At 59.5% G+C, this 220,190-nt stretch carries 227 protein-coding genes, 1 tRNA gene and 1 riboswitch (1 of these 229 running past the window's edge); of the genes, 132 read left to right on the forward strand and 96 right to left on the reverse strand.

The annotated features are described in order from the left end of the window. Window positions 1-156 precede the first annotated feature (156 nt). On the reverse strand, window positions 157-1,275 hold the full coding sequence (locus GLP52_RS00005) for a Do family serine endopeptidase (protein ID WP_237271267.1): 1,119 nt from the start codon (window positions 1,273-1,275) through the stop codon (window positions 157-159). A gap of 157 nt (window positions 1,276-1,432) precedes the next feature. Here GLP52_RS00005 and GLP52_RS00010 point away from each other — a divergent pair, with 157 nt between their 5' ends. From GLP52_RS00010 to GLP52_RS00035, 6 genes are all read left to right on the forward strand, one after another. Continuing rightward, window positions 1,433-2,104 carry a winged helix-turn-helix domain-containing protein gene (locus GLP52_RS00010; protein WP_093731821.1) on the forward strand — a complete coding sequence of 224 codons (672 nt, stop codon included), beginning with the start codon at window positions 1,433-1,435 and terminating at the stop codon, window positions 2,102-2,104. Then, entirely contained in the window at window positions 2,101-3,444 is a 1,344-nt protein-coding gene (locus GLP52_RS00015; protein ID WP_093731822.1) for a sensor histidine kinase, read from the forward strand. Before GLP52_RS00010 ends, GLP52_RS00015 begins: the two co-directional genes overlap by 4 nt. Before the next feature lie 110 nt (window positions 3,445-3,554). After that, window positions 3,555-4,970: a cytochrome ubiquinol oxidase subunit I gene (locus tag GLP52_RS00020; RefSeq protein WP_237271268.1), complete on the forward strand. Its 1,416-nt coding sequence runs from the start codon at window positions 3,555-3,557 to the stop codon at window positions 4,968-4,970. 10 nt (window positions 4,971-4,980) lie between these two features. Further along, window positions 4,981-5,988, forward strand: a complete 1,008-nt coding sequence (gene cydB / locus GLP52_RS00025) for a cytochrome d ubiquinol oxidase subunit II (protein ID WP_237271269.1) — start codon at window positions 4,981-4,983, stop codon at window positions 5,986-5,988. Then, a complete protein-coding gene (locus GLP52_RS00030; protein ID WP_237271270.1) occupies window positions 5,988-6,098 on the forward strand; it encodes a DUF2474 family protein in 111 nt (36 codons plus the stop codon). The genes cydB and GLP52_RS00030 overlap by 1 nt, the downstream gene beginning before the upstream one ends. Window positions 6,099-6,213: 115 nt before the next feature. Next, window positions 6,214-7,176: an NADPH:quinone oxidoreductase family protein gene (locus GLP52_RS00035; RefSeq protein WP_237271271.1), complete on the forward strand. Its 963-nt coding sequence runs from the start codon at window positions 6,214-6,216 to the stop codon at window positions 7,174-7,176. Here GLP52_RS00035 and GLP52_RS00040 read toward each other — a convergent pair. Beyond that, window positions 7,173-8,153 (reverse strand): DMT family transporter, encoded by a 981-nt coding sequence (locus GLP52_RS00040; protein ID WP_237271272.1) that lies wholly within the window; start codon window positions 8,151-8,153, stop codon window positions 7,173-7,175. The genes GLP52_RS00035 and GLP52_RS00040 overlap by 4 nt on opposite strands. Before the next feature lie 105 nt (window positions 8,154-8,258). On the opposite strand from GLP52_RS00040, the gene GLP52_RS00045 reads away from it, so the two are divergent. From GLP52_RS00045 to GLP52_RS00090, 10 genes are all read left to right on the forward strand, one after another. Then, window positions 8,259-8,783 (forward strand): CoxG family protein, encoded by a 525-nt coding sequence (locus GLP52_RS00045; protein ID WP_237271273.1) that lies wholly within the window; start codon window positions 8,259-8,261, stop codon window positions 8,781-8,783. A 65-nt stretch (window positions 8,784-8,848) separates the two neighbouring features. Next, the gene (locus GLP52_RS00050; RefSeq protein WP_093731829.1) at window positions 8,849-9,778 is read left to right on the forward strand and encodes an ABC transporter ATP-binding protein; all 930 of its coding nucleotides are present in this window, start codon (window positions 8,849-8,851) and stop codon (window positions 9,776-9,778) included. Next, complete coding sequence (locus GLP52_RS00055) at window positions 9,775-10,536, forward strand: ABC transporter permease (RefSeq protein ID WP_093731830.1); 762 nt, start codon at window positions 9,775-9,777, stop codon at window positions 10,534-10,536. The genes GLP52_RS00050 and GLP52_RS00055 overlap by 4 nt, the downstream gene beginning before the upstream one ends. A gap of 52 nt (window positions 10,537-10,588) precedes the next feature. Further along, entirely contained in the window at window positions 10,589-11,386 is a 798-nt protein-coding gene (locus GLP52_RS00060) for a S49 family peptidase (RefSeq protein ID WP_093731831.1), read from the forward strand. A gap of 173 nt (window positions 11,387-11,559) precedes the next feature. Continuing rightward, window positions 11,560-12,513 (forward strand): calcium/sodium antiporter, encoded by a 954-nt coding sequence (locus tag GLP52_RS00065; protein ID WP_093731832.1) that lies wholly within the window; start codon window positions 11,560-11,562, stop codon window positions 12,511-12,513. An 11-nt stretch (window positions 12,514-12,524) separates the two neighbouring features. Continuing rightward, on the forward strand, window positions 12,525-13,304 hold the full coding sequence (locus GLP52_RS00070; RefSeq protein ID WP_093731833.1) for an SDR family oxidoreductase: 780 nt from the start codon (window positions 12,525-12,527) through the stop codon (window positions 13,302-13,304). 284 nt (window positions 13,305-13,588) lie between these two features. Continuing rightward, window positions 13,589-15,454 carry an excinuclease ABC subunit UvrC gene (uvrC, locus tag GLP52_RS00075; protein ID WP_237271274.1) on the forward strand — a complete coding sequence of 622 codons (1,866 nt, stop codon included), beginning with the start codon at window positions 13,589-13,591 and terminating at the stop codon, window positions 15,452-15,454. A gap of 121 nt (window positions 15,455-15,575) precedes the next feature. Next, complete coding sequence (gene pgsA, locus GLP52_RS00080) at window positions 15,576-16,241, forward strand: CDP-diacylglycerol--glycerol-3-phosphate 3-phosphatidyltransferase (protein ID WP_093731835.1); 666 nt, start codon at window positions 15,576-15,578, stop codon at window positions 16,239-16,241. Further along, window positions 16,241-16,486, forward strand: a complete 246-nt coding sequence (gene moaD, locus GLP52_RS00085) for a molybdopterin converting factor subunit 1 (RefSeq protein WP_138922662.1) — start codon at window positions 16,241-16,243, stop codon at window positions 16,484-16,486. Before pgsA ends, moaD begins: the two co-directional genes overlap by 1 nt. Window position 16,487: 1 nt before the next feature. Beyond that, the gene (locus tag GLP52_RS00090; protein WP_093731837.1) at window positions 16,488-16,931 is read left to right on the forward strand and encodes a molybdenum cofactor biosynthesis protein MoaE; all 444 of its coding nucleotides are present in this window, start codon (window positions 16,488-16,490) and stop codon (window positions 16,929-16,931) included. 16 nt (window positions 16,932-16,947) lie between these two features. On the opposite strand, the gene GLP52_RS00095 is transcribed toward GLP52_RS00090, so the two are convergent. From GLP52_RS00095 to ubiA, 3 genes are all read right to left on the reverse strand, one after another. After that, the gene (locus GLP52_RS00095) at window positions 16,948-17,274 is read right to left on the reverse strand and encodes a hypothetical protein (protein ID WP_005849689.1); all 327 of its coding nucleotides are present in this window, start codon (window positions 17,272-17,274) and stop codon (window positions 16,948-16,950) included. A 1-nt stretch (window position 17,275) separates the two neighbouring features. Further along, entirely contained in the window at window positions 17,276-19,174 is a 1,899-nt protein-coding gene (locus GLP52_RS00100; RefSeq protein ID WP_237271275.1) for an OmpA family protein, read from the reverse strand. A 63-nt stretch (window positions 19,175-19,237) separates the two neighbouring features. Beyond that, complete coding sequence (gene ubiA, locus GLP52_RS00105) at window positions 19,238-20,212, reverse strand: 4-hydroxybenzoate octaprenyltransferase (RefSeq protein ID WP_237271276.1); 975 nt, start codon at window positions 20,210-20,212, stop codon at window positions 19,238-19,240. A 12-nt stretch (window positions 20,213-20,224) separates the two neighbouring features. Here ubiA and GLP52_RS00110 point away from each other — a divergent pair, with 12 nt between their 5' ends. From GLP52_RS00110 to GLP52_RS00120, 3 genes are all read left to right on the forward strand, one after another. Continuing rightward, complete coding sequence (locus GLP52_RS00110) at window positions 20,225-20,947, forward strand: 16S rRNA (uracil(1498)-N(3))-methyltransferase (protein ID WP_237271277.1); 723 nt, start codon at window positions 20,225-20,227, stop codon at window positions 20,945-20,947. Window positions 20,948-21,044: 97 nt separating this feature from the next. Then, complete coding sequence (locus tag GLP52_RS00115; protein ID WP_237271278.1) at window positions 21,045-21,572, forward strand: hypothetical protein; 528 nt, start codon at window positions 21,045-21,047, stop codon at window positions 21,570-21,572. A 60-nt stretch (window positions 21,573-21,632) separates the two neighbouring features. After that, window positions 21,633-23,003 carry a glutamate--cysteine ligase gene (locus GLP52_RS00120; protein WP_093731842.1) on the forward strand — a complete coding sequence of 457 codons (1,371 nt, stop codon included), beginning with the start codon at window positions 21,633-21,635 and terminating at the stop codon, window positions 23,001-23,003. Here GLP52_RS00120 and GLP52_RS00125 read toward each other — a convergent pair. The 7 genes from GLP52_RS00125 to GLP52_RS00155 all read right to left on the reverse strand — a co-directional run bounded on the left by GLP52_RS00125 (window position 23,000) and on the right by GLP52_RS00155 (window position 27,756). Continuing rightward, complete coding sequence (locus GLP52_RS00125; protein ID WP_237271279.1) at window positions 23,000-23,272, reverse strand: hypothetical protein; 273 nt, start codon at window positions 23,270-23,272, stop codon at window positions 23,000-23,002. The genes GLP52_RS00120 and GLP52_RS00125 overlap by 4 nt on opposite strands. Window positions 23,273-23,276: 4 nt before the next feature. Beyond that, on the reverse strand, window positions 23,277-23,888 hold the full coding sequence (plsY, locus tag GLP52_RS00130; RefSeq protein WP_138922670.1) for a glycerol-3-phosphate 1-O-acyltransferase PlsY: 612 nt from the start codon (window positions 23,886-23,888) through the stop codon (window positions 23,277-23,279). Between the two features lie 2 nt (window positions 23,889-23,890). Then, window positions 23,891-25,171: a dihydroorotase gene (pyrC, locus tag GLP52_RS00135; RefSeq protein WP_093731845.1), complete on the reverse strand. Its 1,281-nt coding sequence runs from the start codon at window positions 25,169-25,171 to the stop codon at window positions 23,891-23,893. 155 nt (window positions 25,172-25,326) lie between these two features. Continuing rightward, window positions 25,327-25,863, reverse strand: a complete 537-nt coding sequence (locus tag GLP52_RS00140; RefSeq protein WP_237271280.1) for a hypothetical protein — start codon at window positions 25,861-25,863, stop codon at window positions 25,327-25,329. Then, window positions 25,860-26,375 carry a hypothetical protein gene (locus GLP52_RS00145; RefSeq protein WP_237271281.1) on the reverse strand — a complete coding sequence of 172 codons (516 nt, stop codon included), beginning with the start codon at window positions 26,373-26,375 and terminating at the stop codon, window positions 25,860-25,862. Before GLP52_RS00145 ends, GLP52_RS00140 begins: the two co-directional genes overlap by 4 nt. After that, the gene (locus tag GLP52_RS00150; RefSeq protein ID WP_093731848.1) at window positions 26,372-26,812 is read right to left on the reverse strand and encodes a hypothetical protein; all 441 of its coding nucleotides are present in this window, start codon (window positions 26,810-26,812) and stop codon (window positions 26,372-26,374) included. The genes GLP52_RS00145 and GLP52_RS00150 overlap by 4 nt, the downstream gene beginning before the upstream one ends. Further along, window positions 26,809-27,756, reverse strand: a complete 948-nt coding sequence (locus GLP52_RS00155) for an aspartate carbamoyltransferase catalytic subunit (protein ID WP_093731944.1) — start codon at window positions 27,754-27,756, stop codon at window positions 26,809-26,811. The genes GLP52_RS00150 and GLP52_RS00155 overlap by 4 nt, the downstream gene beginning before the upstream one ends. A gap of 156 nt (window positions 27,757-27,912) precedes the next feature. Between GLP52_RS00155 and GLP52_RS00160 the strand changes: the two genes are divergently transcribed. The 5 genes from GLP52_RS00160 (at window position 27,913) to GLP52_RS00180 (ending at window position 34,839) form a co-directional block, all read left to right on the forward strand. Next, window positions 27,913-28,686, forward strand: coding sequence for a uracil-DNA glycosylase (locus GLP52_RS00160; RefSeq protein ID WP_093731849.1), 774 nt, complete (start codon window positions 27,913-27,915; stop codon window positions 28,684-28,686). Then, on the forward strand, window positions 28,679-29,287 hold the full coding sequence (locus GLP52_RS00165; RefSeq protein ID WP_093731850.1) for a LysE family translocator: 609 nt from the start codon (window positions 28,679-28,681) through the stop codon (window positions 29,285-29,287). Before GLP52_RS00160 ends, GLP52_RS00165 begins: the two co-directional genes overlap by 8 nt. Continuing rightward, complete coding sequence (moaB, locus tag GLP52_RS00170) at window positions 29,284-29,826, forward strand: molybdenum cofactor biosynthesis protein B (RefSeq protein WP_093731851.1); 543 nt, start codon at window positions 29,284-29,286, stop codon at window positions 29,824-29,826. The genes GLP52_RS00165 and moaB overlap by 4 nt, the downstream gene beginning before the upstream one ends. Window positions 29,827-29,973: 147 nt before the next feature. Further along, window positions 29,974-31,434 carry an efflux RND transporter periplasmic adaptor subunit gene (locus GLP52_RS00175; protein ID WP_237271282.1) on the forward strand — a complete coding sequence of 487 codons (1,461 nt, stop codon included), beginning with the start codon at window positions 29,974-29,976 and terminating at the stop codon, window positions 31,432-31,434. Between the two features lie 3 nt (window positions 31,435-31,437). Beyond that, a complete protein-coding gene (locus GLP52_RS00180; protein ID WP_237271283.1) occupies window positions 31,438-34,839 on the forward strand; it encodes an efflux RND transporter permease subunit in 3,402 nt (1,133 codons plus the stop codon). On the opposite strand, the gene GLP52_RS00185 is transcribed toward GLP52_RS00180, so the two are convergent. Then, window positions 34,840-35,637: a protein-disulfide reductase DsbD domain-containing protein gene (locus GLP52_RS00185; protein WP_237271284.1), complete on the reverse strand. Its 798-nt coding sequence runs from the start codon at window positions 35,635-35,637 to the stop codon at window positions 34,840-34,842. It abuts the gene before it with no gap. 129 nt (window positions 35,638-35,766) lie between these two features. Here GLP52_RS00185 and GLP52_RS00190 point away from each other — a divergent pair, with 129 nt between their 5' ends. After that, window positions 35,767-36,327 carry a YqgE/AlgH family protein gene (locus GLP52_RS00190; protein WP_093731855.1) on the forward strand — a complete coding sequence of 187 codons (561 nt, stop codon included), beginning with the start codon at window positions 35,767-35,769 and terminating at the stop codon, window positions 36,325-36,327. Window positions 36,328-36,342: 15 nt separating this feature from the next. Here the strand turns inward: GLP52_RS00190 and GLP52_RS00195 are convergent, their stop codons facing one another. Next, window positions 36,343-37,287, reverse strand: coding sequence for an L-threonylcarbamoyladenylate synthase (locus GLP52_RS00195; protein ID WP_237271285.1), 945 nt, complete (start codon window positions 37,285-37,287; stop codon window positions 36,343-36,345). A 151-nt stretch (window positions 37,288-37,438) separates the two neighbouring features. On the opposite strand from GLP52_RS00195, the gene GLP52_RS00200 reads away from it, so the two are divergent. The 5 genes from GLP52_RS00200 (at window position 37,439) to GLP52_RS00220 (ending at window position 41,549) form a co-directional block, all read left to right on the forward strand. After that, complete coding sequence (locus GLP52_RS00200; protein ID WP_237273310.1) at window positions 37,439-39,154, forward strand: acyl-CoA dehydrogenase; 1,716 nt, start codon at window positions 37,439-37,441, stop codon at window positions 39,152-39,154. Continuing rightward, window positions 39,154-40,203, forward strand: coding sequence for an MBL fold metallo-hydrolase (locus GLP52_RS00205; RefSeq protein WP_237273311.1), 1,050 nt, complete (start codon window positions 39,154-39,156; stop codon window positions 40,201-40,203). The genes GLP52_RS00200 and GLP52_RS00205 overlap by 1 nt, the downstream gene beginning before the upstream one ends. A 3-nt stretch (window positions 40,204-40,206) precedes the next feature. After that, the gene (locus GLP52_RS00210; RefSeq protein WP_237271288.1) at window positions 40,207-40,692 is read left to right on the forward strand and encodes a DUF6173 family protein; all 486 of its coding nucleotides are present in this window, start codon (window positions 40,207-40,209) and stop codon (window positions 40,690-40,692) included. Window positions 40,693-40,780: 88 nt separating this feature from the next. Next, a complete protein-coding gene (locus GLP52_RS00215) occupies window positions 40,781-40,915 on the forward strand; it encodes an aa3-type cytochrome c oxidase subunit IV (RefSeq protein ID WP_005849635.1) in 135 nt (44 codons plus the stop codon). 31 nt (window positions 40,916-40,946) lie between these two features. Then, a complete protein-coding gene (locus GLP52_RS00220) occupies window positions 40,947-41,549 on the forward strand; it encodes a hypothetical protein (RefSeq protein ID WP_237271289.1) in 603 nt (200 codons plus the stop codon). Here GLP52_RS00220 and GLP52_RS00225 read toward each other — a convergent pair. Beyond that, on the reverse strand, window positions 41,538-41,870 hold the full coding sequence (locus tag GLP52_RS00225; RefSeq protein ID WP_138922688.1) for an AzlD domain-containing protein: 333 nt from the start codon (window positions 41,868-41,870) through the stop codon (window positions 41,538-41,540). The two genes, GLP52_RS00220 and GLP52_RS00225, sit on opposite strands and share 12 nt — an antisense overlap. Continuing rightward, complete coding sequence (locus GLP52_RS00230) at window positions 41,870-42,604, reverse strand: AzlC family ABC transporter permease (protein ID WP_138922689.1); 735 nt, start codon at window positions 42,602-42,604, stop codon at window positions 41,870-41,872. Before GLP52_RS00230 ends, GLP52_RS00225 begins: the two co-directional genes overlap by 1 nt. A gap of 48 nt (window positions 42,605-42,652) precedes the next feature. Here GLP52_RS00230 and GLP52_RS00235 point away from each other — a divergent pair, with 48 nt between their 5' ends. The 4 genes from GLP52_RS00235 to GLP52_RS00250 are packed head-to-tail and all read left to right on the forward strand — an operon-like array spanning window position 42,653 to window position 46,699. Continuing rightward, entirely contained in the window at window positions 42,653-43,540 is an 888-nt protein-coding gene (locus GLP52_RS00235) for a formate dehydrogenase accessory sulfurtransferase FdhD (RefSeq protein ID WP_093731863.1), read from the forward strand. Continuing rightward, window positions 43,537-44,139, forward strand: a complete 603-nt coding sequence (mobA, locus tag GLP52_RS00240; RefSeq protein ID WP_237271290.1) for a molybdenum cofactor guanylyltransferase MobA — start codon at window positions 43,537-43,539, stop codon at window positions 44,137-44,139. The genes GLP52_RS00235 and mobA overlap by 4 nt, the downstream gene beginning before the upstream one ends. Beyond that, window positions 44,136-44,627 carry a molybdopterin-guanine dinucleotide biosynthesis protein B gene (gene mobB, locus GLP52_RS00245; RefSeq protein WP_093731865.1) on the forward strand — a complete coding sequence of 164 codons (492 nt, stop codon included), beginning with the start codon at window positions 44,136-44,138 and terminating at the stop codon, window positions 44,625-44,627. Before mobA ends, mobB begins: the two co-directional genes overlap by 4 nt. Further along, the gene (locus GLP52_RS00250; protein ID WP_237271291.1) at window positions 44,624-46,699 is read left to right on the forward strand and encodes a molybdopterin-binding protein; all 2,076 of its coding nucleotides are present in this window, start codon (window positions 44,624-44,626) and stop codon (window positions 46,697-46,699) included. Before mobB ends, GLP52_RS00250 begins: the two co-directional genes overlap by 4 nt. Before the next feature lie 3 nt (window positions 46,700-46,702). Here GLP52_RS00250 and GLP52_RS00255 read toward each other — a convergent pair whose 3' ends face one another. Next, window positions 46,703-47,734: a hypothetical protein gene (locus GLP52_RS00255; RefSeq protein ID WP_237271292.1), complete on the reverse strand. Its 1,032-nt coding sequence runs from the start codon at window positions 47,732-47,734 to the stop codon at window positions 46,703-46,705. 15 nt (window positions 47,735-47,749) lie between these two features. Then, on the reverse strand, window positions 47,750-48,220 hold the full coding sequence (greA, locus tag GLP52_RS00260; protein ID WP_093731867.1) for a transcription elongation factor GreA: 471 nt from the start codon (window positions 48,218-48,220) through the stop codon (window positions 47,750-47,752). A 318-nt stretch (window positions 48,221-48,538) separates the two neighbouring features. Here greA and GLP52_RS00265 point away from each other — a divergent pair, with 318 nt between their 5' ends. From GLP52_RS00265 to GLP52_RS00275, 3 genes are all read left to right on the forward strand, one after another. After that, a complete protein-coding gene (locus GLP52_RS00265; protein ID WP_237271293.1) occupies window positions 48,539-50,188 on the forward strand; it encodes an electron transfer flavoprotein-ubiquinone oxidoreductase in 1,650 nt (549 codons plus the stop codon). Between the two features lie 166 nt (window positions 50,189-50,354). Then, entirely contained in the window at window positions 50,355-52,073 is a 1,719-nt protein-coding gene (locus GLP52_RS00270) for a tetratricopeptide repeat protein (protein WP_237271294.1), read from the forward strand. After that, complete coding sequence (locus tag GLP52_RS00275) at window positions 52,070-52,927, forward strand: 4-(cytidine 5'-diphospho)-2-C-methyl-D-erythritol kinase (RefSeq protein ID WP_237271295.1); 858 nt, start codon at window positions 52,070-52,072, stop codon at window positions 52,925-52,927. The genes GLP52_RS00270 and GLP52_RS00275 overlap by 4 nt, the downstream gene beginning before the upstream one ends. On the opposite strand, the gene GLP52_RS00280 is transcribed toward GLP52_RS00275, so the two are convergent. Then, the gene (locus GLP52_RS00280; RefSeq protein ID WP_093731871.1) at window positions 52,924-53,922 is read right to left on the reverse strand and encodes a polyprenyl synthetase family protein; all 999 of its coding nucleotides are present in this window, start codon (window positions 53,920-53,922) and stop codon (window positions 52,924-52,926) included. The genes GLP52_RS00275 and GLP52_RS00280 overlap by 4 nt on opposite strands. A gap of 59 nt (window positions 53,923-53,981) precedes the next feature. On the opposite strand from GLP52_RS00280, the gene GLP52_RS00285 reads away from it, so the two are divergent. From GLP52_RS00285 to GLP52_RS00295, 3 genes are all read left to right on the forward strand, one after another. Next, entirely contained in the window at window positions 53,982-54,203 is a 222-nt protein-coding gene (locus tag GLP52_RS00285; RefSeq protein ID WP_093731946.1) for a putative signal transducing protein, read from the forward strand. Window positions 54,204-54,208: 5 nt separating this feature from the next. Next, entirely contained in the window at window positions 54,209-54,958 is a 750-nt protein-coding gene (locus tag GLP52_RS00290; RefSeq protein ID WP_093731872.1) for a tRNA1(Val) (adenine(37)-N6)-methyltransferase, read from the forward strand. 112 nt (window positions 54,959-55,070) lie between these two features. Continuing rightward, the gene (locus GLP52_RS00295) at window positions 55,071-55,235 is read left to right on the forward strand and encodes a YdcH family protein (RefSeq protein WP_093731873.1); all 165 of its coding nucleotides are present in this window, start codon (window positions 55,071-55,073) and stop codon (window positions 55,233-55,235) included. Between the two features lie 93 nt (window positions 55,236-55,328). On the opposite strand, the gene phbB is transcribed toward GLP52_RS00295, so the two are convergent. From phbB to GLP52_RS00310, 3 genes are all read right to left on the reverse strand, one after another. After that, entirely contained in the window at window positions 55,329-56,051 is a 723-nt protein-coding gene (phbB, locus tag GLP52_RS00300) for an acetoacetyl-CoA reductase (RefSeq protein WP_093731874.1), read from the reverse strand. 182 nt (window positions 56,052-56,233) lie between these two features. Further along, the gene (locus tag GLP52_RS00305) at window positions 56,234-57,409 is read right to left on the reverse strand and encodes an acetyl-CoA C-acetyltransferase (protein WP_093731875.1); all 1,176 of its coding nucleotides are present in this window, start codon (window positions 57,407-57,409) and stop codon (window positions 56,234-56,236) included. 120 nt (window positions 57,410-57,529) lie between these two features. Beyond that, window positions 57,530-58,363 (reverse strand): EAL domain-containing protein, encoded by an 834-nt coding sequence (locus GLP52_RS00310; protein WP_423837026.1) that lies wholly within the window; start codon window positions 58,361-58,363, stop codon window positions 57,530-57,532. 133 nt (window positions 58,364-58,496) lie between these two features. Between GLP52_RS00310 and GLP52_RS00315 the strand changes: the two genes are divergently transcribed. Next, the gene (locus GLP52_RS00315; RefSeq protein ID WP_093731877.1) at window positions 58,497-59,084 is read left to right on the forward strand and encodes a DNA-3-methyladenine glycosylase I; all 588 of its coding nucleotides are present in this window, start codon (window positions 58,497-58,499) and stop codon (window positions 59,082-59,084) included. Between the two features lie 30 nt (window positions 59,085-59,114). Here GLP52_RS00315 and GLP52_RS00320 read toward each other — a convergent pair whose 3' ends face one another. Next, window positions 59,115-60,038, reverse strand: a complete 924-nt coding sequence (locus tag GLP52_RS00320) for a response regulator (RefSeq protein WP_093731878.1) — start codon at window positions 60,036-60,038, stop codon at window positions 59,115-59,117. Between the two features lie 478 nt (window positions 60,039-60,516). On the opposite strand from GLP52_RS00320, the gene rpsD reads away from it, so the two are divergent. The 3 genes from rpsD (at window position 60,517) to GLP52_RS00335 (ending at window position 63,309) form a co-directional block, all read left to right on the forward strand. Then, entirely contained in the window at window positions 60,517-61,137 is a 621-nt protein-coding gene (rpsD, locus tag GLP52_RS00325) for a 30S ribosomal protein S4 (RefSeq protein WP_093731879.1), read from the forward strand. A gap of 167 nt (window positions 61,138-61,304) precedes the next feature. After that, window positions 61,305-62,387, forward strand: coding sequence for a histidinol-phosphate transaminase (gene hisC, locus GLP52_RS00330; RefSeq protein ID WP_093731880.1), 1,083 nt, complete (start codon window positions 61,305-61,307; stop codon window positions 62,385-62,387). Between the two features lies 1 nt (window position 62,388). Beyond that, complete coding sequence (locus GLP52_RS00335) at window positions 62,389-63,309, forward strand: prephenate/arogenate dehydrogenase family protein (RefSeq protein WP_093731881.1); 921 nt, start codon at window positions 62,389-62,391, stop codon at window positions 63,307-63,309. Between the two features lie 33 nt (window positions 63,310-63,342). Here GLP52_RS00335 and GLP52_RS00340 read toward each other — a convergent pair whose 3' ends face one another. Beyond that, entirely contained in the window at window positions 63,343-64,365 is a 1,023-nt protein-coding gene (locus tag GLP52_RS00340; RefSeq protein WP_093731882.1) for a DUF2125 domain-containing protein, read from the reverse strand. 70 nt (window positions 64,366-64,435) lie between these two features. On the opposite strand from GLP52_RS00340, the gene GLP52_RS00345 reads away from it, so the two are divergent. The 3 genes from GLP52_RS00345 to GLP52_RS00355 all read left to right on the forward strand — a co-directional run bounded on the left by GLP52_RS00345 (window position 64,436) and on the right by GLP52_RS00355 (window position 67,994). Continuing rightward, on the forward strand, window positions 64,436-64,966 hold the full coding sequence (locus GLP52_RS00345; protein ID WP_093731883.1) for a gamma-glutamylcyclotransferase: 531 nt from the start codon (window positions 64,436-64,438) through the stop codon (window positions 64,964-64,966). Between the two features lie 74 nt (window positions 64,967-65,040). Continuing rightward, a complete protein-coding gene (locus GLP52_RS00350; protein WP_237271297.1) occupies window positions 65,041-66,243 on the forward strand; it encodes a biopolymer transporter ExbB in 1,203 nt (400 codons plus the stop codon). A gap of 2 nt (window positions 66,244-66,245) precedes the next feature. Next, on the forward strand, window positions 66,246-67,994 hold the full coding sequence (locus GLP52_RS00355) for a peptidoglycan -binding protein (RefSeq protein WP_237271298.1): 1,749 nt from the start codon (window positions 66,246-66,248) through the stop codon (window positions 67,992-67,994). A gap of 2 nt (window positions 67,995-67,996) precedes the next feature. Here GLP52_RS00355 and GLP52_RS00360 read toward each other — a convergent pair whose 3' ends face one another. The 3 genes from GLP52_RS00360 to gloB form a co-directional block, all read right to left on the reverse strand. After that, window positions 67,997-68,965, reverse strand: coding sequence for a M23 family metallopeptidase (locus tag GLP52_RS00360; protein ID WP_237271299.1), 969 nt, complete (start codon window positions 68,963-68,965; stop codon window positions 67,997-67,999). Then, entirely contained in the window at window positions 68,962-71,283 is a 2,322-nt protein-coding gene (gene clpA, locus GLP52_RS00365; protein WP_237271300.1) for an ATP-dependent Clp protease ATP-binding subunit ClpA, read from the reverse strand. Before clpA ends, GLP52_RS00360 begins: the two co-directional genes overlap by 4 nt. Window positions 71,284-71,458: 175 nt before the next feature. Further along, entirely contained in the window at window positions 71,459-72,226 is a 768-nt protein-coding gene (gloB, locus tag GLP52_RS00370) for a hydroxyacylglutathione hydrolase (RefSeq protein ID WP_237271301.1), read from the reverse strand. A gap of 151 nt (window positions 72,227-72,377) precedes the next feature. Between gloB and GLP52_RS00375 the strand changes: the two genes are divergently transcribed. The 7 genes from GLP52_RS00375 to GLP52_RS00405 all read left to right on the forward strand — a co-directional run bounded on the left by GLP52_RS00375 (window position 72,378) and on the right by GLP52_RS00405 (window position 78,779). Next, window positions 72,378-73,124 carry a methyltransferase domain-containing protein gene (locus GLP52_RS00375; protein WP_093731889.1) on the forward strand — a complete coding sequence of 249 codons (747 nt, stop codon included), beginning with the start codon at window positions 72,378-72,380 and terminating at the stop codon, window positions 73,122-73,124. Window positions 73,125-73,426: 302 nt separating this feature from the next. After that, window positions 73,427-73,987 (forward strand): F0F1 ATP synthase subunit delta, encoded by a 561-nt coding sequence (locus GLP52_RS00380; protein WP_237271302.1) that lies wholly within the window; start codon window positions 73,427-73,429, stop codon window positions 73,985-73,987. Continuing rightward, entirely contained in the window at window positions 73,988-75,526 is a 1,539-nt protein-coding gene (gene atpA, locus GLP52_RS00385) for a F0F1 ATP synthase subunit alpha (RefSeq protein WP_005849573.1), read from the forward strand. Between the two features lie 14 nt (window positions 75,527-75,540). Continuing rightward, window positions 75,541-76,419 carry a F0F1 ATP synthase subunit gamma gene (locus GLP52_RS00390; protein WP_093731891.1) on the forward strand — a complete coding sequence of 293 codons (879 nt, stop codon included), beginning with the start codon at window positions 75,541-75,543 and terminating at the stop codon, window positions 76,417-76,419. Between the two features lie 19 nt (window positions 76,420-76,438). Next, on the forward strand, window positions 76,439-77,863 hold the full coding sequence (gene atpD / locus GLP52_RS00395; RefSeq protein WP_093731892.1) for a F0F1 ATP synthase subunit beta: 1,425 nt from the start codon (window positions 76,439-76,441) through the stop codon (window positions 77,861-77,863). Window positions 77,864-77,875: 12 nt separating this feature from the next. Then, entirely contained in the window at window positions 77,876-78,313 is a 438-nt protein-coding gene (locus tag GLP52_RS00400) for a F0F1 ATP synthase subunit epsilon (protein ID WP_093731893.1), read from the forward strand. Window positions 78,314-78,440: 127 nt separating this feature from the next. After that, window positions 78,441-78,779 (forward strand): H-type lectin domain-containing protein, encoded by a 339-nt coding sequence (locus tag GLP52_RS00405; RefSeq protein WP_093731894.1) that lies wholly within the window; start codon window positions 78,441-78,443, stop codon window positions 78,777-78,779. Between the two features lie 31 nt (window positions 78,780-78,810). On the opposite strand, the gene GLP52_RS00410 is transcribed toward GLP52_RS00405, so the two are convergent. Then, window positions 78,811-79,830 (reverse strand): ribose-phosphate pyrophosphokinase, encoded by a 1,020-nt coding sequence (locus GLP52_RS00410; protein WP_237271303.1) that lies wholly within the window; start codon window positions 79,828-79,830, stop codon window positions 78,811-78,813. 109 nt (window positions 79,831-79,939) lie between these two features. Between GLP52_RS00410 and GLP52_RS00415 the strand changes: the two genes are divergently transcribed. Together GLP52_RS00415 and GLP52_RS00420 are read left to right on the forward strand one after the other, a co-directional pair. Beyond that, a complete protein-coding gene (locus GLP52_RS00415; RefSeq protein ID WP_237271304.1) occupies window positions 79,940-80,536 on the forward strand; it encodes a 2-hydroxychromene-2-carboxylate isomerase in 597 nt (198 codons plus the stop codon). Beyond that, entirely contained in the window at window positions 80,533-81,321 is a 789-nt protein-coding gene (locus GLP52_RS00420; RefSeq protein ID WP_237271305.1) for an alpha/beta fold hydrolase, read from the forward strand. Before GLP52_RS00415 ends, GLP52_RS00420 begins: the two co-directional genes overlap by 4 nt. Before the next feature lie 3 nt (window positions 81,322-81,324). Here GLP52_RS00420 and GLP52_RS00425 read toward each other — a convergent pair whose 3' ends face one another. From GLP52_RS00425 to GLP52_RS00450, 6 genes are all read right to left on the reverse strand, one after another. Beyond that, window positions 81,325-82,362 (reverse strand): threonine aldolase family protein, encoded by a 1,038-nt coding sequence (locus GLP52_RS00425; protein ID WP_237271306.1) that lies wholly within the window; start codon window positions 82,360-82,362, stop codon window positions 81,325-81,327. Next, window positions 82,362-82,832 (reverse strand): YcgN family cysteine cluster protein, encoded by a 471-nt coding sequence (locus GLP52_RS00430; RefSeq protein ID WP_093731899.1) that lies wholly within the window; start codon window positions 82,830-82,832, stop codon window positions 82,362-82,364. Before GLP52_RS00430 ends, GLP52_RS00425 begins: the two co-directional genes overlap by 1 nt. Continuing rightward, on the reverse strand, window positions 82,829-83,761 hold the full coding sequence (locus GLP52_RS00435) for a bifunctional riboflavin kinase/FAD synthetase (RefSeq protein ID WP_093731900.1): 933 nt from the start codon (window positions 83,759-83,761) through the stop codon (window positions 82,829-82,831). The genes GLP52_RS00430 and GLP52_RS00435 overlap by 4 nt, the downstream gene beginning before the upstream one ends. A 105-nt stretch (window positions 83,762-83,866) precedes the next feature. Continuing rightward, a complete protein-coding gene (locus GLP52_RS00440) occupies window positions 83,867-84,310 on the reverse strand; it encodes a MaoC family dehydratase (RefSeq protein WP_093731901.1) in 444 nt (147 codons plus the stop codon). A 90-nt stretch (window positions 84,311-84,400) separates the two neighbouring features. Next, window positions 84,401-85,273 carry a TIGR01459 family HAD-type hydrolase gene (locus tag GLP52_RS00445; protein ID WP_093731902.1) on the reverse strand — a complete coding sequence of 291 codons (873 nt, stop codon included), beginning with the start codon at window positions 85,271-85,273 and terminating at the stop codon, window positions 84,401-84,403. Between the two features lie 90 nt (window positions 85,274-85,363). Beyond that, window positions 85,364-85,936, reverse strand: coding sequence for a TetR/AcrR family transcriptional regulator (locus GLP52_RS00450; RefSeq protein ID WP_093731903.1), 573 nt, complete (start codon window positions 85,934-85,936; stop codon window positions 85,364-85,366). A 99-nt stretch (window positions 85,937-86,035) separates the two neighbouring features. Here GLP52_RS00450 and GLP52_RS00455 point away from each other — a divergent pair, with 99 nt between their 5' ends. Continuing rightward, window positions 86,036-86,602, forward strand: a complete 567-nt coding sequence (locus GLP52_RS00455) for a carboxymuconolactone decarboxylase family protein (RefSeq protein ID WP_009825196.1) — start codon at window positions 86,036-86,038, stop codon at window positions 86,600-86,602. 104 nt (window positions 86,603-86,706) lie between these two features. Here the strand turns inward: GLP52_RS00455 and GLP52_RS00460 are convergent, their stop codons facing one another. Next, window positions 86,707-87,627, reverse strand: a complete 921-nt coding sequence (locus GLP52_RS00460) for a manganese-dependent inorganic pyrophosphatase (protein WP_237271307.1) — start codon at window positions 87,625-87,627, stop codon at window positions 86,707-86,709. A gap of 133 nt (window positions 87,628-87,760) precedes the next feature. On the opposite strand from GLP52_RS00460, the gene GLP52_RS00465 reads away from it, so the two are divergent. The 4 genes from GLP52_RS00465 to GLP52_RS00480 all read left to right on the forward strand — a co-directional run bounded on the left by GLP52_RS00465 (window position 87,761) and on the right by GLP52_RS00480 (window position 91,588). After that, window positions 87,761-88,441, forward strand: a complete 681-nt coding sequence (locus tag GLP52_RS00465; RefSeq protein WP_237271308.1) for a DUF2161 domain-containing phosphodiesterase — start codon at window positions 87,761-87,763, stop codon at window positions 88,439-88,441. Between the two features lie 177 nt (window positions 88,442-88,618). Next, on the forward strand, window positions 88,619-88,906 hold the full coding sequence (locus GLP52_RS00470) for a co-chaperone GroES (RefSeq protein WP_005849542.1): 288 nt from the start codon (window positions 88,619-88,621) through the stop codon (window positions 88,904-88,906). Window positions 88,907-88,979: 73 nt separating this feature from the next. Beyond that, window positions 88,980-90,629, forward strand: coding sequence for a chaperonin GroEL (gene groL / locus GLP52_RS00475; RefSeq protein ID WP_237271309.1), 1,650 nt, complete (start codon window positions 88,980-88,982; stop codon window positions 90,627-90,629). A 110-nt stretch (window positions 90,630-90,739) separates the two neighbouring features. After that, a complete protein-coding gene (locus tag GLP52_RS00480) occupies window positions 90,740-91,588 on the forward strand; it encodes a DMT family transporter (RefSeq protein WP_093731907.1) in 849 nt (282 codons plus the stop codon). Here the strand turns inward: GLP52_RS00480 and GLP52_RS00485 are convergent. Next, entirely contained in the window at window positions 91,554-92,006 is a 453-nt protein-coding gene (locus GLP52_RS00485) for an NUDIX domain-containing protein (protein ID WP_208596009.1), read from the reverse strand. The genes GLP52_RS00480 and GLP52_RS00485 overlap by 35 nt on opposite strands. Window positions 92,007-92,079: 73 nt before the next feature. On the opposite strand from GLP52_RS00485, the gene GLP52_RS00490 reads away from it, so the two are divergent. Beyond that, window positions 92,080-92,889, forward strand: coding sequence for an esterase/lipase family protein (locus tag GLP52_RS00490; protein WP_237271310.1), 810 nt, complete (start codon window positions 92,080-92,082; stop codon window positions 92,887-92,889). Beyond that, on the forward strand, window positions 92,876-94,018 hold the full coding sequence (locus GLP52_RS00495; RefSeq protein WP_237273312.1) for an alpha-D-ribose 1-methylphosphonate 5-triphosphate diphosphatase: 1,143 nt from the start codon (window positions 92,876-92,878) through the stop codon (window positions 94,016-94,018). The genes GLP52_RS00490 and GLP52_RS00495 overlap by 14 nt, the downstream gene beginning before the upstream one ends. A gap of 18 nt (window positions 94,019-94,036) precedes the next feature. Here GLP52_RS00495 and GLP52_RS00500 read toward each other — a convergent pair whose 3' ends face one another. From GLP52_RS00500 to GLP52_RS00510, 3 genes are all read right to left on the reverse strand, one after another. Beyond that, window positions 94,037-95,110, reverse strand: coding sequence for a 5-(carboxyamino)imidazole ribonucleotide synthase (locus GLP52_RS00500; RefSeq protein WP_093731911.1), 1,074 nt, complete (start codon window positions 95,108-95,110; stop codon window positions 94,037-94,039). Further along, the gene (purE, locus tag GLP52_RS00505) at window positions 95,103-95,591 is read right to left on the reverse strand and encodes a 5-(carboxyamino)imidazole ribonucleotide mutase (RefSeq protein WP_093731912.1); all 489 of its coding nucleotides are present in this window, start codon (window positions 95,589-95,591) and stop codon (window positions 95,103-95,105) included. The genes GLP52_RS00500 and purE overlap by 8 nt, the downstream gene beginning before the upstream one ends. A gap of 81 nt (window positions 95,592-95,672) precedes the next feature. After that, the gene (locus tag GLP52_RS00510; RefSeq protein ID WP_005849528.1) at window positions 95,673-95,897 is read right to left on the reverse strand and encodes a YdcH family protein; all 225 of its coding nucleotides are present in this window, start codon (window positions 95,895-95,897) and stop codon (window positions 95,673-95,675) included. 161 nt (window positions 95,898-96,058) lie between these two features. On the opposite strand from GLP52_RS00510, the gene GLP52_RS00515 reads away from it, so the two are divergent. Beyond that, the gene (locus GLP52_RS00515) at window positions 96,059-96,475 is read left to right on the forward strand and encodes an Hsp20 family protein (protein ID WP_093731913.1); all 417 of its coding nucleotides are present in this window, start codon (window positions 96,059-96,061) and stop codon (window positions 96,473-96,475) included. Between the two features lies 1 nt (window position 96,476). After that, window positions 96,477-96,695 carry a DUF1150 family protein gene (locus GLP52_RS00520; RefSeq protein WP_009825186.1) on the forward strand — a complete coding sequence of 73 codons (219 nt, stop codon included), beginning with the start codon at window positions 96,477-96,479 and terminating at the stop codon, window positions 96,693-96,695. Between the two features lie 132 nt (window positions 96,696-96,827). On the opposite strand, the gene GLP52_RS00525 is transcribed toward GLP52_RS00520, so the two are convergent. Together GLP52_RS00525 and trxB are read right to left on the reverse strand one after the other, a co-directional pair. Further along, entirely contained in the window at window positions 96,828-98,540 is a 1,713-nt protein-coding gene (locus tag GLP52_RS00525; protein WP_237271312.1) for a bifunctional sulfate adenylyltransferase/adenylylsulfate kinase, read from the reverse strand. Between the two features lie 167 nt (window positions 98,541-98,707). Continuing rightward, the gene (gene trxB, locus GLP52_RS00530) at window positions 98,708-99,712 is read right to left on the reverse strand and encodes a thioredoxin-disulfide reductase (RefSeq protein ID WP_237271313.1); all 1,005 of its coding nucleotides are present in this window, start codon (window positions 99,710-99,712) and stop codon (window positions 98,708-98,710) included. A 219-nt stretch (window positions 99,713-99,931) separates the two neighbouring features. On the opposite strand from trxB, the gene GLP52_RS00535 reads away from it, so the two are divergent. Beyond that, entirely contained in the window at window positions 99,932-100,432 is a 501-nt protein-coding gene (locus GLP52_RS00535; RefSeq protein ID WP_093731916.1) for an Lrp/AsnC family transcriptional regulator, read from the forward strand. Window positions 100,433-100,468: 36 nt separating this feature from the next. Here GLP52_RS00535 and GLP52_RS00540 read toward each other — a convergent pair whose 3' ends face one another. The 5 genes from GLP52_RS00540 to lgt all read right to left on the reverse strand — a co-directional run bounded on the left by GLP52_RS00540 (window position 100,469) and on the right by lgt (window position 104,526). Then, complete coding sequence (locus tag GLP52_RS00540) at window positions 100,469-101,221, reverse strand: Hint domain-containing protein (protein ID WP_237271314.1); 753 nt, start codon at window positions 101,219-101,221, stop codon at window positions 100,469-100,471. Window positions 101,222-101,419: 198 nt separating this feature from the next. Next, entirely contained in the window at window positions 101,420-101,563 is a 144-nt protein-coding gene (locus GLP52_RS00545; protein ID WP_237271315.1) for a hypothetical protein, read from the reverse strand. A gap of 265 nt (window positions 101,564-101,828) precedes the next feature. Next, complete coding sequence (gene pgeF, locus GLP52_RS00550; protein ID WP_138922740.1) at window positions 101,829-102,584, reverse strand: peptidoglycan editing factor PgeF; 756 nt, start codon at window positions 102,582-102,584, stop codon at window positions 101,829-101,831. Further along, complete coding sequence (locus GLP52_RS00555) at window positions 102,581-103,645, reverse strand: class I SAM-dependent methyltransferase (protein WP_237271316.1); 1,065 nt, start codon at window positions 103,643-103,645, stop codon at window positions 102,581-102,583. The genes pgeF and GLP52_RS00555 overlap by 4 nt, the downstream gene beginning before the upstream one ends. Beyond that, window positions 103,642-104,526, reverse strand: a complete 885-nt coding sequence (gene lgt / locus GLP52_RS00560) for a prolipoprotein diacylglyceryl transferase (RefSeq protein WP_237271317.1) — start codon at window positions 104,524-104,526, stop codon at window positions 103,642-103,644. Before lgt ends, GLP52_RS00555 begins: the two co-directional genes overlap by 4 nt. A 96-nt stretch (window positions 104,527-104,622) precedes the next feature. On the opposite strand from lgt, the gene GLP52_RS00565 reads away from it, so the two are divergent. The 5 genes from GLP52_RS00565 to GLP52_RS00585 all read left to right on the forward strand — a co-directional run bounded on the left by GLP52_RS00565 (window position 104,623) and on the right by GLP52_RS00585 (window position 107,827). Further along, complete coding sequence (locus GLP52_RS00565) at window positions 104,623-104,865, forward strand: accessory factor UbiK family protein (RefSeq protein ID WP_093731947.1); 243 nt, start codon at window positions 104,623-104,625, stop codon at window positions 104,863-104,865. A gap of 332 nt (window positions 104,866-105,197) precedes the next feature. Beyond that, on the forward strand, window positions 105,198-105,698 hold the full coding sequence (locus GLP52_RS00570) for a YbjN domain-containing protein (protein ID WP_093731921.1): 501 nt from the start codon (window positions 105,198-105,200) through the stop codon (window positions 105,696-105,698). A gap of 35 nt (window positions 105,699-105,733) precedes the next feature. Then, window positions 105,734-106,549, forward strand: coding sequence for a pyrroline-5-carboxylate reductase (proC, locus tag GLP52_RS00575; protein ID WP_093731922.1), 816 nt, complete (start codon window positions 105,734-105,736; stop codon window positions 106,547-106,549). Next, entirely contained in the window at window positions 106,542-106,880 is a 339-nt protein-coding gene (locus tag GLP52_RS00580; RefSeq protein WP_093731923.1) for a tRNA-binding protein, read from the forward strand. Before proC ends, GLP52_RS00580 begins: the two co-directional genes overlap by 8 nt. Further along, entirely contained in the window at window positions 106,877-107,827 is a 951-nt protein-coding gene (locus GLP52_RS00585) for a 2-hydroxyacid dehydrogenase (RefSeq protein ID WP_093731924.1), read from the forward strand. The genes GLP52_RS00580 and GLP52_RS00585 overlap by 4 nt, the downstream gene beginning before the upstream one ends. Here GLP52_RS00585 and GLP52_RS00590 read toward each other — a convergent pair. From GLP52_RS00590 to GLP52_RS00605, 4 genes are all read right to left on the reverse strand, one after another. Then, a complete protein-coding gene (locus GLP52_RS00590) occupies window positions 107,824-108,402 on the reverse strand; it encodes a thymidine kinase (protein ID WP_138922746.1) in 579 nt (192 codons plus the stop codon). The two genes, GLP52_RS00585 and GLP52_RS00590, sit on opposite strands and share 4 nt — an antisense overlap. 133 nt (window positions 108,403-108,535) lie before the next feature. Next, window positions 108,536-109,660 carry a beta-ketoacyl-ACP synthase III gene (locus GLP52_RS00595; protein WP_093733508.1) on the reverse strand — a complete coding sequence of 375 codons (1,125 nt, stop codon included), beginning with the start codon at window positions 109,658-109,660 and terminating at the stop codon, window positions 108,536-108,538. 155 nt (window positions 109,661-109,815) lie between these two features. Next, the gene (gene carB / locus GLP52_RS00600; RefSeq protein ID WP_093733509.1) at window positions 109,816-113,175 is read right to left on the reverse strand and encodes a carbamoyl-phosphate synthase large subunit; all 3,360 of its coding nucleotides are present in this window, start codon (window positions 113,173-113,175) and stop codon (window positions 109,816-109,818) included. A gap of 148 nt (window positions 113,176-113,323) precedes the next feature. After that, window positions 113,324-114,088, reverse strand: a complete 765-nt coding sequence (locus GLP52_RS00605) for an alpha/beta fold hydrolase (protein ID WP_237272622.1) — start codon at window positions 114,086-114,088, stop codon at window positions 113,324-113,326. A gap of 55 nt (window positions 114,089-114,143) precedes the next feature. Between GLP52_RS00605 and GLP52_RS00610 the strand changes: the two genes are divergently transcribed. Next, the gene (locus GLP52_RS00610; protein WP_237271318.1) at window positions 114,144-114,518 is read left to right on the forward strand and encodes a hypothetical protein; all 375 of its coding nucleotides are present in this window, start codon (window positions 114,144-114,146) and stop codon (window positions 114,516-114,518) included. Window positions 114,519-114,667: 149 nt separating this feature from the next. Here the strand turns inward: GLP52_RS00610 and glyA are convergent, their stop codons facing one another. Then, the gene (glyA, locus tag GLP52_RS00615) at window positions 114,668-115,945 is read right to left on the reverse strand and encodes a serine hydroxymethyltransferase (protein WP_093733512.1); all 1,278 of its coding nucleotides are present in this window, start codon (window positions 115,943-115,945) and stop codon (window positions 114,668-114,670) included. 171 nt (window positions 115,946-116,116) lie between these two features. Here glyA and GLP52_RS00620 point away from each other — a divergent pair, with 171 nt between their 5' ends. Then, a complete protein-coding gene (locus tag GLP52_RS00620; protein ID WP_093733513.1) occupies window positions 116,117-116,872 on the forward strand; it encodes an NAD kinase in 756 nt (251 codons plus the stop codon). Between the two features lie 111 nt (window positions 116,873-116,983). Further along, window positions 116,984-117,181 (forward strand): CsbD family protein, encoded by a 198-nt coding sequence (locus GLP52_RS00625; RefSeq protein ID WP_093733514.1) that lies wholly within the window; start codon window positions 116,984-116,986, stop codon window positions 117,179-117,181. Between the two features lie 71 nt (window positions 117,182-117,252). Here the strand turns inward: GLP52_RS00625 and GLP52_RS00630 are convergent, their stop codons facing one another. Further along, entirely contained in the window at window positions 117,253-119,148 is a 1,896-nt protein-coding gene (locus GLP52_RS00630) for a propionyl-CoA synthetase (protein ID WP_237273313.1), read from the reverse strand. Window positions 119,149-119,455: 307 nt separating this feature from the next. Here GLP52_RS00630 and GLP52_RS00635 point away from each other — a divergent pair, with 307 nt between their 5' ends. Continuing rightward, a complete protein-coding gene (locus GLP52_RS00635) occupies window positions 119,456-119,584 on the forward strand; it encodes a malic enzyme (RefSeq protein WP_093733516.1) in 129 nt (42 codons plus the stop codon). A 61-nt stretch (window positions 119,585-119,645) separates the two neighbouring features. Here the strand turns inward: GLP52_RS00635 and GLP52_RS00640 are convergent, their stop codons facing one another. Beyond that, a complete protein-coding gene (locus tag GLP52_RS00640) occupies window positions 119,646-121,919 on the reverse strand; it encodes an NADP-dependent malic enzyme (RefSeq protein ID WP_093733517.1) in 2,274 nt (757 codons plus the stop codon). Window positions 121,920-122,173: 254 nt separating this feature from the next. Between GLP52_RS00640 and GLP52_RS00645 the strand changes: the two genes are divergently transcribed. From GLP52_RS00645 to GLP52_RS00665, 5 genes are all read left to right on the forward strand, one after another. Continuing rightward, a complete protein-coding gene (locus GLP52_RS00645) occupies window positions 122,174-122,569 on the forward strand; it encodes a cytidine deaminase (protein ID WP_093733518.1) in 396 nt (131 codons plus the stop codon). Window positions 122,570-122,572: 3 nt separating this feature from the next. Further along, window positions 122,573-123,877, forward strand: coding sequence for a thymidine phosphorylase (locus GLP52_RS00650; protein WP_237271319.1), 1,305 nt, complete (start codon window positions 122,573-122,575; stop codon window positions 123,875-123,877). Continuing rightward, window positions 123,877-125,070 (forward strand): phosphopentomutase, encoded by a 1,194-nt coding sequence (locus tag GLP52_RS00655; RefSeq protein ID WP_237271320.1) that lies wholly within the window; start codon window positions 123,877-123,879, stop codon window positions 125,068-125,070. The genes GLP52_RS00650 and GLP52_RS00655 overlap by 1 nt, the downstream gene beginning before the upstream one ends. A gap of 175 nt (window positions 125,071-125,245) precedes the next feature. Next, window positions 125,246-125,878 carry a uracil phosphoribosyltransferase gene (gene upp / locus GLP52_RS00660; RefSeq protein WP_093733593.1) on the forward strand — a complete coding sequence of 211 codons (633 nt, stop codon included), beginning with the start codon at window positions 125,246-125,248 and terminating at the stop codon, window positions 125,876-125,878. An 89-nt stretch (window positions 125,879-125,967) separates the two neighbouring features. Beyond that, entirely contained in the window at window positions 125,968-127,293 is a 1,326-nt protein-coding gene (locus GLP52_RS00665) for an SPOR domain-containing protein (RefSeq protein ID WP_237271321.1), read from the forward strand. 87 nt (window positions 127,294-127,380) lie between these two features. Here the strand turns inward: GLP52_RS00665 and GLP52_RS00670 are convergent, their stop codons facing one another. Continuing rightward, window positions 127,381-128,394: a hypothetical protein gene (locus tag GLP52_RS00670; RefSeq protein ID WP_237271322.1), complete on the reverse strand. Its 1,014-nt coding sequence runs from the start codon at window positions 128,392-128,394 to the stop codon at window positions 127,381-127,383. 106 nt (window positions 128,395-128,500) lie between these two features. Here GLP52_RS00670 and GLP52_RS00675 point away from each other — a divergent pair, with 106 nt between their 5' ends. Continuing rightward, entirely contained in the window at window positions 128,501-129,025 is a 525-nt protein-coding gene (locus GLP52_RS00675) for a GNAT family N-acetyltransferase (protein WP_237271323.1), read from the forward strand. A gap of 6 nt (window positions 129,026-129,031) precedes the next feature. Here GLP52_RS00675 and GLP52_RS00680 read toward each other — a convergent pair whose 3' ends face one another. Further along, window positions 129,032-130,651: an AMP-binding protein gene (locus tag GLP52_RS00680; protein ID WP_237271324.1), complete on the reverse strand. Its 1,620-nt coding sequence runs from the start codon at window positions 130,649-130,651 to the stop codon at window positions 129,032-129,034. A 140-nt stretch (window positions 130,652-130,791) separates the two neighbouring features. Here GLP52_RS00680 and GLP52_RS00685 point away from each other — a divergent pair, with 140 nt between their 5' ends. Further along, window positions 130,792-131,442: a sulfotransferase family 2 domain-containing protein gene (locus tag GLP52_RS00685; protein ID WP_237271325.1), complete on the forward strand. Its 651-nt coding sequence runs from the start codon at window positions 130,792-130,794 to the stop codon at window positions 131,440-131,442. 86 nt (window positions 131,443-131,528) lie between these two features. Here the strand turns inward: GLP52_RS00685 and GLP52_RS00690 are convergent, their stop codons facing one another. The 7 genes from GLP52_RS00690 to GLP52_RS00720 form a co-directional block, all read right to left on the reverse strand. Beyond that, the gene (locus GLP52_RS00690) at window positions 131,529-133,730 is read right to left on the reverse strand and encodes a 3-hydroxyacyl-CoA dehydrogenase NAD-binding domain-containing protein (protein ID WP_237271326.1); all 2,202 of its coding nucleotides are present in this window, start codon (window positions 133,728-133,730) and stop codon (window positions 131,529-131,531) included. Window positions 133,731-133,757: 27 nt separating this feature from the next. Beyond that, a complete protein-coding gene (locus GLP52_RS00695; protein WP_237273314.1) occupies window positions 133,758-134,057 on the reverse strand; it encodes an acetyl-CoA acetyltransferase in 300 nt (99 codons plus the stop codon). Then, window positions 134,057-135,268, reverse strand: coding sequence for an acetyl-CoA C-acetyltransferase (locus tag GLP52_RS00700; RefSeq protein ID WP_093733528.1), 1,212 nt, complete (start codon window positions 135,266-135,268; stop codon window positions 134,057-134,059). Before GLP52_RS00700 ends, GLP52_RS00695 begins: the two co-directional genes overlap by 1 nt. 18 nt (window positions 135,269-135,286) lie before the next feature. Further along, window positions 135,287-135,925: a glutathione S-transferase family protein gene (locus GLP52_RS00705; protein ID WP_237271327.1), complete on the reverse strand. Its 639-nt coding sequence runs from the start codon at window positions 135,923-135,925 to the stop codon at window positions 135,287-135,289. 301 nt (window positions 135,926-136,226) lie between these two features. After that, entirely contained in the window at window positions 136,227-136,439 is a 213-nt protein-coding gene (locus tag GLP52_RS00710; RefSeq protein ID WP_237271328.1) for a hypothetical protein, read from the reverse strand. Between the two features lie 54 nt (window positions 136,440-136,493). After that, window positions 136,494-138,275, reverse strand: a complete 1,782-nt coding sequence (locus GLP52_RS00715) for an acyl-CoA dehydrogenase C-terminal domain-containing protein (protein ID WP_237271329.1) — start codon at window positions 138,273-138,275, stop codon at window positions 136,494-136,496. Between the two features lie 87 nt (window positions 138,276-138,362). Next, complete coding sequence (locus GLP52_RS00720) at window positions 138,363-138,764, reverse strand: MerR family transcriptional regulator (RefSeq protein WP_093733530.1); 402 nt, start codon at window positions 138,762-138,764, stop codon at window positions 138,363-138,365. Window positions 138,765-138,998: 234 nt separating this feature from the next. Between GLP52_RS00720 and GLP52_RS00725 the strand changes: the two genes are divergently transcribed. Beyond that, on the forward strand, window positions 138,999-139,745 hold the full coding sequence (locus tag GLP52_RS00725; protein WP_237271330.1) for a LuxR family transcriptional regulator: 747 nt from the start codon (window positions 138,999-139,001) through the stop codon (window positions 139,743-139,745). A 93-nt stretch (window positions 139,746-139,838) separates the two neighbouring features. After that, a complete protein-coding gene (locus GLP52_RS00730) occupies window positions 139,839-140,084 on the forward strand; it encodes a hypothetical protein (protein WP_141135324.1) in 246 nt (81 codons plus the stop codon). 16 nt (window positions 140,085-140,100) lie between these two features. Here GLP52_RS00730 and GLP52_RS00735 read toward each other — a convergent pair whose 3' ends face one another. Beyond that, on the reverse strand, window positions 140,101-140,499 hold the full coding sequence (locus GLP52_RS00735; RefSeq protein ID WP_093733533.1) for a MerR family transcriptional regulator: 399 nt from the start codon (window positions 140,497-140,499) through the stop codon (window positions 140,101-140,103). A gap of 114 nt (window positions 140,500-140,613) precedes the next feature. On the opposite strand from GLP52_RS00735, the gene GLP52_RS00740 reads away from it, so the two are divergent. Genes GLP52_RS00740 through GLP52_RS00750 form a run of 3 tightly spaced genes read left to right on the forward strand, consistent with a single transcriptional unit; the run spans window position 140,614 to window position 142,902 of the window. Then, window positions 140,614-141,036, forward strand: coding sequence for a PaaI family thioesterase (locus GLP52_RS00740; protein WP_093733534.1), 423 nt, complete (start codon window positions 140,614-140,616; stop codon window positions 141,034-141,036). Next, window positions 141,033-141,545, forward strand: a complete 513-nt coding sequence (locus tag GLP52_RS00745; protein WP_237271331.1) for a PaaI family thioesterase — start codon at window positions 141,033-141,035, stop codon at window positions 141,543-141,545. The genes GLP52_RS00740 and GLP52_RS00745 overlap by 4 nt, the downstream gene beginning before the upstream one ends. Further along, the gene (locus GLP52_RS00750; RefSeq protein WP_237271332.1) at window positions 141,538-142,902 is read left to right on the forward strand and encodes an MATE family efflux transporter; all 1,365 of its coding nucleotides are present in this window, start codon (window positions 141,538-141,540) and stop codon (window positions 142,900-142,902) included. The genes GLP52_RS00745 and GLP52_RS00750 overlap by 8 nt, the downstream gene beginning before the upstream one ends. Before the next feature lie 56 nt (window positions 142,903-142,958). Here the strand turns inward: GLP52_RS00750 and GLP52_RS00755 are convergent, their stop codons facing one another. The 3 genes from GLP52_RS00755 to GLP52_RS00765 are packed head-to-tail and all read right to left on the reverse strand — an operon-like array spanning window position 142,959 to window position 144,777. Continuing rightward, entirely contained in the window at window positions 142,959-144,002 is a 1,044-nt protein-coding gene (locus GLP52_RS00755) for a quinone-dependent dihydroorotate dehydrogenase (protein ID WP_093733537.1), read from the reverse strand. Continuing rightward, entirely contained in the window at window positions 143,999-144,430 is a 432-nt protein-coding gene (locus GLP52_RS00760; RefSeq protein ID WP_237271333.1) for a DUF1330 domain-containing protein, read from the reverse strand. The genes GLP52_RS00755 and GLP52_RS00760 overlap by 4 nt, the downstream gene beginning before the upstream one ends. Continuing rightward, entirely contained in the window at window positions 144,430-144,777 is a 348-nt protein-coding gene (locus tag GLP52_RS00765; protein WP_093733595.1) for a DUF952 domain-containing protein, read from the reverse strand. The genes GLP52_RS00760 and GLP52_RS00765 overlap by 1 nt, the downstream gene beginning before the upstream one ends. 166 nt (window positions 144,778-144,943) lie before the next feature. Here GLP52_RS00765 and GLP52_RS00770 point away from each other — a divergent pair, with 166 nt between their 5' ends. After that, a complete protein-coding gene (locus GLP52_RS00770) occupies window positions 144,944-146,500 on the forward strand; it encodes a bifunctional metallophosphatase/5'-nucleotidase (RefSeq protein WP_237271334.1) in 1,557 nt (518 codons plus the stop codon). Between the two features lie 95 nt (window positions 146,501-146,595). Here the strand turns inward: GLP52_RS00770 and GLP52_RS00775 are convergent, their stop codons facing one another. Then, the gene (locus GLP52_RS00775; protein ID WP_237271335.1) at window positions 146,596-146,952 is read right to left on the reverse strand and encodes a hypothetical protein; all 357 of its coding nucleotides are present in this window, start codon (window positions 146,950-146,952) and stop codon (window positions 146,596-146,598) included. A 106-nt stretch (window positions 146,953-147,058) separates the two neighbouring features. Beyond that, entirely contained in the window at window positions 147,059-147,952 is an 894-nt protein-coding gene (locus tag GLP52_RS00780; RefSeq protein ID WP_237271336.1) for a LysR substrate-binding domain-containing protein, read from the reverse strand. A gap of 98 nt (window positions 147,953-148,050) precedes the next feature. Between GLP52_RS00780 and GLP52_RS00785 the strand changes: the two genes are divergently transcribed. Continuing rightward, window positions 148,051-149,274 (forward strand): acyl-CoA dehydrogenase, encoded by a 1,224-nt coding sequence (locus GLP52_RS00785; RefSeq protein ID WP_138922776.1) that lies wholly within the window; start codon window positions 148,051-148,053, stop codon window positions 149,272-149,274. Between the two features lie 163 nt (window positions 149,275-149,437). Here the strand turns inward: GLP52_RS00785 and GLP52_RS00790 are convergent, their stop codons facing one another. The 6 genes from GLP52_RS00790 to GLP52_RS00815 are packed head-to-tail and all read right to left on the reverse strand — an operon-like array spanning window position 149,438 to window position 154,759. Beyond that, window positions 149,438-150,763: a lyase family protein gene (locus GLP52_RS00790; RefSeq protein ID WP_237271337.1), complete on the reverse strand. Its 1,326-nt coding sequence runs from the start codon at window positions 150,761-150,763 to the stop codon at window positions 149,438-149,440. A 3-nt stretch (window positions 150,764-150,766) separates the two neighbouring features. Next, window positions 150,767-151,477 carry an alpha/beta fold hydrolase gene (locus tag GLP52_RS00795; RefSeq protein WP_093733544.1) on the reverse strand — a complete coding sequence of 237 codons (711 nt, stop codon included), beginning with the start codon at window positions 151,475-151,477 and terminating at the stop codon, window positions 150,767-150,769. Further along, window positions 151,470-152,258, reverse strand: a complete 789-nt coding sequence (gene pcaD, locus GLP52_RS00800) for a 3-oxoadipate enol-lactonase (protein ID WP_093733545.1) — start codon at window positions 152,256-152,258, stop codon at window positions 151,470-151,472. The genes GLP52_RS00795 and pcaD overlap by 8 nt, the downstream gene beginning before the upstream one ends. 22 nt (window positions 152,259-152,280) lie before the next feature. Continuing rightward, window positions 152,281-153,252: a threonine ammonia-lyase gene (locus tag GLP52_RS00805; RefSeq protein ID WP_237272624.1), complete on the reverse strand. Its 972-nt coding sequence runs from the start codon at window positions 153,250-153,252 to the stop codon at window positions 152,281-152,283. Further along, window positions 153,249-154,073, reverse strand: coding sequence for an alpha/beta fold hydrolase (locus GLP52_RS00810; protein WP_093733547.1), 825 nt, complete (start codon window positions 154,071-154,073; stop codon window positions 153,249-153,251). Before GLP52_RS00810 ends, GLP52_RS00805 begins: the two co-directional genes overlap by 4 nt. Beyond that, window positions 154,073-154,759 carry a haloacid dehalogenase type II gene (locus GLP52_RS00815; protein ID WP_237271338.1) on the reverse strand — a complete coding sequence of 229 codons (687 nt, stop codon included), beginning with the start codon at window positions 154,757-154,759 and terminating at the stop codon, window positions 154,073-154,075. Before GLP52_RS00815 ends, GLP52_RS00810 begins: the two co-directional genes overlap by 1 nt. A gap of 184 nt (window positions 154,760-154,943) precedes the next feature. On the opposite strand from GLP52_RS00815, the gene GLP52_RS00820 reads away from it, so the two are divergent. Next, complete coding sequence (locus GLP52_RS00820; protein ID WP_093733549.1) at window positions 154,944-155,372, forward strand: FKBP-type peptidyl-prolyl cis-trans isomerase; 429 nt, start codon at window positions 154,944-154,946, stop codon at window positions 155,370-155,372. 95 nt (window positions 155,373-155,467) lie between these two features. Beyond that, window positions 155,468-156,580, forward strand: a complete 1,113-nt coding sequence (locus GLP52_RS00825) for a THUMP domain-containing class I SAM-dependent RNA methyltransferase (RefSeq protein ID WP_093733550.1) — start codon at window positions 155,468-155,470, stop codon at window positions 156,578-156,580. Between the two features lie 70 nt (window positions 156,581-156,650). On the opposite strand, the gene GLP52_RS00830 is transcribed toward GLP52_RS00825, so the two are convergent. From GLP52_RS00830 to fabA, 3 genes are all read right to left on the reverse strand, one after another. Beyond that, window positions 156,651-157,442, reverse strand: a complete 792-nt coding sequence (locus tag GLP52_RS00830; RefSeq protein WP_093733551.1) for an enoyl-ACP reductase FabI — start codon at window positions 157,440-157,442, stop codon at window positions 156,651-156,653. A gap of 9 nt (window positions 157,443-157,451) precedes the next feature. After that, window positions 157,452-158,681, reverse strand: a complete 1,230-nt coding sequence (fabB, locus tag GLP52_RS00835; RefSeq protein ID WP_237271339.1) for a beta-ketoacyl-ACP synthase I — start codon at window positions 158,679-158,681, stop codon at window positions 157,452-157,454. A gap of 163 nt (window positions 158,682-158,844) precedes the next feature. After that, window positions 158,845-159,354, reverse strand: a complete 510-nt coding sequence (fabA, locus tag GLP52_RS00840; protein ID WP_093733553.1) for a bifunctional 3-hydroxydecanoyl-ACP dehydratase/trans-2-decenoyl-ACP isomerase — start codon at window positions 159,352-159,354, stop codon at window positions 158,845-158,847. Between the two features lie 193 nt (window positions 159,355-159,547). On the opposite strand from fabA, the gene irrA reads away from it, so the two are divergent. Then, window positions 159,548-159,967 (forward strand): iron response transcriptional regulator IrrA, encoded by a 420-nt coding sequence (gene irrA, locus GLP52_RS00845; RefSeq protein WP_093733554.1) that lies wholly within the window; start codon window positions 159,548-159,550, stop codon window positions 159,965-159,967. A gap of 61 nt (window positions 159,968-160,028) precedes the next feature. Here irrA and GLP52_RS00850 read toward each other — a convergent pair whose 3' ends face one another. Then, a complete protein-coding gene (locus tag GLP52_RS00850; protein ID WP_237271340.1) occupies window positions 160,029-160,901 on the reverse strand; it encodes a glycosyltransferase family 2 protein in 873 nt (290 codons plus the stop codon). A 114-nt stretch (window positions 160,902-161,015) separates the two neighbouring features. Between GLP52_RS00850 and miaB the strand changes: the two genes are divergently transcribed. From miaB to GLP52_RS00930, 16 genes are all read left to right on the forward strand, one after another. Then, window positions 161,016-162,335 carry a tRNA (N6-isopentenyl adenosine(37)-C2)-methylthiotransferase MiaB gene (gene miaB / locus GLP52_RS00855; RefSeq protein WP_093733556.1) on the forward strand — a complete coding sequence of 440 codons (1,320 nt, stop codon included), beginning with the start codon at window positions 161,016-161,018 and terminating at the stop codon, window positions 162,333-162,335. Window positions 162,336-162,599: 264 nt separating this feature from the next. Further along, window positions 162,600-163,130 (forward strand): OmpA family protein, encoded by a 531-nt coding sequence (locus GLP52_RS00860; protein ID WP_272903387.1) that lies wholly within the window; start codon window positions 162,600-162,602, stop codon window positions 163,128-163,130. Window positions 163,131-163,145: 15 nt separating this feature from the next. Beyond that, complete coding sequence (locus GLP52_RS00865; RefSeq protein ID WP_093733558.1) at window positions 163,146-163,457, forward strand: hypothetical protein; 312 nt, start codon at window positions 163,146-163,148, stop codon at window positions 163,455-163,457. Window positions 163,458-163,611: 154 nt separating this feature from the next. After that, window positions 163,612-164,601 (forward strand): PhoH family protein, encoded by a 990-nt coding sequence (locus tag GLP52_RS00870; protein ID WP_093733559.1) that lies wholly within the window; start codon window positions 163,612-163,614, stop codon window positions 164,599-164,601. Between the two features lie 67 nt (window positions 164,602-164,668). Next, the gene (ybeY, locus tag GLP52_RS00875) at window positions 164,669-165,193 is read left to right on the forward strand and encodes an rRNA maturation RNase YbeY (protein WP_237271341.1); all 525 of its coding nucleotides are present in this window, start codon (window positions 164,669-164,671) and stop codon (window positions 165,191-165,193) included. Window positions 165,194-165,213: 20 nt separating this feature from the next. Further along, window positions 165,214-166,122 carry a hemolysin family protein gene (locus GLP52_RS00880; RefSeq protein WP_093733561.1) on the forward strand — a complete coding sequence of 303 codons (909 nt, stop codon included), beginning with the start codon at window positions 165,214-165,216 and terminating at the stop codon, window positions 166,120-166,122. After that, window positions 166,122-167,639, forward strand: coding sequence for an apolipoprotein N-acyltransferase (gene lnt, locus GLP52_RS00885; RefSeq protein ID WP_093733562.1), 1,518 nt, complete (start codon window positions 166,122-166,124; stop codon window positions 167,637-167,639). The genes GLP52_RS00880 and lnt overlap by 1 nt, the downstream gene beginning before the upstream one ends. Before the next feature lie 8 nt (window positions 167,640-167,647). Further along, a riboswitch (SAM-SAH riboswitch) is annotated at window positions 167,648-167,695 on the forward strand. A gap of 4 nt (window positions 167,696-167,699) precedes the next feature. Continuing rightward, the gene (metK, locus tag GLP52_RS00890; protein ID WP_093733563.1) at window positions 167,700-168,884 is read left to right on the forward strand and encodes a methionine adenosyltransferase; all 1,185 of its coding nucleotides are present in this window, start codon (window positions 167,700-167,702) and stop codon (window positions 168,882-168,884) included. Between the two features lie 248 nt (window positions 168,885-169,132). Continuing rightward, window positions 169,133-169,834, forward strand: coding sequence for a tRNA (guanosine(46)-N7)-methyltransferase TrmB (trmB, locus tag GLP52_RS00895; protein ID WP_237271342.1), 702 nt, complete (start codon window positions 169,133-169,135; stop codon window positions 169,832-169,834). A 90-nt stretch (window positions 169,835-169,924) separates the two neighbouring features. Further along, a complete protein-coding gene (gene aroA / locus GLP52_RS00900) occupies window positions 169,925-171,277 on the forward strand; it encodes a 3-phosphoshikimate 1-carboxyvinyltransferase (RefSeq protein ID WP_237271343.1) in 1,353 nt (450 codons plus the stop codon). Next, the gene (locus GLP52_RS00905) at window positions 171,277-171,891 is read left to right on the forward strand and encodes a (d)CMP kinase (RefSeq protein ID WP_237271344.1); all 615 of its coding nucleotides are present in this window, start codon (window positions 171,277-171,279) and stop codon (window positions 171,889-171,891) included. Before aroA ends, GLP52_RS00905 begins: the two co-directional genes overlap by 1 nt. A 92-nt stretch (window positions 171,892-171,983) precedes the next feature. After that, window positions 171,984-172,361 carry a rhodanese-like domain-containing protein gene (locus GLP52_RS00910; protein WP_093733567.1) on the forward strand — a complete coding sequence of 126 codons (378 nt, stop codon included), beginning with the start codon at window positions 171,984-171,986 and terminating at the stop codon, window positions 172,359-172,361. A 302-nt stretch (window positions 172,362-172,663) separates the two neighbouring features. Next, on the forward strand, window positions 172,664-174,340 hold the full coding sequence (rpsA, locus tag GLP52_RS00915; RefSeq protein WP_237271345.1) for a 30S ribosomal protein S1: 1,677 nt from the start codon (window positions 172,664-172,666) through the stop codon (window positions 174,338-174,340). Window positions 174,341-174,617: 277 nt separating this feature from the next. Further along, window positions 174,618-174,902, forward strand: a complete 285-nt coding sequence (ihfB, locus tag GLP52_RS00920; protein WP_093733569.1) for an integration host factor subunit beta — start codon at window positions 174,618-174,620, stop codon at window positions 174,900-174,902. Continuing rightward, window positions 174,902-175,252 carry a LapA family protein gene (locus tag GLP52_RS00925; RefSeq protein WP_237271346.1) on the forward strand — a complete coding sequence of 117 codons (351 nt, stop codon included), beginning with the start codon at window positions 174,902-174,904 and terminating at the stop codon, window positions 175,250-175,252. Before ihfB ends, GLP52_RS00925 begins: the two co-directional genes overlap by 1 nt. A 34-nt stretch (window positions 175,253-175,286) precedes the next feature. Next, on the forward strand, window positions 175,287-175,931 hold the full coding sequence (locus GLP52_RS00930; RefSeq protein WP_237271347.1) for a phosphoribosylanthranilate isomerase: 645 nt from the start codon (window positions 175,287-175,289) through the stop codon (window positions 175,929-175,931). A 19-nt stretch (window positions 175,932-175,950) separates the two neighbouring features. Here GLP52_RS00930 and kdsA read toward each other — a convergent pair whose 3' ends face one another. From kdsA to GLP52_RS00945, 3 genes are read right to left on the reverse strand one after another with little or no spacing between them, the layout of a single operon-like run. Then, the gene (kdsA, locus tag GLP52_RS00935) at window positions 175,951-176,784 is read right to left on the reverse strand and encodes a 3-deoxy-8-phosphooctulonate synthase (RefSeq protein WP_093733572.1); all 834 of its coding nucleotides are present in this window, start codon (window positions 176,782-176,784) and stop codon (window positions 175,951-175,953) included. Continuing rightward, on the reverse strand, window positions 176,781-178,487 hold the full coding sequence (locus GLP52_RS00940; RefSeq protein WP_093733573.1) for a capsule biosynthesis protein: 1,707 nt from the start codon (window positions 178,485-178,487) through the stop codon (window positions 176,781-176,783). The genes kdsA and GLP52_RS00940 overlap by 4 nt, the downstream gene beginning before the upstream one ends. Beyond that, a complete protein-coding gene (locus tag GLP52_RS00945) occupies window positions 178,465-179,124 on the reverse strand; it encodes an ABC transporter ATP-binding protein (RefSeq protein ID WP_093733574.1) in 660 nt (219 codons plus the stop codon). The genes GLP52_RS00940 and GLP52_RS00945 overlap by 23 nt, the downstream gene beginning before the upstream one ends. A gap of 226 nt (window positions 179,125-179,350) precedes the next feature. On the opposite strand from GLP52_RS00945, the gene GLP52_RS00950 reads away from it, so the two are divergent. The 3 genes from GLP52_RS00950 to GLP52_RS00960 are packed head-to-tail and all read left to right on the forward strand — an operon-like array spanning window position 179,351 to window position 182,193. After that, window positions 179,351-179,938 (forward strand): uracil-DNA glycosylase family protein, encoded by a 588-nt coding sequence (locus tag GLP52_RS00950; protein WP_237273315.1) that lies wholly within the window; start codon window positions 179,351-179,353, stop codon window positions 179,936-179,938. Then, the gene (locus tag GLP52_RS00955) at window positions 179,931-180,716 is read left to right on the forward strand and encodes an SseB family protein (protein ID WP_237271348.1); all 786 of its coding nucleotides are present in this window, start codon (window positions 179,931-179,933) and stop codon (window positions 180,714-180,716) included. The genes GLP52_RS00950 and GLP52_RS00955 overlap by 8 nt, the downstream gene beginning before the upstream one ends. Window positions 180,717-180,771: 55 nt before the next feature. Next, window positions 180,772-182,193 carry an FAD-binding oxidoreductase gene (locus tag GLP52_RS00960; RefSeq protein WP_093733577.1) on the forward strand — a complete coding sequence of 474 codons (1,422 nt, stop codon included), beginning with the start codon at window positions 180,772-180,774 and terminating at the stop codon, window positions 182,191-182,193. A gap of 18 nt (window positions 182,194-182,211) precedes the next feature. Here the strand turns inward: GLP52_RS00960 and GLP52_RS00965 are convergent, their stop codons facing one another. Then, window positions 182,212-182,742 carry an adenine phosphoribosyltransferase gene (locus GLP52_RS00965; protein WP_237271349.1) on the reverse strand — a complete coding sequence of 177 codons (531 nt, stop codon included), beginning with the start codon at window positions 182,740-182,742 and terminating at the stop codon, window positions 182,212-182,214. Between the two features lie 215 nt (window positions 182,743-182,957). Beyond that, window positions 182,958-183,830 carry an S-methyl-5'-thioadenosine phosphorylase gene (locus GLP52_RS00970; RefSeq protein ID WP_237271350.1) on the reverse strand — a complete coding sequence of 291 codons (873 nt, stop codon included), beginning with the start codon at window positions 183,828-183,830 and terminating at the stop codon, window positions 182,958-182,960. 169 nt (window positions 183,831-183,999) lie between these two features. Here GLP52_RS00970 and GLP52_RS00975 point away from each other — a divergent pair, with 169 nt between their 5' ends. Further along, the gene (locus GLP52_RS00975) at window positions 184,000-185,661 is read left to right on the forward strand and encodes a SulP family inorganic anion transporter (protein ID WP_237271351.1); all 1,662 of its coding nucleotides are present in this window, start codon (window positions 184,000-184,002) and stop codon (window positions 185,659-185,661) included. An 80-nt stretch (window positions 185,662-185,741) separates the two neighbouring features. Here the strand turns inward: GLP52_RS00975 and GLP52_RS00980 are convergent, their stop codons facing one another. Beyond that, the gene (locus GLP52_RS00980) at window positions 185,742-186,347 is read right to left on the reverse strand and encodes a flavin reductase family protein (protein WP_093733581.1); all 606 of its coding nucleotides are present in this window, start codon (window positions 186,345-186,347) and stop codon (window positions 185,742-185,744) included. 37 nt (window positions 186,348-186,384) lie between these two features. On the opposite strand from GLP52_RS00980, the gene GLP52_RS00985 reads away from it, so the two are divergent. Beyond that, the gene (locus GLP52_RS00985; protein WP_093733582.1) at window positions 186,385-186,918 is read left to right on the forward strand and encodes a GNAT family N-acetyltransferase; all 534 of its coding nucleotides are present in this window, start codon (window positions 186,385-186,387) and stop codon (window positions 186,916-186,918) included. A 53-nt stretch (window positions 186,919-186,971) separates the two neighbouring features. Beyond that, entirely contained in the window at window positions 186,972-187,736 is a 765-nt protein-coding gene (locus GLP52_RS00990; protein WP_093733583.1) for an EcsC family protein, read from the forward strand. Here the strand turns inward: GLP52_RS00990 and modC are convergent. From modC to modA, 3 genes are read right to left on the reverse strand one after another with little or no spacing between them, the layout of a single operon-like run. Beyond that, window positions 187,733-188,821 (reverse strand): molybdenum ABC transporter ATP-binding protein, encoded by a 1,089-nt coding sequence (gene modC / locus GLP52_RS00995; protein ID WP_237271352.1) that lies wholly within the window; start codon window positions 188,819-188,821, stop codon window positions 187,733-187,735. The genes GLP52_RS00990 and modC overlap by 4 nt on opposite strands. Beyond that, a complete protein-coding gene (gene modB / locus GLP52_RS01000) occupies window positions 188,818-189,507 on the reverse strand; it encodes a molybdate ABC transporter permease subunit (protein WP_237271353.1) in 690 nt (229 codons plus the stop codon). The genes modC and modB overlap by 4 nt, the downstream gene beginning before the upstream one ends. Then, window positions 189,504-190,232: a molybdate ABC transporter substrate-binding protein gene (gene modA, locus GLP52_RS01005; RefSeq protein ID WP_237271354.1), complete on the reverse strand. Its 729-nt coding sequence runs from the start codon at window positions 190,230-190,232 to the stop codon at window positions 189,504-189,506. The genes modB and modA overlap by 4 nt, the downstream gene beginning before the upstream one ends. A 109-nt stretch (window positions 190,233-190,341) precedes the next feature. Between modA and GLP52_RS01010 the strand changes: the two genes are divergently transcribed. From GLP52_RS01010 to GLP52_RS01045, 8 genes are all read left to right on the forward strand, one after another. Continuing rightward, window positions 190,342-190,800, forward strand: coding sequence for an NUDIX hydrolase (locus GLP52_RS01010; protein WP_093733586.1), 459 nt, complete (start codon window positions 190,342-190,344; stop codon window positions 190,798-190,800). 70 nt (window positions 190,801-190,870) lie between these two features. Further along, window positions 190,871-191,329 (forward strand): DUF1178 family protein, encoded by a 459-nt coding sequence (locus tag GLP52_RS01015; RefSeq protein WP_237271355.1) that lies wholly within the window; start codon window positions 190,871-190,873, stop codon window positions 191,327-191,329. 118 nt (window positions 191,330-191,447) lie between these two features. Then, entirely contained in the window at window positions 191,448-192,686 is a 1,239-nt protein-coding gene (locus tag GLP52_RS01020) for an aspartate kinase (RefSeq protein ID WP_237271356.1), read from the forward strand. Window positions 192,687-192,847: 161 nt separating this feature from the next. After that, the gene (gene ptsP, locus GLP52_RS01025; protein WP_237271357.1) at window positions 192,848-195,109 is read left to right on the forward strand and encodes a phosphoenolpyruvate--protein phosphotransferase; all 2,262 of its coding nucleotides are present in this window, start codon (window positions 192,848-192,850) and stop codon (window positions 195,107-195,109) included. 262 nt (window positions 195,110-195,371) lie between these two features. Then, window positions 195,372-196,532 carry an iron-containing alcohol dehydrogenase gene (locus GLP52_RS01030; RefSeq protein WP_237271358.1) on the forward strand — a complete coding sequence of 387 codons (1,161 nt, stop codon included), beginning with the start codon at window positions 195,372-195,374 and terminating at the stop codon, window positions 196,530-196,532. Beyond that, window positions 196,532-196,975 (forward strand): acyl-CoA thioesterase, encoded by a 444-nt coding sequence (locus tag GLP52_RS01035; RefSeq protein WP_237271359.1) that lies wholly within the window; start codon window positions 196,532-196,534, stop codon window positions 196,973-196,975. The genes GLP52_RS01030 and GLP52_RS01035 overlap by 1 nt, the downstream gene beginning before the upstream one ends. 157 nt (window positions 196,976-197,132) lie before the next feature. Further along, entirely contained in the window at window positions 197,133-198,293 is a 1,161-nt protein-coding gene (gene proB / locus GLP52_RS01040) for a glutamate 5-kinase (protein WP_093733592.1), read from the forward strand. A gap of 138 nt (window positions 198,294-198,431) precedes the next feature. Beyond that, window positions 198,432-198,505, forward strand: a tRNA-Cys gene (locus GLP52_RS01045). Window positions 198,506-199,308: 803 nt separating this feature from the next. Here GLP52_RS01045 and istB read toward each other — a convergent pair. The 4 genes from istB to GLP52_RS01065 all read right to left on the reverse strand — a co-directional run bounded on the left by istB (window position 199,309) and on the right by GLP52_RS01065 (window position 203,110). Further along, window positions 199,309-200,100, reverse strand: a complete 792-nt coding sequence (gene istB / locus GLP52_RS01050) for an IS21-like element helper ATPase IstB (protein ID WP_237273316.1) — start codon at window positions 200,098-200,100, stop codon at window positions 199,309-199,311. After that, the gene (gene istA, locus GLP52_RS01055) at window positions 200,090-201,646 is read right to left on the reverse strand and encodes an IS21 family transposase (RefSeq protein WP_237271360.1); all 1,557 of its coding nucleotides are present in this window, start codon (window positions 201,644-201,646) and stop codon (window positions 200,090-200,092) included. The genes istB and istA overlap by 11 nt, the downstream gene beginning before the upstream one ends. A gap of 107 nt (window positions 201,647-201,753) precedes the next feature. Then, window positions 201,754-202,299: an Arm DNA-binding domain-containing protein gene (locus tag GLP52_RS01060; RefSeq protein ID WP_093732373.1), complete on the reverse strand. Its 546-nt coding sequence runs from the start codon at window positions 202,297-202,299 to the stop codon at window positions 201,754-201,756. Between the two features lie 328 nt (window positions 202,300-202,627). After that, window positions 202,628-203,110, reverse strand: a complete 483-nt coding sequence (locus GLP52_RS01065) for an Lrp/AsnC family transcriptional regulator (protein ID WP_093732374.1) — start codon at window positions 203,108-203,110, stop codon at window positions 202,628-202,630. A gap of 183 nt (window positions 203,111-203,293) precedes the next feature. On the opposite strand from GLP52_RS01065, the gene hppD reads away from it, so the two are divergent. The 5 genes from hppD (at window position 203,294) to GLP52_RS01090 (ending at window position 208,248) form a co-directional block, all read left to right on the forward strand. Beyond that, window positions 203,294-204,406 carry a 4-hydroxyphenylpyruvate dioxygenase gene (hppD, locus tag GLP52_RS01070; RefSeq protein WP_093732375.1) on the forward strand — a complete coding sequence of 371 codons (1,113 nt, stop codon included), beginning with the start codon at window positions 203,294-203,296 and terminating at the stop codon, window positions 204,404-204,406. Beyond that, entirely contained in the window at window positions 204,403-204,759 is a 357-nt protein-coding gene (locus GLP52_RS01075) for a Rieske (2Fe-2S) protein (RefSeq protein ID WP_093732376.1), read from the forward strand. Before hppD ends, GLP52_RS01075 begins: the two co-directional genes overlap by 4 nt. 229 nt (window positions 204,760-204,988) lie before the next feature. Beyond that, window positions 204,989-205,642 (forward strand): protein-L-isoaspartate O-methyltransferase family protein, encoded by a 654-nt coding sequence (locus tag GLP52_RS01080; RefSeq protein WP_237271362.1) that lies wholly within the window; start codon window positions 204,989-204,991, stop codon window positions 205,640-205,642. Window positions 205,643-205,699: 57 nt separating this feature from the next. Beyond that, window positions 205,700-207,145: a TolC family outer membrane protein gene (locus GLP52_RS01085; protein ID WP_093732378.1), complete on the forward strand. Its 1,446-nt coding sequence runs from the start codon at window positions 205,700-205,702 to the stop codon at window positions 207,143-207,145. Window positions 207,146-207,219: 74 nt separating this feature from the next. After that, window positions 207,220-208,248 carry a hypothetical protein gene (locus GLP52_RS01090; RefSeq protein WP_237271363.1) on the forward strand — a complete coding sequence of 343 codons (1,029 nt, stop codon included), beginning with the start codon at window positions 207,220-207,222 and terminating at the stop codon, window positions 208,246-208,248. A gap of 176 nt (window positions 208,249-208,424) precedes the next feature. Here GLP52_RS01090 and GLP52_RS01095 read toward each other — a convergent pair whose 3' ends face one another. Next, window positions 208,425-208,745, reverse strand: coding sequence for a DUF6280 family protein (locus GLP52_RS01095; protein WP_093732380.1), 321 nt, complete (start codon window positions 208,743-208,745; stop codon window positions 208,425-208,427). A 221-nt stretch (window positions 208,746-208,966) separates the two neighbouring features. Between GLP52_RS01095 and efp the strand changes: the two genes are divergently transcribed. Continuing rightward, window positions 208,967-209,530, forward strand: coding sequence for an elongation factor P (gene efp, locus GLP52_RS01100; RefSeq protein WP_093732381.1), 564 nt, complete (start codon window positions 208,967-208,969; stop codon window positions 209,528-209,530). A 228-nt stretch (window positions 209,531-209,758) separates the two neighbouring features. Here the strand turns inward: efp and ygfZ are convergent, their stop codons facing one another. Continuing rightward, window positions 209,759-210,502, reverse strand: a complete 744-nt coding sequence (gene ygfZ, locus GLP52_RS01105) for a CAF17-like 4Fe-4S cluster assembly/insertion protein YgfZ (protein WP_237271364.1) — start codon at window positions 210,500-210,502, stop codon at window positions 209,759-209,761. Between the two features lie 66 nt (window positions 210,503-210,568). Between ygfZ and GLP52_RS01110 the strand changes: the two genes are divergently transcribed. After that, a complete protein-coding gene (locus GLP52_RS01110; RefSeq protein ID WP_237271365.1) occupies window positions 210,569-211,243 on the forward strand; it encodes a TIGR04283 family arsenosugar biosynthesis glycosyltransferase in 675 nt (224 codons plus the stop codon). Between the two features lie 18 nt (window positions 211,244-211,261). Here the strand turns inward: GLP52_RS01110 and GLP52_RS01115 are convergent, their stop codons facing one another. Continuing rightward, window positions 211,262-213,121, reverse strand: a complete 1,860-nt coding sequence (locus GLP52_RS01115) for an ABC transporter ATP-binding protein (RefSeq protein WP_093732384.1) — start codon at window positions 213,119-213,121, stop codon at window positions 211,262-211,264. Between the two features lie 151 nt (window positions 213,122-213,272). Between GLP52_RS01115 and GLP52_RS01120 the strand changes: the two genes are divergently transcribed. Next, complete coding sequence (locus GLP52_RS01120) at window positions 213,273-214,481, forward strand: pyridoxal-phosphate-dependent aminotransferase family protein (RefSeq protein ID WP_093732385.1); 1,209 nt, start codon at window positions 213,273-213,275, stop codon at window positions 214,479-214,481. Window positions 214,482-214,496: 15 nt separating this feature from the next. On the opposite strand, the gene GLP52_RS01125 is transcribed toward GLP52_RS01120, so the two are convergent. After that, complete coding sequence (locus GLP52_RS01125; protein WP_237271366.1) at window positions 214,497-215,600, reverse strand: pyridoxal phosphate-dependent aminotransferase; 1,104 nt, start codon at window positions 215,598-215,600, stop codon at window positions 214,497-214,499. 135 nt (window positions 215,601-215,735) lie between these two features. Here GLP52_RS01125 and GLP52_RS01130 point away from each other — a divergent pair, with 135 nt between their 5' ends. Then, the gene (locus GLP52_RS01130) at window positions 215,736-216,527 is read left to right on the forward strand and encodes a crotonase/enoyl-CoA hydratase family protein (RefSeq protein ID WP_237271367.1); all 792 of its coding nucleotides are present in this window, start codon (window positions 215,736-215,738) and stop codon (window positions 216,525-216,527) included. 206 nt (window positions 216,528-216,733) lie between these two features. Here the strand turns inward: GLP52_RS01130 and GLP52_RS01135 are convergent, their stop codons facing one another. After that, a complete protein-coding gene (locus GLP52_RS01135) occupies window positions 216,734-219,841 on the reverse strand; it encodes a valine--tRNA ligase (protein WP_237271368.1) in 3,108 nt (1,035 codons plus the stop codon). A 194-nt stretch (window positions 219,842-220,035) separates the two neighbouring features. Here GLP52_RS01135 and GLP52_RS01140 point away from each other — a divergent pair, with 194 nt between their 5' ends. Then, window positions 220,036-220,190, forward strand: partial view of a xanthine dehydrogenase family protein molybdopterin-binding subunit gene (locus GLP52_RS01140; protein ID WP_237272625.1) — the 5' end (the start) only. The gene runs 2,143 nt beyond the window's last position; 155 of the gene's 2,298 nt are visible here — the first part of the coding sequence; its start codon is at window positions 220,036-220,038; its stop codon lies off the right edge, out of view.

The following is a 220,190-nucleotide window of genomic DNA, read 5'->3' on the forward strand; positions in this document are numbered from 1 at the left end:
GCGGCCTCGGGCTTTAACTAAACGAAAACCACCCCCGACGGTTCGCTGTCGGAGGTGGTCTGCCGCACCATGGGGACGTGTGGTGCGCACCCGCCGCGTTGGGGCACGCAGGCGGGTAGATCCAGCAAGGAACGAGGTAAGCTTGCTGGAAAAGGTTTACGCCTTTTGATCCGCGAGAGTGCCAATGGTGACAGCGCGGGTCACTTCTTTGCCCTTATGCAAGACAACCACATCGGCTTTTGCATCGGGATCGGTTTCGGCGACCGCACGGGTCAGGTCGCGCAGTTCCTTGATCTCTGTGCCGTTGAACGACAGGATGATATCGCCTTTTTCAAGACCGGCTTTCTTGGCGGGGCTGTCATCGCCGATGGCTTCGATCACGGCACCTTTCGGTGCATCATAACCCAGCACCTGCGCGACCTCTGCCGTCATCGGGCGGATCTGCACGCCAAGCCAGCCACGGGTGATTTCCCCGTCGTCGGACAGGTCGGCCACGATGTCCTGCACCAGATCGGATGGTACGGAAAAGCCGATTCCGACGGAGCCGCCATCAGGCGATAGGATCGCCGTGTTCACGCCAATCACTTCGCCGGCGTTGTTGAACAGGGGCCCGCCCGAGTTGCCTCGGTTGATGGCGGCATCCGTCTGGATAAAGTCGTCATAGGGGCCCGCGTTGATATTGCGCGATTTGGCCGAGATGATGCCAGTGGTGACCGTGCCACCCAGACCAAAGGGGTTGCCCATGGCGACCACCTCGTCGCCGACGCGCATGTCATCGGACGACCCGAATTTCACCGCCGGAAGGTCCACGTCCGCTTCGACCTTGAGCACGGCGATATCGGTCAGCACGTCGCTGCCGACAACTTTGGCATCAAAGCTGCGCCCGTCGGCGAGTTTGACCTTAACGGTATCGGCACCTGCGACAACGTGGTTGTTCGTCACGATGGCCCCGTCCTTGGACACGATGAAACCGGACCCAAGCCCGTGCATCGGCTGCGCACTGGTCGGCCCTTGTGGCATCAGTTGTTCAAACCGTTTGCGCAGTTCTTCGGGCATGCCTTCGGGTAGTTGCACTTGCGCGTTGGCTTGTTCAGCGGTGCCTGTCACTTCGATGAAGACGACGGCGGGCGAGATTTCTTCGACCAGATCGGCATAGCCGCCAGCGGGTACGGCCAACGCGGCTGTGGGTGCAAGCGTCACCGCCGAGGTCGAGGCAAGGGCCGCTGCCAGTACAAACGGTGCGGCACGGCGGGGGGAGGAAAAGAGAGATGTCATATGGGGTTCCTTCGTCTTCAGGGATGACACCTAAATGGCAGCCCATTCTAACAGCGCGTTTCTGTCCGCTATACAAATGTGTTAACTTGCCTCTCGCGGGTGGCAGCGCGCCCTATATCAGGTATCCAAGGATCAACGCTGCAATGGACCCCTGCTTATGAAACTGCTTGTCGTCGAGGATGATGCCACCACCGGATCCTATATCGCGCGGGGTCTGCGCGAAGAGGGGCATACCGTCGACCTTGTCGCCGAAGGGCGCGAAGGGCTGATACAGGCGACGTCGGGCAGTTATGATGTGCTGATTGTCGACCGGATGCTGCCGGAGATCGACGGGCTGACGTTGGTCAAGACCTTGCGCGGTGCGGGGAACCTGACACCGGTATTGTTTCTGACTGCCATGGGCAGCGTTGATGACCGTATCAGTGGGCTGAATGCAGGCGGCGACGATTATCTGGTCAAGCCCTTTGCCTTTGGCGAGCTTTCTGCCCGTGTCACCGCTCTTGCGCGCCGTCCGCAGGCGATGGAGCAGGAAACCGTGCTGCGTGCAGGCGACCTTGAAATGCATTTGATCACCCGCAAGGTGACCCGTGCCGGACAGGAAATCGACCTGCTGCCCCGTGAATTTGCTCTGCTTGAACATCTGCTGCGCCGCAAGGGCAGGGTGCAGACCCGGACCATGTTGCTTGAAGCGGTCTGGGACATCAGCTTTGACCCGATGACCAACGTGGTCGAAACCCACATCAGCCGGCTGCGTGCCAAGGTCGACAAACCATTTGACCGCGAGCTGATCCAGACCGTGCGCGGTGCTGGCTACCGGATTGACGGATGAGGTCGCGTCTCGCGCAGCTCTGGCGGTCTATGCCGGTGCGGCTGGCGCTGCTGCTGGTGTTGCTGTTCTCGACCGTCAGTCTGATGGGGTTAGCGGCCAGCTATGCGGTGACGCAAAATTCGTTTGAAGCCGCAATTCGTGCTGACCTTGAACAGGATATCGCGGGGTTTCGCGCCGCCCCCAATGCCCGCGCGGTGGCCCTGCTGGTCGACGCTGAATCGCGTGATGCCGATCCTAGCCGCGTGGTGCTGAGCTATATCACCCCCTCCGGTCGCATCTATGGCAACGGGGCCATCGCCCGTGATGACGAAGGCTATCACATCGTGTCGCTGGCCGAAGGGCGGGCGGAATATGACGGGGTTTATCTGTCGCTGACAACGCGGCTTTATGGCGGGCAGCTGACCGTCGCGCGTAGCCGCGCACAGATCGAAGGGCTGCGCACGGTGTTCCTGAATATCCTGCTGATCAGCCTGCTGCCCACGGTGCTGGTCGCCTTGTCGGGGGGGCTCTATCTGGCGCGGCGCAGCAAGCGGCATGTGGATGTCATCGGGCGTACGCTGGATGATCTGACGACCGGCGACCTTGCGGCACGCGTGGCCGTGTCGCCGGGGTGGGCGGATGATTTGCAGCGCATCGGCAGCAAGGTAAACCAGATGGCGGGCGCGCAAGAGGCGCAGACCCAGATGCTGCGGCAGGTATCGTCAGACATTGCCCACGACCTAAAGACCCCGATCCAGCGGGTGGCCGTGCATCTGGATGATCTGGCCCGTACCCTGCCCGAAGACACGGACGAAGGGGCCTTGCTGGCCAAAGCGCAGGACGAGGTTGCGGGGATCGCTTCGGTATTCCAGTCGCTGCTTCAGATTGCCTCGGTCGAGGCAGGGTCGCCCAAGACGCATTTTGCCCCCGTTGATCTGAACCGGCTCTGCCTAACCCTGACGGAGGTTTATGACCCTGCCGCCGCTGCAAAAGACCAGACATTAGACAGTGTTGTACCCGACGCGCAGCTGACCGTGGAGGGGGACAAGAACCTGCTGGGGCAGATGATGTCGAACTTGCTGGAAAATGCGATGCGCCACACCCCTGCGGGCAGCGAGATTACCCTAACGCTTTACCGCGCCAACGACCGGCCGGTGATCGAAGTCGCTGACAATGGTCCCGGCATCCCCGAACACGCCCGCACCAAGGTGTTGCAACGGCTGTACCGTCTGGACGCCAGCCGCCACACGCCGGGCAACGGCTTGGGGCTGAGCCTTGTTGAAGGCGTGGTCAAGCTGCACGGTGGACAGATTGCGCTGCTCGACAATGCGCCGGGGCTGCGTGTGCGCATCACGCTTTAACCCCTCGGCCTTGTGCGGCGATTTGAGCATGTGACATATGCTCGGTGCGGCGCTATCTAGGGTGTAAGGGCCAAACCCCTTGTTTTTGGCCATACATTACGAGGTACGACATGCTTGATGGGTTTTCCGCCGAGGTTCTGGCACGGGTCCAATTCGCCTTTACCGTTTCGTTTCACATTATCTTTCCGGCATTCTCGATCGGGTTGGCCAGCTTTCTGGCTGTCGTGAACGCGCTTTGGCTTTGGACCAAGGACGAGACCTATCGGGTCCTTTTCGACTATTGGAAAAAGATCTTTGCGGTCGCCTTTGGGATGGGCGTCGTGTCGGGCATTGTCATGTCGTATCAGTTCGGGACCAACTGGTCGGTCTTCTCGGATAAGGCGGGGCCGGTGGTCGGACCGTTGATGGCGTATGAGGTGTTGTCCGCCTTCTTCCTCGAGGCCGGTTTTCTGGGAATTATGCTGTTTGGCCTGAAACGCGTCGGACCGGGGTTGCATATGTTTGCCACAGCGATGGTGGCCTTTGGCACCTTGCTGTCGGCCACGTGGATCCTGTCGGTGAACAGCTGGATGCAGACCCCCGCGGGCTATGGGATCAATGATGTGGGGCAGTTCATTCCGCTGGATTGGTGGAAGATCGTGTTCAACCCGTCCTTCCCCTACCGTTTACTGCACATGGTGCTGGCGGCCTATCTGACCACGGCGCTGGTCGTGGGGGCCGTGGGCGCGTGGCATTTGCTGAAAGACAATCAGGGGCCGGCGTCGCGGCGGATGTTCTCTATGGCGATGTGGATGCTGCTGTTGGTCACGCCCTTGCAGTTCGCGGCGGGTGATTTTCACGGCATCAACACGCTAGAGCATCAGCCCGCCAAGGTGATGGCGATGGAGGGGCACTTTGACAGCCACCCTGAGGGCGCGCCGCTGATCCTGTTCGGCATACCCAATCAGGCAGAAAAACGGGTCGATTATGCGATCGAAGTGCCAAAACTGTCGTCGCTAATCCTCAAACACGACTTGAACGCACCGCTGGACGGGTTGGACACGATCCCCGACGAGGACGAACCTCCCGTTGCGATCGTTTTCTTTTCGTTTCGCGTCATGGTGGGCTTGGGCTTTGCCATGCTGGCGTTGGGCCTTTGGGGCGGCTTCGCCCGCTGGCGCGGCAAACTGCATAGTTCGCCTATGTTACACCGTGCGGCGATCGTCATGGGGCCGATGGGCTTTGTTGCAGTGGTGGCTGGATGGATCACAACCGAAGTCGGGCGCCAGCCCTTTACCGTCTATGGTCTGCTGCGCACCTCCGACAGCCTTGCGCCCGTCAGCGCACCTGCGGTTGGCGCGTCGCTGATCGCTTTCATCGTGGTCTATTTCTTCGTCTTCGGGGCGGGGGTGTTCTATATTCTCGGGTTGATGCGCAAACGTCCTCATGTGGGTGCCAAGGGAGAGATCACCGATGGCCCCGTTCGGGCTGCCGGTACCACCACTGTGGCGCAAGACAAGAGCCAAGATATGGCAGAGCAAGAGTAGGAAACAGCAGATGTTTGGATTAGAACTTTCGTTTATCTGGGCCGGCATCATCGCGCTTGCGGTGCTGATTTATGTCATTCTCGACGGGTTTGACCTTGGGGTCGGGCTGCTGTTCCCGCTGTCCAAGGACGAGGGCGAGCGTGATGTGATGATGAACTCTGTCGCGCCGATCTGGGACGGGAACGAGACGTGGCTGGTTCTGGGCGGTGGCGGCTTGTTTGCCGTGTTCCCGCTGGCCTATGCCACCGTTATGCCCGCGCTTTATATGCCGATCATCCTGATGCTATTGGGGCTGGTCTTTCGCGGCGTCGCCTTTGAATATCGCTGGCGCACCATCCGGGGTAAACCGTTGTGGGATATCTCGTTTTTCGGCGGATCGCTGGTGGCCTCCATGTGTCAGGGGATCGCGCTTGGGGCTTTGGTCCAGGGGATAGAGATCGAAAACCGCGCCTATGCGGGTGGTTGGTGGGACTGGCTGACGCCGTTTTCAGTGCTGACCGGTTGCGCCGTCACCGTGGGCTACGCGATGCTGGGTGCCACATGGCTGAACATGAAGCTTGAAGGGCGTATTCAGGCGCATATGCGGCGGTTGGCCTGGCCGTTTGCCATCGCAACGCTGGTGTTCATGGGGCTGGTCAGCCTTTGGACGCCCTTCTTGAATGACGCGTTCTTTGGCCGCTGGTTCGCCTTTCCGACGGCGATCTTCAGCATTCTGGTGCCCGGTCTTGTAGCCGCGGCGATCTATGGCCTGTTTCACGGGTTGCAACGCCATTGGGATCTGACGCCGTTTCTGTGTGCGCTAGCGCTGTTCGTGCTGGGCTTTATCGGGATCGGGATCAGCTTTTACCCCTATATCGTGCCCTCTTCGCTGACCATCGTCGAAGCCGCTGCCCCCGACAGCAGCCTTAAATTCGCGTTGGTGGGCACGTTGGTTCTGCTGCCGATGATCCTGTCTTATACGATCTATACCTACTGGGTCTTTCGCGGGAAAATCGACCCCGAAGAGGGATACCACTGATGCGACGCAGTTGGATGGCACGCACAGGCTGGTTTGTACTGATCTGGGTGCTGAGCGTCGCAGTGCTTGGGGTTGTGGCCTACGGTATCAGGTTGATGGTCATCCCCTGAGGGGCTCAAGACGGGGCGCATTTGCCGTTGGGTAATTTCGCGAGAGCCGGAGCAGGGGGTTGCAAAGCCGCCGACGCTCTGGCCCTTTTGCGTTGAATAACCCAAGGAGCCCCCCATGCGTGCCATGCAAGTCACCGCTTATGATCAGCCTTTGTCAGAGCAAGAGCTGGAAATGCCCGTGCCCGCCGCTGGCGAGGTGCTGATCAAGGTCGAAACCTGCGGCCTTAACTTTGGCGATCTGTTGATGATCAAAGGCACATACCAGCAAAAGCCCGATCTGCCCTTTACACTGGGGATGGAACTGGCGGGCAGCGTTGCCGCCGTGGGCGAAGGGGTTACCGATCTTGCCGTCGGTCAGCGTATCGCGGCGTATAGTGGTCTGCTGGGGCTGGCGGAATATGCGGCCATTCCCGCCAATGTTTGCGTGCCGATTCCCGATGACATGCCATCCGAGCATGCCGCGGCTTTTCTTGTGGCCTATGGCACCAGCCATGTGGCGCTGGACTATAAGGCGCGGCTGAGACCTGGTGAACGACTGCTGGTGCTGGGGGCCTCGGGCGGGGTGGGTCTGACCGCGGTTGAGCTGGGCAAGCTGATGGGGGCAGAGGTCATCGCCTGCGCCCGTGGGGCCGCCAAGCTAGAGATTTGCCGCGCCGCCGGTGCGGATCATCTGATTGATTCAGAAACGGATGACATCCGCGAGGTGGTCAAATCCTTGGGCGGGGCGGATGTGGTCTATGATCCTATCGGGGGCGACCAGTTCAAAGCCGCCCTGCGTGCCTGCAACCCCGAAGCCCGTATTCTGCCGCTTGGGTTTGCCTCGGGCGAGGTGCCGCAAATCCCTGCCAATACCTTGTTGGTCAAAAACATCGATGTGCTGGGGTTTTTCTGGGGCGGGTATAAGAACTTTAAACCGCAGGTGCTGACCGACAGCTTCAAGGTGCTGATCGACTGGTATAGCTCGAGCAAGATAAAGCCCCATGTCAGCCATGTATTGCCGTTGGATCAGGCGAACGAAGCGCTGGATTTGCTGCGCACGCGCAAGGCGACGGGCAAGGTCATCGTGCAGGTCAGCTAGTGGCGCCGCCCCGTCGGTGACTTGACCGCGACCTTAGCTTTCTGCCGTTCGCGCAGGAACACGAACAGACCAGATCCGAGGATCAGGCCGATGCCAACCCAGACCTCCCACACGGGCAAGTCGCCGAAAATGACCAGCCCCCAGAGCACGGCCAGTGGCAGACCGATATATTCAAACGGCGCGACTGTGGCGGCGTCGGCGATGCGGTACGCTTGGCTGAGGCAGTATCCGATGACCGCCGCATTGCACCCGAGGGCGAGGAAAATCCATGCGTCACCTGCGGCAGGCCAAACCCAAGCGCGCAGCAAAAACACCATCGACGGCGTGCTGTCGGTCGCGACAAAGCTGCCATCCCCCGCGACCAAGAAAAAGCCGAGCGACACACACAGGAACACGCCTTGAATATAGACCGACAAGGCGGACGCTTTGCTATGCACCCCCAACTTGCGTGTCATCAGCTGGTTCAGCGCATAGGTCAACGCCGACACCACAGGCAACAACAGCACCAACCGCGAGGCCTGTAGCGCCTGCGCATCGGCCCAAGGGCGCTGCATGATGATTACGCCGACGAATCCGACGGCCACCGCGCTGAGCCGCATGACGCCGACCTTTTCGCCAAGGATCGGGATCGACAACAGCGTGATGAACAGCGGGGCAACAAAGAACAGCGCCGTGGCATCTGCCAGCGGCATCGCGGCGAGGGCTAGGAAAAATGTCATATTGGCGATGACCACCAGTAACCCGCGCAGCAGATGCCAATGGGCCTGACGGGTCTTTAGAATACGCCAGCCGCCCTCGACCTGCACCAAAGCCAACCCAACGATGATGCCGATCAGGGCCCGCGCAAAGACGATTTCATGCAGGGGATAGCCCCCTGACAGTTGCTTGATCAGCATGTCGTTGATCGAAATCGCAAATACCCCCGCAAGGACAAAAGCGATCGCGGCACCGGCGCGGTTTTGTACGTGTACTTCCATCTCACCGCTCTACCATGTCGCGAAATCCTGTCCAGCGCGTTTCGCCTTGGCGTCGTCAATTGAACTGCGCTAGGCTGTGGCAAAACCTTCAACGGAGAGCGCCCCATGAAAATGTCAGAGACCCGCCAGATCGCAGCCAGCCCGGCCGAAGTATACGCCGCGCTGCTGGACCCTGACATGTTGATCAAATGCGTGCCGGGGGCGACCGAAGTCACGGGCTCCGCCGAGGAAGGGTTCGAGGCGACGGTTGTGCAAAAGGTCGGCCCCGTCAAAGCGACGTTCAAGGGGCAGGTCACCATGACCGATATGGTGCCCGACCAGTCGATCAAGATCAGCGGCGAAGGTAAGGGCGGGGCCGCGGGCTTTGCCAAGGGCGCGGCGGACGTGTCGCTTGCCCTTGTCGATGGCGGCACCGCGCTGACCTATGACGTCGAAGCCAAGGTGGGTGGCAAACTGGCGCAGCTTGGCAGCCGGATCATTGACGGGTTTGCCAAAAAAATGGCGGATCAGTTTTTTAATAACCTGCAAGAGACACTTGAAGGCCCCGCGGAGGCGGTATCTGCCGAGGCCGTTGAAGGGGCGGAGGCATCTGCAGAGAAAAAGGGCTGGTTCGGTCGCAGCAAAAGCTGACGGGTTGGGCCTGTTCACTCTGCCGTAATCAGTCTAGTTTCCGGCCAACAACACCGGAGACGCCAATGCCCGACATCGTAAAGATTACCGACCTGCGCAAGGCCTATGCAGATGGGTTCGAGGCGCTGAAAGGCGTGTCGCTGAACATCCGTGAGGGCGAGATTCTTGCCTTGCTTGGCCCCAATGGCGCAGGAAAAACGACCCTGATTTCAACGGTATGCGGAATTACAACCGGCACTGGCGGCAGCGTTACGGTGGGCGGTTTTGACACGGTCACCGAATACCGTGGCGCACGCTCGATGATCGGGCTGGTCCCGCAAGAGATCAACCTTGAACCCTTCGAGAAAGTCATCAGCACTGTGCGCTTCTCGCGCGGGTTATTCGGTAAGCCCAAAGATGATGCTGCAATTGAGAAGATTCTGCGGCAGCTGTCGTTGTGGGACAAAAAAGACAGTCAGATTCGTGCCTTGTCCGGTGGGATGAAGCGGCGCGTCCTGATCGCCAAAGCATTGGCGCATGAACCTCGGGTCTTGTTCCTTGACGAACCCACCGCCGGTGTCGACGTCGAGCTGCGCCGCGATATGTGGAACATCGTCGCCGATCTAAAGGCCAGTGGCGTCACCATCATTCTGACAACCCACTACATCGAAGAAGCCGAGGCGATTGCCGACCGGATCGGTGTGATTGCCCACGGCGAGCTGCTGTTGGTCGAGGATAAAGACAAGCTGATGTCGCGTATGGGCAAAAAGCAACTGGTCGTCCAACTGACCCAGCCGATTGACGCAATTCCCGCAAGCCTTGCGTCTGATGCGCTGACCCTGTCTGGCGACGGGCACGCGCTGATCTATTCCTATGACACGCGGGCAGAGCGGACGGGGATTACGAAGCTCCTATCTGACGTGGCGGCTGCGGGCTTGGTTCTGTCTGATCTAGAGACCTCGCAAAGCAGTCTCGAGGATATTTTCGTCGATCTGGTAAAGGAGGACGCGGCATGAACTGGATCGCAGTCAAATCTATCTATGCATTTGAAATGGCGCGCTTCTTTCGCACTATCACGCAAAGCTTGATCTCGCCAGTGCTGTCCACATCGCTGTATTTCGTGGTGTTTGGTGCCGCCATCGGCAGCCGTATCCAAGAGGTCGAGGGCATCAGCTATGGTGCGTTTATCGTGCCCGGTTTGATCATGCTGAGCGTCATCACGCAGTCGATCTCGAATGCGTCCTTTGGGATCTATTTCCCCAAGTTTATCGGCACGGTGTTCGAGCTTTTATCTGCGCCCGTTAACTTTATCGAAATTGTTTGCGGATATGTCGGGGCAGCGGCGACGAAGGCGTTGTTTATCGGGGTGATCATTCTGATTACGGCGTTTTTCTTTGTAGATATCACCATTCAGCATCCTATCTGGATGGTGACCTTTCTGGTGCTGACCTGCATCAGCTTTTCGTTGATGGGATTCATCATCGGTATTTGGGCGGGCAACTTTGAACAGTTGCAGCTTGTCCCGTTGCTGATCGTGACGCCTTTGGTTTTCCTTGGGGGGTCATTCTATTCGATCTCCATGCTGCCGCCGGTGTGGCAGGTGATCTCGCATTTCAACCCTGTGGTCTATCTGATCTCGGGCTTTCGCTGGGCATTCTTCGGATCGGCAGATGTACCAATTGTGACCAGCTTGTTTGCCATTGCAGGCTTTACGGCGCTGTGTTTGGCGGTGATTGGCTGGATTTTCCGGACCGGCTGGCGGATTAGGCAGTAAGTCTCGCGTGGCCTCCTTGTTTGCCGGTATGGTGCACTCTACATGGGAAGGTATGAGAAAATACCTTCCCTTTTTGGCCTCCCGCCCGACGGTTTCCGTGGTGCGGTTGTCTGGTGTGATTGGTGGCCGCACACGCGGTGGCCTGAACGACAGCGGTATCGGCCCTGCCATCGATAAAGCCTTCAATCGCGGTAAGCCCGCTGCTGTCGTGCTTGAGATCAGCAGCCCCGGTGGCAGCCCTGTCCAATCTTCGTTGATCGGCGCGCGTATCCGTCGCTTGGCCGAGGAAAAGAACATCCCTGTCATCGCCTTTGTCGAAGATGTCGCGGCATCTGGCGGATATTGGTTGGCTGCGGCGGCAGATGAAATCTATGCCGATCCCAGCTCTGTTTTGGGGTCGATCGGTGTCATTTCGGCATCTTTTGGCGCGGACGAGTTGATCCAGCGCCATGGGGTTGAACGGCGGGTTTATACCGCTGGTCAGTCGAAATCGATGCTGGACCCTTTCCGCCCCGAAAAGCCCGAGGACGTCGCGCGGCTGAAACAACTGCTGGACGACATCCACGAGAATTTCATCGACCACGTAAAATCACGTCGCGGCGCAAAACTGGCCCCTGATACGGATCTTTTTACTGGCGAGGTATGGCTGGCGAAGCGTGCAACCGAACTGGGCTTGATCGATGGCATCGGTCATCTTCGGCCGATGATAAAACAACGTTTTGGCGACAAGGTGAAATTCAACCGCTACGGCACGAAGAAGGGGCTGTTGTCCCGCTTTGGCGCGCAGGTCATCGGCGACGCGGTAGACAGTATCGAAGAACGCGCGGCCTATGCGCGGTTTGGGCTCTGACGCATGATCTTTAAAATTGTCTTATTGTTTCTGGTCGCCATGGGCACGCTTGCATGGTTCGGAAAAATGCACTGGCTAGGCAGCAAGCGTCTGAGCCAGACGAAATGTAACAATTGTGGACGCTATCGCATTGGGAAATCTCCGTGCGGATGCGGGGGTAAACGCGGATGATTATGCCTTGGGTTCTAAGTGTTTTGGGGCTGGTGATTTTGTTGCTGGCCGGGGATGCGCTGGTAAAAGGGGCGGTGAACCTGTCCCTGCGCCTTGGCGTGCCCGCTTTGATCGTCAGCCTGACGATTGTCGCTTTCGGGACGTCTGCGCCTGAACTGCTGGTGTCGATTAAAGCGGTGTTGGATAATGCTCCGGGGATCGCTCTGGGCAACGTTGTGGGGTCGAACACGGCGAACATTCTATTGGTGTTGGGCGTGCCGGCCTTGTTAGCCACGATGCACACATCTGAATGCAACACCCGTAAAACCTTCAACATGATGATCATCGCCTCGCTTTTGTTTATCGCGCTTGCCATGCGCGGTGTGTTTGATCTGTGGGCCGGTTTCATCCTGTTGGGGGCGTTGGCCTTTGTTCTGTTCGATATGTACCGTGACAGCAGAAAGCACCGCCACGCTTGCAAGGGCGCTGACGTCGGTGATCTGGACGAGCCCGAGGGGGCAGACCCTGATATGCCGGGCTGGCGTATCGCTGTGTTTCTGGTGCTCGGGCTTGTGGGGCTGCCGCTTGGTGCAGGACTGCTGGTCGACAATGCGTCGATCATCGCACGGGCGTATGGTGTGAGCGATACGGTCATCGGTCTGACGCTCGTGGCCATCGGCACCTCGATGCCAGAGCTTGCGACGACCGTGATGGCCGCGCTCCGGCGTCAGGCTGATATCGCTTTGGGGAACGTGATCGGGTCGAACCTTTTCAATCTTCTCGGCATCATCGGGGTGGCGAGCCTTGTGGGACCGATCACTGTTGATCCGGAATTCTTGCGGATTGATCTGTGGGTGATGTTGGGTGCGTCCCTTATGTTGATCCCCTTTGTTTATCTGCGGCGTGATATCACCCGCCTCTGGGGCATCCTGCTTTGCGCTATTTATGCAGGGTATATGGCGGCGATTTTGCTCTAAAGAGGTGCGATATGAAACATGCGTTGGTAACCGGAGCAGGGGCGCGCCTTGGACGTGCGATGGCGCTGTATCTGGGCGATCGCGGATATGATGTCGCGGTGCACTACAACAGTTCATCCGTAGCGGCTGATGAGGTCGTAGCTGCGCTGAAAGCCAAAGGTCAACGCGCCGTGGCCTTGCAGGCTGATCTGCTGGATGAAGCCGCCACGCAGGCGCTGCTTACCCGTGCAGCAGAGGCGCTTGGCGGACCGATTACCTGCCTTGTGAATAACGCGTCGATCTTTGAATATGACAATATCTCAACCGCGACCGAGGAGAGTTGGCATCGACATATCGGGAGCAACCTGCGCGCGCCTTTTGTCCTGACCCAAGCCATGGCCGCCCAGAACCTAGAGGCCAAGACCGACGCGCAGGGCGAACCTTTCGCGGCGGGCTTGATCGTAAATATGTTGGACCAACGTGTGCGCAAGCTCACGCCAGAGTTCATGACCTATACCATCGGCAAGATGGGGCTGTGGGCGTTGACGCAGACATCTGCGCAAGCGTTGGCACCAGTGATACGGGTGAACGCGATTGGGCCAGGGCCAACCCTGAAAGGGGCCAAGCAGACGGACGCTCATTTCGCCGGTCAGCGCGCGAAGGTGATTCTTGAGCGCGGGGCGAATCCCGCGGATATCACTGCTGCATTGGGCTATTTCCTTGATGCACCGTCGGTAACGGGGCAGTTGATTTGTACCGACGGGGGGCAGCACCTAGGCTGGAAAACACCCGACGTGCAAGGGCTCGAATAGGCTTTCCAGTAAAGTTTTGCACTGCCGCGACAGCCGAAGCGAAACTGTTACAAAAAGGATCGCATTATCAGTGGGTTGCAAGGTGTTAATTAAAATTATGATATATTTCAATGACTTAAAAGCGTGCCTAAATTTTAGGCAAACACCGAAAGGCCCAATGTTACATGGGGATTTTGTATTTCCATGAAAGTTATCTGCAAGGTTATCCACAAGAGTCGTGGGTATGTTTAACCTTGTTTCGCCATTAACACTGTTGCAGCCAAAAGTTCCGGACGCTCGAATCAATGTCAGACGCTAACAAAAACCGGAAGACCGGCCATCAGGTGATTCATTCGTACCTCAAAACGATTGACGGCTCGCCCGGCGTGTACCGCATGCTAGATTCGGAAAGCCGTGTTCTTTACGTGGGGAAGGCGCGGAACCTGCGCGCACGCGTCAGCAATTACGCGCGCCCGTCAGGGCATTCGGGGCGGATCGCGCGGATGATTTCGAACACCGCGTCGATGATGTTTCTAACCACGAAAACAGAAACCGAAGCGCTGCTGCTCGAACAGAATTTGATCAAGCAGCTCAAGCCGAAGTTCAACGTGCTGCTGCGCGACGACAAAAGCTTTCCCAATATTCTGGTAACAGCCACCCATGATTATCCGCAGATCAAAAAGCACCGCGGGGCCAAGAAGGAAAAGGGCAATTACTATGGCCCCTTTGCCAGTGCCGGTGCCGTCAACCGGACGCTGAACCAGCTGCAACGGGTGTTTCTGCTGCGCGATTGTTCCGATGCTATGTTCGAAAGCCGTTCGCGCCCTTGTCTGCAGCATCAGATCAAACGCTGTTCTGCCCCTTGTGTGGGTAAGATTTCGCCCGACGAATATCGCAAAACCGTGCAGGACGCCGAGAAATTCCTGAACGGCAAATCGACTGATATTCAAGGGCGGCTTGCTTCCGAGATGGCGCAGGCTTCTGAAGCGATGGAGTTTGAACGCGCCGCTGCATTGCGGGATCGCATCAAAGCCTTGACGCAAGTACAAACAGCCCAAGGTATCAACCCGCAAGGGGTGGCCGAAGCCGACATAATCGCGCTGCATCTGGATCAGGGGCAGGCCTGCGTGCAGGTCTTCTTTATCCGTGCCAATCAGAACTGGGGGAATCGCGACTACTACCCCCGTGTCGGACCCGACGTGGATGCCGCCGAAGTGCTGGAGGCCTTTATTGGCCAGTTCTATGACACCCGTGAGCCGCCGCGTCAGCTGATCTTGTCGAATGAGATCGAAAGCCCTGACCTGATGGTCGAAGCGCTGTCGGGCAAACTGGGGCGCAAGGTTGATATCGTGGTGCCCCAACGCGGCGAGAAGGCGGAACTGGTGGATGGGGCACTGCGCAATGCCCGCGAATCCCTTGCGCGCAAATTGGCAGAGACTGCGACCCAGACGAACCTTCTGAAAGGCATCGCCGACGCCTTTGGTCTGCCGGGACCGCCCCAACGGATAGAGGTCTACGATAACTCGCACATTCAGGGCACAAACGCCGTCGGGGGAATGATCGTCGCCGGCCCCGAAGGGATGATGAAAAACCAGTATCGCAAGTTTAATATCCGCGGCGATGACCTGACGCCGGGGGACGATTTCGGCATGATGAAAGAGGTACTGACGCGCCGATTCAAGCGGCTGTTAAAAGAGGATCCAGACCGCAGCCTTGGCATGTGGCCAGACCTGCTGCTGATCGACGGCGGGGCAGGGCAGGTGAGCGCTGTCGCATCGATCATGCGCGAATACGGGGTCGAAGATATTCCGATGGTGGGCGTCGCCAAGGGCGTGGACCGCGATGCGGGCAAAGAGGAATTCTACCGTGTGGGACAGCGGCCCATGGCGCTGCGGCACAACGATCCGGTGCTGTATTTCATTCAACGTTTGCGCGATGAGGCCCACCGGTTCGCCATCGGCACGCACCGCGCGAAACGCGCGAAAGCCGTTGGGGCAACGCCACTGGACGATGTGCCTGGTGTCGGTGCGGCGCGCAAGCGGGCCTTGCTGGCACATTTCGGATCTGCCAAGGCGGTGGGGCGCGCCAACCTGAGCGACTTGAAGGCTGTCGATGGCGTGTCAGTAGCTTTGGCTGAACGAATTTATGCGTTTTTCCATGAACGCGGGTAGTTTGGGGTTTCGGCCTTCGGGTGGCGGTAAGGGCGGGACGCTCCGCGGGGAGTTTACTTTGCAAAATGAAGGCGATGTCTTGGCACTTTCCCCTGTCGTCTTGGCGCTGTAGGGTGACAGAATGAAGTGGAATATCCCAAATATCCTGACGCTGATGCGTCTTGTCGCAGCCCCGAGCGTGGCTGTGATGTTCTTGTATTTTACGCGACCCTATGCGGACGCTCTGGCGATGTTCCTGTTCATTGCCGCAGCGGTGACCGATTGGTTTGACGGCTATCTGGCGCGCGCCTGGGGGCAAGAGACCAAGCTTGGTACCATGCTTGATCCGATTGCCGACAAAGCGATGGTGGTGATCGCGCTGATGGTGATCGTCGCCTTCTCAAGCTGGTCGCCGTGGTTGGTTTTGCCCGCCACCGTGATCCTGTTCCGCGAAGTTTTCGTTTCCGGCCTGCGCGAGTTTCTAGGCGATGTGTCGGGCACATTGAAGGTGACAGCCTTGGCCAAGTGGAAGACCACAGCACAGATGGTTGCGATTGCGGTTTTGTTTGGTCAGGGATTATTCGAACACTATTTCGGCATGTCGATCTTCGGCATGGATAACGCGATGGTCAGCGCTATTCTTTCGGGCGAGGAAGAAGACGTTCTGGGACTGACATGGAAGTTCCACGGAATGATCTGGGCCGGCCGTGTCGGGCTTGTTCTGCTGTGGATTGCAGCGGCGCTGACGGCAATCACCGGCTATGATTACCTTCGCAAATCCCTGCCCCATTTGGTGGAGCCACGCTGATGAATATTTTGTACTTTGCATGGGTGCGCGAACGCATCGGTCTTCCCCGCGAGAAGGTAGAGACAACTGCCCGCACTGTCGCGGAGTTGGTCGACGAATTGCGCGCCCGCGAGGAACGCTATGCTGTCGCGTTTTCCGATCTTGCTGGCCTTCGGGTGGCAGTGGATCAGCAGCTGACCGATTTTGACGCGTCGTTGGAAGGTGTTCGCGAAGTGGCATTTTTCCCGCCGATGACAGGGGGCTAGGATGAAAATCTCGGTTCAGGACGCCCCGTTCGATCTGGGACAAGAAACGCAGGCGTTCGCCGCCGGTCACCGTGATATGGGCGCGATTGTGACGTTTACGGGAATCGTGCGGGATCTGCCCGATGATCCGTTAAAAGCGATGGAGATCGAACATTACCCCGGCATGACCGAAGCGGCCCTGACCGAGATGGCAGAGACCGCGATGGCCCGTTTTTCGCTAGGGGATGCACTGGTCATTCATCGGTTCGGTCGGTTGCTGCCCGGCGAGATGATCATGATGGTCGCCACGGCTGCGCGGCACCGCAAGGATGCGTTTGAGGCAGCAGAGTTTCTGATGGACTACCTGAAATCGCGCGCGCCGTTCTGGAAGCGCGAGATTACCGAAAAGGGTGCGGATTGGGTGGCGTCCAAATCAGAGGACGAAGACGCGCTGGCACGTTGGTAGCGGACCAGCCGGGTCCTTAGCTGGCCTGCTGGCGATCAATATAAGCGCGCATTTCTTCCGCCTCGTGGCGTGCATCACGTAGCCCGTCCATCGCGGCACGCAATTCTGCTTCGGTCTGGTTAAGCTGGTTGGTCAGCTCGGCCTCGCGCTGTTGCAGATAGGTGATTGCCTGATCGCGGGTTTCTTCCGCTTCGTGCAATTCCTGGCTCATCCGATCAAGCTGCGCGACATCGTCTGCGGCAACGCGGGTGAACCGGTGCAGTAGCCAGTTGGCGAACCATCCAAGACAGAAGGCGACGAATAGGATAATCGCTGTCGCGATGACAAATTCGGTTCTGCTCATGTTAGTTGCCTTCTTGGGTCTGGTCGGATGGTGTGCCTGTATCGCCTGTATCCGCGCCGTTTTCCAGCGCTGTTTCATCAGAATCCGCAGTCGTTTGTTCATTGATCAATTTAAATTCGATGCGGCGGTTCGCTTCGCGGCCATCCTCGCTATCGTTAGAGGCGACAGGGGAGTCTTCGCCATAGCCTTTGGCAACGAATGAACCGGTGATCACGCGACGGGCACGCAGTTCGTTCAACACCGATTGCGCGCGCGACTGGCTGAGCGCAAGGTTCATTTCCTCGCGGCCCTGACTGTCGGTATAGCCCTGCACCTCAAGTGCAATGTCGCGGCAATCCTTCAGGATTTCAGCGATCTTATCCATCGTCCCAAGGGCCGACGAATCAATCGTGGCACTGCCGGGTTCAAAGTTAATCTTGCCTTGGGCGACGACCTTGGCGATCTCGGCTTCGCATTCCTGTGGCGTGGGCAGTCCCAAAACGGGGTCCAGCTTTTCTTGATAAGTGACTTTGACTTCGTAGTCTTTGCCTTCGCCCAGTTTGCCCGCCAGCAGCGTTGCAATTTGTGTGCTGGCATCAGGGTTTCCGGTGTTGCCGGTGACGCTGACACTGTCGGGGGTGGCGATCACGGTGCCGTTCGCCAGCTTGGACAGCGCATCCAGTGAGGACAGGACCCGGGTCGGCCAATCGGCTGGGAGGTCGTCGACGATGCGCGCGGCGGTATAGACCTTGTCAGAGCCAAAGCTTGCCTTGGCGTAGCTGTCGGCCAGTTCGCGCAGCGCGTCGTCGCTGAGGCGACCGCGCAGCTGCACCTGACCTTCGGGCGACAAGGTGGCGACGAATTCAGGCGGTCCCGCATCGGGGTCTACGGCCTTGGGCAGGCTTGCTTTCAGCGCGAAGACGTCTGGCAGGGCGTTCTCCAGCTCTCCGACTTCACGGTCGAACACGGCGCGTTCGGTGCCTTCGGCGGCAATCAGGCTAATGTCGGCATCGGCAAAGCTGACCGATCCGCCGCCGATTTTGGCAAGGCTGCCAATCGCTTTCTCTACCGCTTCGGCCCAACGCGGACTTGGGACACCAAGCCCCACGGTGCAACGGGCAGAACCGGGGGCCCCGGCTGCGACGGCTGCTTTGAGGATGCGGGCGCTGGCCTGTTCGGTGTCCGCGCTGCAGGCGTCAAACCCGATGCTGCCTTCCTCGATCTGGAAGCGTAGCGTGAAGGGCGTGATCACCGGGCGGGGGGCAGCAATATCCAGTGTGACCACGAGCCCCGAAGGGGCCGCGCGCCTGAGCTGGTTTTCAAGGCGCGCCTTGGCCTCTGCGCTGTCGGAGATGGCGGTGATCGACACACGACCTGCCGCGGCAGAGACTTTGGCGCGGGGCAGCTTTTCCATCGCCGAGATGGCAAATCCAAAGGCGTCCTCCCAGCCGTCGGGGGCCGGGTAGTTCGCGGATTCCAGCAGGTCAGCCACATGGTCCTGACCCGCGATGGATTTGAAACGGTCAATGGCAGCGTCGCGGTCCGTGGTGGTGGGAATCAGCCCGATGATGGACACGCCGGAGTCGTTGCGTAGAATCTCGACCGAGAATTTTGGCGCGGCGATGGCGGCCTGGGCCGTCACCTCCATCTGGTCAATGACTCGCGCGGCATCAACGATCGTGCCGGCCGTGCTGAGCGCATTAAAGCGGGCGACCTCGTTTGGTGCCGTGCCCGACAGCGTGACCTGAAGCCCGTCTGCCTCAACCTCCGCCCATGTCATCTCTTTTACATCAAGGGCATCGCGAACGCCGATCTCGGAGTTCTCCTCGATCAATGTGACTGAAAAGCTTGCCGCCACCAGAGAGACAGATGCTGCAGCGGTAAAGGTCATCGCGATGATCAGGAGTACAGATAGGCGCATAAACTCGTTTCTGAGACCGTTGATATTAGAGGCTTTGATACGCCTGCGGGGGCAGGGGTGCAATCAGGCCAAAAGGGCGGCGGCGAAAAATACCAGCGGGATCATGCCGGTATCGCGGTTAACGCGAAACAACCGTAGAAGTTTATCATTGTCGTTGATGTCGACGCTACGCAGCTGCCATGCCATATGCCAGCCCATTGCCCACGGACCTGACAGCGCGATGATCAACGCCAGAAACGATGCAGAATCACGCAAGGCAAAGATCACGGCCAGCCCCATCAGGCCCACGGTGCCCATCAAAAACCGGCGCAGCCATTGGGCGGTGTTGTCACCGAACAGGCGGGCGGTAGACTTCACACCGATCAGCGCGTCGTCTTCTGTGTCCTGATGGGCATAGATCGTGTCGTAGAACAGTGTCCACGCGATCCCAGCAGCATAGAGCACAACCGCAGGCGCGCCGAGGCTGCCGGTATGGGCGGTCCAGGCCAGCAAAGCCCCCCAGTTAAAAGCGATGCCCAAAAAGACCTGGGGCCACCACGTAAAGCGCTTGGCGAAGGGATAGATTGCGACTGGCAGCAAGGCCAACACACCAAGTGCAATCGCCGCTCCGTTAAAGGACAGTAGGATACACAGCGCGATCAGCATTTGCGCGATCATCCAGCCCAAGGCTCCTTTGACGCTGACCTGTCCCGACGGGATCGGCCGCGACCGGGTGCGTGCAACCTTGTCATCGATATGGCGGTCGGTGATGTCGTTCCATGTGCAACCTGCGCCGCGCATCAACCATGCACCCGCACCGCAGCCGATAAATATCCACAGATCGAACCAGCGCGGCTGCTGGTCAAACAGCATCGCAAGCGTCAATCCCCACCAACACGGCAGCAGCAAAAGCCACGTCCCGATGGGGCGATCCGCACGGCTGAGCCGCAAAAAAGGTCGGGCGAAACGCGGGGCAGAACGGTCGACCCAATTGTCCGCAGGGGCATCGACGACGCGCGCCGCATCATTGCCATCTGGTGTCGGCGAGGTGTCGTGCATATATCTGTGCCCATGAACGCTAAAATCAGACTTTATGTAGATCATCCACTGGGGCAGGGGCAATCCGTTCCTTTGGATAAGGCGCAGGCGCATTACCTCTTTGGCGTGATGCGCCAGGCGGTCGGGGCGTCTATCTTGCTGTTTAACGGCATCGATGGCGAATGGCGTGCCGAGGTCGCCGAGGCAGGCAAGCGCGGTGGCGTGCTGGTCTGTGCCGAGCAGACCAAACCGCTGCAAATGCCGCCCGACCTATGGCTGATTTTTGCGCCGATCAAAAAGGCGCGCACGGATTTCATTGTCGAGAAAGCTGCTGAAATGGGCGCACGTCGTATTGTGCCGGTGCAAAGTGAATTTACCAATGCGGGCCGCGTGCAGCGCGACCGGTTGCAGGCCCATGCGGTAGAAGCGGCAGAGCAATGCGGCGGTACTTTCGTACCCGAGGTTGCTGAAATGGTCCGTTTGGATCGGTTGATCGACAGCTGGGAGCCTGAGCGATCCTTGATGTTCTGCGACGAAGCACTGGCCGGCGAAAAGGGCGATCTGGCATCCGCACAGCCTGGTCCCTGGGCCATTCTGATCGGGCCGGAGGGCGGATTTTCTGTCACTGAACGCAAACGGTTGCACGGATTGGAGTGGACCCGCCCCGTGGCGTTGGGCCCTCGGATCCTACGGGCGGATACCGCTGCGGTGGCGGCGATGACGTTGTGGCAGAAGACCTTGGGGGATTGGACGTGAGCGCCGTGTGTGTGTCGCCTGTCGAAGTGGGGGTTTCACACCCCCACGCCCCCGTGGAGTTTAACGGGCAAAATGAAGCCGGTATCGGGAGAGGGCGATGAGTTTTTTGCGACCTGAGGCAAAGGCAGAACTGTGGCGCTGGCGTGAGGTTCTGGGCGGCATTGCGGTGGCGCTGGTCGGGCTTTGGCTCGTGATGGGGCCAGGGCTGCTGCTGGCGATACCGGGGTATGCGTTGATTCTTGCGGGGGTGGTCTTTGTCTGGATCGGCGGCCAGAGGGCCAGGTTTCGCAAGACCGGGCTTGGCGCAGGCGCAGTGCAGGTGGATGAGGGGCAGATCGCCTATTTTGGACCGCTGACAGGCGGGGTCATCGCCCTTCGCGAGATGGAGCGGCTGAGCCTTGAACGCGGTGCCTATCCAGCCCATTGGAAACTGGAACAACCCGGACAAAATCCCGTGATGATCCCCGTGGATGCGGCTGGCGCAGACGCGCTGTTTGACGCTTTCGCCGCGCTGCCGGGACTGCGCACCGAACGCATGTTGGCGGAATTGGCAGACGACAAGACCCTGTCGGTCGTGATCTGGGAGCGTCGGTCGATGCGCCCGGTTTCGACCCTGTTGCATTGACACCCCGCAGAAATCGCACCATCCCTAAGACCACAGAAATTGAATTCGGAGCCACCCCACATGTCCATCCCTCAATCCGGCGGCGGCCCGATCGAAAGTTACGACCAACTGGTCAATTACCTCGCAGACGGGTGCAAGCCGAAAGAAGATTGGCGCATCGGTACCGAGCACGAGAAATTCGGCTATAACAAAGAGACGCTGTTGCCGTTGCCCTATGAGGGCGACTGTTCCATCCGCGCCATGCTCGAAGGCCTGCGCGACGGTCACGGATGGGACCCTGTCGAAGAAGGCGGCAAGCTGATTGGTTTGGTCAAGGACGGGGCCAATGTTTCGCTTGAGCCGGGCGGCCAGCTGGAACTGTCAGGTGCCCCTGTCGAAACCATCCACGAGACGTGCGACGAGGTGAATGCGCACCTGCGCGAAGTGCGCGATGTAGCAGACCGCATCGGGGCCGGTTTCATTGGTCTGGGCGCTGCGCCTGAATGGTCACATGACCAAATGGATCTGATGCCCAAGGGGCGTTATAAACTGATGAACGAATACATGACCAAAGTCGGCACGATGGGCCGGGTCATGATGCGTCGGACCTGCACCGTGCAGGTGAACCTCGACTTCGGGTCAGAGGCCGACATGGTCAAGAAACTACGTGTGGCATTGGCGTTGCAGCCCGTAGCGACGGCCTTGTTTGCGAACTCCCCCTTCTTTGAGGGCAAGCCCAATGGTCATAAATCCTGGCGTAGCCGTGTGTGGCGCGACCTGGATGCGGCGCGTACTGGCACGTTGCCATGGGTGTTCGAAGACGGCATGGGATTCGAGCGTTGGGTGGAATATGCGCTCGATGTGCCGATGTATTTTGTCTACCGCGACGGCAAATACATTGATGCTTTGGGGCAATCATTTCGTGACTTCATGAAGGGCAAGCTGCCCGCACTGCCGGGTGAGATCCCGACCTTGAGCGATTGGGCGGACCACTTGACCACGGCCTTCCCCGAGGCGCGGATCAAGAAGTTTATCGAAATGCGCGGTGCCGATGGTGGACCGTGGCGCCGGCTTTGCGCGCTGCCCGCGTTTTGGGTGGGTCTGACCTATGACCAGCAGGCGCTGGACGGTGCTTGGGATCTGGTCAAAGGCTGGGATGCTGAAACCCGCGAAGCATTACGCGTGGCGGCGTCTGTTGACGGGTTGCAGGCCAAGGTTGGCGGCGTGAACATGCACGATATTGCGCGCGAAGCCGTGGCCTTGTCAGAGCACGGCCTGAAAGCACGCGCACGCAGCGGCGCAGGTGGCATGGTTCCGGACGAAACCCATTTCCTGAACGCTCTGAAGGAAAGCATCGAGACGGGCAAAGTACCTGCCGACGAGCTTTTGGATGACTATAACGGCAAATGGAATGGCGATCTCAGCCGGATATACGCCGACTATTCCTACTAATCTTCGATGATTAGCCCGCGGATAAAGGCAGTGACCTTGGCCGCGGGCATCTCGCACGGGTAAAGCCGTGTACCGCTGGCGAGGGCATAAAGGTTCAGACTGATATAGTCCGAACCGCCCAACTCCTCGGCAACCAATTTCCAGCTTTTACCTGTATTGAAGGTGTTTTTTGACCAGACATAGCGGCGGGTTTGATATCTGCCGGTGTGGGTGCCGTCGGGCAGCGCGTGGAACGCGGCCAAAAAGCGCGCGTCTACGGTGGCCGTCACCGGGTCAGTCTTTCTTGGCACCGATCTTGGGCTCTGTGCCCGCACGGATGCGTTTGATGTTTTCACGGTGCCGCCAGAACACCAGCAGGGTGAGCACGATGCCCAACAGCAGGGCGCTGCCGTACCCCAGGAATATCATAAAGAAGGTCGATGCCGCCGCCGAGGCAAGCCCGCCGATGGAGGACGTACGTGTCACGGCCATGGCGATCAGCCATGCCAGACAGCTCGCGATGCCGACGGGCCATGCCAATGCCAGCAGCACGCCAAGGAAGGTCGCTACGCCTTTGCCACCCTTGAACCCCAGCCATACCGGGTAGCAATGCCCCAGCATCGCGGCCAGTGCTGCGATCTGTGCGGCGTCTTCGCCTGCAAAGAGTCGCGCCAGCAACACCGCGACGGCCCCTTTGCCACCATCCAGTATCAGGGTCAGCGCGGCCGCTTTCTTGGAGCCCGTGCGCAGTACGTTCGTGGCACCGATATTGCCCGACCCGATACTGCGCAGATCCCCTAGGTTCATCGCGCGGGTCAGCACCATGCCAAAGGGGATAGACCCGACCAGATAGGCCGCAATAGCCCAGAACAAGAGCACGAATAGGGTGGAATCGATCAGGGGCATAATCAGGAGGCCTTATAGATGCAGGTGCCAGAAACGTAAGTTTCCAAAACCTTACCTTGCATGCGCATCCCATCAAAGGGGGTGTTGCGCGATTTCGACTGCAATGTCTCGCGGTTCATGACAAAGGGCGCACCGTCGTCGAACAGCACCAGATCGGCAGGGGCACCCACCGACATGCGCCCACCGGGCAGGCCCAGACGTTTCGCCGGATTGAACGACAGCGCCCGCCACAGCGTCGCGATGTCGATCATCTCTGAGTGGACCAGTCGCAGGGCCGCAGGCAGCAGCGTTTCCAGTGCGACGGCCCCCGACGCGGCTTCTTCGAACGGCAGGCGTTTGGATTCCTCATCCTGCGGCGTGTGCATGGAGCAGATGATGTCGATCAACCCCGAGGCCACGGCCTCTACCACGGCGATGCGGTCCTCTTCGTCGCGCAACGGTGGCTTGAGCTTGAAGAAGGTGCGGTAGTCGGCCACATCCAGCGCGTTCAGCGTCAGGTGGTGAATGCCGACACCTGCGGTGATATCCAACCCGTTGTTCTTGGCACGCTCCAGTGCGGGCAGGGCGCGGGCGGTGGTGATCTGGTCGGCGTGATAGCGTGCACCTGTCATTTCGACCAGCGCGATGTCACGGTCCAGCCCCATGCGCTCGGCCATGGGCGACACGGCGGGCAGCCCGCGCAACGACGCGAATTTGCCAGAGGTCACCGCCGCTCCTTTGCTCAGGATCGGTTCTTGCGGGTGGGCGATGACCAGCGCACCAAGGCTGCGGGCATAGGTCAGCGCACGGGAAAACACCTTGGTGTCCGTCACGACACGGTCACAATCGGTAAAGCCCACGGCACCCGCATCCATCAGAAACCCGATCTCGGTCATCTCGCGGCCTTCGCGACCTTTGGTCAGGGCGGCCATGGGCACGACGTTGACCGGCGCGGCCTCGTTGGCGCGACGGGTGACAAATTCCAGCACTTCGGGGCTGTCGATGGTGGGGTTGGTGTCAGGGCGCGTGACCATGGTCGTGACCCCACCTGCTGCCGCCGCCAATCCCGCGGACCGAAAGCTTTCCTTGTGCCGTTCGCCGGGTTCGCAGACCTTGACCCCAAGATCGACGATCCCGGGGGCGAGGTACTTGCCACGACAATCCACAATCTGCGCATCGCTCGGTATCGACGCGGTCGCGTCCAGTATCGCCGCGATCTTGCCATTCTCGACCTTGATCGTGCCGTGCGTGACGGTGCCTGCTTCGGGGTCGATCAGCTGCGCGTTGATAAAATGCAGGGTCATGGAGAGGCTTTCATAGTTAAGGAAACAGAGGCGCAGCAGCGGCGGCAGGTTGGATCAGGACCCGATCCACACCATCATGCCTGCCACACCAAAGGCGACAAGCAGGGCGATCATGGCGACGCGGCCCGACATTTTGGGATCAGGTTTGGGTTCTTTCACAGCAGCCACCATAAAATAAGACCGATCAGCACGATGACTGCCAGCAGCACCATCATACCACCAGCCCCGCCCTTGGGCGGCGATTTCGGAGTCATGTCCGCAGCACCGGTGTAGGGTTGCGCGGATTCAGCCTCGAGCGGGATAACGGACATATCCGGTTGGGTCTCGCCGTATGTGCCGATCATGGTCAGGTCGGGACCAAGCTTTAGCGTCGTCTCTTGCCCCTCAAAGGCCGAGGAAAACAGCAACAGCACATAGCCGTCCAGCGCATCCAAACGGGCGCGGTCGCGGCTGATCTGGTCAGGGGGCACGGCGTAGCCATCATTCAGATAGCGCGCCAGCCCCACGCCCGTTAGGTCGGAGACGGGAAAAAGCTCGGCCGAGCCTTCGGGTACTGAACGGCCAAGCAGATCGGCGATCAACGCTTCCTTGCTGCCATCGCGCAGATCGCGGGCCAGTTTGTCAATCGGGCGGTTTACGGCAAACAGACGGATCTGGCCGATTTCGCCATTGGGGATCTCAAGTTGTGTCATCGGGGTGCACCTTTGTACGCAGTTACCATCAATGCACTTAATCTGTCGCTGTCTTCGATATATTCAAACCCTAGATGCGCGGTGCGGGCGGGATTGTCGGCTTGTTCATGCCGGATAAAGAAAACGGAGGGCGGGCTGGTCGGACGCAGATCGTGCTTTGTCTCGGCGCTGCGGGGGAAAGCTTTGGCGCGGGTGCCATCGCGGGTCAGCTTGAAAAACAGGGCGCGGTGGTTGGTCAGCGCATAGCGGGTGCGGCGCAGATCGGTCAGGCGGGTCATCCCGCGATAAAGCGACAGGGCCACCAGGGCGACGATCACCGCGACGACCACCGATTGAGACACAGGCAAGCTGTTGCCTTGCAGCAAAAAAGCGCCAGCGATCACGGTACCGATTGCGCCGACAAAGGGACCGAGCAACTGAAAATTGCGCAGTGACAGCTTTGGCTTGGGGCGACCTGTCCACAATAGATCTTCGTCCGGCTCTAGCAGGTCTTGCCAAAATCTGTCGGTCATCGCGTGGCCTCTATCGCTTGGGCAAGACGCGCCTTGGTCTCGCGCAGCTGCGGCACCAGCGGCAGGGTGACGCGCTGGCCGTCCGGCAAGCCAAGGGTGATCGACCACAGCGACAGTTTCCCGATTGACCGGATATCGGTCAGCGGCAGGACAAGCGGCTCTGCGGTATCGGGGGAGTTTATGTAGAGCGCACGGTTGGTCAGCCGCCAGGCGGTATTGCGGTTTCTGTACCAGATCTGGAATTCGTCAAAGACCCACATGTAGAAAACCGCGATCAGAACCGAGGCGAGCAGCCATGTAATCGGGTCCAGCCAGATCAGCAGCGGCAGACAGAACAGCATGGTCAGCACAGCCAATGCCATGCACCGCCAAAAGAACGCCCGCGGCGAAATACGCCAGTGTAGCAGGTCGTGTTCTTCGGGCGGGCGTGCGGTCATGCGTTTGCCTTGCGGCTGTCCACAAGGTTGCGCGCGAGCAGGTCCATCGCGGCCATGCGCACAGCCACGCCCATCTCTACCTGGTCCTGAATAACGCTGCGATTGATGTCATCTGCCAACGTTCCGTCAATTTCTACGCCGCGGTTCATCGGGCCGGGGTGCATGACAATCGCGTCGGGCTTGGCGTGGGCCAGTTTCTCAGCATCCAGACCATATCTGTGATAATATTCACGTTCGCTGGGGATAAAGCCGCCGTCCATGCGTTCTTTTTGCAAGCGGAGCATCATTACGACATCGACGTCTTTCAGCCCTTCTTTCATATCGTCGAACACCTCGACGCCAAATTCGCCGATCTGCGCCGGCATCAGGGTCGGGGGGGCGATCAGGCGAATGCGGTTTTCCATCTTGCCAAGAAGCATGATGTTGGACCGTGCCACGCGGCTGTGTGCGATGTCGCCGCAGATGGCAATGGAAAGGCGGTGCAGGCGCCCCTTGGCGCGGCGGATCGTCAACGCGTCCAGTAGGGCTTGGGTTGGGTGTTCATGCCGCCCGTCTCCCGCGTTCAACACGGCGCAGTTCACCTTTTGCGCCAGCAGATCGACCGCACCGGACTGGGGGTGGCGCACAACCAGCAGATCGGGATGCATCGCGTTCAGCGTCATCGCCGTATCAATGAGCGTTTCGCCCTTTTTGATCGACGACGCCTGCATCGCCATGTTCATGACATCCGCGCCAAGCCGCTTGCCCGCGATCTCAAAGCTCGCCTGCGTGCGGGTCGAGTTTTCGAAGAACATGTTGATCTGCGTCAGCCCGTTCAGCGCATCACTGTGTTTATGAGGCTGGCGGTTCAAATCGGCGTATGTGTCCGCCAGATCAAGAAGGGTGGTAATGTCGTCTTGGGACAGGTGTTCAATGCCCAGAAGATGGCGGTGTGCGAAACTCATGACGGCGGACCCCACGTTATTTTTGGCGTTATAGGCGGCGGCGCTGGGCGGGGCAAGTCGTCGGGCGGCGTCATCCCGAGGCGGGGGTGGAATTGGATTTAAGGCCATTTGGAACTTGGCATTTTTATTGCCCGCATCAGCGCGTAAGTTGGGCACATGGAATCAGTGGATTATCATCAGGCGCTTGCACTTTTGCACTGGCAGATTGAACTTGGCGCGACCGAGGCGATTTGTGACGCGCCGGTGAACCGCTACGAAGTGCCCGCAGCGGTCGAGAAACCGAAGGCGAAAAAGGGCAAGACGGGGCCTGTGCCGCTTGCGTCCTCTGGCCCTGATGTGGTGGCGGAAGCTACACGTGCCGCCGCGGCAGCAACCACGCTTGATGAATTGCGCGCCGCGATGACCGCGTTCGAGCATTGCGAGCTCAAGCGTGGGGCCCGCAATCTGGTATTTTCCGATGGCACGCCTGGGGCCCGCGTCATGATTGTTGGCGAGGCTCCGGGCCGCGACGAAGACCGCGAGGGGCGACCCTTTGTCGGGCGTGCCGGCGGGCTGTTGGACAAGATGTTGGCGACGATCGATATGGGCCGGCATCATGAGACCGCGCCTGTCTATATCACAAATGTGCTGCCTTGGCGGCCACCGCAGAACCGCGACCCTAAGCCCGATGAAATCGCGATGATGAAGCCGTTTCTTGCACGGCATATCGCCTTGGCCAAGCCAGAGGTTCTGGTGATCGTTGGTAATTGGTCCGCACAGGCGTTGCTGGGCAAACGTGGAATCACCCGATTGCGCGGGCAGTGGACCCAGGCGGAGGGGCTGCCCGCACTGCCCATGTTCCACCCCGCCTATCTGTTGCGCAGCCCCGAGTTCAAACGCGAGGCATGGGCCGATTTGCTGTCATTGAAAGCGAAATTAAAGAATGGTTGATCCGATTACGGTGCTGGCCTTTGTACCCGCTGCGCTGGCGCTGAACCTCACGCCCGGTGCGGATATGATGTTCTGTCTGGGGCAGGGCATGCGCTTTGGTCCGCGGGCGTCGGTCGCGGCCAGTGCCGGGGTCGCGCTTGGCGGGATGGTACATGTCACGCTGGCCGGTCTGGGCTTGGGTGCGGTGGTCGCTGCGCTGCCTTGGGCCTTTGACGTGATCCGCTGGATCGGGGTCGGCTATCTGCTGTGGCTGGCTGTGCAGACCTGGCGTAGCAGCGGAGCGGCACCTGCGGTCTTGCCCGCGCCGAAATCGGCGTTTCGCAGCGGTTTGATCGTGAACCTGACCAACCCCAAGGTGATCTTGTTCGTATTGGCCTTTGTGCCGCAATTCGTGGTCCCAGAGGCGGGGCCAGTGCTCCTACAGTTCTTGATGCTCGGCTCGGTGCTGTCGCTGGGCGGGTTTATCATCAACGCTTTGGTCGGTGTGTTTGCCAGCGGTTTAGGCCGCCGGATGGTCGGGGGCGGGCAAGCTCTGCGCTGGATCAGCAGCGGTATTTTCATAGCCCTCGCCGCACGGCTAGCAATATTGGAGCGGACATGAGCCGGATCGACGACACGCTTGATTTTATTCCTGTGCGCATTGCCGTGCTGACGGTGTCAGACACGCGCAGCCTGGCAGATGATCGGTCAGGCGATGTGCTGGTTGCGCGCATTGCCGATGCAGGTCACGCGCTTGCCGCACGCACCATCATACGGGACGAACAGGCCGAGATAGCAGCGCAATTGCGCATTTGGTGTGCCGACCCCGAGATTGATGTGGTGATCAGTACCGGTGGCACGGGGCTGACAGGCCGCGATGTCACCGTAGAGGCGCATCGTGATGTCTACGAGAAAGAGATCGACGCCTTCGGTACGGTATTCACCATCGTCTCGATGCAAAAGATCGGCACCTCTGCGGTGCAAAGCCGCGCCACTGCCGGGGTCGCGCAAGGCACCTATCTGTTCGCGCTGCCCGGATCGCCGGGTGCCTGCAAGGATGCGTGGGACGAGATTTTGGTCAAGCAGCTCGATTACCGCCATAGGCCCTGTAATTTTGTCGAAATCATGCCCCGCCTAGACGAGCACCAGCGCCGGAAGTAGCGGCCTTTGCGATTTTTGGGACGAAGAACGATGGAAACCGCCTGGGCCTGCGTATGATAGGCCGTGCGTGGCTGTCTCAACTGTGATTTTGTTCTTTGTGGGCGTGCGGGGTAAACTGCTGCCACAGATGGATAAGATCGGGGCAAGATGCGATTTTTACGGCAAAGCATGATTGGGCTGTTTCTGGCGGCCGCGACGGTGGGGTTCTTGCTGCTGGCAGCGGACCTTATCGGCGGGGCTGTGCAGCAACGGCTGACCGACGCGCCGCCTGACCGCGCCCCGCGTGAACGGGTGTTTTCTGTCAATGTCGTGCGCGCCGTGTCAGGCACCGAAGTGCCTATCTTGCAAAGCTTTGGGGCCGTGCAAAGCCGCCGGACACTTGAGCTGCGCGCCGCCGTCGGGGGGCGCGTGGTCGAGCTTGCGCCTGAATTCGAGGCCGGCGGTCGGGTTGTCGCGGGGCAGGTTCTCGTCCGTCTTGATCGATCGGACGCTTTGGCTGAAGTCGCACGGGCACAAAGCGCTGTGCGCAATGCAGAGGCAGAGGGGCGTGATGCCGACCGTGCGCTGGCCTTGGGGCGGGACGAATTGGCCGCCGCCGAAGAACAGGCCGCCTTGCGCATCGGTGCCTTTGAACGTCAACGCGATTTGGGTGAACGGGGTGTCGGGACCGCGACGGCAACAGAGACAGCAGAGCTTGCGGCATCAAGCGCCCGCCAAGCGGTTCTGGCGCGACGTCAGGTGGTGACCCAAACCGAGGCCCGCGTGGATCAGGCCGTGCGCTTGTTGTCCAATGCGCAGATCGCGTTGGCCGATGCACAGCGCGCATTAAAGGAAACCACGATCACCGCGCCTTTCGATGGGGCGCTGAGCGAGACTTCGGTTGTTGAGGGGCGCCTTGTCTCACCGAACGAACGGCTGGCGGAGTTGATTGCCCCGGATGATCTCGAGATTTCTTTTCGCATTTCCACCACACAATACGCGCGCTTGCTGGATGCGCAGGGGCGGTTGATCAAGGCGGATGTTACGGCAAGCCTCGACGTTGCGGGGGCCGACCTTGAGGCACATGGACAGATTACCCGTGCAGGTGCTGCGGCGGGTGAGGGCGCCAGTGGCCGGTTGATCTTTGCCACGCTGGCGCAAGCACCGGGGTTCAAGCCGGGGGATTTCGCGATGGTACGGGTGGGCGAACCGGCATTGGACGACGTCATTCGGCTCCCCAGCTCGGCGCTGGATGCGCAGGGGACGGTGTTGGTACTGGATCCGGAAAACCGGCTTGAAAGCGTTCAGGTCTCTGTGTTGCGTCGCGTGGGGGATGAGGTCTTGGTGCGGGGACCAATCGAGGGCCGCGATGTCGTCGAGGCCCGCTCGCCACTGCTGGGGGCCGGTATTGCGGTAAAGCCGTTGCGCTCGGGGGCTCGGGACACGGCGCAGGTAGATGCGCCCGCAATGATCGCGCTGACCAATGAACGTCGGGCTAAGCTTGTCGCCCTTGTCGAGGGCAACACGCGGATGCCGCAGGATGCTAAGGCACGGGTTCTGGCGCAACTGGCCGAGCCACAGGTCCCTGCGCGGGTGATCGAACGCATCGAAAGCCGGATGGGGGGCTGATCTATGGCCCGTAGCATGTCCGGCCCCGCAGGCGGAATCCTGTCGTATTTCACGCGTCACCGGACGGCGGCGAACCTGTTGCTCGTGGTGCTGCTTGTGTGCGGGGCGGCTGCTGCGCCCAACATGCGGGCGCAATTCTTTCCCGATGTGGTTATTGACAGTGTCTCGGTTTCGACCGTCTGGGAGGGGGCCGGCGCGGATGATGTCGACAACGCCATCGTTCAGGTGCTTGAACCTGTCTTGCTGGCTGTGGAAGGGGTGGAGAGTTCTACCGCCGCGTCGCGTGAGGGCAGTGGCACCATTTCGCTGGAGTTCGAGCCGAACTGGGATATGGCCCGCGCCGCGACCGATGTGCAAACCGCCGTGGATGCCGTCACTACACTGCCAGAAGATGCCGAAGACCCTGTGGTGCGCCGTGGCATCTGGCGTGACCGCGTCACCGATGTCGTGATCACAGGCCCGATCAGTGCGGAACAGCTGGGCCGTTTCGCAGATGAATTTGTCACGCGTCTTTTCGCGGAGGGGGTCACCCGCAGCACCATTCAGGGGGTCGCCGCGCCGCAAACCTTGATCGAGGTCCCCTCTCTCCGTTTGATCCGCTATAATATCACGATGGCCGAGATCGCGGCGGCGATCGCTGCTGAGGTCGATGCCAGCCCCGCCGGGGATGTGACCGGTGCCAATGCCCGCGTGCGCACCGGGACCGCCAAGCGCAGTGCCGACGCCTTGTCGCGTGTCGTCTTGCGCAGCAATGCCGACGGGTCTTCACTGTTGGTGGGCGATGTGGCGCGGGTGATCGAACAAGGCTCTGACCGCGAGGTGGGGTATTTTGTCGGCGACGATCCGGCAATATCGGTGCGCATTGACCGCTCTGACGGGGGGGATGCCATTGGTATTCAGCAAAGCGTCGAAGGGGTCGCTGCCGATATGGCAGTGATGCTGCCCAAGGGGGTGGCGATCAACCTGATCCGCACGCGCGCCGAGGCAATTACCGGTAGGTTGGATTTGCTGATTGATAACGGTTTGATGGGCCTCGCGCTTGTGGTGGGGTTGCTGTTCCTGTTCCTGAACGCGCGCACGGCCTTTTGGGTGGCCGCGGGTATTCCGGCGTCGATGGCCGCGGCAATTGCACTCATGTATGCGGGTGGGATCACGATCAACATGATCTCGTTGTTCGGTCTGATTATCACGCTTGGGATCGTTGTAGATGACGCGATCGTTGTGGGGGAACATGCCGACTACCGGCATAACGAACTGGGCGAGCCACCGATGCAAGCGGCAGAGAACGCCGCGCGGCGCATGGCGATGCCGGTTTTTGCCGCAACCCTGACGACGATCATCGCGTTCTTCGGCCTGCTGGCCGTTGGCGGGCGCTTTGGCAGCCTGATCGGGGATATCCCCCTGACCGTCATTGCAGTGCTGGCGGCGTCACTGGTCGAATGCTTTTTGATCCTGCCGAACCATATGGCGCATGCGATGGCAGCGGGGGCCAAGCAACGGTGGTATGACCTGCCCAGCCGTGTGGTCAATCGCGGGTTTCTCTGGGTGCGCGAACGGCTGTTCCGCCCTTTCATGGCAGGAGTTATCCGCGCGCGTTATGTGGTGCTGGCGGGCGTTGTCGCAGTGCTGGCGTCTCAGGCGGCGCTTTTCATTCAAGGCGACGTTCAATGGCGATTTTTCAACGCGCCCGAACGTGGGTCGGTAACCGGTAACTTTGCCATGGTCGATGGGGCCAGCCGTGCCGATACGCTGGCGATGATGCACGAAATGCAACGCGCGACAGAAGCGCTGGGCGCGGAATATGCCGAGGAATATGGCACCAATCCGATCGATTATGTCATTGCGCAGGTCGGGGGCAACGCGGGTCGCGGGCTCGACGGGGCTGACAGCAAGGACGGTGATTTGCTGGGCGGCATCTCGATCGAGCTGATCGACGCGGACCTGCGGCCCTATTCCAGCTTTGCCTTCGTCGCGGCTTTGCAGGATGCCGTGGTCCACCATCCGCTTGCAGAAACCGTAAGCTTTCGCGGCTGGCGTTCCGGTCCTGGCGGCGATGCACTGGATGTGCAGTTCTATGGGGCCGACACACAGGTGTTGAAAGCCGCCTCGCAGGATTTGCAGGATGCGCTACGGCAATATCCCGAAGTCAGCGCCGTGCAGGACAATCTGGCTTACGACAAAGAAGAGCTGATCCTCGATCTGACGCCTCAGGGCCAAGCGCTCGGGTTCACGATTGATATGTTGGGGCGGGTCTTGCGTCACCGTCTTGGCGGGATCGAGGCCGCGACCTATCCAGATGGCCCCCGATCGGCCACCATTCGCGTGGAACTGCCCGAGGGCGAGCTGACCGCGGATTTCCTTGAGCGTACCCAGATGCGTACGCCGGGCGGGCAATATGTGCCGCTGGCCGATATCGTCAGCGTGGACCGGCGTACGGGGTTCAGCACGGTACGGCGCGAGAACGGTATCCGGCTGATATCAGTCACTGGCGATATCTCAGAGGATGACCCCGCCCGCGCGACCGAAATCACGACGACCCTGCGTGACGAAATTCTGCCGCGTATCGCCTCTGAACGTCAGGTGGATTTCCGCATCGGCGGGCTGAGCGAGCAGGAGGATACCTTCCTGTCGGATGCGTTGACCGGGCTAATCCTTGTGCTGACGGGCATTTATCTTGTGCTGGCTTGGGTGTTCGGCAGCTGGACACGCCCCATGGTGGTGATGGCGGTGATCCCATTCGGCTTGGTGGGCACGATCTATGGCCACGCCCTGTGGGAGGTCCCATTGAGCATGTTCACAGTTGTTGGCCTGCTAGGGATGACGGGGATCATCATCAACGATTCCATCGTGTTGGTTGGGACAATCGACGAATATGGTGCCACGCGCGGGGTGATCCCGTCGATCATAGACGGCGCGGCAGATCGGTTGCGTCCGGTGATGTTGACCACGCTGACGACGGTCCTTGGCATGGCACCGCTGCTTTATGAACAAAGCCAGCAGGCGCAATTTTTGAAACCCACTGTGATCACGCTGGTCTATGGTCTGGGCTTTGGCATGTTCCTAGTGTTGCTGGTCGTGCCTGCGCTGGTCGCGGCACAGCATGATATCGGCCGTCAAATCCGTGCGATGCGCCGCGCCATGCGGGCCCGGGCTGGGGGGCTGCGGACCGGTATTTTGGGGCTATGGCTGCTGATGCTGCTATGGGGCGGGTCTACGCTGGGGTGGGTCGCGGTGACTGGCGGCTTGCATCCGGCGCTGGCTGAAATAGTGCCCACCCTAGGGGTGCTCTCACCACGAAGCGCGGCGCTGCTGCTGTTCCTGGCGGGGGCCGCAGCGATCGCGCTGGCGGGCTATGTCGTGGGGGCCGTGATCTATGCCTCGTCGCGCAAGAAAGCAGCGGGCTGATCAGCCTGCGTTGCATCCGACAATATCGACGGCCTGATTGCTGCCTAAAACCGTCATTCGGATATGCGACCGGTTCAGTGCCACAGGGCCGCCGCTGACATGGCCTACATCCACGCGCGCGTGCAGTGTATTGCCTTTGCGCGTCGTGTCGGCCTCGCTGACCCATAGATCGGGGTTGCCGGTTTCAATCACCACCAGCTCTTGCCCACCCGAGGGCGGCACCGTGATAGCAGCGTCCAGTGTCAGGTCTTCGCCGGTCCGGCCAATGGTGCAGGTGACATCCGATACGCGGGCCTCTTTCGCTGAATACGGGCGCTGCGCGAGCGAGGCCGCGATGGCAGGATCGGCGCGGGTCGTGGTTGTGTTGATAACGCCGCTGAGCTCTAGCGAGGCGGGCACGCAGATGTCGCTGCACACGCCCAGATCAATCGTGGTGTTCATGGTCACAGGGGCGCCTTTTTCCGGCACCGTAATCCGCAACGGCAATACCACCTGATCCTTGTACCCGATGGTCGTCAGGTTGGTTTCGCGAAAAACCGTAGGTGCCGGCCATTCAACGGCCACCGCCGACAGGTTGCGTGAACCGGACCAGTCAAAGCTGGGCGGGATGCCCATATCTCCGGGCGCACGCCAATAGGTCTTCCACCCCGGTTTAACTGTCATGCGGATCGCGGCCATGCGGTTGCCATCGGGCAGCACCCAACCTTGAAGGATCTCCCCGTGGATCACCTCCATCGCAAAAGCAGGCATCGGGGCGAGAAGGGCAGCGGCCATCAGGCCAAGGAGTTTTCTGGTCATGGTGCTTTCATGGGCCAACTGCCCCCCGTTTGCCAAGTCACGTTTGCATTATGAAACGTTGCAGCCGTAGGGGTTGTAAGCAGCAGGGGCGCACGCCATGCTATGGGGATGACGCAAAAGAACGACAGCATGACAATGGATCTTACCGGCCAGCTTTTGGTGGCCATGCCCGGCATGGGCGATCCTCGGTTCGATCATTCGGTGATCTTTATCTGTGCGCATGACGACGAGGGCGCGATGGGGTTGATCGTCAACAAACCTGCCGCTGATCTCAAGCTGGGCGACGTGCTTGACCGGCTTAGTGATGTGGACATGGACGACATCACCGGTCTGGGGGTGCATGTCGGTGGTCCCGTCGAGACAGAGCGTGGCTTCGTACTGCACAGCGCCGAATACCGGTCGGTGATGAAGACGACCGATATCGCGCAGGGCGTGGCGGTGACTGTGACGCTTGATATTCTCGAAGACATCGCCCGCGGCAAGGGCCCGCGACAGGCGATGTTGATGCTGGGCTATGCCGGTTGGGATGCAGGCCAGCTGGAAGGCGAAATCGCGCAGAATGGCTGGCTGACCTGCCCCTGCGACACTGACATCCTGTTTACCCTGCCTGATGCACGCAAATGGGAAGCGGCGCTGACCTCTATCGGGGTGGACCCATTGGGGCTGAGCGCGACAGCGGGGCGCGCCTAACAAACGCAAGGTGGATCAACGCGGAGCAGCCGCGCGACGCAGACGGTCGTTGATGGCACGGCCCAGACCGGTTTCAGGGATCGGGGCCACTGCGATGGGTTTGCGCAGCCGGTCAAGCGCGTGCAGCCGGTCAAACAGATACGCCGCCGCTTCCACCAGATCGCCGCTGGCCGACAGGGTTAGATCATCCGCGCCAGTCCCCTTCGCTGCGCCAAAGCCAAGATAGACCTCGTCTTCTTTTGCGTCATGCGCGTTCAACCGCACGCTGGCATGGGGCGCATAGTGGGACGCCAATTGGCCGGGGGCGATAATTTCTGCGCCGTCGGCCACATCCAGCGTCCCCCCAAGCGCCGCCTCTATCGCTTCGGACGGCAGACCGCCTGCGCGCAGGAGGGTAGGGCGTGGCTGGGTCAGCCCGATGATCGTGCTTTCCAGCCCGACCGTGCAGGGCCCGTCATCGACAACCGCCGCGATACGCCCTTGCAGCCCCGACAGAACATGCTGCGCCGTGGTGGCGCTGATCTTGCCCGAGGGGTTGGCAGACGGGGCCGCCACCGGCCCGCCAAACGCCCGCAATATGGCGCGGGCCGTAGGATGTGCGGGGATGCGGATGGCGATGCTGTCCAGCCCCGCTGTCACCAGTGACGATAGCCCGTGCCCGTCGGCTAGAGGCAGCACGAGGGTCATTGGCCCCGGCCAGAATGCGCTGGCCAGAACCTCTGCTGTGTCGGACCAGCGCCCATATTGGCGTGCCTGATCCACATCGGCGACATGGATAATGAGCGGGTTAAAGCTGGGCCGTCCCTTGGCCGTGTAAATCCCTGCCACTGCCGTCCCGTTGCGCGCATCCGCGCCCAAGCCATAGACCGTTTCAGTTGGCAAAGCGACCAGTGCACCTTGTTGCAAAAGGGCGGCGGCGCGGGAAATGCCTGAGGGGTCGGGAAGTAGAATGTCGGTCATGGGCTTCTCTTATGGGGATGACGCCGCGTTTTGGGTTGCGGTGCGCAGACTTGAGCGACATTCTCGCCGCAACAGCCCGAAGTATCGTCTTGGGCTTATCAGGTCGCTGTTCGGTTTGCCAAGCAGACGAACGCGTTAACGGAGGAAAACTATGCCCTATCGCGCCCCTGTCGAAGATTTTGCCTTTCTGTTTGATCATGTCGTAGGTTTGGACGCTGTGCGTCAGACCGAACGTTTTGAAGATGCCAGCGAAGACGTCACCCGCGCGATCCTCGAAGAAGCGGGCAAGATGACCAATGACGTTCTGGCCCCGCTGCAACGCGCAGGTGACCAGACGCCCGCCAAGCTTGAGAACGGTGTCGTGCGCACGTCGCCCGGTTTCGCTGACGGGTTCAAGGCCGTGGCCGAAGGCGGCTGGATCGGCATGTCCGCCGACCCTGAATACGGTGGCATGGGCCTGCCAATGACCCTGACGACTGCCGTGAATGAAATGATGAGCGGGGCTTGCCTGTCCTTGCAGCTTGCCCCGTTGATGAGCCAAGGCCAGATCGAAGCGCTTGAACATCACGCCAGCGACGCGATCAAGGAACTGTACCTGCCCAAGCTGATCAGCGGCGAATGGACCGGCACGATGAACCTGACCGAACCGCAAGCGGGCTCGGACGTGGGTGCGCTGGCAAGCAAGGCCGAAGACAACGGCGACGGCACCTATGCGATCTCAGGCCAGAAGGTCTATATCACATGGGGTGACAATGATTTTGGCGGCAATGTCTGCCATCTGGTTCTCGCGCGTCTGCCCGGTGCGCCTGCGGGCACGAAAGGCATTAGCCTGTTCCTCGTGCCGAAATACCTGCCCAATGAGGACGGCAGCCTTGGGAATGCCAATACGCTGAACGTCGTCAGTCTGGAACACAAACTCGGGATTCATGGGTCTCCCACGTGTGTGATGCAGTATGACAAGGCGACGGGCTGGCTGGTTGGGGCCGAGCAGGGCGGTATGGCAGCCATGTTCACAATGATGAACAACGCACGGCTTGGTGTGGGCGGGCAGGGCATCGGCATCGCCGAAGCGGCCTATCAACACGCGCTGGCCTATGCGCTGGACCGCAAACAGGGCAAGACATCACGCCCCGACGGCACCGGCACCATCGTGGATCATGCTGATGTACGCCGCATGCTGATGACGATGAAGGCGGAAACCTTTGCCGCCCGCGCCATTGCGCTGTGCTGCGCCAAGGCCATCGACATGACGAACGCGACCGGACAGGCCGAATGGAAAGCCCGCGCAGCCTTCCTGACCCCGATCGCCAAGGCCTTTGGCACCGACACCGGCATGGCCGTCGCTGAAATGGGCGTTCAGGTCCACGGTGGCATGGGCTTTATCGAAGAAACAGGGGCCGCGCAGTACAGCCGTGACGTACGTGTGACAGCCATCTACGAAGGCACCAATGGCATTCAGGCGATGGATCTGGTGGCGCGCAAGATGATGGACGGCGGCGAGGCGGCGAACCGTCTGCTAGATGAAATCGAAGCCGATGCCGAAGCCGCCCGCGAGACATTCCCGAATATGGCGGATGCCCTCTGGCAGGCGTCGGAAACGCTGCGCGAAGCGACCGATTGGCTGACAGAGCAATCGAATATGGACACGCGCTTTGCCGGAGCGGTGCCGTACCTGCGGGCCTTTGCACGGGTGCTTGGCGCGCATATGCACCTCAAGGCGGCGCTGGCCGACAAGGGCGGGCCACGCGAAAAGCTGGCGCGGTTCTACATCCTGCGTCTGTTGCCGGAACACGTTGGCCTGCTGGCCCATGCCCAAGCGGGCGAGGCTGATCTTTTCGCGCTTTCCGCTGACGAACTGGCCGCCTGATGCCTGATACAGCGCCCACCGGTTTGCGTTTCCCCTGCGAGACGCCGCCCGCCCATGATGCCGCGATAGAGGTCGCCCCCGGCGTGCTTTGGCTGCGTCTGCCGCTGCCGATGAAGCTGGATCACGTCAACGTCTATGCCTTTGACGAAGGCGACAGCTGGACGATCATCGACACGGGCTTCGCGTCGAAAAAGTCCAAGGCGCTGTGGACGGATCTGATCGCGGGGCCTTTGGGCGGCAAGCCGGTGTCGCGGGTGATCGTGACCCACCACCACCCCGATCACATCGGGCTGGCGGGCTGGTTCCAGACCGAACACGGGGCAGAGCTGGTGACGACGCGCACCGCGTGGTTGACCGCGCGAATGCTGACCCTCGACCCGCAAGAGGCACCGCCAGCCGAGACGCTGGCTTTCTATAAACTTTCGGGGATGGATGCCGCGCTGTACGAGAAACGCGCCTCCGAGCGGCCGTTCAACTTTGCCGACATCGTCTCGCCTCTGCCGCTTGGCTTTACGCGGATCAAACAGGGCGACGAGATCACCATCGGGGGGCGCGTGTTTGACGTGCATATGGGCAATGGTCACGCCCCCGAACACGCCACCTTCTGGAGCCGGGACGACAATCTGGTGGTTGCGGGCGATCAGATCCTGTCCTCGATCAGCCCCAACGTCGGGGTCTATGCCACCGAGCCGATGGCCGACCCCATTGGCGAATGGATCGAAGCCTGTGACCGTCTGTCACTGCTCGCGCGCGAGGATCATTTGGTGCTTGGCGGGCACAAGCTGCCGTTCACGGGTCTGCCTACCCGCATGCGCCAGTTGATCGAAAACCACCACAGCGCCCTGCGCCGTCTGGAAAAGGCGATTGCAGAGCCCAAGTCTGCGTCGGAATGCTTTTCTACCCTGTTCAAACGCAACATCGGCGAGGGCGAATACGGTCTGGCGTTGGTCGAAGCGGTGGCGCATCTTAGCCATCTGTACCAGACGGGCCGCGCCACGCGCAGCTTGCGTGCGCAGGGCGGGGCGTGGGTATATCAGTCAAAGGGTTGAACGATGGATAACGAGATCAAGACTGCTGCCGAAGCCATCGAAGCAGACGCGTTGCCACGGCTTTACGAGGTGCATTCGGACCCCTCCAGCCGCAACGCCTCGGACCAGCCTGTGCCCAAAGGGATCACTCAGAAGCCTGCCGCGCAGAAATCAGCTGCGCAATGGGCCTATGAGCGTGTTGTGCTGTACCTCAAGAATTTCGAAGAGCAGCTTGACGGTGATCACGAGGTCGCCATGGGTTTTGCAGGCGGCGACGCCGGCGTGTTGCGGATCGAGGGGATGGGCTATTTCGATCCCGATATCGTGACCTTTTATGGCAAGGACAACACCGGCGCGCGGATGCAGCTTGTGCAGCATGTCACACAGTTGAACGTGGCCCTACGTGCGCTGCCCAAAGCGGTGCAGGAAGCCCCCGCGAATCGCATCGGTTTTCGTCTGGCCGAAGACCTCGAGACGCAAGACGAGCCCCCCGCAGGCGAAAACACCTGAGCTCGCGCATTTTGATGCCGTGACATAGGCAAATGAATACAGTATCCCCAGACCAAATCATACGCACGTTAAGACAAGGATCGCGCAAATGGCCAAACATGAACACGGCTCGATGGACACCAGCACGCACGAGAAGACTTTTGACAGCTTCATGAACTTCGTCAAATGGTCGTGCATCGTGATTATTGCCATTCTGGTCTTTATGGCGATCTTCGCGCGCTAAGGCGGGCACACTTAACCGACAGGATATTTCTATGCGTGTCTGGATGGCTTTGGCCTGCGTCGGGCTGCTTGCGGCCTGTGCGAATGATACCGGGATCGACAACACCCCCGCAGAAGTCGCAGCGGCTGCTTATGTGGCACCGGGACCAAAATCCATTACGTTGATGACGATGATCAACAACCGTACCGGCAGCGGAGGCCATACGGCACTGGTGGTCAACGGGTCGCAGCAGGTGATATTTGACCCTGCCGGTTCCTTCCGTGATCCGCGTGTGATCGAACGCGGCGACGTGCTGTACGGCATGACGCCTAAGTGGATACAGGGGTACAAGTCCTCGCACGCACGCAGCACCTACCATGTCGTCAGCCAGGAATTGCAGGTCAGCAACGCACAGGCAGAACAGATCTTGCAGCTTGTGATGTCAAACGGTCAGGTGGCGGGGGCGTTCTGCGCCAATGCGACCTCTGATATCCTGACGCAGGTTCAGGGCTTCGAGAGTATTTCAAAGACGTTCTACCCTGCCAAGCTCAGCGAACAATTTGCCAGCCTGCCCGGCGTGAAGACGACGAAATATTATGAAAACGACGAAGGCGACGTAATTGATGCCGTGCAGGCGTCGCTTCTAGCCCAGTAACCAAAGCAAACCATAAAGCGTGGCTGCGCCGCTGATAATGGCGAGCAGCACGTTTTTGGTGAGCACCCCCACAGTCAGCGCCGCCGCCGCCGCCGCCATACGCGGGAGATCAAGCTGCCCGTCCGTGGCCGCGGGCCAGATCACTTGCGGGGCCACAAGAGCGGGCAGGATCGCCACCGCCGTATAGCGCAGGTGTCGCAACAGCCACGCGGGCATTTCGCGGTCCCCCACCAGTCCGGTAAAGACAAAGCGCAGCCCAAAGCTGCCAAGACCAAGGGCGATGATCACGAACCAAAGCGTGCCGGTGTCGATATCATTCATTATGCCGCGTCCTGTTCAGGGTGGTGGGGCTGGCGTCTTTCCAGCCAAAGTTCGGTTTGCGCACCGGCGATCATGCCCGCCAGCCCCGCCAGGATCAGCCCCAGCGAATAGGGCACACCCGCCGTCAACAGCGCCGCGAGGGATGCCACCAGCGCCGCGACGATATGTGCTGAGGTGCGGAACATCGGAGCGATCATGGCGAGAAAGGTGATGGGTAGGGCGAAATCCAACGCCCAGCTGTCAGGGATTTGTGCCCCGACCATCGCGCCGACCAGGGTGAAAAGATACCACAACGGCACGATGGGGGTCACACAACCGAAGAAATACGCCATCCGCTGCGGGATGGTCATATCCGGCTCTTTCTCATATTGCGCCATCGCGCAGACATAGGATTGGTCAACGGTCAGATAAGCGGCCAGCGCGCGCTGCCACAAAGGCGCGGACCCGATGTAGGGCGTCAGCGACGCCGAATACATCGCCATCCGCAGGTTCACCGCCAGCGCAGAGGCCAGCACGATCGCTGTCGGGGCATGTTCCTGCATCAGTTGCAACGCGGTGAACTGTGCTGCCCCCGCAATGACCACGACCGAAAAGGCGAGCGTTTCGAACACGTTCAGCCCTGCTTCGGTGGCAAGGATGCCAAACAGCGAGGCAAACGGGATCATCACCAGAATAAAGGGCGCTGCGTCGGCAAGACCTTTGCGAAAGGCCGATTTCGTGGTGGTGATGGCCATGCGTTCCCCCTAGATTGCCGGGACATGCTTAACTGCCGCTTTGGGGGGATGCAATTGTCCGTCAAGACAGACACCGATGCTTATTTGATCGCACCGCAGCCAGGATTGGCGCGGCTGACACGTGCCGTCGTCGGGCGGGATCATTTGGGGACCGAGACAACGATCAACGTCGTCGAGGAACGCCCGCTGACGATTTTTTTGAACGCGCAGGAAATCGTCACCGCGATGACGATTGGCGATTACCCCGAATACCTCGCGCTCGGGTTCTTGCGCAATCAGGGTATGCTGCGCGACGGCGAAGATATCACCAGCGTCGACTATGACGAAGAGCTTGAAGTCGTCATCGTCCGCACCGCCCGCAAAACCGACTACGAAGACAAAATGCGCAAGAAGACCCGCACCAGTGGCTGCGCTGTGGGCACTGTCTTTGGCGATATGATGGAGGGTCTGGAGGGCGTTTCCCTGCCGTCGACCCCGCTGCGAACCTCGTGGATCTATGACCTTAGCGCGCAGATCAACCGCACGCCGAGCCTGTACCTGGAAGCCGGGGCGATCCACGGCACGGTGCTGTGTCAGGGCAATCGCCCGCTGGTCTATATGGAGGACGTGGGGCGTCACAACGCGGTCGACAAGATCGCGGGCTGGATGCTCTCTGAAAAAGTCTCGGCCGAGGATAAGATACTCTATACCACGGGGCGGCTGACGTCGGAAATGGTGATCAAGACCGCGATGATGGGCATCCCCGCGCTGGTGTCACGTTCCGGCTTTACCGCCTGGGGGGTAGAGATCGCGCAGCAGGTCGGGCTGACGTTGATCGGGCGGATGAAGGGAAAACGCTTTATCTGCCTTGCGGGCGAGGACCGGCTGATCCGCGATGCAGACCCCGACCAGATTAGGGATGAACCTAAACGATCAGGCCGAAAGGGCAGCGCATGAAACAGCCATTTGGGGTGATCCTTGCAGGAGGGCAGGCGACGCGGATGGGCGGCGGCGACAAGGGGCTGCTGCAACTTGGCGGTCAAAGCGTGCTGGACCATGTGATCGAACGGCTGACGCCGCAGGTGGCGCGTGTGGCGTTGAATGCCAATGGCGATGCCGCGCGGTTTGCGGGGCTGAAACTGCCGGTGTTGCCCGACAGTATTGACGGCTTTGCCGGACCGCTGGCGGGGGTGTTGGCAGGGCTGGATTGGGCTGCCGCACATGGCGCTGATACGATTGTGACTGCTGCCGCCGATACGCCGTTCTTCCCCGGTGATCTGGTCCCGCAACTGTTGCTGGCAAGCGAGGGGATGACCCACCCGCTGGTGCTCGCCGCCACGCCGGACGCTAAACGCGGCACGGCGCGGCACCCGACCTTTGGCCTGTGGCCTGTGGCCTTGCGCGACGATCTGCGTGCTGCCTTGCAGGGTGGCCTGCGCAAGGTCGTAATGTGGACGCAAACGCACGATGGCCGCGAGGCGTTGTTCCCCCATGAGGACGCGTTCTTTAACATCAACACCCCCGAGGATCTGGCCCGCGCACAGGAGATGCTATGAGAGTTTACGGCGTTGTCGGCTGGAAGAACGCCGGCAAAACAGGGTTGATGGAACGCCTTGTGACCGAAATCACGGGGCGCGGCTTTTCAGTGTCTACCGTGAAACATGCGCATCACAGTTTCGACGTCGATCATCCGGGCAAGGACAGCCACCGCCACCGCGTCGCGGGTGCCCGCGAAGTTTTGTTGGCCTCGCGCAACCGCTTTGCCCTGATGCATGAGTTGCACGGCGAGGATGAACCGACGCTCGACGCGCTGCTGGCCAAGCTTGCGCCCGTCGATCTGGTGCTGGTCGAAGGCTACAAGCGTGACGGTCACGCCAAAGTCGAAGCGCATCGGGCGGAAACGGGCAACGCGTTGATCGCGCCGCAGGATCCGACGATCAAGGCCATTGCCAGTGATACACCAATGACATCGGATCGCCCCGTGTTCGATCTGAATGACACAGGCACCATCGCCGATTTCATCCTGTCCGAGGTCGGGTTGTGAGCGCATTTGACACCATCGTCATGGTCGATTGGTCCGGCGGCAACGACACCGGCCCGACCCCGCGCAAGGACGCGATCTGGGCGGGGGTGTCGCGGGGGGGCGTATCAGATGCCCCCGTTTATCTGCGTAACCGGTCAGAGGCAGAGCTTTGGATCGCCACGCTGATCGACGCAGAGCTGGCGCAGGGCCATCGCGTGATGGTCGGGTTCGATTTCCCTTTTGGCTACCCCGCAGACTTTGCCGGAGCGCTGACGGGCAGCTCCGATCCGTTCGCTGTGTGGGACTGGTTCGAGGCGCGGGTCGAAGACGCGCCAAAGGCCAACAACCGTTTCGATCTGGCCGGAGAGATCAATCTGGGTCTGGGCGGCGGTCAGGGGCCGTTTTGGGCCAACGGCCTGCCGAACCGTGACATCACGGGGCTGCCGCGTACCAAGTCCGATTATACAAATCCCTTTGCCGAGAAACGTGCAGCTGAACTGCTGGCCAAGGGCAGCTTTACCTGCTGGCAACTGGCGGGGGCAGGGGCTGTCGGGTCGCAGGTGGTCATGGGGCTGCCTGTCCTTTCGCGCCTGCGTGCCCGCTTTGCAGGGCGCGTCGCGGTCTGGCCGTTCGAGACGCCCGATGCCCCCGTTGCGTTTGTTGAAGTCTGGCCATCACTGACCGTCGGACCTGCACCAGATGACATGATCAAGGATGCGTGGCAGGTGCAGGAACTTGCGCGGCAGGTCTCGGTCTTGACCCCTGCCGAACTGGCGCAGGTATTTGACGTGCAGGCACCGGAAGAAGGGTGGATCTTGGGGCTGGGGGTTGAACACCTGCTCAAGGCACCACCACCCCTGCGCAATGATTGCTTTGCCCTGCCGCCCGGCGTGCATTGGACGCCCGTAGACGACGCGCTGGAACGGTTACGCGCACGTTTGCATCCGGTGCTGCCTGCCGAAGAGGTGGGCCTTGGCGAGGCGTTGGGGCGGATTGCAGCAGCCGACGTGCGGGCGCAGCGTGCGAACCCGCCACTGCCGAACACGGCAGTAGACGGCTACGGGTTCGCGGGCGGACGTGCTGCCGGTGCCCATGCGCTGCCGCTCGCCGAAGGCCGCGCAGCCGCGGGGGATGCGCCGGGGAGCTTACCCGCCGGTCATGCGATACGTGTGCTGACGGGGGCCGCGCTGCCCGCCGGTGTCGATACCGTGGTGCTGCAAGAGGACGTGACGATTGTTGGTGACACGCTGCGGTTCAATGGACCGGTCAAACAAGGCGCGAACACACGCAAGGCAGGCGAGGACGTCACGGCAGGCGCGGTGACGCTTGCCGCAGGGCGGCGGATCACGGCGGCGGATATTGCCTTGTTGGCGGCCACCGGCACCGCATCTGTGTTGGTTCATAAACAGTTGCGGGTTGGCGTGCTGTCGACAGGCGACGAGATCGTCGAGGCGGGGCAAATCGCGGCGGAGGGGCAGATATTCGATGCAAACCGCCCGATGCTGTTGGGTTTGCTGGCGCAGTTCGGGCATCGGGGCGTCGATCTGGGCCATGTGGGCGACGACCGTGAGGCGCTGCGCACCCGGCTTGATGCGGCGCAAGGCGAGGTCGATGCGATCCTGACCAGCGGCGGTGCGTCGGCGGGCGACGAGGACCACGTGTCCGCACTTTTATCCGAGGCAGGAGCGTTGGATCTGTGGCGTATCGCGGTCAAACCGGGGCGGCCCTTGGCGCTTGGCATGTGGCAGGGCGCGCCGGTTTTTGGCCTGCCGGGTAACCCCGTGGCCGCCATGGTCTGCACATTGATATTCGCGCGCCCTGCGTTGGCGCGGTTGGCGGGGCAGGACTGGCCTGTACCGCAAGGCTTTGACGTGCCCGCAGCTTTCAGCAAACGCAAGAAACCGGGCCGACGCGAGTATCTGCGCGCGCGGATGCGCGACGGTCGGGTGCAGGTGTTTGCCTCTGAAGGGTCGGGCCGGATCAGCGGGCTGGCTTGGGCCGAGGGTCTGGTAGAACTGCCAGATGCCGCAGCCGTCATTCAGCCGGGCGATCTGGTACGTTATATCCCCTATGGATCGTTCGGGATCACCTAGGCGCTAGTCGAACGTCCCTGCCACACGCCCGAGCAACATAAAGGCCCGTACCGTGCGTGTGTCTGTCAGCGCAGAGATATCCGCGTCAGATGCCTCTGCTTCAAAGGCGGCAAAGGCGCGGTCAAAGCGCCGCAAGAAGTGATGCGCGACATCGCGAAAGATCGGGTCTTGTTTCATACGCGCACTTGTCAGCGCTAGCGAAGATCGGTCACGGATGCCCCCCAACGCCGCAATCGGACGGCCGCGTGCACCTTGGGCAAACTGACGCCAGATTTCGGGACGGGCGCGGTCGGGGACGAGGTCATCCATATAGATGCCGTCCTGGCTCAGCAGCGTCAGCACATCTTGGGACGCCTGAACCAGCTGGGACGCATTGCGGTCCTTCAATGCCTTGCGCAACGCTGAAAAGCCTTCGGTATCCTCTGCCGTTTCGGGGAAATTCAACGCACGGATGAAATCTTCGTGCGAAAGCGGCTGCGTCATATCCGCAGCCGACGTGCCAAGCGCCAAAGCTGGCTGATCGTCAACCACGACCGGCTTGAGAGGCGCAAGACGGGTCGGTGCGTCACGGCGGCTGTGGAAGGTGGCCAGCGTGCTTTCAGTCTTGCGCGCGGCGGCGGCGATTTCATCGAGCTTGCGCGCGACTGTCGCATCGGCACCTGGGCTTTGCCCCTGCTGCTGCGCAATATAGGCCTGTCGGATCGCATCAATCGCAGTCTGCAACCGTTTGCTTTCCTCGCGCATGACACTGCTGGAGCGGGCGGCGATGGCGGCAACCCAGATCATGCCCACGGGCATGACAACCGCAAGCATGGTCATCAATACACGCACACCGGCCCCACTGTCAGAAGCCTCGTCGGACGGCAGCACCATAAAAAAGATCACGGAGCCCAGCAGCCAGACGACGGTGAGCGCGGCTGCAATGACCTCTATGCTAAAGCCTCCGCCGTCGCTGGGGCGCGAGTAAACGCCGGTCGGGGTCGACCGCGCGGATTGGCGCGGTGCGTTCGGGTTCAGCTGCAGTTTTTCGGTCATCAGTTTGTCCCCGACTTAGACGTAGACGATTTTGAGAACCTCATAGGATTTGTCCCCCCCCGGCGTCCGCACTTCGACGCTGTCGCCTTCTTCCTTGCCGATCAGGGCACGGGCGATAGGGGATTTGATGTTCAGCATACCTTTTTCGATGTTGGCCTCGTATTCACCGACAATCTGATAGGTTTTCTCTTCGTCGGTATCTTCGTCAACCAACGTCACCGTCGCGCCGAATTTGATCGCGCCGGACATCTTTTTGGGGTCGATCACATCAGCCAGGGAAATCGCACCCTCAAGCTCTTTGATGCGGCCTTCGATGAACGACTGCTTTTCTTTGGCAGAGTGGTATTCTGCGTTTTCGGACAGATCGCCGTGCTCGCGGGCTTCGGCGATGGCCTTGATGATGGCAGGGCGTTCAACCGACTTCAGGTGCTTCAGTTCGGTTTCCAAAGCCGTGTGACCGGCGCGGGTCATGGGGATTTTTTCCATCGGGGGGCATCCACGCAATGAGGGTCACAGCCCGCGAACTGATGTCCGAGAGTGCAACCGATTTGAATTGATCCTTACCTGACCCAAACTGCCGTGCGAATGCAAGGGGGTGTCTGCCAGAGCGCGACAATCCGCACGTCCATATTGGCAAGCCGCGGGGACGCGCTATTTTACGTGGCGAAACAATATTGCTGCACCTGCAATATATATGATGCAAACTGTCGTGGGTGCGCTAATTTACGCTGTGTTGCGATTGCAATACCTACTGTGCTGGTTTAGCGAAATCCAAACCGTTTTCTGCCCGAAGAGGAGCCCCAAATGGCCGAAGTTGAACGCGAAGCAATGGAATATGACGTCGTTATCGTCGGTGCGGGCCCTGCCGGGCTTTCCGCCGCGATCCGTCTGAAACAACTGGACGCCGACTGCAATGTGGTCGTGCTGGAAAAAGGCTCCGAAGTGGGTGCGCATATTCTGTCCGGCGCGGTTCTGGACCCGATTGGTCTGGACGCCTTGATGCCCGACTGGAAAGAAAAAGGCGCGCCGATCAAAACCAAGGTCGAAGAAGACAACTTTTATATGCTGGGCGAGGCGGGCAAGATCCGCGTGCCGAACTTCCCCATGCCGCCGCTGATGCAGAACCACGGCAATTACATCGTTTCCATGGGTAACGTATGTCGTTGGATGGCCGAGCAAGCTGAAGCCTTAGGCGTAGAGATCTTCCCCGGGATGGCGTGCTCTGAACTGGTGTATGGTGAAAACGGCGAGATCAAAGGCGTCGTGGCCGGTGAGTTCGGCATCAGCCCCGACGGCACCAAGGGCGATGGCTATGAACCCGGTATGGAGCTTCACGGTAAGTATGTGTTCCTCTCCGAAGGCGTCCGCGGGAGCCTGTCGAAACAGGTGATCGCGAAATACGATCTGGATGCCGGAAAAGAGCCGCAAAAATACGGCCTTGGCATGAAAGAAATCTGGGAGATCGACCCCGCCAAGCACAAAGAGGGCACCGTTACGCACACGATGGGCTGGCCTTTGGGCAAGAACGCGGGCGGCGGGTCGTTCATCTATCACATCGAAAACAATCAGGTGTATGTCGGTTTCGTTGTTCACCTTGGCTATAAGAACCCGCATGTCTTCCCTTACATGGAATTTCAGCGGTTCAAGCATCACCCCATGGTAGCCGAGCTGCTGAAAGGCGGCAAACGTATCGCTTATGGCGCGCGTGCGATCACCGAGGGCGGCTATCAGTCCATGCCCAAGATGGTTGCACCGGGTGTAGCACTGCTGGGCTGCTCGGTTGGCATGGTCAACGTGCCGCGCATCAAGGGCAACCACAATGCGATGCTGTCGGGCAAAGCCGCTGCCGAACGCGCCTATGAAGCGATTCAAGCAGGCCGCGCAGGCGACGAGCTGACCGCCTACGAGGACGACGTACGCAACGGTGAGATCGGCCAAGACCTGAAAAAGGTCCGTAACGTTAAGCCATTGTGGAGCAAATACGGTCTCATGACGTCGCTCGCCGTGGGTGGGTTCGACATGTGGACCAACACATTCGGCTTCTCGCTGCTAGGGACGTTGGGGCATGGGAAATCTGATGCCGAGGCGACCGAAAAGGCTGCCAAGCACAAAAAGATCGATTACCCCAAGCCTGATGGCAAGCTTAGCTTTGACCGTCTGACCAACGTGGCGTTCTCGTTCACCAACCACGATGAAAACCAGCCTGCGCATTTGACGCTCAAGGACCCATCGGTGCCGGTGAACATCAACCTGCCAGAATACGCCGGCCCCTCGGCGCGGTATTGCCCAGCGGGGGTGTATGAATTCGTCGAGGAAGACGGCAAGGACCCGCGCTTTGTCATCAACTTCCAGAATTGCGTGCATTGCAAAACCTGCGACATCAAGGACCCGACACAGAATATCGTCTGGACCACGCCGCAGGGTGGGGATGGCCCGAACTACCCCAACATGTAAGCGTCGCTTACGGGACGAATTCGATCAAAGGCGTGCTTCGGCGCGCCTTTTTTCATGCGAGGTTCCGCCGATAGAGGGTAAGCGGTATGCTCCTTTGGATAGGCGGCATTGCGCTTGGACGCGAACCTGTTAGCCTTGCGCCTAAATATAAATGAGGCGTGCCAGTATGATCCGTAACCTATTGTTGACCGCTAGCGTTTTGGCGCTGACCGGTGCTGTTTCGATGCCCGCACAGGCGCAATCGGCTGCCGGTGCCTATCTCGCGGGGAGACATGCTGCGGTCCGTAGCGATTTTGCGGAATCTGCCAAATACTATGGCGAGGCGTTGGCGCTTGATCCCAAGAACCCTGAATTCCTTGAAAGTACGGTGCTGGCGCTTTTGTCGCTCGGAAATATCGAACGCGCCTTGCCGTTGGCGCGGGTCATGGCTGCGTCGGATCAGCCTGGGCAAATTGCCTATCTGGTAACCACCGCAGGCATGGCACAAGAAGAAGACTATGCCGGCCTGATCGCGCAGTCAGCGGACGAGGGTGGGATTGGCCCCTGGGTCGACGGGCTGGTCAAAGCTTGGGCGCAAGTAGGTGCCGGTGATATGACTGCCGCCCTTGCCCAGTTCGACGCCCTGAGCACAGAAGCTGGGATGCAGGGGTTTGTGATGTATCACAAGGCTTTGGCGTTGGCGTCTGTCGGCGATTACGAGGGGGCGGAGGCAATCTTTGCCGCGAACCAGTCGGGGTCCGCCGGGCAAACCCGACGCGGGGTGATCGCGCGGGTCGAAATTTTGGGCCAGTTGGGGCGGAACGAACAAGCGCTCGCGCTGCTAACCGACAGTTTTGGTGCCAACAGTGACCCTGAACTAGATGATCTGGTCGCGGCCTTGCAAGGGGACGGGCAGGTCGCCTTTACCCAAATCCCTGATGCCAAGGCGGGTATCGCCGAAGTGTTCTTTACCTTCGCGGCTGTGCTGCGCAATGAAAGCGCCGGTGACTATTATGTGCTGCTGTATTCGCGCATCGCGCGCTACCTGCGCCCCGATCACATCGACGATCTGTTGCTGACGGCGGACCTGCTGGAAAACATCGGCCAGTACGAGCTGGCAATTCAGGAACTGCAAGATGTGCCTGCCGACAACCCCGCTTACCATGCTGCTGAACTGGGACGTGCTGCGGCATTGCGACGGTCTAACAAGCCTGAACAAGCGATCGAAGTGCTGCAACAGCTGACGCGTAGCCATGGGACGCTCCCGTCGGTCCATTCCGCTTTGGGCGATGCGCTGCGGGCACAGGACGATTTCAAGGCCGCGATAAAATCCTACGACAAGGCGATTGAACTGACACCTGACAGCAACCCGCAACGCTGGGTATTGTATTATGCACGTGGCATTGCCGAAGAACGCTTGGGCAACGGCGAAGCATCCGAACGCGATTTTCGCGCCGCGCTCGAGATCAATCCCGACCAACCGCAAGTACTGAACTACCTAGGGTATTCGTTGGTCGAACAAGGTCGCAATCTGGACGAGGCGCTGAACATGATTGAGCGCGCCGTCGCAGCCAGCCCGGACTCCGGGTATATCGTCGATTCTCTTGGTTGGGTGCTTTACCGGCTGGGCCGCTACGAAGAGGCCGTAGACCAGATGGAACGCGCGGTAGAGCTCGTTGCGGTGGACCCCGTACTGAACGATCACTTGGGTGATGTCTATTGGTCCGTCGGGCGCCAGCGCGAGGCCGAATTCCAATGGCGTCGCGCCCTGTCTTTCGTCGACCCTGAAGATCAGGACAGCGAGGCAGACCCGAAACGCATGCGGCGCAAGCTCGAGGTCGGACTGGATGCTGTATTGGCCGAAGAAGGGGCCGAACCGCTGAGCAAAGCCTCCGCTGAAAAATGACCGCCAAGGCCGCATCCCTCGGGGTTGCCAGCAACCGGAGCGCTTGGGCCAAGGTGAACCTAACGCTACACGTCACAGGGCAGCGCAGCGACGGGTATCACTTGCTCGACAGCCTTGTGGTACGGGCCGGCGTCGGTGATCAGATCGCGGTAACGCCGTCTGACCAGCTTGAGCTGTTCATCGACGGCCCATATGGTTCGGCTGCCCCCAATGATGACCGCAACCTCGTTGTGCGTGCTGCGCGCCTGCTCGACGCTGGCGCTGGAAGAGGGGCGCGGCTGCACCTGACGAAAAATCTGCCTGCTGCGGCAGGGATCGGCGGTGGATCAGCAGACGCCGCCGCAACGCTCCATTTGCTATCGGCCCACTGGGGCCTGCCCGTACCCGATGACATCGCCCGGCTTGGGGCGGATGTGCCGGTCTGCCTGTCTGACATACCCCAGCGAATGGAGGGGATCGGCGAGGTACTGACGCCCGCGCCCAAGTTGCCGCCCTGTTGGCTGGTGTTGATCAACCCGAATAAATCTGCCGCCACACCCGAAGTATTTTCGCGACTGGAAGCCCGCGCCAATGCACCCATGCCGAAAGAGCTGCCCGAGTTTACCAGCGCCACCGCATTCGCCGCATGGCTGGCGACGCAGCGCAATGACCTCGAGGCTCCAGCAGTTCAAGTGGTGCCAGAGGTGGCGACCTGTCTACAAAGCCTTCAGGATGCATTGCTAGCCCGTATGTCGGGATCCGGTGCCACCTGCTTCGGCCTGTACGAGACCCAAGCGTTTGCACAACGCGCCGCTGCCCGTGTCGCGGACAAGCACCCCGGTTGGTGGGTGGTCGCCGCGCCGGTGCTTGGCTAGTTGATCCGCGCCACGACGTAATCGGCCATATCGCGCAGCATCCGGGTCAGGTCGTGATCGGGCAGGGTGTCGAGCGCGGTTTTGGCTTTCTCCGCCCACGCCAGCGCCTCTGCCTTAGTCTCGTCCAGCGTGCCATGTTTGTGCAGCAGCGACAGGGCGTGGTCCAGATCGCCTTCCTCCTGCCGCCCCTTTTCGATGGTGCGGGCCCAGAAGGCGCGTTCTTCGGCATCACTTTTAGCAATCGCTTTAATCACCGGCAGGGTCAACTTGCGCTCGCGGAAATCGTCACCGATGTTTTTGCCGGTCGCACTCGGATCGCCTTGGTAATCCAGCAAATCGTCGACAATCTGGAACGCGATGCCCAAGGCGTCACCGTAATTGAACAGCGCTTGGACCTGCGCGTCGGGGGCTGAGGCGATGACCCCGCCCACCTGCGTCGCCGCCGAGAACAGCGCCGCGGTTTTTCCACGCACGACCTGCAGGTAGATACCTTCGTCCGTCGCCAAATTCTGCGCCGCCGTCAGTTGCAGCACTTCGCCTTCGGCAATCGTGGCAGAGGCGTTCGAAAGGATCGCCAGCACGCGCATATTGTCGGTTTCGGTCATCAGCTGGAAACTGCGTGCAAACAGGTAGTCGCCCACCAGCACCGAAGATTTGTTATCCCAAAGCAGGTTCGCAGTCGGTCGTCCGCGCCGCTGCGCGCTTTCATCGACCACGTCATCGTGCAGCAACGTCGCCGTGTGAATAAACTCTACCGTGGCTGCCAGATGCACATGGTAAGGGCCGTCATAGCCACACAGACGCGCCGCCGCGAGGGTAAGCATCGGGCGCAACCGTTTGCCGCCCGCTTCGACCAGGTGGGCGGTGACCTCCGGGATGCGCGGCGCATGTTCAGACGCCATGCGGTCGCGGATCAGGTCATTCACGGCAGTCATATCTGCGCTCAGATAGGCCGCCATCTGATCATGCGGTTTCTGGGTGTTTTCGCTCGTCATCTACACGACCCTAATTGGAAGGCTCGACAATCAATGTCGATTGCCCTTACATCTCTGTTATGAAGGAACTTTTACGCACAACCGATCCGACAATAATCGCCTTTGCCAGCGCCCTTCTTCAGGGCGAGGATATAGACTGCTTTCCGCTCGACGTAAACATGAGCGTGCTTGAGGGCGGGATCGGTATTTTCCCCCGTCGTTTGATGGTGCATGACGATGATCACGGTGCCGCGACACGGGTGCTGCGCGACAATGACATCCCCACCGGACTGCCCGACTAACGACGATGGACAGCTTCGGCCCAGACACGCTGACGCAGGATGCTTTCCTTGGCGGGAAGCTGCACTTGTGGCAGCCACGCAAAGGCTATCGCGCGGGTGTGGACCCTGTTTTATTGGCTGCAACCATCCCTGCGCGGGCAGGCCAGCGCGTGCTGGAGCTTGGGTGCGGGGTAGGGGCTGCGTCGCTTTGTTTGGGCGCGCGTGTATCGGGGTTGCAGCTAACAGGAGTCGAGATCCAGCCTGCCTATGCCGCGCTCGCAAGGCTGAACGATCCGACATTCGAAGTGGTCGAAGCCGACATCGACGCCATGCCCTTGGCGCTGCGGCAGCGACAATTTGACCATGTGCTTGCCAACCCGCCGTATTTCGACCGTCATGCCTCTATTGCTGCAACGAACTCAGGACGCGAGACGGCATTGGGCGAGGCGACACCGCTGGAAACATGGGTCAAGGTTGCGGCCAAACGACTGGCCCCCAAGGGGCAGGCACATTTCATCCATCGCGCCGAACGGCTGCCCGATCTTATCCGCGCGCTGCCTCATGATATGGGCAGTATCGAAGTGCTGCCAATCGCGCCGCGCATCGGTCGGCTGGCCGAGCTGGTGATCCTGCGGGCCCGTAAAAGCGGGCGGGGGGCATTTCGGCTGAACGCGCCGCTCGTGATGCACGAAGGGCCACGACATATGGTAGATGGCGACAGCTATGTGCCGCAAATCCGGGCGGCCCTGCGCGAGGGCGCGGCGTTGCCATTCTAAGCAACCTCTCGCCGATATCTCAACTTGTCGATAGTTTTGCTGCGGTGCCGCGTGACAGGTGAAATATTTCGTGCTTCACTCCTCCTACGCAACATAACCTAAGGAGAGTTACATGTCTTTTGACGCACATCTGGATGCTCTGAAACGCAAGCATTTGGCCATGAGTGACGCTGTAGAACAGGCTCAACGATCACCGAGTATCGACGGGCTGAAAGTTGCGAATATGAAAAAAGAGAAGCTGCGTTTGAAAGAGGAAATTACCCGGCTTTCCACCTGATATCATTATATGTTTGACCGGCGTGCCCAATGTGCCGACGGCAGAAAGGCCAGTGCGGAATGCACTGGCCTTTCGCAGTTCTACGACAGATGCCTAGACCAGATGCTGGGCTCCATTCGCGGTGATCGTCGACCCGTTGATAAAACCCGCGTCATCGCTGACTAGGAATACAACCGCGCGTGCGATCTCCTCCGGCTCGCCCAAACGGCCTGTCGGAATTTGCGCCACAATGGAATCGCGCACTTTTTCCGGCACAGCCATCACCATATCTGTTGCAATATAGCCGGGGCAGATTGCGTTCGCAGTGATGTTGGCGCGCGCACCTTCCTGAGCCAAGGATTTTACAATCCCGAGGTCACCCGCCTTGGTCGCCGCGTAGTTTACCTGTGCGAATTGGCCTTTTTGCCCGTTGATCGAACTAATGACCACAATCCGACCGAACTTCCGGTCGCGCATACCAGGCCAAACGGGGTGAATGGTATTGAAAACGCCGGTCAAATTCGTGCCAACGACTTCATTCCATTGGTCGGGTGTCATTTTGTGGAAAGGCGCGTCGCGTGTGATGCCCGCGTTCGCAACAACCACCTCAACAGGGCCTAGTTCTTCTTCGACTTTGGCGATTCCGGCTTTGGAATCCTCGTAGTCTGCAACGTTCCACTTATAGGTTTTGATCCCAGTTGATTCTGTGAATTGCGCGGCAGCATCGTCGTTGCCGGCATAAGTCGCCGCGACAGTATATCCGGCGTCTTTCAATGCTGTGGAAATAGCCGCCCCGATCCCGCGGCTCCCTCCGGTTACAAGTGCAACACGTGACATAAAACTCTCCCTAGTGGCAATGTTGTTTCGTTTGCCGTAGTAATTTCGTAATTAAATTACGTGAAGAATTTGTAGTCACGCTTTAATTTCTTTGCAACAGTTTACGCAAGGAAAGAGCATTTGTTTTTCTCGTGGCGCGCGAAATCGTCGAGAGCACGCCACGAGAGCTTGGTTATGTGGCGTTACGGGCGCTCTAAGCACATCGCGACGCCCATGCCGCCACCAATGCACAAAGTTGCGAGCCCTTTTTTAGCACCGCGACGCTGCATTTCAAACAATAGCGTATTGAGAATGCGCGCGCCGGATGCACCGATCGGGTGACCGATCGCAATTGCGCCGCCGTTAACGTTTACGATCGAAGGATCCCAGCCCATGTCTTTGTTAACGGCACAGGCCTGAGCGGCAAAAGCTTCGTTTGCTTCGACAAGGTCCAGATCTTCGGCCTTCCAGCCGGCTTTTTCCAATGCTTTGCGCGACGCGTAAATCGGACCGGCCCCCATGATCGTTGGGTCAAGGCCGACGGTGGCATAGGATGCGATGCGCGCCAACGGGGTGATACCCCGTTTTTCAGCGTTATCTGCCGACATCAGCAATGCGCCTGCCGCCCCATCGTTTAGACCCGACGCGTTGGCCGCTGTGACAGAGCCGTCTTTGGCGAAAGCGGGGCGCAGCTTTTGCATGGCCTCCATTGTGGCACCATGGCGGATGTATTCGTCTTGATCGACGATAATCTCGCCTTTACGGGTTTTGACGGTGAAAGGCACGATCTCGTCTTGGAACTTACCGGCTTTTTGCGCGGCCTCGGCCTTGTTTTGCGAGGCGACCGCAAATTCGTCTTGAGCGTCGCGACTGATTTCCCATTTTGCCGCAACGTTTTCAGCGGTTTGCCCCATATGGTAACCATGGAACGCATCCCACAGACCATCGCGGATCATCGTATCAATCAGCTGCATGTCGCCCATCTTTTGACCCGGACGCAGGTTCTGCGCGTGGGGGCTCATCGACATGTTTTCTTGTCCGCCTGCGGCCACGATATCAGCATCGCCCAGTTGAATATGCTGGGCCGCCAGCGCCACGGCACGCAAGCCCGATCCGCACACTTGGTTAATCGACCATGCCGCGCTTTCGATGGGTAGGCCCGCGTTGATATGTGCTTGGCGTGCAGGGTTTTGTCCCTGGGCCGCGGTCAGAACTTGGCCCAAAATAGTTTCGTTCACCTCGGAAGGGTCAATACCCGCGCGTGTGACAATCTCTTTCAGAACTGCGGCACCTAGATCATGTGCAGGCGTGTTTGCAAAAGATCCGCTGAAACTGCCTACGGCCGTGCGGGCTGCGGATGCGATGACGACGTTGGTCATATGTGTTCTTCCCCTGAACTGCTGACGTAGGGTATTGACGCGGTGGTTGCCCGCTCCCCAGTCTTCTATGCTTTGGGACATATCCTATCGCTACAGATGCGGCAATCACGCCCTGCGGGCCTACGCATTTTTACGCAATTCGGTCGACTTATGCCAGAAAGGTTGGGTGGTTGGTGCGCCGTATAAGAACCCCTGTTGGCAGTCGACGCCAAGAGAGTGCAAAAGCGATGAATCCTCCTGATTTTCGACCTGTTCGGCAACGCATACCATGTCAAAGTTACGCGCGATTGAGACCATGATCGATACAATTGCACGGTTATCAGGGTTGGTGGTGATGCCACTCGTAAATTGCCCGTCAATTTTCAAAATATCAAAAAACATATCTTTCAGATAGCGGATTGCAATGTAATCGGCCCCGAAGTTGTCTAGGGCAAAGCAGACGCCCCGTGTCTGCACTTGGTCCATAAAGCTGGCGACAAGCTCTGGCATTTGCATCGCGGATTTTTCGCTAATTTCCAGAATCAGTCGTTCGCCTATGGTGCCGTCGCGCGCGAGCCAACGATTCAGCAAGTTCGTCCATCCCGCATAGCCGATAGAGCGGGCTGACATGTTGATAGATAGCCGCAAGTTTTTGTTATCGCTCAGCGCCGTTAGCCCCGCCTGAAGCGACAGCACGTCTATCTCGCGGCCAAGCTGCGTCTTTTCGATGAGATGCATAAATTCACGAGCAGGGAGGACCCGCCCCGTTGGGTCCAAAATCCGGATAAAGCCCTCGTAAAAGGCAACTTTCGGATCTTCTACATCGCGCATGACGGGCTGGTAGGCCATCAAGGTTTGATTGTGCGCGATTGCGTCTTTGACCATCGAGATTGTGCTGCTGTCGCGTTGGTTGACGGCATAATCCAGTGGATTTCGTGTGCCTTCGGGCAAATCAGCGAGCGGGTGTTGCGACATTTCTTCCAAGGGGTGCTTCCATCTATCGCGTTTCTTGTGCCACCTTGGCCCCGAAACTCATAACGCGGGGTTAACGCGACAATGCAGCACCAATTTTAAATATACCGCCATTTAGCGTGAAGAAGGGGAGCCGATGCAGCGATGTGACTGGGCGGGGCCAGAGCAGATTTATCTGGATTATCATGACACTGACTGGGGTGTGCCCGAGTATGACAGCCGTGCTCTTTGGGAAAAGCTTATCCTTGATGGCTTTCAGGCTGGGCTCAGCTGGATCACGATACTTAAAAAGCGAGAGAATTTTCGCGAGGCATTTGCCGGTTTTGACCCTAACGTCATCGCTACATGGGGTGAGCCAGACGTTGAACGGTTGCTGGCGAACCCCGGTATCATCCGTCACCGCGGAAAGATCGCGGCGGCGATCACCAATGCCCGCGTGTGGCAGCAGATTGAGCAGAAGGAGGGATTTGACAGATATCTATGGAAGTATGTGGATTTTGAACCGCTGCAAAACCGGTTTGAGAGTCAGGCGGAGGTTCCGGCCTGGACGCCGCTTTCGAAACAAATATCGATCGATTTGAAAAAACAGGGGTTTAAGTTCTGCGGTCCAACAATAGTGTATGCGTTTATGGAGGCGGTCGGGATGGTGAATGACCATTTAACCTGCTGCCACCGCCATACCATCGTAGCACAGATGCCCAAGCACGATTGGGCGCTGCGATAACCGGTCGGTGTCTAGTTGACCTGGGTCGCCTTACGCGGGGATAGCGCCAAGGGAGCTTGCCAGCTGGTCCAACACCACGATTGTGTCGCTGCTGGTCGAAAACGCTTTGGTGCGGCAATAGTCAATCTTGACCGTGATGCCGCTTGCCGAAAAGTCCTCGGTGGCCGATTGAATCGCAGCTGTGGCTACGTCCACGATGTTCAAGTTTGATTGGGTCTTGAGCGCGGGAGACAGCGCGGCAAATGCCCCGTTGGACCGATAGGTCACGATCAGGTTAAGGCTACTGAGCGCATCAGTAAGCTTGCGGGCGAGGCTGACAGAGAAATTGACACGCTGGCCCTCGGGTATGCTGGACAGGACCTTCGCAAAATCCTGCAGCACGATAACGGCAATCTGCATGCCGCCGCCAAATTCGGACTGCATCCGCATAATGCAATTTTCGAACGCATCCTGGGGCACAAGCCCGCTTTCCGAAAGCTCGGATGGCACCAATGCTCGATCAAGCGCGAGTTCTTTCAAAATGTCGAAATTTTCTTGGTTCGGGGATTCATGGGGGCGTCGGAGGTGACGCACATATTCTGCATTGCGCAGTTCTGCACCGTGAATGCGGGCTTCGAGATCGAAAAACTCGAACGGTTTGACAATATAGTCCCACGCGCCAGCGACAAAAGCTTTCGCTATGCTTTCATTGTTCTTAACGCCGGTGAGCATAATGATCGGTACAAATTCGTAGCCTTCAATTTTGCGGATATGAGAGATTAGCTCGATGCCAGTCATTTCAGGCATCTGGATGTCCAGTAGCAAGCAGTCGAATATAACCGGTGCACCATGAATGACTTCAAGGGCTTCTTTACCGGAGGCGGCCGTCCGGACATACTCGTGATCCTGCGTCCGAAGATATTCTTCCAACAAATTACGCAGATCTTGATTGTCCTCAACGGCAAGTATCCTCATACCAGATACTCGGCAGTTTTGGACACCGTTTTCGGGGTCATGCGGACCAAATGCAGATTGTTCTTGCGGCGATCGTGCAGGTTTTCCATCACACTAGCCCCCCTTGTTTACTCATCAACATACTGATGGTGAGCGACAATTTTGCTGATTTCAACTTAAAATTAGCCGCGTTAACCATTTGTTAATGAATTAAGAGATTTTGAGGCACCGCGGGGCTCAAAAGTGCGGATGCCAAGCGGGTGAATGGATTTGATCAGCGGGCCATTTGCACCGCAATGGGGGGCTGCGGAAGTATGTGTCTTGATTTGTAGCAAATTGACCCGAGTTCCATCATTGACTCCGCGCCGCAGCGCCGTATAAGCGCCGCTTGATTGGTGTTGGTGGACCCCGCAAGGGGAACCCTGTCAGGCTTCGGCCAAAGGACAACGCCCTTTACCGCCCGCCGCAATTCTGCAGGGCCTCAAAAAGGAGAACAGCCGTGACTAAGCGTACAGCTGCCAAGCACAAAATTGACCGCCGTATGGGCGAAAACATCTGGGGCCGCCCAAAGTCCCCAGTGAACCGTCGTGAATACGGCCCCGGCCAGCATGGTCAGCGCCGCAAGGGCAAACTGTCCGACTTTGGTATTCAGCTGCGCGCAAAGCAGAAGCTGAAAGGCTACTACGGCGATCTGACCGAGAAGCAATTCCGCCGCATCTATGGTGAAGCTGAGCGTGTAAAAGGCGACACAGGTGAAAACTTGATCGGTCTGCTGGAACGTCGCCTGGACGCCGTTGTCTACCGTGCGAAGTTCGTAGCGACCGTTTTTGCTGCGCGCCAGTTCGTAAACCACGGCCACGTCAAAGTGAACGGCAAGAAGGTTAACATTCCTTCCTACCGCGTCAAAGAAGGCGACGTGATCGAAGTGCGTGATCGTTCCAAGCAAATGGTTGCGCTGCTCGAAGCCACTCAGCTGGCAGAGCGTGACGTGCCTGACTACATCGAAGCAGATCACTCCAAGATGACAGCGACTTTCGTGCGCACCCCCGCTTTGGGCGACGTGCCATACCCTGTCATGATGGAACCGAACCTCGTGGTCGAATTCTACGCGAAGAACTAAGGTTCCTCGCATATCAATGCCGAAGGGGCCCCGCTGGAAAGACCGGCGTGGCCCTTTTTGCGTTTGGTGCTGCGACTTTAGCGTTGGGCAAAGTGACGCCGAGACAAGATCGTAGTGGCGTTGGTCCCGGTGCGTGTTTATGGTCCGCCGGACAGGAGATATGACACATGACAACCGCTATTCGCCCGCAACCCGGCATTATGGACATCGCGCTGTATCAAGGCGGGGCGTCTCATGTGGCAGGGCTTGAAAATGTGATCAAGCTGAGCTCGAACGAGAACCCGCTTGGCCCGTCCGACGTCGCCATCAAAGCGTTCCGGGATGCGTCATATGACCTGCATCGGTACCCGTCATCCGATCACGCAGCACTGCGTCAAGCCATTGCGCAGGTGCACGGGCTCGACGCCGATCGCATCATTTGTGGGGCCGGTTCGGACGAGATTATTGCATTTCTGTGCCAAGCGTTTTCGGGCGAGGGCACCGAGGTGCTGCACACGGTGCACGGCTTTGGCATGTACCGGATTTCCGCGCTGGCCAATGGGGCGACCCCGGTCGAGGTGCCCGAAAATGAACGGGTGACGGATGTGGACGCATTGCTCGCGGGCTGCACCGACAAGACACGGTTGGTGTTTATCGCGAACCCGAATAACCCCACAGGCACAATGATCGGGCTAAGTGAAATTGAACGGCTGGCCGCGGGTATCCCCGAAAAAGCCATTCTGGTTCTGGACGGGGCCTATGCTGAATATGTCGAAGGATATGACGGCGGGGCTGCTTTGGTCGACAGCCACGATAATATTGTGATGACGCGAACCTTCTCAAAGCTGTATGGCTTGGGTGGCTTGCGCATCGGCTGGGGCTATGCGCCGGCCCATGTCATTGACGTCCTTAACCGAGTGCGGGGGCCGTTTAACCTGTCGCAAGCCGCGTTGAACGCGGCAACGGCGGCGATCAAGGACACAGGGTATGCTGCTCATTGCCGCAGCGAAAATGCGAAATGGCGCACCTGGATGGCTGATGCCTTAGCCGAAATTGGCGTTCCATCGGATGTGTCCTGCGCGAATTTTATTCTCGCGCGGTTCAAGTCGCAGGCCGAGGCCGAGGCTTGTGATGAACACCTCAAGACCCAAGGCTTGATCGTGCGGCGCGTTGCCGGATACCAGCTGCCCAATTGCCTGCGCATTACCGTGGGCGATGAAAGCGCATGCCGCCGCGTGGTTCATGCGATCCGACAGTTTAAAGGCGACTAATATGCCCGTAATTTATGAAAAAGTAGCGTTAATCGGGTTGGGCTTGATCGCCTCTTCGATGTTCTGGGCGATGAAACGCGGCGGGCTTGCGGGCCATGTGTCGGGCTTTGCGCGCAGTGCGGACACCCGCGACACCGCACGCGAAATTGGCCTGTGCGACGAGGTCTGCGATTCCATTGCGAAAACCGTGAAAGATGCGGATCTGGTGGTTCTTTGTGTGCCCGTGGGCGTCATGGGCTCGGTTGCTGCGGAAATGGCCGGATATCTGAAGCCGGGCTGCACGGTCACGGATGTGGGATCGGTCAAGGCGGATGTGATCGCACAGGTTGGCCCGCTCCTGCCCGAGGGCGTCCATTTTATTCCAGCGCATCCGTTGGCGGGGACCGAACATTCCGGCCCACGCAGCGGTTTCGCAGAACTGTTCGACAACCGCTGGTGCCTGCTGGTGCCCGTGCCCGACACCAACGCCAATGCGATTTCACGGTTGCGAAACCTATGGGACGGCATGGGGGCCAACGTCGAGGAAATGGACGCGGAGCATCACGATCTGGTGCTTGCGGTGACCAGCCATGCCCCGCACCTGATCGCCTATACGATGGTCGGGGTGGCAGATGATCTGCGCCGCGTGACCGACAGCGAAGTCATCAAATACTCGGCCGCCGGCTTTCGTGACTTCACCCGTATCGCTGCCAGCGATCCGACCATGTGGCGGGATGTTTTCCTGACCAACAAGGACGCCACACTCGAGATACTGGGTCGCTTCACCGAAGAACTTTTTGCGTTGCAGCGGGCGATCCGCATGGGTGACGGTGATCATCTTCATGATTATTTTACCCGCACCCGTGCCATCCGCCGTGGAATTATCGAGGCGGGTCAGGACACGGATGCGCCGAACTTCGGGCGCCAACCGGGCAACAAATAATCCAGGCGGCGGGGTTTGTGGCGCTGTCTCGCCTCAGCGCAAGATAATCTTGGGTGCGCGTCCTAAGGGGATGAACCCCATCGACATTTTCCCGTCCTTCACGCTGATGTCCAGATCCAGCCCATTCGTGTTGCCAGACATTTGAGCCAGCCCCTTGAGCATTTGTTCCGCTTGGGGGCGAAAGTTGGGCGGGATAAAACCGGCGTTTTCCGCCATGGTCAGCATCATTGGCCAATCTTGCGCTTGTACCGACAGCGTCCCTGTCGCCAGACCGTCCTCGGCAACGGCCATCGTCCCTTTTAGCGTCAGCGCCACATCCCCCCATGCCAGTTCCGCATGTCGCAGGTCGATGACGCGCGGCTGTGGGCGGGTCCGGCCAAGCGCGCTGCGGTCCCACAGGCGGTCGAAGGTGATGGTCGCCTTGGCCGTCACCGTTTCAAAGGCATCCGTCCAGTCGTCAGGCAGGCCGAACATATTGCGCAGCGCGGTGCTTGGGGTAACGCTCTGCGCATCAAAGGCTAGGTCATAGATGGGTTGACCTACGGTCTGCTGAACGGCGCTGACGTTCAGGCCGCGCCCTTCGACGGGGCCTGTTGCCGGCAGATCAAGCAACCAGGCGCCACCGTCCAACGTTAGCCGGTCCAGTTGGCCAGAAACGCTTGGCCGCAGGCGCAAATCGGTGGTGACGTCCTCTGCGGTCAGCATGGCACGCAGTTTGGGGCCGGACAGACCGAGTTCAACGTAGGGGGTGGACACCGTCATATAGCCCGGCCAATAGGCGGGGGTGGAGATATCGATACGCTTGGCAGCGACAGCGCTGGCGATGCCCCGCTGCGCACTTGCGGCAGGCGGTGTCAGGGACACATCGGTCAGGCGGGTCTGTAGCCGCACCGGGAAGCCTTGTTTGTTCATTTCGCCCACGTCAGCCTGCCATCCGGCTGCACGTCGTGTTTCGATCAGTTTGGCGATGCCCCTTTGCAGCCCCGAAGACGCAGCGAACCACCATCCGCACCAAACCGCCGCTAGGACGACAATAATCAACACGAGCTTGCCCATTTTTCTTAAAACCTTATTAACGCCTGCGATAGCGCAGCTTTAAACAAGCCAACGATAAAGGACCAGAGACATGGCGATGTGGGTGTTCGGTTACGGCAGCTTATTGTGGAAACCGGGGTTTGACGTGGCGGAAAGCGTGATCGGGCGGTTGCCCGGGTACGCGCGGTCGTTCTGCATGCGGTCGATCCACCATCGCGGATCGGTTGACCGTCCGGGGCTGGTGCTGGCGCTGGATGCCGATACAGGCACGGCCTGCGATGGTATGGCGCTGCGTGTTGCGCCGGGGACCGAAGATGCCACGTTAACCTATTTGCGCGAACGCGAGCTGGTGTCATCGGCCTATGTTGAAAAGACGCTTGAGGTACAGCTAGAGGATGGCCGCACCGTCGAGGCATTGGTCTATGTGATCGACGCCGCCCACGAGCAATATTGCGGCGGCTTGCCGCTGGAGGAGCAGGCGCAGATCATCTCGGGCGCGGTAGGCGGGATGGGGCCGAATACCGAATATCTGTTTAACACGGCATCCCATTTGACCCAGATCGGGCTGCATGATCCGTCGCTTGCATGGCTTCATGACCGTGTGAAGTCTCTTGGCGCATAAACCCGTGGCATAACAGTCGGGATTAAGTGTAGGCTGCGGCGATAGAAGCACAAAAGTGTCGGGAGCCACGAGGCATGGCGCAGTCAGACCGCGAATCCAAACCACAGTTTTCCCAGCCGGTGCGGCAGATCACGCTGATGCTGATCGCCCTTGCGCTCACCGGCATCGGGGCTTTTCTGGCGCTGCCAAGCGTTTTGCCTATTTTTGCAGCAAATCCCTATCTGAATGGCGTGATTATCGCCGTCTTCTTTATCGGCGTTATCGCCTGTTTTTATCAGGTGTTGCAGCTGATCGGCTCTGTCAGGTGGATTGAAAACTTTGCCTCAAACGAGCCGAATGCAGATGCCGTAGCACCGCAGCTTTTGGCCCCGCTTGCATCGTTGTTGCGCACACGCGGCGCGCGCATGCAGGTGAACGCAACCTCGACCCGCTCTATTCTGGATTCCGTGGCAACCCGCATCGACGAAGCACGCGAGATTACACGTTATATCGTCAACATGCTGATTTTTCTCGGTCTTTTGGGTACTTTCTATGGGCTTGCCACGACTGTTCCGGCAGTTGTGGAAACGATCCGCAGCCTCGCGCCCCAAGAAGGCGACGGCAGCACCGATATGTTCGCGCGGCTGATGACCGGACTGGAATCGCAGCTTGGCGGCATGGGTGTGGCCTTTGGGTCCTCCCTTTTGGGGCTGGCGGGGTCGCTGGTTGTCGGTCTGCTTGAACTCTTTGCAGGCCATGGCCAGAACCGCTTTTATCAGGAGTTGGAGGACTGGCTCAGCTCGATCACCCGTGTTGGCTTTTCCTCGGGCGAGGACGGCGCGTCGGATCAGGTTGCTGTGGCCGGCGTGCTGGATCATATGGCAGAACAAATGGACAGCCTGCGCCAGCTGATCGGACAATCCACCGAGAGCCAGACTGTGCTCAACCGCGAGATCGGCGCGCTTGCCACCACGATGGAGGAGCTGTCGGCACGGGCCGCCCAAACCGATACAGCGGCGGAAAGTCTGGACCGGATCGCCAAGGGGCAAGAACGCATGGTCGCCGTACTTGAAGGGCAGGGCGACCATGAACGGGCGGATGCGGAAAGCCGGATGCGCCTGCGGTCGATCGATGTACAGATGCTGCGTATCCTCGAGGAAATATCTGCGGGGCGGCAGGAAACCATGGCTGAATTGCGCAAGGATATTTCGTTGCTGGCCAAGGCGCTTTCCGCGCCACGCGGTGCTGAACCCCGCCGTTTGCGCACCCCTGACCGTTCCGACACCGAGGAAAGCTGAGGATGGCGCTTTCCCGACGTACAGGGTCACGCTTTCAGGGTTCGATCTGGCCCGGGTTCGTGGATGCGATGACCGGCCTGTTGCTGGTTTTGATGTTCGTACTGACCATCTTCATGGTGTTGCAAGCCGTGCAGACACAACGCATCAATGGGCAGGAAAGCGAACTGAATTCTCTGTCGGGTGAAGTCGCTGCATTGGCCCAAGCACTTGGAATGGAACGACAAAATGCTGCAGATCTTGAAACCCAATTGGGGTCGCTCACCACGTCGCTGACGGCGGCACGTGATAAGGCGGCAGAACAGGCGGCGATGATTGCGTCGTTGTCGGCTACACGCGATGCCCAAGCCGTGCAGTTGAACGCCGCCGAGGCCAAGATAACCGGTTTCGAGACACAGGTCGCTAACTTGTTGTCCCAACGTGATGCAGCCGTCGCGCGTGGTGAAACGCTCGAGGCACGTCAGAAAGAATTGTTGAGCGCGCAAGACGCGTTGAACCTCGCGTTGACGCAGGCCCGATCCGAAACAGATGCACAGGCTGAAGCTGCGCGGCTTGCGGCGGCCCGTCGCGATGCTTTGACAGCGCTTGTCGATGACCTGCGCGCCAAGAACCAAGAAACCCAGGCCGCATTGCAAAGTGCTACCGACGCAAATGCCGCAGCGCTTTCAGACGCCGAAGCTGCCCGTCTGGCCGAAGCCGCCGCGGCAGAGCAATTGCGTGAAAAGCTGCAAAACGCGGATGCAGAGCTGACAGCGATGACTTTGGCGCTTGAGACTCAGCGCCAAGAGGCAGAGGATACGCTGACCTTGCTGGCTGCCGCACGTGCCGCCAAGGAAACCCTGGACGCTGAGCTTGCTGCCGCCCTTACAGAGACAGAAACCCTTGAGGCCGCGCAGGCAGACCGTGCCGCGCTGCGTGCCAAGCTGGCCGACGCGCTTGCCGCAAAGTTGGCGGCAGAAAGCCGGGCCGAGGACACGCGTTCGGACGCTGAAAAACGAGCAGCCTTGCTGAATGCGGCGCGGTCCGAGCTGGCGCAGGAGGAGGCCGCCACCGCTGCGGCACAGCGTCAGACAGAGCTATTGAACCAGCAGGTTGCAGCGCTGCGTGGCCAACTGGGGGAACTCCAGTCTTTACTGGATGATGCCGTCGCACGGGATGCCGTGAAAGAAGTGCAACTGCAATCGCTTGGCTCCGATCTGAACACCGCGCTCGCGCGCGTCGCCGCCGAAGAACGTCGCCGCGCCGAGCTAGAGGCGGCAGAGCGTGCGCGGCTTGAGGCGGAGACCAAGAACCTTGAACAATACCGCTCCGAGTTCTTCGGGCGGTTGAGAGAGCTTTTAGGGAATCAAGAGGGGGTTCGCATCGAGGGTGACCGGTTTGTCTTCTCTTCCGAAGTGCTGTTCCCACCCGGTGCCGCGACGCTTTCAGCCGAGGGCCGAAAAGAAATTGCCAAAGTCGCCGGTATTTTACGCAATATTGCGGCCGACATTCCGCCTGAAATCGACTGGGTCATTCGCGTTGACGGGCATACGGATAACCAGCCTTTGTCGGGCCTGGGTGCCTTCGCCGACAATTGGGAGCTGAGCCAAGCGCGGGCCTTGTCAGTGGTTAAGTATATGATCAGCTTCCTCGGTATCGCGCCAGAGCGCCTGGCGGCAAATGGATTTGGACAGTACCAACCAGTTGCCAACGGGAACACGGAAACCGCCCGCGCCCAGAACCGCAGGATCGAATTGAAGCTGACCGAAAAGTAACGCTATCTTATTTCAATGTCGGTGCTGCGCTGGCTGATAATCTGCAAGCCGCGGATCATGGTCACCGTGCCGGTATAGGTGCCCGCGGGCCAATCCACGCGGCCGCGTTTGCCGATCGCGCGAAAGGCCTGCGCCTGGGTTTTCGTCAGTGTCACATCATCAGAGATCACCATGCCGTCAGGGCCGGTGATCGACAGGTTGATAATATCATCGGCCCGCGTGCCGAACATATGACCCCAGATCACCAGCGCATCGGCCTCCACCGACAAAGAGGGCGCTGCGGCGTCGCCATGCTTGATCGCGTTATAGGCGGGCACCGCCTCCGAGAAACCGATGCTGATCAATCCGCCCCCGCGATATTCAGGGCGCAGTGACCATAGGCTGCTGTCACCTGGCGTGTCGCAGGTGACGGTGCCGTCTGGATCAAAGGGGTCGATGACCGCTCCGTCTTGACGCACGGACAGATGAACGTGGGGGAAAGCGGCCTTGCCCGACTGCCCGACAAAGCCAAGTGTTTCTCCCAATGCGACTTCTTGTCCCGTCTTAACGCTGATCGAGCCCTGTTTCAGGTGGCAATACTGCGTTTCCCAGCCGTTCCCGTGGTCGAGCACGACGCCATTGCCGCATTCTTTGCCGTCGATATCGTCGGCCGTCGCGCTGCTGTAGCCGCTGTCGGCCATACCGTCGCGCATACCGCTGACGCGGCCCGCGGCACTTGCAAGCACGGGGATATTGTCGTTGATGCGCGCACGGTCGGGGAGCGCGAAGTCGGTGCCCTTGTGACCGTCATAGCTAAGCGCGCCGCAGGTGAAATCCATCGCATCGGATGACGGGTCGCTATCGACATACTGTTGGATATAGCAGTCTTTTTCGAGGTCACATTCAAGGGGTGGGGAAATAAGAAAACCCTCTGCCAGCACGGGGCTGGCAAAGGGCAGGGCAAGCGCAAATACGGCGCTGCGTGGTATCATTCAGCTGTCAGCAACGGTGGCTTGTTGCCCGTCAATTTAGGGTTTTCCGAGCTGAGGATCGTCAGATCCAGTTCGCCCTTCTTGACGTTGATCTTGACCACGCCGCCTTTGGCAAGCTTGCCGAACAACAGTTCTTCGGCGAGGGGCTTTTTGATGTGCTCTTGAATAACACGGCCAAGAGGTCGCGCACCCATCCGAGCGTCATAGCCTTTTTCACCCAGCCATTCGGCGGCTTTTGTCGACAATTCGATGGTCACGTTGCGGTCCATCAGTTGCGCTTCGAGCTGCAGCACAAACTTTTCGACCACGCGCAGGATCACTTCTTTCGGCAGCGGCGCAAAGCTGATCACTGCATCAAGACGGTTGCGGAATTCGGGCGTGAATGTCCGTTCAATCGCTGCGGTGTCTTCGCCGGTGCGGCGGTCACGACCAAAGCCGATCGCCTCTTTCGCTTGCTCAGACGCGCCTGCGTTCGAGGTCATGATCAGCACGACATTACGGAAGTCCACCGTGCGGCCGTTATGATCAGTCAGCTTGCCGTGGTCCATCACCTGCAACAGAATGTTGTAGACGTCCGGGTGCGCTTTCTCCATCTCGTCGAGCAGCAGAACACAGTGTGGATGCTGGTCTACGCCGTCGGTCAGCATGCCGCCTTGGTCAAACCCGACATAGCCGGGAGGGGCACCGATCAGACGGGAAACAGCGTGCTTCTCCATATACTCAGACATGTCAAAGCGCAGCAATTCCACACCAAGCGTATCCGCCAGCTGTTTCGCCACCTCGGTCTTACCCACACCTGTCGGCCCTGCGAACAGGTAGTTGCCGATGGGTTTTTCAGGTTCACGCAAACCGGCACGGGCCAGTTTGATCGCCGAGGACAGCGCCTCGATCGCTTTGTCCTGACCAAAGACCACACGTTTCAGCGATGCCTCGAGATCCTTGAGCACAATCACGTCATCCTTGGACACGTTCTTGGGCGGGATGCGCGCGATCTTGGCTACCACGGCTTCGACTTCTTTGGTGCCGATGGTCTTGCGCCGTTTCGAGGCCGCCAGCAGATGCTGCGCCGCGCCCGCCTCATCAATCACGTCGATCGCAGAATCCGGCAGTTTGCGGTCGTTGATATAGCGATGTGCCAATTCAACCGAGGTGCGGATCGCGTCAGATGTATATTTGACCGAGTGGTGATCCTCGAAATACGGTTTGATCCCGCGCAGAATTTTCACCGCATCTTCGACCGAAGGCTCGTTCACGTCGATCTTTTGGAAACGACGCGCAAGGGCACGGTCTTTTTCGAAATGCTGGCGGAACTCCTTGTAGGTGGTCGACCCCATGGTGCGCAGTTTGCCGCCCGCAAGCGCGGGTTTGAGCAGGTTGGACGCATCCATGGCCCCACCGGAAGTTGCACCGGCACCGATGACGGTGTGAATTTCGTCGATGAACAACACGGCGTCTTTGTGGGCTTCCAGCTCGGTCACGACGGCCTTGAGGCGCTCTTCGAAATCGCCGCGGTAGCGGGTGCCGGCCAGCAACGCGCCCATATCGAGCGAATAGATCGTGGTGTTGGCGAGTACTTCGGGTGTTTCACCGGCGACGATTTTGCGCGCGAGCCCTTCTGCGATAGCGGTTTTACCGACACCGGGATCACCCACCAGCAGCGGGTTGTTCTTACGCCGGCGGCACAGCACCTGAATGCAACGTTCCACCTCGTCCGAGCGGCCGATCAGCGGATCGACATCACCCTCGCGGGATTTGGCATTCAGATCGACAGTATACTTCGCCAGCGCGGATTCTTTTTTGTCACCGTCTGTGACGCCTTGGGCATCTTCCTCGTGGTCGGGGGCACCCGAAACAGAGCGTGGTTCGCCAAAAGCAGGGTCCTTGGCGACGCCATGCGCGATATAGTTCACCGCATCATAACGCGTCATGTCCTGCTCTTGCAGGAAATAGGCCGCGTTGCTTTCGCGTTCGGCAAAGATGGCGACCAGCACATTGGCACCCGTCACCTCGGTCCGGCCCGACGATTGCACGTGGATCGCCGCGCGTTGGATCACCCGCTGGAAGGCTGCCGTGGGTACCGCTTCGGAACCGTCAACGTCGGTGACCAGATTATTCAGGTCTTCATCAACGAATTCGACCAGCGTCTCGCGCAGTTCGGTCATATCGACAGAGCAGGCTTTCATCACCTGCACGGCGTCGGGTTCGTCGATCAGGGCCAGTAAAAGATGCTCAAGCGTGGCGAATTCGTGCTTGCGAGCATTCGCAAGCGCCAACGCCGAGTGGATAGCTTGTTCTAGGGTAGACGAGAATGAAGGCACAGGCGTGCTCCTTTTCGATCTGTGTCGGAAGGGGCGTCAGAAACAAGACGCGCCACAACCAAGCATGGCCTCATAGTATTAGAGTTTGGTTGATCACGGCGCAGCTTCAAGGTTTTTCTGCAATATCGTTGTCACATTTATCGTGAACGTCGATTTTTAACCATGATTGCGGCGGTCAGAAACGGTCTTTGCGCGCGCGAATTTCGGCAAACACATCGGTGTCGGTGGCGTTGACCATCCCCAGTTGCGCGCGAATGCCCGGATCGGACGGGCGCAAAAACGGGTTGGTTTCAAGTTCCGTTGAAAGCGTCGAGGGAACTGTCGGCACGCCATCTGCACGGGCCTGATCGATCTCTCTTGTACGAGATATAAGCGCCGCGTTTTCGGGATCAACCGTCAGGGCAAATTTTGCGTTCGACTGGGTGTATTCGTGGCCCGAACATACGGTAGTGTCGGCTGGCAGTTGCATCAGCTTTTGCAGGCTGTCCCACATCTGCGCCGGTGTTCCTTCGAACAGGCGGCCACAGCCAAGCGCCATCAGACTGTCAGCAGTAAAGACGCATTTGGCGGCGGGCACGTGAAAAGCGATATGACCGACGGTATGACCCGACACGTCGATCACATCGACAGTATGGTCACCAAAGGTGAAGGACTGCCCGTCGTCATAAGCGGCATCCAGCGGCGGCAAACGGTGTTCATCAACTTTGGCCCCAATCACGCGGGCGGGGTGGTCGGCAGTCAGCTCGGGCACGCCTTGAATGTGGTCCGGGTGATGATGGGTCAGCCAGATTTCTGTCAGCGTCCAGCCCAGCTCGTCCAATTTGGCGGCAATCGGCGCGGCTTCGGGCACGTCGATCAGGGCGACCTTGCCGCTGGTCTGGTCACGCAGCAAGAAGGCATAGTTGTCGGACAGGCAGGGGATGGTCACAAGATCAAAGGACATGGCAGCGGCTCCGGTCGGGGTTTCGGGATGCGGATCACCACGCTAGCGCGGGCAGGGCGGTGCTGCAAACGGGTTTCGCGCAGTCCACTCTTTTGCGGCGCGTGGCTTTGGTCTAGGGTCGGGGCGATCCACCCAACAAGGCCCCTTGCCCATGCACCTTGATGTCCAAGACCTGCGCAACTTTTACTATCGCAGTGCCCTTGGCCGCGCGGCGCAACACTCCTTGCGCACGCGCATGCTTGAACTTTGGCCCGAGGCCAAGGGCCAGACCGTCGTGGGTTTCGGTTTTGCCGCCCCCTTGCTGCGCCCCTATCTGGCGGATGCGCGGCGGGTGATGACCTTGATGCCGGGGCCGCAAGGGGTGATGCCGTGGCCCGCCGGGATGCCTAATACTTCTGTCCTGACCGAGGAAACGCTGTGGCCGATTGAGACCGGCCATGTTGACCGGCTGGTGCTGATGCACGGGCTTGAGACCTCGGACCGGCAGGGTGATCTGCTTGAGGAATGCTGGCGCGTGTTGGGGCCGGGGGGCAGGGCGCTGTTCATCGTTCCTAACCGCGCTGGCTTTTGGGCCCGCAGTGATATTACGCCGTTTGGCTATGGGCGACCCTATTCGCTGGGGCAGTTGGAAACGCAGCTTCGAAAACACCAGTTTTTACCGGAACGCCAGTTGGGCGCGCTTTATTTGATGCCCTCGACGCGGCGCGCCTTTCGCCGCTCTGGCCCGCTGTTTGAAAAGGTTGGTCGGCACATGCCGACGATCATGGCAGGCGGTGCCTTTATGGTCGAGGTGACCAAGCTTGTGTATCCGCCCAAGGGCAAGGTCGCGCGGACGCCTGCGCGCCGGTCTATCCGCGTTCTTGAGGGGGTCGGCGCGGTAACGCCCGCAATGGTCTAAGCGTTGCTGTCGCAGCCGATGTGACCACCGCGCCACGGTGGCAAGAATCGTTATCTTGCCCGAGAAAGCCGGATGTCCATTGATTTTTAGGCAGGTCGATCAGGTCAAAGCGTCGCAGCGGTGCTTTACGTTAAGAATAAGGGGCGCTTTCGTGAGGCAAGCACACTATACTGTGTTGCGGGATGCGGGTCCGTCTGCTACATCCGCCCTGATTTAGACGTCTTGGGTAATTTCAAGTCGCGCCAACACCCCGGTGACGCGATGTATTCGCTTATCCGGCCCTGACGTATGAGAGGATGGACGTGTCCGAAACAGCATCAATCTTTACAGGTATCGCACAACGCTATGCGACCGCCGTGTACGAGCTGGCCCAAGAGGCCAAAGCCCTTCCCCAGATCGAGAAAGATCTTGATGCGCTGCAAGCCGCATTGGCCGAAAGCGAAGATTTCCGCGATCTGATCCATTCGCCGATCTACACGCGCGAACAGCAAGCCGCGTCGATCAGTGCCATCGCCAAAAAGATGGACCTGTCCCAAACGCTGGCAAGCACGCTGGAACTGATGGCCAACAAGCGCCGTCTGTTCGTCCTTCCGCAGCTGGTCCAGAACCTGCGCGATATCATCGCCGTCGAAAAGGGCGAAGTAACTGCTGATGTGATTTCGGCCAAGGCGCTGACCAAGGCGCAATCCGAAAAATTGTCCAAGTCGCTCGCCGCGACCACAGGCAAAAAAGTAACGTTGAATGCGACCGTTGATGACTCCCTCATTGGCGGTCTTATCGTAAAAGTGGGCTCTAAGATGATCGATACGTCGATCCGCGCAAAGCTCAATTCCCTCCAGAATGTAATGAAAGAGGTCGGATAAATGGGTATCCAAGCTGCAGAGATTTCTGCGATCCTGAAGGACCAGATCAAGAACTTTGGTCAAGAAGCAGAAGTTGCCGAAGTCGGCCGCGTTCTGTCCGTTGGTGATGGTATCGCTCGCGTGTATGGTCTGGACAACGTCCAGGCTGGCGAGATGGTCGAATTCCCCGGCGGCATCATGGGCATGGCCCTGAACCTCGAGACAGACAACGTCGGTGTTGTTATCTTCGGTTCCGACCGCGACATCAAAGAAGGCGACACCGTCAAGCGCACTAACTCCATCGTGGACGTGCCAATCGGCAACGGTCTGCTGGGTCGTGTTGTTGACGGTCTGGGTAACCCCATCGACGGCAAAGGCCCCATCGAATCCACCGAGCGTGGCCTCGCGGACGTCAAAGCCCCCGGCATTATCCCACGGAAATCGGTTCACGAACCAATGGCGACTGGCCTGAAATCCGTTGACGCGATGATCCCCGTTGGCCGTGGCCAGCGCGAATTGATCATTGGTGACCGTCAGACCGGTAAAACTGCCGTTGCTCTGGACGCGATCCTGAACCAACAGCAGATCAACGACGCCGCAGGCGACGACGAGAGCAAGAAAATGTACTGCGTGTACGTTGCGATCGGCCAAAAACGTTCGACTGTTGCCCAGCTGGTTAAAAAGCTCGAAGAAACAGGCGCGATTGACTATTCCATCGTTGTTGCCGCCACCGCGTCCGAGCCTGCGCCTATGCAGTACCTCGCACCATACTCCGCAACAGCTATGGCGGAATTCTTCCGCGACAACGGCCGTCACGCGCTGATCATCTATGATGACCTTTCCAAGCAAGCCGTGTCCTACCGCCAGATGTCCCTGCTGCTGCGTCGTCCGCCCGGGCGTGAAGCTTACCCAGGTGACGTTTTCTATCTCCACTCCCGTCTGCTCGAGCGTTCGGCGAAGCTGGGCGATGACGCAGGCAACGGCTCTTTGACAGCTCTGCCGATCATCGAAACCCAAGGTGGTGACGTTTCCGCGTTTATTCCAACCAACGTGATCTCGATCACCGATGGTCAGATCTTCTTGGAAACCGAATTGTTCTACCAAGGTATCCGTCCTGCTGTGAACACCGGTCTGTCGGTTTCGCGCGTTGGGTCCTCGGCTCAGACCAAAGCGATGTCTTCTGTTGCTGGTCCGGTTAAACTGTCCTTGGCTCAGTACCGCGAAATGGCGGCCTTTGCTCAGTTCGGTTCCGACCTTGACGCCTCCACTCAGCAGCTGCTGAACCGTGGTGCGCGCCTGACCGAGCTGATGAAGCAGCCTCAGTACTCCCCTCTGACCAACGCGGAAATCGTCTGCGTGATCTATGCGGGTACAAACGGCTACCTCGACAAGATCGACGTCAAAGAAGTCGGCCGCTTTGAAGCGGGCCTGCTGGCGCACCTGCGCAGCAAGCACGCCGACCTGATGGCTGACATCACCAACAACGACCGCAAGGTGAAGGGTGAGCTGGAAGACAAGATCAAAGCTGCCATCGATTCTTTCGCCGCTGACTTCGCTTAAGGGAGGGAGGGCAGATGCCAAACCTCAAGGACCTAAAAAACCGGATCGCGTCGGTCAAATCGACCCGCAAGATCACGAAAGCCATGCAAATGGTTGCCGCGGCGAAGCTTCGCCGCGCGCAGGACGCTGCCGAGCAGTCCCGCCCCTACACAGAGCGTTTTAACGCTGTGATGTCGCGGTTGGCTGCCTCGGTAGGTGGGTCTGACACTGCCCCCAAGCTGCTAAGCGGCACGGGGTCGGATCAGGTTCACCTGTTGGTTGTCATGACCGCTGAACGTGGCTTGTGCGGTGGCTTTAACGCCAACATCGCCAAGCTTGCCAAAGCCCATGCCCGCGGCCTGATCGCCAAGGGTAAGGAGGTCAAAATCTTGACCGTTGGTAAGAAAGGCCGCGACAGCATCCGTCGTGACTTTGCAGACCTATTGGTCGGCCACGTTGACCTCAGCGACGTCAAGCGCCTTGGCTATGCCGATGCGCAGGGGATCGCCAAGGACGTACTTGGCCGTTTTGACGCGGGTGAATATGACATCGCCACGATCTTCTATTCGAAGTTCGTGAACGTTGTCAGCCAGATCCCGACGGCACAGCAGATCATCCCGGCGACCTTCGAAGAGACCGAAGGCGCGGACGAGGCAGCAACACTGTTCGACTACGAGCCCAGCGAAGAGGCCATTCTGGCCGACCTGCTGCCGCGCGGCGTTGCAACGGCGATCTTCTCGGCTCTGCTGGAAAACGCGGCCTCTGAACAGGGTGCCCGGATGTCGGCAATGGACAACGCAACACGGAACGCCGGTGATATGATCGAAGATCTGACCATCGAGTATAACCGTTCGCGTCAGGCCGTCATCACCAACGAGCTGATCGAAATCATTTCCGGCGCGGAAGCGCTGTAGAACAAATCGGAGAAACGACATGGCAAATGCAGTCGGCAAAATCACACAAGTCATCGGCGCCGTCGTCGATGTGCAGTTCGAGGATCACCTGCCAGAGATCCTCAACGCTGTTGTAACTGAAAACCACGGCAAGAAACTGATCCTCGAAGTGGCTCAGCACCTTGGCGAAAACACCGTGCGTACCATCGCGATGGATGCGACCGAAGGTCTGGTGCGTGGCCAGCGCGTCGAAGACACAGGCGCGCCAATCTCGATCCCAGTGGGCAACGCCACATTGGGCCGCATCATGAACGTTGTTGGCGAAGCCATCGACGAAAAAGGCGAAATCGTATCGGCCGAGCGTCGCTCGATCCACGCGGATGCGCCCGAGTTCGCGGAACAGTCGACCACATCCGAAGTGCTGGAAACAGGCATCAAGGTAATCGACCTTCTGGCACCCTACGCCAAGGGTGGTAAAATTGGTCTGTTCGGTGGTGCCGGTGTTGGTAAAACCGTTCTGATCATGGAACTGATCAACAACATCGCCAAAGTGCACTCCGGTTATTCGGTTTTCGCGGGCGTTGGTGAACGTACGCGTGAAGGGAACGATCTGTACCACGAGATGATCGAATCCAATGTTATCAACCCTGATGACCTTGAGAAATCGCAGGTTGCGCTGGTGTACGGCCAGATGAACGAACCTCCCGGAGCGCGTATGCGTGTTGCTCTGACCGGTCTGACACTGGCCGAACAGTTCCGTGACCAATCCGGTACCGACGTTCTGTTCTTCGTCGACAACATCTTCCGCTTTACCCAAGCCGGTTCCGAAGTTTCGGCTCTGTTGGGTCGTATCCCTTCGGCCGTGGGCTACCAGCCAACTCTGGCGACCGACATGGGCCAGATGCAAGAACGTATTACATCGACCAAATCCGGTTCGATTACTTCGGTTCAAGCCGTTTACGTTCCTGCGGATGACCTTACCGACCCTGCGCCTGCGACATCCTTTGCGCACCTTGACGCGACGACCGTTCTGGACCGCTCGATCTCTGAAAAGGGTATCTACCCTGCTGTTGATCCGCTCGGCTCCACATCGCGTCTGATGGACCCGTCCATCGTTGGCGAAGAGCACTACAACGTGGCGCGTGACGTTCAGGGTATCCTGCAACGCTACAAGTCGCTGCAGGACATCATCGCGATCCTCGGCATGGACGAACTGTCGGAAGACGACAAACTGACCGTTGCCCGTGCGCGTAAGATAGAACGCTTCCTGAGCCAGCCTTTCGACGTTGCGAAAGTATTTACAGGTTCCGACGGTAAGCAGGTCCCACTGGAAGAGACAATCACCTCCTTTAAGGCGGTTGTAGCCGGTGAATACGATCACCTGCCCGAAGGTGCCTTCTACATGGTTGGTGGCATCGAAGAAGTGAAAGCGAAAGCTGAAAAAATGGCGGCAGACGCCGCTTAAGGAGCGCTGAAAATGGCAGACACAATGCAATTCGACCTCGTTTCGCCCGAGCGGCGGCTGGCCTCGATGCAGGTGACGGCCGTTCAGATTCCGGGTGCGGACGGGGACATGACAGCAATGCCTGATCATGCCCCCACCATCACCACGCTGCGCCCCGGTGTGCTGCGTGTTGAAGGCCCGGAAGGCACTGCTGAGTATGTGGTAACCGGCGGCTTCGCTGAAATTTCGTTTGATGGGGTGTCGGTTTTGGCCGAACGCGCCGTGCCCAAGGGTGATATGACCCAAGAGCATCTGGATGAAATGATCGCCGAAGCCAAAGCCATGTACACAACGGCAAAAGAGGGTTTCGTGAATGAACCTGGCCCCGTAGACGACGCAGCCAAGCTGCTGTCCGACATGGTTGCCATGGGGGACGAAATCGGCTTGTCGAGCAAGCAACCCAGCCTCTGACGTTTCCTTGCCCGTTTTGATGAAAAGGCCCTGCAATCGCGGGGCCTTTTCTATTTGTTGCCCTTAACATAAGGTTGTCTGATTGTTTGGGTAGGACAGGGTAGGGCAGACCATCTCGATGAAACGAATGAACGCAAGTAGTGTAGGTGTCGACAGCGGAGAGGCTGTTTTGTTTTCCGACTTTCAAGATGGGGGCGAAATGTGGACAGGGAAGGGCCAGCGCGAGCGGCGTAACTCGATCAGGTTTGCAACACCGTACCGCGATATCCCCACTGTACACACGTCCCTCGCGTTGTGGGACGTGGATAACGCGACAGTTATGCGCGCGGATCTACGGGCAGAGAATTTGACAAACGAGGGGTTTGAACTGGTGTTCCGCACCTGGGGCGATACGCGTATCGCGCGCGTCAGGGCGTCTTGGATGGCCATTGGGCCATTGTCACCGCAAGACGACTGGGAGCTCTAATACAGGCCCCCAGCCGCTGTTTCAGGGGCGCTTAGCCGGGCTTGTACATGCCGTCATAGATCGGTTCGAGTGTGTCGGCGTCGAACAGCGACGACACCGAGGTGCCGTTCCAGATATTCAAGATCGCTTGCGCAAAGATCGGTGCCGTGGGAACGATCCGGATGTTTGTGGCCTGCTTCACCGCCGGTGTGGGGGCGATGCTGTCCGTAATAACCAGCGACTTCATCACGGAATTGCTGATGCGTTCTACCGCAGGGCCGGACATCACGCCGTGGCTGATGTAGGAGTGCACTTCCTTCGCGCCATTCTCGAGCAACACTTCGGCGGCTTTGCACAAGGTACCAGCGGTGTCGCAAATATCGTCCACAATCAGGCACACCTTGTCGGTCACATCGCCGATCACGGTCATTTCAGCAATCTCGCCTGCCTTCTCGCGGCGCTTGTCCACGATAGCGAGGGGGGAGTTGATGCGTTTGGCCAGTTCACGCGCGCGGGCAACGCCGCCCACATCAGGGGAAATGACCATCAGCTCATCCATGCGGCCCTTGAATTCGTTCTGAATATCCAGCGCGAATACGGGCGACGCATAAAGGTTGTCGACGGGAATATCAAAGAAGCCCTGAATCTGTGCGGCGTGCAGATCCATCGTCAGGATGCGTTCAATGCCGCTGCCCACCATCATATTCGCGACCATCTTGGCCGTGATCGGTGTGCGCGCCTTGGTGCGGCGGTCCTGACGAGCGTAGCCGAAATAGGGTAGAACCGCTGTGACACGCGCGGCGGATGACCGGCGCAGCGCGTCGGCCATGACCAGCAGTTCCATCAGGTTGTCGTTGGCGGGGTTCGACGTTGGCTGGATGATGAACATATCCTCGCCGCGGACGTTTTCGTAAACTTCGACAAAGATTTCGCCGTCATTGAACCGTTCGACACGTGCGTCGACCAGCCCTACGTTGACCCCCCGATGCAGCGACATCCGCCGTGCGATGGCTTTGGCCAACGGCATGTTCGCGTTACCTGAGATCAGTTTGGGTTCGGTGGTTTGAGCCATGTGCAAAGGGTCCCTGGATGCAGAACATGTGACAGAATCGTGACGTTGACACCGCTTAGCATGGCCTTACGGTCTGGCAAAGCTGCACAGCCCTGATCGGAGACCCCAAATGGCCCATATCGACTATTTTTTTGCGACACTTTCACCATATGCCTATTTGGCGGGAAACCGGCTTGAGGAAATTGCCGCTAAACACGGGGCAACGATCACCTATAAACCTTTCGATTTGATTACCGCTTTTGGGCGAACCGGTGGTCAGCCGCCCAAGGACCGGCACCCGTCCCGGCAGGAATACCGCGCGATTGAACTGCCGCGTCAGGCCAAGAAGCTGGGGATGCCGTTCAACCTCAAACCCGCGCATTGGCCCACCAACGGTGCGCCTTCATCCTATGCAATCATCGCGGCACAGAACGAAGGCGGCGATGTGGGCAAGCTATGCCAGCTCTTTATGACCGCCGTTTGGGCCGAGGAACGTGATATTGCCGAAGACGAAGTCGTCCGCGATTGCCTTGAAAAGGCGGGCTTTGATCCCGCGCTGGCCGACAAAGGGCTGCTACAGGGTGCCGATACCTATGCACGCAATCTGGAGGAAGCCGTTGAAAAGGGCGTCTTTGGTGCGCCATTCTATATCCTAGATGACACACACAAGTTCTGGGGGCAGGACCGGTTGGACGACCTTGACCTTGTGATGGCGGGCAAACTGTGACTTCAGCCCTGTTTACCCGACACTTCGGACATGGCCCGCGTCAGGCGCTGGCGATCCATTGCACACTCGCCCATTCCGGTGCGTGGCGCGGGGTGGGCGAAGCGCTGGCGGACGATCTGAGGCTTTTGTGTTGCGATCTGCCCTCACATGGTAAATCGCAGGATTGGGACGGAGACGGTGATCTGCACGAACGTTCGACAGATTTGGTGCGGGATTTGCTGACCGAACCTACTGACATCATTGGTCATTCCTTCGGTGCGACGATCGGTCTGCGAATTGCGATCGAAAATCCCGAACTGGTGCGCAGCCTGACGATGATCGAACCGGTTTACTTCGCCGCAGCACTTGCCGATGATCCGGCGCGGGTGGCCGCGGGGGATCGTAACTCCGGCGGGTTCGACGCAGCGTTTGACGCGGGCGACCGGATGGAAGCGGCGCGCATCTTTAACACCGGCTGGGGTGACGGCAGCGGATGGGAAAAGACGCCCCAAAAGCTGCGTCAGTATATGGCGGACCGTATCCACTATGTGCCCGCCAGCCAGCCGTTCTTGCGTGACGACAATGCCGGACTGCTAGAACCCGGCAGGTTCGCCCGCGCCACGATGCCGGTGCTGTTGATCGACGGCGGTGCGTCGGGCGATATGGTGGACGCAATCAGCACATCCATTGCACGACGCCTGCCGAAAGTGACACGCAAGGCGATTGACGGGGCAGGGCACATGGCCCCGATCACCCACCCGCAGGCCGTCGCCGCTGAAATCCGCAGCTTTCTTGAAACGGTATAACAGTCAGAAATACGACAGGAACTGGTCGATCGCCTCTGTGCCGACCGACCAGTCACAGACCAACCGCGCAGACAAAGGCGTATCTGGATCGCCGCTGTCCAGCGGGCCGTCCATGACATAGTATTTGGCCCCCGCAGCTTGCAACTTTTGGTGGATGCGGCGAGGCCATTTGGCAAAGATCATGTTGGCGTCGGGTTCATGCAACATTGTCGCGCCCGCAGCGCGTAGTCCGTCCGCCAGATAGCGCGCATTGTCATTGGCTTGGCGGGCGGTCGCCCTCCACAGATCGTCCTGCAGATAGCCCGCCATCTGCGCTGACAGGAAACGGTGCTTGGAAAACAGATGCGCACCGCGTTTGCGCCGCAGCTCGAATTCCCACGCTTTGGCGGGGTCAAAGAAGATCACTGCCTCGACACCCATGCAGCCGTTCTTGGTGCCGCCAAAGCTGACGACATCGACGCCCGCTTTCCATGTCATCTCTGCCGGGCTGCATCCCAAGGCAACCAGCGCATTGGCAAACCGCGCCCCGTCCAGATGCACCGGCAGGTCATAGCGTTTGGCAACGGCGGTCAACGCGTTCAACTCCTCTAGCGAATGAACGGAACCGCGTTCGGTCACCTGCGTGATCGACACCGGTCCGCGCTGCGCGCCATGCACATTGCCCTCTGGGTGCTTCTCGATCGCCTTTGTCAGCGCCTCGGGGGTCATCTTATCGTCTGTTTCAACCACGGTCAGTTTTGCAGCGCCGGCATAGAATTCGGGCGCGTTACATTCGTCTTCGTGGATATGCGAGGTGACCGAGCAAAAGATCGTCTGCCACGGCTGGGTATAGCAAGCCAGCGCGAGCGCATTGGCAGCGGTGCCGGTTGCGACCAGATAGACCGCGGCCTCGGGTGCCTCGAACGTGGTGCGGATCGCGTCACGGACTTCGTCCATGATCGCATCATTGCCATAGGGCATCGCGTGGCCGCTGTTCGCCTGCGCCAGACGGTTCATGGTCTGGGGATGGACAGGGCCCGCGTTGTCAGAAGCAAAAAACATCAGGTTGGCTCCTCGATGATGTGGTCTTCCCATTCCTCGAATGGGGTGTCGAATTCCGAAACAGTCTTGTTTTGAACAGAAATACCGGCGCGATGCACACTGTCGGGATCACCGCTGATCAACGGGTGCCAATCATAAAGTGGTTTACCCTGCCACAGCAGCCGATAGGCGCAGGTCAGCGGCATCCAATAGGCGTGGGTATCAAGGTTTTCGGGCTTCAGGACGATGCAGTCGGGCACGAACTGGTGCCGGTTTTGATAGTGACTGCACCGGCAAGTCGCGTCATCTAGCAGACGGCAGGCCACACTGGTCAGGGCGACTTCTTCGGTGTCTTCGTCTTCGAGCTTGTTCAGGCAGCATTTACCGCAACCGTCACATAGCGCTTCCCATTCGTCTTGCGACATCTTGGTGAGCGGCTTCTTTTCCCAGAACCGTTTGGCAAGACCTTTGGCGGCAATCGGATCGGTCATAGCGCGGCCAGAATGCTGCGGGCCTGAGCGCTGTCCGCATCCATCTGGGTGATTAACGCCTCAAGACCGTCGAATTTTTCCTCGCCGCGCAGGTGGTCGACCAGCGCGACCGAGACATGCTTGCCGTATAGATCGCCCTTGAAGTCAAAAATGAAGGTCTCGAGGTTGGCTTTGTTCTCCCCGAACATCGGGCGCACGCCAAGACTGGCGACGCCGTGGTACCGACCGGATTGCGGCCCCTCAAGCACATCAACCAGCACAGCGTAGACACCAAAGGCTGGCGGGTGCAGCCCGTCGATCGACATATTCGCCGTTGGGTAGCCCAGTTCACGGCCGCGCTTTTCACCATGCAAGACGGGGCCTTCAACACGATGCCAATGTCCCAGCATCGCGGCGGCATCGCGGGGACGTGCCTCTGTCAGTGCGTTGCGGATCGCGGTCGAAGACACGGTATCGGGGCCCTTCGCCATCAGCGGCGCGATCGTCACGCCAAATCCCATCTCGGCACCGAAGGCCTGCAGCTGTTCAGCCGTGCCAGCGCGCGCCTTGCCAAAGCGGAAGTCAGCGCCCACGACCACATGGCGCAGGCCCAACCCGTCAACGATCACCTCCTGCGCAAAGGCGCGGGGGCTCAGGCTGGACAAAGTGGCATCGAACCCCAACTCATACAGCTTGTCGACGCCGATCTTTTGCAACTGGTGCGCGCGCGCCTCTGCACCCATCAGGCGGAAAGGGGGGGCGTCTGGGGCGAAGTATTCGCGCGGGTGCGGCTCGAATGTGACCACCCCCAAAGGTGCTTCGGGCAGGGCAGCACGGGCCATGTCGATGACCGACAGATGCCCCAGATGCACGCCGTCAAAGTTGCCAATAGCGGCAGTTGCCCCCTGATCGGAAGCCGTTACAAATTGATAGTCGCGAATGATTTCCATGCGCTAGGTGGTAGCCCCGTCTGCCCCCGCTTACAAGCAGCGGGGTGGCACAGGGTGGTGAAAAACCGCAGCGTCGTCGGTAGCGCAGGTATCACAGATGTGGGGTCAGTCGAACTTGCGCGACGGGGCCAGAACGGTTGCCTCGCCAATCAGGACCTTTTTGCCGTCAATTGCACAGTGACAATCCAGTTTTACACGGCGTTTGTCGAATTCGATATTGGTGACCTTCACCTCTGCATAGACCAGATCGCCGGGGCGCACGGGGGCCAGAAACTTGAGCGACTGTGCCATATAAACGGTACCATGCCCCGGCAGTTGCTCTCCGATTACAGCAGAAATCAGGCCGGCGGTCAGCATCCCATGGGCAATCCGCCCTTCAAAGATGGTATCCTGCGCATAGGCGTCGTCCAGGTGCACCGGATTACGGTCGGTGGACACCTGGGCGAACATCTCGATGTCTTCGTCGGTCACGACCTTGCGCAGATAGCGCGTCATGCCGATTTCGATATCTTCGATACAGATCGTTCCGCGGGGCAGATTATCCAACATGCCAGCCCTTTCAGTAATAAAGTGACGCCAGTTTCCGGTGGTGTGAAACTTAATTACTTTGCGGGCGCAGAAACGCAAGGAAAAAGTAGGTCAGCGTAGGTGCCCAATAGTGTAAGTCGGGGCCGACGTTTCCTTTTCAAGATAGCGGGTTAGCGCATCGGGATCGGGTTGGGTTTCGGTTTCCGTCTCCCGCGCGGCAAGCCCACCAGAGATGAAAAGCGAATCGATATCCTCGCCCATGGCTCCTTTGATGTCGGTATGAATGCCGTCACCGATGGCGAGGATGCCAGTGTCAGAGATGTCTTTGTCCAAGGCATAAAGCTTGCGGCGGGCCAGATCATAGATCGGTGGGTGCGGCTTGCCGAAATACAGGCTTTCACCGCCCATCTCGGTATAAAGCGCCGCCACAGCCCCCGCGCACCATTCGCGCACATCGCCACGGTCCACCACGATATCAGGGTTCGCGCAGAGCAGCTTGAGCCCCTTTTGCTTGGCATAAAGCAGTTGTGGGCGCAGCACAGAGGGGTCTTCGGATGGATCGAACGGGCCGGTGCACACGATGCCTTCGGCGTCTTCTAGGTCAACGCGATGGATGTCGGCGGGATCATCAAGCACATCACTTGGGTCAAAGAAATGTTTATCGCTGGGCGGACCAAGGTGCCAAACCTGCGTGCCCACCATGCCGCGATACATCGCCGTGCGCGCAGAGTCGCCCGAGGTGGCAATATCGTCCCACGCATCATCCGGTACGCCGAAGTGCGCGAGCTGTTTGATCACGCCGTCGCGGGGGCGGGGGGAATTCGTAACGAGCACCACCTTGCCACCACCTTTACGGTAGGCTTGCAGTGCGGTCACCGCGTCTGGCAGCGCCTTGACGCCGTCATGGACACAACCCCAGAGGTCGACAAATAACGCGTCATAGCGGTCAGAGATTTCGAAAAGGTTACTGATAATCTGGGTCATGGGCCGCTTTCCAATCTGCAAGAGGTTTGCACCGCAGAAAGCACACATCCCTCCGCGGGGCAACTGGGCAGCGTGTCGTTGGCGCAGGGGTTATAACCGCGCCAGCCCGTCCGCGATTTCGCCCGCGATGGCGGCGGCATCCACGCCCTCACGTTCCGCAGAAACGCGCAACCCCAACACGTCAGACTGATAGCGCCGCGCCAGACTGCGCGGGTTGTGACCGGCGCTGATATCGCCCGCGGCTTGGGCTTGGGCAAACAGCTCTGCGAACATCTGCTCCATCTTCAGCAAGTGGGTGTTTGCCTTTTTGGCCAGCGGGTGACGGTGGGCCTGAAGTTCCAGCAAAGTCTTCGACAACATGCAGGCCTTGGCGGGGGCGGTGTCGTTTGAAATGACCATACATGGAAATTTTTGCAGCGCGGGGAGGGGCCCTTCGGTGCGGGCAAGCGTCTTCATCCGCTCTGTCCCGTCGGCGGCGTATCTATCCAGTGCAAGCTCGAACAACGCGTCCTTAGACCCGAAGGCGGCGTAAAAACTGCCCGGCTTCATCTGCAGGCTCGCTTCCAGATGCTTAAGCGAGGTGCCAGCCCAGCCACGTTGCCAGAACAGATCGCGCGCGCGTTCGATCAGATCGTCACGGTCATAGTTCGGCTTGCGAGGCATAGGATCACCTTTTCTTGAATGATTGCTCAATTATATACTTGAGTGATCGCTCAATAAACCCTAAATGTATCTCAACGAAACATTTACAGGAGTTTTTCCATGTCCTTCCCGTCCCACGATCTTGATACCGCCCCCGAAGCCTCCAAGCCGCTGCTTGAGCAGTCGCAGAAAGCTTTTGGCCGTTTGCCCGGTCTGCACAAGGTTCTGGCTGAGAGCCCGCAGGCCTATGAAGGCTATCAGGTGCTGCACAAGCTGTTCACCGAAACCGATTTTGATGCGGAAGAGCTGACGGTTGTCTGGCAGGCGATCAACGTTGAAAACGAATGCCACTACTGTGTGCCTGCACACACCGGTATTGCCAAAATGATGAAGGTATCGGACGAAATTTCCGATGCTCTGCGCAACGAAACCGCGCTGCCCACACCCAAGCTGGAGGCACTGCGTACGTTCACCGTTCAGATGTTCCGCCAGCGTGGCAACGTCTCTGACGATCAGATGAAAGCGTTCTTTGACGCGGGCTATGGCCACCGTGCCGTGCTGGATGTGATCCTTGGTATGGCGCAGAAAACCATGTCCAACTACGTGAACCACGTCGCACAGACGCCCGTCGACGACGTGTTCAAGCCGCTGGCATGGGAACGCGGCGATACCCCTTTGAAGGTATAAGCCACCTGCGCTTCTGCGCTGCGCTGGAATGACAAAAGGCCCCCTAATCGCAGGGGGCCTTTTGCGTTTGTTACCCCCGCCAGGCGGGGGGCAGATGGGTCTGTTTAGGCTTTGATGTTCGGGATGATCTGCTTTTTACGGCTCATCACGCCCGGCAGGACAACGCTGTCACCGGTGACGGTCGCGCCAAAGCTTTTCTCTGCCACGGACTTGGTAAAGTCGTTGGGGATCAGCATGGTGGCTTCTTCGTTCAGGATGTCGACAACGAAGAGCAATACCTGATCGGCCCCGTCTTCTGTGGCAACGCCGGGCATCGCAGCCATCAGTGCATCCTTGCGGTTCAGCACCGTGGCAGGCGACGTGGTTTCCAGAACAGAGACCCGGAATTTCTTGCCGTCGACTTCGTATTCCTTACTGTCCATCCGCAGCAGTTCCGCTTCGGAGAAAGAGGACACGTCGGATTTCGCCGCAAACATTTGCGCCGCGTATTCGGCAATGTCGACTCCCAGATCTTTGGCCAGCGCGTGGGCGATGGCGGTGTCTTCTTGCGTTGTGGTCGGGCTGCGGAATTCCAACGTGTCGGACAGGATGCAGGTCAGCATCGCGCCTTTGATGTTCTCGGGCATCTGCGCCATATCATCACCGATCATTTTGTACATGATCGTCGCCGTGCAGGCGAGCGTTTCCATCACGATGTTGACGGGGCCTTTGGTTTCAAGGCCGCCCACCAGACGGTGGTGATCGATGATGGCGGTGATGTTCGCGTCATTGATGCTGGCAGGCAGTTCCGCAGGGTTGTTGGTGTCTACGATCACAACGGGTTGGTCGGCTTGCACGTCGTCGATGATCTGTGGCTTGTCCAGCTTCCAGTGGTCCAGCATGAACAGCGCTTCGGTGTTGGGTTCGCCCAGCAGGGCGGGGGCGGCGGCGACGCCTTTGATTTCGTTCAGATACCATGCCCAGATGATCGGGCTGCCGGTGCTGTCGGTGTCGGGGGATTTATGGCCAAAAACAAGCGTTGTCATAGGGGATATCCTGAAGTGGGAGAGTGTTGATTTGCGCGCCTTATATGGCTGGTTGCACCACTTGTCACCACCTGCCTGATACGCGCAGCTTTGGGGTTCTCAGCGGCGGGGCAAAGCTGGTAGCACTGCGTTTATGACAAACCCGCGCGAAACCGACCTTTACCCGCCGATCAAATCCTTTCTGGAGGATCAGGGTTATGTCGTTAAATCCGAGGTGGGCGCGGCGGATGTCGTGGCCGTACGGGGGGCAGAGCCGCCGGTGGTGGTAGAGCTGAAGCTCGGCTTTAGCCTGACGCTGTTTCATCAATGTATCGCGCGCCTGTCCGTCAGTGATGACGTCTATCTGGCTGTCGCGCGCCAGCCCGGTAAACGGTTTGCCAAGGCGGTCAAGGATAATACAGCGCTGGCGCGGCGTCTGGGGTTGGGGCTGATCACCGTGCGGTTGAAGGACGGGTTGGTCGAGGTGCACTGCGATCCGGGGCCATATGCGCCGCGCAAGAACGCGAAACGGCAGGCGCGGCTGCTACGCGAATTCGCACGGCGGCAGGGCGACCCGAATGACGGGGGGCAGACGCGGGCAGGGCTGGTCACTGCGTACCGGCAGGATGCGCTAAAGCTCGCGATGTATCTGTTCGAGGCAGGGGCCAGCAAGGGCGCGCATGTCGCCCGCGAAGCCGGGGTTCAGCGGGCAACCGCCATGATGCGCGACAATCATTATGGGTGGTTTGAAAAGATCGAGACAGGCGTATACGGCCTGACCCCGACAGGTGCCGACGCCGTTTCAGCCGCGGGCCGCGTGTTGGGCGCTGACTAGCCCTGCTTTGCAAGGGGCGGGTTGCCTAAAATTTTTCAAATTACCGTGGTTGACTAGTGCGAGTGACGCCCTTAGCTATCCCTCGTTAGCACTCGGCGGGCCTGAGTGCTAATGGCTAGATCCCTCGACCGGAGGGACGGCTTGGGAGAATAACTTTGAGCCTTAAGGAGCTGAAAGATGGCATTTAAACCGCTGCATGACCGTGTGCTGGTGCGCCGCACCGAGAGCGAAGAAAAAACCAAGGGTGGCTTGATCATCCCTGATTCCGCAAAAGAAAAACCCTCTGAGGGTGAAGTTGTTTCTTGTGGCGAAGGCGCGCGCAAGGACAGCGGCGAACTGATCGCAATGGCTGTTAAGGCCGGCGACAAGGTTCTCTTCGGCAAATGGTCCGGCACAGAAGTTACCCTGGACGGCGAAGAACTGCTGATGATGAAAGAAAGCGACATCATGGGGATCCTGTCCTGATTGCAGGCAGACCGGGGCTTAGCGCCTCACCCAAGATACGCTGACATCAACCCAAGAATTTAGGAGAGACACTATGTCTGCTAAGGACGTAAAATTCGGGACCGACGCCCGTAACAAGATGCTTAAGGGTGTGAACATCCTTGCCGATGCCGTCAAAGTCACACTGGGCCCCAAAGGCCGCAACGTTGTGCTCGACAAATCCTTTGGCGCACCACGCATCACCAAAGACGGTGTATCCGTAGCCAAAGAAATCGAACTGGAAGACAAGTTCGAAAACATGGGCGCACAGATGGTTAAGGAAGTTGCTTCCCGGACCAACGACGAAGCGGGTGACGGTACAACAACCGCAACCGTTCTGGCCCAAGCCATCGTTAAAGAAGGCATGAAATCGGTTGCCGCTGGCATGAACCCGATGGACCTGAAGCGCGGCATCGATTTGGCCACGTTGAAAGTCGTTGAAGCGATTAAAGCAGCGGCGCGCCCTGTCAACGACAGCGACGAAGTTGCCCAAGTCGGCACCATCTCTGCAAACGGCGAGAAAGAAATCGGCCGTCAGATCGCAGACGCGATGCAGAAAGTCGGCAACGAAGGTGTGATCACCGTCGAAGAGAACAAAGGCCTGGAAACAGAGACCGATGTTGTTGAAGGCATGCAGTTCGACCGCGGTTACCTGTCCCCCTACTTCGTCACCAACTCCGACAAAATGACTGTCGAGCTGGAAGACGCGATCATCCTGCTGCACGAGAAAAAACTCTCCTCGCTGCAGCCAATGGTTCCCCTGCTGGAGCAAGTGATCCAGTCGCAAAAACCACTGCTGATCATCTCGGAAGATGTTGAAGGCGAAGCGCTGGCAACTCTGGTTGTTAACAAACTGCGCGGCGGCCTGAAAATCGCAGCGGTCAAAGCACCTGGTTTCGGCGATCGCCGCAAAGCCATGCTGCAAGACCTTGCAATCCTGACAGGCGGTCAAGTGATCTCCGAAGATCTGGGCATGAAGCTCGAGTCTGTAACCATGGACATGCTGGGTTCGGCCAAGAAAGTCACCATCACCAAAGACGAAACAACAATCGTTGACGGCGCTGGCGAGAAGGCAGAGATCGAAGCACGTGTTGCTCAGATCCGTAACCAGATCGAAGAAACCACATCCGACTACGACAAAGAAAAGCTGCAAGAGCGCGTTGCCAAACTGGCAGGCGGTGTTGCCGTGATCCGCGTCGGCGGCATGTCCGAAGTTGAAGTTAAAGAGCGCAAAGACCGCGTTGATGATGCCCTGAACGCGACACGTGCCGCTGTTCAAGAAGGTATCGTTGTCGGTGGTGGTGTTGCACTGGTTCAAGCGGGCAAAAAACTCGAAGGGCTCACAGGCGACAACGCAGACCAGAACGTTGGTATCGGCATCGTTCGCAAAGCTCTCGAAGCGCCTCTGCGTCAGATTGCTGAAAACGCAGGTGTTGACGGTTCCGTAGTGGCCGGCAAAATCCGCGAAAGCGACGACCTGAAGTTTGGCTTTAACGCTCAGACCGAAGAATATGGCGACATGTTCAAGTTTGGTGTTATCGACCCTGCCAAAGTTGTGCGTACAGCTCTGCAAGACGCGGCATCCGTTGCCGGTCTGCTGATCACAACCGAAGCCATGGTTGCCGATAAACCGTCGAAAGACGGCGGCGCAGGCGGCGGCATGCCCGACATGGGTGGCATGGGCGGCATGGGCGGCATGATGTAAATCACGCCGCCGGGGCGATCACGCCCTTGTGCTGACAGAATGAAGGGGCGCATCACCCGATGCGCCCCTTTTTCGTGGCGCGTCGTGCAAGGGTGGCCTAAGCAAACGCCATGCGTATCCTTTGCCTAACCGCCCTTGTGATGGTCGCCTTTGCTGCCAATTCCATTCTGACCCGTTTTGCCATTGCAGGGGGGCATATAGACCCCACTGGTTTTGCCGTCGTGCGGGTGCTGTCCGGCGCGGTGCTGCTTGCCATGCTGGTGCTGATACGCGGCGGGCGGGTGCCACTGATACGACGTCAGCAGGGGCTTGGGGCGATCACGCTTGCGATCTATATCATCGGCTTTTCCCTCGCCTATCTCACGCTGGACGCAGGGCTGGGTGCGCTGATCCTTTTCGGCGTGGTGCAAATTGCAATGTTCACCCATGGCGCGCTGTTCGGCGTGACCCCGACACCGCGCAAGTTGCTGGGGGCGGCGGTGGCCTTTTCAGGATTGGTGCTGGTGCTGTGGCCGTCGCAAGGCGTGGCGGTTGACCCATTGGGAGCCGCGTTGATGATCGCCGCAGGGCTCGGCTGGGCCGCCTATACGATCATTGGCCGTGGCGCGTCCGACCCGCTGGCAGGCAGCGCGGGGAACTTTGTGATCTGCACACCGCTGGTTGCGGCGCTGCTGCTCGTGCAGCCAACCTTCTACTCACCCACAGGGATTGCACTTGGCGTTTTGTGCGGGGCGGTGACCTCTGGGCTGGGATATGCGCTGTGGTATGCTGTGTTGCCAAGGCTGGCGCAAGCGACGGCGGCGGTGGTGCAACTGTCGGTGCCCGTGATCGCGATCATTGCCGGCGCTTTGATCCTAGGCGAACCGCTCGGGGCAAAGGTTGTTGTCGCCACCGCACTGGTGCTTGGTGGGATCGCGCTGGCGGTCAGCGCACGATCGGCTCCAACGGGTCGTAAGTGACCGGATCATTGCCAAAGGCAACCTGCGCCAGACTGTCCGGCTTGACCCGCAGGTCGCGCATCTCGTCGGGGGTGACCCAGCGGCGGTCGGTCACGATCCTTTCGGCGTCCTGCCACGCGGGGTCCACATCGGCAGAGCCGATCACAGTGCAGCGAAAGTAGATATCCACCTGATGGAAATCCCCCTGAGGGTCGTGGAATTCATTCACTAGACAGGGCGCACCCACGGCGATCTGCAGGCCGGTTTCTTCATAGACTTCGCGGATCAGATTGTCGGGCAGGGCGCTTCCGCGTTCTACCCCGCCACCGGGTGCACACATCAGGTCGCTTTTGCCATCGGGATAGGCGTTGACCAACAGCAGCCGCCCGTCATGGACCAACACGGCCCGTACCGCCAAACGCGGGCTATTTTCCGCCATATTACCCTCAATCTCGCGGTGTATGCGTCAAAGTATTTCACATGCGGCGTTTTCAGTCTATTTGACCCTAGCTATGAAAACACTGGTCACAATCACTTTCTCGCTCGCTGTGCTGTCGGGCATGGCGCAGGCGCAGTCAACGCTATCTACGGCGGGGGAGGGGCGTTGCGTGGTGCTCTTGCACGGGCTTGCCAGAACAGAAACGTCATTCGCTTTGATGGAAGCCGCGCTGGAAACCGAAGGCTACACCGTCGTGCGCCCCGGCTACCCGTCAACCACCGCCCCCGTCGAAGAGCTGACCCGCCGCACCTTGCCCGACGCAGTCGCGGCCTGCGGGACGGCATCGGTCGATTTCGTGACCCATTCCATGGGCGGTATCCTTCTGCGGCAATGGGTGGCCGAAACGGGCGATGCGCGTATTGGCCGCGTCGTCATGCTGGCCCCGCCCAATCACGGCAGCGAGGTCGTGGACACACTGGGTGATCTGGCCGCGTTTGACTGGATGAACGGACCGGCAGGGGCGCAGATGGGCACGGGTGAAAACTCCCTCCCGCTGCGTCTGCCCCCGGTTACCTTTGATCTGGGTGTGATCGCGGGGACGCAATCGTTGAACCCCTATTTCTCGTCGCTGCTGCCGGGGCGAGATGATGGCAAGGTGTCGGTGCAATCCGCGCGTGTCGACGGCATGCGGGATTTTTTGATGCTGCCGGTGACGCATACGTTCATGATGATGAACCCGACGGTGATTGCGCAGACGATGACCTATCTGAACACAGGTAAATTCGACCGGTCGCTGGGGTTCGTGGATGCGGTGCTTGATTCAATCGGCTGCCCCGAAGGGGCCTGCTTGCCGGGACAAAAGGCTAACGATGCTGAACGTTGAATTTACCGGCGCACAGGTCTTGGGTGCGCAAACGCTAGAGGCCCGTCCGCTGGCTGTTTCCGAAGGGCGCATCACCGCAGCCCCGCAACCCGCCAGCGTCGATCTGCGCGGCTATATCATCATGCCGGGAATCGTAGACGTACACGGTGACGGGTTTGAACGGCATCTGGCCCCCCGACGCGGTGCGATGAAAACCATGTATGAAGGGCTGGTCGCAGCCGAGGCAGAACTGGCGGCCAACGGGATCACCACCGCCGTTCTTGCGCAATTCATCAGCTGGGAAGGCGGCTTGCGCGGATATGAGTTTGCCGATCAAGTGTTCGGCGCGATCCAGAGCGTCTCTGATACGCTGGTGACCGATCTGCGCGGTCAACTTCGGCTAGAAACGCATCTGCTGGATCTTTTCGCCGATCTACCCGAGCGCATGGCCGATTGGGGACTGTCCTATATCGTGTTCAACGACCATCTGCCACACGACAGGTTGGCGAAAGGGCAGGTCCCCAAACGTATGGTCGGCCAAGCGCTCAAGGCGGGGCGTAACCCCGATGACCACCTGAGAATGATGCAAGACCTACATGCCCAAAGCGCGGACGTGCCCGGTGCGCTGGACTGGCTATGCAAAGTTTTGGCGGGGCGTGGCATCCAGATGGGCAGCCATGATGACACCACCGCCGAAGGCCGAGCCGCATGGCGCAAACGGGGCGTTTCCGTCGCCGAGTTCCCCGAGACGTTGGAGGCTGCGGAAGCCGCAGCGGCGGGCGGGGATCACGTTGTGCTGGGGTCGCCTAACGTGGTGCGCGGCGGGTCTCACAACGGCAATGTGTCGGCGCTTGAACTGATTTCGATGGGGATCGGCGGGGCGCTTGCCTCTGACTATCACTACCCCTCGCCACGACGCGCGGCCTTCATGCTGGCCGACAGCGGTGTGTTATCCTTGGCGCAGGCATGGCATCTGGTTTCCGGCGGTCCGGCGGCGGTGCTGGGGCTGTCCGATCGCGGTGAAATCGCCACAGGCAAACGCGCCGATCTACTGGTGCTGGATGCGCAAACACGCCGCGTCGCCATGACCATGGCGGGCGGTCGCGTGAGCTATATGTCCGGTGATATTGCCGCGCGGTTCCTTCGTTAGGCTCGCGCGGAATTTGCCCTAGCTTGGCCGTTTGACAATGTTCACATGGCCCATCTTACGGCCCGGTTTAACATCCGCCTTACCGTAAAGATGCAGCGCCGTGTCGCGCTGTTTGGCCAGCTCGGGCACGCGGTCCATGTCATCGCCAATCAGGTTCTCCATCACCACATCGGCATAGCGGCTGCCATCGCCCAACGGCCATCCGGCCACGGCACGGATATGCTGTTCGAACTGGTCCACCGCACAGCCGTTCTGCGTCCAATGACCCGAGTTATGGACCCGTGGCGCGATCTCGTTCACGATGAATCCCTGTCGCGTGACGAAAAGCTCGACCCCAAGAACACCGACATAATCGAGCGCATTCAGTATCTTGGCGGCAAGAAGTACCGCGTCCATGCGCTGCGCTGCGCTCAGCCGGGCTGGCACAGTGGTGGTGTGCAGGATGCCGTCGCGGTGCACATTTTCGCCCGGATCGAAACAGGCAACCTCGCCCGAGGGGCTGCGCGCGGCAATGACCGACACTTCGGCGGTGAAGTTCACGAACCCTTCGAGCACGGCGGGATTACCCGCCATATCTGCCAACGCACCCGCCGCATCATCCGCACTGCGCAGACGCGACTGGCCCTTGCCGTCATAGCCAAATCGACGTGTTTTCAGGATCGACGGCGCGCCGATGGTCGTCATCGCGGCGTCCAGATCGGCGGCATTGGCGATATCGGCAAAGGGGGCAACAGTCAGGCCCAAACCTTCGAGGAACTGTTTTTCGACCAAACGGTCCTGACTGGTCCGCAGGGCCTCGCGGTTGGGACGGATGGGGGTGATGTTTTCGATCACATCCAGCGCGTCGGTCGGGATGTTCTCGAACTCGAACGTGACAATATCAACCGACTTGGCAAAGGCGGTCAACGCGTCGACGTCATCATAGCCCGCGGTGGTCAGCGCGTGGGCGACATCACCTGCAGGCGGCGTGGCACCGGGTTCAAAGATATGCGTGCGAAATCCCAGACGTGCGGCGGCAACAGCCAGCATACGGCCCAATTGCCCGCCGCCCAAAATCCCAATGGTGGCCCCTGTTTGCAATGCTTCAGTCATTCGAAGGCTCCTCCGGGATGGACGCGCTGAGCGCATCGCGCCAAGCGTCAAGACGGGTGGCAAGGGCAGGGTCTTGGAGGGCCAGAATACCCGCCGCCATCAGTGCTGCGTTGGCGGCGCCGGCCGCACCGATTGCCATGGTCGCGACCGGAAAGCCACGGGGCATCTGGACGATAGAATAAAGCGAATCCACACCTGACAATGCCTTGGTCTGCACCGGCACCCCGATCACAGGCACGCGGGTTTTGGAGGCCATCATGCCGGGCAAATGCGCAGCACCGCCCGCACCAGCGATGATGACCTGCAGGCCACGATCAGCGGCAGTTTTGCCATAGCTCCACAACCGGTCGGGCGTGCGATGTGCCGAGACGATCTTGGTCTCGTAAGCGATACCAAGTTCATCCAGCAGCGTTGCTGCCTCGCGCATGGTGGCCCAATCGGACTGCGAGCCCATGATGATGCCGACAGGTGGATTTTCCATGAAAAGGGCCTTTGCTAGAGCGTATAAGAAGCGCGCACTATAGCCATGATCGCCCGCGTGGCAATCCGCTGGCAGGCGCTGTCAGGCGGTAATATCGGGGGTCAGCCGGTCTTCGATCTGGGCAATCAGGTCTTTCAGCCGCAGCTTGCGTTTTTTCAGCCGCTGCAGCGTCAGTTGATCCCCGGTGCCTTTGTCGACCAGCGCTTGAATGGCGTCGTCCAAATCTCGATGCTCGCGGCGAAAAACCTCGAGCTCGACACGCAGGACATCGTCATTCTTCATCGACAGATCGGAGGGAGGATTCATAAGGCTGGCTGATTCTTGCTATATCTGGGCTTGTGAATATAGGCGTCTGTAATTCAAAGGCATAGCCCTTGCGTCCTGTCCCCATGCCCCCCATATTTGAAACAGGTCGCCGATTGCGGGGCCAGATGACTGACTGTCGCTTATCTTAAAGGACGTGTCTTATGACGAAACTAACGCTGGCTTCCTACCCTCATATGCTGGGTTTTGAGCAGTTGGAACGGGTGATGGAACGTACGGCAAAGGCCGGCAACGAAGGCTATCCACCGTTCAACATCGAACAAACTTCCGATTACAGCTATCGCATCACGCTTGCGGTTGCAGGTTTTGCGGAACAAGATCTGTCGATAACCGTTGAGGACAGACAGCTTGTAATCCGTGGCCGACAGGTCGACGCGCAAGATGAACGTATCTTTCTGCACCGCGGTATTGCGGCGCGACAGTTCCAGCGGTCTTTCGTGCTGGCAGATGGCGTAGATGTCGGTGAAGCGCTGATTGAAAACGGTCTGCTTCATGTGGATCTGACCCGCGCCAAACCCGAAAAGGTCGTTCAGACCATCAAGATCAGAAAAGGGGAATAAAATGCATAACGAAGAAACGCATGTCCAGGATCGCACCGTCTACGTCAAGATGATCGCTGTGTCCGACCTTCCCCTAGAGGTGCGCGAGCAGGCGGAAGGGTTGAAACAGCTTTACGCCGTACATGACGCCGAAGGGCAGCAGCTGGCGTTGGTCGGTGACCGCAAGCTTGCGTTTAGCCTTGCACGCGATCACGATTATGCGCCCGTGATGGTGCATTAAACTGTATCACCTAAAATTTGCTGAAAAGGGTCGCTGTTTTGCGGCCCTTTTTTGTGCACGACGTCCAACATCACGCACGATAAAGGCCAGCCCATGAAGGCTGGCCTTTCGTTGTTCGACTTGGTGAAAGGGTCACCCCTTGATCAGCCCCATGCTTTCCAGCTTGAGCAGTACCTGATGCGCGCAGTTGTCGACGTCGACATTCTCTGTCTCGACGCGCAGTTCGGGGTCGGCGGGGACGTCATAGGGGTCTGAAATTCCTGTGAATTCCTTGATCTTGCCTTCACGGGCCAGCTTGTACAGACCCTTGCGGTCACGGCGTTCGCATTCCTCGATGGAGGTGGCGACATGCACCTCGACGAAGGCACCAAAGCTTTCCACGTCTTCGCGCACGGCGCGGCGGGTGGTGGCATACGGCGCAATGGGCGCGCAGATGGCGATGCCGCCGTTCTTGGTGATCTCGGACGCGACATAGCCGATGCGGCGGATGTTCAGATCGCGGTGCTCTTTGCTAAAGCCCAATTCCGACGACAGGTTCTTGCGGACGATATCCCCATCCAGCAGCGTGACGGGACGACCGCCCATCTCCATCAGTTTGACCATCAAAGCGTTGGCGATCGTCGATTTCCCCGAACCGGAGAAACCGGTGAAGAAAACCGTAAAGCCCTGCTTGTTGCGTGGCGGCTTGGTGCGGCGCAGCTCTTCAACCACCTCGGGGAAGGAGAACCATTCGGGGATTTCCAGCCCTTCCTGCAAACGGCGACGCAACTCGGTGCCCGAGATGTTGAGGATGGTGATGTCATCCTTGTCTTCGATCTCGTCAATCGCCTCGTATTGTGCGCGCTCGGCCACCCAAACCATATGTTTGAAGTCGACCATTTCGATGCCCATTTCGTCCTCATGGGCGCGGAACAGATCCTGCGCGTCATAGGGGCCATAGAAATCATCACCGGCAGAGTTCTTGCCGGGGCCCGCATGGTCGCGGCCCACGATGAAATGGGTGCAGCCGTGGTTCTTGCGGATCAGACCGTGCCAGACGGCCTCGCGGGGGCCGGCCATGCGCATGGCAAGGTTTAGCAGGCTCATAGCGGTGGTGGCAGCGGGGTATTTGTTCAGCACGGCCTCGTAGCAGCGCACGCGGGTAAAGTGGTCCACATCGCCGGGCTTGGTCAGGCCGACAACAGGGTGGATCAACAGGTTCGCCTGCGCTTCACGCGCGGCGCGGAAGGTCAGTTCCTGGTGCGCGCGGTGCAGGGGGTTGCGGGTCTGGAAGGCCACAACCTTGCGCCACCCCATCTTGCGGAAATAGGCACGCAGCTCGTTCGGCGTGTCGCGACGCGCCTTGAAATCATAGTGGACGGGCTGCTGGATGCCAGTCACAGGGCCGCCCAGATAGACGTTGCCCGCGGTGTTGTGCAGATAGTTCACCGCCGGATGCGCGCTGTCGTCCGCGCCAAACACGTTCTCTGCTTCGCGGGCCTTGTTCGGGACCCAACGGTCGGTGACGGTCATCACCGCCAAGATCACGCCTTCCTGATCGCGCAGCGCAATGTCCTGCCCGATCTCGAGCCCTTCGGCAAACTTCTCGGACACATCAAGGTTGATCGGCATCGGCCAAAGCGACCCATCCGCCAGACGCATGTTTTCGACAACACCGTCATAGTCTTCTTCGGTCAAGAAACCCTTAAGAGGGTTAAAGCCACCGTTCATCAGCAGCTCTAGATCGCAGATCTGGCGCGGCGTCAGGTCATGGCTGACCAGATCGCCAGCTTCCACCTTCAGCTTTTGCGCCGAATCGTAAGAGACATAAAGTTCAGGGATCGGAGCAAGGTTGGGCGTTTGCATGGGCGTCTCGCAATATTTTGGGTTCAAATTCGGATATTCGGGCTGATAGACCGCCCAGCTTGGGCTAGGCAACCTTTGCCGCCGGTTTATGGCGAATTACGGACGGTGACGTGTTTTTTGCTGGGAAAAGCCAATCTTATCCCAGCAAATGCCATTCTGGGCGAACGTTATGCGTCGTCTTTTACCTCGGCCCCATAGCCTAGCGGCAGCGATGTGTCCTTGCCGGAGTCGTCGCCGACCTCTGCAAGGAATCGTTCAGCCTCGAGCGCGGCCATGCAGCCCATGCCAGCGCTGGTCACAGCCTGACGGTATTTATGGTCGGTCAGATCGCCAGCGGCGAAAACACCCGGCACAGAGGTTTCAGTGCTGTCAGGCTTGGTAACGACATAGCCGCCCATATGCGTTTCCAGCGTGTCCTTGACCAATTCGTTCGCGGGCGCGTGGCCGATGGCCACGAACACACCTTTACAGGGGATGTCGGTAATCTCGCCAGTTTCCACATGTTTGACCTTCACACCTTCAACGCCAAGCGGCGCATCGGTGCCATAGACTTCGTCCAGCTGGTGGAACCACAGCGGTTCGATCTTGGGGTTTTTCATCAGACGGTCGATCAGGATCTTTTCGGCGCGCAGCTCGTTACGGCGGTGGATCAAGGTCACCTTGGAGGCAAAGTTGGTCAGGAACAGCGCTTCTTCTACGGCAGTGTTACCTCCGCCGATAACCACGATTTCCTGATTGCGATAGAAGAAGCCGTCGCAGGTGGCACAGGCCGAAACGCCAAAGCCTTTGAACTTCTCTTCGGTTTCCAGTCCCAGCCATTTCGCACGCGCCCCCGTCGCAAGGATCACCGCATCGGCAACATAGGTTGTGCCGCTGTCACCTTTGGCGTGGAAGGGGCGGCTGGACAGGTCCAGATCGGTGATGATGTCGCCGATGATTTCGGTCCCCATCGCCTTGGCGTGGTCCTGCATGCGGATCATCAGATCGGGGCCTTGAACTTCGCTATCTCCGGGCCAGTTTTCGACCTCGGTTGTGGTGGTCAACTGCCCACCCGGTTCGATGCCTTGCACAAGGATCGGGTTCAGCATCGCGCGGCTGGCATAAACGCCCGCAGTGTATCCCGCAGGGCCGGAGCCGATGATCAAGAGCTTGGTTTCGCGTGTTTCGGCCATGATAAAGAACCCCAGAGTGTATTATATGTTGCGTTCCAACCGATATAGACGCCGCTCGTGTTGCCTTAAACCCCAAGTTTGCATATCCGCTCTGCAAAGATCACCGTCATCGAAAATGCGGTTGATTTTTGCTTGAATTCAGAACATTGCGCACCGGCGAAAGATTATTGCGTCCAACGTTGTTGGTGCTATAACAATTGAAAATCCTATGGGGGTATTATGGCAGGGACGCGGCTTGATCCGATTGATCGGAAAATTTTAGCCGAATTGCAGGCAGATGGACGCATGACCAACGTCGAGTTGGCGAAACGCGTCGGCATCTCTGCACCGCCGTGCTTGCGTCGGGTCCGGACCCTCGAGGAAAGCGGCTATATCCGGGGCTATCATGCCAACGTAAATGCACGCGAGCTCGGGTTCGAGGTGCAGGTGTTTGCGATGGTCGGACTGGCCAGCCAGGCTGAATCCGATCTAACCGCTTTTGAGGAAAAATGCCGCAACTGGCCGCTTGTCCGCGAATGCCATATGTTGAACGGCGAGGTGGATTTCCTGCTGAAATGCGTTGCACCAGACCTGTCGAGCTTTCAGAGCTTTTTGACGGGCCAACTGCTGACCACCCCAAATGTCGAAAGCGTCAAGACCAGCCTTGTGATTCGGCCGGCCAAGGATGAACCGGGTGTGCCCTTTGATGTGCTGGAAAGCCGTCTGAAAAACGCGCCCTAAGGCGTTTGGCCCAGTATAAAATGCCCAACCTCGGCCTTACGCCCGCGGGTAACACAGCGGGCCAAAGCCTGTCGTCGCACCGATATGGGGGAACATCGACAGAAATGCATCGCGTTGATGCACCGGCAGGGCCGCGATCGTGGCGGGGCCGGGGTGGAACGTCTCCATCTCGAGGCCGCTCACGCTGATGGCTGCATGGCGCGCCAGACCCAGATGATATAGCCGTACGGGGGTGGGGGGCTGGATCTCGATGATATTTACACCGTCCACGAGATCGCGCATCAAGGTAAAGACTTTGTGTCCCGTTCCCGCGCCGCGCAAGTTTTGTGGCGTGTGTAGGATGCGTGCAGCGGGACCGAAGGTCAGGAAACTGGACGGACGTGACAGCCCCAGACTATCCGCCATCACCCGTACCCAAGGGGTGCGATGACCCGTATCAGCGGGGACAAATTTGCTTGATCCGATCCACAGCAGGGGGGCCTCGGTTCCGTCGGCCCGTACAATCCGGTCACCGGGGCACAGGTCTTCGACGGGGGTTTCCCCTTGGGGCGTATTGATCAATGTGCCGCGGGCAAAAGCCGAAAACGGTTCTTCAAACAGCGGGGTAGCAGGGACGTAGCCTTCGGTGACAAAGATAGTTCCGTCCGGTCGCAGCGCTGCGATCTCATAAGTTCGGGTGTGGCCGCCCGATCGCGCAGGGGCATCGTGCAGAACCGAACGGGAAGCCGTCTGTGAATACGGCGTATGTGTATTGGAGGGGATGAAATCAGGGACAGTGTGTAATGTCATGATATGACCTTTAGCTGACCGCTTCCATGTTTCTCACACCCCCGCTGAAGCAATACGATCCAGATGAATGGGCGCGTGGCACCCTGCGCGTAAGGCGTGCGGGCGGACCAGTGGGTGCGCCGCATAGGTCGACAGAAAAGGCTGTCGCGCCGTTAGAGCCGCTGCAGGGCGCGATACGTCTTGCCAGACCCCTGTAGCTCAGGCGGCCTTTTGGTGCGATTGCGTGGCGGCGCGCTTTGCGATGAAAGCAGCGCGGCGTGTGCCGCGGGACCAAGGCAGTGTGACGCCTTCTTTGTTGGAAGCGTCGATAACCGATTTGATGAAGCGTGCGTTGGTTTTCATGCTCTTTATCCTACTGTCTATGGGCAGTGCCCTTTCGTTAGGATCACTATGCAAATGATTTTGGGCAAGGATGGGGCGTTTTAGTAAAAAAAGCCGATAATTTATAGCGAATTTGAACAGCTTTGCGGCACGCGGCTGAATGCGCTGCAGTCCCTTAAAATTAGGACCTCAGGTAGAAAAATGGCGTGGTCTGGCGCGGGAGCAAGCCGTTTGTGCGGCGAAAATTGGGCAGGTGCTTGTCACATTGCCGCCCAATTTCAGAGTGCTAGAGCACGATCGCCGCGATCAGGCGGCCGTAATCGGCTTCTTTCGCGTGCGTGCTGCGGCGATAGGAATAAAAACGATCCGCGTCGCTATAGGTGCAGTGCCGCGTCCATTCCGCATGGCCCACGCCCGCCGCGCGCAAACGGTTCAGGCCAAAGCCAGCAAGGTCAAATTGCATGCGGCCGTCTGTGCCATTGGCGAAATAGCGGGCGTATGTCGGGTCTTCGGCCAAAAAGGCATCGATGAATTCCGGACCGACTTCATAGGCGCGCTGGCTGATGCAAGGGCCGATGACCGCAGTGATATTTTCGCGTGTCGCCCCTAGGTCTTCCATTGCATCAACGGTTGCGGTCAGCACGCCATCAAGCGCACCGCGCCATCCTGCGTGGGCGGCCCCGATGACGCCGGCTTCGCTGTCGTGGAATAGAACAGGCTGGCAATCGGCGGTCAGGATCGACAGCGCCAAACCCGGTGTCGCAGTGACCAAGGCATCGGCGCGGGGCTTTTCGTTCAAGGGGACAGTGACACTGACCACAGTCGCTGAATGAATCTGGTGCACGCCGACCAGATGATCCGGCGCGACCTCCATCGCGTCGGCGACGCGGGCGCGGTTGATCTCTACGATCTCGCGCTGATCCGAACTGCCAACGCCGCAGTTCAGCCCCGCAAACACACCAGACGACGCGCCCCCGCGACGGGTGAAGAATCCGTGGCGCACATCGCCCAGACTATCGGAGGTGAGTATTTCCAGCGTCATGGTTCCAATCCTGGGGGCGGGTTCTGATGCGGCGGGTAAATCCCCATCACTTTAAACAAATTTCCCATTTCTGACGGATGCGTCAAGCGTTTATGTGCGGCGATATGGCTGTTTAGCGCGTCGTCTGTCATGCCCTTGGCAAGGGTTTGTGCGCGTTGCGTGATACCGAGGCGCTCAAGAAAAACACCTTGCGGGGTGATACGTGTGTGCGTGGCCGGAGCCGCTGCTAGGGCAAGCTTTTCAAAATCGACGTGCGCTGTCAAATCGGCGTGGCCCGGTGCTGTCAGCGGATCGGTCTTTTCGTGCCCCTGCAAGGCTTGCAACGTGTCGCCCAGACTGTGCCAATCGCCATAATCGATAATCAGCGCAGCCCCGCCATGGGTTGCGATCCGGTCAGACACAGGGTGCAGCAATGGGGCAAGCTGGGTGCAATCCTCGACCAGATCGCCGGACGTGGTATCTGACAGACGGTCGGCCAGTGCAGGTTGCGGCAGTTCTGGCCCCAGTCCGAAGGTCAGTACCCCGTCGGCCAGCCCGACCTGCCGTTCGCGCCACGATGTTTCCCCGCGGACAAACTGGCGGATGGGCAGCGCGTCGAAGAATTCATTCGCGACCAAATACAGGGGCTGGTCGGGCAAGTCAGCGGTGCCATCAGCCCATGTTACCTGATGCCCGGCAAGTGTCTTGGCCTGTACATCGCGCAGCGTTGGTGATGCCTCGATCAACGTGATCTGTGCGGCTTCGGCAAAGCCGGGAACTTGGCGCGTGGCCCGCAACATATCTGCCATTAGGGTGCCGCGACCGGGGCCTAGCTCTGCCAGCGTAAAGGCTTTGGGTGCACCTTGGGCGATCCAGCATTGCGCTAGACACAGGCCCAGCAGCTCTCCGAACATCTGACTGATTTCGGGGGCGGTGGTGAAATCACCCTGCGCGCCAAAGGGGTCGCGGGTGGTGTAATACCCCTGTGTTGGATGCAGCAGGCAGGTGGCCATATATTCGTCGATCCGCATCGGTCCATTGGACGCGATGCGGGTTTGGATCGTATCGCGCAGTGTCGTCATGCGTTGCGCTTTGCCCGCAGGATGAAAAACAATCCGATCGCGATCATCGGCAGGCTCAGCAACTGGCCCATGGTCAGGCCCCAGCCGCCTACATGCCACGCCAATCCCAGTGGATTATCGGCGCTGACGAATTGCGCATCAGGTTGGCGCACAAATTCAACGGCAAACCGCGCGGCCCCGTATCCAGCCAGAAAGACACCCCCGATCAACCCTTCGGATTTCAAGCCGCCGCGCCGCCATGCCAGATAGATCAGCAGCGCACCAAGGAGCAGCCCCTCAAGCAGCGCTTCGTACAATTGTGAAGGGTGCCGCGCGCAGATCGTCGCGATATTGGGGCAGTCCTGCGCCGCCACGGTCGGAAAGGCCACGCCCCACGGCAGGTCGGTCGGGCGGCCCCAAAGCTCTGCGTTGATGAAATTCGCCAGACGCCCCAGAAAAAGGCCCGGTGCGAGGCCCAGACAAACGACATCGCCGGTGGAAATTGTGCTGATGCCATGCCTCTTGGTAAACGCGATGCCCGCAAAAATCACCCCAAGCGCACCGCCGTGGAACGACATCCCGCCTTCCCAGATACGCAAAATCTGTGCCGGGTTGCTCAGGTAATAGCTCGGTTGATAGAACAGCACATACCCCAGACGCCCGCCCAGAATGACGCCGAGAATGACCCAGAACAGCAAATCCTCGACCTGCTGCTTGGTCATAACGGGCGTGTCGCCCGCCCAAAGCGAAGGCCGCTCTATGGCGCGTACAACGATACGCCAGCCGATCAGGATGCCGGCAATATAGGCCAGCGCGTACCAGCGCAGGGCGACAGTCATGCCAAATATGGTGAACGAGAATATCTCGGGTGACAGGTCGGGGAAGGGGAGCATTGCATTCATGCGCTGATTGAGCCTGACCGCAAACGGAAGTCAACCTTGCGAGAAGCCACATTGCACACCATATAGTGACCAACAGCCGATCAGGAGAGAATGACCATGCAAACACGCAACAAGATTTTTGACGACATCTCGCAGATGATGACAAATGCCATGGGCGTGGCCCAGGGGGCAAAAACCGAAGCAGAGACCGCGATGAAGGGGATGCTGGACCGTTGGCTGGCAGACCGTGATTTCGTCACCCGCGAAGAATTCGATGCAGTCCGTGCGATGGCCCAAAAGGCCCGCGAAGAGAACGAAGCCCTGAAATCGCGGCTCGATGCGATGGAAAACAAGGGATAACGCCCTGCGCCGATTTATCGGCCTTCGTCATAAATGTGACCCACACCCGCCCTTCCGGCGGGTGTCTTTGTTTTGGGCTGGCGATTCTGTCGTGATTGCTGCCATTCGGGCGGCAGGCGCTACAGATTGCGGTTTATCCTGCATTTATCCACAAGATACTGAGGTTATCCCCTACCTTTCGTGGTTACCCCCAGAAAAAGACTTGCCTCATAGCCGCGTAACGCGCACCATATTTGGTATAGGTCGCTGATGACTTCAGCGAATTATGGTAGATGCACCCATGTATTGATGTGCCTGCGCATATGAATACCCGGATCGAAAGAGGTGACCACATGGCCCTGACAGAGCAGTATCTTGAAGAAGACATTCACCCCATCGACATCGTAGAGAATCTCGCGGCGTTCCATGATTGGGATTTCGACCGTATCTCGGATGAACAGATCGCTATGGCTGTCGAAGGGCAGTGGCGTACTTATTCCATCACCCTCGCGTGGTCGGCATACGATGAAACACTGCGCCTTGTTTGCACGTTTGAAATGGACCCGCCTGCTGAAAAATTGCCCGTCCTGTACCACCTGTTGAACGATATGAACGACCAGTGCTGGACCGGCGCATTCACCTATTGGCCGGAACAAAAGCTGATGGTGTACCGCTATGGGCTGGTTCTTGCCGGTGGTCAGGACGCCTCTGCGCAGCAGATTGATACCATGATTAACGCCGCTGTCACCAACGCAGAACGGTATTATCCCGCGGTGCAACTGGCGGTTTGGGGCGATCAGACGCCCCGACAAGCCCTTCAGGTTGCCATTGCAGAGGCGTACGGCCACGCATAGGTGTATCCCCGAAACGTTAATTTAGGGGTACCGATATGAAAGATACGCGCATCGCCAAAGACGGTTTGGTTCTACTGGGCTGTGGCAAGATGGGGTCTGCGATGCTGGCCGGCTGGCTGGCACGCGGGCTTCCGACATCTTCGGTTTATGTTATCGATCCGAAACCCTCTGACTGGTTAAAAGAGCAGGGCGTGCAATTGAACGTCGATCTGCCCAAAGAGCCGGCGGTTGTGCTTGTCGCTGTCAAGCCGCAGATGATGGGCGACGCACTGCCCACCTTGCAGGCTATGGGCAACGGCGAGACAGTGTTCGTCAGCGTTGCAGCCGGCACCACCATCGCGACATTCGAGAAAACGCTGGGGGAACAAACGCCCATCGTGCGCGCCATGCCCAACACGCCGGCTGCCATTAGCCAAGGCATCACCGCGATCGTCGGCAATGCCCATGTAGATGCCAAAGGTATGGACGAAGCCGAAGAGCTGCTGTCGGCCGTTGGCGATGTCGTCCGGTTGGACGAAGAGGCGCAGATTGATGCGGTGACAGGGGTCAGCGGCTCGGGTCCGGCGTATGTTTTCCACATGATCGAGACAATGGCCGCAGGCGGCGTCGCACAAGGGCTCAGCCCCGAGCTGGCGCTGAAGCTTGCCACAGCCACGGTCGCAGGGGCAGGGGCGCTGGCCAAATCCGCCGACGAAGGCCCGGATCAGCTACGCATAAACGTCACCAGCCCCAACGGCACCACGCAGGCGGCGCTGGACGTGTTGATGAACGAGAAAGACGGCTTTCCTGTCTTGCTCAAGCGCGCGGTGGCAGCTGCTGCTGATCGCTCGCGTGAGCTCTCGAATGGCTGAGATCAGCTTTGACGACTTCATGAAGGTCGACATCAGGGTCGGGACGGTCACCCGTGCCGAACCCTTTCCCGAGGCCCGCAAGCCCGCGATCAAGATGTGGATCGACTTTGGTCCCGAGATCGGAGAGCGTAAAACCTCTGCGCAGATCACAGTGCATTACACGCCCGAGGCCTTGATCGGTACGCAGGTGATGGGGGTGGTCAACTTCCCCCCGCGCCAGATCGGGCCGTTCATGTCCGAAGTGCTGGTGCTTGGGGTGCCGGATGACGACGGGGCGATCGTGTTGATGCGCCCCACGCAACCCACCCCGAACGGAGGACGTCTGCATTGACGAAACTACTAATCGCTCGCCCTGCGCCCCCCGAAGTGCATGAAGCACTTGGAGGCTTTGACGTGACTTACCGTGACGACAGCGCGCCATTGTCCGAGGACGAGATGCAGGACGCCCTGCGCGACTATGATGGGGTGCTGGCCACCTTGGGCGATCGGTTCTCGTCCGATATCTTTCGCAAGGTGGGGATGCCGCGCTGTAAAATGCTCGCAAATTTCGGGGTCGGCTATAACCACATTGATGTAGATGCGGCGAAAGCGGCGGGGCTTCAGGTCTCGAACACGCCCGGTGCCGTCACAGATGCCACGGCAGATATCGCGATGACCTTGATGCTGATGGCAGCGCGGCGTGCGGGGGAGGGCGAGCGGCTGGTGCGGTCAGGCGAATGGTCCGGCTGGGAGCCGTCGCAGCTACTCGGGATGCATCTGACGGGCAAAACCGTCGGGATCGTCGGGATGGGGCGGATCGGCCAAGCGGTTGCGCGACGCTGTCACTACGGCTTCTCGATGGACGTGAAATACTTTAGCCGCAGTGTCAAAAGCGTCGCCTATCCGGCTGAACATATCAACGACCTCAAACGCTTGGTGGCCGCGGTTGATGTTGTCGTCATCGCGGTACCTGGTGGGGATGACACCCAGCACTTGATCAACGCGGATGTTCTGGCGGCGATGCAGCCCCATGCGTATCTGATCAATATCGCACGGGGCAATATCGTGGACGAATCCGCCCTGATCGAGGCGCTTCAGGCCGGCACCATCGGTGGCGCAGGGCTAGATGTTTACGAATTTGAACCATCGGTGCCGCAGGCGTTGCGGGATCTGGATAATGTGGTGCTATTGCCGCATTTGGGCACGTCCTCGCGGGAGGTGCGTGTGGATATGTGGCTGATGGCGGTTGAGAATTTGAAAGCTGGCGTCGCGGGCGAAACGCCTCCGAACCTCGTTTAGCGGCCCACGGCTTCGCGCCAATGACGGCGGCACAGAGAGATATAGGTCTCGTTGCCGCCGATCTGCACCTGCGCGCCCTCCTTGATCGCGCCACCCTGCGCATCTTGCCGCACCACCATCGTCGCCTTCTTACCGCAGTGGCATATCGTGCGGACCTCGCGCATTTCATCTGCCAGTGCCAGCAAGGTCGCAGACCCGGGGAACAGCAGACCGCGGAAATCCACGCGTAAACCATAGCACATGATCGGCACACCCAGATCATCCACCGCACGCGCCAGTTGCCAGACCTGATCGGGGCTTAGAAACTGTGCCTCGTCGATAAAGATACAGGCGCAAGGGCCGGAGGCGAGACGCTGTTCAATCTTGGCCAGCAAATCTTCGCCCGTCTCGAAGGTGTCGGCCTCATGCCCGATGCCGATGCGAGACGCGATGCGCCCGTCGCCTGCGCGATTATCGAATTTCGCGGTCATCAGATAGGGCACCATGCCGCGTTCGACATAGTTATGCGCTGCCTGCAACAGCACGGTCGATTTGCCCGCGTTCATAGTTGAATAATGAAAGTAAAGCTTTGCCATGGCCATCTTTAGCGTCAGGCAGCCGCCGCGTTCAAGATCGAGATGTACCCGTTGGCGCAACCATCAAGAAACCGTCCAGACCGCTGCAGAAATGACCCACCGTCGCGGCGACGAACGGTGGGCCGCATCTGATCTAGCCCCGACGCTGGACCAGAACAGAGCCTACCGAATAGCCAGCCCCGAACGAACAGATCAGGCCGGTATCACCATCGACCAGATCGTCAGAGTATTTTGAAAACGCGATGATGGATCCGGCAGAGGATGTGTTGGCGTAGTCTTGCAGGATATTCGGCTGCTCGCCTGCTTCGGGCTCACGCCCAAGCACTTTGCGACCGATAAAGTCGTTCATCGATTTGTTCGCCTGATGCAGCCAGAGACGCTTCAGGTCCGTGGCCTCGACCCCTTCGTGGGCCATGTGGCCCGCGATGTGTTCGGCGACCATGGGCAGCACTTCCTTGAACACCTTACGTCCGTTTTGCATGAACTGCATGTCACGCCGGTCTGCCACGCCATCGGGGCGCGAGCGACGCAAGAAACCGTTGTTGTTGCGGATGTTGTTGGAAAATTCGGTCGCGCAACGGGTTGATTTGATTTCAAAATAAGGGCCAGACGCATCCTCTGCGCGTTCGATCAACACGGCCGTTGCCACGTCGCCAAAGATAAAGTGGCAGTCCCGGTCACGCCATTCCAGGTGGGCCGAGCATATCTCGGGGCAGACCACCAGCGCCGAGCGGATCGAGCCGGAGCGGATCATATCAGCCGCCGCTTGGATGCCGAAGGTCGCGGAGGAACAGGCAACGTTCATGTCAAAGGCAAAGCCATTGATGTCCAGCAACTGCTGAATTTCGATCGCGACCGCCGGATAGGCGCGTTCGAGGTTCGATGCCGCGCAGATCACGGCATCCACATCAGCGGCAGTCTTGCCTGCCTGTTTTAGTGCCTTTTGCGCCGCATCCAGAGCCATCTCGGCCATCAGGCCGGGTTCGTCATCTGATCGCTGACGCAGCAGCGGATGCATCACTTTGGGGTCAAGAATACCCGTCTTATCCATGACATAGCGCTGCTCGATGCCCGATGCCTTGACGATGAACTCCTCCGAAGAGTGTTCCTTGGCGGGCAGCTCTCCTGCCTCGATCTCGGCGGCATGTTCGAGGTTGTACAGATCGGCATAGGCGTTGAACGCCTTGACCAGCTCGGCGTTAGTGATGACCTGTTCCGGCGTAAAAATGCCGCTACCAGTAATGGCGGGTGTGTACATGGGTAAACCTTTTTCTGCGTTGTCCGAGTAGGCCAAAGAACGGCTGCCGGGTCAAGACCAGCGGGCGCTGGCAGACAAGGGCAGGGGACAATGAGGGGGAGGAAAGGGGGGACCTGCGCCAAGCAATCCGGCGCGGCGCAGGTCCACGAGGGCGTTTAGCCCTGAAGCGATTTAACGCCGATTTCATCTTCGGCTTGCGCCTTGATGGCCAACGCAGCGGCATAGGCACCGGCAGCCGTGGTGAAATACGGGATCTTGTCATACAGCGCGATAGAGCGGATGGATTTGCTATCCTCAACCGCTTGCGTGCCTTCGGTGGTGTTCAGCACCAGATGGATCGCGTCGTCCTTCATCATATCGGTGATGTTCGGACGGCCCTCATAGACCTTGTTCACGATCTCGCAGGCGATGTCATGCTCTGTCAGCCAAGCCGCAGTGCCGCGGGTGGCGCGCAGGGTGAACCCTTGGTCCAGCAAGATGCGGGCGGCGGTCAGCATCTCTTCTGACTTGTCCATATCCTTGACCGAGAAGAACACACAGCCCGACCGCGGCAGCGGGTTGCCGGCCCCCATCTGGGCCTTCAGGAAGGCACGCGGGAAGTCGCGGTCCCAGCCCATGACCTCGCCGGTGGACCGCATTTCTGGCCCTAGCAGCGTGTCGACACCGGGGAAACGCGCAAAGGGAAGCACCGCTTCTTTGACCGAGAACCAAGGCATGTTCGGATCGGCCAGCGTCATCGGATCGCCCAAGGGTAGCACGTCGTCATAGGCGGCATCATCGCGGTAGGGCGCACGCAATGGGAAGGCCGAAAGCTTTTCACCGGCCATGATCCGTGCCGCGATTGACGCAATCGCGCTGTCTGTCGCCTTGGCAACAAACGGGACGGTGCGCGAGGCACGCGGGTTGACTTCGATCAGGTAGATTTCGCCATCCTTAACCGCAAACTGGATGTTCATCAGGCCCACAACGTTCAGCGCCAGCGCCAACGCCTTGGTCTGTTTTTCGACCTCTGCGATAATCTCGCTGCTCAGTGAGTAGGGCGGCAGCGAACAGGCGCTATCGCCCGAGTGCACGCCGGCCTCTTCGATGTGCTGCATGATGCCGGCGACATGAACGTCGGTGCCGTCTGACAGCGCATCTACGTCAAGTTCAACCGCACCGGACAGGTAGTGGTCCAGCAACACGGGGCTTTTGCCTGATACGACAACGGCTTCGCGGATATACCGTTCAAGGCTGGCCTGATCGCGCACAATCTCCATCGCGCGGCCGCCCAGAACGTAAGACGGGCGGATCACCAGCGGAAAGCCGATGTCGGCTGCAATTTCAAGCGCTTCGGCGTCCGAGTGGGCGATCCCGTTATGCGGCTGTTTCAGGCCCAGCGATTGCACCAGCTGCTGGAAACGCTCGCGGTCTTCGGCAAGGTCGATCATGTCGGGCGTGGTGCCAAGGATCGGGATGCCCGCCTCTTGCAGCGCTTGCGCGATCTTCAGCGGTGTCTGGCCGCCGAACTGAACGATGACGCCGTGCAGCGTGCCGTTTTCCTGTTCGACCCGCAGAATTTCCATCACATGTTCAAAGGTGACGGGTTCGAAATACAGCCGGTCCGACGTGTCATAGTCGGTCGACACGGTTTCAGGGTTACAGTTGACCATGATCGTTTCATAGCCCGCGTCGGTCAGCGCATAACAGGCATGACAGCAGCAATAGTCAAACTCGATCCCTTGGCCGATCCGGTTCGGACCACCGCCTAGAATGACGACTTTTTTACGATCGCTGGGGCGGGCTTCGCATTCGACCTCGCCAAAAGCCGGAGCCTCGTAGGTCGAATACATATAGGGTGTTTGCGCTTCGAATTCGGCGGCGCAGGTGTCGATCCGTTTGAACACGGCCTTGACGCCAAGGTTCAGACGGGCACGGCGCACGTTGTCTTCTTCGCGACCTGTCAGCGTGCCAAGACGCGCGTCGGTAAAGCCCATCATCTTGAGCTTGCGCATGCCATCCTCGGTCAGCGGCAGACCATCCTTGCGGACCTCTGCTTCGGCATCGACGATCTCGCGGATGCGGGCAAGGAACCACGGATCGAACATGGTGACGCCGTGGATATCCACGTCAGACATGCCGTGACGCATCGCCTGCGCAATGGTGCGCATCCGGTCCGGCGTTTGCTTGCTGATCGCGGCAATCAGGGCGGCTTCGTTCTGCGCCGCATCGGCGGGCAGATCGCTGTCGAGCCCGGGAATGTCGACCTCGTCAAAGCCGGTCAGCCCGGATTCCATCGACGCCAGCGCCTTTTGCAGCGACTCGTGGATCGTGCGGCCAATGGCCATCGCTTCGCCCACAGATTTCATCGCCGTCGTCAGATAGGGCTCGGAACCAGGGAATTTTTCGAATGCGAACTTCGGGATCTTGGTGACGACATAGTCGATTGTCGGCTCAAACGAGGCAGGCGTCACACCGGTGATGTCGTTGTCGAGTTCATCGAGTGTAAAGCCGACAGCCAGCTTGGCTGCGATCTTGGCAATCGGGAAACCCGTCGCCTTGGAGGCCAACGCCGAGGACCGCGACACGCGGGGGTTCATTTCGATCACAACCATGCGCCCGTCAGCGGGGTTCACGGCCCATTGTACGTTCGAGCCACCGGTCTCTACGCCGATCTCGCGCAGCACGGCGATCGAGTGGTTGCGCATGATCTGGTATTCTTTGTCGGTCAGCGTCAGGGCAGGGGCCACGGTGATCGAATCGCCTGTGTGTACACCCATCGGATCGATGTTCTCGATCGAGCAAACGATGATCGCATTGTCAGCGGTGTCACGCACCACCTCCATTTCGAACTCTTTCCAGCCAAGCAAGCTTTCGTCGATCAGGATTTGCCCCATTGGCGACGCGTCCATGCCCGAGCGGCAGTAGAATTCGTAATCGTCGCGGTTATAGGCCACGCCACCGCCGGTGCCGCCCATGGTAAAGGCAGGGCGGATAATTGCGGGCAGGCCGACATAGTCCAGCGCGTCGAGCGCAAGCTGAACCCCCGCCGCAAGGTCTTTCTTGCCGCTGGCCGCAACCGGCGCTGTGACGATGGTTGCCTTGGGGTTTTCGATGCCCAACCGGTCCATCGCTTCGCGGAAAAGTTTGCGATCCTCTGCCATTTCAATGGCTTCGCGTTTCGCGCCAATCATCTCGACGTTGAATTTCTCCAGCACGCCCATCTCTTCGAGCGCGAGCGATGTGTTCAGCCCGGTCTGGCCGCCCATTGTCGGCAGCAGCGCGTCGGGGCGTTCTTTTTCGATGATCTTGGCGACAATTTCAGGGGTGATGGGTTCGATGTAGGTGGCATCTGCCAGCCCGGGATCGGTCATGATCGTCGCAGGGTTGGAGTTCACGAGGATGACCCGGTAGCCTTCTTCTTTCAGGGCCTTGCAGGCCTGCGCGCCGGAGTAGTCGAACTCGCACGCCTGACCGATGACAATGGGCCCCGCTCCAATGATCATGATCGACTGGATATCGGTTCTTTTTGGCATGGCTCAGGCCCCCGGATGTTTGCAAATTCTCCGCGTTATAGGCCTTGGGGACAGAGGTGCAAGGGGGCATATCGGGATAGGGGGCGTGTTTTCAGGCAACACCTGCGTAGCAGGTACGTGGCGTTACACCGCGCGGTGCCAGTTTCCCTTAACCAAGCGTCAGAAATGCCCGCAAAGAGGCCTCGAAGTCGCGCGGCTTTTCCGCATGTAGCCAGTGGCCTGCGCCCGGCAGTTTGGCAAAGCGGGCCTGCGGGAACAGCCCCTTGATGACGGGGCGATCTTCGGATTTGACATAGGTGGAGTTGCCGCCGGACAAAAACAGCGTCGCCCCCTCATATTGCCCGTCCACCCCGTCGGGCCAGCCGACGATTTTGGACATATCGGCTTCAAGCACATCAAGATTGAGCTTCCACGTCTTGTTGGGCACATCCAGTGACTGGGTGAAAAAGCTTTGTAGCGCGGGCTCAACGCCAGCAGCGGCCAGTTGCTCTGCCGCGTCAGAGCGGCGGGCGAGCGTGGCCAGATCAACGCTGCGCATCGCGTCGATAAATTCCTGCTGGCTGTGGCCATAGGTGACGGGGGCGATATCGGCCACCACCAGTCGGTGCACCAGTTCAGGATGGTTCAGCGCAAGCATCATCGCGGCCTTCCCGCCCATCGAATGCCCGCAGACATCCATCGGCGCGCCAAGGTGTCGGATGACCTCGGCCAGATCAGTCGCCATCTCGGGGTAGCTTTGGCTTTGCGCACGCGGGCTGTCCCCGTGGTTACGCATGTCGACCGTGATCACGTGGCGCTGGTCGGACAGACGTTTGGCAATCACACCCCAGTTGCGCCCAGACCCGAAAAGACCATGCACGATTAACAGGGCGGGGGCGCCGGTAGCGGTGCCATATTCGGTATAATTCAACATGCCCAAAGATGTAGGGCCATTGCAGCCAATGTGCCAGAGCGTTTAAGGTCGCCCCATGTTGGATCAAAAAGACCTAGATAACAAAGCACAGGAATTGCAACGTGGGTTGCAGGACAAATTGGGCGTGCAGGGGCGCGATGTCTCTCATGCACTGGCCCGTGCCGGACGCCGCTTGCCAGCGCGGGTGCAGCGCCAAGGCAAAGTCTTTGCGCAGGCGGTCTTTATGTCGCGCAATCCCAAGGTGGCACGACAGCTTGACGGTGCGACGACGCAGGCCGCCTATGCCGAGGTGATGACCCACATCGAAGGCATCGACGTGGTCGAGCGGCGCAAGGACCGGTTGCTGCACCTTGCCGCCAGCGTGGCGTTCAACCTGTTGTTCGTCGCGGTCGCCTTTATCACCTTTCTATGGTGGCGCGGGTACATTTAACGCGACAGGTAGAGAAGCTGCACAATAACAAAAGCCCCGCCGCAGAAATGCAGGCGGGGCTTTTGCGTAAGGCGTTGGTGGGGCGCTGCCCCGCCCTTGCGGGCCCCCCGGGATTTTATCCCATTTGGATGGGCCCGGAGCGCGGCGCTTTAGAGGTCGGGGTAGATCGGGAAGCGGGCGCAAAGCGCTTCGACTTCGGCTTTGACTTTTGCTTCGACGTCGGCGTTGCCGTCGGCCCCATTGGCGGCCAACCCGTCGACGACTTCGATGATCCAGTCAGCGATCTGGCGGAATTCATCCTCTCCAAACCCGCGGGTGGTTGCAGCGGGCGAGCCCAGACGGATGCCGGAGGTGACCATGGGCTTTTCAGGGTCAAACGGTACGCCGTTTTTGTTGCAGGTGATATGCGCACGACCCAGTGCTTTTTCGGTGTCGTTGCCTTTGACGCCTTTGGGGCGCAGGTCGACCAGTAGCAGGTGTGTATCAGTGCCGTGGGTGATCGTGTCGAGCCCGCCTTTGATCAGCTGGTCGCTGAGGGCCTGGGCGTTTTTAACGACCTGCTGGATGTAGGTCTTGAACTCGGGCTTAAGCGCTTCGCCGAAGGCCACGGCTTTGGCCGCGATGACATGCATCAGCGGGCCACCCTGAATGCCGGGGAAGATGGCCGAGTTGAACTTTTTGGCCAGCGCTTCGTCGTTGGTCAGGATCATGCCGCCGCGCGGTCCGCGCAGGGTTTTGTGGGTTGTGGTTGTGGCCACATGCGCGTGGGGGAAAGGCGAGGGATGTTCGCCCGCTGCAACCAGACCGGCAAAATGCGCCATGTCTACGTGCAGGTAAGCACCGACCATATCGGCAATTTCGCGCATGCGTTTGAAATCGATCTGGCGCGGGATGGCAGAGCCCCCTGCGATGATCATTTTTGGCTGGTGCTCTTTGGCCAGCGCTTCGACCTGATCATAGTCGAGCAGATTGTCTTCCTTGCGCACGCCGTACTGGATGGCGTTGAACCACTTGCCGGACTGGTTCGGCTTGGCCCCGTGTGTCAGGTGGCCGCCCGCGTCCAGGCTCATCCCCAGAATGGTGTCGCCGGGTTGCAGCAGCGCGGTGAACACACCCTGGTTTGCCTGCGAGCCAGAGTTCGGCTGGACGTTGGCGAAGTCGCAGTTGAACAGTTTGCAGGCGCGTTCAATGGCCAGGTTTTCTGCCACGTCGACAAATTCACACCCGCCATAATAGCGACGGCCCGGGTACCCTTCGGCGTATTTGTTGGTCATCACTGACCCTTGCGCCGCCATAACAGCCGCAGAGACGATGTTCTCGGAGGCGATTAGTTCGATCTCGTTACGCTGGCGGCCCAGCTCGTCTGTGATGGACCCAAAGATTTCGGGATCGGCTTCGGACAGGGGGGTGGTGAAAAAACCGGTCATGGGCATGGTTCCTTTGACTGCAGATACGGGTTGCAGGTGGTCTAGCTTAATCCGGTACGGGGGTGAAGGTCGTATTACGCCGGTCGCACCGTCATATGCGGCAAAGCTGGTAGGCCCGCGCGATATGTGGTTCTTTTGACTGTGAATATCCCTCATTGGAAACATCCGCCCATGAAGATCGCTTTTATCGCAAGCCGCTCTGATGTTGCACAAGATGCGCTGACCGCGCTCAGCGCCCGATATGGCAATGCCACGCGCGAAGAGGCCGAAGTGATTGTGGCCCTAGGGGGCGACGGGTTCATGCTGCAGGCACTGCACGACTCGCAAGAATTGTCGACGCCGGTCTATGGGATGAACCGCGGCACGATCGGGTTCTTGATGAACACCTATGCCGAGGAAGATTTGGTGGCGCGGCTACGTGCCGCCGAGGAAGCGGTGATTAACCCGTTGGTGATGGTCGCGACCCATGCGAATGGCGAAACGTCCAAAGCGCTGGCCCTGAACGAGGTCGCCCTGCTGCGCGAGGGCCCGCAGGCGGCCAAGCTGCGCATTAGCGTCGATGGGCGCGTTAGGATGGAAGAATTGGTCTGCGATGGCGCACTGGTGGCGACGCCTGCCGGGTCCACCGCCTATAACTATTCCGCACACGGCCCGATCCTGCCGATTGGCGCGGACGTGCTGGCCCTGACGGCGATGGCGGCGTTTCGGCCACGCCGCTGGCGCGGGGCCTTGCTGCCGAAAACGGTGACCGTGCGCTTTGATGTGCTGGAGCCCGCCAAGCGTCCGGTGATGGCTGATGCGGACGGTAATTCGTACCGGGATGTCGTGGTCGTCGAAATTGCGTCAGACCCGCTGATTGAACACCGTATTCTGTTCGATCCGGGTCATGGGTTGGAAGAACGGCTGATCAGTGAACAGTTCAACTAATCCGCGCGACAGGCGGAACCGCATCGGCTTTTGCGCGTTGATATTCCGAGACGCATGAGGGGCCAATATGGTGCTTTCATCGTTTGGAATTATAGCAAAAGGAGACCTGACATGAATTGGGATACAATCAAAGGTAACTGGAGCCAGATGACCGGTAAGGTTAAAGAAGAATGGGGCGATCTGACCGACGATGACCTGACAGAGGCCGCCGGTGAGCGCGACCAGTTGGTCGGCAAGATCCAGGCTCGCTACGGCGTGGCCAAGGACGAGGCTGAGCGTCAAGTCGACGGTTTCGTCGCCAAGCATTAACCTGCCCAGTGATTGAATAAAGAAGGCGGCTCAATGAGCCGCCTTCTTTACGTTTGGGGACACGACGGCGCTTAGGTGACCTTGGCATATCCGATGGTTTGCAGCGCTGCCTTGATCTCGTCCAGAATGGCGGGATCATCGATCGTGGCAGGCAGCTTGAAGGGCTCCGAATCCGCGAGTTTGACCATCGTGGCCCGCAGGATCTTGCCCGAACGGGTTTTAGGGAGGCGGTCCACCACCAACGTCATTTTATAGGCCGCAACAGGCCCGATCTGGTCTCGTACCAGCTTTACGCATTCGGCTTCGATCTCTGAACGCGGACGGTTGACGCCTTTGGACAGGCAGACAAACCCCATCGGGGCCTGTCCCTTCAGCTGATCGCTGACGCCGATCACGGCACATTCGGCAACATCAGGGTGGCTTGCCAGAACTTCCTCCATCGCGCCGGTCGATAGGCGGTGGCCCGCGACGTTAATCACGTCATCGGTGCGCGCCATGATATAAAGATATCCGTCCTCATCAATCTTTCCCGCATCGCCGGTTTCGTAATATCCCGGATAGGTCGTGAGGTAACTTTTGCGAAACCGCTCTTCGGCATTCCACAAGGTTGGCAGCGTGCCGGGGGGCAGGGGCAGCTTGATCGCGATAGAGCCGAGCGTGCCTGCAGGCTGTGGTTCGCCTGCCTCGTTCAGGATTTGCACATCATAGCCGGGCATCGGCACCGTGGGGGAGCCGACCTTGACCGGCAGCGCCTCGAGCCCCGCGGGGTTGCCGACGATGGTGTAGCCGGTTTCGGTCTGCCACCAATGGTCATAGACAGGTTTGCCCAGCTTTTCTTGCGCCCAGATCACGGTATCGGGGTCGGCCCGTTCCCCCGCCAGATAAAGCGCACGCAAGCACGAAATGTCGTATTTCCCGATCTCTTCGCCCTTGGGGTCTTCGCGTTTGACGGCGCGGATCGCGGTGGGGGCGGTAAAGAAGCTGCGCACATTGTGTTCAGAGATAACGCGCCAGAAGGTGCCCGCATCAGGTGTACCCACGGGCTTGCCTTCGAACACGACTGTCGTGTTGCCATGCACCAGCGGGCCATAGCAGATATAGCTGTGGCCCACGACCCAGCCCACATCGGACGCAGCCCAGAACACGTCGCCCGGATCGACGTTGTAGATGTTCTTCATCGTCCAGTTCAGTGCAACCAGATGGCCAGCGGTCTGGCGCACGACGCCCTTGGGCGCGCCGGTCGTGCCCGAGGTGTAAAGAATGTAGGCGGGGTGGTTGCCCTCGACCACAATGCAGGGGGAAGGGGGCGTGCCTTCTTGCGCGTCGTGCCAATCCAGGTCGCGCCCCGGTATCAAATCGCAGGGGGCCTGTTCGCGCTGCAGGATCAGGCAGAAATCGGGTTTATGGTCGGCCTGTTCGATGGCCCCGTCCAGCAGCGGCTTGTAGGCCACCACGCGCGAAGGTTCCAACCCGCAGGACGCGGCGATGATGGCTTTGGGGGTGCAGTCGTTGATCCGCACGGCCAGCTCGTTTGACGCAAAGCCGCCGAATACAACCGAATGCACCGCCCCGATCCTCGCACAAGCCAGCATCGCCTCAAGTGCTTCGGGGACCATCGGCATATAGATGATCACGCGGTCGCCTTTGCCCACGCCATTCGCCTGCAGCACACCTGCGACGGCGGCGACGCGGGTTTGCAGCTCGGCAAAAGTAATCTTGGTCTGGGTGCCGGTGATCGGGCTGTCGTGGATAATCGCCACCTGATCGGCGCGGCCGTTTTCGACGTGCCGGTCCACGGCGTTGTAACACGCATTTACCTTGGCATCCGCGAACCATTCGTACAGATCATTGCCTTTGTCGAACAGCGCCTGACGCGGAGCTTGCTCCCAGTCGATGGCTTTGGATTGCTCTAACCAGTAGGCTTCAGGATCGTCCTGACAGCTTTTGTAAATGTCGTGATACCCCATAAGCGGCTCCCTCCCGTGAACGCGTATCACTTTTGGTAGGCCAGAGCCGCGGGCAAGAGCAAGAGCTTGCGCCTAAAACACGTGCCATCCAGCAATAAATTTTACAGGAGCCCCTGTGCTGCCTGTGTGGAAATTGACAAGCGCGTTCTGGCCGATGCACGGCATCCTGCCAACGACCGGATGCAAAATGTCGAATTCAGACCATTGCGTCGAATTTGGATCAGACCGGGGGCGGTGAGGGGCGCAGCGTCGGGTTCAGGGGCCGCATGACGCTGCCCCTTGCGTCTGTGAACAAAGGTCCAAGACAATGGGTGACAAGCTCGCCAACAAGAAGAAAAAGTCCAAAGCCGACGCGCGGCCTGCCAAGCCGACGCCAAGCAACGTGTCCGATATCAAGGCACCGTTTGCCGCAAAAGGCATCAAGCCGGCCAAGTAATCCCGCGCCGGTTCCGGTCGAACGCCGCCCCCCGCGTGAGGGCGGCGTTTTCACATGGGGCTTAGCCGTATTCGGCGACGGGCGTGCCCGCGATAGCCCCGACGTTCAGCAGCCCGCGTGCGGTAATGGAGGATGACACGATGTGGGCGCGGTTGCCCATCCCCATCAAGATCGGTCCGACCTCAAGCCCGCCCCCCTTCATTTTTAGGATGTTGCGCACGCCCGATGCGGCGTCTGCATGGGCAAAGACCAACACGTTGGCGGCTCCTTCCATCCGGTTCGAGGGCAGCAGTCGTTTGCGCAGCTCGGGATCAAGCGCGGCGTCGATGTTCATCTCGCCTTCATAGCAGAAGTCGTGGTTGCCGGCGTCCAGCAATCGCAGCGCGGCACGCAAGCGTTTGCCCGATCCTTCCCCCTGATTGCCGAACTGGCTTTGCGAACACAGCGCGATTTTGGGTTCGATGCCAAAGCGCTGCACATGGCGCGCAGCCCCGATGGCGATCTCGGCGATCTGTTCGGGGGTGGGGTGCAGATGGACCTGCGTGTCCGCGATGAACAATGGCCCGTCTTCAAGGATCATCAGCGACAGGGCCCCGTGCGGGCGACGCCCGTCGCGGCCCAGAACCTGTTCGATATAGTTCATGTGCCAGCGGAATTCCCCGAAGGTACCGCAAATCAGGCTGTCGGCCTCTTCGCGATGGACCATGACAGCACCGATGGCAGTGGTGTTGGTGCGCATGATCGCGCGGGCGATGTCGGGCGACACGCCACGGCGGGCCATCAGGTTGTGATAGGTCTCCCAATAGTCGCGGTAGCGCGGGTCATTTTCGGGGTTCACCAGATCCACAGTCTCGCCCAGTTTGATGGTGAGACCCGCCTTTTCGATGCGGCGTTCGATGACATCCGGGCGGCCGATCAGGATGGGCCGCTCGTTGGTTTCCTCGACCATCGCCTGCGCGGCGCGCAATACGCGTTCGTCTTCGCCCTCGGCAAAGACGATCCGGCGAGGCGCAATGCGGGCGGCTTCGAAAACGGGGCGCATCAACATGGAGGATTTGAAGACCGAGCTGTCCAGCTTGTGGCGGTAAGCGGCTAGATCCTCGATCGGGCGGGTGGCGACGCCTGTCTCCATCGCGGCCTTCGCCACGGCGGTCGAGACGACACCGATCAAGCGTGGATCAAAGGGTTTGGGGATCAGGTAATCGGGGCCGAATGTCAGCTGCTCGCCCTGATAGGCCGCTGCCGCCTCGGCCGACGTGGTGGCGCGGGCGAGGGCTGCAATGCCGTCGATACAAGCGATCTTCATCTCGTCGTTGATGGTCGTTGCGCCGACGTCCAGTGCCCCCCGAAAGATAAAGGGGAAGCACAGCACGTTATTGACCTGATTGGGAAAATCCGACCGGCCCGTCGCGATAATCGCGTCAGGGGCAACGGCGCGGGCAAGGTCGGGCATGATCTCGGGCGTGGGATTGGCCAAAGCAAAGATGATCGGCTGCGGCGTCATTTTCTGCACCATTTCAGGGCTCAGCACACCGGGGCCGGACAGGCCGAGGAACAGATCGGCGTCATGGATCACATCGGCCAGATCACGCAGGTCGGATTTCTGCGCGTATTCCGATTTGATCGGGTTCATGTCGATCTCGCGGCCCTCGTAGACCAGCCCGTGAATATCGCACAGCCAGACGTTCTCGCGTTTGACACCGAGTTTCAGCAGCATGTTCAGGCAAGCAATGCCCGCCGCGCCGCCACCTGTGGATACGATCTTGATGTCCTCGAATTTCTTGCCCGCTACAAAAAGCGCGTTCTTCACGGCGGCACCAACGACAATCGCCGTGCCGTGCTGGTCGTCGTGGAAAACCGGTATGTTCATCCGCTCGCGGCAGATGCGTTCCACGGTAAAGCAGTCGGGGGCCTTGATGTCTTCGAGGTTGATCGCGCCAAAGGTCGGTTCCAGCGCGCAGACCAGATCGGCGAGCTTTTCAGGATCGGTTTGGTCAAGTTCGATATCGAAACAGTCGATATTGGCGAACTTTTTGAACAGGACGGCTTTGCCCTCCATCACCGGCTTGGACGCAAGCGCGCCGATGTTGCCAAGCCCCAAGACTGCGGTGCCGTTGGTGACAACGCCCACCAGATTCGCGCGGGTGGTATAGAGGGCAGCCGTTGTGGGATCAGCCTTGATTTCAAGGCAGGCTTCGGCGACGCCGGGGGAATAGGCCCGCGCCAGATCACGGCCATTTGCCAGCGGTTTCGTCGCACGCACTTCGAGTTTTCCGGGCTTGGGAAAGGCGTGATAGTCCAGCGCGGCTTGGCGCAGATTTGGCGCATCGGTCATGTTTTGGCGGTCCTTTAAGAGAGTAGTTTAGCGTTAAACTAAATTTCAAGCCGCGCCAATACGACTTTTGGAAAGGGGCGCTGCACCGCGCAGGGCAGGGGTGATCATGCAGGTGGGAGGGGGCCAGCCCCCATCGCGGCAGGCCGCGATCCCCCCGGAGTTTGCCTGGCAAAATGAAGCTGCGCATTTTTCCGCTTTTGGCATCGCAACTTTGGCGAAAGGTTTTTATAGTTTTATGAAACCTTGGGGGATTTATGACCAACGATTTGCGCCAGCACGCCAGCGCCGTGCAAGAAAATGCCTATGCGCCCTATTCCAACTTCAAGGTGGGGGCGGCGCTGCGCACGGCGTCGGGGTCGATTTTCGTCGGCTGCAACGTAGAGAACGTGGCCTACCCCGAGGGCACCTGCGCCGAAGCGGGGGCGATTGCGGCGATGATTGCGGCGGGCGAAACAGCCTTTGTCGAGGCTTATGTGATCGCGGGAAGCCCTATGCCCGTCACGCCCTGCGGCGGCTGCCGTCAGAAACTGGCAGAGTTCGGACAGGGCGAGGCGCGCGTGACCATGGCGACCGTTTCTGGCGTTGAAGAGGTGATGACGATGGCCGAGCTGCTGCCCGGCGCCTTTGGCCGCGCCCATATGGAGCGCTAGGCCATGGATGCCCGCGCGATCCTGTCCAAACTGCGACACCGGCGGTCATTGAACCGCGAAGAGCTGGTCTGGTTCGCGATGGCTTTGGCAGATGGTCGGGTCAGTGATGCACAGGCCGGGGCGTTTGCGATGGGTGTCTGTCAGGTCGGCCTGAGCGATGTGGGGCGCGTCGCCCTGACGCTGGCCATGCGCGACAGCGGACGGGTGTTTGACTGGGACCTGAACGGGCCGGTGTTGGATAAGCATTCCACTGGCGGCGTGGGCGATTGTGTAAGCCTTGTGCTGGCACCGGCCTTGGCGGCTTGCGGGGCCTTTGTGCCGATGATCTCGGGACGCGGGCTGGGGCATACCGGCGGGACGCTGGATAAGCTCGAAGCGATCCCGGGAGTGAATACCACGTTGGACGAGGCGCAGTTTCGCGCGGTGGTGGCGAGAGCTGGCTGCGCGATTGTCAGTGCGACCGACGGTATCGCGCCTGCGGACAAACGTCTTTATGCGGTGCGCGATGTCTCTTCGACCGTGGACAGTCTGGATTTGATCACCGCGTCGATCCTGTCGAAAAAGCTCGCGGCGGGGCTGGACGGCTTGGTATTGGACGTCAAGGTCGGCAGCGGTGCCTTTATGAAAGATCTGGCGCAGGCGCAGGCGCTTGCCACAGCGTTGACCAAGACTGCGAATGCCAGTGGATGCCGGACAACGGCGGTGATTAGCGACATGAGCCAACCTTTGGTGCCAAGCCTTGGCAATGCGCTTGAGGTGGCAGAGGTGATGCGTGTCCTGACGGGGCACAGCAAGGGGCCGATCGTATCGGTCTGTGCGGCCCTTGGGGGTGTTTTGCTGGCCAATGCCGGGCTGGCCGGCGACGTGCAGGTCGGCGCGGATATGATCGCCCAAGCGATCCGGTCGGGGCGCGCGGCGGAACGGTTTGGCGTGATGATCGCCGCCATGGGTGGCCCTGCGAAGTTCGTTGAAAACTGGACGCGGTTCCTGCCCGAGGCACCAATCATCCGCGAAGTGCCCGCAGCCAAAGCCGGTTATGTGACAGCGATTGACGGCGAAGCGTTGGGCCTTGCCGTGGTCGCCTTGGGCGGCGGTCGCGCGGTCGAGACGGACCAGATCAACCCCGCCGTCGGGATTTCCGACGTTGTGCGGCTTGGGGCCAAGGTGTCGTCCAAAGGCCCGCTGGCAGTCGTTCATGCCGCCCGCGCCGATGATGCCGAACGTGCAGCGCAGGCGGTGCGGGGCGCGATTACGATTGGCCCGAAGCCGGTCCCTATCCCTGATTTGATTGTAGAGAGGGTCGGCTGATGGCGCGTGCTTTTCTGATTGTAATGGATTCAGTCGGCATCGGCGGTGCACCGGACGCGGACACTTTCTTTAACGGTGCAGTGCCAGACACCGGCGCGAATACTCTGGGTCATATCGCGCAGGCCTGTGCGGAGGGTGGTGCAGAAAACGGGCGTAGCGGCCCTTTGACAGTACCGCATCTGGCGTCGCTGGGTCTGGGCCCCGCGATTGAACTGGCCAGCGGGCTTCGTATCGACAGTCTGGATTGCGTCCCCAGCGGCACATGGGGGGCAGCGACGGAGGTGTCGCGGGGCAAGGATACGCCGTCGGGGCATTGGGAATTGGCGGGTTTGCCCGTGCCGTGGGACTGGCATTACTTTCCCGAGGTGTCGCGGTCGTTTCCGCCCGAACTGGTGGCGCAGCTTGCGGCCTTTGCGGGGACGGACGAGATTTTGGGCAACTGCCACGCCCCGGGCACCGCCATTATCGAGGAGTTTGGCGCGCAACACATCAAGACCGGTTTTCCGATCTGCTATACCTCGGCTGACAGCGTGCTGCAGATTGCCGCCCACGAGGAAAGCTTTGGCCTGCAACGGCTGTTGGACCTATGCGAAAAGATGGCTCCTATTGCGCATGAAATGAAAGTCGGTCGTGTGATCGCACGCCCCTTTGTCGGGGATGCACAAAGCGGGTTTACCCGCACGACCAACCGTCGCGATTTTGCAATCAAGCCGCCTGCGCCGGTGCTCAGCAACTGGGTGCAGGACAGTGGTGCGCGTGTGTATGCGGTGGGCAAGATCGGTGACATCTTTTCGATGGCCGGTTTTGACGAGGTGCGCAAAGGGGCCGACGCGACGCTGATGGGGCATCTTGGCGATTTGATCGACACCGCCGAAGACGGCAGCCTGACCTTTGCGAATTTCGTCGAATTTGACAGTCTTTACGGGCACCGGCGCGATGTGTCGGGCTATGCTCGTGCGCTTGAATGGTTCGATGCCGAGATCGGCAAGCTGCTGGGGCGACTAAGGGTCGGCGATATGCTGGTTCTAACCGCAGATCATGGCAATGATCCGACATGGGTCGGCACCGACCACACGCGCGAGCGGGTGCCAGTTCTGGTGGCAGGACGGGGTGCTGGCACGCTGGGCCAGATCGGTTTTCGCGATGTTGCAACGCTGGTGGCGCGGCATCTAGGGGTTGCGGTGCCCGATTAATCTCTGCTCGGCGGCGTATCGGTCGGGTGGGGGCCAGCCCCCATCGCGGCAGGGCCGCGATCCCCCCGGAGTTTGACTGGCAAAATGAAGCCTGCCCGGACGCGGTGGTTGCGGGGCACGGCTTTTCGGGGCATGAGTTCAGCCAAGTAATATGGAGAGCGCCCCGATGTCCGATATCATTGACCACCTGACCGTCGTTAATCATCCACTGGTGCAGCACAAGCTGACAATCATGCGGGATAAATCGACGTCCACCGCGGCGTTCCGCCAGTTGCTGCGCGAGATCAGCCAGCTTTTGGCATACGAGGTGACGCGCGGCCTGCCGATGACGACCAAGCGGATCGACACGCCAATGCAGCCGATGGACGCGCCGACGCTGGATGGCAAGAAACTGGCGCTGATTTCGATTCTGCGCGCGGGCAACGGGTTGATGGACGGCGTGCTTGAGCTGATCCCGTCGGCACGGGTGGGCTTTGTTGGCCTGTATCGTGACGAGGAAACCCTGCAGCCCGTTGAATACTACTTTAAGGTGCCAGAGGGATTGGATGACCGTTTGGTTATTGCCGTGGACCCGATGCTGGCGACGGGTAATTCATCTGTGGCGGCGATCGACATGCTGAAGAAGGCGGGCGCGACCAATATCCGGTTCCTGTGTCTGCTGGCTGCCCCCGAAGGTGTGGCGCGGATGAAAGAGGCTCATCCCGATGTGCCGATTGTGACCGCGGCTGTCGATGAGAAGCTGAACGAGCTGGGATATATCATTCCCGGGCTTGGTGACGCCGGTGACCGGATGTTCGGGACCAAATAAGGCGCAAATGGGCGATCCGGTGATCAGGGTGCTTTACTCTGAAACCGGGATCGCGCATGGTTTGTTTACTACATTGTGTGGGGGCGCAGATGAAATTTACTAGTATTGTGGCTGTAGCGGCGTTGATGAGCGCACTTGGCGCAGGAATTGCACAAGCGCAAAGCTTTCGCGACCAGCCAGCGGAATTCCCGTCGGCGTCGTATAAAGGCAAGCAATATGTCGACAGCAAAGGCTGTGTGTACATTCGGGCCGGTATTGATGGCAATGTGACCTGGGTGCCGCGCGTCTCGCGCAAGCGTCAGGGGGTGTGCGGGTTCAAACCGACCAATGTGCAGACAGCTGCCAGTGCACCTGCCGGTGCTGCTGACGCGCCGGTACAGATCACCGTGAACAGCGCGCCCGTCGCGGCCAAGCAGCCCACGGTTGCGGCACGGCCCTTGCCACAGCGCAAGGCCAAGCCGGTTGTTGTACGCCAGAAAGCACCCAAAGTCGTGCGCCAGCCGGTGCCGCGCTCTGTCGATGTGCCAGCAGCCCCTATAACGCAGGCTCCGGTTGCTGTTGCGCAGGTCCCCAGCACGTGTGCAGGGCGGTCGGCGATCAGCCAGCAATATTCCGGTTCGCGGACCAAAGGGGTTGTTGTGCGTTGCGGTCCGCAAACCGCGCCAATCCTGCCCTCGACAGCGCAGGTTGCTGTGACGGGAACAGCGCCGTCCCATGTGAGTACGACGCGCCGTGTGACGGCCCCTGCAAAACCCGCGCCTGCACATGCCTATACCCGCATTGTGCCAAAGCACGTCGCGATCAACCGCCAGAACACCTATGCCAATGTGGCCGTGCCAAAAGGCTATCGTCCCGTGTGGGAAGACGATCGTCTGAACCCGAAACGGGCAGAGCAGAACCTCGCCGGACGGTCCCAGATGCTGCTGATCTGGACCAACACCGTGCCGCGCCGTTTGATCAACCAGAAGACTGGTCAGGACGTTACGGCGCGCCTGCCGCTGGTTTATCCTTATACATCGGTTGAACAGCAGCGCCGTGACTTGGGCGACGTGACCTTTGCCAAACGCAACGGCCAACTGGTCAAGCGCATTGTACGCAACAAAAATGCTGCCCCAGCTAAGCGCAAGCCGGTCTATTCCAGCCGCTCTGCGCCCAAGCCGGTGGCAACTGCACCCGCGACCCCGCGTGCTGCGGGCAAGACCTATGTGCAAATCGGCGTCTATGGTGACAGCGCAAACGCACAACGCGCCGCGCAACGTATCGCGCGGATGGGCATGGGCGCGCGGATCGGCAAATCCACCCGCGGCGGCAAGACCTATCTGTCGGTGCAGGCCGGACCTTTTGGCGCGTCCTCGGCCCCTGCGGCATTGGGCAAGCTGCGCGGTGCTGGCTATGGCGATGCTTATATCCGCTGACAGTCAAGTGCGATCACACAGACAAAAGGCCAGCCGGAGCGATCCTGCTGGCCTTTTGCGTTTTATATCAGTGTGTTGATGTCTGCGTTACCCGCCGCAGATGTTTTGTAACCGCAGCCAGTCCGCGTCGCTGAGCAGCGGGTCGGTTTCTTTGCCGTTCATCGGATCGCCCTCGATCAGGGGGAGGACCGTTTCGCCGGTGATGTCGCGCGCCTGCGCATAGGGAGTGCTGTGCAGCCGCTGCTTTTCGAACCGTGCGAGCAAGGCATCTACCGGTGGTTCGGGGGACGGTTCGGCCATCAGGTGCTCCGCATACCGCGTCAGGGCCGCGTCGGATACATCGCCGGTCGTTAGTAACCGGAAGTTTTCGCGGATACTGATCGTCGCCAGCATATGTTGCAGCGGATCTGTGACGGTGCGTTTGGTTTGCTCTGCCAGAATATAGCCGCCAGCAATATCGGGGGACTCGTAATCTTCGAACAGGGTTTTGTTCAGCACAATCAGACCGCCTGGCAGGTGCAGGCTGGGACGGGTCATGGCCGGCAGCACAACCATCGGTTCCGACGACAGGCGCGCTCCGAGTTTTGCCAGCGCAGTCCGACCCCGCGCATTGGTGCAAGCGCCACCCGACACCCGTTCGATCTTTTTCAATAACGACGTCCCGATAGAGGTGCGTTTGACCTTGGGGACAACCTTGAGGGTGTGATCTTGTAAGGCACCGGGCAGCCAGAACAGCGCCACGGCCGCCACCACCAACGCCGAGGTCAGCACCCCGGCAAACCGCAGCCGCCCCGGGCGGGGGCGACGGCGTTCGACGACGCGGCGCAGGGTTTCGATGGCATCGATCATCTCTCCTTCGTTGTCGGGGATTTCCAGCGTTTCACTGGGGTCGCCGTCGGGGTGGAAAATCGCAGGGCGGGTGCCGGGGTTTGACCGCGCCAAAGCCGCCAGTGACCAATGGGTCAGCGCCTGATCCCTAAGGTCAGAGATTACCAGCGTCGCATCGCCGATCGACACGATGACCTCGCGACGTTGCGCATCCGGGGCCGAACGCCAGAGTCCGGTTGCTTCCAACCGAGCGTATTTGGAAAGGGCTGTCATATCCTGAAGTATAGTGCCTAACTGTTTTGGATAGTTTACCACCTGACACGGGTTGAGCAATGGGTGGACTTACGACAGCATAGGAGAATTCTAAAGGAGTGTCCCCATGCAGATCAAGCCCGCACATCCAGATGATGCCGCCAGACTGGCCGAGATGTGGTATCAAGGATGGCATCAGGCTCATGCCAGCGTTGTCCCTACAGCATTGACGGCCCTGCGCACACCCGAGGAATTCACGATGCGGATGCGCGTGCATCTCAAACATACTAAGGTGGCTTGGGTTGACGGGCAGATTGCGGGCTTTTTTATGGTGGATCATGACGAGATCTATCAGTTCTACATCAACGCCGCCTTTCAAGGCTCTGGTCGGGCGCAGCAGATGATGGCCGCGACAGAGGCAGAGCTGGGCCATGGGCTGAAATGGCTGGCCTGTACGGTCGGCAATACGCGCGCCGCGCGGTTCTACGAGGCCTGCGGATGGGTGCAGGCCGGCACGATCCCCTACGAGGTCGAAACCGGCGAAGGGCCGCTACAGATTGATGTCTGGCGATATGAAAAACGGCTCGGGCCGGTCAATCTGGCAGAGACGATGATCGTTGCCGATCCGATCATCTCTCAAAACGTGATGTAGCATTACCTATGACTTCGCGGCCTCGGCGCGCAGTTCGAATTTTTGTACCTTGCCGGTCGAGGTTTTTGGCAGCTCTTGAAAGATAACCCGTTTAGGCGTTTTGAACCCTGCAAGGGTTTGGCGGGCAAAGGCGATCATGCTGGCTTCGTCGCTCGTTGCACCGGGTTTAAGCTCGATAAACGCGCAAGGCACTTCACCCCATTTATCATCCGGCTGCGCGACCACGGCAGCAAGGTTCACATCGGGATGGCCCATCAACACGCCCTCTACCTCGATAGATGAAATGTTTTCCCCGCCCGAAATAATGATATCCTTGGCGCGGTCCGCAATCTGTATGTGGCCATTGGGGTGTTGCACCGCCAGATCGCCGGAATGGAAATGTCCGCCTGCAAATACTTCACGTGTTGCGGCGGGGTTCTTGAAATAGCCTTTCATCACCGAATTGCCGCGGATCATGATCTCGCCTTGGGTGGCACCATCCAGCGGGACTTGGGACATTTGGCTGTCCATCACGGTGATATCCTCCATCATGGGCATGGCGACGCCTTGGCGGGCTTTGATCGCAGCGCGTTCGGCCCCTTGAGCGTTGTCCCACGCGGGGTCCCACAGGCATTCTGTCACATGGCCATAGGTTTCGGTCAGCCCGTAGACCTGCGTAACGTTGAACCCCAGGGCTTCGATTTTGGACAGGGTGGCGGGGGCGGGGGGTGCACCGGCGGTGAACACCTCTACCTGATGGTTGAATGTGCGGCGTTCTGCTTCGGGGGCGTTCACCATCATGTTCAGAACAATAGGCGCACCGCCGAAGTGGGTCACGCCTTCGTCTGCGATGGCGTCATAGATTGCGGCTGCGGTAATGTCGCGGCAGCAGACCAGCGTGCCGCCAAGCAGGGGCATCATCCACGTGTGGTTCCAGCCATTGCAGTGAAACAGCGGCACGATCTGCATGAACACAGGCCGCGTCACCATGCGCCAGCTCACCACTGTCCCCATGGTCATCAGATAGGCCCCGCGATGATGATAGACCACGCCTTTGGGCCGCCCCGTGGTGCCAGAGGTATAGTTCAGCGCAAGGCTTTCCCATTCGTCGCTTGGCATATGCCATACGAAGGCAGGGTCGCCTTGCGCGATAAAATCTTCATAGGTCGGATGACGCCCTGTCGCGGCAAAACCAGCATCGGGCACTTCGATGAGCAAGGGCGCAGGCCCGTCCAGGTCGGCACAGGCGGCTTCGGCCAGATCGATGAACTGTGTATCAACCAGCAGCACCCGCGCTTCGCCGTGGTTCAGGATATAGCGCACCGTCGCCACATCCAGTCGCGTGTTAATGGTGTTGAGCACGGCACCGCACGCGGGCACGCCGAAATGGGCTTCGGCCTGCGCGGGAATGTTGGGGAGCAAGGTAGCAACCACCTGACCCGCTTCGATCCCAGCCCCCGATAGGGCAGAGGCCAGCTGAGAGCAGCGCGCGTGATACTGCGCATAGGTCACACGGTGTGCGCCGTAGATCACCGCCGTTACATCGGCAAAGACATGCGCTGCACGCTTCAGATGCGACAGCGGTGTCAGCGGCACATAGTTCGCCGCGCATTTGTCCAGCCCGTCTTCGTTTGTCATCCAGCCCATGGCGCACCTAGTCGTTCGTTTCTTGGTTCCGGTTACTATTGCGCAGCATCCCCCGTTTTGGGAAGGATGATAAAAGCAGGCGAGGGAAGAATGATGGGCCAAAGCGCAAAACGACCGACCGTGCCCAGAGGCAGGCGGCAATGATTATCAGCCGCGGGCGCAGCTATATCTTTGTGCATATTCCAAAGACGGGGGGCACATCGCTGGCATTGTCGCTTGAGGCGCGGGCGATGAAAGATGATTTGCTGTTGGGGGATACGCCCAAAGCCAGCAAACGGCGCAAGCGGCTGCAGGGGGTCACGGCGGCGGGGCGGCTTTGGAAACATTCGACGCTCGCCGATATCGAAGGCGTCGTGACCCGCGAAGAGATCGGCCAGATGTTCGCCTTTGCGCTGGTCAGAAACCCGTGGGACCGGATGGTCAGCTATTACCACTGGCTGCGCGACCAAGGGTTCGACCATCCGGCAGTGGGGCTGGCCAAGTCGCTGGAGTTCGGCGCGTTCGTTCAGTCAGCTACCGTGCAAGGTAGTCTTGCTGCGTCCCCCTATGGGTCCTATCTGCGTGATGGTGCAGGAGTAGATCAAAGCAACCTGTTCATCCGGATCGAGCATTTCTCGCGGGATGCGCAGCCGCTGTTCGATCATCTGGGGTTCGATCTGACGTTGCCCCGCGAAAACGCCTCTGACCGTGCTGCGGGCTATCAGGGGTATTATACCGCAAAAACACGCGACCTGATTGCTGCGGCCTGCGCCGAGGATATCACACGTTTCGGGTATCGTTTCGACGGCTGAGAGCAGGCCTCTCATCGATCACCGCAACGCAAAACGGCCAGCATGAACTGCTGGCCGTTTCTATTTTGTGTGGTGTCGCCTAAAACTCAGGCGGCTTTGGCGTCGGGGCCAAAGCGACCATAGAAGCTCTGGTTCTTTTCTGCCATTTCACGCAGCAAGTCGGGGCATTTGAAACGTTCGCCAAACTTCGCTTCCAGCTGGTCACAGCGTTCCGCCGCATAGGGTGTGCCGATGATGTCGAGCCAGCTGAACGGGCCGCCGGACCAAGGCGCAAAACCCCAGCCAAGGATCGCGCCCACGTCGCCTTCGCGGATGTCTTCCAGCACGCCTTCTTCCAACGCGCGAACAGCTTCCAGCACTTGAACGAACATCAGGCGGTCCTGCACATCGCGCAGGTCTGGCTGTTCGTCGGCCAGCGGGAACTTGTCGTGCATCCCCTTCCAATAGCCCTGACGCTTGCCCTTTTCGTCATAGTCAAAAAAGCCCGCGTTCGCCTTGCGGCCCAGACGACCCAGATCTTCCATCCAAAAGATCAGGTCATCGGCTTGGGACGCAGGATAGGCATTGCCCATGGCCGCCTTGGTCGCGCGGGCAATCTTGGCCCCCAGATCGATCGAGGTCTCATCGGTCAGCTGCACCGGCCCCACAGGGAAGCCCAACAGCTGTGCCGCGTGATCTACCAGCTGCGGTGCTGTACCCTCGGTGATCATCCGGGCGCCTTCGTTGGCGTAGGGGATGATGCAGCGGTTGGCATAGAAGAACCGCGCGTCATTTACCACGATGGGCGTTTTGCGGATCTGGCGCACATAATCGAGGGATTTGGCTACCGCGCGGTCGCCTGTTTCGGCGCCCTTGATGATCTCGACCAGCGCCATTTTTTCGACCGGCGAGAAGAAGTGGATGCCGATGAACTGATCCGCACGGCTGGACGCCTTGGCCAGCTCGGTGATCGGCAGGGTCGAGGTGTTGGAGGCAAAGATGCAATCTTCGGGGATCACGGCTTCGACGCGCTTGGTCATCTCGGCCTTGACGGTAGGGTCTTCGAATACGGCTTCGATGATCAGGTCGCAGCCTTTCAGCGCATCCAGATCGGTGGTCGCAGTGATCAGGTCCAGCGCGGCGGTTTTCTTTTCTTCGGTGGATTTCTTGCGCGCGATGCCCTTGTCAAAGAAGCTCGCGGAATAGGCTTTGCCCTTGTCGGCGGCTTCTTGGGTCTGGTCGATCAACACGACCTCGATCCCGGCCTGTACGGACACAAGCGTGATACCCGCACCCATCATGCCGGCACCCAACACGCCTAGCTTCTTGACGCGCTGATCGGCAACACCTTCGGGCCGCACTGCACCTTTTTCCAGCGCTTCCTTGTTCAGGAACAGCGACCGGATCATAGCAGAGGACGACGGGTTCAGCAGGATGTTGGTGAACCAGCGTGCCTCGATCTTGAGCGCGGTATCAAACGGCACAAGTGAGCCTTCGTAAACGGCGCTCAGCAAGGCCTTGGCCGCAGGGAATGCGCCTTTGGTCTTGCCGTTGACCATCGCATTGGCACCGACAAAGGTCATGAAACCCGCAGGGTGATAGGGTGCGCCGCCGGGCATCTTATAGCCTTTGGCATCCCAGGGCTTCAGGATGTCCGCATCCTTGGCGTTCAGGACCCATTCTTTTGCAGCAGCCACCGGATCAGCGACAACTTCGTCAATCAAGCCGGCAGATTTCGCGGCGGCAGGAGCAACCATCTTGCCTTCCAGCAAGAAGGGGGACGCCGCCATCGCGCCTAGTTTGCGTGTCAGACGGGTTGTGCCGCCCGCGCCGGGAAAGATGCCGACCATGATCTCGGGCAGACCGATACGGGCCTTGGGGTTGTCGGCAACAAAGATGCGGTGTGTCGCAAGCGGCAGTTCAAGCCCGATGCCCGCGGCAGTGCCGGGCAGGGCAGAGGCAATCGGCTTGCCGCCCTTATTGGTCTTGGCGTCCATGCCTGCGCGTTCGATCTTGCGCAGCAGGGCGTGCATTTTCATTGTGCCGTCGAACAGCCCCTGTGCGGGGTCATCGCCCGCGTCTTCGCGCATTTTGGCCAGCAGGTTCAGATCCATGCCACCGGCAAAGGACCCGTCCTTGCCCGACGTGATCACGGCCCCCTTGATGGCGTCGTCGGACAGAACCGTGTCGATGATGCTGTCCAGTTCCGACAGCCCCTCGATCGACATGACGTTCATGGATTTTCCGGGTACGTCCCAGGTGATGATGGCGACGCCGTCGGCGTCTGTCTTAATGGTGAAATCGGTCATTTATATCTCTCCCTGATTTGGAGTGTGTTACGAGCGCTGAGGCGTGTAATCAGCGAATTTTTCAAGCAGCGATCTGATCAACTCGATTGTCGGTTTGGGGCCTGCGTCGCAATCTTCTTCGCTCAGCAAGACCCGCTTGAAGTCATTGAAACTCTCGCGGTCGAAACTGTCGCTTGGATCATTGCGGTGTTTAAAGAACAGCGGCGGGTCATTCTGGTACAGACGCACATAGGTACCGCCCCGCTCGACTTTGACCTTAAGATCTTTCAGGCCCTTTTTGGGGGCCATTTCAGCAACGGCAAGAAACGGGTGGGATTCATGTACCATTAGACGCGCTCGATGATGGTTGCGGCACCCATGCCGGAGGCAATGCACAGAGTGGCCATGCCAACTTCTTTATCCGACCGCTCCAGCTCGTCCAGCAGTGTGCCGATGATCATCGCGCCGGTCGCGCCCAAGGGGTGACCCATAGCGATCGATCCGCCGTTAACGTTGACCTTGCTCTCATCAACATCGAACGCCTGCATAAAGCGCATGACCACGGCCGCGAAGGCCTCGTTGACCTCGAACAGATCGATGTCGTTGATGTTCATTCCATTGTCGGCAAGAATTTTTTCGGTCACGGGAACGGGGCCGGTGAGCATGATGGTCGGGTCGGTGCCGATCTTGGCCGTCGCCCGAATGCGCGCGCGCGGCTTGAGGCCGTATTTCTCGCCAAATTCCTTGTTGCCGATCAGCACAGCCGCGGCACCATCCACGATACCCGAGGAGTTCCCGGCGTGGTGAATGTGGTTGATTTTTTCGAGGTGCGGATATTTCATCAGCGCGACCTTATCGAAGCCCGGCATGACCTCGCCCATCTGCTGGAACGCCGGGTTCAGCGCGCCGAGCGATTGCATATCGGTCTGCGGGCGCATGTATTCGTCATGGCTGAGGATCGACAAACCGTTCTGGTCTTTGATGTCGATCACGGATTTTGCAAAACGGCCTTCGTCCCATGCTTTCTTTGCACGTTGTTGGGATTGCACGGCCAGTTTGTCGGCCTCGTCCCGGGTAAAGCCGTATTCCGTCGCGATAATATCAGCCGAGATGCCCTGCGGCACAAAATAACGGTCCATTGCGAGCGACGGATCAACGGCAATCGCAGCACCATCGCTGCCCATGGCCACGCGGCCCATCATCTCTACGCCGCCGGCGATATAGGCCATGCCCGCGCCGCCCTTGATCTGGTTGGCGGCCAGGTTCACGGCTTCCATGCCAGAGGCGCAGAACCGGTTGATCGCGAGGCCGGGGATGCGTTCGTCCAGATCGGATGCCAGCACCGCAGAGCGCGCCAGACAACCGCCTTGTTCCATCACCTGGGTCACGTTGCCCCAGATCACGTCCTCGACGGCGTGGCCTTCAAGGTTGTTACGCTCTTTGACGGCGTTGAGAGTCAGCGCGGATAGCCGCAACGAGGTGAGCTCGTGCAGGGCACCGTCTTTGCGGCCCTTGCCACGCGGGGTGCGCAGGGCGTCGTAGATATATGCTTCGGTCATGTGGTGTCTCCCTTTGGGTCAGGCGCGGTCAACGGGGCTGCCGGGCATCAGGTCGTAGGGGGCTTTCCAGCCCGGTGTTTCGCTCAGACGCGTAAGCCACGCGTCGATATGGGGCCAATCCTCGCGGACAAATCCGAAAGGCTCGGGGTAATAGAGATAGCCGCAGCAGCTGAGATCGGCGTTGGTGATACCGTCGCCGACGATCCAGTCGCGGCCCTCAAGGTGGTCGTTCAACACGGCATAGGCGGCAGACAGACGCCCCTGCATAAAGCCGATGACTTCTTTGGGCTGCTTGTCCTCGGGGAGAAAGTTTATCAAGAACCGCGTCATACCGGCGTTCGAGCTGAGCTTGTGGTTGTCCCACAATACCCACCGCAGGATCTCGCGGCGCTCTTCGTTGGTGCGGCCGCCGAATTTGCCCGATTGTTCCGATACATAGTCTTGGATCACACCGGATTGCGTCAGCCGGATGTCACCGTCGATCAGCACAGGGGCTTCGCCCATGTTGTTGATGGTGGTGCGGTAATCCGGTGTGCGGGTTTGGCCGCCAAAGAAATCGACCTTCACCGGCTCCCAATCCAGCCCCGACAATTGCAACGCAAGCGCCGCCTTATAAGCGTTCCCGCTTTCGCCAAAGCAATGCAGTTTGATGGTCATCTGAACCCTCCCTCAAGTCCTGTATGTTGATCCGTCAGCACGTGGGGGTTTCACACCCCCACACCCCCGTGGAGTTTATCCGGCAAAATGAAGATGCGCGGGTCTGTGTTAATCAGTTACTAATCATCTTGTCGTATTCAACCCCCGCGCGGCAGGCTGGAGAGCCGGGCCGCGTGCAAAGTGAAGCCCTGCTTTGGTCGTGCTGATCGCGTGATCAGGGCAGGGTGTTTCGCTTCATTTTGCCCCTTAAACTCTCCCCGAAGGGTCGGGTTCGGCAGGGCACTTGGGTGGTGGTGGTGTGCTACCTCTTTCGTCCGTCCAGTTCCGCATTAAAAAGCCGCAGTCTTGCGGTTAGGTTTTCCTCGTCAATCACGCTGTTGAAGTTCTCGAAGAGAAATGACAGCGCTTCGCCTTCGTCCAATCCGGCCTCTGTCGCGAATTTCTTGAGACGGCGATAGCCGTCTTCGGTCATGGCAACGGGAAAGCGGCGGGTCAGGCGGAAACGTTTGGGCAAGGGGCATCCTTTCAGTCAGCGGAGGGGTGGGGCATGTCCCCACCCCGATGCAGCCTAGAAGTTTGCCGCGTCGAGCGCCATCACAGTATCCGCGCCGGTCTCGATCCGCTTGAGGTGCAGCGCCGTCGCGGGCAGTTGGCGGGCCATGTAGAAACGGCCCGTTGCCAGCTTGGTCTCGTAGAAGGTCGCGTCACCGGTGCCATCCTTAAGGGCTTTGTTTGCAGCCAGCCCCATTTTCGCCCACATCAGGCCAAGGCAGACATGCCCGAACATATGCATGAAGTCGTTCGACCCCGAGAGCGCGTTGTTCGGGTTCTTCATACCGTTTTGCATGAAATACATGCCCGCCGACTGCAGGTCTTTGCTGGCAGCCTTAAGCGGCTCCATAAAGCTGGCGTCGAATTCGGCGTCCTGGCCGGTGTTTTCCTTGATGAAGTTTTTGACCAGATCAAAGAACGCCATAACGTGTTTGCCGCCATCTTGCGCCAGCTTGCGGCCCACGAGGTCCAGCGCCTGAACGCCGTTGGCCCCTTCGTAGATCATGGCGATACGGGCGTCGCGGGTGAACTGGGACATGCCCCATTCCTCGATATAGCCGTGGCCGCCATAAACCTGTTGCGCCTTGACGGTCATGTCATAGCCGACATCGGTCAAGAAGCCCTTGATAACGGGAGTCATCAGCGACACGAGGCCATCTGCGTCCTTGTCATCCGCACGGTGTGCCGCGTCGATCAGGCTAGCCCCCCAAAGGATAAACGCCCGCGCACCTTCGACAAAGGATTTCTGTTCCATCAGGCTGCGGCGGATATCGGGGTGTACGATCAGCGGATCGGCGGGTTTGTCGGGGTGTTCGGTGCCGGTCACCGCACGGCCTTGCAGGCGGTCGTTGGCGTAGATCAACGCGTTCTGGTAGGCGACATCGGCCTGCGCCAGACCTTGCATGCCGACGCCGACGCGGGCTTCGTTCATCATGGTGAACATGGCGCGCATGCCTTTGTGTTCGTCGCCCAGCAGGTATCCGACAGCACCATCATAGTTCATCACACAGGTGGAGTTGCCGTGGATGCCCATCTTTTCTTCAATGGAACCGACGGTAACGGCGTTGCGGTCCCCAAGGGAGCCGTCTTCTTTGACCATGAACTTAGGCACGATGAAAAGCGACACGCCCTTGATGCCTTCGGGGCCGCCGTCGATTTTGGCCAGCACCAAGTGGATGATGTTGTCGGCCATGTCGTGTTCGCCGGACGAGATAAAGATTTTTTGGCCGGTAATTTTATAGCTGCCGTCGTCTTGTGGGGCTGCCTTGGTACGCATCAGACCCAGATCGGTGCCGCAGTGGGGCTCTGTGAGGTTCATGGTGCCGGTCCATTCGCAGGACACCATGTTTGGCAGATACGTATCTTTTTGCGCGTCGGACCCGTGCGCCAGAATTGCGGATGCTGCACCATGGGTCAGACCCTGATACATGGTGAACGCTTGGTTAGAGGCCGAGAACATCTCGCCGACAGCGGTGCCCAGAACGTAGGGCATATTCTGGCCGCCGTACTGCTCTGGCATATCCAGACCGGTCCAGCCGCCTTCTTTGACCTTTTCAAATGCTTCTTTAAAACCTTTTGGGGTGTAAACGACGCCGTTCTCCAGACGGCAGCCCTCCCGATCACCGACTGCGTTCAGCGGTGCCAGCACTTCGGAGGTCAGCTTGCCGGCTTCTTCGAGAATGGCAGAGGTGAAATCCGCTTCCAGCTCGTCGTAGCCGGGGGTTGACGACGCGGTGACGTTCAGCACGTCGTGCAGTACGAATTGCAGATCTTTGATCGGGGCGGTGTAGCTCGGCATGTGGTGTTCTCCCTTGGCCATCTGGCCGTCATTTGGTCAGTATAAATTGGTCGGTGTATAAGGTGATCGGGTGCGCCGGACCGTGGCCTATTCTGCCGCGTTTCGGGCGCTGTTGATGGAGGCGATCATTTTTTCACCCCATTTTAACTGGTTTTGCAGGTCGTCTATGGCGTTGTTGAGATCGTCGCGTTGCGCCTCGAGGTCGGCCAGACGTTCGCGCGCGATGTCATAGGTACGCGCCAATTGGGTCTGTTGCTGGTCACCCATATGATACAGGTCAAGCAACTGACGGATTTCTTCGAGGCTGAAGCCAAAGCGCTTGCCGCGCAGGATCAGTTTCAGCCGCGCACGGTCGCGTTTGGTAAACAATCGCTTTTGGCCCTGACGTTCAGGGAAAAGCAGTTCTTTTGCCTCGTAGAACCGCAGGGTGCGCGGGGTGACGTCAAAGGCTGTACACATCTCTCGGATGGTCATCGTAGTGGTCGACATATGGGGTACTCGCTATTCTATCACATTAGTAGAACGGTCAACTGCGCCTATATGAGGAGCGATATAACCTAGAAGCAAGCTTACGTAATCCAGACGTCACGTCAAACGTTTGCTTTACGTTGGGTAATTGCACGTAACCTGACCTAATAGGCTTTTTCTGATACTTTTGTTGATCATGGGGTGTTGCCGCCTAGGTTGTTTGGGGGGAACGCCAATGGCGACGGGGGAGCGGACATGCCCAAGAAGTTGGGTTCAGATAGATTTGTGGACCGCCTTAGCGAGGTGCGGAGTGTTTCGGCGCTGTGGTTGCTGGTGAATCGTTTTGCCAAGGCGCAGGACTTTCGCACGGTGACCTACCATAGTATTGATGTGCAATCCTTGGGGGACTCTAATTTCGGGGCTGTCGCGATCGGGATTCCGCCCGCGTTCCAGCGCATGTACACTGCCGAGCGCCTGTATCTTGATGATCCGTTTCCCGCCTTCGCGGCGTCGCGGATCAGCCCGTTTTTCTGGCAGGACCTATCGCAGATGACCACGCTGACCGACAAGCAGCAGGCCTATCTGCGCATCGCCAGAGAGCACGGTTTCGCTGATGGGCTTGTCTGTCAGGTCTTTGGCCCTCAGGCGCGCAACGCATTGGTGAGCATCGGTTTTCACGAGGGCAGGCCGCGCCCGTCTCAGGCCGAGGTGACGGCGCTGCAAATGGCGAGCCAGCTTGCCCATTTGCGCTTTTGTGCATTGGTCGAGGGGCCGGGGGCGTCTTACCGCCGACTGCCCCCGCGCGAGCTAGAGCTGCTGCGCTGGATCGCACGGGGGAAAAGCAACACGTCAATCGCGCAGATCATGGGCGTATCGAGGCATACGGTTGATACGATCATGCGGCGTTTGTTCGGCAAACTGGACGTGACCGACCGGACGCGCGCTGCAGTGAGGGGGTTGGCTTTCGGCTTGATTGATCAATCCCTCGACAACCTGGCCTGAGACCACCTGCGCATGTCGCGTAGCTACGGGACATGCGCCCGGTCTGGTCGCAGCATAGGTATGGCAGCTTCTTAAATGAGAGTGGACAGCCCCGTGGCCCAGAATAAGACCTCGATCCCTTCGGTGATCCCGACTGCAATTGATCTGACGCAAAGCATGGGGATTTCAGCCTCTTCGGCGTCGAAGGGGCTTTTGGACGCTGCAAAGCTGGCCGAGGACGTGGCCTATGAATTTGCCGCTAATCTGGACGCGGATTCGCTGACAGAGTTAATTGTTGCGGCGGCTGACCTGACACGTCTGTCCGATGTGATGCGCCGTATGGCAGCGCGTCAGGTCTGAGCTTTGCGGGGCGGCGCTAGTGGTCCGACTCGCCTTTTGACGCGCATTTGGCCAATGCGGCTTCGGTATCATCGCGCGACTTTTGCAGCTCTTCTATGGCTTCTTCCAATTGCTTGCGCTGTTCTGCCAACTCTCCCAATTGGCGGTCCGCGCTGACCACCCAAGCCCGCATTTGAGCTTCGGTGCCTTCATTTTCATAGATCAGCAACCACTGCCGGATACCTTCTAGGGAATACCCGAACTTACGCCCCCGCATGATCAACTTCATGCGCGCGATTTCCCGGGCACCATAGCTGCGTGACCGTCCCTCACGCTCGGGGTGGAGCAGTTCTATATACTCGTAGTAGCGCAGCGTGCGCGGCGTGACGTCAAACTCCGCACACATTTCTTTAAAGTTCAGGCGTTTGTCGGTCATCATGGTCTCCTCAGTTTCGGAAACTATGCGGTTCACTTTCCAAGCGCAACACTGGGGTTGCTCTTGCTTGGTCGCTCGGTTGATATGGGGGGAATAACGCCAAGGAAGCAAAAAATGTCAGACAAACTTCGCATTGCCAAGCAGTTCATCTCCGCGCTGCCCTACAGTGGGGCTTTGGGGATGGAGCTGCAAGAGCTGGATGGCGGGGTCTCTGTGATCGACATGCCGTATGATGAAAGACTGGTCGGCGATCCGCGCACGGGTGTCTTGCATGGCGGGGCCGTGTCGGCGTTGATGGATACCTGCTGCGGGGCCGCGGTGATGAGCCACCCCAGCAATCCCGGCGGCACGGCAACCATCGACCTGCGCATAGAATACCTGCGGGCGGCTGTGCCGGGGCAGCGCATTACCGCGCGGGCGGAATGTTATCACGTAACGCGGTCGGTCGCCTTTGTGCGTGCCACAGCGCGAGACGAAGAAGACGGCAGCCCGGTCGCCACCGCCACCGGCAGTTTCACCGTGGAGGGCAAACGATGAGCACACGCAGCAAACCCGAAACCGTTCAGGTCGTCAAAAAGCGCCGTGACGCGGCCTTGCGCGCATTGGTGGACGGCGTGCCCTATATCACCTTTCTAGGCATCCAGTTCGACCGTCGCGGGGACGAGCTGACCGGCATCCTGCCCTATTCAGACAAGCTGATCGGCAACCCGATGCTGCAGGCGTTGCACGGCGGGGCGACGGCGTCATTTCTCGAGGTCACGTCGATCATCACGCTCAGCTGGGAACACCTGTGGGCCGATCTGGAATCCGGCGCGCTTGCCGTGGACGAAATGGACGCGACGCATCTGCCACGTTTGCCTAAAACGATTGATTTTACCGTTGATTATCTGCGGTCCGGCTTGCCGCGTGACGCCTATGCGCGGGCGCGGATCAACCGGTCGGGGCGGCGCTATGCGTCGGTGCATGTCGAGGCATGGCAGGACAACCGCTCGAAGCTTTTCGCGCAGGCCACGGGGCATTTTCTGATGCCGCAAAGCCGTGACTGACGCGATCCCCAAGGGCGAGGTCAGCGCCGTCGCCCTTGGCAAACTTTCTGCCAAAGAAGTCGTCACGCACCGCCGTGTGCTGAACATCGCCATCCCCATTGTCATCTCGAACGCCACCGTGCCCATTTTGGGGGCGGTCGATACAGGCGTGGTGGGGCAGATCGGATTAGCGGCCCCCATCGGTGCTGTGGGCATTGGCGCGATCATCCTGTCCTCGCTCTACTGGGTATTCGGCTTTCTGCGTATGGGCACCGTTGGGCTAACTGCGCAGGCGGCAGGGAATAATGACGATGCAGAGGTCGCAGCTCTGCTGACCCGCGGGCTGCTGATCGGGGGGCTGGCGGGCTTGGCACTGGTTTTGCTGCAACTGCCGCTGTTTTGGGCGGCGTTCCAGGCGTCTCCGGCCAGCGCAGAGGTTGAAACGCTCGCACGGTCCTACATGGGCATCCGCATCTGGTCCGCGCCGGCGGCGATTGCGATCTATGCGATAACCGGCTGGTTGATCGCCCAAGAGCGCACCCGTGCCGTCCTGGTGGTACAGCTGTGGATGAACGGCATGAACATCTTGCTGGACCTGTGGTTTGTGCTGGGGCTGGATTGGGGCATCGAAGGGGTCGCCATCGCGACGTTTCTGGCCGAATGGACGGGGGCGGCGCTTGGGCTGTGGTTCTGCCGCGCAGCCTTTGGCGTGCCCGCGTGGCGAGACTGGGCGCAAGTTTTCGACAGACCGCGCTGGATCAACATGATGAAGGTCAACGGCGACATCCTTGTGCGGTCCCTATTGCTACAGACGATATTCGTCTCGTTCCTGTTTCTGGGGTCGGGCTTGGGGGACGTCAAGCTCGCGGCCAATCAGGTGCTTTTGCAATTTTTGATGATAACGGCGTTTGCGCTGGACGGGTTCGCATTTGCTGCCGAGGCGTTGGTCGGGCGTGCCATAGGCGGCAAGCAACGCGATATCTTGCGTCGCGGTGCGCTGCTGACCAGCGGCTGGGGCTTGCTGGCCTGCGCACTGATGACGATTGCCTTCGCATGGGGCGGCGGCATGATCATTGATCTGATGACCACCGCTCCGCTGGTGCGGGCAGAGGCGCGGGTGTTCCTGCCCTATATGGTCGCGGCCCCGTTGCTGGGGTGGGCATCATGGATGCTGGACGGGATTTTCATCGGGGCCACACGGTCGCGGGACATGCGCAACATGATGGCGGTGTCGTTTGTGATTTACTGTGCGTGTGCGGCATTGCTGGTCCCGTGGCTGGGCAATCACGGGCTGTGGATTTCGCTTCTGGTGTCCTTTGTCGCCCGTGGCGTGACACTGGGGCTGCGCTACCCTGCGCTGGAACGTGCCGCGGGCTAGGAGACGTTGTGTTGAGGGTCGGGGCAGCGTTCGCTTGAACGGCGCCCCGAATTTCATCAAAGCCAAGCGCTGCGGTTACAACCGACGGCATCGGCGACGGTGTCAAATCCGTCTTGCTTCAATAGCTTGTCGATCCCTTTGGCGATATCCGATGCCAGCGACAGACCGCCATAGACCAGCGCGGTATAAAGCTGCACCGCCGATGCACCTGCGCAAATCTTGGCATAGGCATCTTCAGCCGAGCTGATGCCCCCGACGCCCACCAGTGGAATATCCGTGAGGGTAGATAGTCGCGCCAACACACGGGTGGACTTTTCGAACAGGGGCGCGCCCGACAGCCCGCCCATCTGGTCGCGCTGCGCGTTCTTTAGGCCGGCGCGGTCCAGTGTTGTGTTGGTGGCAATGATCGCTGCGACATCTGCGTCATTTGCAACCTCGGCCACATCGGCGATCTCTGCCTCGGTCAGGTCGGGGGCGATTTTCAGGAACACGGGCGTATCGCCGCGGACCTCCATAACGCCGGCCAAAAGCGCGGCGAGGGCGGCCTTGCCCTGAAGGTCGCGCAGCTTTTCGGTGTTGGGCGATGATACATTGACTGTGGCGAAATCCACGTGGTCGCGGGCAAGCTCCATCACGCGGGCGAAATCGGCGGCGCGGTCGGTGCTGGTCTTGTTGGCCCCAAGGTTGAGCCCCACGGGCACACCCGCGCCGCGTCGTGCCAGACGGGTGCAGATCGCCTGCATGCCTTCGTTGTTAAAGCCAAAGCGGTTGATCGCCGCGCGGTCTTCGGTCAGGCGGAATAGACGGGGTTTGTCATTGCCTGGCTGGGGCAGGGGCGTGGCGGCCCCCACTTCGATAAAGCCGAAACCCGCGTTGGACAGCGGCGCGACGGCGGTGGCGTTTTTGTCAAACCCCGCAGCAAGCCCGACGGGGTTCGGCAGGCTCATCCCCGCCAGCGAGGTCTTTAGCCGCTTTGACGTGACCGGACCGGGCGCGGGCGCAAGGCCAAGCCGCAGTGCGGTGATCGCCAGACCGTGGGCCGTTTCGGGGTCAACCTGATGCAGGGCGCGCAGCCCCAGCTGCTCGACCATACGCTTCATGCAAATTCATCCGTTAGGGGCAGCGGCGCGCTGCGGATCAGGCGCGATGTGACAACCGCAGCCTGACGGTGCACGACCGCCCTTTTGTAGCGCGGGTCCGAGATCATCTGCAAAAACGCGTGTGCGTTGGGGTATTGCGCGATGAACATCACATCCCACGCCTCGTCCGAGGGGCCGATCAAGGTCGTCTCGAACTGGCCACGCCACAGGATCGACCCGCCGACATCTGCCAGCACCGGCCCACTTTCCGCGCCGTAATTCTTGTAGGCTTGCGCCCCTGTCAGCGCTTTGGCCGCCAATGCGTGATCGTCGGGGTAGGCGGCCGTGTCGCGCAGTTTGACAAGGTTCACCATGTTCAGCGGCGTGTCGCGGTCCAGCCCCTTAAAGGCATCAAACTGGGCGCGATCCGGGTCAATATATCCTGTCATTATTCGGCCTCCTTAAAGCCAGCGGGAAAGTCATGCGCCCCGTCCACCAACGGCAGCGGCTGCGCCCAAACAACGTCTTCTAGCGCCAGTGCGCGGTACAGGTGCGGGAATTTGGCACCGCCCCGCGATACCTCCCATTTCAGCGCATCGCCAAGGCGGTCAGTCTCTACGGCCAGCAGAAACAGATCTGCCTCGCCCGCAAAGTGTTTCGCCGCAGTTTCAGCGGCCTGCTCAGAGGTCGAGAAATGCACATAGCCATCGGCCACATCAATCGGCGCGCCGGCGGTAGAGCCGTCGCGGCGCAGGGCCTGCCATTCATCGGAGCGGAAAATTTTGTAAATCAACATAGCCGCTGTGATGCCTTGGTCGATGCAAGCGGTCAAGGGCGCAGCAGATTGGGACTGCGAATGCCCCTGACCTTGGGGAAGCGCGGCTTTGCGCTCAGATGGTCTTTGACAAGGGGACAAACTGGGGGTCACCATACGCCCATATTCAACCCAAGGGGGGACCATCATGAAACGATTCCTGACAGCGACGGCGGCGCTTGCGCTGACATCGGGTATGGCGGCGGCGGACTATAGTCTGACCATCCTGCACACTAATGACTTTCACGCGCGGTTTGAACCGATCAGCAAATACGACGGACCGTGCTCCGCCGAGGACAATACCGCCGGTGAATGTTTCGGTGGCACCGCGCGGCTCGTCAACGCGATCAAGGACGCCAAGGCGCGCACCAACAATCATGTACTGGTCGACGGCGGGGACCAGTTTCAGGGCTCGCTGTTCTACACTCACTACAAGGGCAAGGTGGCAGCCGAGATGATGAACATGCTGGGCTATGACGGCATGACCGTGGGCAACCACGAATTCGACGATGGCCCCGAAGTGCTTGCCGGCTTCATGGAGGCGATCAACTTTCCCATACTGATGTCGAATGCAGATGTATCCGCCGAACCGATGCTGGCCGACAAGCTGGCGAAATCGACGGTCATCGAACGCGGCGGCGAGAAGATCGGCCTGATCGGGCTGACCACCGAAGACACACCTGATTTGGCAAGCCCCGGCGAGAACGTCGTGTTCTCTGATTCAGTGGCCGCCGTGCAGGGCGAGGTCGACCTACTGACCGCGCAGGGGGTAAACAAGATCATCGTGCTGAGCCACTCGGGCTACAAGGTGGACCAGATGGTCGCGGAAAACACCACGGGTGTCGATGTGATCGTTGGCGGGCACAGCAACACACTGCTGAGCAATACCCAAGAACGCGCCGAAGGGGCGTATCCGACGATGGTTAATGAAACGGCGATCGTGCAAGCCTATGCCTACGGCAAATTTCTGGGCGAGCTGAATGTCACCTTTGACGACGAAGGCAACATCAAGGAAGCCTCGGGCGAGCCGATCCTGATCGATGCCGGCGTCGCCGAAGATGAAACCACCGTCGCGCGTATCAGCGAGTTGGCCCAACCCCTGGAAGAGCTGCGCAGCAAAGTCGTCGCCGAAACCACCGACGCGATCGAGGGCGACCGGTCGGTCTGCCGCGTACAGGAGTGTCAGATGGGGAATCTGGTCGCCGACGCGATGCTGGCCCGTGTGGCAGATCAGGGTATCGAGGTCGCGATCCAGAACAGTGGCGGTCTGCGGTCCTCTATCGATGCGGGCGAGGTCACGATGGGCGAAGTGCTGGCCGTACTGCCGTTTCAGAACACGCTGTCTACATTTCAGGTCACCGGCGCTGCGCTGGTCGAGGCGTTGGAAAACGGTGTGAGCCAGATCGACGAAGTCGCCGGTCGTTTCCCCCAGGTCGCGGGCATGACCTTTACCGTTGACCCAAGCGCTGACGCGGGCAGCCGGATCAGCGATGTCACCGTTTCGGGTATGCGGCTAGATCCGGAAAAGACCTATGGCGTCGTGTCCAATAACTACGTGCGCAACGGCGGCGACGGCTATGAACCGTTCAAGACCGCGCAAAACGCCTATGACTACGGTCCTGATCTGGCAGATGTGACGGCTGAATTTATCGCCGCCAACGGGGCCTACACGCCCTATACAGATGGCCGCATCACGGTGAAGTAAGCAGCCTGCTGTAAAAAGAAACGGCGCGCCTCTAACAACAGGGGCGCGCCATTCTCATGTCTCGGCGCGGCGCAAGCCGCAGACTGTCCGATATATCAGTTGCTGAGCGGTGCTGGATCAAAGCTGACTTCACCACTGTAGCTTACGGGGTTGTCCCCCTCGGACGCGCCGATAAAAGTGACTTGAGCGCCTGCTTCTACCGTATGGCGATAGCTTTCGCCGTTTTGCAGCGTTCCCGACGTCCATGACCCGTCGCCGCCGCTAACGGTTCGAGCGGCATTCGCGTTATTGACGAAACTCAGCTCATCTCCGGCTTTGACGTAAATCACTGCTGGAAAAAAAGCCTCGTCGAAGATGATGATGTCATGCGTCTGCGCCGTGGCCGCGTTGGCCGTCGCAAGCGTCATAACGGTGGCACCGACCGCGGCGAATTTGGTAAATGAAATTGGCATTCCAATGCTCCCTTTCAAAGGGGCCCCCCCCTAAATTGATACGTGGGAGGTATCGTGCCATTACGGCGGAAATAGGGCGTCTGTGCCGCTATACCTTGCCGATACGTTAAAGAACTTGGCCCGTCTGTCCGTCCAGCCATGTCATGAACGATTGCAGGGCCGCGGTTTCAGCGCGATCTTCTGGCCAGACAAGGTAGTAGTTCCCGATGCTTTGCGTTGTCTGGGTCGACGCCAACACCAGCTGGGCATCACGCAAATAGGGCTCGGCTGAAAACGTAGGGAGCAGCGCCACCCCCAACCCGTGCACCGCCGCCTGCGCCATTGTCGAAAACTGATCGAACATCATACCGGCGGGGGGCTCTTGCGTGACACCAAGGGCGCTCAGCCAGCGCGACCAGCCGCGCGGGCGCGTATCCAGGTGCAGTAAGGGAAACCGCAGGATCTGGCTGGGGTCGTCCAGCGGTTCAGTCAGCAGCTCGGGCGCACAGACAGGCACAACGGTTTCCGGCATCAGCGATAGATAGCGCACGCCGGGCCAGTCTTCCTTGCCAAAATGTATTGCAGCGTCAAAGGGGCTGTTCTGAAATGAAAACGGGTGCAGTCGCGTGCTGAAGTTCACCGTCACCTCTGGATGCGCCTGAGCAAAGTCGCGCAGCCGTGGGGCCAGCCAATGCATTCCGAAGCCGGGCAGGATCGCGAGGTTCAACGCGCCTGCAATCGGGTTTGTACGCGCAGTTATCGACGCCTGTGCCAGCCGGTTCAACACATCACGTACCTGAATTACATAGTTTTTACCGGCCTCCGTCAGAACCAGTTGCCGCCCCATCCGGTCCAGCAAGGCGACGTTCAACTGCGCCTCTAACGTCTTGAGCTGCCGACTGATCGCGCTTTGCGTCAGCGACAGTTCCTGCGCCGCGAGCGTGGCGCTGCCCAACCGCGCCACTGCTTCGAAGGCGAGCAGGGCGTTGACCGAGGGAAGGAACCGACGCGGGGCGATCATATGACTTAAACTCATAGGTTCAGGAGTAACCAGCGATAGTCTTTCGCCGCATGCTTTGCAATACTATGGCCAAATCTGAACCCCGAGGAGGATATAAGATGAGCACCGAATTGCCCGTATTGAAAGCCAAAGACGCCCCAGACATGGGCAGCTTTGATTGGGCGGATGCCTTCCGCCTGAGCGAACAGTTGACCGAAGACGAGCGCATGATCCAAGAAAGTGCGCGCGCCTACGCTCAGGAAAAACTGCAGCCCCGCATCATTGACGCCTTCGCGAACGAAACCACAGATGAAGGTATCTTCAAGGAAATGGGCGACATGGGCCTGTTGGGCGTCACGGTGCCCGAGCAATACGGCGGTCTGGGCGGCAACTATGTTTCCTACGGTCTGGTCGCCCGCGAAGTTGAACGTGTGGACAGCGGCTACCGGTCGATGATGTCGGTGCAATCCAGCCTCGTGATGTACCCGATCTATGCGTATGGCTCGGAAGAGCAGCGCATGAAGTACCTGCCCAAACTGTCCAGCGGTGAATTCATCGGTTGCTTTGGTCTGACCGAACCCGATGCAGGCTCTGACCCTGCGGGCATGAAAACCCGTGCCGTGAAAACGGCCAACGGCTACAAGCTGACCGGTTCCAAAATGTGGATCTCGAACGCGCCGATCGCCGATGTTTTCGTGGTATGGGCCAAGTCGGAAGAGCACGGCGGCAAGATCCGCGGCTTTATCCTTGATAAAGGCATGAAGGGTCTGTCCGCACCAAAAATCGGCAACAAGCTGTCGCTGCGCGCATCGATCACAGGCGAGATCGTAATGGACAACGTCGAAGTCGGCGAAGATGCGTTGCTGCCCCATGTCGAAGGCCTGAAAGGCCCGTTCGGCTGTCTCAACCGCGCTCGCTATGGCATCAGCTGGGGCGCATTGGGGGCCGCTGAATTCTGCTGGCACGCCTCGCGCCAGTACGGTCTGGACCGCAAGCAGTTCAACAAACCGCTGGCGCAGACACAGCTGTTCCAAAAGAAACTTGCTGACATGCAGACCGAAATCGCGCTTGGCTTGCAAGCCTCGTTGCAAGTGGGTCGCTTGATGGACAACGCCAACGCCGCGCCCGAGATGATCTCCATCGTCAAGCGCAACAACTGCGGCAAGGCGCTGGACATCGCCCGCATGTCGCGCGACATGCACGGCGGCAACGGCATCAGCGGTGAATTCCAGGTCATCCGCCACATGATGAACCTCGAAACCGTGAACACCTACGAAGGCACGCACGACGTGCACGCGCTGATCCTGGGCCGTGCCCAGACCGGCCTGCAGGCGTTCTTCTAAAGGACGACAGAGGGGGCTTTGGCCCCCTCTCATCCCATCCTGCACGTGGCTGAAACAGCTTGCTGTAGGATCGTGCCCGACCCCTCATGACATTTCCAAATGGCTTTAAATCCCGGGGGACCGGGGGCTGGCCCCCGTCGCCGCTCCGCGCCAATCGCTGGGACTACAGTGCACGTGCACGCGCCACGAAAGCCACTGCATCTGCGGGGGCCTGTCCCATCTGGATCGACGGGTCGAACAGGTCTTCGGCCACGTCGGGATAATCTGCCCGCACCAGATCGGCCAGCGGCACCTGCTTTGCCATTGCGTCCTGACACAGCTGTTTTGTGATCTTCTGAGCTTGGGGGCGAGGCATGGTTTCGGCCAGCGCAAAGCTGAGCGCTTCGGCGTGGATCAACCCCAAACCATCGGTCAGCGCGCTGTGCATTTTGACAGGATGCGGCGTCAGCCCCGCAACGAGCGTTTTGGCATGGGTCAGGGCTGCGGCAAGGCTCAACGTCAATTGCGGTACGGCCATCCATTCGGCAAACCACGCACCGCCGTCGCGCTGGTGCTGGTGCGCGGCAGCGGCCTGAAGCGTGGCACGCTGGCCGGTGAACTGATGCCCCAAGGCGACAATTGCGGAGGGCGCTACTGGGTTCTGCTTTTGCGGCATGGTGGACGAGGCACCAGCCGCGCCAAGGGCAAGCTCGGCGGTTTCGGTCATGGTCAGCGCCAGCGTGCTTTGCGCGATATGCGCCAGCGCTGCCATCACGCGGCCCTGCCAATCGGCGATGCGCAGCACGGGGCCACGGTCCACATGCCAGCTGCGCCCGGGATCCCTCAGGCCAAGCGCTTGGGCCAGTTGCGCACGCGTCTCGGCGGCTGTCGGGCCAAGCGCCGATCCCGTGCCAGCCGCCCCCGATAGGGACACGAACAGCGACCCTTCGCGGAGCGCCTCAAGCTGGTCCAGCGCATCACACAGCGGCATGCCCCATTCGGCCAGAACCGCGCCCCAGCTGGTGGGAGTGGCGTGTTGACCGTAGGTGCGGGCGGGCATCGGCAGGGACTGGTGCTGTTCGGCACCTGCCGCAAAGGTCGCGATGATGTCGCGCAGGTCCGTTTCGGCCAGCTTAAGCGCCTGGCGCAGTCGCAGCATCAGCGCGGTATCGATGATATCCTGACTTGTGGCCCCCCAATGCACATGCTGAGCAAATTCCGGTGCCTGCATTTCGGCGCGGAACTGGGCCAACAGTCCCGGTACAGACACGCCGTTTTCCCCCGTAGAGGCCGCAATCGCGCCGGGATCGACCTGAATTTCCAGCGAGGCACGGTGGATCGCGGCGGCGCTCAGTTCGGGGATGACGCCAAGGCTGCCTTGTACTTTGGCCAACGCGCCTTCGACCAGCAGCATCGCGCGGATCGCAGCGGTGTCGGAAAACAGCCGCCCCGCGTCACCGGTGTTGAAAAGTTGTGCGAACAGGGGGCTGTCAAAGACGCTGGCGGCCATGGGTTACCTCGGAATGATATCGTCGATGATCCGCGCCAGACCGGCGGGATCGGTAAAGAAGGGTGAATGCCCGCAGGCCATTTCATGAACATCCGCGCTTGGCCAGTCCTTCGTCATCGTGACCTGATAGGCGGGCGGGATGGTGCGGTCGTCCATACAGCGGATATAGCTGCGCGGCATGGCATCGGCGCGCGCGGTATCGGGCAGGGGTTTGATCGTCGGGGCAACGGCCTGTGCGCAGAGCCGAGCAGCCGCAAAGCCCGCGACGTCCGGTGGGCAATCGTGATAGAAAAGCGTCTCGGTCATGGCGGTATCAAGGGTAAAGCTTTTACCATCCGGTGCCAGACGTACGGCGGGCATCAAGGGTTGGCTCGGGGCCTGTTTGCGCATTTCTGCCAGCGATAGCCCCGCAGCGGGGACATAGGCGCATAGATAGATCAGCCGCGCCATTGCGCTTGGATCTTTTTGCGCCGCAGCGCCGATGGCGAAGCCACCCATCGAATGCCCGACCACCACCGTTTCGGGGGTAGAGGCTGCAAGCACCGCGTTGGCATAGCCGTCCAGCGTTACCGCGTTGACGGGGGTGGTGTCGTCGCCGTGGCTTGGCAAGTCGATGGCGCGCGGGCTGTGCCCAAGCGCACGCAGCGCCGGGATCAGATCGCGCCAGCACCATGCGCCGTGGCATGATCCGTGAACCAATAGAATATCAGACATGTCCTACGCTTTCTAAAAACTCGGTCAGCAGATCCGCGTATTCCTGCGGGTGCTCGACACAGGGCAGGTGGCCGGCCTTGCGGATGATCTTGAACTTCGCCCCGGGGATGAGATCGATTGTTTCGCGTACCAGATCAGGCGGAGTGGACCCGTCATCGGAACCCGCTATCCCCAGCACCGGCAGGCGCAGCGCTGCCGTGGGGGTATAAAAATCTGTGCCCGATATCGCGGCAGAGCATCCCGCGTAGCCTTCGGCCGGTTGACGCACGACCATGTTGCGCCAAAGTTCAATTTCAGGCGTGGCGCGGAAGGGGGCGGCGAACCAGCGTTCCATGATCGTGTCGGCCATCGGTTCAATCCCGCTGTCCTGCACGGCGCGCACGCGGTCGGCCCACATATCCTTGGTGCCGATCTTGGCGGCGGTATTCGACAGCACCATCGCGCGGATCAGGTCCAGCCGCTTGGTCGCGAGCCCTTGGGCAATCATCCCGCCGATCGACAGCCCGACAAAGACGCAGTCCTTTACGCCCAGATGATCCAGCAGCTTTTCCGTATCGCCGATCAGCGCACCCATCGCATAGGGCGCAGGCGGACAAGACGACAGTCCATGACCGCGTTTGTCAAATCGGATGATACGCAGTCCCTTGGGCAGCAGCGGCAGGATCGGGTCCCAAAGGCGCAGATCGGTGCCCAGTGAATTGGCAAACACGACAGGCGCGCCATCGTCAGGGCCATCCACGCGGTAATGCAGGCGCACATCGCCGGTATCGAAAATATTCATATCAGAACCTCCTCAGGGGGTATCAATCAAGGGTGGCGAGCGCGCGGGTAAAAACATCAGTATCCACATTCCCGCCTGATATCGTGACGATCACATCATCGCCTTCGATCTCGCCCCTGCGAAACAGAGCGGCGGCAAGGGCGACGGCACCGCCAGGTTCTGCCACAAGTTTCAGCCGGTTGAACGCATGGCCAATCGCCTGCAGCGCCTCGTCATCAGTGACGACAAGGCCGGGGCCACACAACCGTTTGAGGATTGGAAAAGTCAGGTCGCCCGGTTGCGGCGTAACAATGGCATCGCAAATCGACCCGCCAAGCGCGGCGTTGCGCGTGATCTCTCCTGCGGCCAGTGACCGCGCTGCATCATCAAAACCTTCGGGTTCGGCGGTGCGGACGCGCAGCCCCGGTGCGTCAGCTTCCAGCGCCAGCGCAATGCCAGAGGTCAGCCCTCCGCCACCACAGCAGACAATCACATCGGCACAGGCGATCCCCGCCTCGGCGGCCTGCTGCGCGATCTCGAGCCCGGTGGTCCCCTGACCTGCAATGACCAGCGGATCGTCGAACGGTTTGATCAGCGTCAGTTCCCTTTCCTGCGCCATAGCCGCGCCAATCGCATCGCGGTCCTCGGTCATGCGGTCATATAGCACCACTTCGGCCCCAAGCGCTCTGGTGTTGGCGATCTTCAGACGGGGCGCATCGGCGGGCATGATGATCACGGCAGGCACCCCATGCAGCTTGGCCGCATAGGCAACCCCTTGAGCGTGATTGCCGCTGGAAAAGGCGATAACCCCCTTGGCGCGTACGGATGTCTCCAGTGCTGACACCGCCGACCAGCCGCCGCGAAACTTGAAGCTGCCGGTGTGTTGCAAACACTCGGGCTTGACCCAAACGCGCCGCCCCGCGATGTCATCCAGAAACGGAGAGTTCAGCAAAGGCGTGCGCCGCACGTGCCCCTCCAACCGCCGCGCTGCCGCGCGGATCATGTCGATGTTCATTGCATCATCCCGATCCATTCGTTCAAGGCCTCAACCGCCTCGGGTTCGTCCAGAAACGGAATATGCCCGCGCCCCGGCACCCTTGCGACCACCATATCAGGGCGGCGGCGTTCCATCTCTTGCAGGGTTTCCTCGCTCAGCAGATTGGACGCCATGCCACGGATGCAGGCAATCGGCAGCCCGTCAAACGCGTCAAAGAAAGGCCAAAGATCGGGCGAGGGCGCTGAAAACGCCTTGGCCACCGCATCGCGCAAATGCTTGTCATAGGTGATCTGCAAGCCGCTTTCGGTCTGGGTGTAGTGCTTTTGCGCTTCCTCCAGCCAGCGGCTGTCGGGCACATTTTCAAATTCTGGGAACACACGCGGCATGGCGGCGGCGGCTTCGGCATGGGTCTTGGCGGCGGGGTTGCGGCCAATGAATTCCATGATGAAATCCAGCCCCTGCGGGTCGATATGTGGCCCGACATCGTTAAAGGCGACGCCCAGCAACCGGTTCTTGGCTGCCTTGGCCAACCCCAACCCATTCAGTCCCCCGCGTGACGTCCCAAGCACGGCGACCTTGTCGATCCCCAGATGGTCCAGCAGCTCCAACGCGTCGCGGCATTCAACGGGGGGGGAATAATGCGACCAGTCGGGATCAAAGTCGGAATGCCCCCGCCCGCGATAATCCATCTTGATCAGACGCACGTTTTTCAGATGCGGGGTTACATAGTCGAAATCCGCCGTGGTTCGCGTCAAACCGGCAAGGCAGAGAATCGGTAGCCCCTGACCTTCATCGGCAAAATAGAGCGATAGCCCGTCGGATGTGGTGAAATGAGCCATTATACGCCTGCCAGTTCTGGGATGCCGTTCAGGTCCTGCAGCACATGAACGGGCTTCCATGGTAAACGGTCCATCGGTTCGCCCGCACGGTTGACCCAGGCGGTCGTGAAGCCAAAGCCGGTTGCCGCCGCTGCATCCCAGCCATTGGACGATACAAACAGCACTTGTGATGGCGTGCAGCCGAACTTTTGGCCGACCAGTTCATAGACACGCGCATCAGGCTTGAAGATTCCTACGCTTTCGACCGACAAAACGGCATCCAGCGTGTCGGCCAGACCGGCGGATGACACCGCCCCTTCGAGCATCGCCGGCGACCCGTTCGATAGGATTGCCGTGTTCAATCCCTTATCCTTCAATTTTTTCAGCATCTTAGGCACTTCGGGAAATGCCTGAAGCTCCCAGTACAACGCCAGCAAACGAGCGCGCAGGGCAGGGTTGTCGTCGTGCCCGGTCTTTTCTAGTGCCCAGTCCAGACCCTCTTGGGTGACCTGCCAGAAATCATCATGGGTACCGGTGACAGCGCGCAGCCAAGAGTAGCTTAACTGCTTTTGTCGCCAATGTTCCGCGACCTGTGGCCAGCTGTCTTTTATCGCTGCAAAGTCCGGCTCTGATGCGGCTTGCCGTGCGGCGGCGGCCACATCGAACAAGGTACCATATGCATCGAACACGCATGTTGTTATCGCCATGATTTTCCCCCCTGAAATATCCTGCCGCGAGACTGTCACGCGCCGTCCGAACAGAAAAGGCCGAAAAACTGGCCGCAGGGGGGTTTACGACAGGGAGCAGGCTTGAAACACTGCGCGCCGAACCCGGAGCACCCGCGCAGATACGCGGCCTCCTGTATTTTCCCTTTATGGATCGGAGCTTTCTATGACGCAGGTTAAATCCGGCGATACCGTTGCTATTCACTATACTGGTACGTTGCTTGACGGCAGCACCTTCGACAGCTCGGAAGGGCGCGAGCCTTTGGAATTCACGGTTGGGTCCGGCCAGATCATCCCCGGCCTCGACACCGCGATGCCCGGGATGGAAGTCGGCGAGAAGAAAGTCGTCAAAATTGACAGCGCTGATGCCTACGGCGATGTGAACCCCGAGATGCGTCAGGCCGTGCCGCGCGAAGGCATCCCTGCGGATATCCCGCTGGAAATCGGCACGCAGCTGCAGATGCAAACCCCCGACGGGCAGGCGATGCCGGTGATGGTTGTCGAAGTCGACGACTCCACTGTCACACTTGATGCGAACCACCCGCTGGCAGGCAAAGACCTGCAGTTCGACATCGAACTGGTAAAAATCGCCTAAACAGGCCCATACAGTCCGGCGCTTTTGATCGCGCCGGACTGTCTTGTCCCAAGAAACCGCTCGAAACCTCGCGCGCCGCGCAGTATGCAGCGGTTATGGACAGTCAAAACACCTTCGACATTTTTATCGTGGCCACCCCCGGTCTGGAAGACATGCTTCTGGCCGAGGTGACAGAGAAAGGCTTTGCCAATCCCGTCACCACGCCCGGCGGGATCACGGTGCAGGGCGACTGGCCCGAGGTATGGCGCGCGAACCTGCAACTGCGCGGTGCCTCGCGCGTGCTGGCGCGGATCGGGTCCTTCATGGCGTTCCATCTGGCGCAACTGGACAAACGTGCACGCAAGTTCCCCTGGGGCGATGTGCTGCGCGCAGATGTGCCGTTACGGGTACAGGTGACCACGAAAGCCTCTAAAATCTACCACGCCGGTGCCGCGACACAGCGGATTGAAACCGCCCTGCGCGAAAGCCTCGGGGTGACGATCTCGCCCGAAGCGGCGCTCGTGCTCAAGGTGCGGATCGACGACAATGTAGTGACCATCAGCCTCGATACCTCGGGCGAGTCGCTGCACAAGCGCGGCCACAAGGAAGCCGTCGGCAAAGCGCCGATGCGCGAGAACCTAGCCTATCTGATGCTGCGTCAAGCGGGGTACACCGGCACCGAGACTGTGGTCGACCCGATGTGCGGCTCAGGTACGTTCGTGATCGAGGCCGCCGAGATCGCCATGGGCCTGAACCCCGGCCGCTCGCGCCATTTCGCTTTCGAGGACCTCGCCAGCTTTGATCCCGATCAATGGGCCGCCATGCGTGACGATACCGCCACGTCGACGCCGCTGCGGTTCTACGGTTCCGACCGTGACGCCGGTGCCGTCCGGATGAGCAGGATGAACGCGGAACGGGCAGGGGTATCAGAGGCGGTGCAGTTCGAAAACCACGCCGCGGGGGAGCTGACCCCGCCAGACGGACCGCCGGGCCTTGTCATGGTGAATCCGCCCTACGGCGGCCGCATCGGTAACAAGAAACTGCTTTATCCGCTTTATGGAACGCTTGGGCAAACGCTGCTCACGCGCTTCAAGGGCTGGCGCGTCGGCCTCGTCACATCGGAACCGCCCTTGGCCAAAGCCACCGGCCTGCCGTGGAAACCCCAAGGCCCCGCCATCGCACACGGCGGCATGAAGGTCTGGCTCTACCAAACCCCGCCCCTACGCTAAACGCGACGCCCTATTTCCAAATGGTCTAAAATCCCGGGGTCCGGGGCAGCGCCCCGGTCCGCCAGTACCGTCAAAGATGTTCGGCCTGTGGCATCCCCAGCACATGGAACCCGCCATCCACGCGGATGATCTCGCCCGTGGTGCAGGCACCGGCATCCGAGGCCAGATAGACCGCTGTCCCGCCAACAGCTTCAAGTGTCGCGTTGGACCGCAAGGGGGCGTTCATGTCGGTGTGTTTATAAGTCTTGCGCGCGCCGCCAATCGCGGCACCGGCAAGCGTTTTCATCGGGCCGGGGCTGATTGCGTTGACGCGGATGCCTTCGGGCCCCAGATCATTCGCCAGATAGCGCGTGGCACTTTCCAGTGCGGCTTTGGCTACGCCCATCACATTGTAGTTCGGCGTTACGCGGTTTGATCCCATATAGGTCAGCGTCAGCAGCGTGCCGCCATTCTCGACCATCAGCGGATGCGCCCGCCGTGCGACCTCGATGAAAGAATAGGCCGAAATATCCATCGAGTTTTTAAAGTTCTCGCGGCTGGTGTTCAGGAAGCGGCCTGTCAGCTCGGACTTGTCGGAAAACGCGATGGCGTGGACAACGAAGTCGATCGTGGACCACCGCGCGCCCAGTTGGTCAAACGCGGCATCAAGCGAAGCATCATCGGTCACGTCGACATCGACCATGAAATCCGACCCGACACTCTGCGCCAGAGGCTCAAGACGCTTCCCAAAGGCTTCGCCCTGATAGGTGAAGGCCAGTTCCGCACCGGCTTCGGCCATTGCCTTGGCAATACCCCAAGCGATGGAGCGTTCGTTCGCGACGCCCATAATCAGGCCGCGTTTTCCTTTAAGCATTTCTGACATTTGCTGTCCTTACTCTTGGAACTTGGAAAGGATCATCGATCCGTTGGTGCCGCCGAACCCGAAGGAGTTGGTCATCACCGAATCCAGACCGGCATTGTCCACACGCTCTAGCGCGATTTCGGACGGGTCCAGTTTCGGGTCCAGATCAACGACGTTGATGGATTTCGTGATAAAGTCATGTTTCAGCATCAACAGGCAGAACACAGCCTCTAGTGCGCCGGCGGCCCCTTGGGCGTGGCCGGTCATCGACTTGGTGGAGCTGACGGGTGGCGTGCTGCCTTTGCCAAAGACGCGGCGGACTGCTTCGATCTCGCCCACATCGCCGACTGGTGTGGATGTGCCGTGAGCGTTGATATAGCCGACCTTACGGCCCTCGGGCAGGGTTTCCAGCGCCAGACGCATGGCGCGTTCGCCGCCCTCGCCAGAGGGGGCTACCATGTCGTGACCGTCAGATGTCGCCGCATAGCCGGTGACTTCGGCATAGATCGTGGCACCGCGCGCCTTGGCGTGTTCAAGTTCTTCGAGCACCAACATGCCGCCGCCGCCCGAAATGACGAACCCGTCACGGTTGGCGTCAAAGGCGCGGCTCGCTGTTTCAGGGGCGTCGTTATACTTGCTGCTCATCGCGCCCATGGCGTCGAACAGGCAGGACAGCGTCCAGTCCAGCTCTTCGCCGCCGCCTGCGAACATCACGTCTTGCTTGCCTAGCATGATCTGTTCCGCTGCGTTGCCGATGCAATGCAGCGAGGTAGAGCAGGCCGAGGTGATGGAATAGTTGATGCCTTTGATCTTGAAGGCGGTCGACAGGTTCGCGCTGACGGTGGACGACATGCACTTTGGCACAGCAAACGGCCCGATACGCTTGGTCGCGCCGGTGTCACGCACAACGTTATGCGCGGTGAACAGCGCCGAAGTCGACGGCCCGCCGGAGCCCGCCACAAGGCCGGTGCGCGGGTTGCTGATCTGGTCTTCGCTCAAACCGGCATCTGCGATCGCTTGCTGCATGGCGATATAGGCATAAGCCGCGCCGCCGCCCATGAAGCGCAGCGCGCGTTTGTCGATGTGGTCGGCCACATCAATCTTGAGCGTCCCCGCAACGCGGCTGCGAAAGCCGTGCTCTGTCATTTCGGGGCTGGCGACGATGCCGCTGGTCCCGTCTTTAAGCGATGCCAGAACTTCTTCTGCATTGTTTCCGATGGACGAGACAATTCCCAATCCTGTGACAACGACGCGGCGCATGGGCTGCACTCCCTTGATCTGTGTGGGGCGGGTGCCCTCTTGATGCTGCGCGGCCCGCACGCTTGTCGCGGGGCCGCACGTTCGTTTCCCGTTTGCCGCCTATGGGGCGACAAATCAAGTCATCAGTCTGTCTGGATGATCAGCAAGATGATCGGATGTCCGCTCAGCTCTCGCTTAGCGCGACCTTCATGTCTTTGACCTGATAGATCACTTCGCCGTCAGCTTCGACGATGCCATCGGCAACGCCCATGGTTAGGCGACGGGTCTGGATCGCTTTGGTAAAGTCGATCTTGTAGGTCAGCAACTTGCGGTCAGGGCGTACCATACCGGTCAGTTTCACTTCGCCGACACCAAGCGCATAGCCGCGCCCCTGCCAGCCGCGCCAGCCAAGGTTAAAGCCGGTCAGCTGCCACAGGCCATCAAGGCCCAAGCAGCCGGGCATGATCGGGTTGCCGGGGAAGTGGCAGTCAAAGAACCACAGGTCAGGCGTGATGTCGAATTCCGCCGTGATGTGCCCTTTGCCGTGGGCACCGCCATCGGCGGATACGTCTGTGATCCGGTCCATCATCAACATCGGCGGGGCGGGCAGCTGCGCGTTGCCTTCGCCGAAAAGCTCGCCACGGGCGCATTTGAGCAGGGCTTCTTTGTCAAAGCTGGTGGGGTAGTCGGCCATAATATCGCGGCTCCTGAAGGCTGAATTTCAAATCCCGGCAGGTTTAGCATTGCGCACCGCAGGCCCGCAAGGGCGCAGGCGGATCGCATTTACGCCACGGCGCAGGGCGGTGCTGGCAGGTGTTTCGGGATTTCCGTTTGAAAACCATCGCCATTGCCCCTTATATATAGCGCATGAGAGGTACTTATAGCCAATGACCCAAACAACACAGCAGATCAGTTCTGAGTGGCTTGCCAAGGCGGGCCTGCGTCCCACGCGGCAGCGCATGACGCTGGCGCATCTGTTGGTGGGCGACGGTCAGCACCGCCATGTCACCGCCGAAAGCCTGTTTGACGCGGCCAAGGGGCAGGGCGATGCCGTGTCGCTGGCAACCGTCTACAACACCCTGCGCGCTTTTTGCGATGCGGGGCTGATGCAAGAAGTCACGGTTGACGGGTCCAAAAGCTATTTCGATACCAACACCCATGATCACCCCCATTTCTTCTGGGAGGACGAGGCACGCCTATCCGATGCGCCCTCTGACCAGTTGGTGATCGCGCAGTTGCCCGACGCCCCCGAAGGGGCCGAGATCGCATCGGTTGATGTGGTGATCCGCCTGCGCCGGAAGGTTTAGGCCGCGACGGGTAATCGGGTGCCGGTGTATTTCACCACCTGCATCGCGCTATAGCCACGCCCTAAAACCATTGTCCCGGTTCCATCAGGCCCAGATCCAGCAGCTGCCGTGAATGCCATTCAAACGGCGCAGAGTTGTGCCATTTGAAGCTGGCGATACTGTCTCTGCTGCCCGGATTGGACTTAAGCGCCTTGGCCGTGCGGAACGAGCAGACGGAGGCTGTGATATTGTGATGCCACGGGCAGGCGTAGGTGTTGTATTCCTGATCCGATAACGTGTGATCGCCAAGCATCCGCAAGCCGGGTTTGGCGCGGAATAGGGAAATACGGTCGATCTTGCGCCGCGCCGCTGGCACGTGTTCCTCAAAGCGCCACCGTAATCCGCCAAAGAAATCCAACTGTCGCTCTTTGGGGGCGGCGTCAGGCGTCTCTTGACGGGCCAGCGCGTAATAGCCGGACCGATCCATAAAGGCATTGTCCAAGGACACGGCGTTGGGTGCCGTTTCAAGATCATCTGCGTAGAGGTCGACGACATAGGTCAACATCGCATCGCGGCGCTCTTCGGTGTGAAAGGCCAGCATCTCGCCCACGGTGCGCGTCTCGCAGAAGGGGTAGAACAGGTATTCCGCGTTATAGCAGACATACAGCCATTGCCCCGGCGCGGCCTCGATCACGGCGTTCACCGCATCTAGCAACGCGCCATCGCGGTCCATGTCGTAATCCACGCGCAGCACGCCTTTGCTTTCGGCCACATCGCGGGCCAGTGCAAAGCTGGGGGGCATAAAGGCAACCAACGTGCCGAACCCAAGCTGCTGGTGATGGCGCAACGTCGTCTCGATCTCTACCGCGTCCTCGACCATGATGAGAGCAATGGGCCCCTTGCTCAGCACCGTTTTGCTGTCACTGATAAAATGGTCAAGACTGCGGTATTGCATGACACCCCGGTGGAAACTGCGCTTTGTCCTAAATCTGTCAAATCGGGACGCATTGCAAGAGAACGCTGGCGCTGTTAGACCGCGCTTTTGCACCTTTGATCAACGGACCCTGCCATGACCGCGCCAAAAAAGCTGTTCATCAAGACCTACGGCTGCCAGATGAACGTCTACGATAGTGAACGTATGGCCGAGTCTCTGGGCGATACTTACGTCGAGACAAAAACCGCAGCCGATGCGGATATGATCCTGCTGAACACCTGTCACATCCGTGAAAAAGCGGCCGAAAAAGTCTATTCCGAGCTGGGCCGTCTGAAGCCACTGAAAGAGCTGAACCCCGATCTAAAGATCGGCGTGGCCGGTTGCGTGGCGCAGGCCGAAGGGGCAGAGATCATGCGCCGTCAACCGGCTGTTGATCTGGTCGTAGGGCCGCAATCCTATCACCGGCTCCCCGCGATGGAGGCCCGCGTGCGGTCGGGCAAGACCGCGCTAGATACGGATTTCCCCGAAGAAGACAAATTCGAAAAGTTGAAAGGCCGCGGCAAGGCGAAACGTGCACCCTCTGCATTTCTGACCGTGCAAGAAGGGTGCGACAAGTTCTGCGCCTTCTGCGTGGTGCCCTATACCCGCGGTGCCGAAGTCTCGCGCCCTGCAACCCGCGTGCTGACCGAAGCGCGCGAACTGGTAGAACGCGGCGTGCGCGAGGTCACTTTGCTGGGTCAGAACGTCAACGCCTATCACGGCGTGGGCGCAGAGGGCGCGGATTACACGCTCGCCCGTCTGATCAAGGAGCTGGCCAAGATCGACGGGCTGGAGCGGATCCGCTATACCACCAGCCACCCCAACGACATGGACGACGCGCTGATCGCGGCACATGGCGAGATCGACAAGCTAATGCCCTATCTGCACCTGCCCGTGCAATCCGGCTCGGACCGTATCCTCAAGCGGATGAACCGCAGCCACACCGCCGAAAGCTATCTGCGGCTGATCGAACGCATCCGCGCCGCACGTCCCGATATCGTGATGTCGGGCGATTTCATCGTTGGCTTCCCTGAAGAAACCGACGCGGATTTCGAGGCCACGATGGAACTCGTGCGCGAGGTCAAATACGGCTATGCCTATTCGTTCAAATACTCGACCCGCCCCGGCACCCCCGCCGCCGAACGCCCGCAGGTAGAGGCCGCCGTGGCCGATGAGCGCCTGCAACGTCTGCAAGGCCTTATCACCGGCCAACAGCGCGAGATCCAGAACAGCATGGTCGGCCGAGACCTGTCTGTACTGGTGGAAAAAACCGGCCGCGAGGCAGGGCAGATGGTGGGCAAATCAGAATACCTCCATTCCGTGCATATTGACGACGCGCAGGCCGAAGTTGGTGATGTTGTGCGTGTCAGAATCGTTGATGCCAAAACCAATTCACTGACCGCACGACAAATTTAAGTGTCGCAGGCCGCGCTTTGCCCGCTTTGATTGTAGACCAAAACGGCTGCAATCGCGGGTAAATGGCGTAAGTGTGGCAGTAATATAGTAAATATGGCCGCATTCGCGCTTCACAGAGCCTCGTTTACCTCCTAATCTTACAACATATAGCGGACGACCATGGTGCCTGGGGTATCTTTGGGTTTTCCGACTGGGGGACAGAAGAAAAGGACGAGGGCTGTGTTCAATACAATTTCCAAGGGGCTACGGCTGTTTGCGGGCACCATGATCGCCGCGACATTCGTGCTTCAGGCATCTGCTGCCGATGCACAAACAAGATCTCAACAGGGCCGCGACAAGGGCCAGTATATTCCAACGATCTGGGTTGATCCCGACGGGTGCGAACACTGGGTTATGGATGACGGTGCCGAAGGCTACATGACGCCGCATGTCACACGTCAGGGTATTCCGGTCTGCCGCCGGGGGAACGTCTGCGGCGTAATGAACACGGATCAGTTTTTCAAGACTGACAGCTACCGCGTGCACCCGCAAGGCCGCGCACGTCTGGCCGAATTCTTCAAGTCGACAGGTGCTGTGTCCTATATCGTCAGCGGTCACACCGACAGCCGTGCGTCGGATGCCTATAACATGAAGCTGTCGCTGAACCGTGCCAATGCTGTCGCTAGTATTGCACAGCAGTCGGGGGCCCGCATCGCGGATGTTCGCGGCTACGGCGAGCGGATGCCAGCAGCGTCCAACGGCACATCGGGCGGTATGGCTAAGAACCGCCGCGTCGAAATCATCTGCATTCGCTAAGGGGACAGTAACGTGATGAAAGCTAAGATTATGATGGTCACCGCCTGCGCCCTGACACTGGGTGCTTGCGCTGACTACGAAGGCCGGGGCTACCCCGCCGATAAATCCGTTGACCGCGGTTTCGACAAAAAGCACCTGAGCCAGCTTCAGGCCGGTATCTGGGTCGACCCCAATGGCTGCGACCACTGGATCATCGACGATGGCGTCGAAGGCTACCTAAGCCAACGCTTGGACAAATACGGCAAGCCGGTCTGCTCTGGCGTGGCCCAGCCCACCTATACGGCGGGCGACTTCAAAGGCGGCTCGCGCGTCCGAGATCCCAACTGATCTTGCGACCACTCCTGCACATAGGATCGGGCCGGCGCGTTTTACGCTCCGGCCCTTTTTTGTCGGTGCCAAGGGGTACACAGTTTGAAAACATGTCCCATATTAATCCAAAGACATCTCCAATTAGGAAAACGCTTTGCCATCTAGTGATACAATGACATCTCCTGCCTCTCACGCGCAGCAGCTTGAATTTCCGGATAACCGGCTGCTGATCGACCTGTGCGGCCCCTATGACGCCAATCTGACCGCCGTAGAAACGGCGCTCGAGGTGCAGATTGTGCGCCGGGGCAACCAGCTGTCAGTGATTGGCGATGATGACGCGGCGACGCGTGCCGTGGCGGTGCTGAACGGGCTTTATGCTCGGCTTGAAGGCGGGCGCAGTGTCGAACCTGCGGATGTCACCAGCCTGTTGCGCATGGGTGATTCCGCGGCAGGGACAGGCGTGCGTCCGGGCGACCAGATCGAGATGCCCAATCTTGGCGGCGTCGAAATCCAGACCCGCAAGAAACGTGTCGAACCGCGCACCGCTGCACAAAAGGCCTATGTGCAATCGCTGTTCGACAATGAACTGGCCTTTGGCATCGGGCCTGCCGGTACGGGCAAAACATATCTGGCCGTGGCTGTGGGCGTGTCGATGTTCATTGGCGGCCATGTTGATCGCATTATCCTGTCGCGCCCCGCGGTCGAGGCGGGCGAGAAGCTAGGCTATCTGCCCGGCGATATGAAGGACAAGGTCGATCCCTACATGCAGCCGCTCTATGATGCGCTCAACGACTTCTTGCCCGGCAAACAGCTGGCCAAGCTGATCGAAGAGAAAAAGATCGAGATCGCACCGCTGGCCTTCATGCGCGGGCGGACCTTGTCCAACGCTTTTGTTGTATTGGACGAGGCGCAGAACGCGACCTCTATGCAGATGAAGATGTTCCTGACCCGTTTAGGCGAAGGGTCGCGTATGGTGATTACAGGCGACCGGACCCAGATCGACTTGCCACGCGGCGTGCCGTCGGGGCTGCAAGACGCGGAACGGCTGCTCAAGACGATCCCCAAGATAAGCTTTAATTACTTCACGTCCAAAGACGTAGTACGTCACCCGCTGGTTGCCGCGATCATCGAAGCTTACGAAGCCGATACGGGCCACGCGTAATGTTTGGCTGCTTCATTTTGCCAAATAAACTCCGGGGGGCCGGGGGCTGGCCCCCGGTGGGGCGCTGATGCAGTCGCTGGATGTGATCGAGGAAGACCCGCGTTGGGCCGATCTGGACCTAGAGGCGCTGTGCCCGCGTGTGATATCGACCACGCTGGCGCATCTGTCGCTGGAAGCCAGCGTCGCCGAGGTCACTGTGCTGGCCTGTGACGACGCGCATATCGCGACGCTGAATGCTGATTTCCGCGACAAGCCTACGCCAACCAATGTACTGAGCTGGCCCGCGGAAGAACGCGGTGCCGCGCAGGATGGCGAGATACCGCTGCCGGTCACGCCGGGGTTCGACAAAATGCTGGAACTCGGCGATATCGCGATTTCATATGATACCTGCCACGCCGAGGCAGAGGCCGCAGGCAAGCCGATGGTTGATCATGTGACCCATTTGATTGTTCACGGCGTGCTCCATCTGTTGGGCTATGACCACGAACGGGACGGGGATGCGGCCCTGATGGAACGGTTAGAGGTAGAAATACTTGGTAAATTAGGGTTGGATGACCCATATAGACACGACGCAGCGCAACCGCCTGCCTAAACACATAAAGACAGGACCCGATGGGCGATACAGACGGATCATCTGAGGCGGCGCAGAGCGCGCAGTTGGAAGACATAAAACCGGCCTCCGAGGCTGAAGAAACCGAAGACTCCCCCAAATCCGGTGGTTTCTTTTCGCGGGTCATGGGTGCACTCAGCGCGTCAGACCCCGAGGAAGAAGAAGAAATGACCGCGGCGCAGACCGACCGGCTTTCCACCCGCGGCATGATGAACCTGCGTCGGATGCGGGTCGAGGACGTTGCGGTGCCCAAGGCGGATATCACCGCGATACCCGTCGGCTCGACGCTGGATGAATTGGTGGGCGTGTTTAAGGAAAGCGGTCTAACGCGGTTGCCGGTTTACGACGGGACGCTCGATACGCCCGTTGGTATGGCCCACCTCAAGGATCTGGCACTGACGCACGGATTTAACGGCAGATCTGCCGAGTTTGATCTTACTGCAATGCTGCGTCCCTTGCTGTTCGTGCCGCCGTCAATGACCATCGGCGTGCTGCTGACCAAGATGCAGGCAGAACGGCGTCATATGGCGTTGGTGATAGACGAATATGGCGGCGTCGACGGGTTGGTCACGATCGAAGACCTCATCGAACAGGTGATCGGCGAGATCGAAGATGAACATGACGTCGACGAAGGAAAATACTGGACCGTTGAAAAACCGGGCTGCTACCTTGCGCTGGCCAAAACGCCGCTGGATGATTTCGAGGCAGAGATCGGGCGCTCGTTGACCGACCACGACGATGTGGATGAAGAGGAAATCGATACGCTTGGCGGGCTGGTATTTATGCTGTCGGGTCGGGTACCGGCGCGCGGTGAAGTGGTTGTGCACCCCGACGGCCCCGAATTCGAGGTCATCGATGCGGATCCCCGCCGGATCAAGCGGTTGCGTGTGCGTATGGCCGGATCTCACTGATGACACTGCGCAGTGCCGCTTGGATGCGGTTTGGGGCAGCGGTGCTTGCCGGCGTTGTCGCGGCCTTCGGGCAGGCCCCTTATGATTTGCCGCTGGTTTTGCTGGCCGCCCTCGCGGCGGTGCTGCTGATCTATCGCAGCGTTGCGACGTCGCGCCAAGCGGCGGCGATCGGCTGGGGTTTTGGCTTTGGGTATTTTATCCACGGCTGGTCATGGCTGGTGTCGCCTTTCATGGTTGATCCCGAACGCTACGCTTGGATGGCCCCGTTTGCCGTCGTCGGGCTGACCGGCGGCTTGGCGCTGTTCTGGGCCGCGGCCTTCTATGGCGCGCGCAGGCTGTCCGCGCAGGTCTGGCCGCTGATCTTCGTGCTGCCCGCGGCAGAAATGGTGCGCGGGTACCTGTTTACTGGCTTCCCTTGGGGTATGTTCTCGCAGTCTTTGGTCAACCATTGGCCGGGGCAGGGTCTGTCATTGATTGGCCCCTACGGGATGACACTTGCGGTTGTCGCGCTTGCCGTGGCCGTGGTGCAGCGCGCCCGTGGATCCGTGCTGTGTCAGGCTGCTGTCTGGGGCGCACGCGTATGCACTGTGCTGGCTTTGACCGTCCCCTTCGGCGGTCCAGATGTCGTTTTGACCCAGCATATGATCCGCATGGTGCAGCCCAACGCGGCGCAGAAAGATAAGTGGGATCCCGGCAAAATACCGGAATTCTTTGATCGTCAGCTCGCGCTGACCAGCGCTCCTCCGGCGCAGGGGGACGCGGCCCCTGATCTGATCCTGTGGTCTGAAACCGCCATCGCGTGGCCGCTGGATCTCGCCCATGGCGCGTTGACCTATATCAGCGAAGCCGCCGCCGGTACGCCCGTTGTGCTGGGGGTGCAGCGGCGCGACGACATGGCCTATTTCAACTCGGCTGTGCTGCTTGGCCCCGATGCAGAGGTCGTGCAGACCTATGACAAACACCATCTGGTGCCGTTTGGCGAATATATCCCCTTTGGCGACATTCTGGGTCGTATCGGACTGCGCGGCATGGCGGCACAGTTTGGCAGCGGCTTTTCCTCCGGTCCGGGAGCAGAGCTGATGGACCTGGGGGATATGGGTGCCGCGCTGCCTTTGATCTGCTACGAGGCCGTGTTCGCCCGCGACGTCAACGCGGCACCGGCGCGTCCGGCGTTTCTGATGCAGCTCACAAATGATGCGTGGTTTGGCAAGGGGCAGGGGCCGTTGCAGCACTTGGCCCAAGCGCGGATGCGCGCGATAGAGCAGGGCCTGCCCATGGCGCGCGTCGCCAATACCGGTGTGTCGGCGATGATTGACCCTTGGGGCCGCATCACGAAAAGCCTGGCTTTGAACCAAGCCGGATTTCTGGATGCGCGTTTGCCTGCCCCAAGCCCTGCGACACCCTATAGCAGGTGGGGCGAATGGCCTTTTCTTTTCATCACTTTGGCCGGATTTGCCCTTGTTATCCTGCGCAATCGACGCAACTTAAAGTTTGACCACAGGGGCCGGCATAGCTAAGCCCCGCTAATCGGCCACAACGGCTTCCTGACGTGGCTATGAAACCTATTGGAGCACTAAATGTCCCGCAAGAATTATACGTTCACTTCGGAATCCGTTTCCGAGGGCCACCCGGATAAGGTCTGCGACCGGATTTCCGACGCAGTACTTGACGCCTTTCTCACCGAAGAGCCCGAAGCGCGGGTGGCAGCCGAGACTTTTGCCACAACCAATCGGGTGATCATCGGCGGCGAAGTGGGCCTGTCAGACAAGTCCAAATTGGACGAATACCTTGGCAAGATCGACGGCATCGCCCGTGCGTGCATCAAGGATATCGGGTACGAGCAGGACGAATTCCACCACGCCACCTGCGAGATCACCAACCTGCTGCACCCCCAGTCGGCGCATATTGCGCAGGGTGTGGACGCGTCAGGTGACAAGGAAGAAGGCGCGGGCGATCAGGGCATCATGTTCGGTTTCGCCACCACTGAAACGCCAGAGCTGATGCCGGCGCCTATCCACTATGCTCATGCGATCCTGCGCCGTCTGGCCGAGGTGCGCAAAGACGGTACCGAGCCAACGCTGCGCCCTGATGCGAAAAGCCAGCTTTCCGTGCGCTATGAAGATGGCAAACCTGTTGGCGTGTCCTCTATCGTGCTGTCGACGCAGCACGCTGACGCGGGCCAGACCAGCGCCGACATCCGCGATATTGTCGAACCCTATATCACCCATGTCCTGCCCGAAGGCTGGATCACACCGGACACCGAATGGTGGGTGAACCCGACGGGGACATTCGTGATTGGCGGTCCTGACGGTGATGCCGGCCTGACCGGTCGTAAGATCATCGTCGATACCTATGGCGGTGCGGCACCGCACGGGGGCGGCGCGTTCTCGGGCAAAGACCCGACAAAGGTTGACCGCTCTGCTGCCTATGTCGCGCGCTATCTGGCGAAGAACGTCGTGGCCGCGGGTCTGGCAGAGAAATGCACGATCCAGCTGAGCTATGCGATCGGCGTATCAAAGCCCTTGTCGATCTATTGCGACACCTATGGCGGCGACGCCGATGTGTCGGATGCCGCGATTGAAAAAGCGATCCGCCAGATCATCGACCTGACCCCACGGGGCATCCGCGAGCATCTGGAGCTGAACAAGCCGATCTATGAACGCACAGCTGCCTATGGCCACTTTGGCCGCGCGCCCGAAGCGGATGGTGGGTTCAGCTGGGAAAAGACCGATCTGGTCGATGCACTGAAAGCCGCACTGTAAGCCGTCGCGGTATTGGACACGAAAGGGCGGCCCGTGGGCTGCCCTTTTGCTTTGGCGGGCCGTGTGGAAATTGGGCACCACGCCCCTAAGACGCGGCGCTTGCCGATAGGGATATGGCTGATGCCCTTGGTCAGGAACCCTTTGATCGGTGTCGGGCTCATCTCAAAACCGTCAGCAAGGCAGGCTTTTGCGTCGGGGGATCACGCGAAATGTTGCGCCCGTAGCCATCGCAGGCTAAAGCCAGCGCCATGACACATCCAGAACGCCCCCGCCGCAATTTCTACGGTCGCCTTAAAGGCAAATCGCTTAAGCCAAGCCAGAAAGGCTATATCGAAGAGGACCTAGAGGCGCTGTCCCCCGGTCCCGTCGATTGGGATGCGAACCCTGACCGCACACCGCTGGATCTGCCGATTTTGTTTGATGGCAAACCTGTCTGGCTCGAGATCGGCTTTGGCGGTGGTGAACATATGGTGCATCAGGCCGCCCAAAACCCCGACGTGGGTATCATCGGCTGCGAACCCTATATCAACGGGGTCGCGATGCTGTTGGGCAAGATCCGCCGCGCGGGGGTCGACAATGTGGCGATCCACCCCGGCGATGCGCGCGATATCTTTGACGTGCTGCCCGAGGCGTCGATTGACCGCGCTTTTCTGCTCTATCCCGATCCTTGGCCCAAGACCCGCCATCACCGGCGCCGCTTTGTGACGCCTGAACACCTTGAACCGCTGGTGAAGGTGCTCAAGCCCGGTGCGATTTTTCGTGTCGCGACGGATATCGAGGACTATGTGCGCCAGACGCTTGAACAGGTGCCACGCCACGGGTTCGAATGGCTGGCCGAACGCCCCGGCGACTGGAAAGAACCGTGGGGCGACTGGATTTCCACCCGCTACGAACAAAAAGCGCTGCGCGAAGGGCGCGTGCCGCATTACCTGACATTCCGCAAGATCTGAGCGGCAGGCAGGCTGGACTGACGCGGGCGATGGACGGGACAGGATCGCTGGTTTAAGACGGACTTTCAGGAAGTTTTTTGAGGGTTCTCCATGTCCAGCCACGCCACGCCCGTCCCGATGACCTCTACCGCTTGCGGCCCGCTGTCCGGCGTGGCCGAGGTGCCCGGCGACAAGTCGATCTCGCACCGTTCCCTGATTTTGGGCGCGATGTGTGTGGGGGAAACCACCATCAGCGGTCTGCTTGAAGGCGATGACGTGCTGGATACAGCCAAGGCGATGCAGGCCTTTGGCGCTGAAGTGACCAATATGGGCGGCGGCAACTGGTCCGTGCGCGGCGTCGGCGTTGGCGGTTTTGCTGAACCCGACGGGGTGATCGACTGCGGCAACTCCGGCACGGGGGTGCGGTTGATCATGGGGTCGATGGCGACATCCCCGATCAGCGCGACATTTACCGGCGACGCCAGCCTGAACGGTCGCCCCATGGCGCGGGTCACCGACCCGCTGGCGCTGTTTGGCACGCAAGCCGTGGGCCGCAAAGGCGGGCGTTTGCCGATGACCATCGTGGGGGCCGCTGACCCGGTGCCCGTACGCTACACCGTGCCGGTCCCGTCGGCGCAGGTGAAATCTGCCGTGTTGCTGGCCGGCCTGAACGCCCCTGGCAAGACTGTCGTGATCGAGGCCGAGGCCACGCGCGACCATACGGAACGGATGTTGGCGGGCTTTGGCGCTGAAATCACAGTCGAAGACACCGACGAGGGCCGTGTGATCACTCTGACCGGCCGGCCAGAACTGCAAGCGCAGCATGTCGATGTCCCGCGCGATCCGTCCTCGGCTGCGTTTCCGGTCTGTGCTGCGTTGATTGTGCCGGGGTCGGATGTGCTTGTGCCCGGCATCGGGTTGAACCCGACACGGGCGGGGCTGTTCACCACGCTGCGCGAGATGGGTGCTGATCTGACCTACGAGAATGAGCGGACCGAGGGCGGTGAGCCTGTTGCTGATCTGCGGGCAAGGTTTTCGCCCGATCTGAAAGGCATTGAGGTGCCACCAGCCCGCGCAGCGTCGATGATCGACGAATATCCGGTGCTTTCTGTCGTCGCCTCCTTTGCGCAGGGCCAAACGATGATGCGCGGCGTCAAAGAGCTGCGCGTCAAGGAAAGCGACCGGATCGATGCGATGGCCAAGGGGCTGCGCGCCAACGGGATCGAAGTGGACGAGGGGCCTGATTGGTGGGCGGTCACCGGACGGGGGCATGGGAATGTGCCTGGCGGAGCAACATGTGCCAGCCAGCTGGACCACCGGATTGCGATGTCTTTCATGATCCTTGGCATGGCCGCGGCGTCGCCCGTCAGTGTGGATGACGGGGCACCCATCACCACGTCCTTCCCGATCTTCGAACCGCTGATGAAACGTCTTGGTGCGAATGTGACACAGGGGGAAGCATAATGTTGGGATTTACCGTTGCGATTGACGGGCCAGCTGCAGCGGGCAAGGGCACCGTAGGGCGCGCTGTTGCTGCTCATTTCGGCTTTGCGCATCTGGATACCGGCCTGCTGTACCGTGCCGTCGGGGCCAAGGTGCTGGACGGCATGACCGCCGAAGAAGCCGCGCTGACTTTGCAGGCCGATGACCTCGAAGACGACCAGCTGCGCACCAATGCCGTAGCAGAGGCCGCGAGCCTCGCGGCTGCGATTCCCGCCGTGCGTGCGGCCTTGGTCGATTTCCAGCGCAGCTTTGCCATGCGAGCAGGGGGCGCGGTTCTGGACGGGCGTGACATCGGCACCGTGATCTGCCCCGATGCACCGGTAAAGCTGTTCATCACCGCCACACCAGAGGTGCGCGCGCAGCGTCGCTTTGCCGAGCTGAGCGCCAAGGGGGCAGAGGTCACACTCGAAGGGGTTTTGGCCGATGTTCAGGCGCGCGACGCGCGCGACAGCACCCGCGCCGAGGCACCCTTAAAGCCCGCCGCGGATGCGGAACTGATGGACACCTCGACCATGGATATCGAAACAGCCGTGGCCCGCGCAATCGCACTGGTGGCAGCACGGCTGGGTGTTTGAGCATATGGGAACGAATGGTGCCGTTTAACGTTGGTCCAAGACGTGCTTGGCGCTAGGCTCGGTACGACAGGAATAAACAAGAGGTGCTGATTATGAAGACCGCTCAAGATTATCTCGACGCTGCCAATGAAGTTGTCCCCAAGATGGACGCCAAGGATGCGATTGCGAAACACGCCAAGGGCGAAGGCGTCTTTATTGATGTGCGCGACTCTGGTGATATCGCCAAAAGCGGCACAATCCAGGGCGCACACCGCGTGCCGCGCGGCATGATCGAATTCCGCGCCGATGCGAACAAAGAAGAGATGTATAACCCGATCTTCAAAAAAGACGCTGAAATCTATCTGATTTGCGGGGCGGGTGGCCAAGCCGCGTTGTCGGGCAAGACCCTACACGACATGGGCTTTAGCAATGTCACCAACATCGGTGGTTTCCCCGGCTGGAAAGACGCGGGCGGCCCGACCGAAGCCTAAGCGTCACGGCGCATGACCAATGACGAAAGGGCAGGCTGTGGTCTGCCCTTTCTTATATTAGACCCCCGCATACGCAGGCTATAAAGGGTGCCAGCCCTTGCGTTTGCTGAAAAACGGGGCTATACGCGCGACTGTCTAAGGGGCGGATACACGTTTCGGGCGCAGTACATCAGGCAGGGTCGGTTTCATCCGGCCCTCTTTGTTTTGCGGATCGAATCCCATCGTGGATGACAACTTTAACCACAGACCGGCGGAGACAACCGCGCGGCCAGAAACCAAATGCTAAAGGAAAATCAAGCTACATGGCTATGAACTCAATGGAAGACTTCGAAGCACTTTTGGAAGAAAGCTTTGAAATGGACACGCCCGCAGAGGGCTCAGTTGTCAAAGGCAAGGTTATCGCGATCGAAGCGGGCCAAGCCATTATCGACGTCGGCTACAAGATGGAAGGCCGCGTCGAGTTGAAAGAATTTGCCGAGCCTGGCGAAGCTCCGAAAGTGGAAGTCGGCGACGAAGTCGAAGTATTCCTGCGTCAGGTTGAAAACTCGCGCGGCGAAGCTGTTATCTCCCGTGAGATGGCGCGTCGCGAAGAAGCTTGGGACCGTCTTGAGAAAGCCTATGCCGCAGAAGAGCGCGTTGAAGGCGCGATCTTTGGCCGTGTTAAAGGTGGCTTTACCGTTGATCTGGGCGGCGCTGTTGCCTTCCTTCCGGGTTCCCAAGTTGACGTGCGCCCCGTGCGCGATGCCGGCCCTCTGATGGGTCTGAAGCAGCCATTCCAAGTTCTGAAAATGGACCGCCGTCGTGGCAACATCGTTGTATCGCGTCGTGCAATCCTTGAAGAATCCCGTGCCGAACAGCGTGCCGAAGTGATTGGCAACCTGACCGAAGGTCAGGAAGTTGACGGTGTGGTCAAGAACATCACCGAATACGGTGCGTTCGTTGATCTGGGCGGCGTTGACGGCTTGCTGCACGTCACAGACATGGCATGGCGTCGTGTGAACCACCCATCCGAGATTCTGGCGATCGGCGAAACCATCAAGGTTCAGGTCATCAAGATCAACAAAGAGACGCACCGCATCTCCTTGGGTATGAAACAGCTGCAAGAAGATCCATGGGATCTGGTTCAAGCCAAGTACCCGCTGGAATCCACGCACACTGGCCGCGTCACCAACATCACCGATTACGGTGCATTTGTTGAGCTGGAGCCAGGCGTTGAAGGTCTGGTTCACGTGTCCGAAATGTCCTGGACCAAAAAGAACGTACACCCCGGCAAGATCGTTTCCACCAGCCAAGAAGTCGAAGTCATGGTTCTGGAAATCGATGGCGCCAAGCGTCGCGTTTCCCTTGGTCTGAAACAGACCATGCGCAACCCATGGGAAGTGTTCGCTGAAACACACCCAGAAGGCACCGAAGTCGAAGGCGAAGTCAAAAACATCACCGAATTCGGTCTGTTTGTTGGCCTGCCAGGCGACATCGACGGCATGGTTCACCTGTCCGACCTGAGCTGGGACCAGCGCGGCGAAGAAGCGATCCAAGACTACCGTAAAGGTGACACGGTTCAGGCCGTTGTTTCCGAAGTCGACGTTGAAAAAGAACGCATCAGCCTGTCGATCAAAGGTGTGGGCGGCGACAAGTTCGCAGAAGCAGTGGGCGGCGTGAAGCGCGGTTCCGTTGTGACTGTGTCCGTGACCTCCATCGAAGAGGGTGGCATCGAAGTCGAATACGAAGGTATGAAAGCCTTCATCCGTCGCTCCGATCTGTCGCGTGACCGTGCCGAACAGCGCCCCGAGCGTTTCTCGGTTGGTGACAAGGTCGACGTACGCATCACCAATGTGGACGCGAAAGCGCACCGTCTGGGCGTCTCGATCAAAGCACGCGAAATCGCAGAAGAGAAAGAAGCAGTCGAGCAGTATGGCTCCTCTGACTCCGGCGCATCCTTGGGTGATATCCTGGGTGCCGCTCTGAAGGGCGACGAATAAGCCTTAGCGCTTATCGCACACAATTTAGGGCCTCGCAGTGCAGACTGCGGGGCCCTTTTTCGTTCCGAATCGCAAGGGGGTGCATTGGAGCGGGTGAGGGCGGCTGGCCGCGCCATTCCGGGTGCCGGTGTGAATTATGGCCAAAAAATGACTGCAAAACAGCGACTTCCCGCCGTTTAATCACGATAATAGAAATTTGGATGACTTCACGAACGCGTTTGGTTTGCTATAGTCCCCTCTAGTTAAGACATAAATTGCGCACCTCGGAGGACGTTAAATGATCCGGTCAGAACTGATCCAGAAGATTGCCGATGACAATCCCCATCTCTATCAGCGCGACGTTGAGCGGATCGTGAATACCATCTTTGAAGAGATCACCGGCGCGATGGCCGCAGGGGACCGTGTCGAGCTGCGCGGCTTTGGTGCTTTTTCGGTAAAAAAACGTGACGCGCGCGTGGGACGGAACCCTCGTACTGGGGAAACGGTTCATGTAGAAGAAAAGCACGTGCCGTTCTTCAAGACCGGTAAACTGCTTAGAGATCGTTTAAACGGGAATTCCTAATGCGCTATGTTCGCTACCTCTGCATCGCAATCTTCGCCATTGCACTGATCGCGGTCGCCTTGGCCAACCGGTCTATGGTGTCGCTGAAATTGCTGCCGACCGAGGTTTCGGGCTGGTTCGCAATGAACCCTGAAATCCAGGTGCCGCTGTTCATTGTTATTCTGGGCAGCATCATCGCCGGCCTTCTTGTCGGTTTTGTCTGGGAATGGATCCGCGAATACGGCCAACGCGCTGAAGCTGCCCGTCAGGCGCGCGAAATGCGCCGGTTGGAGCGTGAAGTCGCACGGTTGAAGGGCGAGAAGTATCAGGACCAAGACGAGGTTCTGGCGTTGCTGGATCAAGCAAGCTAAGCGGGCCGATGCCCCTTAGCGCAGGAACCATTCGATGACCCAAAATTTGCATGTGAAATTCTGCGGCTTACGCAGCACGCAGGATATTGCCGCGGCGGCTGCCGCTGGTGCGCGCTATGTCGGGTTCGTCTTTTTCGAAAAATCCCCGCGCCATGTCACGATCGAACAAGCCGCTGAACTGGCTGTAGAGGTGCCGATGGGGCTGTGTAAGGTCGCGCTGACGGTCAATGCGGATGACGCCTTTCTGGACGCGCTGACTGCCGCTGTGCCCCTTGATATGCTGCAGCTACACGGCCAGGAAACACCCGAGCGTGTCGCCGAGGTCAAGGCCCGCTATGGGCTGCCGGTGATGAAAGCTGTAGGGGTCGCGGATGCCGATGACCTGCCGCAGATCGATGTCTATATGGCTGTCGCGGACCAGATCCTGATTGATGCTAAACCACCCAAAGGGGCGGCATTGCCCGGTGGCAATGGTCTGGCCTTTGACTGGCGTCTGGTCGCCGATCGCACATGGGATAAGCCGTGGATGCTGGCAGGTGGCCTGACGCCCGACAACGTGGCAGAGGCGGCGCATATGACCGGCGCACGGCAAGTCGATGTGTCTTCCGGTGTGGAAAGCGCTCCGGGGATCAAGGACGCGGGGCTGATCGCGGCATTCGGAAACGCCGCGAAGGTCTGAGTATCGGCAGGATGCCCCCTTAGAAGGTTAAGGGGTATTCCTTGGCCAGCGCGTCGAACTTCATCAGCGATGCGATAAGGGCTGGCATCTGGTCCAGATAGATCATGTTGGGCCCGTCCGACGGTGCATTGTCAGGGTCTTCGTGGGTTTCAATGAACACCGCACCTACACCAATCGCCACAGCCGCGCGTGCCATGACCGGCGCAAATTCGCGTTGTCCGCCGCTCGAACCGCCTTGCCCGCCGGGTTGCTGGACCGAATGCGTCGCGTCCATCACGACAGGGTATCCGGTCTGCGCCATCTGCGGCAGGCTGCGCATGTCGGCGACCAGCGTGTTGTACCCAAAAGAGGTGCCGCGTTCTGTGAGCAAGATGCGCTTGTTGCCGGTGGATTCAATCTTGGCGACGACATTGGGCATGTCCCACGGGGCCAGAAACTGGCCCTTCTTCACATTGACGACCTTGCCCGTATTGCCCGCGGCCAGCAGCATATCGGTTTGCCGGCACAGGAAGGCGGGGATTTGCAGGATGTCCACGGCTTCGGCGGCGATGGCACATTGGGCTTCGGTGTGAACATCCGTCAGAACCGGCACGCCGATGGACTTGCCCACAGACTGCAACACGGCCAGACCTTCGTCGATGCCAAGCCCGCGTTTGCCGCCAAGCGAGGTGCGGTTGGCCTTGTCATAGCTGGCCTTGAACACGAACTGCGCGCCGACCGCGTCGCAGGCCTCTTTCATCTGGCCGGCGATCATCTGGGCGTGTGTTTCGCTTTCCAACTGGCAAGGGCCTGCGATCACCGTCAGCGGGCGATCATTCCCGATAACGACATTTCCAACGGTGACTTGGGTCATTTTGTTACCTGTTCTTTCAGAATAGAGGAGGTCAGCGATAGCATGAGGTAGATGCCCGCAAAGATCAGAAATGTCAAAATCGTGTTCTCGAACTTGCGCGGATATGTGGCGGATTGCGACGCGACAGGGCGCACCGCGACGGTCAGATAGCGCACCTGACGGCTGGCTTCGGTACGGGCCTGTTCCATCTGTGTGAGCGATGCCTGAAGTGCTGCATCTGCGGCGGCCAAATCGGCCTGCGCCAGTTGCAAGCTAACGGCCTGCTGCGCAAGAGAGTTCGTACCCTCTGTGGCGCTGTTCATGCGGTCGTTCAGCTTGTCCAGCTGTGCGCTAAGGCGGCGCACGTCGCCTTGGGCACCGTCCACCTTGGCACGGTTGGGGCGCGGGTTGTCGAGCAGGGCAGCAAGCTCGAGTTCCTTTTCCAACAGCAGTGTTTCGTAGTTGGTGATCTGACCGCGGATCGACGCAATAACAGCCTGCGGATCGACGCCATTTTCAACTTGCAGCTTGATTAGCGCCTCCTGCGCCTCGCGGCGTTTGGCGACAGTCTGTTCATAGGCCTCGCGCGCGTCGCGCATACCGTCTTCGCGCTTTTGCTGCGACAGGGCGTTCACGCGTTCCTCGGCATAGTCGAGCAGGTGCTGAGAGAAGTCAGTGGCAACTTCCGGATCGGCGGCGATGACCTCCATCCGGATCATCCCTTCGGTGGGATCGTAGCCGATTTTGACGTTGTCCTTGTAGAATTTATACGCCTCTTCGTTTGACGCATCCGGGTTCATCCGCTGGATCGGGTCAATCTCGGGATTAGAGAAATGCTTCATAAAGCCAACGTCGCGGTCCAAGCGCAGCATAGCGTCTTTGGACTGCAGGTAACTTTGCGTCGCGATACTATCGGCAGAGTTGGCAAATTGCGTCGGCAGCAGCCCGCCAAGCGGGCCAAGCCCGCCGGTGCCCTCGTTCTGAATGATCAGGAACTGGCTGTCGGTCGCATACATCGGGGTGGCGATTTTATAGAAATAATAGCCTCCCATCACCGTGGGAAGTCCGACGAAAAACGCCAGCCGCACCGCCAAAAGCGCCATCTTGCGGCGACGACGTTTGGTGATGTCGCGCTGGATATCCGAGATTTCGCGCATCCGACGTTCCATCGGCTTAACGTCGGTGGAGGGCACATTACGCCCGCCTGTAGGTATCGTTTGCGGCAGTTGAATTCGGTTCTTGGACAGGGCCGTACCCGTGGATTTCTGATCTTGCGGGACGACGAGCTCCAGCATGTTGGAACGTTGGAACGGATCAATACCCTGATCGCGCAAGAGACGTACCGCATCAAAATCCGAGGTTGGCGCAAGCCCGTGTTTCTGGGCCACGCGCCGTGCCATCCGCAACTGGCGGCCGGTCAGCCCTTCGCGACGGATCGCGTCAATGTCCTGCTCGCCGCTGACTTCATCCGCCGAAGCAACCTCTCCGCTGCGCGGAGCCGGCGACGGGGTGGAACGCGGGGGCGCAGACGCGGGCGAAGGTGTCGTGGCTTGGGTTCTTTGGGCAGCTTGTGATGCGTTTTCCTGCGCTTCGCCTGCGACAGGCGGAACGTCGGAAGACGTAGCCGAAGCCGCCTTCGGCTTAGCCGTGTCGGTGCCCTGCGGGGTTGCCGCAGGGGCCGCGCGTTTGATGCGGAATTTTCTAGCCTTGGGTTTCGTAGTCATAAAGCTGTTTGGCCTCTTCCAAGGTGTCGAAGATATGAAGCTTTCCGCCAAGTAGTACAGCAGCGGACCGCGCGAATTGTTCCAACGTCTCGGCTTGGTGCGACACGATGATGATCGTGGTCGTTTGCAGGCGCTCTTGCAGAATTTCGCCCGCCTTGCGGTTGAACTCAACGTCTGTGGTGCTCGGCATGCCTTCGTCGATCAAATAGATGTCGAAATCAAGCGCAAGCAGCAGTGAAAAGGAAAACCGTGATTTCATCCCGGCGGAATATGTCCCGACCGGCTGGTCAAAATATTCACCCAAACCGCACAGCCAGCGGCAAAAACTTTCGACGTAATCAGGGTCTAGCCCATAGAGCCGCGCAATATAGCGGGCGTTTTCCATGGCAGAGATCTTGTTGATGACGCCGCCCATAAACCCCAATGGAAAGCTGATGTTGCAGCCCCGTCTGATTTCGCCTTCGTCCGGTTTTTCAAGCCCCGCCATCATATTGATAAGGGTCGTCTTACCGGTGCCATTGGGGGCGAGGATGCCAAGGGAATGACCCAAATCCACACGAAACGACACATGGTCCAGAATGACCTTGTGTTGCGTGCCAGTCCAAAAGGACTTGGATACGTTGTCAAATTCCAGCATGCCTGCTCCGATTGGTGCTGTTGCGGGTCTGTCGCGCCCTGTTTCCCGAGGCTTGTGCGGTGTCTAGCCCACTATTTTGACTATATTATGTCGTAGATGAGACCGTATTTACAAGGAGCCAAAGCATAGGGCACGCCGCAAGGGCAGGCCAGCGGCAACACGAAGCAGTCAACGCCCGAGCCATGCCCCGGTTGAAACCGGCACCCCGACCCTTAGGTCTAGGCACATGACAGATATCCGCCCGGAACTTAGCCAATGTACCCTGTGCGCCGACCGCTTTGCCGCGACGGCGACGGCGCATCGGCCTAATCCGGTCGTGTGGTTTCAGCCGGGGGCGCGGCTGCTGATTGCCTCGCAGGCACCGGGGTTGCGGGTTCACGAGGCCAACACGCCGTTCTGGGATGCCTCTGGTAAACGCCTGCGCGACTGGCTGGGCGTGGACGAGGCGACGTTTTATGACCGCAGCCGTGTGGCGATCATCCCCATGGCATTCTGCTTTCCGGGCTATGATGCCAAAGGCAGCGACCTGCCGCCCCCGCCGATCTGTGCGAAAACATGGCGGGCAGGGGCACTGGACACTGTGCCCGATGTGCGGTTGACCGTGTTGATCGGGGCCTATGCCATGCGTTATCATCTGCCCGGGTTCACCACAGTCACCCGCGCCGTCGCCGATTGGCAAAACCACCCGAAGGGCGTCTTTGCCTTGCCTCATCCGTCGTGGCGCAATACCGGTTGGCTCAAGAAAAATCCGTGGTTCGAGGAAGAGGTGCTTCCCCGGCTCCGCGCTGCTGTAAGGAATGTACTGGATGACTGACGCGACTCCGCTGGACATCGCCCATGCCGCCATGATGGCCGATGAAAGCGATGACGCCGCCCGCCTGCGGTTTTATGAACGCATGGCCGATGTGGAGCTGTTCCTGCTGCTCGAAGATGAACCGGACGCCGAGCAGATCAGCCCCGTTCTGCTGGATGATGCCTATGTGCTGGTCTTTGACCGAATTGAACGCCTGGCGGCCTATGTGGGCGAGCCCGCGCCCTATGTGGCGCTGTCGGGGCGTGCGGTAGCAGGCATGCTGGAGGGGCAACCGCTGGGCATGGCGGTCAACCTTGATGTGGCCCCGTCGGCGATCTTGTTGCCCGACAGCGCGGTGGCATGGCTGCGCGAAACGCTCGCCCACGAAGCCGGAGAGGTCGAAGCCCGCATTGACCGCGTCCTACCGCCGACCGGCCTGCCCGAAACGCTGATCGCCGCGATTGATGCCAAGCTGGCGACCGCCACAGGCATGGCGGCGGGGGCTTGGCTGGTCGGGGTTGAATACACTGGCGGCGGGCGCGGGCATCTGCTGGGCTTTGTCGGCGCAATCCCGCGGGCCCAAGATGCGCTTGTGCGTGCGGCATCCGAGGCGCTGACATTCTCGGGTATCGATGCGGGCGCAATGGATGTGGGCTTCTTCGCGCCCTCTGACCCGACGGTTGAAAAACTGTCGAAAGTCGGGCTGCGTTTCGATCTGCCGCAGATGGACCCGCTGGAGAAAACCCCACGGATGGAGGCTCCCGGATCTGATCCGTCCAAGCCGCCGATCCTGCATTAACCGGTACCCGCCAAAGCCGCTTGCATCCCGCCCCGCTTGGCGCGATCAATAGGCCATGACATTGAACCCCGCCGATCCCGCATTCGAGGCCGCGTTGCGTGCCGATCTGTCGCCCGACGTGTTCCGCGAGGTCGAACCGCGCTATCTGGAAGAACCACGTGGGCTCTATGCGGGGAAATCCGCAGTACTGGCGCTGCCGCGCACGGTCGAAGAGGTCGCGACCCTGATCCGTCACGCCAATGCAGCGCGGGTCGGTGTGATCCCCTACGGCGGGGGCACCGGATTGGTCGGGGGGCAGGTGGCCGAATCCGGCCCCGCACCGCTGATCCTGTCGCTGGAACGCATGAATAAACTCCGCGCGGTGTACCCTGATGAGAACGTGCTGGTGGCCGAAGCGGGGATGATCCTGTCAGACGTGCAAGCCGCCGCCGAAACCGCCGACCGCCTATTTCCCTTGACGCTCGCGGCCCAGGGTTCTGCCCGCATCGGGGGCAATCTGGCGACAAACGCAGGCGGTACCGGCGTGCTGCGCTATGGCAACGCCCGTGATCTGTGTCTGGGCCTTGAGGCGGTGCTGCCCGATGGCCAGATCTGGAACGGGCTGACCCGATTGCGCAAGAACAACACCGGCTACGACTTACGTCATTTGCTGGTCGGGGCCGAGGGCACGCTTGGCGTCATCACCGCCGCGGCGCTGAAACTCTTTCCGCGTCCGGCCAAGACGGGAACCGCGCTGCTGGTCGTGAACTCTCCGGCAGCGGCGCTGAAACTGCTGTCGCTCGCGCGCAGCCAGCTGGGCGAGATGATCAGCGCCTTTGAAATCATGAATGGCGTCGGGCTGGATTTCCTGACCGAAAAAATGCCCGAGCTGCGCCAGCCCTTCGACACCCCCCCTGAATGGAGCGTGCTGATCGAATTGGGGCTCAGCGGTGAACTGGACCCGATGGCATCGCTTGAAACGCTGTTCGCCGCCGCCTTTGAGGCGGATCTCGTCACCGACGGGCTGATCGCGCAAAGCCAGCAGCAGTCCGAAGATTTCTGGGCCGTCCGCGAGATGATGCCCCATGCCAACCGCCAAATCGGGTCGATCTCCAGCCATGATATCTCGGTCCCCTTGGGGGCGCTGCCTGAGTTTATCATTCGGGCGGGCGAAAAAGTCACAGCACTTGGGGATTTCAGGATCAACTGTTTCGGTCATGTGGGCGACGGCAACCTGCACTATAATGTTTTCCCCGTGCAGGGGCGCAGCCGCGAGGACCATCTGGACGACCGTGGCGCGATCAAGGCGGCGATCCACGATCTGGTGCATGAATTGGGCGGTTCTATCAGCGCGGAACACGGCATCGGGCGGCTCAAGGTCAAAGACCTCGAACGCTATAGCGATCCCGCGAAGCTGTCGGCGCTGCACGCGATCAAGGCAGCCTTGGACCCCAAGGGAATCATGAACCCCGGCGCGATGTTCCCTGCGCCGGAGTAAGGGTGTCGACGGCGCGGCTTACGCGCCGTCAAAGGCGCAGAGCGCGTTGACTTCCATCCCCATGGCTTCCAGCCGCTTGCGCCCGCCAAGTTCCGGAAGGTCGATGATAAAGGCACAGGAGACGATCTCGCCGCCCAAACGCTGGATTAGCTTGATCCCCGCCTCGGCGGTGCCGCCAGTGGCTAGCAGATCATCGACGACCAGAACCTTCTCACCGGGTTTGATCGCGTCGTCGTGCAATTCGACAATCGCCTCGCCGTATTCGAGCTTATATTCCTGAGAGATGGTGCGACCGGGCAGCTTGCCCTTTTTGCGGATCGGTACGAACCCCACCGACAGCTGGTGCGCAATTGCGCCGCCCAGAATAAATCCGCGCGCCTCAAGCCCGACGACCTTGTCGATGTCGATACCGGCATAGGGGTGCAGCATCTGGTCGATGGCCATACGGAACCCGCGCGGGTCGGCGAAAAGCGTGGTCACATCGCGAAACATGATCCCTTCGTGAGGGAAATCGACAATGGTACGGATGTAATCTTGAACCTGTTTCATGCAGTGCTCCGGTCGTTGGGCTTTGGTCGGTCGCCACACCAGCGCAACAACCGCGCCACAGCGTTAAGCGACCCGCCCTCTGTCAGCAAGCATGTTCCACAGCGCGGCCGCGCCGGACATCACGTCAAGACCGCACCGCCTGTCTTCATTTTGCCAAATAAACTCACCTGCCACAGCACCCGCCATGGGCGCTGCGACAGCGTTTGCAGCGCGCCCTAAAGCACCCGACCGGCGACGGCATCCAGCTTGGCCACCAGTGATGCGTCGCGCATTTCGGGCTGGGTCATGATCGCATACTCCAGCGCGCGGTCGCAGCCATGCGGGCAGGGGGCACGGTCGGCTCCAAGCAGCTTTGGTAGGCGCGCGACCAACTGCCGGCCCTTGTCGGCGTTGCCCGTCAGCGTCTCGATGATCTTGGTCACGTCAACCTCGCCATGATCCGGATGCCAGCTATCGTAATCCGTGATCATCGCGATCGACGCATAGCAAAGCTCTGCCTCGCGGGCCAATTTAGCTTCGGGCATATTGGTCATGCCGATCACATCCGCGCCCCAGCTTTCGCGGTACATCTTGGATTCGGCCAGCGTGCTGAACTGCGGGCCTTCCATCGCCAGATAGGTACCGCCACGGTGCACATTGATGCCAGCGTCGCGCGCGGCGGTTTCGCACGCGTCACCCAAACGCGGGCAGGTGGGGTGCGCTACGCTGACATGGGCCACGCAGCCGGTGCCAAAGAACGACTTTTCCCGCGCAATGGTCCGGTCGATGAACTGGTCCACGATGACAAAATCACCCGGTGCCATTTCATCGCGGAACGACCCGCAGGCAGACACACTGATCACATCCGTGCAGCCCAGCCGTTTGAGCGCGTCAATATTGGCGCGGTAGGGCACGCTTGAGGGCGCATGCACATGCCCGCGACCGTGTCGCGGCAGAAAGGCCATTTCTACCCCGTCGAGCCTGCCGGTCAGGATTGCATCCGAAGGCGGCCCCCACGGGCTTTCCACGGTAAGCCACTCGGCCCCCTCCAACCCATTGATATCATAGATGCCGGAGCCGCCGATCACGGCGATTTTAGTCTGTGTCATGAAGGTGCCTTTGGATTGAGTTGGCGGCAGAGTATCAAGCGTAGCCCTTAGGGAAAGCCTCAAATCCGGGGTCGGACCCTCCCGTGCCTTTCATTTTGTTCACGTTTCAGCTAGGAGGCGGCAACGACCTTTCCAACTTATTGATGCGATTTGACCCGAAGGATGCCCGATGGCGCGTACCACGTTCCGTAGTTTTACCAAAAATCTTGATGTGACCGACCTGCGATGGATGCCGGGAGAGGGGTTCTCTCCCTCGCGTCTGCGCATTGAACTTTTGTCGGGTCTGACCGTCGCTCTGGCCCTCGTGCCCGAAGCGGTGGCCTTTGCCTTTGTTGCGGGTGTGAACCCGTTGGTGGGGCTGTATGCGGCGTTTCTGGTCGGTCTGATCACCGCGTTGATCGGGGGGCGTCCGGGGATGATCTCTGGCGCGACAGGGGCCTTGGCCGTGGTGATGGTGGCCTTGGTTGCGCAGCACGGTGTTGAATATCTGTTCGCCACAGTGGTGCTCATGGGGCTGATCCAGATTTTTGCGGGCGTCATGCAATGGGGCAAGTTCATGCGGCTGGTGCCGCATCCCGTGATGCTGGGCTTTGTAAACGGTCTGGCGATTGTTATTTTCCTTGCCCAGATGGGCCAGTTCAAAGTGCCGGGCACGATGGTTGATACAGGGCACGGCATGTCGGGCGGCGAATGGCTGTCGGGCAGCCCGTTGTATCTGATGCTGGCGCTGGTTGCCGCGACCATGGCGATCATCTGGATCATGCCACGTTTGACCAAGCTTATCCCCGCGCCGCTTGCAGGTATCGGCATCATCGCCATTCTGGTGATCGCGACCGGCATGGACGTACCGCGGGTGGGGGATCTGGCCTCTATTGAGGGTGGCTTCCCGATGTTCCACATGCCGTTTGGCGAGGGGCTTGGCCTGTATGGCACCGCTTTGGCCCCGTTCAACCTTGAGACGCTTTATATCATTCTGCCCTATGCCGTTATTCTCGCGGCGATCGGCCTTATTGAATCACTGCTGACACTGAACCTGGTCAGCGATATGACAAATACCCGCGGCGGTGCCAGTCAGGAATGTATCGCACAAGGCGTGGCGAATACCGTAACAGGCTTCTTTGGCGGTATGGGCGGTTGTGCGATGATCGGCCAGTCGATGATCAACGTCAAATCAGGCGGGCGCACACGGGTTGCGGGGATCGCTGCGGCGGTGTTCCTGCTGCTGTTCATTCTGGTCGGCGCGCCACTGATCGAACAGATCCCGCTGGCAGCACTGGTCGGGGTGATGTTCATGGTCGTGATCGGCACCTTCGCGTGGAACTCCTTTGGTATTCTGCGCAAAGTACCGCTGACCGATGCCTTCGTGATCCTGCTGGTCACCGTCGTCACCGTATATGAGGACCTTGCGGTCGCGGTGGTCGTCGGTGTGATCGTGTCGGCGCTGGCCTATGCGTGGAACAATGCGCGTCGCATCCACGCCAAAACCTACACCACGCCCGACGGGGCCAAGGTCTATCAAATTCAGGGGCCTTTGTTCTTTGGGTCTTCTGAGGGGTTCGTGGAGCTGTTCAACGTCAAGGGCGACCCCAGTGAGGTGATCGTCGATTTCGAGGACAGCCGCGTGGTGGATCAATCTGCCCTTCAGGCGATCGAGACGATTGCCGCGAAATACGAAGGCGCGGGCAAGCGTATCCAATTGCGCCACCTCAGCCGCGATTGTCACCGTTTGCTGAAGAAGGCCGGGCATCTGATGATCGATAGTGACGATGATCCCGAGTATCAGGTCGCCGTGAACTATCAGGTTCGTACCGGTATCCTTGGCGGCCACTAATCCGCCCGACCGACTGAAACGAAAAAGCCCCCGATGCAAACCGCATCGGGGGCTTTTGTTTTTGTGCTGAAAAGGTCGGATCAATCGTCGGGGCGGATGATCTCGAACACGTCGGTCACCCGGGCGTAATCGCGATAGCCCAAGCGGGAAAGGGGCTGGTAGGTCGTCACATCGAACCGCCCGTCCTTGATGCAATCGTCGCGCATATGCACGCCCACAACTTCGCCGAAGACGGCAAAGTTGTTCTCCCCTTCGATTTTGACCATCTGGGTCATGCGGCATTCCAGACTGGCAGGCGCCAGTGCGACACGTGCGCAGCTGATCTGGTCGCAGTCCGCTTTTTCGATCCCCGCATGACCGAATTCATCGGCTCCATGAGGCAGTGTGGCCGAAGAAGCGTTCATCGCATCGCGCATCGCATATTCAACAATGTTAACACAGAAGACGCCGGTTTCACGGATATTCGCCATGCTGTCCTTGGTCCCGTCCACATCGGCTTTGGTGCCGGTTGACGCAAACATCACCTGTGGCGGCGTATAGGCAACACCATTGAAAAAGGAGTAGGGGGCCAGATTGTCGTTCCCGTCCGCATCGCGGGTTGAAATCCATCCGATGGGGCGCGGTGTGACAATCGCGTTGAACGGATTATGGGGCAGCGGGTGGCCATCTTGCGGGCGGTAGAACATCAAAATCTCCTCATGGTTTGCACCTATGGCTAGCGCCATGATAAAGGCAGCGCCACAGGAAAACCGTCCAGAGGGCCACGCCTTGTATCACATCACCCCCGAGACGGCCGCAGATCGCTGGGAAGTCGAAGCATTATACGACACCTGCTTTGCGCCCGGGCGCGAGGCGCTGTCGTCCTATCGCCTGCGTGATGGCGTGCCGCCGGTGGCAGGGCTGAACCATGTGGCACGTGACGCGGGTGGTATCCTTGCCGGGGCTATTCGCTATTGGCCAGTCTGTATTGCCACCCATCCCGCGCTGTTGTTGGGGCCGGTTGCTGTGCACCCCACGCGTCAGGGCGAAGGGCTCGGCGCGTTGCTGATCGAAGGGAGCCTCGCGCAGGCGGCCCCACTGGGGTGGTCGCGGGTGATGCTTGTGGGGGATGCGCCTTACTACAACCGGTTCGGGTTCAGTTTGCTGTCCGAGGTGGTGATGCCGCCGCCGACAAATCCTGAACGGGTGCTTGGCCGTGCGCTGGTAGAAGGCGCATGGGAGGGCATTTCAGGGGATGTCACTGCTTGGCCACATTGAAAGTGGCGAGGCATTAGCCCACATTCTAGCGAAACAGGCAGAGGCTCCGGAAAATGCAAATCGAAAGCAACCTACCCAGCACCATTGATGTAGAGGCACGGCTGGACCAGATCGCCAAGCGCTACAAGAGTGCGGGCGGGGTGGGGATCAACGTGTTGAATGTCATCGGCGGTAGCGCCGAAGGCCTCATCGACAAACTACCATCGCCGATACGGCGCAATCTTGAAAGCGCAACCGTCAAGGCGCTGGGCCAGGCAATGAAGGCTGCGACCACGACACGGTCGATGGTGCCGGATCAGAAAAGTTGGTTGAACATTGCAGTGAGCGCGGCAATGGGGGCTGCGGGCGGTGCAGGTGGTTTGCCCACGGCGCTGGCAGAACTGCCGGTGACGACCACGCTGCTGCTGCGCGTCATTCAGGGCGTTGCGGTCGAACACGGGTTCGATGCCCATGCGGAAAACGTGCAATTCGATTGCGTGCAGGTGTTCAGCGCCGCGGGGCCGTTGTCAGAGGATGACGGCGCCGATTTGGCGTTTCTGTCGGCGCGGGTCGCGCTGAGCGGGCGGGCCATGCAGGCGGTGATTGCTAAAGTGGCACCGCGTCTGGCGCTGGTCTTGGGGCAGAAGCTGGCCGCGCAGGCGGTGCCGGTGCTGGGGGCGGTGGCCGGTGCGGCGACCAACTATGCCTATACCAGCTATTACGAAGATATGGCCCATGTGCATTTCGGGCTGCGCAAGCTGGCGATTGATGCGGATGTGCCCCACGAAGAACTGGTCGAGCGGCTGCGCGCCAAGGTCGGGCTGCGTAAGATCGCTTAGCGTCCGATGCTGCCCGGCGCGACCGTGGTTGCCTTGAGGATCGCAAAGCAGCTCTTACCAGGTACCAGCCCCAGTTCGGCAACAGCGCGGGCGGTCACGCGGCTAAGCAACCGGTCGCGTCCCGCCCGTAGGGCAATCGCGGCCCCCGGTCCGTCGCCGGGGTGAACCGCCTCGACCGTGACGGGCAGCACATTGACCGAGCTTAGCCCCTCGGGGCGGGTCAGGGACAGGATCACATCCTGGGCCAGAACCCGCAGTCGCACGCGCGCACCTGCCTCGGCGTGAACACCGGGCAGTTCCAGCTCTCCGGCGCTGATCCGCAGGGTCGTGATCCCGTCATTCCCATGTTCTACGACATCCGCCTCGATCACGGCACCTGCCTCGCGGACACCAAGCAGGGGTACGGCGGCGGGGTCTGACATGACATCGAACAGCGGGCCTTGCGCCTGCACTGTCCCGTTCTGGATCAACACTAGTGTATCGGCCAGCCGCGCGATCTCGTCCACCGCGTGGCTGACATACAGGATCGGCAGCCCCAGCGGCCCGTCGCGCAGCCGTTCAAGAAAGGGCAAAATCTCTTGCTTGCGGGGGCCGTCCAGACTGGCCAGCGGTTCATCCATCAGCAGCATGCGCGGGTGGCTTAGCAAGGCACGCCCCAAGGCGACCCGCTGTTTCTGGCCGCCCGACAGGGTGGCAGGGGCGCGGGCCAGCAAGGTTTCTAGGCCCAACAGGGCGACCACATCCTTTTGGGCGGGGCCGGTGCTGCCGCGCGGCGCATAGCGGGCCCCAAACATCAGGTTCTGTGCCACGGTTAGATGCGGGAACAGCCGCGCGTCCTGAAACACCGTGCCAAGGCGGCGCTTATGCGGGGGTACATAGATGCCGCCTTCGGTGTCCAGCAGCACCTCGCCATCGATCACGACGCGCCCGCGGTCAGGCTGCAAAAGCCCCCCAACCGCGTTGATCACGGTCGATTTTCCGGCCCCCGACCGGCCAAACAGCGCAGTGATGCCCGGCCCGGCTTCAAGCGCGAGGTCCAGCGCAAAGCCGTCAAAGCGATGCGACAGGGACAGCGAGAGCGTCATGCGCCTGCAATCCGTTTTGCAACGCGGCGAGCCAGCACCTCGGACAAAAGCACAGCGCTTACTGCGATGACCGATGACATAAGCACCATCGCCACCGCCTGACCCTCACCACCGGGAATTTGCAGCGCGGCCCAGATGGCGCTTGGCAGAGTCTGGGTCTGGCCGGGGATATTGGCGACAAAGGTGATCGTGGCCCCAAACTCGCCCATGGCTTTGGCAAAGCCCATAACGGTCCCCGCCAGCACACCGGGCAAGATAAGCGGCAGGGTGACGCGGGCGAAAACAGCGGCGCGGGGGGCACCCAAGGTTGCGGCGGCGTCCTCGAGTTTGGGGTCCACCGCCTCTATCGCCAGCCGCATGGCGCGGACCATCAAGGGGAACCCCATGATGATGGCCGCCAGCACCGCGCCGGACCAATGGAACGCCAGTTGCAATCCGATGGCGTCCAATGCGCGGCCCAAGGGCGCGTTCCGCCCGAAGGCCATCAGCAGCAGATAGCCCGTCACCACAGGCGGCAAAACCAGCGGCAGGTGCACGGCGGCATTCAGCAGCGCCTTGCCCCAGAACTCACGTCGCGCCAGCAACCACGCCACCCAAAGCGCAAGCGGGATCGCCAGAAGCGTCGCCCAACAGGCCACCCAAAGCGATAGGCGCAGCGCGTCCCATGCGGCGGCGTCTACCGTCATTCGGGCCGCGGCTCAAAGCCGTAGCGGGCAAAGACCGCACGTGCCCTATCCGAGCGCAGATGCGCCATGAAGGCGGCCCCGCTGTCCGTCAAAGCCGCGGCAGGGTAGGTGATCGGGCTGTGTGTATCCTTTGGGATGTCATAGACGATGCGAACCTGTGGCTCTGCCATAGCGTCGGTGCGGTAGACCACACCAAGCGGCGTCTCTGCCCGTGCAACAAGGGCAAGGGCGCTGCGCACGTTATCTGTTTCTGCCAAATGCGCAGAGATGGCTTCCCATTGTCCGGTCTTTTCGAACCATTCACGCGCATAGATACCAGCGGGCACAGCGTCGCGCTGCCCCATAGCCAGCCGTGCATCGCCAAGGGCACCTGCCAGATCGGCAGGGTCGGGTGCGATGTCGCTGTCGGCGGGGGCGATCAACACCAACCCATTGCCCAGCAGATCAACCACGGCGTCGGGATCAACCGCGCCGCGATCGCGCAGCCAGTCCATCCAGACCGGCGCGGCCAGCAGGACCACATCGGCAGGGGCCCCCGCATCAACCTGCCGCGCCATGGTGCCCGATCCGCCAAAGGATAGCGCCACATCACCGTCATAGCCGCGCGCGACCTCGTCCAGCGCGCCGCGCAGGCTGGCAGCGGCAAAGACGGTCACCGAAGGCTGCTCGGCCATCGCGAGGGTGGGCAGTAATACTGCAATGACATGAGGCAAAAAACGTTTCATCCGCGCAGTATCAGTCAAGCGGTTGGGGCGTGCAAGGGCGACGGGTCTTGTCAACTTGGCACAGGTAGGCTTTTCTTGATGCACCATCTTCGGAGACAGAGTTCCTCGCATGAAACAGTTGCCCATATCCCTGCAAGGTGCCCGCAAGGGAGAGGTAAGAACCCAGTTCGCGGCGCTGTGCTATCGCGTGCGTCAAGGCAAGGTGCAGGTGCTGCTGATTACCTCTCGGGGGGCAAAACGCTGGATCGTGCCAAAGGGCTGGCCGATGGATGCCAAGACCCCCGGTGCAGCCGCCGCACGCGAGGCGTGGGAAGAGGCAGGCGTCAGGGGGCGCGTCACGGGGGGCTGTCTGGGCGTCTATGCATACCTCAAGGCGATGGACGACACTGCGCAGTTGCCTGTCCTCGCCATGCTCTACCCGATCGAGGTCAAGATATTGGCCGATAAATATCCCGAAGCGGGTCAGCGGCGACGCAAATGGATGTCGCGCAAGAAGGCTGCCAAACTGGTGTCCGAGCCCGAGCTGGCGCGGATGATCCGCGATTTTGATCCGCGCGGGCGAAGCTAAGCCGCTTGACGGGGCCGGATCGCACCCCCATTTTAGATACCTTAACGACGAGAGGATGCCTGCGGGCGCGATGATCAAGTTTTCGCTGAAGTGTGAACGCGACCACCAGTTCGAAAGCTGGTTCAAATCTGCCGCCGCCTTTGATGCGCTGGCGCAGGCGGGGCATTTGACATGTGCGATATGCGGGTCGCCCGAGGTTACCAAAGGCATGATGGCCCCGCGTGTCTCGACCGGCGACGCCCGCACAAACAGCCCTAAGGATGACACGAAGCCGGACACGGCGGTGCCCGTCCTCTCGAAACCGCAAAGTGAGCTGGAAAAGGCGTTGAAAGCCTTGCGCAAAAAAGTCGAATCTTCGTCGGAATATGTCGGCAACAATTTCGTTAAAGAAGCCCGCGCCATGCATCTTGGCGATGCGCCTGACCGGTCGATCTATGGCGAAGCCCGTCTGGACGAAGCTGTCGCCCTGATCGAAGAAGGTATCCCGCTGACGCCACTGCCGTTCCGGGCCAAACGCTCCACCTCTTAGGACCGGCTGAACAGGGGCGGGCCCCGTGTTGTATACCTGTGCACTCCCAGCGGCCTGCGGGCTTGCTAAGGGCGGCGCTTGCGCGTACACCGCGCCGGAGTTTTGCAACGGGGGACATATGCCTGTTCTGGTGATGAAGTTTGGTGGCACGTCGGTGGCCACTTTGGACCGTATCCGCCGCGCGGCCAAACGCGTGGGCGTCGAAGTGGCCAAGGGCTATGACGTGATTGTCATCGTTTCTGCCATGTCCGGAAAGACGAACGAGCTGGTCGGCTGGGTAAACGAGACCTCTCCGATGTATGATGCGCGTGAATATGACGCTGTCGTATCGTCCGGCGAGAACGTGACCGCAGGCCTGATGGCGTTGACATTGCAGGAAATGGACGTACCGGCGCGCAGCTGGCAGGGGTGGCAAGTGCCGGTCAAGACGACCTCGGCGCATTCGTCTGCGCGGATCGAAGACATTCCGCCCGCAAATATCATGACCAAATTCGGCGAGGGCATGCGCGTTGCGGTTGTCGCGGGCTTTCAGGGCGTTTCCCCCGAGGGCCGGATCACCACGCTGGGGCGTGGCGGATCAGACACCACCGCGGTCGCTTTTGCCGCTGCCTTTGATGCAGAGCGTTGCGACATCTATACGGATGTGGACGGGGTTTACACCACCGACCCGCGGGTCAGTGCCAAGGCGCGTAAACTGGACAAGATCGCCTTTGAAGAGATGCTGGAACTGGCGTCGCTGGGGGCTAAGGTCCTGCAAACCCGGTCGGTTGAACTGGCGATGCGTTACAAGGTCAAGCTGCGTGTATTAAGCAGTTTTGAAGAACAATCAGACGAGGCTGGAACGCTGGTCTGCGCCGAGGAGGAAATTATGGAAAGCAATGTAGTATCCGGTATCGCGTTTTCGCGTGACGAAGCAAAGATGACGCTGGTTTCGGTGGCGGATCGCCCCGGCATTGCCGCCGCGATCTTTACCGCGCTGAGCGATGGTGGCGTGAACGTCGATATGATCGTTCAGAACATCTCGGAAGAGGGGCGCACCGATATGACGTGGTCTTGCCCTGTCGATCAGATTAAACGCGCCGAGGCAGCGATTGATGCCGCGAAAAAATCGGGCGAGCTGAATTTTGACGATCTGATCGCAGACACGGATGTGGCCAAAGTGTCGGTCGTGGGCATCGGCATGCGCAGCCATACCGGCGTCGCGGCCAAGATGTTCCAAGTGCTGTCGAACGAGGGCGTGAACATCAAGGTCATCACAACTTCCGAGATCAAAATCTCTGTGCTGATCGACCGCAAATACATGGAGCTGGCCGTTCAGGCGCTGCATGACGCGTTCGAGCTCGACAAAGCTGCTTAAATCGCAGGCGTATCGCCCATGTGGATCGCTGCGTTTTCCCGCCTCGGGGGAAAACGCATCTTCCTGCCCCAAAAAGCAGATGATAGATGTCAATGATAACAGGCGTTTCATTTTCGACGCGCCTGTGATCTAAGCTGGCATCGCCGGGGGGAATTGATCGCATGGCTGATGGGATAGAGACAGAAAGCCGCAAGCTGCTGGGGCGTCTGCGCGATGCCATGGCCAGTGATGACGCAGGGCAGGCGCGGCTGGATAAGATCACGCATCTGATTGCGTCTTCGATGGGCTGCGAAGTCTGCTCTATCTACCTTTTTCGCGACGAAGACACGCTGGAGCTTTGTGCGACCGAAGGGCTGAAAGCCGACGCGGTTCACGAAACGCGCATGAAGATGGGCGAAGGGCTGGTCGGTCGCGTTGCTAAGCGCAAACGTATTATAAACACGCCAAATGCCCCGCAGGCCCCCGGTTTCCGCTTTATGCCGGAAACGGGCGAAGAGCTGTATTCAAGCTTTCTGGGTATACCGGTGCAGCGCTTGGGTGAAATGCTGGGCGTTCTGGTTGTCCAATCCAAAGCTGCCCGGGAATTTTCAGCCGACGAAGTTTACGCGCTGGAAGTGGTCGCCATGGTGCTGGCCGAGATGACCGAACTGGGGGCCTTTGTCGGTGAAGGGGCCGCGATGTCGGCGCGCCACAGTCAGCCGGTCCTGCTGCGCGGCACCGTTGCCCAAGAAGGCGTCGCCGAAGGCCACGTCTGGTTGCACGAACCGCGCGTCGTTGTGTCAAAGCTGGTAGCGGACGATCCCGTGGTCGAAACCGCCCGCCTGAACGAAGCCGTTGACGATCTGCGCGTCAGCGTAGACCAGATGATGGCGATGGCAGGGGGCGACAAGGACCAGCAGCAAGTGCTTGAAGCCTACCGGATGTTCGCCAACTCCAAAGGCTGGTTGCGTCGGATGGAGGAAGACATCGGCCGCGGTCTGTCCGCCGAGGCGGCTGTCGAAAAAGAACAATCCCTGGCTCGGGCCCGTATGGGGCAGGCCAGCGACGCCTACCTGCGCGAACGGCTGTCCGATCTGGATGACCTGAGCAACCGTTTGCTGCGTATTCTGACCGGGCAAGGCTCAAACACCGGGGCAGAGATGCCCGCCGACCCAATTTTGGTGGCGCGTAATATCGGGCCGGCGGAACTGCTGGAATATGGCCGCTCTCTGCGCGGTATCGTGTTGGAAGGTGGATCGGTCGGTAGCCATGCCGCGATTGTCGCGCGGGCGCTGGCGATTCCGCTGATTGTTCACGCCGCGCGCGTGACCAATGACGCGCTAAACGGTGATCGGATCATGGTCGACGGTGAACAAGGTGTGGTGCACCTGCGCCCCGATGAAACCGTCGCCTCTGCATTTCGTGACAAAATCGCGATGCAGGCCGAGGCGCAGGAACGCTATGCCTCGATCCGCGACAAAGCAGCGATCACCAAATGCGGCACCACGGTCGGTCTGCATATGAATGCGGGGCTGATGGCTGACCTGCCCTCGCTAGAGGGGTCGGGGGCCGAAGGTGTGGGGTTGTTCCGCACCGAGCTGCAGTTTCTTGTACGCAGCCAGATGCCCAAACGGTCCGAGCTGTCAGCGTTGTACAGCCGTGTGCTGGATGCCGCGACTGGCAAGCGGGTGGTTTTCCGGACGCTGGACATCGGGTCGGACAAAGTGCTGCCCTATATGAAGCCCAATGACGAACCGAACCCCGCGTTGGGGTGGCGTGCGATCCGCGTGGGACTAGACAAACCGGGTATGATGCGGATGCAGTTGCAAGCGTTGATCCGGGCCGCAAACGGACGCCCGCTGTCGGTGATGTTCCCCTTTGTCGCACAGTTCGAAGAATACCGCGCTGCCCGTGCCGAGATGGACAAGACGCTTGCCCGCGAGGCCCGATTGGGTCACGTGCTGCCGTCGCAGATCGAAGTGGGCGCGATGCTGGAGACCCCGTCGCTTGCCTTTGCCCCAAAGAAGTTTTTCGAAGAAGTTGAATTTCTGTCGATCGGTGGCAACGATCTCAAGCAGTTCTTTTTCGCAGCCGATCGCGAGAATGAACTCGTGCGCCGCCGTTATGACACATTGAACGTCAGTTTCCTGACCTTTCTTGAAAACATCGTTGGCCGCTGCCGTGAAACCGGAACACCGTTGTCGTTTTGTGGCGAGGATGCGGGCCGCCCCGTTGAGGCACTGTGTTTTGCCGCGATCGGGATCACCACTCTTTCCATGCGTCCTGCTTCTATTGGGCCGGTCAAAAGCATGCTGTTGCGGTCTGATCTGAACGAAATTCGCGAGGTCATCTATGCCGCGCGGGATCGTGGGGACCAGTCGGTTCGCCCCGCGGTGATGGAATATCTGCGCAGCCAAACCCACGAAGTGCGCCGCCTGCCGTAACGATGTGTGCCGGTACCGTTCGAAACAGCATCAAGACCGGATTTAGCCACTCGACTGCAAGGGGAGGGCGTTCACAAAATCCAGACTTGGGGGGGGCATTTTTTTGCGAGCGAAGCGACCGGCGCTGCATCACCGCCCAGTTTCGCAGAGCGAAAAAAGAAACCGAAATAGTGGCTATGCGCGTGCGGCTTTATTCCCTTTAATGCCCTCAAATCGCAGCGCGGAGGAATGCTGCGGGCAGCTATGGGAGAAGCGCGGGCATATGAACCCTTTTGTATTCAACACCACCAAATCCGTCGTATTCGAAAACGGCGCCGCTGTGCGTATCGCAGAGCTGGCAGGCAGTCTGTTGGGCGAGGCCTGCCTGCTCATCACGGACCCCGGTTTGCGCCAGCTTGGTCTATGTGATCCTTGTATCGACGCGCTGGAAAAGGCGGGTCATCAGGTTACCATCTTTGATGAGGTAGAGGCGGACCCCTCGCGCGAGACACTGATGCGCGCAGTCGAGGCAGGGCGGTCCGCAGGGGCCACGGGTGTCATTGGCTTTGGCGGCGGATCATCGCAAGACGTGGCCAAGCTGGTGGCGCTTCTGCTTGGCTCTGACGAGGACCTGGATGCGGCGTGGGGGGTAGGGCAGGCGAAAGGGCCGCGCTTGCCGCTGGTGCTGATCCCCACGACCGCTGGTACCGGATCCGAGGTCACGCCCGTGTCCATCATCACCGTCGGCGCAGAGGAAAAGCGCGGCGTGTCGTCTCCTGTGATCCTGCCTGACATGGCCATTCTGGACGCGTCCCTGACGGTTGGACTGCCTGCGCCGATTACGGCGGCAACGGGGGTCGATGCGATGGTCCACGCGATCGAATCCTACGCGTCGGTCAATGCGAACAACAACCCCGTGTCCAAGCTGCTCGCCCGCGAAGCTTTGCGCTTGCTTGGGGCCAATATCGAAGCCGTGGTGGCTGACGGCAGCAATGTCGACGCCCGCGGTGCAATGTTGTTGGGATCCATGTTGGCGGGTCAGGCTTTCGCTAATTCTCCTGTCGCGGCGGTGCATGCGCTGGCCTATCCCATCGGCGGCACCTTTCACATCCCGCACGGGCTTTCCAATGCGCTGGTGCTGCCTCATGTGCTGCGGTTCAACGCGCCAAATGCCGGCAGTGTCTACGCCGAGATCGCTGCAGATGCCTTCCCTGCACTGGCAGAAGTCGAGGGCAGTCAGGCCCGTACGGCAGCTTTTATTGATGCGGTCTCGGACCTGTCCGCCAGGCTCGGGCTTCCCCAGCGTCTGCGCGACGTGGATATTCCACAAAGTGCAATCCCCAAGATGGCCGAAGATGCGATGGTGCAGGCGCGTTTGCTGGTCAATAATCCGCGCGACGTCACGCAGGCCGACGCCCAAGCGATCTATGAGGCGGCTTGGTAATGGCCGCTCGCGTACCTGCTGCCACGCGGGCTGATTATGCCGATTTCTATCCGCTGCAGACCCGCTGGAATGACAATGACGCTTATGGGCATATGAACAATGTCGTCCATTACGCGCTGTTTGATACGGCCGTGAATGGCTGGTTGATCGAACGCGGATTGCTGGATCCGCAGACCAGCCCGGTGTTCGGGCTCGTGGTTGAAACCGGCTGTCGGTATTTTGGGGAAATGAAATTTCCTGACCGTGTGACCGCAGGTTTACGGGTGGCGCAACTTGGCAAAAGCTCTGTGCGGATGGAACTAGGCCTGTTCAAGAATGACGACGATACGGCCTCTGCCGAAGGGTTCTTTGTGCATGTTTACGTGGGGCGCGAAGACCATCGTCCGACTGAAATTCCCAAGCTAACCCGTCGCGCCCTAGAAGGGCTGCAAACCACCTCTTGAGCGCGGCGTAATCCCGCGCGTTCGGGCTTGGCGGTTGCAAATGCTTGGTGTCCACATGTTATACATCACCGAATCACAGTGTCTTTCTGCATCGCGGCATTTTGTGCCGCGTGCGATGGCGCATTGAAACTTAACACTAAACTGGAGAAATCTCCTCGTGTCCAAGAAGAAACGTATCGTCGTTAAAATCGGATCCAGCCTGCTGGCCAATGAAGAAAAGCTGACATTGCGCTATGCTTTCATGAACGGACTTATGGCGGATTTGGGGGACCTTCAGGACCAGGGCTACGAGATCATCCTGACCTCTTCGGGGTCGGTCGCGCTTGGCCTGAACATGATCGGCAAACGCCCTGAGGAAGCCGGTATTCTGGACAAGCAAGCCGCTGCCGCCTGTGGCCAGCCGCTGCTGATGAATGCCTATCGTCAGGTTGCGAACGAATATAACTTTGACGTGGCACAGATGCTGGTGACCGTCGAAGATATGGAGGAACGCCGTCGCTTTTTGAACATCAAGAACACCATGCTGCGGCTGTTTGAAAACCAGATCCTTCCCATCATCAACGAAAACGACTCTATCGCCACGCGCGATCTGAAAGTCGGGGACAATGACCGTCTCTCGGCCAAGGTCGCCCAGATGGTCGAAGCGGATCACCTGATCATTCTGACCAGCGTCGAAGGCCTGTATGACCGCGATCCGTCGGAACCCGGCGCGCAGTTCATCGAAGAAATCGAAGACGTGTCCGAACACCTCGAATCCACCAAAAGCATCAGCGAATTGGGCAGCGGCGGCATGCTAACCAAGATGCTGGCGGCCAATATGGCACAGAACGCCGGGGTCGAGACGATCATCGCTGACGGCATCATCGAACGCCCGATTTCCTCGGTACTGAACAACGAACGCCGCCACACCCGTTGTCTGGCCTCGGGGAGGGGTGCTTCGCCTTTGATGATCTGGCTCAGCAACCGTTTGCAGGTCGCCGGTACACTTGTTGTTTCTGACGAAGCTGTCCGTGCGATCACGGCCAAGGAGCGCGGCTTGCAACGTGATGACCTCGTGTCGATCCAAGGCGAGTTTTCGAAAGGTGACGTGCTGCACGTCTATGACGAGCAGGGCAACGAGTTTGCACGCGGTCTGACCAACTTCTCTTCCGAAGAGACCATCCTGATGGCGCGGAACCCCGAAATGGAGATCGAGGACGTCATCGGCTACAAGACCAAAAGCGCGGTTGTCGGGGTGGAAAACATCCTGATCCTTGAGGATCACCACCTGCAACTCGACGCGCCGGAAGAAGGCGATAAGCCGGTCATCTCGGTTTAACTGACCCTTGGACGGCGGGAGATATTTTTCCCGCCGTTTTGCTCTAAACTGGGCTAGACATTTCCCACAAAAATCGGGATAAGCGCCAAACGCATTGGGGCTCACGGCCCGAATGATTGCCGCCGCCAAGGCGGCCGAGGCGAGTTGGCGGAGTGGTTACGCAGCGGATTGCAAATCCGTGTACAGGAGTTCGATTCTCCTACTCGCCTCCATATAACATATTGTATTTAAAAAATAATTAAAAACACCGATCCTAGTAGCTGGTAGCTGCTGGAAGTCGCTACAAACATCCTACAAATAGTTTTTTGCTGCAAGCTGTATCGCGCGACTCCTCTCTGACGCGGGACTCCGCTCTGAATACCCGTCCACTTTGCCGCTGCATTTGCCATTTGTGCTGCAAATAGGCCAGCAAGTCGCCACGCTGCCTCAAGGTAACCTCTGAGTCGAACTGAATTCGTTAGTGAAAGCCAAGATGTGGCAACCGCGCCAGAGCTATCACACTTCCAACCATGCAATTCGGCAGCAACGTCACCAGATGGCTGCAAACACCAAAGACCCCAGGGTTCAAGTCATTAGTTATTTGTGAGGTCAGCAGGACTACCGGCCATATTATCAGCCTAGGTACACTAGTACCCACGGCAAAGGCTGCAATGGGGCTGCCAGTGCCGCGCTGCCGCAAGGGTGGCCAAGCGTTGGCCTTGCCTACCCAGTGCTACACGGGCAAGCGTAATGGCGCTGTAGGCGCAATTGGGGCGTTGCAGGTGGTGCCGTGGTGTAAGTGCCAATGTAAGAGACTGTTATCTGCGGGCCAGTCCCAATTTGCGACTTATCAGATTTGCCTTGAGCATGTTCGCCGCCGCCAGGCAGAAGAGGTGATCGAAGATTAAGTCCTCTATCAATTCGATCATTTCAGCCAAATCCTCGCGATTTGCTCTCCAGTATTGTTGATTGTCACTGAGAACTGACCCGGCATTTTCACCGAGACTTGACCCACCCAGTTGTTATGTTCTTTGCTTTATGATGGCGTCAATGCCGCTTTCTCCTTTCGTTTTTGTTTGGCTGTCGCCGAGCTGGCCTTGAACCGATAGCTGTCATTGCCGGTCTCGAGAATGTGGCAACGATGTGTGAGGCGGTCGAGGAGCGCGGTGGTCATCTTGGCATCACCGAACACGCTGGCCCATTCGCTAAAGCTCAGGTTGGTTGTGATAACGACGCTGGTGCGCTCGTAGAGTTTACTCAGAAGGTGGAACAGCAACGCGCCACCCGAAGCGCTGAACGGCAGATATCCCAGCTCATCCAAGATCAACGAATCGGCTTTCACCAGCGCCTCGGCGATCTTTCCTGCCTTGCCTTGGGCCTTTTCCTGCTCCAACGCATTGACCAACTCGACCGTGGAGAAGAAGCGCACACGCTTGCGATGATGCTCGATTGCTTGAATGCCGAGGGCGGTAGCGACATGCGATTTTCCCGTTCCAGGGCCCCCGATCAGCACTACATTCTCAGCCGCCTCCATGAACTCGCATCGGTGAAGTTGGCGGACCAAAGCTTCACGGACTTCGCTGGTGCCAAAGTCGAAGCCAGAGATGTCTTTGTATGCCGGAAAGCGTGCTGCCTTCATGTGGTAGGCGATGGAACGCACCTCACGTTCAGCAATCTCGGCCTTAAGCAGCTGCGACAACATGGGGATCGCTGCATCGAAAGCGGGCGATCCCTGCTCATGCAGGTCCTGCACGGCCTGTGCCATGCCCGGCATCTTCAGGCTGCGCATCATGATGACGATGGCAGCGCCGGCGGGATCATGACGCATGACGTGTTCCTCCTGTAGTGCGTAGCCCGTCATATCGTGCGACATTGGCCTCGGGCTCCTTATTCAAAGAAAGGGCCGCAGGCGGGGTCACATCGGGCTGGTCTATCGGTGCGCCATCCACCAGCCTGTGAAGTAGGTTCAAGACATGGGTTTTTGTTGGCACGCCCGCCTCCAGCGCCATTTCCACCGCGCAAAGCACGGCCTGTTCGTCATGGTGGAGCACCAAGGACAGGACGTCGACCATCTCGCGGTCACCACCTGGCCTACGCAACATATGATCCTGCAGCTTCCGGAACCCTTCTGGCATCTCAACGAAGGGTGCCCCGTTGCGCAGCGCGCCGGGTTTGCGTTGAACCACCGCCAGATAATGGTGCCAGTCATAAATAACGCGCCCTGGCTGACGGTGTGAGCGTTCAATAATGCGCTCATGCGTGCAGACCACATGGCCTTCGGCGACGATGACCAGCCGTTCAGGATAGATGCGGAGACTGACAGGGCGGTTCGCAAAGCTGGCAGGCACTGAGTAGCGATTACGGTCGAATGCTATCAGACAAGTGGGGGATACCCGCTTGCTCTGCTCGACAAAGCCGTCAAACATTGTGGGCAGTGGCATCAGCGCGGCCTTCTCGGCGTCCCAGACATCCGCAATATTGCCAGGCAATCTGCCATGCGGTGTTTCGGCCCACAGAAGCTTGCAGCGCTCCTCCAGCCATTCATTCAGCGCATTGAGGTTCGGAAAGGCGGGCATGAGTTGCCAAAGCCGTCGTGCTGCAGGCACGCCTTTGGCGTGATGGCGGGCGTCGCGCACATTCTTCTCAACCTGACCTTTCTCCCACCCTGCCGCGGGATTGCAGAACTCAGGGTCAAAAACATAATGGCTGGTCATCGCAAGGAACCGTGCGTTTACATCGCGCTTCTTGCCGACGCCAATCCGGTCGACGGCTGTCTTCATGTTGTCATAGACGCCACGCCCCGGAACACCCTCAAACACTCGAAAGCCATGCCAGTGGGCATCGAACAGCATCTCATGCGTTTGCAGCCGATAGGCCCGCACCAGAAATGCGCGGCTGTGTGACAGCTTGATATGGGCGACCTGAAGCTTGAGGCGCTCGCCCCCGACATAGGCCCAGTCCTCGCTCCAATCGAATTGGAACGCCTCGCCTGGCTGAAAGACCAACGGCACGAAAACACCACGGTCAGTCGTATGTTGAGCACGCTGTCGTTCGCCCTTCCAGTTCCGCACGAAGGCCGCGACACGCTCATATGAACCATCAAAACCGAGCTGAACCAGATCCGCATGCATCTGCTTGGCCGTTCGCCGTTCCTTCCGTGATTTACGCTGCTCAGACAGCAACCAGCCTGTCAGCTTATCAGCATAAGGGTCCAACTTGCTCGGTCGGTCCAAAATTTGGAACTCGGGCTCAACTATCCCTGTCCGCAGATACTTCTTGATCGTGTTGCGAGACACCCCTGTCCGGCGCGCAATCTCGCGGATGGGCATCTTGTCTCGCAGAGCCCATTTCCGAATAATCCTCAGAAATCCCATGTCTAACACTCCAATAGCTCCCAGCTGATTCAAGCAGGGGCAAGGTTGCACATGGGTCAATTCTCAATGACAATTTCTAAAGTTGCCGGGTCAGTTCTCGGTGACAATCAACACCCACGCAGGTATGCGCGCACTGTCCGGCGGCGCGAAACGCTCGGCTGTGTCAAGGTGCTGGCAATATCGTCTTCGGTCAGATCTTCTGCCGGACCATCCAGCCAAGGTGCAAGCTCCCGCTCCAAACACCGCCCGACTTCGGCCCCAGTTCGCTTGTGGATCAGCTTTTCCCGCTGGTACAAGTTCACTACCTCGCTCAGCGTCTTGCGACGTTGCAATGCCTCGGCCTTTGTCTTTCGAGCGTCGGCGTCCGCCTTCAACCGCTCCATGATGTCTATGCCGTTTTGTGCGTCAACGTAAGTTTCGGTCGCCATCTGCCGTGCGTCCTTCAGACTGATAGTCGGGTAGCGTCCCAGAGTTCGCGTCTTCCGCCCGATGCGCCCTGTTACAAGATAATCGAATATCCAACTTTTCGCAGTGTGGCTCACACGCAAGCGCAATCCCGGTGTGACCAAGTCGGTGTAAACCGTTTGCTCCTTACCATCGGCGGGCTTCAGGTTCTTCACCGTTGCATCAGTGAACTTTAGCTTTCGTTGCATGGCGCGATCCTACAAACTTACTACAAACAAATAGTGCGGTTTTTGAAGTACTGCAACCCCCTCTAACCCACGCCAATACACTGCCAAAGGTATTCAATATATTAATAATAATGAGTAATTTTAGTTTTACGCTATACGTTCTGGTGCGCAGTAGTTCGGCCTGTATAGTATTACAAATCCGTGTACAGGAGTTCGATTCTCCTACTCACCTCCAATTAATTTTAAAAGTTCGATCTTCAAACCGCAGTTGAGTGTCAGTATTGGCAGGGCAGTCTATTAGGCGCTCTGCTGGTCTTTTTTGCGCGAGGGCTGCCGTACTCCTCCAGTGCTAGCGCGCTGATGCGGGAAGCCGGGCAAGGTCAACGCCCGGCGAGTCTTTCAGCGTTCTAAGCACAATCTCAGACCTGACCTGCGCTACGAGTTCGTGCGGCAGCAAGTGTTCGTGTATGAAGCGTGCAAAGCTCTCTAGGTCGGGGGTGCGCAGATCAAGAATATAATCTGCATCCCCAGAGACGGAGAAGGCAGCGCGGACTTCAGGGTGGCGGGCGATAAAGCTGGCAAAGCCACTTTCGTTGGTGCCGCCGTGGCTGCGCAGGTTGACACGGACAATCGCGCGTAGTCCAAAGCCCAGCCGGTCCGCGTTCAACCGTGCAGAGTATCCGGAAATAAGCTGCGCTGCCTCGAGCGCCGAGCGTCGCCGCGAGCATTGCGACGGGGAAAGGTTCACTATTTCTGACAGAGCGGTGTTGGTCAGCGCTCCGTCCTGCTGGAGCGCCCTGAGTATTGCGATATCGAATCCGTCTAGCGACATAATAGCCTATCTTTCTATCTGAGTCGTGCAGGATGAACATGAAATGTGTTTCTAAGCTACAATAATCCCCGCTTCTATGCGATTTTTGTGTAAAGTTGCATAGATTTTACGCGTAGTATGCACGCACCATGCGCGGACGCTGATGCACAATGAATTCAACCAATACTTGGAGGAGTTTGCACCATGGGACCGTTTCCACACGACGCGCCAAAGGCCACTATTTCCGATCAGAACCCTGCAGGGACTGACGGGTTTTCATTCGTCGAGTTTGCGCACCGCGATCCGGTCGTTCTAGACAAGCTGTTTCGCCAGATGGGCTTTGTTCCAGTGGCCAAGCATAAATCCAAGGACATCACGATCTACCGCCAAGGCGATATTACCTATTTGCTGAACGCAGAGAAAACCGGACACGCGGCCGAGTTTGTCGAAGAGCATGGCCCCTGTGCCCCCGCAATGGGCTGGCGTGTCGTGGACGCACAACATGCGCTTAAACGTGCTGTCGATCTGGGGGCGAAGGAATACACCGGTGGCGGTAAGGCGATAGAGGCCCCTGCCGTTTACGGTATTGGCGGATCGCTGCTGTATTTCATCGACACATATGGTGAAGATGGCAGTGCCTTTCATGCTGACTATGATTGGCTTGGTGAAGTTGATCCGCGTCCCGAAGGGTTTGGCTTCTACTATCTCGACCATCTGACCCACAATGTGATCCGCGGCAATATGGACACGTGGTACCGGTTTTATGCCGATACCTTCAATTTCAAGGAAATCCGGTTCTTTGACATCAAGGGAAAGCAGACGGGGTTGACCAGCCGCGCGTTGACCTCGCCGGATGGTAAAATCCGGATCCCCATCAACGAAAGTGCGGATGATAACAGCCAGATCGAGGAATACCTGCGCGAATATAAAGGCGAGGGCATCCAGCATATCGCAATTGCTTCTGACGACATCTATGGCGGCACCGAAAAGATCGCGGATGCAGGGCTGGGGTTCATGCCCGGACCGCCCGCGACCTACTACGAAATGAGCCGCGCCCGCGTGAAAGGCCACCAAGAGCCGATCGATCAGATGCAGAAACGTGGTATATTGATTGATGGCGAAGGGGTTGTGGGAGGGGGCGAAACCCGCGTGCTCCTGCAGATTTTCTCTAAAACTGTGATTGGTCCGATTTTCTTCGAATTCATCCAGCGTAAGGGAGATGATGGGTTCGGCGAGGGCAACTTCCGCGCTTTGTTTGAATCTATCGAAGAAGATCAGGTGCGCCGCGGAGTCTTGCAGGCTGCTCCGGCGGAATGATCTGGACGGATCTATCTACGGCCCCGACATCCGGCACCTGCGTCGCACGTGCGGCGGATGTGACCGGGGTTACAGTAATGATGCTTACGACCGCAGCAGGGGATTTCCCTCTGCTGCTGGTACGACGAGGCGATCAGGTGATTGCTTATGTGAACATGTGCCCGCATCAGTTCTTGCCTCTCGATTATCGCGCAAGGCAGATACTGTCCGCAGATGGCCAAAAGCTGATGTGCAGCGCCCATGGTGCGATGTTTGACGCTGGAACCGGCGAAGGTATCGGGGGCGAGGGTCTTGGCTGCCGCTTGATTACTGTTCCTGTGTCGCAGGTGTCTGGCCGGATCGTGATCGGGTGATCTGACCAATTGTCCGCGTTTTCAAAACCGCGGGCGAGGGACAATCGCCCCCATTCCTCGTGCGCGAGGGATAACGGCGCTGTGCGGAGCAGCTATGGCATCCGCCCTGTTTTGACCCTATTGTTCGCCCAGCAGGGAAAATTGCACCCCTTAAACGTACTGACCGTTGCCCGACAGGCGGGTATATGGCATTCCATACGACATATAACCGAACGAAAGAGTTTAGCTGATGACAGATTTCACAGCCCGCCGCACCATGATGGTTGATACTCAGGTGCGCCCTTCGGATGTTACCAAGTTCCCGATCATTGATGCGATGCTGAAAGTGGCGCGCGAAGATTATGTGCCCGCCGCCCGTCGGGAGGCCGCCTATCTGGGTGAAAACATCAGCCTAGGCGAGGGACGTGTCGTGCTAGAGCCGCGCACATTGGCCAAAATGCTGGACGAGCTCGGGATCGAGAATGACGAGCTGGTGCTCGATATCGGTTGTGGCTACGGCTATTCCTCTGCTGTGATCGCGCATATGGCCGAAGCCGTGGTCGCCGTGGAATCCGACGAGCAGATGGCGAAAGAAGCCCAAGAAACGCTGATCAACGCCGACATCGACAATGTTATTGTGCACCCAGGCGCGCTTGCAGAGGGCGCACAGCAGCACGGGCCCTATGACGTGATGATCGTGCAGGGCGGCGTTGCAGAAGTGCCAGAGGCGCTGTTGGCGCAGCTCAAGAACGGGGGGCGGATCGCCTGCTTGTTCATGGACGGCCCCTTGGGCGAGGTACGTTTGGGATATAAAAGTGATCATGGCATCAGCTGGCGCAAAAGCTTTAACGCCGCAGCCCCGCTGCTGAATGGGTTTACCCGCGCGAAAGAATTTCAGCTATAAGATAATATAACTGCCGCACATGACGGCAGAAGCAGTGTCACCAATGGAGTGTGAAATATGATGAATACAGGCAAGATGCGGTCCGTCCGCAGTATACTCGCGGCGTCCTGCGTCGGGTTGGGATTAATGGCGCCGATGGCGGCGCAGTCGGAAACACTGGCTGACGCGCTGGTCGGGGCCTATAACAACTCCGGTCTGCTGGACCAGAACCGCGCCGTGCTGCGTGCTGCCGACGAAGACGTGGCCATCGCCAAATCCGTGCTCAAGCCGGTGTTGCAATGGACGGGAAACCTGACGAAATCGTACAACCAGTCGGTCAGCGGGGGCACCAGCACCAGCACTTTTCCAACGGGTTTCAGAAACTCTACCAATTCCCTCACCACGTCGGTCAACCTCGTGGCATCGCTGCTTGTCTATGACTTTGGCGCGTCGCGCTATTCGATCGAAGCAGCCAAAGAAACCGTGCTGGCCACCCGCGAAACATTGGTGAGTGCCGAACAACAGATCCTGCTGCGCGCTGTCGACGCCTATATGAGCGTGATCCAGACGCAACAGCTTGTGTCGCTTCGAGAAAACAACGTGCGCGTTCTGACGCAGGAATTGCGCGCCGCGCGGGATCGTTTTGAAGTGGGCGAAGTCACCCGTACCGACGTCTCTCTTGCAGAGGCAGAGCTGGCAGCCGCACGCAGCAATCTTGCGGGTGCGCAGGGCGATTTCATCAGTGCCAAAGCCTATTACAAAGTGGCCGTGGGCACGAACCCAGGTCGCCTTAGCCCGCCGCCACGCTTGCCGAGCCTATCCAACAGCATCGCCACAGCCAAGGCGTTGGCCGTGCGGCAGCACCCCGATATCTTGACCGTGCAACACCAGGTCGCTGCCGCTGATTTGCTGGTGCGCAGCAACGAATCCAGCTTGAAGCCACGGGTGTCGCTGCAGGGGTCCTATGGTCTGACAGAAACCTTCAGTTCCGAAGCTTCTTCGCGCAGTGGATCTGTGGGGGTTCAGGTTGGCCAAACGATCTATCAGGGCGGTGCCTTGTCCGCTGGGGTGCGTAAAAGCCAAGCGCAACGTGACGCGCAACGCGGCAACCTGCATGTGGTCGCCAAGGATGTTGAACGTGCGGTAAGCGACGCCTATGCGGGGCTCGCCTCGGCGCGGGCACAGATCGAAGCATCGCAGCGGCAGGTTAGCGCGGCACAGATCGCTTTCGACGGTATCCGCGAAGAAGCAAGTCTGGGTGCACGCACGACGCTGGAGGTGCTGGACGCTGAGCAATCCTTGCTTGATGCGCGCTCTGCTCGCGTTTCGGCGCAGTCACAGCTCTATGTCGCCGCCTATTCCGTGTTGGCGGCAACCGGACAGCTGACCGCGCAGGACCTCAAGCTGCCCGTACAGATCTATGACCCTTCGGCCTATTACAATCTGGTCAAGGATGGTCCGACGAAACTTTCTAAAGAAGGAAAGCAGTTGGATCGTGTTTTGCGGGCGCTGCAAAAAGACTGACATTTTCACCACCCCCATTGTGACAAGACAGCCTTCGGGTTAGACTATTTGCAAAGAACGAGTGGTGATTAATTATGTCCGAAACCGTCACAAACGCAGAGGTCGAAGACGTCCTGTCTTCGATCCGCCGTCTGGTCTCCGAGGATCGCAAGCCGGCGCAAAAAGTGCCTGAAAAGCCTTCTATCGAAGATAAATTAGTGCTTACGCCGTCATTGCGCGTCTCAAACGATACGCCGGTGGCGGCGCAGCCAAAGGGCGCGCCCCCTCAGATGCACGAAGTGGCCCAGCAGCGGTCCGCCTCCTACCAAGAGGCCATGCAAGAAATCGATTCAGGCGAGGAAGAAGAGCCCTCCGCCTCTGATCGGAACCAAGTTGCCGAAGATTTTAAGTTTATTTCCGGACGCGAGCCGCGCTTTCGGGCGCAGTTTTCGACCCCCACGGGTGATGATCATCTGCAGGATACCGCGGAACCGTCGCGCAAGCTGGCCTTTAGTGCGCCACGCGCCGCAGCCTATTCTGCCGACATGCTCAATCTGGGTACGTCCGAGCTGGTAGAAGACGTCCCCCCCACGCCGGACCGGCTCAGCGCCAAGATCGCCGCGCTTGAAACGGCAATCAGTCGCATTCCGGAAAACTGGGAGCCCGACGAGCCGGGCAAGAGCGACTATTCCGGCAGCGAAGATCCGGCGATGGCGTGGGAAGACGATGTAGAGTTCGACGCAACTGGTGCTCTGGTTTCGGATACCCTGAAAGAGCCCGACTATGACGCACCGCAAGATGGCAGCGTCGGCTGGAGCGATACAACCGCGTCGTCCGCCGAGCCTGAAGAGCGCATCGTTGATAGCCCCTTTGCCGCGCGGGTAACGGCGGCGGATGCTGCCGTTGAGGATACGACCGATGAGCCGACGACCGCAGCGCAGCACGATGACGCAGCACCCTTTGGCGCAGACGAATATTTGGACGAAGAGATGCTGCGCGACTTGGTGTCAGAAATCGTACGTAGCGAGCTTCAGGGCGCTTTGGGGGAACGGATCACGCGCAACGTTCGCAAGTTGGTACGGCGCGAAATCCATCGGGCACTGACATCGCAGGACCTTGAATAATAGCTTTGCAAGCGCCTCACAGCGCTAGGGCTTTTGAGTAGAATGGGCAAGGCTGGGCACCTTGCCCTTTTTGGTTTGTGGGGCAGGGCGGACGGCAGGCCCGTCGATATAAATGGCAGACATAAAAAAAACGCGGCCGGTGGGCCGCGTTTTTTTGTTCAAACTTTTGGCAGTCTTCAGGCAGCTTCGGCCTGTTGCGCGGCATGGCGACGCTCTGACTCTTCGCGCGACAGGGCAACGGATGTCCGAATGCCTTTGCCAACAAAGTCCATCAGACCTTCGACAACACGCTCGTTGGGATCGATGCCGGCGCAGCTCAACACTTCGCGGCCATCGCGGGAGCGGGCCCAACGGGCAATCTGTTCTGGACCGTTGCCGTATTTCTTGTCATCGGCAATCGCATCGTCCAATGCAGCCAGTACCACAGCTGCGAAAAGTTTGCGGGCACGGTTACCTTGTTCATTGTTAAAGGCAGTGCCATCAACGAAATCTTTCATCTCGTCGTCCTTTCTATTATTCTTGCTCTTGTCATTTAGGCGTAGGCCTCCTTATGACCGAAAGAGCTCGATTCGGATACACCTTTATTGCATAGCACGCATGCGCCTTTCGCATATCTTTTCGCTGTTGCAGCATCGGGTGCGCTGTCTTGCGGGGGTCGACGTTGATATATATAGGTCGGGCCAATCTCTCTTCAACTTTAAGGCTACGGTGCTGATACATGCCAAAGATTAACGGGAACGAAATTCGGCCAGGAAATGTGCTTGAGCATAACGGTGGTCTGTGGGCGGCGGTCAAGGTCGATCACGTCAAACCGGGCAAGGGTGGTGCCTTTGCTCAGGTCGAAATGCGCAACCTTCGGAACGGGTCAAAATTGAATGAACGCTTCCGCAGCGCTGACAAGGTTGAAAAGGTCCGCCTAGAGCAAAAAGACCAACAATTCCTGTATGAAGACGCAGGTATGCTGGTTCTGATGGACACCGAAACATACGAGCAAGTGCAGCTTTCTGCAGAGCTTTTGGGCGAACGCCGCCCCTTCCTCCAGGACGGTATGATGGTGGTTGTGGAGTATCACGAGGAAGAAGCGCTTAACGCGTCCTTGCCCCAGAAAGTGACCTGCAAAATTGTCGAGACAGAGCCGGTCGTCAAAGGCCAGACAGCGGCGAATTCTTTTAAGCCAGCGATCCTGGATAACGGCGTCAAAGTGATGGTCCCGCCCTTCGTCGGTCAGGACGAAGATATCATCGTGAACACCGAAACCATGGAATATTCCGAACGCGCCTAAGCTTTGATGTGACGCTACGTCATAGCTTCGCCGCACTGCAGAGCCCCGGTGATGCCGGGGCTCTTTTGCGTTGTGCAAGCGGCGTGAATGCCGACCGACATGGGGTGAAACGTTTGCAAAACGGGTTTTTGTTGCCAATCTGCAACTAAATAGAGGGTGTGCCTACGCCCTTGCTTTAGACTGCCCGAAATTTGCGCAAAACGGTCGGCCGGTGTGGCATCCGCCGCCCTAACCGTCGGTCACCATCGTCACGGTGGCGTCGCCTGCCTGCATCGCGGCCGTGGCGCGGTCATACCGAAGATACGCCAGTGCGTGCGTGCCGGTGCGGGTAAAGATCGTCCCGGCGGGCTTGCCGTTCGCAGTGATGGCGGTGCCTTTTTCAACGGGGGCGCTGATTTCGACCTGGGCCAGGCCTTTGCGTAATTCGGTTTTGTGCTTCATGCGGGCGGTGACCTCTTGGCCGACATAGCAGCCCTTGCGGAAATCGACGCCATTCAGTCGCTCGAACCCCATCTCAAGGATAAAGCTGTCCGGGGTCAGCTCTGCGCCGCACTCGGGGATCATATAGGTGACGCGCAGGGCATCCCAGTCGGTCGTATCATCGGTTTGCGGCATGTCGCGGTAGGCGCGCCAGCCCATGCGGGCGTCGCGGGGGTCGGTATAGGACCCCTCGGGCGCGTCCTCTAGGCCACGGTGCAGATACAGGCCGGTCGCGTCGATGGTGACGTTGGCGCGCAGCTTGTACAGCGTCAGACGCTGCACCAGCGCGTCGGCATCGGCCTCGGCGACGTCCAGCAGCACGGCATCGCCGCCCGCTGACAGGAAAAAATCGGTGATGAATTTGCCCTGTGGCGTCAGGATCGCGGCGTAGATCGGGGCCTGATCCAGCTTGCGAATGTCGTTGGTAACGAGGCCTTGCAGAAAGTCGCGGGTGTCGGGGCCTGATAGTCTCAGGATGCGGCGGCTGGTCATATCGCTTGTCCTTTCAATGATTAACATGACATATAACAGCGCAATTCGAAGCTGAAAGGGGCAACCATGCGCGCGCCTATATCTGTTGTCATTCCCACCTTGAATGCCGAAGCGCCCCTGACCGATTGCCTCACCGCCCTGATGGAGGGGTTGGACGCGGGTCTTATCCGCGAGCTGATCATCAGCGACGGGGGCTCGGATGACATGACCCTGACATTGGCGGAAGCTTGGGGCGCAGAGATCATGGCTGGTACGCCGTCGCGCGGCGGGCAATTACGGCGCGGCTGTGCCAAGGCGAAAGCGGAATGGTTGTTGGTGCTCCACGCTGATACCCGGCTTGCACCGGGGTGGACGGGGCCTGTCATTGCACACCTGCGTGGCGAAAAGGCAGGCTGGTTCCAGCTTCAGTTCGATCAGGGCGGGCTTGCGGGCAAGGCGGTGGCGGCCTGGGCGAACCTGCGCAGCCGGCTGGGACTGCCCTACGGAGATCAGGGGCTGTTGCTGCCGCGACATTTGTATCAGTCCGTGGGGGGCTACCCCGATCAGCCGTTGATGGAGGATGTGGCCCTCGTGCGGGCCCTGCGCGGGCAGCTGGTGGGGCTAGAGGTCACGGCGGTGACGTCGGCGGATAAATATATGCGCCAAGGCTGGCTGCGGCGCGGGTCGCGGAACCTTTGGACCTTGATCTGCTATTTCGCGGGGGTCACCCCGGCCAAATTGGCCGAGGGATATGCTAAATAGACAGCGTCGTCGTCTAGACTAGGTACCGAACAGCCGAAGCCCGATGCGTTGCAGCAGGTTCGGTTCAACGGGTTTAAGGCCGCGTTCCATACGCCGCATCGCGGCCAGGTTGCGCCCGTCGGTGACAGTTTTGCCGTCCTCGAATTGCAACCGGTAGAGATCGGCATAGATGCCGCCACGCGCCAGCAGGTCTTCGTGTTTGCCTTCGTCCATCACCCGACCACGATCCATGACTACGATCTTGTCCGCGCCGCGGATGGTGGACAAACGGTGCGCAATGACCAGGGTTGTCCGCCCTTGTGACAGCCGATCCAGCGCTTGCTGCACAACCTTTTCAGACTGCGCGTCCAGCGCGCTGGTCGCTTCGTCCAACAGCAAGATCGGGGTATTGCGCAGCAGCGCACGCGCGATCACGACGCGCTGACGTTGCCCGCCCGACAGCGCAGAGCCGCGCGGCCCGACGCGGGTTTCCAGACCGTGCTCCAGCTTGGGCAGGAAGTCAGACACATGGGCGGCGTCCAGCGCCTGTTGCAGCTCTTTGTCGGTGACGTTCTCGCGGCCCAGAACGATGTTCTCGCGTAGGGTTTCATCAAACAGCAGGGCCTCTTGCGTCACAACAGAGAACAAGCCGCGCAGGTCGGGAATGTCCATGTCAGCCAGAGGCACGCCTGCGATTGTCACGCTCCCCTCTTGCGGGTCAATCAGGCGGGTCAGCAGGTTAAAGATGGTCGACTTGCCCGCCCCCGATGCCCCGACAAGCGCCGTCGTCTCGCCTGCAGCGGCATGCAACGTCAGATCGTCCAGAACCTTGGCGTCGCCGTAAGACAGGCTCACGCCTTCCAGCGCGATATGGGGGGGCGTTGTGGGCACAGGCACCGGATTGGCTGGTGACTTGAGATGCACCGGCTCGTCCATCAGCTCTTTGAGCCGTTCAAGCGCTGCGGCAGCGGTCTGCCACAGCCCGCTGATCGCGCCCAGACGGCGCAGCGGGTTAAAGGTAAAGCCCATGGCAGTGAAAAAGGTCATGAACTGACCGATGGTCTTGTCGCCCTCGATGATTTCGTTCCCGCCATAGAGGATCACGGCCATGAACCCGATGCCCGAGATGATGTCGATCATCCCCGGAATGGCCGAGTTCCCGAAGGAGGCCCGTACCTCGGTGCGGATATAGGTCTTGGTCAGGTCGCGGTATTGCTTGGCTTGATACTTTTCTAGCGCGTTAAGTTTGATCTGCACGATACCGTGGAACACTTCGTCCAGACGGGTCGACAGGGTTGCGCCAAGATCGCGTGCCTCGCGCGACCGCGCCCGCACAAAGCGTTGCGCCAATGCGGCGGGCATGACCATCAGTGGTAGACCGATACAGGCGAGCAGCGCCCAAACCGGATCAATAGAGATCGCAACACCAAGCAGAACGATCAACCCGATCAGGTCGCGCCCCGCACCGGTGATCACGGCCTGCCAGACCGACCCGATGGCATTCACATCCGATTGCACCCGCTGGATCAAAAAACCCGGCGGATGCTCTTGGTGAAACGCGCCGTCCTGCACCATCATCCGGTCCAGCAGATCAATCCGCATATCAGCGGCGGACTTTTGTTTGATGCGTGTCAGTAGCACCTTTTGCACCACCCCGGACACAGCCCGCAGCACAAAGATGCCCACCAGCACCAGACCGACCCACAGCAATGCGCCGCTGTCGCCAGCGACAAATACCTGGTCGAACATCGGCTGCATCAGCTTGGCAAGCCCGCCCATGGTCGAGGCCTCGATCGACATGAAGATGATCGCCACGATCAATACCCACATGTGTTTCTTGAGGTAGTCGCGCCAGAGCCAGGTCAGCAGCTCGCGCGAGGAATAGGTCACATCACTCATATAAAGGCCGGGTTCCTTTGGGCATATATGTCTACGGGTTTACGCAGCCCTAAGGGGCAGGGCAAGCAGCGCCGCGTGGTTTGTGTGATTGACGCCGCGCTGCTTGCGGATAAGTTGCAGGAAATTCTTCCTGCATATGAGGGCTGGTGCCATGACCAAATTCCGCAATCTGTCGCAAGGGCGCGGCTATCTCGCGATCCCCGGTCCGTCGGTGATGCCCGAGGCTGTGTTGAACGCGATGCATCGTCCGGCCCCCAATATCTATGCCGGAGAGTTGGTTGATATGATGCCACCCCTGATGGAAGATCTGCGGCGTATCGCGGGCACGCAGCATCACGTAGCGATGTATATTGGCAACGGCCACGCCGCTTGGGAGGCCTCGCTGAGCAATGTCGTGGCCCCCGGTGACAAGGTGCTGGTGCCGGCAACCGGGCGATTTGGAATCGGTTGGGGCGATGCCGCCACAGGGCTTGGCGCGGAAGTGGAGGTCATGGATTTCGGCCTGCAATCCGCCATGGATATCGATCAGATCGCAGAGCGGCTGGAAGCGGACACAGCCCACGAGATCAAGGTCGTGCTCGCGGTGCATGTGGATACCTCAACCTCTGTTGTCAATGATATCGCCGGCCTGCGCGCTGCGCTTGATGCAGCGGATCACCCGGCGTTGCTGATGGTGGATTGCATCGCCTCCTTCGCGTGCGACCGGTTCGAGATGGACAACTGGGGCGTCGATGTCATGGTCACCGCCTGTCAAAAGGGGCTGATGGTCCCGCCCGGTGTCAGCTTTGTATTCTTTAACGACCGCGCCGCCGCCGTGCGCGAGGCACTGCCACGGGTTAGCCGGTTCTGGGACTGGACCCCGCGCGCCAACCCGCAAGAGTTCTTCCAGTACCACTGTGGCACGGCCCCTACGCATCACATCTATGGACTGCGGGCCGCGCTGGATATGATCCACGACGAGGGCATCGAGGCCGTTTGGGACCGGCACGAAACGCTGGCGCGGGCGGTATGGGCCGCCTGCGATGCATGGGGGAGCGCAGGTGATCTGGCGCTGAACATCGCTGATCCCGCCCTGCGCAGCCACGCTGTCACGGCGCTGCGGCTAAAGGCACCACAGGCCACAGAGTTGCGCGACTGGGTCGAGGGGAACATCGGTCTTACGTTGGGAATCGGTCTGGGCATGGCCCCCAAAGACAGCCCCGAAAGCCACGGGTTCTTCCGCTTGGGTCACATGGGGCATGTAAACGGGCAAATGGTCATGGGGATGCTTGGCGGGATAGAGGCCGGCATGTCCGCGCTTGATATTAAACGCGGCACGGGCGCCCTAGAGGCCGCAGCGAAAGTGATCGGCGGGGCCTAACCCCGCCGCGCCGCGCTAGGCTTTTCGCGCATCCGCGAGTGCCGCGGGCAAGGCCGCGGCAAAAGCATCAAGGTTTTCCGGCGTGCCACAGCTGACGCGGATGCAGCGGTTTTGCGGTGCGGCAAACGGCATGCGCACAAAGACACCGCGCGTGACCAGCCCGTCCAGAACGGCCTTGGCAAAGCGGCCGTCAGCACCGCAGTCGATCGCGACGAAATTCGCGGCAGAGGGCAGGGCCGTCAGCCCGTTGTCCGATGCGATCTGCGCGATCCGGTCGCGTGCGCTGGCAATCTGGGATTGAATATGCGCCAGCCAATTGCTGTCTTGCAGCGCAGCGAGGGCACCTGCTTGGGCAGCACGGTTCATCCCAAAGTGGTTTCGCACCTTGCCAAAGGCCGTAATCAAATCGGGCGCAGCGATGGCATAGCCGACCCGCGCCCCTGCCAATCCATGCGCCTTGGAAAAGGTGCGCATGCGGATCAGGCGCGGATCATCGGCAGGCAGGTCGGGGGCGGTACCCTCGGGGGCGCAATCGACATAGGCCTCGTCGAGCACCAGCAAGCATCCTTGCGGCAACGCCTCTAACGCGCGGGTGATGACGTGTCCGTCGTGCCAGCTGCCCATGGGATTGTCTGGGTTGGCCAGATAGACCAGCTTGGCGCCTACCTCGGCGGCCTTGGCAAACAGCGCTGCCGGATCCTCATGATCGTCCGCATAGGGCACTTTGTGAAGCACCCCACCAAAGCCCGCCACGTGATAGTTAAATGTCGGATAGGCCCCGTCCGAGGTCACGACCCCGTCGCCGTCTGCCACCATGAGGCGCACAAGATAGCTCAGCAACCCGTCGATGCCTTCGCCAACGATGATGTTCTCGGGCGTGATGCCATGATGCGCTGCAAGGGCCGCGCGCAGATCATGGCTCTCGGGATCGCCATACATCCACTGTTCGGTTTTGGCCATCGCATCAATCGCGCGGGGGGAGGGGCCAAAGACGTTCTCGTTCGCCCCCAGCCGCGCGGTAAAGGCGCGGCCCATAACGCGTTCCTGCGTTTCAGGACCGACAAACGGCACGGTAGAGGGCAGGGCGTCGGCAAGCGGGGTGAGGCGATACTGTGTCATGGGGATCAGCTACTGCATCTGACATGCGTCGGGCAAGTGACATCAGCATGCGCGCGCGGTTTTGGGTGCCGTAGCGTTTCGCTTTGCAACATACAGACTTCGTGGCCAAACTAGCCAAAATTCAAGGAGGATCCTATGAGCCGCGTTTCCGTCACCTATGACAATCACATTGCCCATGTGCGCCTGACCCGCGCCGACAAAATGAATGCCGTTGACCAAGACATGATTGATGCTGTGATCGCTGCCGGAAACGAGGTGGCTGCATCAAATGCGCGGGCAGTGGTTATTTCGGGCGAAGGCAAGGCGTTCTGCGCTGGCATCGACATCGGTGGCATGGGCGCGCTGGCCGGCGGCGACCCGACCGAACGGATGATGACGCGCACCCACGGCGACGGGACCACGAACCAGTGGCAGGAGGTGGCGATGGTCTGGACCCGCGTCGGTGTGCCCGTGATCGCTGCACTGCATGGCAAGACCTATGGCGCGGGCCTACAACTGGCGCTTGGGGCGGATATCCGCATCGCGGCCCCCGATACCGAAATGGCCGTGATGGAGATGAAATGGGGCATCGTGCCGGATATGGGCGGCATGGTGTTGCTGCCCAAACTGGTGCGGGGCGATGTGTTGCGGCTGTTGACCTATACCGCACAACCCATCGGGGCAGAACAGGCCGAACGCTGGGGGCTAGTCACGCAGATCGCCGAAGACCCGCTGGCCGCCGCCATGGCGCTCGCCACGACAATCGCCGGCAAAAGCCCAAGCGCGATAAAAGCTGCTAAACGTCTCACCGCCTTTGCCGAGGTAGGCGATGCGGATGCCGTATTGCTGGCGGAATCCCGCGAACAGGCCGCGCTGCTGGGACGCCCGCACCAGATGGAGGTTATTGCAGCAGAGTTCGGCAAACGCCCCGCCGTCTTCAAAGACTAGCGGCACAAAAAAGTCAGCCCCGCCTGATTGCTCAGACGGGGCCTTCCAAATGAACGATCTTTGCTTCCCAGCGAGGACCGCAGATCAATCAGCGCAGACATTCATTTCCAAATGGTAAAAAAATCCTCGCCGAAGGCATCTTTTGACGCATCAAAAGAGTTTTTTGCCTTCGGCGAGGATTTAAGGCCATTTGGAAGCAGCCCGGATTACCCCAGTTCCGCCAAGCGGTTCAGTGCTGCCTGAAGCTGGTCTGCTTCTTCTTGCCGTGCATCCAGATTGCCTTGGGCTTCGGCGACAACTTCGGCAGGGGCGGAGGCCGCGAATTTGGGGTTGTTCAAACGTCCTTTCAGCCCGCCGATTTCCTTGCCAAGCTTGTCGAGCGACTTTTGCAGACGCGCTTTTTCAGCGTCGATGTCGATCAGGCCGGCCAGCGGCAAGCCAAAGCTGGCCCCCGGTGCCGCGATAGAGACGGTGCCTTTGGGGAAAGTCTCTGCCTTATCCAAGGTTTCGACCCGTGCCAGACGTTTGATCATCGCCTCGTTGCCATCCCACGCGGTTTGGCCTGCGGCGTCCATGTCGGTATAAAGCATCGGCACTTTGAGCCCCGCAGGCACGTGCATCTGCGCACGGGCCGAACGAATGGATTCGATCAGCCCGATCACCCAGTTCAGCTCGCGGTCGGCATCGGCGTCCAGCATCTCGGCGGTGCTGTAGGTCGGCCAGTCGCCATGCACCAGCATTTTGGAACGGGTGGCGGTGGTCTGCCACAGTTCCTCGGTGATGTAGGGCATGATCGGGTGGAGCAGCACAAGGCATTGATCCAGAATCCATTTCAGTGTCTGGCGAGTCTCGGCAGCCTCTGGCGCATCGTCTTGCAGCAGGGGTTTGGACAGCTCCACATACCAGTCGCAGACCTTGCCCCAGACAAAGGCATACAGCGCATTGGCCGCGTCGTTGAAACGGTAGTTATCCAATGCGGCGTCGACCTCTTCGCGGACGCGGGCAGTTTCGCCGATGATCCATTTGTTGAGCGTGTGGTCGACCTGGGTGTGGCTGGTGTAGGTCACTGCCTTGACACTATCGTCAAACACGCCGTTCATCTCGGCGAAACGGTGGGCGTTCCACAGTTTGGTGCCAAAGTTGCGGTAGCCGGCGATGCGTTGTGTCGACAGTTTCAGGTCACGCCCCATGGCGGCCATCGCCGTCAGGGTAAAGCGCACCGCATCCGCGCCGTATTCGTCAATCAGGTCCAGCGGGTCCAGCACGTTGCCGAGCGATTTGGACATTTTCTTGCCCTTCTCGTCGCGCACCAGCGCGTGGACATAGACGGTGTCGAACGGCTTTTGATCGACCACGGCGTATTGCATCATCATCATTCGGGCGACCCAGAAAAAGATAATATCGAAACCAGTGATCAGCACCGAGGTGGGGAAGTATTTCGCCAGCTCGTCCGTTTGCTCGGGCCAGCCAAGTGTGCCGATGGGCCAAAGGCCGGAGGAGAACCACGTGTCGAGGACATCGGGGTCGCGGGTGAGTTTTACATATTTTTCAAGATTATGATCCGTACCGTAGCCCATTGAGGGTATTCCATCGCTATCATCAATAGTGATCTCGACATCCGGCCCATAATAATCGCGCGCCATTTTTAGTGCGTCTTGTTCATTTGCGGCGCAAAATTCAATCGGGTCTCTACGGTTCCAAGAAAGCGCAGCGGCGGGTGTATCAGACGCTCGTGACTCCGCAGCGTAACGATCTAGTTCGTCGTTGCTAGGACCAAACCACACGGGGATCTGATGCCCCCACCAGAGTTGGCGCGAGATGCACCAAGGTTCGATATTCTCGAGCCAGTGGAAATACACCTTTTTATCCTGCTCGGGCAGGATTTGGACATCACCATTGCGCACGGCGTCGATGGCGGGTTGCACAATTTTCGAGGTCTCTACGAACCACTGGTCGGTCAGCATCGGCTCGATCACGACTTTGGATCGGTCACCAAACGGCTGCATGATCTTCTTGGGCTCGACCAGCGGGACCAGCGTCTCGTCGCGCTCTTCGCCACCCTCTTCGGGGGCAAGGGGGGCTTTGACCGGCTTGCCCAAGCGCGGATCGGTCGGCGGCACCATGACGGCCAAGCCTTCGGCGGTGATATCGGCGATGACCTTGGTGCGCGCCTCGAACCGGTCGAGGCCGCGGTAGTCTTCGGGCACGAGGTTGATCTCTGTCGCGTCCGCGGGCGCTTCTTCACGGCCATCGGCGATGGCCTGTGCGCGCGCTGCGGCTGCGTCATAGGGCAAGCCGTCGGCGCGCATGGCACCGCGAGTATCCATCAGCGCGTAGAGCGGAATGTTGTTACGTTTGGCGACGCCGTAGTCGTTGAAGTCATGCGCGCCGGTGATCTTGACCGCGCCCGAGCCGAAATTCTTGTCGGGGTATTCGTCGGTGATGATCGGGATGCGGCGGCGCTGCGCCTTGGGGCCGACCGGGATTTCGCAGAGCTTGCCAACGATGGGCGCATAGCGTTCGTCAGAGGTGTGTACCGCGACCGCGCCATCGCCCAGCATGGTTTCGGGGCGGGTCGTCGCGATGGCGATATAGTCGCGTTCTTCGGTCAGCGTTACGTTACCGTCTTCGTCTTTCTCGACGTAGGTGTAGGTCGCGCCATCGGCCAGAGGGTATTTGAAGTGCCACATGTGGCCGTCAACTTCGGTGGATTCGACCTCGAGGTCGGAAATCGCGGTCTCGAAATGCGGGTCCCAGTTGACCAGACGCTTGCCGCGATAGATCAGCCCTTTGTTGTACATATCCACGAAGACCTTGATCACGGCGTCGTGGAAGTTGCCTTCCTCGCCCGCGGGGGCACCCGGCGCACCGGACATGGTGAAAGCGTTGCGCGACCAATCAAGCGAGGTGCCCAGGCGTTTGAGCTGGCCGATAATCGTGCCGCCGGACTTCTGCTTTTGCTCCCAGACTTTGGCGGTGAATTCTTCGCGGGTGAAATCGGTGCGGCGTTTGCCGTCTTTCGCAAGCTCGCGTTCCACCACCATCTGCGTCGCGATACCGGCGTGGTCCTGACCGGGCTGCCACAGCGTGTCAAAGCCGCGCATGCGGTGCCAGCGCACCAGAATGTCCTGCAATGTATTGTTGAATGCATGGCCCATGTGCAGCGACCCTGTCACGTTGGGCGGCGGGATCATGACCGAGAAGGTTTCCTTGCGCGAGGCGTTGGCACCGGCCTTGAAGGCACCGGCGTCTTCCCATGCGGCATAGAGGCGGGCTTCGGCCTGGGCGGCGTCAAAATTCTTGTCGAGGGCCATGATCAGCGTCCTTCTTTTAGCGTAGCGCTTTAAGCTTTGGGATGATCTAGCCGAGCGGGGCGTAAAGGGGAAGGCTGGGGCGTTGAAAACTTGGCGTCGCTGTGCCAGCTTTCGCCGCGCATCGTATGGACATCGCTGGTTTCGCGCTTAAGGTCGGGCGCAAAGCCAAGATGATGATCAAAGGATGCCGCCAGATGGAAAAGTTCGGGAAAAGCCAACCGGTCAAACGGGTTGAGGATGTGCGGTTTCTGACCGGCGAGGGGCGCTATGTGGATGACATTGCGCCTGCCGACGCGCTGCATGCCTATTTCTTCCGATCTCCTGTCGCGCATGGGGTGATCACCACACT

Source organism: Sulfitobacter sp. M22 (assembly GCF_021736025.1).
GTDB lineage: Bacteria > Pseudomonadota > Alphaproteobacteria > Rhodobacterales > Rhodobacteraceae > Sulfitobacter > Sulfitobacter litoralis.

What these genes read in the sequence shown, in the direction of transcription:
- proC (WP_093731922.1), top strand. Translation starts at nt 105,734, where the DNA reads ATGAAAGATACGCGCATCGCCAAAGACGGTTTGGTTCTACTGGGCTGT.
- GLP52_RS00150 (WP_093731848.1), bottom strand. Translation starts at nt 26,812, where the DNA reads ATGACCGCACGCCCGCCCGAAGAACACGACCTGCTACACTGGCGTATT.
- GLP52_RS01115 (WP_093732384.1), bottom strand. Translation starts at nt 213,121, where the DNA reads ATGAGTGATGTGACCTATTCCTCGCGCGAGCTGCTGACCTGGCTCTGG.
- GLP52_RS01080 (WP_237271362.1), top strand. Translation starts at nt 204,989, where the DNA reads ATGACAGATTTCACAGCCCGCCGCACCATGATGGTTGATACTCAGGTG.
- GLP52_RS00830 (WP_093733551.1), bottom strand. Translation starts at nt 157,442, where the DNA reads ATGTCAGAAATGCTTAAAGGAAAACGCGGCCTGATTATGGGCGTCGCG.
- GLP52_RS00785 (WP_138922776.1), top strand. Translation starts at nt 148,051, where the DNA reads ATGAGCACCGAATTGCCCGTATTGAAAGCCAAAGACGCCCCAGACATG.
- GLP52_RS00545 (WP_237271315.1), bottom strand. Translation starts at nt 101,563, where the DNA reads ATGAAAACCAACGCACGCTTCATCAAATCGGTTATCGACGCTTCCAAC.
- GLP52_RS00980 (WP_093733581.1), bottom strand. Translation starts at nt 186,347, where the DNA reads ATGTTCTACCGCCCGCAAGATGGCCACCCGCTGCCCCATAATCCGTTC.
- trxB (WP_237271313.1), bottom strand. Translation starts at nt 99,712, where the DNA reads ATGGCCGAAACACGCGAAACCAAGCTCTTGATCATCGGCTCCGGCCCT.
- GLP52_RS00510 (WP_005849528.1), bottom strand. Translation starts at nt 95,897, where the DNA reads ATGAATCCTCCCTCCGATCTGTCGATGAAGAATGACGATGTCCTGCGT.
- GLP52_RS00780 (WP_237271336.1), bottom strand. Translation starts at nt 147,952, where the DNA reads ATGATCGCCCCGCGTCGGTTCCTTCCCTCGGTCAACGCCCTGCTCGCC.
- GLP52_RS00095 (WP_005849689.1), bottom strand. Translation starts at nt 17,274, where the DNA reads ATGAGCAGAACCGAATTTGTCATCGCGACAGCGATTATCCTATTCGTC.
- GLP52_RS00590 (WP_138922746.1), bottom strand. Translation starts at nt 108,402, where the DNA reads ATGGCAAAGCTTTACTTTCATTATTCAACTATGAACGCGGGCAAATCG.
- GLP52_RS00525 (WP_237271312.1), bottom strand. Translation starts at nt 98,540, where the DNA reads ATGCAAACGCCCAACCTTGCTCCGATCCCTGAACTTTATGTCTCTTAC.
- GLP52_RS00650 (WP_237271319.1), top strand. Translation starts at nt 122,573, where the DNA reads ATGGATGCCCGCGCGATCCTGTCCAAACTGCGACACCGGCGGTCATTG.
- GLP52_RS00630 (WP_237273313.1), bottom strand. Translation starts at nt 119,148, where the DNA reads ATGGGGTATCACGACATTTACAAAAGCTGTCAGGACGATCCTGAAGCC.
- phbB (WP_093731874.1), bottom strand. Translation starts at nt 56,051, where the DNA reads ATGTCACGTGTTGCACTTGTAACCGGAGGGAGCCGCGGGATCGGGGCG.
- GLP52_RS00740 (WP_093733534.1), top strand. Translation starts at nt 140,614, where the DNA reads ATGTCAGACAAACTTCGCATTGCCAAGCAGTTCATCTCCGCGCTGCCC.
- GLP52_RS00770 (WP_237271334.1), top strand. Translation starts at nt 144,944, where the DNA reads ATGAAACGATTCCTGACAGCGACGGCGGCGCTTGCGCTGACATCGGGT.
- GLP52_RS00180 (WP_237271283.1), top strand. Translation starts at nt 31,438, where the DNA reads ATGGCCCGTAGCATGTCCGGCCCCGCAGGCGGAATCCTGTCGTATTTC.
- GLP52_RS00220 (WP_237271289.1), top strand. Translation starts at nt 40,947, where the DNA reads ATGCGTGTCTGGATGGCTTTGGCCTGCGTCGGGCTGCTTGCGGCCTGT.
- GLP52_RS00450 (WP_093731903.1), bottom strand. Translation starts at nt 85,936, where the DNA reads ATGCCTCGCAAGCCGAACTATGACCGTGACGATCTGATCGAACGCGCG.
- GLP52_RS00060 (WP_093731831.1), top strand. Translation starts at nt 10,589, where the DNA reads ATGAGAAAATACCTTCCCTTTTTGGCCTCCCGCCCGACGGTTTCCGTG.
- GLP52_RS00315 (WP_093731877.1), top strand. Translation starts at nt 58,497, where the DNA reads ATGCAGCGATGTGACTGGGCGGGGCCAGAGCAGATTTATCTGGATTAT.
- GLP52_RS01060 (WP_093732373.1), bottom strand. Translation starts at nt 202,299, where the DNA reads ATGCAACGAAAGCTAAAGTTCACTGATGCAACGGTGAAGAACCTGAAG.
- hppD (WP_093732375.1), top strand. Translation starts at nt 203,294, where the DNA reads ATGGGACCGTTTCCACACGACGCGCCAAAGGCCACTATTTCCGATCAG.
- GLP52_RS00335 (WP_093731881.1), top strand. Translation starts at nt 62,389, where the DNA reads ATGCCCGTAATTTATGAAAAAGTAGCGTTAATCGGGTTGGGCTTGATC.
- GLP52_RS00115 (WP_237271278.1), top strand. Translation starts at nt 21,045, where the DNA reads ATGAGTTTTTTGCGACCTGAGGCAAAGGCAGAACTGTGGCGCTGGCGT.
- GLP52_RS00215 (WP_005849635.1), top strand. Translation starts at nt 40,781, where the DNA reads ATGGCCAAACATGAACACGGCTCGATGGACACCAGCACGCACGAGAAG.
- GLP52_RS00515 (WP_093731913.1), top strand. Translation starts at nt 96,059, where the DNA reads ATGACGAAACTAACGCTGGCTTCCTACCCTCATATGCTGGGTTTTGAG.
- GLP52_RS00815 (WP_237271338.1), bottom strand. Translation starts at nt 154,759, where the DNA reads ATGGCGATAACAACATGCGTGTTCGATGCATATGGTACCTTGTTCGAT.
- GLP52_RS00910 (WP_093733567.1), top strand. Translation starts at nt 171,984, where the DNA reads ATGAAGACCGCTCAAGATTATCTCGACGCTGCCAATGAAGTTGTCCCC.
- GLP52_RS00185 (WP_237271284.1), bottom strand. Translation starts at nt 35,637, where the DNA reads ATGACCAGAAAACTCCTTGGCCTGATGGCCGCTGCCCTTCTCGCCCCG.
- plsY (WP_138922670.1), bottom strand. Translation starts at nt 23,888, where the DNA reads ATGCCCCTGATCGATTCCACCCTATTCGTGCTCTTGTTCTGGGCTATT.
- mobB (WP_093731865.1), top strand. Translation starts at nt 44,136, where the DNA reads ATGAGAGTTTACGGCGTTGTCGGCTGGAAGAACGCCGGCAAAACAGGG.
- GLP52_RS00775 (WP_237271335.1), bottom strand. Translation starts at nt 146,952, where the DNA reads ATGCCAATTTCATTTACCAAATTCGCCGCGGTCGGTGCCACCGTTATG.
- GLP52_RS00280 (WP_093731871.1), bottom strand. Translation starts at nt 53,922, where the DNA reads ATGACGAGCGAAAACACCCAGAAACCGCATGATCAGATGGCGGCCTAT.
- modB (WP_237271353.1), bottom strand. Translation starts at nt 189,507, where the DNA reads ATGACGGTAGACGCCGCCGCATGGGACGCGCTGCGCCTATCGCTTTGG.
- GLP52_RS00255 (WP_237271292.1), bottom strand. Translation starts at nt 47,734, where the DNA reads ATGACCGAAAAACTGCAGCTGAACCCGAACGCACCGCGCCAATCCGCG.
- efp (WP_093732381.1), top strand. Translation starts at nt 208,967, where the DNA reads ATGCCAAAGATTAACGGGAACGAAATTCGGCCAGGAAATGTGCTTGAG.
- GLP52_RS00635 (WP_093733516.1), top strand. Translation starts at nt 119,456, where the DNA reads ATGGGTGACAAGCTCGCCAACAAGAAGAAAAAGTCCAAAGCCGACGCG.
- ubiA (WP_237271276.1), bottom strand. Translation starts at nt 20,212, where the DNA reads ATGCACGACACCTCGCCGACACCAGATGGCAATGATGCGGCGCGCGTC.
- GLP52_RS00955 (WP_237271348.1), top strand. Translation starts at nt 179,931, where the DNA reads ATGACTGACGCGACTCCGCTGGACATCGCCCATGCCGCCATGATGGCC.
- pcaD (WP_093733545.1), bottom strand. Translation starts at nt 152,258, where the DNA reads ATGAATATTTTCGATACCGGCGATGTGCGCCTGCATTACCGCGTGGAT.
- GLP52_RS00595 (WP_093733508.1), bottom strand. Translation starts at nt 109,660, where the DNA reads ATGTACACACCCGCCATTACTGGTAGCGGCATTTTTACGCCGGAACAG.
- GLP52_RS00375 (WP_093731889.1), top strand. Translation starts at nt 72,378, where the DNA reads ATGCACCTTGATGTCCAAGACCTGCGCAACTTTTACTATCGCAGTGCC.
- pyrC (WP_093731845.1), bottom strand. Translation starts at nt 25,171, where the DNA reads ATGACCCTGCATTTTATCAACGCGCAGCTGATCGACCCCGAAGCAGGC.
- GLP52_RS01125 (WP_237271366.1), bottom strand. Translation starts at nt 215,600, where the DNA reads ATGACACAGTATCGCCTCACCCCGCTTGCCGACGCCCTGCCCTCTACC.
- GLP52_RS00140 (WP_237271280.1), bottom strand. Translation starts at nt 25,863, where the DNA reads ATGACACAACTTGAGATCCCCAATGGCGAAATCGGCCAGATCCGTCTG.
- GLP52_RS01020 (WP_237271356.1), top strand. Translation starts at nt 191,448, where the DNA reads ATGCCTGTTCTGGTGATGAAGTTTGGTGGCACGTCGGTGGCCACTTTG.
- GLP52_RS00305 (WP_093731875.1), bottom strand. Translation starts at nt 57,409, where the DNA reads ATGACCAACGTCGTCATCGCATCCGCAGCCCGCACGGCCGTAGGCAGT.
- GLP52_RS00485 (WP_208596009.1), bottom strand. Translation starts at nt 92,006, where the DNA reads ATGGCGGAAAATAGCCCGCGTTTGGCGGTACGGGCCGTGTTGGTCCAT.
- GLP52_RS00805 (WP_237272624.1), bottom strand. Translation starts at nt 153,252, where the DNA reads ATGAACATCGACATGATCCGCGCGGCAGCGCGGCGGTTGGAGGGGCAC.
- modA (WP_237271354.1), bottom strand. Translation starts at nt 190,232, where the DNA reads ATGAAACGTTTTTTGCCTCATGTCATTGCAGTATTACTGCCCACCCTC.
- GLP52_RS00620 (WP_093733513.1), top strand. Translation starts at nt 116,117, where the DNA reads ATGAAGATCGCTTTTATCGCAAGCCGCTCTGATGTTGCACAAGATGCG.
- pgsA (WP_093731835.1), top strand. Translation starts at nt 15,576, where the DNA reads ATGAAGTGGAATATCCCAAATATCCTGACGCTGATGCGTCTTGTCGCA.
- GLP52_RS00320 (WP_093731878.1), bottom strand. Translation starts at nt 60,038, where the DNA reads ATGAGGATACTTGCCGTTGAGGACAATCAAGATCTGCGTAATTTGTTG.
- GLP52_RS00120 (WP_093731842.1), top strand. Translation starts at nt 21,633, where the DNA reads ATGTCCATCCCTCAATCCGGCGGCGGCCCGATCGAAAGTTACGACCAA.
- moaD (WP_138922662.1), top strand. Translation starts at nt 16,241, where the DNA reads ATGAATATTTTGTACTTTGCATGGGTGCGCGAACGCATCGGTCTTCCC.
- kdsA (WP_093733572.1), bottom strand. Translation starts at nt 176,784, where the DNA reads ATGACCCAAGTCACCGTTGGAAATGTCGTTATCGGGAATGATCGCCCG.
- GLP52_RS01030 (WP_237271358.1), top strand. Translation starts at nt 195,372, where the DNA reads ATGAACCCTTTTGTATTCAACACCACCAAATCCGTCGTATTCGAAAAC.
- irrA (WP_093733554.1), top strand. Translation starts at nt 159,548, where the DNA reads ATGACCCAAACAACACAGCAGATCAGTTCTGAGTGGCTTGCCAAGGCG.
- GLP52_RS00435 (WP_093731900.1), bottom strand. Translation starts at nt 83,761, where the DNA reads ATGGAAATCATTCGCGACTATCAATTTGTAACGGCTTCCGATCAGGGG.
- GLP52_RS00480 (WP_093731907.1), top strand. Translation starts at nt 90,740, where the DNA reads ATGCGTATCCTTTGCCTAACCGCCCTTGTGATGGTCGCCTTTGCTGCC.
- GLP52_RS00880 (WP_093733561.1), top strand. Translation starts at nt 165,214, where the DNA reads ATGGGCGATACAGACGGATCATCTGAGGCGGCGCAGAGCGCGCAGTTG.
- GLP52_RS01135 (WP_237271368.1), bottom strand. Translation starts at nt 219,841, where the DNA reads ATGGCCCTCGACAAGAATTTTGACGCCGCCCAGGCCGAAGCCCGCCTC.
- GLP52_RS00520 (WP_009825186.1), top strand. Translation starts at nt 96,477, where the DNA reads ATGCATAACGAAGAAACGCATGTCCAGGATCGCACCGTCTACGTCAAG.
- GLP52_RS00045 (WP_237271273.1), top strand. Translation starts at nt 8,259, where the DNA reads ATGAAAATGTCAGAGACCCGCCAGATCGCAGCCAGCCCGGCCGAAGTA.
- gloB (WP_237271301.1), bottom strand. Translation starts at nt 72,226, where the DNA reads ATGTCCTTTGATCTTGTGACCATCCCCTGCCTGTCCGACAACTATGCC.
- GLP52_RS00010 (WP_093731821.1), top strand. Translation starts at nt 1,433, where the DNA reads ATGAAACTGCTTGTCGTCGAGGATGATGCCACCACCGGATCCTATATC.
- GLP52_RS00445 (WP_093731902.1), bottom strand. Translation starts at nt 85,273, where the DNA reads ATGACCCAGATTATCAGTAACCTTTTCGAAATCTCTGACCGCTATGAC.
- GLP52_RS00270 (WP_237271294.1), top strand. Translation starts at nt 50,355, where the DNA reads ATGATCCGTAACCTATTGTTGACCGCTAGCGTTTTGGCGCTGACCGGT.
- GLP52_RS00745 (WP_237271331.1), top strand. Translation starts at nt 141,033, where the DNA reads ATGAGCACACGCAGCAAACCCGAAACCGTTCAGGTCGTCAAAAAGCGC.
- GLP52_RS00820 (WP_093733549.1), top strand. Translation starts at nt 154,944, where the DNA reads ATGACGCAGGTTAAATCCGGCGATACCGTTGCTATTCACTATACTGGT.
- fabB (WP_237271339.1), bottom strand. Translation starts at nt 158,681, where the DNA reads ATGCGCCGCGTCGTTGTCACAGGATTGGGAATTGTCTCGTCCATCGGA.
- GLP52_RS00430 (WP_093731899.1), bottom strand. Translation starts at nt 82,832, where the DNA reads ATGACCGATCCGATTGCCGCCAAAGGTCTTGCCAAACGGTTCTGGGAA.
- atpD (WP_093731892.1), top strand. Translation starts at nt 76,439, where the DNA reads ATGGCAAATGCAGTCGGCAAAATCACACAAGTCATCGGCGCCGTCGTC.
- GLP52_RS00470 (WP_005849542.1), top strand. Translation starts at nt 88,619, where the DNA reads ATGGCATTTAAACCGCTGCATGACCGTGTGCTGGTGCGCCGCACCGAG.
- ihfB (WP_093733569.1), top strand. Translation starts at nt 174,618, where the DNA reads ATGATCCGGTCAGAACTGATCCAGAAGATTGCCGATGACAATCCCCAT.
- GLP52_RS00725 (WP_237271330.1), top strand. Translation starts at nt 138,999, where the DNA reads ATGCCCAAGAAGTTGGGTTCAGATAGATTTGTGGACCGCCTTAGCGAG.
- GLP52_RS00580 (WP_093731923.1), top strand. Translation starts at nt 106,542, where the DNA reads ATGGCTGAGATCAGCTTTGACGACTTCATGAAGGTCGACATCAGGGTC.
- GLP52_RS00960 (WP_093733577.1), top strand. Translation starts at nt 180,772, where the DNA reads ATGACATTGAACCCCGCCGATCCCGCATTCGAGGCCGCGTTGCGTGCC.
- GLP52_RS00565 (WP_093731947.1), top strand. Translation starts at nt 104,623, where the DNA reads ATGCAAACACGCAACAAGATTTTTGACGACATCTCGCAGATGATGACA.
- GLP52_RS00290 (WP_093731872.1), top strand. Translation starts at nt 54,209, where the DNA reads ATGGACAGCTTCGGCCCAGACACGCTGACGCAGGATGCTTTCCTTGGC.
- GLP52_RS00655 (WP_237271320.1), top strand. Translation starts at nt 123,877, where the DNA reads ATGGCGCGTGCTTTTCTGATTGTAATGGATTCAGTCGGCATCGGCGGT.
- GLP52_RS00720 (WP_093733530.1), bottom strand. Translation starts at nt 138,764, where the DNA reads ATGTCGACCACTACGATGACCATCCGAGAGATGTGTACAGCCTTTGAC.
- GLP52_RS00540 (WP_237271314.1), bottom strand. Translation starts at nt 101,221, where the DNA reads ATGACATTACACACTGTCCCTGATTTCATCCCCTCCAATACACATACG.
- glyA (WP_093733512.1), bottom strand. Translation starts at nt 115,945, where the DNA reads ATGACCGGTTTTTTCACCACCCCCCTGTCCGAAGCCGATCCCGAAATC.
- modC (WP_237271352.1), bottom strand. Translation starts at nt 188,821, where the DNA reads ATGACGCTCTCGCTGTCCCTGTCGCATCGCTTTGACGGCTTTGCGCTG.
- GLP52_RS01120 (WP_093732385.1), top strand. Translation starts at nt 213,273, where the DNA reads ATGACCAAATTCCGCAATCTGTCGCAAGGGCGCGGCTATCTCGCGATC.
- GLP52_RS00345 (WP_093731883.1), top strand. Translation starts at nt 64,436, where the DNA reads ATGGCGATGTGGGTGTTCGGTTACGGCAGCTTATTGTGGAAACCGGGG.
- GLP52_RS00190 (WP_093731855.1), top strand. Translation starts at nt 35,767, where the DNA reads ATGACAATGGATCTTACCGGCCAGCTTTTGGTGGCCATGCCCGGCATG.
- GLP52_RS00945 (WP_093733574.1), bottom strand. Translation starts at nt 179,124, where the DNA reads ATGCTGGAATTTGACAACGTATCCAAGTCCTTTTGGACTGGCACGCAA.
- ptsP (WP_237271357.1), top strand. Translation starts at nt 192,848, where the DNA reads ATGGCTGATGGGATAGAGACAGAAAGCCGCAAGCTGCTGGGGCGTCTG.
- lgt (WP_237271317.1), bottom strand. Translation starts at nt 104,526, where the DNA reads ATGAATGCAATGCTCCCCTTCCCCGACCTGTCACCCGAGATATTCTCG.
- istB (WP_237273316.1), bottom strand. Translation starts at nt 200,100, where the DNA reads ATGCGTCATGATCCCGCCGGCGCTGCCATCGTCATCATGATGCGCAGC.
- GLP52_RS00355 (WP_237271298.1), top strand. Translation starts at nt 66,246, where the DNA reads ATGGCGCTTTCCCGACGTACAGGGTCACGCTTTCAGGGTTCGATCTGG.
- uvrC (WP_237271274.1), top strand. Translation starts at nt 13,589, where the DNA reads ATGTCAGACGCTAACAAAAACCGGAAGACCGGCCATCAGGTGATTCAT.
- GLP52_RS01090 (WP_237271363.1), top strand. Translation starts at nt 207,220, where the DNA reads ATGTCCGAAACCGTCACAAACGCAGAGGTCGAAGACGTCCTGTCTTCG.
- GLP52_RS00940 (WP_093733573.1), bottom strand. Translation starts at nt 178,487, where the DNA reads ATGACTACGAAACCCAAGGCTAGAAAATTCCGCATCAAACGCGCGGCC.
- GLP52_RS00175 (WP_237271282.1), top strand. Translation starts at nt 29,974, where the DNA reads ATGCGATTTTTACGGCAAAGCATGATTGGGCTGTTTCTGGCGGCCGCG.
- purE (WP_093731912.1), bottom strand. Translation starts at nt 95,591, where the DNA reads ATGGAAAATCCACCTGTCGGCATCATCATGGGCTCGCAGTCCGATTGG.
- GLP52_RS00985 (WP_093733582.1), top strand. Translation starts at nt 186,385, where the DNA reads ATGATAAAGGCAGCGCCACAGGAAAACCGTCCAGAGGGCCACGCCTTG.
- GLP52_RS01035 (WP_237271359.1), top strand. Translation starts at nt 196,532, where the DNA reads ATGGCCGCTCGCGTACCTGCTGCCACGCGGGCTGATTATGCCGATTTC.
- GLP52_RS00495 (WP_237273312.1), top strand. Translation starts at nt 92,876, where the DNA reads ATGCTGAACGTTGAATTTACCGGCGCACAGGTCTTGGGTGCGCAAACG.
- GLP52_RS01110 (WP_237271365.1), top strand. Translation starts at nt 210,569, where the DNA reads ATGCGCGCGCCTATATCTGTTGTCATTCCCACCTTGAATGCCGAAGCG.
- GLP52_RS00645 (WP_093733518.1), top strand. Translation starts at nt 122,174, where the DNA reads ATGACCAACGATTTGCGCCAGCACGCCAGCGCCGTGCAAGAAAATGCC.
- GLP52_RS00110 (WP_237271277.1), top strand. Translation starts at nt 20,225, where the DNA reads ATGAACGCTAAAATCAGACTTTATGTAGATCATCCACTGGGGCAGGGG.
- miaB (WP_093733556.1), top strand. Translation starts at nt 161,016, where the DNA reads ATGACCGCGCCAAAAAAGCTGTTCATCAAGACCTACGGCTGCCAGATG.
- GLP52_RS00015 (WP_093731822.1), top strand. Translation starts at nt 2,101, where the DNA reads ATGAGGTCGCGTCTCGCGCAGCTCTGGCGGTCTATGCCGGTGCGGCTG.
- GLP52_RS00715 (WP_237271329.1), bottom strand. Translation starts at nt 138,275, where the DNA reads ATGCCGAGCTACACCGCCCCGATCAAAGATCTGCAATTCGTACTGCAC.
- GLP52_RS00285 (WP_093731946.1), top strand. Translation starts at nt 53,982, where the DNA reads ATGAAGGAACTTTTACGCACAACCGATCCGACAATAATCGCCTTTGCC.
- GLP52_RS00625 (WP_093733514.1), top strand. Translation starts at nt 116,984, where the DNA reads ATGAATTGGGATACAATCAAAGGTAACTGGAGCCAGATGACCGGTAAG.
- GLP52_RS00425 (WP_237271306.1), bottom strand. Translation starts at nt 82,362, where the DNA reads ATGTTTTTTGCTTCTGACAACGCGGGCCCTGTCCATCCCCAGACCATG.
- GLP52_RS00145 (WP_237271281.1), bottom strand. Translation starts at nt 26,375, where the DNA reads ATGACCGACAGATTTTGGCAAGACCTGCTAGAGCCGGACGAAGATCTA.
- GLP52_RS00295 (WP_093731873.1), top strand. Translation starts at nt 55,071, where the DNA reads ATGTCTTTTGACGCACATCTGGATGCTCTGAAACGCAAGCATTTGGCC.
- GLP52_RS00685 (WP_237271325.1), top strand. Translation starts at nt 130,792, where the DNA reads ATGATTATCAGCCGCGGGCGCAGCTATATCTTTGTGCATATTCCAAAG.
- GLP52_RS00165 (WP_093731850.1), top strand. Translation starts at nt 28,679, where the DNA reads ATGGTTGATCCGATTACGGTGCTGGCCTTTGTACCCGCTGCGCTGGCG.
- GLP52_RS00795 (WP_093733544.1), bottom strand. Translation starts at nt 151,477, where the DNA reads ATGTCTGATATTCTATTGGTTCACGGATCATGCCACGGCGCATGGTGC.
- GLP52_RS00905 (WP_237271344.1), top strand. Translation starts at nt 171,277, where the DNA reads ATGTTGGGATTTACCGTTGCGATTGACGGGCCAGCTGCAGCGGGCAAG.
- ygfZ (WP_237271364.1), bottom strand. Translation starts at nt 210,502, where the DNA reads ATGACCAGCCGCCGCATCCTGAGACTATCAGGCCCCGACACCCGCGAC.
- GLP52_RS00055 (WP_093731830.1), top strand. Translation starts at nt 9,775, where the DNA reads ATGAACTGGATCGCAGTCAAATCTATCTATGCATTTGAAATGGCGCGC.
- hisC (WP_093731880.1), top strand. Translation starts at nt 61,305, where the DNA reads ATGACAACCGCTATTCGCCCGCAACCCGGCATTATGGACATCGCGCTG.
- GLP52_RS01085 (WP_093732378.1), top strand. Translation starts at nt 205,700, where the DNA reads ATGATGAATACAGGCAAGATGCGGTCCGTCCGCAGTATACTCGCGGCG.
- GLP52_RS00690 (WP_237271326.1), bottom strand. Translation starts at nt 133,730, where the DNA reads ATGACCGATTTCACCATTAAGACAGACGCCGACGGCGTCGCCATCATC.
- GLP52_RS00680 (WP_237271324.1), bottom strand. Translation starts at nt 130,651, where the DNA reads ATGGGCTGGATGACAAACGAAGACGGGCTGGACAAATGCGCGGCGAAC.
- GLP52_RS01065 (WP_093732374.1), bottom strand. Translation starts at nt 203,110, where the DNA reads ATGTCGCTAGACGGATTCGATATCGCAATACTCAGGGCGCTCCAGCAG.
- GLP52_RS00065 (WP_093731832.1), top strand. Translation starts at nt 11,560, where the DNA reads ATGCCTTGGGTTCTAAGTGTTTTGGGGCTGGTGATTTTGTTGCTGGCC.
- groL (WP_237271309.1), top strand. Translation starts at nt 88,980, where the DNA reads ATGTCTGCTAAGGACGTAAAATTCGGGACCGACGCCCGTAACAAGATG.
- GLP52_RS00610 (WP_237271318.1), top strand. Translation starts at nt 114,144, where the DNA reads ATGTTGGATCAAAAAGACCTAGATAACAAAGCACAGGAATTGCAACGT.
- GLP52_RS00870 (WP_093733559.1), top strand. Translation starts at nt 163,612, where the DNA reads ATGACATCTCCTGCCTCTCACGCGCAGCAGCTTGAATTTCCGGATAAC.
- GLP52_RS00965 (WP_237271349.1), bottom strand. Translation starts at nt 182,742, where the DNA reads ATGAAACAGGTTCAAGATTACATCCGTACCATTGTCGATTTCCCTCAC.
- GLP52_RS00070 (WP_093731833.1), top strand. Translation starts at nt 12,525, where the DNA reads ATGAAACATGCGTTGGTAACCGGAGCAGGGGCGCGCCTTGGACGTGCG.
- GLP52_RS00360 (WP_237271299.1), bottom strand. Translation starts at nt 68,965, where the DNA reads ATGATACCACGCAGCGCCGTATTTGCGCTTGCCCTGCCCTTTGCCAGC.
- GLP52_RS00440 (WP_093731901.1), bottom strand. Translation starts at nt 84,310, where the DNA reads ATGTTGGATAATCTGCCCCGCGGAACGATCTGTATCGAAGATATCGAA.
- GLP52_RS00205 (WP_237273311.1), top strand. Translation starts at nt 39,154, where the DNA reads ATGCCTGATACAGCGCCCACCGGTTTGCGTTTCCCCTGCGAGACGCCG.
- GLP52_RS00005 (WP_237271267.1), bottom strand. Translation starts at nt 1,275, where the DNA reads ATGACATCTCTCTTTTCCTCCCCCCGCCGTGCCGCACCGTTTGTACTG.
- moaB (WP_093731851.1), top strand. Translation starts at nt 29,284, where the DNA reads ATGAGCCGGATCGACGACACGCTTGATTTTATTCCTGTGCGCATTGCC.
- aroA (WP_237271343.1), top strand. Translation starts at nt 169,925, where the DNA reads ATGTCCAGCCACGCCACGCCCGTCCCGATGACCTCTACCGCTTGCGGC.
- GLP52_RS01075 (WP_093732376.1), top strand. Translation starts at nt 204,403, where the DNA reads ATGATCTGGACGGATCTATCTACGGCCCCGACATCCGGCACCTGCGTC.
- GLP52_RS00760 (WP_237271333.1), bottom strand. Translation starts at nt 144,430, where the DNA reads ATGACAGGATATATTGACCCGGATCGCGCCCAGTTTGATGCCTTTAAG.
- GLP52_RS00200 (WP_237273310.1), top strand. Translation starts at nt 37,439, where the DNA reads ATGCCCTATCGCGCCCCTGTCGAAGATTTTGCCTTTCTGTTTGATCAT.
- GLP52_RS00410 (WP_237271303.1), bottom strand. Translation starts at nt 79,830, where the DNA reads ATGGCTCAAACCACCGAACCCAAACTGATCTCAGGTAACGCGAACATG.
- mobA (WP_237271290.1), top strand. Translation starts at nt 43,537, where the DNA reads ATGAAACAGCCATTTGGGGTGATCCTTGCAGGAGGGCAGGCGACGCGG.
- GLP52_RS00675 (WP_237271323.1), top strand. Translation starts at nt 128,501, where the DNA reads ATGCAGATCAAGCCCGCACATCCAGATGATGCCGCCAGACTGGCCGAG.
- GLP52_RS00555 (WP_237271316.1), bottom strand. Translation starts at nt 103,645, where the DNA reads ATGACGACACTGCGCGATACGATCCAAACCCGCATCGCGTCCAATGGA.
- GLP52_RS00230 (WP_138922689.1), bottom strand. Translation starts at nt 42,604, where the DNA reads ATGGCCATCACCACCACGAAATCGGCCTTTCGCAAAGGTCTTGCCGAC.
- GLP52_RS00790 (WP_237271337.1), bottom strand. Translation starts at nt 150,763, where the DNA reads ATGGCCGCCAGCGTCTTTGACAGCCCCCTGTTCGCACAACTTTTCAAC.
- istA (WP_237271360.1), bottom strand. Translation starts at nt 201,646, where the DNA reads ATGGGATTTCTGAGGATTATTCGGAAATGGGCTCTGCGAGACAAGATG.
- atpA (WP_005849573.1), top strand. Translation starts at nt 73,988, where the DNA reads ATGGGTATCCAAGCTGCAGAGATTTCTGCGATCCTGAAGGACCAGATC.
- GLP52_RS00030 (WP_237271270.1), top strand. Translation starts at nt 5,988, where the DNA reads ATGCGACGCAGTTGGATGGCACGCACAGGCTGGTTTGTACTGATCTGG.
- GLP52_RS00465 (WP_237271308.1), top strand. Translation starts at nt 87,761, where the DNA reads ATGACAAACCCGCGCGAAACCGACCTTTACCCGCCGATCAAATCCTTT.
- GLP52_RS00825 (WP_093733550.1), top strand. Translation starts at nt 155,468, where the DNA reads ATGGACAGTCAAAACACCTTCGACATTTTTATCGTGGCCACCCCCGGT.
- GLP52_RS00570 (WP_093731921.1), top strand. Translation starts at nt 105,198, where the DNA reads ATGGCCCTGACAGAGCAGTATCTTGAAGAAGACATTCACCCCATCGAC.
- GLP52_RS00035 (WP_237271271.1), top strand. Translation starts at nt 6,214, where the DNA reads ATGCGTGCCATGCAAGTCACCGCTTATGATCAGCCTTTGTCAGAGCAA.
- greA (WP_093731867.1), bottom strand. Translation starts at nt 48,220, where the DNA reads ATGGAAAAAATCCCCATGACCCGCGCCGGTCACACGGCTTTGGAAACC.
- GLP52_RS00705 (WP_237271327.1), bottom strand. Translation starts at nt 135,925, where the DNA reads ATGACCATCAAACTGCATTGCTTTGGCGAAAGCGGGAACGCTTATAAG.
- GLP52_RS00390 (WP_093731891.1), top strand. Translation starts at nt 75,541, where the DNA reads ATGCCAAACCTCAAGGACCTAAAAAACCGGATCGCGTCGGTCAAATCG.
- metK (WP_093733563.1), top strand. Translation starts at nt 167,700, where the DNA reads ATGTCCCGCAAGAATTATACGTTCACTTCGGAATCCGTTTCCGAGGGC.
- GLP52_RS00535 (WP_093731916.1), top strand. Translation starts at nt 99,932, where the DNA reads ATGGCAGGGACGCGGCTTGATCCGATTGATCGGAAAATTTTAGCCGAA.
- GLP52_RS00050 (WP_093731829.1), top strand. Translation starts at nt 8,849, where the DNA reads ATGCCCGACATCGTAAAGATTACCGACCTGCGCAAGGCCTATGCAGAT.
- GLP52_RS00400 (WP_093731893.1), top strand. Translation starts at nt 77,876, where the DNA reads ATGGCAGACACAATGCAATTCGACCTCGTTTCGCCCGAGCGGCGGCTG.
- GLP52_RS00850 (WP_237271340.1), bottom strand. Translation starts at nt 160,901, where the DNA reads ATGCAATACCGCAGTCTTGACCATTTTATCAGTGACAGCAAAACGGTG.
- GLP52_RS00155 (WP_093731944.1), bottom strand. Translation starts at nt 27,756, where the DNA reads ATGAGTTTCGCACACCGCCATCTTCTGGGCATTGAACACCTGTCCCAA.
- GLP52_RS00735 (WP_093733533.1), bottom strand. Translation starts at nt 140,499, where the DNA reads ATGACCGACAAACGCCTGAACTTTAAAGAAATGTGTGCGGAGTTTGAC.
- trmB (WP_237271342.1), top strand. Translation starts at nt 169,133, where the DNA reads ATGACACATCCAGAACGCCCCCGCCGCAATTTCTACGGTCGCCTTAAA.
- fabA (WP_093733553.1), bottom strand. Translation starts at nt 159,354, where the DNA reads ATGGCCGACTACCCCACCAGCTTTGACAAAGAAGCCCTGCTCAAATGC.
- GLP52_RS00500 (WP_093731911.1), bottom strand. Translation starts at nt 95,110, where the DNA reads ATGACTGAAGCATTGCAAACAGGGGCCACCATTGGGATTTTGGGCGGC.
- lnt (WP_093733562.1), top strand. Translation starts at nt 166,122, where the DNA reads ATGACACTGCGCAGTGCCGCTTGGATGCGGTTTGGGGCAGCGGTGCTT.
- GLP52_RS00020 (WP_237271268.1), top strand. Translation starts at nt 3,555, where the DNA reads ATGCTTGATGGGTTTTCCGCCGAGGTTCTGGCACGGGTCCAATTCGCC.
- GLP52_RS00100 (WP_237271275.1), bottom strand. Translation starts at nt 19,174, where the DNA reads ATGCGCCTATCTGTACTCCTGATCATCGCGATGACCTTTACCGCTGCA.
- GLP52_RS00605 (WP_237272622.1), bottom strand. Translation starts at nt 114,088, where the DNA reads ATGTTGAATTATACCGAATATGGCACCGCTACCGGCGCCCCCGCCCTG.
- GLP52_RS00415 (WP_237271304.1), top strand. Translation starts at nt 79,940, where the DNA reads ATGGCCCATATCGACTATTTTTTTGCGACACTTTCACCATATGCCTAT.
- GLP52_RS00040 (WP_237271272.1), bottom strand. Translation starts at nt 8,153, where the DNA reads ATGGAAGTACACGTACAAAACCGCGCCGGTGCCGCGATCGCTTTTGTC.
- GLP52_RS00640 (WP_093733517.1), bottom strand. Translation starts at nt 121,919, where the DNA reads ATGACCGATGCGCCAAATCTGCGCCAAGCCGCGCTGGACTATCACGCC.
- GLP52_RS00695 (WP_237273314.1), bottom strand. Translation starts at nt 134,057, where the DNA reads ATGGTACATGAATCCCACCCGTTTCTTGCCGTTGCTGAAATGGCCCCC.
- GLP52_RS00160 (WP_093731849.1), top strand. Translation starts at nt 27,913, where the DNA reads ATGGAATCAGTGGATTATCATCAGGCGCTTGCACTTTTGCACTGGCAG.
- GLP52_RS00235 (WP_093731863.1), top strand. Translation starts at nt 42,653, where the DNA reads ATGCAATTGTCCGTCAAGACAGACACCGATGCTTATTTGATCGCACCG.
- GLP52_RS00405 (WP_093731894.1), top strand. Translation starts at nt 78,441, where the DNA reads ATGAACGCAAGTAGTGTAGGTGTCGACAGCGGAGAGGCTGTTTTGTTT.
- pgeF (WP_138922740.1), bottom strand. Translation starts at nt 102,584, where the DNA reads ATGACGCTGGAAATACTCACCTCCGATAGTCTGGGCGATGTGCGCCAC.
- GLP52_RS00490 (WP_237271310.1), top strand. Translation starts at nt 92,080, where the DNA reads ATGAAAACACTGGTCACAATCACTTTCTCGCTCGCTGTGCTGTCGGGC.
- carB (WP_093733509.1), bottom strand. Translation starts at nt 113,175, where the DNA reads ATGCCAAAAAGAACCGATATCCAGTCGATCATGATCATTGGAGCGGGG.
- GLP52_RS00990 (WP_093733583.1), top strand. Translation starts at nt 186,972, where the DNA reads ATGCAAATCGAAAGCAACCTACCCAGCACCATTGATGTAGAGGCACGG.
- GLP52_RS01015 (WP_237271355.1), top strand. Translation starts at nt 190,871, where the DNA reads ATGATCAAGTTTTCGCTGAAGTGTGAACGCGACCACCAGTTCGAAAGC.
- GLP52_RS00225 (WP_138922688.1), bottom strand. Translation starts at nt 41,870, where the DNA reads ATGAATGATATCGACACCGGCACGCTTTGGTTCGTGATCATCGCCCTT.
- GLP52_RS00310 (WP_423837026.1), bottom strand. Translation starts at nt 58,363, where the DNA reads ATGTCGCAACACCCGCTCGCTGATTTGCCCGAAGGCACACGAAATCCA.
- GLP52_RS01095 (WP_093732380.1), bottom strand. Translation starts at nt 208,745, where the DNA reads ATGAAAGATTTCGTTGATGGCACTGCCTTTAACAATGAACAAGGTAAC.
- GLP52_RS00275 (WP_237271295.1), top strand. Translation starts at nt 52,070, where the DNA reads ATGACCGCCAAGGCCGCATCCCTCGGGGTTGCCAGCAACCGGAGCGCT.
- GLP52_RS00755 (WP_093733537.1), bottom strand. Translation starts at nt 144,002, where the DNA reads ATGAAGCGTATGGTCGAGCAGCTGGGGCTGCGCGCCCTGCATCAGGTT.
- GLP52_RS00975 (WP_237271351.1), top strand. Translation starts at nt 184,000, where the DNA reads ATGGCGCGTACCACGTTCCGTAGTTTTACCAAAAATCTTGATGTGACC.
- GLP52_RS00860 (WP_272903387.1), top strand. Translation starts at nt 162,600, where the DNA reads ATGATCGCCGCGACATTCGTGCTTCAGGCATCTGCTGCCGATGCACAA.
- cydB (WP_237271269.1), top strand. Translation starts at nt 4,981, where the DNA reads ATGTTTGGATTAGAACTTTCGTTTATCTGGGCCGGCATCATCGCGCTT.
- GLP52_RS00765 (WP_093733595.1), bottom strand. Translation starts at nt 144,777, where the DNA reads ATGTTGATTTACAAAATTTTCCGCTCCGATGAATGGCAGGCCCTGCGC.
- ybeY (WP_237271341.1), top strand. Translation starts at nt 164,669, where the DNA reads ATGCAGTCGCTGGATGTGATCGAGGAAGACCCGCGTTGGGCCGATCTG.
- GLP52_RS00665 (WP_237271321.1), top strand. Translation starts at nt 125,968, where the DNA reads ATGAAATTTACTAGTATTGTGGCTGTAGCGGCGTTGATGAGCGCACTT.
- GLP52_RS00925 (WP_237271346.1), top strand. Translation starts at nt 174,902, where the DNA reads ATGCGCTATGTTCGCTACCTCTGCATCGCAATCTTCGCCATTGCACTG.
- GLP52_RS00195 (WP_237271285.1), bottom strand. Translation starts at nt 37,287, where the DNA reads ATGACCGACATTCTACTTCCCGACCCCTCAGGCATTTCCCGCGCCGCC.
- GLP52_RS00455 (WP_009825196.1), top strand. Translation starts at nt 86,036, where the DNA reads ATGTCCTTCCCGTCCCACGATCTTGATACCGCCCCCGAAGCCTCCAAG.
- GLP52_RS00810 (WP_093733547.1), bottom strand. Translation starts at nt 154,073, where the DNA reads ATGGCTCATTTCACCACATCCGACGGGCTATCGCTCTATTTTGCCGAT.
- GLP52_RS00970 (WP_237271350.1), bottom strand. Translation starts at nt 183,830, where the DNA reads ATGACACAGACTAAAATCGCCGTGATCGGCGGCTCCGGCATCTATGAT.
- GLP52_RS00350 (WP_237271297.1), top strand. Translation starts at nt 65,041, where the DNA reads ATGGCGCAGTCAGACCGCGAATCCAAACCACAGTTTTCCCAGCCGGTG.
- GLP52_RS00930 (WP_237271347.1), top strand. Translation starts at nt 175,287, where the DNA reads ATGACCCAAAATTTGCATGTGAAATTCTGCGGCTTACGCAGCACGCAG.
- GLP52_RS00340 (WP_093731882.1), bottom strand. Translation starts at nt 64,365, where the DNA reads ATGGGCAAGCTCGTGTTGATTATTGTCGTCCTAGCGGCGGTTTGGTGC.
- GLP52_RS00950 (WP_237273315.1), top strand. Translation starts at nt 179,351, where the DNA reads ATGACAGATATCCGCCCGGAACTTAGCCAATGTACCCTGTGCGCCGAC.
- GLP52_RS00090 (WP_093731837.1), top strand. Translation starts at nt 16,488, where the DNA reads ATGAAAATCTCGGTTCAGGACGCCCCGTTCGATCTGGGACAAGAAACG.
- GLP52_RS00265 (WP_237271293.1), top strand. Translation starts at nt 48,539, where the DNA reads ATGGCCGAAGTTGAACGCGAAGCAATGGAATATGACGTCGTTATCGTC.
- GLP52_RS00700 (WP_093733528.1), bottom strand. Translation starts at nt 135,268, where the DNA reads ATGACCGAAGCATATATCTACGACGCCCTGCGCACCCCGCGTGGCAAG.
- rpsA (WP_237271345.1), top strand. Translation starts at nt 172,664, where the DNA reads ATGGCTATGAACTCAATGGAAGACTTCGAAGCACTTTTGGAAGAAAGC.
- GLP52_RS00210 (WP_237271288.1), top strand. Translation starts at nt 40,207, where the DNA reads ATGGATAACGAGATCAAGACTGCTGCCGAAGCCATCGAAGCAGACGCG.
- GLP52_RS00460 (WP_237271307.1), bottom strand. Translation starts at nt 87,627, where the DNA reads ATGACAACGCTTGTTTTTGGCCATAAATCCCCCGACACCGACAGCACC.
- GLP52_RS01130 (WP_237271367.1), top strand. Translation starts at nt 215,736, where the DNA reads ATGAGCCGCGTTTCCGTCACCTATGACAATCACATTGCCCATGTGCGC.
- GLP52_RS01010 (WP_093733586.1), top strand. Translation starts at nt 190,342, where the DNA reads ATGAAACAGTTGCCCATATCCCTGCAAGGTGCCCGCAAGGGAGAGGTA.
- GLP52_RS00865 (WP_093733558.1), top strand. Translation starts at nt 163,146, where the DNA reads ATGAAAGCTAAGATTATGATGGTCACCGCCTGCGCCCTGACACTGGGT.
- GLP52_RS00670 (WP_237271322.1), bottom strand. Translation starts at nt 128,394, where the DNA reads ATGACAGCCCTTTCCAAATACGCTCGGTTGGAAGCAACCGGACTCTGG.